Source organism: Pantoea sp. JZ2 (assembly GCF_035191405.1).
In the GTDB taxonomy this organism is placed as follows: Bacteria; Pseudomonadota; Gammaproteobacteria; order Enterobacterales; family Enterobacteriaceae; genus Pantoea; species Pantoea stewartii.
Genome location: NZ_CP045247.1, coordinates 1,830,884 through 2,061,569, shown reverse-complemented (window position 1 = coordinate 2,061,569; position 230,686 = coordinate 1,830,884). Strand labels below are relative to the sequence as shown.

Below are 230,686 nucleotides of genomic sequence, written 5' to 3'. Positions count from 1 at the left end.
TCACGACTAAATCGCCTGCTTTGCAGACGCATTGCTTTAAAGCTAGCCAGTTGAATGCTAAACGCTTTTATACTGTTGACACCCTGAGCCGACCTCGTTACTATTCGCCTCGTTCACACGATTCCTCTGTAGTTCAGTCGGTAGAACGGCGGACTGTTAATCCGTATGTCACTGGTTCGAGTCCAGTCAGAGGAGCCAAAATTAAAAAAGCCTGCTTGCGAGCAGGCTTTTTGCTTTTCAGCCGATCGCCTTTCTCTGTCTTCTTTCCGCGCGTTGCTTTACGGCCCAATTTAGCAATCTGCCATAATAAAATGCTGCGGGTTAATAAAAACACAAAGCCAAAATGAACGCATTCTGGCTTTGTCGCTACCGGTCTTTAACAAGTGACGGACCGCAGCACGCTATTTCGCGCCCTCCGCCAGCTGGCGCAGCATCTCAATATGAACAGGTTTATCATTGAGCGCAGGAATATAGGTAAAGGACGTCCCGCCCGCATGCATAAAGATTTCCCTGTTCTGCTCATCCAGTTCTTCCAGCGTTTCCAGACAGTCTGCCGCAAAGCCCGGGCTGATTACCTGCAGGCTTTTTACGCCTTCCGCAGGCAGATTTTTAATGGTTTCATCGGTATAGGGCGTTAACCAGGGTTCCCTGCCAAAGCGTGACTGGAAGGTCATCACTACTTTTAGCGAAGGCATGTTCAGGGCGTCGGTGAGTAATTTTGTCGTTAACGCACAACGCTCCTGATATTTGTCGCCTTCGTTTGAAAACCTGACCGGTATACCGTGATAGGAGACCAGTAAGGCATCCGGCACGCCATTGGCCTCAAACGATTCAAGCACGGACGTTTTTAACGCATCGATATAAGCAGGATGATCGGCATAGTCGTTGATGAAGTTGATCGCCGGTGTGTAGCGGTTCTTCATCGTCTGCAGGTGACGACTCACGCTGTCGAAAACGGATGACACGGTGGACGAGGAAAACTGCGGATACAAAGGAATAACGATAATTTTATCGACACCTTTCGCCAGCAGCCTGTCGATAGCGCCCCCGATGCTCGGCTCGCCATAACTCATGCCCAGCTCAACAGGCATGCCCGTCAGCGCTTCCAGTGCGCGCGCCTGACGGACGCTGTACACCATCAGCGGTGAACCTTCGTCCATCCAGATAGAGGAGTACAATTTGGCGACGCGTTTGGCGCGTAGCGGGATAATTACGCCATGCAGGATCGGGCACCACAGGATCCGGGGTAAATCGACCACTCTGTAGTCGTGCAAAAATTTCGATAAAAATGTTTTAACCGCAGCAGTCGTGGGTTCTTTTGGTGTTCCAAGGTTAACAATTAAAACACCCTGTTTATTCGTCATTAGCTGGGACCTCTGAAAACCCAAGGAAAAAAGTGCCTGAACACTGTAGCACACTCAGGGACATCATCTCCTCCGTCTGCGCCTTTTGCGTCAGTGACGGCGAAACGAAGGCATGGCGCGGACTTCTGCGACGACGTAGAGTCAGCCTGCCAACGTCTTTGCTGACGTCTTACGCCGCCTTATGAGCCCGGACCATGGATGAAACAGTCGGGCGGGCTTTAACGTCTTTTACGCCGTAAAAAGCGTTATGCCCTGCGAGCCCGCCTTTATTTGCTTTTTGACACGGCTTTGCCTGACGGTCTAAAAACATTTGATCGTATCTTATCATCGCTGCGTCGACGAAAGACCAATAGCTCTGATAAGTCGCGTCCCTTCCGATCGGCTCGTACATTTTCTGTGGTGAATGATAAAAAGTAATCCGTCAATTCCCCATTATTCAGCGGGTTAAAATCACATCTTGTCGATATTTTGATTTATTAAACTGAATATTGAGCATGCTAATATTTAGGGCTCTATCTGTGCTGACTGACGCTGCCCATGACGTGAATATCGCGCGGACCGCCAGGCAGTAACATCGCCATGCTTTAGTCAGAAAAAACCAGACCGCATCACGGTCATCAATCAGACTGAGGCAATCACTTTTGCCGCGAGGCTTTTCGGGACAGGTATCAGGATGCGTACAGGCGTTTCAACAGGCGAAGACTCGCTGCTGCAACACAGGTCATTTGTGGCGTTTTGGCTCGCCCGAACCTGTTCTTCATTTGGTTTTCAGATGTTTTCCGTGGCCGTCAGCTGGCAAATCTATGCAATAACCCACAGCGCGATGGCGTTAGGCATGATTGGCCTGATGCAGTTTCTGCCCTCAGTGCTTCTGGCGTTGCCGGCAGGACATCTGGCCGATCAGTTCGACCGCCGCCGTATCGTGGTTATCGGCCAACTGATTGAGTGGGCCGCGCTGCTCGGTCTGGTGGCGCTGACGCTATTGCACTGGGCAGACAAACTTGAAATCTGGGGGCTGGTCTTTCTGATTTCGCTGGCGAAAGCGCTGGAATGGCCAGCCATTACCTCTATGTTGCCGGCGCTGGTCCCGCCACCGATTCTGGCGCGCGCCATGGCGGCCAGCTCTGTTGGCGGTCAGGCGGCGGTGATTGTCGGGCCAACGCTGGGTGGACTGCTGTATATAGCCGGTCCCGAGGTGGTTTACGGGGTTTCAGCCCTGTTTTATTTATTCTCGCTGATACTGGTGAGTTGCTTACGTTATGAGCGTCCTCCTCAGGAACGTGTGCCGATGACGCTGTCGAACATGTTTATGGGCGTACGCTTTATTCGCGAACGCAAGGATGTTCTGGGCGTGATATCGCTCGACCTGTTCGCCGTCTTACTGGGCGGGGCGACCGCCCTGCTCCCTGTCTTCGCCCAGGATATTCTGCACACCGGGCCATGGGGACTTGGCCTGTTACGCGGTGCGCCGTCAGTGGGTGCCCTGTTGGTCGGCGTCTGGCTCAGCCGCCATAAGCTGGAAAAACATGTTGGCATGATTATGTTTGGTTCCGTGGCCGGTTTTGGCCTGGCGACGCTGCTGTTTGCGCTCTCAACAAAACTGTGGCTTTCTCTGCTGGCGCTGGCCGCGCTGGGTGGTTTCGATATGGTGAGCATGGTGATCCGTGGCGCACTGGTTCAGCTGGATACACCGGATACGATGCGCGGCCGCGTCAATGCGGTTAACGCTATCTTTATCAATACCTCAAATCAATTGGGTGAGTTTGAATCCGGGCTGCTCGCGGCATGGATGGGCGCGGTGCCCGCCGCCGTCATTGGCGGCGTCGGGACACTGGTGGTGGTTGGGCTCTGGATGATGCTCTTTCCGAATCTGCGGAAAAGGCAGAAGCTTGAGAATGAAACGGTGGTGTGAGTGAGGGGGTATTTTAAGTGTACCCAGCCGAACATTTATTTATAATAATGCTCATAGAATTAAGAATTGCCGCATTAGCGGCATTTTTTATAAGTTTTTTTTCCAATTTATATCTAACATCTAATTTTCAGCTCTAGTTTTAATATGACTTAGCTAATTCACCAAAAAAAGAAAATTTATCACAAAATAAATCATAGCAAAGTAGCACGACTTATTAAAATTTCGCCACTATGAACTAGAGTAATATTATTTTTTTCACATAAAAAAGGAAAGCTAAACCCTCATAAAAAACCTTAATTAAAAGGAAAAAGCGAGAAAAAAGAAAAGGCTGATAAAAGCCCTTTCTTGCCATCTAGTCTAAAGTTAGAATATGGCAGGGTATTTTTTTATAAGTCAGTTTATCTTTTATAATATCAATAATAACTTGCCAATCTCCGCCGCCCAGACCTGCACCGATCATTGGCATCTGAACTTCTAATCTATTGCACAATGCATAGTCACTTGCAATTTCCAGACACTCTTCAAGAGCCTCATATGAAATGTATCTTTTAGCGTCTCTTTGGGATTTTTTTATTCCTTCCTGTGCAACCATATTTGCTACAAATACTCTATTAAGAGTATCCACTTCAATAAATTGCACATCGCCCATCTTATACCCAATTCGCGAAGAGGCCAAATATTTTTCTTTTGCCAACGGATATCTTTTAGACAAAGAAAGGACAAAACCTTTCCCCCACTTTCCTAGGTTATTCACAACGTGCAAAATAATAACTGATTCTTTAAATGGTATTGATGCATCTCCACTATGATGATGGATATAGGCTATTTGGTCTTCATTGACGAGTGTTTTTTTCCATTCGGTTTCAAAATTTTCATCTGTAATCTCTTCAGAATCAGATAAATCTAACTCATTTTTTTTGCCATCATAGAGTAAGTAACCAATATCTTCATGCCAGTCAGTGACAGAAGATGAAGAGTAATGATTCCCTTCAAAAACGCTTATCTGTCTGGTTGCCACTTCCCCGATGAATTCAGTATAGACAACACCGGCTCCCCTCAAAAATTCTGAAACCGCACGGTAGTAACTTTTATTACTCACTAGCATGAACTCCCACTACTCACTATTCGGTTCGAGACATCAAGTTCTTTGTCATTCTTGACTAAGAAAGTACCCGGTCTCGGCTCAGTTATATTCAACCCTGTCACATCAATCTCAACATAATGAGTGATACTACCAGACTTTCTTGCATCACCATAAATGTTAGCCGCAAGTTGCCCCAAAGATATTTTACCAGAGTCTTCTAAATCTTTTAATGTACGCCCACCAATCCTATCTGGGTGAACATTAGTAAAATACTGACCATCTCCAAAACGTGCATGAACACCGCCCGTGGAAGGCCTGATAACTCCACTGTTTTTAATACCCTCCATTCCTTTCAAATCGGTGAAATGGAACAAAGTTTTTATTTCCTCCGTCGTAAGCCCGAGTGGATCACTCCATACAAATGGATTTGGAGCATAACGATAGGGAGTAACCCCCCCCGCCAGCCCTATCGGATCCTGACTGATATACGCCGCAATCTCAGGGTCATAATACCGATAGCGGTTATAATGTAACCCCGTCTCGGCATCAAAATACTGCCCCTGAAAACGCAGGGGGTTTTCGATCTGATCAGCAAAGATTTGGCCTTTTTCACCCCAGACACCGGTTTTTTCTGCCCAGACAATCTCACCAGTAACGGATGTCAGTCTGACTGGTGCGCCATTAGGATCGCAGTGATAGTGCCAGCTTTGTTTACTGTCCCCCTGTTGCGTCAGCAACGCCAGCGGTCGAAACGTGCCGGGATAATAGACGTATTCCCGCATCGTGCTGAACAGTGCAGCCTGTGCTTTTTGTCGCTTAAGGCGACTGCCTGTATCAAAGATACTCTGCGCGGCCAGAGGTTCATGTGTGCGGGTGAGCGTTTCGCCCACCAGCGCGTCCTCCTGCCAGTAGAACCAGCGCGTTTCGCTGTCGGTTTGCTTAAACACCCGGCGGCCCAGCCCATCATAGCCATAGCGCACCTGATGGTTCCCTTTACGCACCGCAATCAGTTGTCGATTTTCATCCCAGAGGAAATCTTCTTTTTCATCCTGATCACCCGCGGTCCCCGCGACTCGGCGTCGCTGGCGTAACTCACCGGCACGATCATAAACATAACGAACGCCCTGATGCACGCCCTCCCGGAACCAACCTTCCGCGCGGTCATTAACCTCACGGGTTTGCGTCTGCAAATGGCTACCTGTTGCATCCTGCACAAACTTTCGCAGTGCCCCGTCAGGGGTGATATGTGCCGTCAGCCTGCCCACAGGGTCATAACGATAGCGATCGTTGCCCCACTGGCTGTCGTGACGCGCAGTCATATTTCCGCTTTTGTCATAGACAAAGCCACTGGCAAACAGCGGTAAATCATTTTGTAGTACCTGCTGTGACGTAAGCCGTCCCTGGTGGTCGTAATTCAGGGTGCGCGTCAATGCCTCTGACAACTGTTCATGAATACACCGTCCCGCGGCATCATAATCAAAGGTGATCGGCGAATCAGTGTTGAGTTGCACGGTGCGTAAACGTTGATACGCATCGTACCGATAAACCACCCGATGGCCACTGTCGCTTTCACGCTCGTGCAAACGTCCCTGCTCGTCATAATGGTAGCGAAGTTGAAAGCCGTCCTGATCTTCTGTCAGTAACCGTCCCGCGTCATCGTAGCGCCAGCTGAGTCGCCGCCAGGGATTCTGGCAGAGCACCAGCCTTCCGCAGGGATCATAGTGGAACGTTGCCTGTAAGGTATCACCGCTACGTCGTTCACTCAGGCGCCCGGCTTTATCGTAGCCATAGTGCACCTCACGTCCGAGCGGATCGCAACGTGCGGCCAGGCGGCTGCCTTTGTCCCAACGGTACTGCGTTTTTTGTCCCCAATAATCCTGCTCGGCCGTCACACGTCCAAGCCCATCTCGTTCCATCTGCCAGCGTTGACCAGATTGATTAATCACGGCCAGCAGGCGGTCCTCAGGATCGTATTCATAACCCAGCCGGGCACCATCAGGCGTTTCACAGGCGGTGAGCATGCCTGTGCCGTTATAGTAAAAACGCGTGGTCTGCCCCACTTCATCGGTAAAGGTGACAGGCTCATCTTCACGGTCATACTCAATCCGGACATCGCCACCCGCCGGGTCGACCGTGGCGATGAGGCGATCTTTCGAATCCCAGTAAAAACGGGTCACACCGTTACTGGCATCAGCACGTTCCAGTAAATTCCCACGTACGTTGTGCCTGAAACGCGTCTCTCCCGCGCCTGCCACGCTGACCACCAGCAGGAAACCAAAGCGGTCATAACGATACTCTGTTTGCGGTGCACCCGGCTCATTCGCCTGGGTCAGTTGGCCAAGCCGATCGAACTGATAACGGGCCGTCACACCACCCGGATCGCGACTGGCAATAAGGTTGCCACCGCTGTCATAGTCGGCGTGCCAGACCGCACCTTTCTGATCGGTGATCGCCAGCGGCAGGCCATCCTCATTGTAAACAGCCTGTACCCTGCTGCCGTCGGGTAGATGCTCAGCGAGCATGCGACCCTGCGCGTCATAATCCCACCGATGAATGCTGCCATCCGGTTCAATCACTTCTACCGTTCGACCAAAGTCGTCGTAACGAAATACCGTATTCCCGCCACAAGGATCGATTTCGGCGATCGGCAGACCATTGTCGTCAAACGTAATACGTGAGAGGTGGCCCAGTGAATCCGTTACTTCAACCTCATTGAGCAGCGGTTCGTAAGCGAAGTGGTAGTCCCAGACGCCGCCGTCACCCCAGGCGTGAATGACGCGCCAGTCCTGATTGTACTGGTAATGAAATCCCTGGCCGTTTCGGTCAAAGTGACTGACCAGATAAAACTGTTGATAGTCAAAACGCCGGGGATGCGATAGCGCATCAATTTCGGCGCTAAGTTGACCATTGGCATGATATTCGTAGCGCGTCAGCGGCGTGATATCACCGTCCAGCGCATTGTGCAGGCGTAAGCTACTCAGGCGGCCCTTATCATGAGTGACAAGGACCTCTCGTCCGGTCAACCCGTTAAGGCTGAATTCGCGAAGCCGAATCAGCATCTCGTCCTGCCATTCAAAGGCCCAGCCGTTTCCGTTACGATCGGATAATTGCTGTATCGGTAACCGCCCATCGGCACCGGTGAAATGCCACAGGATCCCCGCTTCCAGCTCAACGCACCAGGTCACCTGGCCCTGGGCGCTGTCTCGCCACAGGCGGCTGCCATCCGGCAACCCCATGACAGCATGTTTACGTCCGTCTTCCTGTGGCAGGGCGGCAAAAAGCGTCATCCCGTCAGGCTGAATAAAGAGCGCAATGCCCTCTTCAGTCAGGATTTCCAGCCGGATATCCGCGGGTGTCAGCCAGCCATAGCCACAAAGTCCTGCCGTTTCAACATCGGCCGACGAATACGTCCGATGCCAGGCCAGCGGCAGCCGGCCCGGCAACAGGAAATCCTGCTGTTCAAGACTGACGCTGCCATCCCGAATATCGACCGGTTCCGCTCGCAGAACCTTACACTTGAGAACCCCTGGCTCCATATTACGAAACAATTTGCGCCTGTAGTCGCCAAAGCGTTTCATGAAATTTTGCCATTTCACCGACTTCCGGAACTTCTTCAGCCCTTTTCCCAGACCGCTCAACCCGGCACGCATCAGCAGCGCCATCAAATTGATTGTTGGTGGCCCGCCTACGATGACATTGTTGGGGATGGCCAGGTTGAACGTCAGCGGTAGCGTCAGGGACAACGGTTTGGGTTTAGTGACGCGCTTGAGGCGAAACGGGGGAATCATACCGACAATATTGCAACTCAGTACCGGCATGCCAATTCGGGAAAACGGTTCACCATCCACCGAAACCGTTTTACTGCCCATAAACAGCTCATCTTCAATCTGTGGGCCGCCGGGCGCACGCAACGGCGGCACCCAAACGCCGCCAACGGGGATATGTATCGACATTCCACCCGTTCCCGCGCTGGCCCGTTTGATGCTGTTAACATGCACCGTAGTGCCAATCAATGGCAGATAGTCAAACACATCAAACACAATACCGATGTGGGGCGTCGGTAAAGGCCAGGGATAGGTGTGAATGTCCAGTCCTAGCTGCGGATCAAAGTGCGCACCGGAATGCATGAATCAGGCCTCAGAAAATGGCACGCAGCAGCGCGCGCAAAAATGTTCTGACTTCCGTCGCCAGACCGCTATCGGACAGGCTTAAGAACAGCAGCGCCAGGACCGTGACGACGACAATAAGGATGATGCGGTTTTTCACAATGTGTTGCTCCCTGCAGGTTGTGTGGCTGAGGGTTCAGTGCTTCCCCACGCAGGCAGGCTTTGCCATTCACCCGGCGGGGTATCAAAAGGATGGGCGATGTCAGGTAAGCCATTCCACTGCGGATGCAGTTTTTCACGGGCCAGGTGGATGACACGGCGAAAACTGTCATCGCCATTGCGGATGAGTGTTTCCCGCTCCTCGCGAATAAGTAAAAAGGTTGCCTCGAGCTGGCGTTGCAGCAGGCTGTCAGTTTGGCGGACCTGCGATGGGGTGGGCACAGGCGGCAGGTTCGCGTCGGCCTGCTGAATAAGCCGCTGTTTATCGGATTGCCAGCGAGATGCATAGGCTTCAAGCGCCTCTGTGCGGCGTTTATCGTGACTGCGCAGGAGATCCTGAAAGACCAGCGGCAGCGTGGTTTCGCCCCGCTCGGCCAGCGGCACATTCTCTGCGGCTCGCACGGCCTTACCATAGGCTTCCATGGCAGCCGGGCGTTGTCCGGCGAGCCATAAACAGAAGCCAGTCATGCGCCAGCCCTCAATCGCAAACACAGGATGGGGGATTACCTCTGCCTCACGCGCGGCCTGCCGGTAGCACTGTGCCGCCCGAACGTACTCTTTACGTGAAAACCAGGCACCGGCTTCGCCAAACGTACTCTGCGTTCGAAGCTGGCCTTTGACAACGGGGTCCGCCACGCTGCTGGACGCGTTTTGCGCCTCACGATAGTGGTCGACGGCCTTATTGTGATCCTGGCCTTTCAGCCAGCCGCCCGCAATAAGGTTATGCAACATCGCCTGTTGATCAGGCCAGCCTCGCCGCTGTGCAATGCCTAACGCCAGACTGCCGCGCGCAGCGACCTGCTGGGCGGTCCCTTTTTCCAGCAAGAGCATCGCATCGGCAAGGTAACGCCGCAGCAATGCCCGATCGGTATCAGGATCGCTTTGCTGCTGGGCGGTTTGATGCATCACCTTCATGCCATCGACCTGATCGACAATCAGTTGGACGCGATCAGGATGCGCGTCATGAAGTGTCTGCCAAAGCGGTTGTTCAAGCGTATCAATCAGCAGTAAACGCGGCGCAGGCGCGGAGGAAGCCAGCCAGCGTTTCAGCCAGCGCATCAACGCACTCTCGTCACTTACGGCAGCGGGTTTAAGCACCAGAACCAGGTAACGTACATCCTCTGCAAAATGATCGGCGAAGTCCTGTAACAGGCCGCAAAGCTGTTCAATGGTGTAGCAGGGCAGCAACACATCGCCATCCCAATGTGCCGCATCGGGCGTGGCGTCATAATGTTCAAGAAAGTCACGCGTCAGTGCATCGCTATAGCCATAACCGGTTTCAAACGCCGTAGACAGACCAAGGAATATATCGGGTACGGAACGCCCCTCCGGATGCTGCTGAAGGGCGATGAACGCATCAAGTAGTGATTCGCCTGCGGCTGGAACGCGCCAGATAAACAGACCCGCGTCGGTCTTTTCCGTGGCGGTTAACCAGCTCAGCTCCAGCTCAGTCATAACACGTTCAGTGGGATTCTTTGCGGTGCTCATTTCTCATCCCTGTCAGGCATTGAGTTCAATCTTTTTGCCATTCACCATGACACCGGCGGCATTAATGGTAATCGTCGATCCGCCCGCCGTAATTTGCACGCTGCCATTGCTGATTAAAATCCCGCTCTCACCGACGTTGATATGAAACGTATCCGTGGCACTGTCGGCCACGCTTCCTTGAGTAAAGCGGGTATCGCCCCCCGTGATACTTAGCGTGCGCCCAGCGCCGATCGTCACATCCTGCTTTTGCGCAATGGTACAGACCTCATTGCTGTTGACACTGACGTGACGATTACCCGTCACGTCGAGTGTCTGATTACCCGTCACCTGCACGGTTCGGTTTTGCTGCACGCTAACCTTTTCATTGCCCTGCACCGTACGGGTCCGATCCTGAATCACCGTTAGCGTTTGATTCCCTTCTACTGTGCCGGTGTTATTGCTTTTCACCGTCGTGGTATGGTTTCCGGTAATGGTTTCATCGCGGTTTTGCTCAACGCTGAGCGTTTCATTACCTTTCACCGTTTCCGTACGATTTTGCTGAACCGTGGTGGTTTCATTGCCGCTGATGGTTTTACTGCGGTCCTGTCCAACCGAGATGGTTTCATTGCCATCCACGGTCCGTGTACGGTTCTGCTTGATATGGCTGGTTTCGTCTTTACCAACGGTTTTGGTGCGATTGCTGCCGACATCATGGGTTTCGTCGTTTTCAACCTCGGTATCCATATTACGTTCAGCATGCAACCAGAGCTGCTCTTCGCCGGGTTTATCTTCAAAACGCAGCGCATTGGCATTGTCAGGCGATCCATCCTTTGAGCGGCTCATGAATCCCATCTGCGTAGCGGCAGCGGGCAAAGCCCAGGGCGGCATGCTGGCCTCGTTATAGACGCGACCGGTGATAATTGGCCGATCAGGGTCGCCATTAATAAAGTCGACCACCACTTCGTCGCCTACGCGTGGAATCTGCACGCCGCCGAAACCTTGTCCCGCCCACGCGCTGGAAACACGCACCCAGCAGGAACTGGTATCGTCACCTTTTGCCAGCCGATCCCAGTGAAACTTAACCTTGACCCGACCATAGCGATCGGTCCAGATACTTTCTCCTTTCGGCCCGACCACCTTCGCCGTTTGCGGGCCGCCCGTGCGCGGCCACGGCGTTTTCTGCTCAGGACGAAACACCACACCCGCTGGTATCACGCTAAACTCCGTACGATGAATCGTCTGGCTGTCCGGGCCACTGGCGTAGCGATTCTCCTCAAACTGGTAGTCAGCAGCAGTCACCAGATATTCACCGACATCGCTGAAAAAGGCCGCATTGGTGAGCTGGAACGTGCTGCCCGGCACAATCCCCATTGCCGTCGCGGTGCCGTGGGTTTGTTGATGCTCTACCTGCCAACGCTCCTGACGGATGCGGGCATAAAATTCGCCATGACCATGTTCCACAAACCGCCCCGGCCAGTCATACACATCAATGGTGCCGGGTGAAGGAGATGTTGGATTTTGTCGTGCCTGGAAGAGCCAGGCGTTAGGTTTGCGAAAATCGTAGTCGTCCAGACTGTATAAACCCGGCGTCACGCTGTCAGTAAGGGCCCACTGGCTTATCCCTTCTTCACTGGTAGAACCGCCTGAAGGCGTTTGATGATAGGGGATCACTTCATAGCCACTAAATGGCGTGTACTGCGCAGTGGCATCCGTGAGCACGATGGTATGCTTACCGGCCTCATGGCGAACGTGCCAGGTAATGCCTTCCAGCTCCATCAGTCGGTTGATGAAATCAAAACTGCTTTCCTGATACTGAACACAGTAATCCCAGCTGCGATAGCTACCCGACAGGTTATTTTCCACGTTAACCTGATACTCACTGAGTAACGTCTGCACGATTTGTGGAACGGTTTGCTCCTGAAAAATGCGCAGATTCCGGTCACGTTTCATCGGCCACAGATCTGGCTCAAGCGTTAACGTGTAAACAGCATAACGCGTGCCTGACATCTCTACCGCGCTCACCGCCACCCGCGTGATCTTGCCATTAAAGTAACGTGGATTTGCCAGACTTTGCGTGGGCACCACTACGGTAGCGGCTTTACCCAGCAACGCGCTGCGTTCGATACGCGCATCGGTCCCTAAAACCTGAAGCGTTAAGATAAACGATTCAGACAGGGCCTCTCGGCCAGATAGCTTCCAGAACAGCAAGCCTTCAACGGGTAACTGAACAGTAATGCGATTGAGCATAAATCGAACCCTGACGTCAGACTGAAGTCACGCGGGACTTCGTGAGTACGTTTGTTTTAAGGTTTAGGATGGATCGGATCGATTGTTTAAGTAAATAAGACAATGGCTAATATGTTACCCGAATGCAAAGAAGTGTGAATAGCTATTACATTCATAATAAAGCCAGGCAATCCGGCAATCCTCGGTGGAAATACCTTGATTGCAGAAGATCGCTCGCCATTATTGGCCAGCTGTCTCGGAATGAAATAATGAAATTACCTTACTGAGTCAGGCACCGTGAACCGGTCTTACTCAGCGGCGGATTTCAGCATTCAGGGTCGGGCGCGCGTCAGTTGGACAATCACAAACATCCCCCCAATGCCCGCTGTGATGATGCCGATGGGCAGCTCCTGCGGGGCCAGCAATGTACGGCTGACAATATCGCCTCCGCAGAGCAAAATGGCGCCCCACAGCGCACAGAGCGGAATCAGGAGCCCGTGTTTCACGCCGGTGATGTGCCGACACAGGTGCGGCACCATCAGTCCCACGAAGCCAATGACACCGGTCAGGGCCACCAGCAACGCGGTTGCCAGCGCACAGCACAAAAACACCTCGATGCGTAACCGGTTGACGTGGATACCAAGCGAGAGTGCGGTTTGCTCGCCCGCCAGCAATCCATCCAACTGCCGCCCGCGCAGCGCCACAAACCCTGTCAGTAGTGCCAGACTTACCAGTGCATAAGGCAGGTTAAGCCAGCTGGCTAATCCCAGCCCGCCCAGTGACCAGAACATCACCGAGCTGGCCGCGCGCTGGTCGCCTGAAAAAATCAAATAGCTGGTCACCGCACCAAACAGAAATGACACGGCCAGCCCGCAGAGAATCAAGTGCTCTGCTGAACGCTGCTTTTTGAAATGAAAAAGCAACATGACGGCGGCGGCCGAAAACAGCCCACCCGCGAACGCGGCAACGGGCAAGGTTAACGCCGACAGCCGATCGCCAAAGCGGGTAATCACCAGTACAGCACCGGCTGAGGCCCCAGAGGACAGACCAAATAAAAACGGATCGGCTAAATCGTTACGGGTGGTGGTTTGCAACAATGCCCCGACGATGGCCAGGCCAGCCCCCGTCATCACGGCCAGCAGCGTGCGCGGTAACCGTAGGTCGATCACGATTCGGGTTACCATTTCAGAGACGGGCGCGTCTGCCATGTCGAGTGCGGACAGCACCTGCGTTAAAGACAATGACACGGTGCCTTCCGCCGTGCTGATCAGCATCAGGATCGCCAGCAGCAGGCAGGACGCACTCATTATTCCTGGATAACGATGCGGCAATCGATTCACGGTGCATCCGGCGAATAGAGCGCATGAGCCAGCTTCTCCACGGCCTGAATATTGGCCGGCCCCGGTGTGAGTTCAGCGTACTGTAACTTCAGGTAGCGATGGTGTTTTACCGCAGGCGTCAGCTTCATAAGCGGATGATTTTCCAGGAAGTGGCGCAGTGCCTCTGCCCCACTGCCGGTCTGATAGTCCAGCAAGATAATAAAATCCGGCTGCGTGGCCGCCACGCTCTCCCAGGAGGTGGTTCCCCAGCTCATCTCCAGCGGTTCCATCGCGTTTTTACCTCCGGCGGCCTCAATGATGGCGGTCGGCATGGCATATTTTCCGCTGGTGAACGGTTTGTCTTCGCCTGAGTCATAAACGAAGACTTTTCGAGGCTGCGTATCAGCCGGACGCTGAGGTAAGGCCTGCAGTTGCTGCTTCCAGTCCGTCACCAGCGCCTCGGCTTGGGCCCGCTTGCCAAAAATTTTGCCCAGTTTAATCTCGTCGTTATAGAGCAGATCCATCGTCGCTTTCTGCTTGTCCTTCTGCGTAAAGATACAGCTTTCACTCAGCACCAGGGTTTTAATGCCGTACTGACGCAGTGAAGCAGGCGTAACGTCACCGCCCACTTTCATCCCGTAATTCCAGCCAGCAAAAAAGAAATCAGGGCTCGCGGCCAGCAACGTTTCCAGTGAGGGATATTTCGGTGCCAGCTCAGGGATGGATCCCATGGCCTGCTTAAAGGCCGGCGTCATCTTGTACCAGCCACTGATGCCGGTGAGACCGACAATACGGTTCTGCAGATGCAGCGCAAAAGCCATTTCTGCCATATTGAGGTCGTTAATCACGGCTCGCGCAGGCGGCGAGGTGAACGTCACGGGCTGGCCGCAACTGTCGACGGTGACAGGAAAATCACTTGCGCTGGCCCACATGGCTGGCGTCACGGCCAGAAACGCGGCAAAACCGATTTTACTCAATGCATCATGCACAGTCGGGCACCTCAAAAATACGTAAGCGCTTACCGCTGGCAGGATGTTTTACGGTAAAGCTGTTTAAGCCGAACACGGGCTGGAGATAGCGCGACGTCAGCGCGTGCGACGGGTGATCACACACAATTTGCTCGCCCTGCGACAGGATAAGCACACGATCGGCAAACGTATCAATCAGGGACAGGTCATGCAGTACCGCTATTGCCGTAATCCCTTTGTTTTTAATGAGTGCCAGTAGCTGCTGGCGGGCCAGCGGATCAAGATGGTTCGTCGGTTCATCCAGTAAGATCAATAACGGCTTTTGCGCCAGCACGCGCGCCAGTGCAGCACGTTGTCGCTCTCCCCCGGACAGCGCAGCCAGCGGGCGTGTTTTTAGTGCTGAAAGACCGGTTTCATCAATGGACTCGTGGACGATCCGTTGATTTACTCCTGCCGGGCAGGCGCCTAGATGCGGAATACGGCCCAACGCAACGTACTCTTCAACCGACAGCCTGAGATCGGGCATATCATTCTGCGCCATCACGGCTATGCAGGTGGCAAGCTGTTGCCGTGAAAACGTTGCCAGACATGCGCCGTTAAGCTGAATCGCCTGTGGCGGTGACGATAACTCACGGCACATTGCCCGCAGTAATGACGTCTTGCCACTGCCGTTTGGCCCGATGATGACCAGCCGCTCTCCCTCTCTGACGCTGAAGTGAATGTGATGCAAGAGCGGTTCGCCGTCCGTTCGGTTCAACTGCGCAATGTTGACCTGCAAAACAGAATCGGATTGAGGTAACGCTCTGGACGACGGCATGTTTTTCACCCTACAAATAGATATGTTATAACATAACAATTGAAGCACAAAAAGACAAGCGGCGGGCACGAATGAAACAGGGTGCCGCGATGTCGGCACCCTGAAGAGAGAAAACGAAAACGGCTTATTTAAAACGGTTGTGAAACAGGCTGGCCGTCATCGCTAGCACGCCAGCACCCAACGAGGTATGTAGCATGAGTGTGTTGAGCATCGTCACCTCCTCTTCGTTTTGGTTGCACTTATCGGTTTTACACCGCCTCAGCCAGCTTTTCCTCACTGGCCTCTTTCTCAATCAGCCGCATTAACAGCGACAATCGACGTTCAGTGCGCTCTGGTGTATCGGGCGGCAGGTTGTAACGCAGGGAGTAAAGTTTGCCTTTTTCGTTGTAGAAATCCACCACCAGCACCGGCATGATACCGCCAGGCACTTTGTTGTAATTCACCGACAACCGGGTGCGGCCTAACTGTAACTTTGCCGCCATTACGGTTTCGCCAACCAGTTTGGGATAAAGAGCACGATCTTCGGGCACGCTGATGACTTTCATTACCGCCTCCTGATTCTCTGGCACCTTGATGACAAAGCGCGGAGAACACCGTCAGCGCCCTCCGCTTTTTCGTTAACCTGCCATTAGGCCTGATGTTCAATGGCTTCCGCCGTACGGTGTTCGATCGGAATGCGACGAGGCTTCTCGCTTTCCGGTATCTCATGGTGCAGGCCGACGCGCAGCAAACCGTCCTGCAGGCGTGCGGTGGTCACTTTCATATGTTCCGGCACGCTGTAGCTCAGACGGAAGTCTGAACGACTGATACCACGGTGCAGCCAACCGCTGTTCTGCCCTTCTTTTTCCGTATCGTTATCGCTGACCTCCTCTTTCTGTCCGGTCACGGTCAGACGACCGCCTGCCACTTCGATTTCGAGCTCGCTTTCTTTCCAGCCCGGCACGCTGACGGTCAGTTCGTAGTGTTCGTTATCAACCTGCTTCAGGTCGTAAGAGGGGGAAACCGACACGGGCGCATCACCGGTCAACTGGCTGAACAGCCTGTCGATACGGTTAAACCGGTCTGAAAAGGCAGAATCTGCGATAGAAGGAAATACGGGAAAATTACGTAATGCCATAGTGATAACCTCCTGAATTAATGGTTCATTCAAAAGCTCATCGGCGTGGGGACCTCCCCCGCTGCTCACAGACATTTATAGGATCATTTAGTGGGATTTCAAGCGAGGAAAATGAAATTTTTTTGGGCGTGAGTGGCTACATGGTTTTGCCTTTTTCGTTGATATTTTCTGAGCGCCGATCTGAAGTGGTGTTTGAACCGGACACATCTATCAATAGCATTACCACAACATGCAACTCAACGGTAATAAACGGCATAATGATGGGCGGTGCAGACAAGGCGGCAGAAGCGATAATACGAATCTTGCGTAATACTGAAGTACCCAGCCAGTAAGACTCTCAGAAATCCGACGCCAGACCGCTTTCCGGAGATTGAACAGGCAACGTAAACACCTGACAGGTAATTCATTAATCCAATGATTTTTAAACCGATATCCTGCGTAAGATATAGCCATTTATTCAGCCAGCGACTTTGAGCATAGCTCAATAGAAAACGGTCAATATAAGCAATGTCCCACAGACGTATGCTAGCCCCGCCACACCGGTTGTTTTGCCTCGGGCAAGCAGGTAACTGGCCGTGAGTACCGCGCCAATAATGACGATTGAGGGAATAAAAAAAATCAACGCATGTACTTGTGGATTGAGCAGAGTAAAGCACGCAGAAATATCAGCAAATTAAATGCAAAGGCGGCTAACCCCAGCTCCAGCACTATTGCAATCGGAAAGGCATTTTGCCAGGGAAGAGACTCAGCAGGCTATTTAAAATAAAGCTCAAGCTCTGTAGTGGAACAGGCAAGTATGGAGTTTTCCTGTAGTGCGATTACCTCATCTATTTCGAAACCATGTTGCAGTAATTCAGTGATATCACGCCCGACAAGCCATGATAAAAATCTCATTAAAATACCGTCAATGATTGAATTGTCAAAAAAAACAACTTTAAAATTAATGATAAAACCCACCATACCGCAAATAGTTATTATATATAGCAGGATAAAAAGATTAGCTAATAGAAAATAACTACAAATGGTATTTATTGAAAACCATAAACAATCCATATAAAGATACTTCACTATCAACATTAAAATTTTAACTTATTCCATTCACAATAATTACTCCATGACTTTGCATCTTCAAAGCCTGAACGATAGTTACAAGTAATCATACCTGTTCTGTTATGTGGGTCATATGCTGCATCAATGTGTCCCCACGCACCATAGACTGGAAGATTACAACCAGATTGCACTTTAAACCACTCTCTTAATTTTCGTGTAACTTTACCCTCTGGTTTATTTTGCTCTCCCATCAATAGATTATCAGGTGCAAAGCACCAACTTACTACTGTGGCATTCTCATCACCATTATGAGATAAAAATACGATCAGGTAAATATCACCTTGCCTATTGTTTTTCGTATTAAAAAAGGCTCGATAATTTACGGTATCATCACCATTTTCAGGCCATCCCTCCCAAAATAAACCACCCATCGCAAACAAATTTTTCTTAGTCGAAGTAGAGGAAATAATCAATCCATTCTCAAAATCCAAACTTCCGTCTTCTTTATTAATTTTCATTTCATATCCCCATACTAAATGGATTTCCAACAGGCTCTAAAACAGCCTTATAATTAGAAAGGAAAAATTGTGTTCCACCACCATTTCCGAATTTTGCTGGATCTTTTAATAATGCCTTGCCAGTTCCAACAATTATTCCGCGTTTTACCATATAAGCCTGTATCTCACCACGATAGCCAAATTTTGGATGTGGTAACACCTGTAAACTTTTCCAAAGTGACTCTCTGCTCCCGCCTGCGGCATCCAGAGTTGTTTTGTCGAAATAAAAGCCAGATTGTCCGGGCACACCACCATAGACAATATCACCTTCCTTCAACATAGTATTTGTCCAAGTATCACGCCCTTAATATACGCCTCTCCCCTGCCACTGTCTTGCAAACGCGCCTTGGTTGTGATCATTATGTTTAGTTGGTTTATTAGGCTTACATGTACGCCTCAATCCCCACGGATCCACCCATCCCAGCGCATTCGGCGCATACTGGTAAAGTATGAATATCCTACTGCCAGCGGCCCTCGTTCAGTTCGGTTACGCGGTTATGCATGACGTGAGAAGTGGCATACCGGTTCTGAATATTATAAGGTAAATGGATAATTACAATTATTTTAGTTTCATGCACTTTTTGAGACTTGCAGGTTTCAGCTATCAATTAGTAACTTTCCGGACGTCAGATTACTTAGGTATTTATGAAGAAGCTGGCTTTTATATTCAACCAACCCGTGTTCGGTAATTTACTGAGCTTTGTACAGGGTTCTGGTTTTAACTATAAAAAATTACTACGGATTTTTTCAGAACTCCATATCGATGTGCATAGCCATGAGAGCCGGAATATTCCAGATCCCATAAATGAGCAACATACTTTTTCAACAACCGGTAATACTCACACGATAAGTTATTAATCTCTTTGTATAGTAGATACTGCCTAAAAAAATTTCAATTATGGATTTCGAACTAGCGATACCTTTTAAAAACACCAGCAGTCAGGTTTATATGAAAGCAAACTCTTGGCTTTCGTTAACTTTAAATAAATTTACTCGTTATTATGACTTTTATTACTCACCAGCATTCCATGTTATGTATATACCATGGTTGAATGACCTTGTCTCATAGGAAACTGAAATATCTCCCCAAGAGAACTCCCACCTTACTACTTCATTTGAAATGAAATCTGGCTCTCTTAATTCTAATGATGAACCAAGCCAATTTGACAAATTTTCTACTGATTCATTTAACATTTTAATATTGGTTCGTTTATCCCAATCACTTAAGGAATCGTAATATTTACTTTTCTTATCTATAAGTTGCACCATAAACGGAAAGTTAAAGCATATCGGCCTTATATGCATTTCAAATTCTTTATTGAAAAAAATTATTGACTCGATTAGATAATGATGAGGAATAGTCTTTTTTATACTCCCTTTACTATTCATGCTTTTATAGAAATTACTTTCACAAAAAGTGTCTTCATCTGTAACGTCCAGACCTAACTCATCTAAAATTATTGTACCTGTAATTAGATCAACTTTTAATTTTTTCATATATCAATAATTTTCCCTGGGATTAATAAATGTCTCATTTCCTCTGGTATGAAGAACTGATGCCCCCCACCATCGCCATACATTTTATTCGCTGCAGCTCTACCGTAAGCAACGTCAATGTCTTCGCTTACATAAAATGCTCTTAATTTCGTACGCACAGGCCAGCGTGGATCCAATTTAACTTGCAATGCTTGATGATAACCTAACGGATCTCCTCTGTACTGATTAACAGTAGGGAACGTCACTACATATGCAGGTTGTTGGTCGCCATTAGGGTAAAGAGCATAGAGAATTGTACCTTTTTTAAGCTTCCTGTTCTTGTAAACGTCAATTCCTGGGTAATCGGGGTTTTTTGGACCTTGCCATTTTGTTGCTTCCTCAGAAGGATTTTTACACTTCATCAACCCCCACGGATCCACCCATCCCAGCGCATTCGGCGCATACTGATAAAGGTTGATCCCCCCCGCCAGCCCTATCGGGTCATGCTGGGTAAACCGGCCGCTGTCCGGGTCATAATAACGGAACAAATTATAGTGAAGCCCCGTTTCCCGGTCCAGGTACTGGCCCTGCATACGCGCAGGTTCTGCTCCACCACCGGAATTCGTTGATTCGATTCGCGCAGCAGTTTGCCCCACGGGCTGTTCACACCTTCCCAGGTCTTCTGGCCTTCAACGTCGGTCAGTAGCTCGGGCGTGCCGTTAGCCGCGCAGTGGAACCAGAATATCTCCGGACTTTCTTCGCCATCAATACGGGCCAGTGGCTCATAGCTCTGGCTGTCGCTGTAAACGTAGCGAAATATCTTCGTGGATTTCCATGCAGCAGACGGCAACCTTGCATATAAATCGTATTATGACAGCATTGTTATACGGCTTACCTGTAACGATTGCTGGCGGGTTTTACTGATACATCTGGGTAATTGTCGGGCCAGTGGCAAGTCACACATCCCTTTTGCTTTATATAAGTACGAAAATTTAAGTTAAAATTGAGTAATATTAAGAGAAGGGGAAATTAAATAGTCAATACTATAAATCATAATATCCACAATTAACTTTAAGAAAAAATTGATAATTTTATCTAAAATTCACACAACTACAGGATAATAAATATTTTAATTCTTTAGGAAAATACCAATCAAATGAGAAATATACCTGGCTGGTTGAATCTCAGAAAAAGTTGAAAAAATCAAAAGATTATGCCTTCCAGAGTCACATTGAGTTTCAAAAAAGCTGATAGATTCATCATTGTAATGATAAAGACCAGAACCCTTAGTCATTTCTTTTACTCCCCTTATTTTTTGGAGTAAAACTGTTTAAACTCTAAATCTTCCGAATTAAAACTTTTCGAACCATATACTGAAAAAACGACTTCTCCAGAACAATACGGGCATATAATGACGTTTTTTTTATGAATAAAATCATTCTCAAAACCATCATGTAACAAAACTTGAGCTTTAATACCATTTTTCATAATTTTTTCCAAAACTCCATTTCTAATCAGATTTTCGACATTATCAGCTGTTTCATATTGTTTATTCATTCCTGCCTTTCCAAACCATGGGATTGCTGGACCGGCGTCAACTTCATAAGATTTCAATACCTCACAGGTAGATAGAGGTTTTTTCAATGTATAATCCGGAAGCGCCCTACCTTCAAAAGAAGCTCCTGCTGGAGAAAGGAACGTACCTGTATCTCTGATAACACCATTTTCAGTCCAACCACCATAACGATCTAATTTAGTTCCTGGCTGAAGGGTCTCTTTCACTGAGATAACAAAACCGCGGTTCGGTGGCCAAGCCCCACGGATCCACCCATCCCAGCGCATTCGGCGCATACTGATAAAGGTTGATCCCCCCCGCCAGCCCTATCGGTTCATGCTGGGTAAACCGGCCACTGTCCGGATCATAATAACGGAACAAATTATAGTGAAGCCCCGTTTCGCGGTCCAGGTTCTGGCCCTGCATACGCGCAGGTTCTGCTCTACCACCGGAATTCGTTGATTCGATTCGCGCAACAATTTTCCCCACGGGCTGTTCACACCTTCCCAGGTCTTCTGGCCTTCAACGTCGGTTAAAAGTTCTGGCGTGCTATCAGTGGCGCAATGGAACAGAATATCTCCGGAATTTTCACTTCATCTATATGTGAGTAATCAAAATTGAGACCGTCCTCTTCCCTCTCTGGATTGGGTGGCTATAATGACTTCATAGGCATCACGTTCACTTTTCTGAGCTTTTAATGCTTCGTAAAATGAAATTTTTGATTCTATCTCATACATAGCAATCGTCCCGTTATCGTACCTAATATAATACTCATCATTTCTTTTTATAATATCTACGCCATATCCTGAGAACATTAATTCATTCATAAAAATCCGTAAATTCATTTAAATCTGGGAAAACAGACAACTTGACTAGTCAGTTAGTGTGTGAAACCAAATGATCTCAACAATTAATTTAAATTATCAAACATTGAAAACGCTTCAGAAGCCTAACCCTATCATTTTTATTTAGTAAGCTTATGTCAGTGTTAATCTTCATGCAAATCGTGAAAATAATAATTGCATCCACATGCAAAATCATTCATTCTTTTAGCTTACGTCAAGGATGATTATCACACTTTCAAAACATGCTTAACTTTGCATATTGCAAAAAATTATGATAATTCATAGCTAATAAATCAATAATTTAAAAATCTCTATAAAATGAGTCACATGTAAAAAAACACCTACCAGCTTTAATTTAATAAAAGAAAATCAATATATTGCTGATTATTGTATATAGAAAAATGGAAATACTTAAAATATAAAAATGAATGTATTGATTGGTAAACCACAAAAACATGCAGAAGAAATTTAATTATTTATAGTAATTCTTTAAGTTATTCCATTTTAAATATTCCCCCCATGACTTTACATCTTCGAAACCTGAAAATTAGTTACAAGTAACCATACCTGTTCTGTCATGTGGATCATATACTGCATCAATGTGTCCCCATGGGCCATAGACGGGAAGCTTACAATCAGATTGCACTTCAAACCACTTTCTTAATTTTCGCGTAACTTAACCTTCTGGTTTATTTTTCTCTACCATCAATAGCTTATCAGGTGCAAAGCACCAACTTACTACTGTGGCATTTACATCACCTTGATGTGACCTGCCCCCAGTATTAGATACAACCTTCAGTTAGTAATGTCGGTGGGTTTTTCTTCATGTTTCCCGTTTCGCCAGCCTGCTGCAAATTCAGATGGCGTCTGATAATTAAGCGATGAATGAGGTCTGGACTCGTTATAGTCCTGCCGCCAGTCATTAATGATTTTCCGGGCATGAAGAACATCGCTGAACCAGTGCTCATTCAGGCATTCATCCCGAAAGCGACCGTTAAAACTCTCAATAAATCCGTTTTGAGTTGGCTTGCCTGGCTGGATTAAACGCAGCTCAACACTATGTTCAAAGGCCCATTGATCCAGCGCGTGGCAGGTAAATTCCGGGCCATGATCGGTTCTTATCGTCGCAGGATATCCACGAAACAGCGCAATGCTGTCCAGAATAAGCACGACCTGAACGCCTGAAATCCCGAAAGCGGCGGTGATCGTCAGACACTCTTTCGTGAAATCATCCACACAGGTCAGGCACTTAATCCGGCGGCCGCTGGCAAGTGCATCCATGACAAAATCCATTGACCATGTCATGTTCGGCGCCTCCGGGCGGAGAAGCGGAAGCCGTTTAGTCGCCAGACCCTTACGTCGGCGCCTGCGTTTTACACACAGACCGTTAAGGTGATAGATGCGGTAAACCCGCTTGTGGTTGATGTGAAGGCCCTCCCGGCGCAATAACTGCCAGATCCGTCGGTAACCAAATCGCCGGCGTTCAAGTGCCAGCTCTGTGATGCGTAGAGACAGGTGCGCGTCAGCAGCCGGACGCTGGGCCGAATAACGGCAGGTTGAAAGTGACAGACCGGCCAGACTGCAGGCACGGCGTTGCGACAGACCCATTGCCTCACACATGACCTCCACGGCTTCCCGCTTCTGGTCTGTCGTCAGTACTTTCGCCCCAGAGCCACCTGAAGTGCCTCCTTATCCAGCATGGCTTCGGCGAGTAGCTTCTTGAAGCGGGCGTTCTCCTCTTCAAGCGACTTGAGCCGCTTCACTTCGGGAACTTCCATGCCGCCGAACTTCTTGCGCCAGGAGTAAAAGGTAGCGTCTGAAATAGCATGTTTACGGCAGAGTTCCCGGGCTGAAACCCCGGCTTCTGCCTCGCGGAGAATACTGATGATCTGTTCGTCGGAAAATCGCTTCTTCATGGGGATGTCCTCATGTGGCTTATGAAGACATTACTAACATCACGGTGTATTAATCAACGGGGAGCAGGTCAGATGAGATAAAAATACGATGAGGTAAATATCACCTTGTCTATTATTTTTATATTAAAAACGGCTCGATAGTTTACGGTATCATCACCATTGTCAGGCCACGCCTCCCAGCGCAGCCCGTCAATAATAAACAACTTCTGCTTAGTTGAAGTTGAGGAGATAACTAATCCATTGTCAAAAATCACACTTCTATTTTCTTCGTTAAGATTAATTTAAACTCTCCATATTGGAAAAATTTATGCCAGTCGAAAAAACCTTACACTAAAAAATTGAAAATTACTTTCGCCGTCGCTAAAGTAATAATTACTTCATCAGCCCATAAGACTTATTTTCTAGCTCAGGATCAAAATATACTCGCACTTATTTCTGAGCTCAGGATTCACTTTTCAACACCTATTCAAATACCATTTATCAACCAATTTAAGCGTATTCGGATTATTGATAACCTTAAGCCAACTACAATTATCACTCATTAAAATTATCGACAATCATTATATTTCAAGGTATATAGACACTGCTTTCTCAGCATCTGACATCTTAAAAATCAAAGGGTTATCATAATCATTATAAATCTCAAGGTAGGCTTTTACTGAATTGTGAATTTCATTATACTTCAAAGTACCATCCTCTATCTTCTGGATTGTTAACTCATATTTCTCAATGATATCACTAAGCTTATTTTTTCCATTTATTAAGGCTTCGTTCTTAATTAATGCCAGTGTATCTTTCAAAATTTTCACTACTTGATTCGTATTCATATAGACGTCCCATGGAGTGCTAATTCTTCTAGTGTTTAAAATCCAATTCTGATCCCAGTCTCGAGGAAGTATTATTTGATCAGCTTTCCCATTAAGTATTGCCCCGGACTTTGTCACTTGAGGTGCAACCTCACCAATCTGTAGTAGCTCATAGCTCTGGCTGTCGCTGTAGACATAAGTCAGCGGAATATCGTCGTGGATTTCCTGCAGCAGACGGTAACCTTCCCACACAAACCGCGTTGTGACAGTATGACCAGACGGCTTAACCTGTAACGATTGTTGGCAGGTTTTACTGATGCGTCGGCCCAGCGGATCGTAACGGAAGCTCACTTTGTTGCGTGGCTTATTGCGATCACGCGGCTCGCTGATGACATCCGTCAGACGATGCTCACCATCGTAACGGTAGCGCCAGCGGGTCTGGCCGTCATCCTTCTCAGTGGTGCGGCCATGGATATCGTACTGCCAGCGAATCCCGTTCAGTTCGGTCACGCGGTTATGCATGACGTGGGAAGCGGCATGGCGATCCAGCGGGTTGCCTGCACCGTCCCTGCACTAGTGCCCTTTACCAAGTTGCGCGACATCTTGGGAAAATAACTGACTAACATTTTAATATTACTGGATATTTCCTACTATCAGCATTCAGAATGATAACTTATTTGTAATTTTAGGTTTTACAGTTTTATCATTCAATTAAAACTTAAAGATTATTATGATTGATGAGCAACCATATTTTTTCTTTACAGAATCCAAAAAATTATTAGCTTCACTCCTATTAGCGTGCAGGCGCAATGCGTTCGAGTTTCCCCGAATCCTGATTGAACAAAAAATGCCAATCATTCCATCCATCCAGCTTCTCACTAAAAACACAGGCTACCAAAACTTCTTTCTCAGGGGTGATTGTTAAATAATAGAAGTCTCCATTAACGGGAGAGAAAAAAGTCGATAAAACCTTTCCGGATCCGTTTATTACAGACAATCTTTTAGGCAATCTTTCCTTTTTATCGAGAACAAATAATAAGTTTCTACTGGAATCAATCAAGGACTGGTCGATGTTTGTAAAAAACATTGAAATAGTCTCTCCATTGTATCTCCACTCGACAGTTGATTCGCCAGCATTAACTTTCAGATTTTCAATTTTCACTACAAAAATCGCTCATCAAAGTTACTTTAATCGCTAAATATCAATAATCCCAACTTTAAGGATTGAATGCAAATTTCGCGTAGCGAGTTTTCCCATAGACTGTTACCCCTTCCATCTTTTCATGGTTCTTTACATTAGTAAAAATTTCTGACGCGCCGTTAGCAGCACAATGGAACCAGAAAAAATGCAAGCTTTTCAGAACAGTTTTACATAGCTCTGGCTTTCGATGTAGACGTAGCGAAATACCTTCGTGGATTTCATGCAGCATTCGGCAGCCTTGCATATAAATCGTATTATGACAGCGTTGTTAGACTGCTTACCTGTAACGATTGCTCGCGGGTTTTACTGATGCATATGGGTAGTTGTCGAGCCAGTGGCAAGTCACACATCCCTTTTTCTTTTTATAAGTACGAAAATTTAAGTTAAAACTGAGCAATATTAAGAGAGGGGGGGGAATTAAATAGTCAATACTATAAAATCATACTATCTACAATGAACTTTAAGGGAAAATTGATAATTTTATTTAAAATCCACACAACTCCAGGATAATAAACAACTTAATTCTTAAGGAATACACCGATCAAATGAGAAATGTACCTGGATGGCTGAACTTCAGAAAAAGCAAAAAAAATCAAAAGCTTATTTTCTCCAGGGTCACTTTGAGTTTCAAAATAGCTGATAGCTTCATCCGATACAGGCTCCACCTTGCTAGCCGACAAACAACTCAAGATGACTTGCAACATCATAAAAAGGGAAAGGCAAGTTTCTCATCATACTCATACTCATACTCATACTCATTAATATCCGCTACCCTGGCAAAAGCCTGAAGAACCAAGATGATGAATATTGATTAGTGGACTACCATTAATACGACACCCCCAATACTCACGAAAATCAATAATCATAAAACAGATGGTTTTATTGAGGCGAAATCCTTTCACAACTCAAAAAAACTAACAAGAAATTCAATAAAACAACCACTTCAATTCCATTCTATATATATACCGCACTCAAAAGTATTGGGGTTTGATTGAACAGCTACATTACCCCACTGGAAGCACCATACATACCCATAGGGAGGATTTTTTATCTCACCATCATAGTTTTCGGGGTATTTATTCCGAGTCCATTCATATAACCTTTTTTCTTCATCCTTCAGCATATTTAAGTCAGCTTTTTTATTCCAATCGTGAAGGCTTTGAAAATAATCGCCACTTTTGCTAATAAGATAAACACTGCTTTTAAAAGAAAAAACTGCAGGTCTGAACTCTATAGTAAATGGTTCACTATGCCAGATAATTTCTTTAGCAAAGAAACAATATTTACCGACGCATGTCAAATCATCAGATGATTGAAAAAAATGAGATTTAATGAAGGAATCGTAAGATTCAAGCTCTATCTCATTTTCATTTATCCGCAAAATTCCAGTATTTACATCTAAAGTCATTTTTTTCATATATCTATTATTTTTCCTGGTTTCAGTTTAACTCTTGCTTCTTCTGGGATATAGAATTGTAGCCCTCCACCTTTGCCGTACCGTGCGTTTGCCTCAGCGCGTCCTGTAGCAACATATATATCCTCTTTAACATAATAGGCTCTTACCTGTGAACGCATAGGGAATGCTGGATTTAACTTGATTTGCAGGGCTTCATGGTAGCCAAGTGGATCACCTTTATATTGCCTTACAGTGGGATGACTTACAGTGTATGCAGGCAATTGGTCTCCATTAGGATGTAGTGCATAGAGTATAGTTCCTTTTTTTATTACTTTATTGGTGTATACATCAATGCCTGGATAATCTCTGTTATGTGGCCCCTGCCACTTAGTCGCTTCTTTAGAAGGATTTCTACACCTACTCAACCCCCACGGATCCACCCATCCCAGCGCATTCGGCGCATAATGATAAAGGTTGATCCCCCCCGCCAGCCCTATCGGGTCATGCTGGGTAAACCGGCCACTGTCCGGATCATAATAACGGAACAAATTATAGTGAAGCCCCGTTTCCCGGTCCAGGTACTGGCCCTGCATACGCAGGTTCTGCTCTACCACCGGAATTCGCTGATTCGATTCGCGCAGCAGTTTGCCCCACGGGCTGTTCACACCTTCCCATGTCTTCTGGCCTTCAACGTCGGTTAAAAGTTCTGGCGTGCCATTCGCGGCGCAGTGGAACCAGAATATCTCCGGACTTTCCACGCCATCAATACGGGCCAGTGGCTCATAGCTCTGGCTGTCGCTGTAGACATAAGTCAGCGGAATATCGTCGTGGATTTCCTGCAGCAGACGGTAACCTTCCCACACAAACCGCGTTGTGACAGCATGACCAGACGGCTTTCCCTGTAACGATTGTTGGCAGGTTTTACTGATGCGTCGGCCCAGCGGATCGTAACGGAAGCTCACTTTGTTGCGTGGCTTATTGCGATCACGCGGCTCGCTGATGACATCCGTCAGACGATGCTCACCATCGTAACGGTAGCGCCAGCGGGTCTGGCCGTCATCCTTCTCAGTGGTGCGGCCATGGATATCGTACTGCCAGCGAATCCCGTTCAGTTCGGTCACGCGATTATGCATGACGTGGGAAGCGGCATGGCGATCCAGCGGGTTGCCTGCACCGTCCCAGCGCCAGTGTTCATTACCAGGCTGCGCGCCTTCCTGGGACAACAAACGACCAGCGTTATCGTAGTGCCATAATGTCTGGCTGAACGGATTATCGTCGCGCTCTTCACGGATCAGGTTGTTGCCGTAATCGAAGTCGCGTCGGCGGGACCAGACGCGCGGTGCAGGTCGCTGGGCTTCCCCCCTGAAAACGTCACGGCGGCGCAGTCTGCCAAGACGATCGTATTCACTGCGCGTGGTCAGACCGCCCTGCGTGCGGCTGAGTTCCCGATGCAATGTGTCACGGGTAAACTCCGTCACCGGCAGGTTGTCGAGTGCGATGCTCAGTAAATGACCGCTACCGTAGTAAAGCTGCTTCAGGTTGCGGCCATCCGGCAGGGTTAGGGCTGTGCAATTACCCAGCGCATCGTACTCCCAGGCCAGTGTGCCCTGCTCCCCCTGTTCACTCACGATGCGGCCCAGCGCATCATAGGTAAACGTAATCTCCTGCTCAGCCTGCTGGCTCCACTCGGTGTCAGACAGTGGCAGATGCTGTGACACTTTACTTAGCTGACCACCACCACGGTAGTGATAGCGCGTCTGACCTTCCGGTGTCGTGCGCGCCAGCAATTGTCCGGCTCGACTCCAGTGATAGCGATGGGTAATCGCCTGAGGATGCCCGGCGGCAAAAGTGCGTGCTAACGTGCGGCCCGCAGCATCATACTCATAACGCGTGGCCACGCCGTCCAGTCCAGTCTGGGCCAGCAGCAGTGAATCTGCGCCCCATTCGAACTGATACTGCTCGCCGTTCTCGTTTTGCAGCGCCGTTAACCGGCTACGGCTGTCCCAGCTGCGTTGAACCGTCTCACCCTGGGCATTGCGGTTCGCGATTAAACGCCCGACGTTGTCATAGCGGAATTCACTGCGTTTGCCATCCGCTGACTCATGGGCCAGCGGCAGGCCGTTGTCACTCCAGCGCAACCGCTCTTCCCAGCCCTCTGCCCGCTCCAGCAAAACAGGACGGCCTGCTGCATCATAGTGATAACGGGTTTCTTCACCATCCGGCGCCGTCACACAACTGAGCCAACCCAGCGGATGATAGCGGTAGCGCGTCGTCAGCCCTGAGCAGTCTGTTTCACGGATGACCTGGCCTGCATCGTTGAACTCCCGACGATAGCTGTTGCCTGCCGCATCGATTTCTTCGATAACCAGCCCAAACTCATCCCGCTTATAAACAGTACTTTGCCCGAGCGCATCGACCACACGCTCAAGGCCATGATGGGGATCGTAATAGTATTTCGTTGTGGAGCCGTCTGCACCTGCAACGACCGTTGGCAGAGAACGGTGGGACAGCCATTGCACTGCCTGCACACCGCCGTCCGCATCTTTCTCTTCAACACGGTTACCAAGATCGTCATAGGTGAAGCTCACCGCATTGCCCAGCGGATCGATGCGGCGCGTCATGAGTTCGTTTTCATTCCACTCATAACGCCACTTCTCGCCCCGTTCATCAATGAAACAGGTGATAAGGCCCGCAGCATTCCAGTGGTGTTCGCGCTGTTGACCGTCATAGGTCGACACCCGCGTAATGCCTGCTTCCAGATCGTAGTGCATATGGCAGCCATCACCGGTATTGGTGCGGTTCTCGACCACACGCCAGTGATCCAGTTTCTGCCAGCGATATTCACTTTCCAGTCCGCCCGGCAGCTGATGCCAGATCATTAACCCATCGTCGTTATAACGGAAACGGCGCGAGGTAATGCCAGCCGCATCGGTGACGCTGGCAAGCTGGCCCTGTTCTGTATAGTCCCAGTGCGCTAGCGGCCAGTGCTGTTCACCATCAAAGTGACTGGCGGAGGTCGGGCGCTGGGGGTGCTGGTTGTCGCCGTAATGCAGTGTGACGTCGATGGCCAACGGTGCATCATGAATACGCACAAGACGCGCCTGCTCATCCCAGCCCATCTCCAGCGCGTTACCGTATTCGTCGCTGAGCGAAGCCAGACGCAGTACCTGAGGATTCGCCGCGGTAGGTTTATAGAGCCGCCAAACCGCACCATCATCATCGGCAATAGCGATATCGCCCATTTCATTACGGCGCACCATCAGTCCTTCACTGATGCTGTAAAGCACCTCTTTATCCCCCGGCACCACAAAGCGCAGCTCGCGCCCGTTGTCATCAAACCAGGTTGCCTGTGCGCCATCCAGCACTAAATAGCTGTCGAACACCGTTGCCCAGCCCAGACCAAATAATCCGCTGCGCTGCGTCAGGCTGTTGTAACTACGTTGGAAACTGAGCGGAAAACGGCCAGGAAGGGAGAAATCACGTTCGGCATCATCATTGAGGACTTTGACGCCAGTCGAGGCATGAACCGGAAACAGCGACGAAAAGGCCGCATTAATCGCCATATCGGCCATCATCCCCCCGGCCGCACCGGCGAGTGCACAGGGCATGTTTTTCAGAATCTGACTAGGTCGACCGCGGATCAGGGACAGGCCGATCATCGCTAAAGCCAGCCCGGGTACTTTACCGCTTTTGATCTCTCTTACCGTCACGGTTTCACCGCCAATGATGACATTGGGTGAAACGTCGTCACTTACCGTGGCTTCACAGGTGGTTTTGTCTTTGGCGCGAACGGCTGGCTGCCCGTTAATAAAAACCTGCTTAGAACCCTGTGCCAGATATTGCGGCGCGCCGTGTTTTTCGCAGACAACTTTGTCCTGCTCCAGCGGAGACGTTCCGGCATCGGCAGACGCAACCGTAGGCTGCCACATCGCACTGCCAAACTGGCTGGCTGCAGCGAGCAACATGCCGCCGTAATCGGCAAAGCTTTTGGGTGACTGCGGTTCCGGCGGTGGAGTTTCTCCGGATACGAGCATGCCCGCCGCACGTGCCGCGAGAAGACCGTTCACCAGAACATTTTCTGATCCGCTGGCAATCACACCAGCGGGCGAAGGAGGGAACAGCATGTTTCCCAGCCCATCGGCTACTTTAGTGATGTCCTCTGAGAGGCCAACGGCATTGGCCAGTACGCCGCCCAGAATACCACTGAGCAGGCAGCTGGAACCAATAGCGGCCACACCGGCCGCGGCCATCCCTGCACCTAACAGGGGCGCGGCGGCGGTTGCCGCCGCGCCCACCGCCGCACCGATCACGGCGTAGGCTGCGCCCTCAGCGACAATACTGGTGATATCAGCAAAAATGCTGGAGTGAATGATCTCATCGCCCACGCGGGCCGCATGGTTATCCATAGCTTATGCTTTCCGTGGATTGTTCAGACTCAGACTGTGTTTAAAACTCTTCCAGCGCTCTCCATCTTCTTCATTGAAAGGACGCATCGCGGAAAGGGTAAAAATCATGAAAATGTTGCTGTCAGGAACCTGAGTAGCCAACTGCCGCTGCCACACAGCTTGTCCATTGCGCTCGAAGGCGGTTTCAACTTCCAGCGCCTGTAGCGCGCTATCAATCCCAGCCATAACCCGTACAAACGCTGTTTGCTGAATAGCGCCCATCTGACTGCGTAATGTATCCCATTGACGCTGGAACTCCGTCTCCGCATCGCTACCTTCAGGAATGACACCACGACTCACAACGAATGCCAGCCCACTGGCCTCATCCCGCAAAATATTCATGGTGGTGTCCTGCCACGCAGCAGGAAACAGCGCAAATGCGCCTTCATTGAACTGATAATTCATAGGGTGTCCGTTTATTGATTGGGTGTGGCTGACGTATTCAGGCTTCGATACGTGCCATCGGCATCATCGGCGTTAGTGAGTATTTGAGTGTTATCACGCGCCACTTTAATGTCGAAAAGACGAGGAGAGATATCCGGATCGCCGCCACAACTGACGTCATGGTTGTCTTCGCGAACCGTAATGATAAAGAAACTTTTATCACTGCTGTCGTCAACATCATACCTGAGACATTGATCGCTGAGTGTTGTCAGGTGATAAGTGTGAATGGCTTCCGTTGCCGCGCTGACAGCCTGGTCTGCGCTGATGTCATGCTGCCTGGCAGTCATAGTGGTATTCAACATGATATGGCTGACCTTTTGCTGGTCAATTTCGAACATCAACTGTTTCTCACCCAGCTTGTAGATAAGCCAGTGTTGATTATCGCTGTCACTTTCTTTGCCTGGGCCATAGGCTTGCCGGACCTGTTCCACGCTATCGCCCACCACAATATTGCGAGCCGTCGGCACGCTGGCAGCGTCCACAAGAATCTCCGCCAGAATGGTATGGCTGGCGTTTCCCACCGACGTTGCGCTGAACAACGCAAAGCCGTCATAGCTGTGTTGGAAATAGTTGTATCGCTGTTCATCGATGACCACTTCTCCGGCCACAACCGAGCTCAAGGCTTTGCCCGCACGGACGAAGCTCTGATTGTTCCATGCGTCACCAGGGGTGAAAGCGTAGTCGTTGAGCAGAACGGAAAAATCACCCTCGTTTAAAGCGGGAGCTATGGTTTCTGCAGTGGATTCAGCCCTGGCAATGCACGATACCAACATAAGGACAGCCATAAACAAAAAGCTGCCGAAAAGACGATTTATGAACATGATGTTTTTATCAGGGTAAAGGCAGAAGAGTATCAAATGAAAGTGGTGTTGGCATCATTTTGCCATCAATATTTTTCAAGTGTTACTACTACAAATTATTCTTTACGCTATGATTTTCGCTTCTCATCTTTAAAGTTCAATTATGCCAGGTATATTAATAAAGACAGACTTCTATATAATGCATCATTGCCATTTCCCCTTCTGAGCAACTAAAACCTTTCCCGCTTTAATCACTTTCAATGTCAATGGGTTAAAGTTGATAAGATATTGAACATCTGCATTTGTAAAAATCATCCCTACGACTTTTCTCTGCTGTTCCGAATTAATGGTTTTCCCTGAAAGGATAATTTGTTTTTCATCATTATTTCTGAAGTCGATGTACTTAACCCTGTCGCAAACACTGAAAAATCCCCCGCAGCGGTTTAACAGAACAACGGTAAAGCCTGGTGTAGAAAACGTCTTCATTTGCGCTTCTGTATAACTGCTATTTACTTTGATCAAAGTATATTTCAGAGGCGCATATACAACGTCTTCCGAAGCGCTTTCATTCAACAACCATGCAACTGTATTACCTTCACGAATCAGATTCGCACTTCCTTTTCCTCTACCTAAACCAGTGTTAAAAAAGACCTTGGCCTGATTACCTTTTGCTGTGCCAGTGATATTTTTATTTCCATCTTCAGGACAATCTATTTTCTTCCCATTTCTTGTAACATAGCAATAAGTTCCAACAACTTGGTTACCATTTTGTTCCAGTTTAAGTGTTAACGTTGAGTACAATGTGCCGTCATTATTTTTCTCCTGTCCGCCCCATTGCCCCGAAAAAAACGCCGTAGCAGGCAGATGACATGAATACAGCGTTAAAAAAAGACAGGCTGGCAAAAATTTCCTTCATGATATCTTACTAACACTAACCCGATAAATAAGGAGTAATTTAATAATTCTCATTATGCAGACTCAGGACTTTACAAATGAAATATTCAATGAAAATAAACGAAGTATATTTATATTACTGCGGCGCAATGCCTTTGTGGGCTTGAGTCAACCTGTCTTTCTCGCTCTATTCTTTAACTTCATTAACGCCTCGACTTAGATACATTAAACTATAGTAGCCTTCTTATTCTGTATAAGCATAACGTCTGTCACCTGGGACAACAAAAACACCTTTAAGAGCGCACGTTTTATTAGGGGAAAGAATAAGACGGCAGTCGCACAACATCATTGGCTTTGAAATCATTATCAGCATGGTTGAAATTATACTTTTCTTTTAGGCTATACTATCGAGGTTTGCACAAAACCAGCAACTGAAAAGACATTAGGAAGTGACAGAAGAATCATAATATTAAAACCATCATAATCTTCTTTATTTCAACGTTCGTTTATCAACGTAACCATTTTTTATGGGTAAGCTTAATTTTAAATATTCAGACCGAATTAGCATTCTGGCACATCTCTTTCAACAATTATTGAATTACCCTTGAAAAATAGCCTACCTCATGTATTTTTCATTACGTCACTGACTAAGCATCATGCATATAAGGGTGATCCAAAGTGCTATACCTGCAGGCAAATTTTGTCCACCCAATATAAAAAGATTCAGTTGATACGCTAATATATATGCTTATCAGTTACTCCACTTACCGTCCTGACTTAAGACAACTTTATTATTAACTATGACAGTTAAGTTATTGATTGGCTTATTGAGAATGTAAGTTGTGTCGTGATTTTTAAATTTATAACTTAAGGCAGGACAAACGTCTTTACTGCACTCACTTCTCACCGCCTTACCCTTTAAGGTCATAACGGCACCATCAGATTTTCTTACACCTGTGTATTCAACATCGTTACAATTGGGGTTAGCAGAAGAACAGAGGAAAGAAATTGTTATTTTGAACTTATCCGTTTCGAAAGTCTCATTATGGTTTTCAGATCCTTCTTTCATTTGAGCATGAGTATTAAATTTCAACTCCTTAAATCTTTTCGCCCATTGCTCTATATCTGGTTGTATACTTTTTTCATTCGACGCATCGCTTACATAACTAATATAATTATCGTCTGGTTGCACCCAAGCGGCATAAACTTTTCCATCTGGTTGAATAACAAACGCCGAAGCCTGCTCAAGGTATAAGTCTTTAGGCCACCCCTCAACAAAAAGTCCGCCATCGCGGGTAAGATGTGGAGCGCCGAAAACATCAAAATTTCCGCTAAAAGTATCATAGTTTGATTTAAGCAAAGATTTCAACTTTGCCACTATATCGTTATTTTCAAAAACCCCTGACACTTTATTAATATCATTATAACTTTTCAAATCAATTGCTGCGCTAGCGATGTTTGCAAAGCATAAAGAAATGAACATTAAAAATGTGAAGCATAAAAATTTAACTTTATATTTCATCTTCATTCACCTGAAAATTTAAGGAACTCTGCGGCTTCTTTAGTGTATCGCTTGGTCAGACCGCCCGAATAATAATCCCACCAGTTATGAGCGACACCATTTTTTACAGTAGTTGTTGAACCATATATCGCTTTGTCATAATTCAAACGTGCACTTAAAAGATCATTCTGGAAATCAGAAGGACTCATCTTTTCAATATAGTTTATACTGTCATTAGTCAGAGTTGAGGATTTCACGATTTTTCCTGTACTCATTGAATTCAGTATTGCCTGAGAACCACCAACACCTCTCATGTGAGCCAAAGACATAACAGCAGCCTGTTTACTGGGATCGGTAAAATTGAGCGCTCCCGCCTTTCTGGCTGACTCGTTCATATATTTTGAGACAATGTTGAACTCTTGTTCACTCCCCTGACCATAAGTCTTTCTCGCTGCCGCGATATCATCATAAGCAGGACCGAAACCTTTTCGGAATCCATACATCTCTGGTATGCCGCCTTGTTCACCTGTAGCGCCTTCTGACTTCATAATTGAACGAACAATCTTGTCATCAAGTTTATTGGACTGTGATGACTGTGCTTTCTGAGCAACGGGCGCTGATTGATTTTTGACCCGTCCGCCCCCTCCAGAGGATTTTTGATGATTACTTTTAGGTGCCGCCGGGGCCGCCTGCCCCTTTTGCTTTGGGGGAAAAAGACTCTCCACAGCCTGAGTAATATTGCCTTTATGGCCCGGCCCAGGAGCCCCCGTGCCTGGCTTCGCACCCGATGTATTTAAATTAAGTTTTCCGCCAGATGTGGTGATGTGACCATCACCGCTCACAAACAGATTAAAACCCTTACCGACAATATTAATATGACCATTAGCATTAAGTTCAATCGCGCTTTCGCCGCATTCAAGGCGTAACCTGGTCCCTGACCCAAGAACGTAGGTTTCAACAACGTTGTCGATTTTTCCTTGTCCGGTTAAACGCTCTTCACCACCTTTAACGCCATGTACGCGGTTGGTTTCAACCCGATAGAGTTCATTTCCGCCTGCATAATGGCTGTGATTATTGGCAACGGAATGGCTGGCATCATTTTTAACATGCGTATCCATATTCTTCTGCGCCTGGATCCACAAATGCTCCTCACCCGCCTTATCCTCAAAGCGCAATGCGTTAGCGGTATCCGCCGTGCCGTCTTTCGATCGGCTCAGAAAACCCATCTGTGTGGCGGCAGCGGGCAGTGCCCACGGCGGCATACTGGCCTCATTGTAAACCCGGCCGATAATCAATGGACGGTCGGGATCGCCGTTGATGAAATCCACCACCACTTCATCGTTGACGCGCGGGATCTGCACCCCGCCAAACCCCTGGCCTGCCCAGGCGCTCGACACGCGCACCCAGCATGAGCTCGTGTCGTCACCCTTCGCCAGACGGTCCCAGTGAAACTTCACCTTCACCCGGCCGTATTTGTCCGTCCAGATGCTCTCACCCTTCGGCCCCACCACCCTGGCCGTCTGCGGGCCGTGCGTCTTCGGCCACGGTGTTTCCGGGCGCGCACGAAAGGTCACCGCGGCAGGCAGCACCGTGAAGTCGATGTTGTGGCGCGTGGCACCCACGTCGCCGCTGGCGTAGCTGTTCTCTTCAAAGTCATAGTACGCCGACGTCACCAGGTATTTGCCGTTGTCGCTGAAGTGCGGCGCGTTCAGCAGCGCAAAAGTGTAGCCCGGCGCGATACCCGTCGCCGTTCCGCTTCCACTCACCTCGTGGTGCTCTGCCTGCCACACCTCCTGGCGGACGCGCGCGTAGTATTCGCCGTGACCGTGCTCGACAAAGTGGCCAGGCCAGTCGTACACGTCCACTGAGCCCGGCGTCGGCGACACCGGATTCTGGCGCGCCTGCAGCATCCACGCGTTTGGCTTGCGGAAGTCGTAGTCGTCGGTGCTGTAGATGCCCGGCGTCACGCTCTCCGCCAGCGCCCACTGGCTCACGCCCTCTTCCGTCACGCTGCCGCCCGACGGCGTCACGTGGTACGCGATTGTCTCGTAGCCCGGGAACGGCTGATGCTGATCCGGCGCGTCGCACAGCACCAGCGTGTGCTTGTCCGCCTCGTGGCGGAAGAAGTAGTAAATGCCCTCCAGCTCCATCAGCCGGCTGATGAAGTCGAAGCTGCTCTCCTGATACTGCACGCAGTATTCCCACACCCGGTAGCTGCCCGCCAGGCGCGTCTCCACGTTTACCGCATACTCCTTCAGCAGCGTCTGCACAATCTGCGGCACCGTCTGGCTCTGGAAGATGCGCAGGTTTCGGTCGCGCTTCATCGGCCACAGGTCCGGCTCCATCGTCAGCGCGTAGACCGCATAGCGCACACCGCCCAGTTCCTCGCTGCGCACTCCTATCCGGGTGATTTTGCCGTTGATATAGCGCGGGTTCAGCGCGCTCATCAAGCCGTCCGTCGGCAGCGTGAAGGTGACCGGTTTACCCAGCAGCGACTGGCGGTCAATGCGCGCGTCCGTGGAAAGCAGCTCCGCTTCCAGCACGAACGATTCAGACAGCGCCTCGCGGCCGCTCAGACGACGGAACAGCAGTCCCTGCGCGGGAAGTTGTACAGTAATACGTGAAAACATAGACATACCTGTTAAATATGAGGATCAAGTAACCAGACGCCTTCCTGATTAATCGTCAACGTCTGTTCGCGTTCGCCGCTTTGACCTGTCACTGAAAACGTGTAATTGCCTGGTGCCAGTTGCAGTGCGGCAAAACCATTGGCTGCCGGTACAACCGCCTGCGGCTGGCCGTTCACCTCAACGCGCTCGCCGGGCTGTAATTTGATATACACCTGCGCGACGGGCGCAGGTGGCGGTGCCACCGGCTCCTGCGCTTTTTCCGGTTGGGCCTGGGCAGTCTGCGTTTGTGCTGGCGCCGTCTGGGTTTGAGCCGATGTAACAGAGGGCTCCGTGGGTGCCTGCGACGCGGAGGAAGCTGCCGGGGCCGTTTCCGTCTGCGCAACGTCAGCCGGTTCAGCGTCCTGTTTGTCGCCGCCCGCCATCAGTAGACCTGCACACACGCCCACCAGCACGCCCGCCGCGACCAGGCCCGGTAACGCAAAGCGGTTACGCATCAGTTTCTTCAGCGGTGTGGCCGGTGCCGCGGCCTCGTCGTTTTCTTCTACCGGCACCAGCATCGTGCCCGGCCCGGTGTTTTTCACTTCCGGCAGCGGTTCGGGCGCTTTTTCTGGCAGCACCAGGGAGGCCGCAAAGGCGTCAATGCTTTGCGGACGATCTTCCGGTTTAAGGGCCAGCGCGCGATCGACTGCTGCCAGCAAGGTCTGGCTGTAGCCGGCCGGCGCACGCTGAACCAGCGGTTGATAATTATCTTCAATACTGCGTACCACGCTCACCGGCGGCGGTGCGCCAGTGATTAGCGTGTGCAGTACGGCACCCAGCGCATAGATATCGGTCCACGCGCCCTGTTCACTTTCATCGTTGTCGCTGTATTGCTCAATCGGCGCATAACCCGGACGCAGCATGGTTTCGCTTTCATCCGAAAGGTTACCGATGGTTTTGCGCGCGGAGCCGAAATCCAGCAACACCGGATCGCCGTTACTCTGAATCTGGATGTTATCCAGCGAGATATCCCGATGCAGATAACCCGCATCATGGATGGTCTTAATCGCACCCAGCAGGGGCGGCAGCAGGCGACGAATCCAGTTCTCATCGATCAGCTGCGGATTGCGCTCACGCAGGGCTGACAGTGTGGTCCCGCTGTAAAACACCGTGCCCATGTAGGCGGTGTCGTTTTGCACCCAAAAGCGCAGTACATGCAGCAAATTAGGATGGTTAAAACGCGCCAGCAGACGGGCTTCCTGAATAAAACTGTTCAGGCCGGCATGGAACGTCTTACTGAACCGTTCACTGCGCAGTACCAGATTCAGATCGTCGCTGCGCACAGCCAGTGAGGACGGCATAAACTCCTTGATGGCGATATCGCGTTCCAGCTGGTGATCCCACGCGCGATAGACGATGCCAAAGCCACCGCCGCCGATGACTTCCTTGATTTCAAACTCATTGAACCGGTAACCAATTGGTAGCGCATTGGGTACAGTCTGGTGATTATCGTGTTCCGACATATTCGAACGCTCTCTGATAACGAACGGCTTTAGACAGCAAACTGGCAAACAAACTCGCCCTGCTCACAGCTGACCTGCACACGACGATAACGTTCGTCACGGGCATGGGCGCTGAGCAGTATCTGGCTCATTTGCGGCAACAGGGTATTGGTCAGGATGGCGTCGACCATGCGACCGCCAGACTCCACTTCCGTACAACGCTGCACGATCTGGCTGACCACCGAATCGTCAATAACGGCCTCAATACCGTGATTCTCTTCCAGCCGACGGACAATGCGTCCCAGCTGAAGTTTAACAATCTCCGCCAGCATCTCATCACTCAGCGGATAATACGGTACCACCAGCAGACGGCCCAACAGCGCAGGCGGGAAAACCTCCAGCAACGGTTTACGTAACGCGGTGCTGAGAGCCTCTGGCTCCGGCATCAGTTCCGGATCGGCGCACAGAGCGCTGATCAGTTCTGTACCGACGTTGGAGGTCAGAATAATGATGGTATTACGGAAATCGATATGACGGCCTTCCCCGTCTTCCATCCAGCCCTTATCAAACACCTGGAAGAACAGCTCGTGCACGTCAGGATGGGCTTTTTCAATCTCATCCAGCAGTACCACGCTGTAAGGGCGACGGCGGACGGCTTCCGTCAGTACGCCCCCTTCCCCGTAACCGACGTAGCCCGGAGGCGCACCTTTCAGGGTTGATACGGTGTGCGCTTCCTGGAACTCGCTCATGTTGATGGTGATTATGTTTTGTTCACCACCGTAAAGCGACTCAGCCAGCGCCAGCGCGGTTTCGGTTTTGCCCACGCCCGACGGGCCGCAGAGCATAAACACACCGACCGGTTTGTTGGGATTATCCAGACGGGCGCGCGAGGTGCGGACGCGTTTGGCAATCAGATCCAGACCGTGGCGCTGACCAATCACGCGCTGGTTCAGCGTATCGGCCAGATTCAGCACAGCGTCGATTTCGTTCTTCACCATGCGGCCCAGTGGGATACCGGTCCAGTCAGATACCACCGCTGCGACCACACTGGCATCCACGGCGGCAAACAGCAGGGGCGCTTCGCCCTGTACCGCCTGCAGCTTCTGCCGGGTGTGATCCAGCGCCTCACGCAGCGAGGCTTCTCCTTCCGTCACGCAGCGGGCACGGAGTGCAATCAACTCTTCGACCAGTTCGCGCTCCTGCTGCCAGCGGGCGTCCAGCGCATCACGCTCGGCCTCCAGTGCGCTGCGCTGCGCGGCAATGGCGGCCTGACGGGTTTCATCGCCCAGCCCGACCTTCGCTTCGCGTTCCGCGATGTCTGCTTCAATGTCCAGCGCCGCCAGGCGGTGCAGACAATCTTCCAGCGCAGGCGGCTGAGCGCCCTGGCTGACGGCCACGCGGGCGCAGGCGGTATCCAGTAACGCCACGGCTTTATCCGGCAACTGACGGGCAGGAATGTAGCGGTGAGACAGCTTTACGGCGGCGCTGACGGCTTCATCCAGGAGCAGTACCTGGTGATGTTTCTCCAGAGCACTGACGGTGCTGCGCAGCATCAGGATCGCTTTCGCTTCATCCGGCTCCTGCACCTGCACGGTCTGGAAACGGCGGGTTAACGCGGGATCTTTCTCAATGTATTTTTTGTATTCGGCCCAGGTGGTTGCGCCAATCGTACGCAGCTGGCCACGGGCCAGGGCGGGTTTTAACAGGTTGGCGGCATCGCCTGTGCCCTGTTGTCCACCCGCGCCTACCAGTGTATGAATTTCATCAATAAACAGCACAATCGGCGTGGGACTGGATTGCACCTCGTTGATCAACGCCTGTAAGCGCGCTTCAAATTCGCCTTTCATGCCCGCACCAGCCTGTAGCATACCGATATCCAGCAGCCACAGCTGTACGTCGCGCAGCGGTGCAGGTACGTCACCGGCCGCGATGCGCAGCGCCAGCCCTTCTACCACCGCCGTTTTTCCCACGCCGGCTTCACCGGTGAGTAACGGGTTGTTCTGGCGGCGGCGCATCAGAATATCCACCATCTGGCGGATCTCTTCATCACGGCCGGCGACCGGATCGATTTTTCCGTCCCGTGCGCGGGCCGTCAGATCCTGTGCATACTGCGCCAGCGTACTGGTGCCCGCTGCCGCTGGCGCGGCGGCCTCACCGGCAGGCGGCACAACGGCCTGCTGAACCTCCTTGCTGTTCGCCAGCAAGGTATCAAACTGCGCCAGTAACGCATCGGCATTGATGCGCGAAAACTGCGGCGAGATGCCTTTCAGCACGCTGGCCAGATTAAAGGTTTTCAACATCCCGATGAGAAGATGCCCGCCGCGAATGCGGTTCGCGCCATATTTCAGCGACGCATAAACCCAGGCGCGTTCAACGGCGCTGTCGATGTGTTCTGCGAGATCGGAGACCGCACTGGCGCCGCGCGGCAGGCGGTCCAGGGCAGCGACGATATCCCGCGTCAGCGCGTTTTCATCCAGTGAAAAGTGCTTAATCACCTGCTGAAGATCGCCATCCTGCTGCTGCATGAGCTGATGCAGCCAGTGCACCAGCTCCACGTAGGGATTGCCACGCAGTTTGCAGAAGGCGGTCGCACTCTCAAGCGAGGTAAATAACAGCGTATCCAGTTTGCCAAATAGTACGGCACGGCTGATTTCTGACATATCGGTTCTCTTTAATGAAAGAAGCGGCTAAATATCGGGGAAAGCGGTTGCGCCGTTACGGCATGGCCTCAACCTCAAAAGCAAAATCTTCACGATCTATGGGCTGCGGTTGCTGTCCAAGCCAACTGGTATAGCCCAGCCGCGCCTCACCGCCCAGGGTTACCCCTTTCACGGCGTTGGCCGCCAGGATCAGGCTGAGATCCCACTGCATCTCAATCCCTAAATAGTGACGTACCCAGTCGCGCACTTCGCACGCGCCCTGAGCATTGGGTAAAAAACGTTCATACTGCTCGGCACTGAGTGGCCCGATGCGCAGGCGGAAGCGATGCTGCACATCACGCACGGCCACGCCAAGGAAAGCGGACTCACCCAGCCGCGGCATGTGGCGTCCTGCTGACAATCGCGCCTGATCGCGGCTGTCCAGCGCTAACCATTGCGGCACGTTCTGCTGCAACATCACCGGCACACCAAAGTAATGACGCAGAATCCGCACCAGGCCTTCGGCATCATGACCGTGACGGCTGAGGTGGCCGGACAGCATCAGGCGCGCATGCAGGCTGAGCGAACTGGCTTGTTGCTGAGCCGGTAAGCCAATGCCTGCCACACAGGCCAGGTAATCCTGAAAGCGTCGGTCATCACGGCGATCCAGCGAGCTGGTGGGCTGAGCATTCGCCCAGGCCCGGTAAAACAGCAAGGTGGCGCGATGGTGGAACAGATCGGCAAAGGCGCTCAGGCTGTGATCCTGGTGGTGATCGATGCGGCCACGAACGTATTCCGTTAAGTGCGTCGGTAACGGGCCGTTAGGGCCGAACAAGCCAAAGCTGTAGATGGACACGTCATAACGGTCGTCCTGCTCGCGCGGTTTAACCTGTGACACGGTGGACGGTGCAAAGGCCAGCGAAGGGGTTTGTCCGATGCGCACGGCTTCAAATTTTGGCAGCGGCGCTTTACCTAAGGCATAACGCTGACCGCTCTGGGCATCCAGCTTACGCAACAGCTGAAACAGGTCATAGCGCCAGGGGGCGGCCATGACCGCCTGCCAGAAGTCATCAGGCAGGCGAACGGCCCGCTGTAAGGGAATGATGTGCGCCGTTTCACTCATAGCAGCGCCTTTTTACCCATGCGCGGTGGCCAGTAGCCCACTTCGCCGCGCTGCTGGCTGCTCAGGGTGAATTCGGTAAAGCTGTTCAGCGCCACGAGGCGAGAGAAGACGCGCTCCAGTACGCTGCCAAACAGCCACGGACTGGCACCTGAAAAAGCCTGTTCATCGACTTCCAGCGCGATGCTCACGCCGCGTGCAAAGACCACCGGGCCCGGTTCCGGTACGCGACGGTGCACGGCTTTCAGGTTGCAGTGCCGTATGCCGTCGATCTGGCGCGTTAGCGGTGTTTCCGCCAGGCTCGCATACAGACTCAACATCTGGCGCAAGGCCGCCGCGCCTTCCCCCTCACTGCTGTCCATCAGGCTGAGATAGTTCATCTGCAGATGACTGATCAACCGCCACGCTGACAGCCCTTCTGCCAGCGCGGGACGTGGCGGCTTGGGCCCTTTGCATAAGGTAAGCTGCCCGACCGGAATTGAATCGGGCATGACAAAGTTGCCCTGTTCCTGCTGTAACAGCATTAACGGCAGATCGCGGCTGGTACACATCACCTCGGCAGACAGGTAGCGGATATCGCTGTTCCACGGCGTGTGGTTTTGATCGACCAACGACAAAAATACTTCAGAGCCGATATAGCCTGTGCGGGTGCCATAGCGCAGCGCATGTTCGGACAGTGTGCGCTGTTCGCGACGCAGCGAGAAATAGGCGCCGTAATCGCCGCCATCGTGGCTGAAGGTGCTCCAGAAGGGACGGAAAATCTGCTCTTCACGCTGCCCTTCCACCGAGGCAAACAGCCGCTTCACCGAATGAATTTCATAGTCCAGTGGGCGGATGTTATCGACCACCAGATGATATTCATGCTGGCTGTCACTGACTTTGAGTCGCTCAGCCGTTTTCGGGAACAGGTTGATCACCGGCGTGCAGTGCAGCGCCAGGTGCGTATTGTCGACCACGCTTTCCAGCGCGGCATCGGCTTTATCCAGCAGGATAACGATGTCAAAAGACTGCGTGTTGTCGCAGCGGCGCAAAAACGGCGCGAGCTGGCGCAGGCTGACAAACTGGAAACGTGCCGGGAAAGCGAAATATTCCTGTAGCAGACGATAGCCATCGAAATTACGCAGGTCATCCGGCAGCAGCGCCTGATCCGGCGAAAAGCCTTCCTGCTCCAGCGCATCGTCTGGCAGCGACTGGCGCTGCGGTTTCGCTTCCACAGACTGCAAAATAATGCCGCTACGATGCTGCATCAGCAGCTCCATCAGCTTGAGCGCCTGAATATCCGGGCCGCTGAGGAAAAACATAATGTCGTCCAGACTGAGCTGGCTCAGCGAGGAAATACCTTCGCAGGTCATACGGATGCGCAGTGCACTGGACGCCCCGGACGATCCGCGTGCCTTCAGTTCTCCCAGCGGAATATCCGCCGGTACGCCCCCCAGGGAGACATCGCTGATGCGCAGCGGCTGCAGCATCACATCATGTGCCGTGCTGTAGCTACAGGTGACACCGGTTTTTTTCAGGTTCTGGCTTTCCATCATCGTGCCGCGCGGCACTAAAAAACCATTGCTGATATCGCCTTTCCGGCTGTCCGGCGTCAGTTGCGCAATGGCCATGGACGGCGTGGGAGACAGATAGCCGGGCGCCACCATTTCCAGCATGCGCTGCGAAAAGCGCGGAAACTCCGCATCCATCTTTAGCTGCACACGGGAGGTCAGGAAAGCAAAACCTTCCATCAGCCGCTCGACATAGGGATCGGCAACGTCAATGCCGCGCATCCCGAGCCGTCCGGCGACTTTCGGATACTGCGCAGCAAATTCCGCGCCCATCTCACGCAGATAGGCCAGTTCACGGTTGTAATAATCGAGCAGCTTGCTGTCCATGATTAACCTGCATCCTGTAGTTCAAAATGGCCGCTCTCTAAATCCACCTGAGTGCGGAACAGAAACTCCAGCGGGTAAGGTACGCACCATAACCGGCCTTTTATCTCGATCGACAAAACGTTGTGCAGGCTGAGGGAGGTCAGATCGCTGACGCAGCGCACCTGCAGGCCCTGCGGTATAATACGCGGTTCGAAATGCAGGATGGCATCGGTCATTTTCCGCTGCATATCCTGCCACTCAATGTCAGAAATATTCTGTCCGGCCAGCGGCGCAACGCCAAAGTTCAGCACAGAGCGCTGTACCTCATTCAACCCGCTAAGATCGTGCTGTGCTTCGTTGTTAATGGTGTTGAACAGCCACTGAAGATCGCGCAGTACATTGCGTCGCAGCGTGCTGTGGGTAATCACCGAACTGTTGCCCGATTCTGTCGCTTTCTCGGGTGCATCATCCGTCAGTCTGTCCAGCAGCGATGACTGAAGCTTATCGCGCGCGGTCAGCGTTTCGCGATTTTTACGCGAACGATAGCCGCCATGCAGCTGTGAATAGCCGTCACCGGATGAATTGTCGTTACGACTCATGAGGTAACTCAGTTTCGTTGAAAATCATCTGTTGCAGCGTCAGTAAGGGAAAGTCTGCCTCGTCACTGAGCCACATTTTTTGTCCGTGCCCAATGAACTGCCCTTCGTCACCGTCCAGTGCCTGCCATTCTGTGATGCTGGCACGCAGGAAGCGTTCGTCCGAGCCTTCCTGAAGAGGATAACGAACCGGGATCTGACAGATTTGCTCACTGCCATCCACCAGTTGCAAACGCGTATGACGCCAGACCAGATCCGTCACGCTTGCTGGTGCCTGGAATTCCATTTCCGCGATCGCCGCAAACGGGATCCAGTAATAGCGACCATTAGCAATCGCTTCACAGATCGGTCCGAAGCGACTGTCGCCGTCCATCAGCCAGGCGAACGGGCTTTCGCCCTCCTGCGCAACGGCACGACCGGCACTCGCTTCTGCGCTGTCCAGCGCCTGAGCACGCAGTGTCGCCCCTGCTACGCTATCCCCGGCGATATCGGCTTTTAACGCGGCCAGCATCAGATTGCACCAGGGCCAGGCACTGCCAGGCAGTTGTGGATCGGCCTCGCCGCGCAGGACAGCCTCACGTAATACTTCGCCCGCAATTGCCTGTTGCAGCAAGGTAACGGTGGGCTGCGCCTGCGGCAGCATCGCCAGCCAGGATTTCAGTTGTGTCTGTGCCCGCTTCCAGTTACCGGCAAGGCACAACAGCTGGACGAAGGCAGCCCGTAAATCGGCATCCGCAGGGTTTGCCTGGATTTGCGCGGTAATGCTGGCCAGGTTTTCTGCCAGAGAGGCGTTAGCCAGACGCTGTTGTAAAGAATCCATTCAAACTCCTTATGCCTTAGTTGATGGTGCGATAGACGGCGGCGGCCGGATCTTTCAGTTCCGGATGGAGTTTTTCCACCAACTGCACTTTGATTGAGGCAGGGCTGCTCAGCCACGGTGACCAGGTTTTCCGCACTTCCTGCAGGCGCGCCCGCAGGGCATTTTCATCTGCGGCTTCGCTGGCAGGCATCGCCACAACGACCTGATTCACCGCCTGCCAGCCGTTGAATTGTGGGCTGAACGGCAGCACCAGCCAGCTGTCTGGCGATTTTTCATCACTCAGCACCATGCGCTCGCTGTTGACCGTGGTAATCGTCAGCTCATCAAGCTGTTGTTTGTCGCTCAGGCCCGCCACCGGGAAACCCTGTAAGAAGCTGACAGAGACGGGTTTGCTCTGGCCCTTGCCCACTTCCGTTAAGGTACTGTGACCGCTTAGCCAGCCATCTTTGCCACAGGTCACGCCCTGCTTAGCGGGCACGAAGACGGCACTTGACTGCGCGGGCTGATGCCACCAGGTCCGGAAATGACAGCCATCCAGCAAACTGAACTGCAGCCATGGCGTGGTATCGGCGGGTGGAGAATTCAGCACGACCGGCGCGGCGGGTTGCGTCTGCGTCACCGCTGCCTGCTGCTGTGCAGTGGCAGCTGAAGCAGGCTGTGAGGTTGCCGGCGGTGTGATAACCACTTTCCACTGCTGCGCTTTTGCCGCACTGCCGTTACCCAGTTGGGCACCTTCGGTATCGGTTAATGTCCAGTGCAGTTGTTGCAGCGGCTTACATTGCGAGCCCATTAATCCGGCGACACGCGGCAGAAAATCATTTAATACTGAAGGATCTTTATCCCCGTGCGTCACAATGCGCAGGTTCACCGTGCTCTTACACCAGCTTGCGAGCTGGTTATCTTTAACATCATCAATCCAGACATCCAGTTTCTGAGTTGGCGACTGCACAATGCGATAGTTCTCAGCAAAGGCATGGGTACTCAACAGCATTGCAGCCAGGCCCACTAATCCATATTTCATGTTGGCGTTCTCAATCTCGAAGAGGGAAAAACTGCGCCGCATCTGACAGCGAGTGCAATAAAGTGGTGTCTTCCGGGGAACCTACCCAGACAGCCATGGCGCTGAAGTTGTCCTGCTGACCACCCTGCGGTTGGCTGTTTTTGATAATTTGTTGCATCAGGGTCAGCCACTCTTCTGGCGTGTTCACCATATGCAACGATTGCTGCATTTGTTCCAGCGTGACGCCATGCCAGAAGCCGTCCGTGCACAGCAGAAAGGCGTCGCCGTCTTCAATAGGCACCACGTCGCTATAGCTGGCATCACGCTGTTCATCGCCCATGCCGAGGGCGAAATAAAGCAGGTTACTGTTGATGCCTTCGGTCTGATGACCGGCATCTTTCATTTGCTGCACCAGGCTGTGATCGGTGGTGACATGATAGAGATAGCCGCGGCGAAACAGATACAGGCGGCTGTCGCCTGCGTGTGCCCAGTAAGCCAGCTCATAGTCTCTGTCGATAAACAAACTCACCAGCGTGGTGCCCATGCGACTGTGCTGACTGTTGGCTTTTTGCTGTTGCCGGATTGCGTCGTTGGCATAATTGACGTAATCGCGGATAGTTTGCGCATCCAGGTGCGCATTGCCATCGAAGGCTTCCATCAGGCTGCTGCGCGCAATTTTCGCTGCCACATCACCGCCAGGAAACCCTGCCACACCATCGCACACCACAAAGCAGGCCGAACGTTCACCGATGCGCTCACCGGTTTGATCCTGATTGGTGGCGCGGTCGCCCTGATTCGACGTGGAAGCAGTAGAGATATTCATGCGTCATCCGTGTGGGTTTGTGAGTCTTTATACTGATTTACTTCCATGTCGTACGCGTGCAAGAAGGCTTCGCCAAACAAGGTATGGAAGTCATCTTCGATTTCACCGGCGGTTTCGCCATAGCGCTGAACAAAATGTTCCCACAGCGCGGCTTTGCGATTACCGAGCAGACCAATGCGTGAGATTGATCCGTTCTGACGCGCCTCTTCTTCCAGCTGATCGGGATTAAACGATTGCAGCATGGAGGCGATAATCGCACGAATACCGGCAATCATACCCAACTGATGGGCCTGCAAATCAATCAGCGCATCGCGTACCGCCTGACGTGGTGGCATAAAGCCTGGCATGCGGCTTCCAAACATCTGCATCAGCACGGTTTTGCCCGAGGGCAACAGTTTAAACGGGTTATTCGCGTCGTCGAGAATCACCGTCATATCCGCCTTCACGCCGCGTTTCAAAATTGAGCGCGACGAGAGCAGCGCAACCGTTCCCTGTGAAAACATGCTCAGCATCTGGCCAAATTGCCGCATCTGCTCACGGTCGAATTGCGGGGTTGGTTGCAGATCCTGCAGACCCATGCCTTCGAGCAGCGCATCCAGCAATTCACCTTTCAACGCATCACCGCTACTGCTGTTTCCTGTCGTCTGCTCTGCCCCACCGTTATTGTTGTGCGAGGCAACCGGATCAATACGCAGTCGTCCTTTTGGCGTCGGCGAAGGTGCACGCTGAACCGCCTGCGGCGTCGGTAACGTAATGCCACCATAATCAATGGGACTCTGCGCCCCTTCAGGCGGCGCAGGCTCCGGCTCGGTTTCGAATACGGGATCGTGAGTGGGCTGCGTTTCAGTGTGATCAAACAGCGGTGAGCTGCTTAACTCGGCCAGCTCAACCGGCGCGCTGTCACGCGGTTCGGGAGCAGGCTCAGGCGTTTGCGGGGCCGGTTTCTGCGGGGCTGGCCGTGCTTCAGGTTGTGTAACCGGCACCTCAGGTTGCGCCAGTGGTACCGCGCCGCTCATCATTAATCCAAGGGGATCGTCATGATGACGTGGGTCGGGCGTATTCTGACTGCCAAACAGATTCAGGGGATCCAGATTGCCCGATGGCGCCTCGACTTTCGGCTGTCCCTGAGCATTTTGCTGGGCTGATAAGGTGCTCGGCGTACGATCATCAAAGATGCTTTCCTGCGCAAAGAGCGCATCGCCTTCATCAAACAGACTGCTGGTTTTAGGCTGTTGCCCGATATCCAGCGGCTTATCGCTGATCAACTGTGCCAGCGGATCTTCCGGATTACGGTTCGCCGCCGTCGAAGTTAACGGATTGGCATCTGGCATATCGGGGGCCGGCGTTTTACGCTTCGACAAATCATCCGAAATGGAAAACTCTTTTGCCAGGCTGTCCCAGATTTCACTCGGAATGGCCGCCGTGCTTGCTGTGGCAGTTACTGGTGCAGCGACCGGTGGCGCATCGTTCATGACCGGCGCTTTAGCTGGTGCAGCCATCACGACAGGCGACGGCTGTGGTTGCTGTTCACCGTTAAGATCGTTAACCAGCAGGCGGTAGTCATCAATACCCAGCACGTCGCCGTCCTGCAATTCCACCTGGCGTCCCCGCTCCAGTGGGATATCGTTTAACAGCACGCGCGTCACGTTACCGCGATTCGTCAGGCGGCATTCACCTTCAGCAGTGATATGCACAATCGCCTGCAGGCGGGAAATCGTGCGATCGTCGTCGGGCAGTACCAGATTGTTATCCACGCCACGACCAATTGTGCCGCCGGGAGGAAGAAAATCAAAACTGGTTTGCGGCGGTTGATGGCCGGGTTTAGCGGTTATTATCGTAAAGCGCATCACGGATTCCTGCGGTTAGCTGTTCGACATCTATATCGCGCGTCTCTCGGGGAGAAAGGCGGGATATAGAGGCTTAGTGGATTGTGCTGCCTGGTCTTCATTGTTTAAATGATAACTCAGTAACGTTCATTTCATCATTAAAACATGTGCAGGCTTCTTGCTCATTATTACTAATGGCAGCCTACAGTCATTTACCCGGGCCTATTTTCTCAATAAAATGGTCTATAACTTTTCCATTTTCAGACCAAGCGATGAAACAAACAGATTACGTCGTATTAACTCAGGCGCTTTCCTGAATAAGCGCTTCAACTTCTTTACTGTCGTTAAGATGGAATGTTTGACTATGGTTAATATCAACATACTTGTTAACCCAAGTTATGAATTTTAATTTTCGGAAGTAGAACGCTATCACCCAGGAATGACCTAAAAGGTGAAAGTGTAAAGCCCGCAAAACGTAAACACCTAAAAACATCATTACCAGTTCGAGATTTATTTTCTCACTTTAATTAATCGATAAACTAGTTGAGTATGTAAACAAAGAAAAACAAAAGAAAACCAAAAACCGCAGTCAGGGCAAATATAGCTTTATAAAAAACAACTAAATCAGCGATCCACGCTGTCATATTTTTTGGTTGCGACTGAATAAAATTATAAGCTTCCTCCCTTACTTCTTCATTTTGTCTGAATTTCATTTTCACACCTTTTTGAAGGCGATATAAATATGAAATCTTTTGATAATTTGCATAAAACCCCAAGTTACTTGAAAATTTAGTAGTAGTATCAAGCTGGAGACCTGTATTATTAAATTCACGAATTATCTTAGCGTATTTTTCACTGTTTTTCTTAAAAATAAAAGAGGCATAAATATGCAAAAAACCAATAAGGAAAAATAAAAAAATAATCGTATACATGGTGATATCATATAATGTCATAAGATCTTATCCATGATAAAGTCCACGGCTTTTCCACCGGCTTCACCAAAACCATATCCACCTGCGGCACCACCAACTATACCACAAGCCAAGGCACCAACTCCGCCAGTTGCCACTCCCAACGCAACGCATGCGCCTGTGGCAAGTGAAGCTGACAACGCCCCACCATAAAAACCAGCCACTGTACTTCCTGCAAACTTCGAATATTCTTTTACAGCAACTTTTGTACACTCATTCTCGCGATCAACTGTGCATCCTTTATAGACATCATTAGTTGTGTTCAATGCACTGAAACCGATAGCAACCCAACCTCCATACTTCATGAATCTTGCGGCCTTAGCTGCTGCATCAACGTAAGTTGAGTATCCTCGAATAGCTCCTACACCTGCCGTTTGCCACTCATGGACTATTGATGAACTTGAAAGATTTAAAGCATGAACTGCAAGGGTGCCTCTGTAAAATTTTTAATACGAGCTAAAACATCCAACCCTGCCTTGCCAAAAAGAGGTGCATACATTTACGATCTATTTTTAAGCATTAATAAGGTCAAATCTTTTAAAAGACATCACTTATCCTATGCTATATTCAGTTGACGACAGCTGAAAATAAAAATGCACCCCAGAGGAATTGATTATTATAATTTAATTAATGATAAGGTATCATCTTTAACTTTTTAATTCTTTGTTCATTGTGCTCATACAGGCAGATATTGATATAAGAAAGACTTGCATCACTACCTTTATCCGCTGCAAAAGAGGCAAGTTCACAATCATTTTCTCTGTACTTTAACCATGCCCGTTGTGCTTCAGTTAACGTGCTTATGTACTTATTAAGCTCCTCATCATTGCCTTTATAAAGCTCCTGAACCCTTGATTTAGCTGCTTTATATTCCTTATTCAACATCACTTCTGTTTCAGATTTATTCTTTTCTGCACAGGAGTAAACTTCTTGATCATTATTTCCTTGTGAGCAATCACTTAAAGCATAAACCGGATTAAGCACTTGCATACCAACTATGAGCAAAGTAGAAAGCAATATCTTTTCCATGTAACCTCTTATCTATCGTCTACTTCTGAGATAACGAGCACGATGACGACCCTTTTCAAACTTTTGGAGATATGCTGAGCTATCAATAAAATCTGTCAATTTATTGATATCATTATGCATAGCCGCCTGCATATTTATCTTCGAATCTGCACCTTGATAAATTAAATCCACAATAATATCTTTGATTGCGGGCTTCAGCTTATCCCAATCCGTTCTTTCATGATGACTGGCAGTTTTAGATAGATAAGAAGATTTACCACGACTTACATAGATTGGGTAAATAATCTCAAAGAGCCTTGCCTGCGACTCACGTGATATGATGCCGCATTCATCCCTGTATTTTTTAACCCAGGCATGTGCCGCACTTCCTTTTTTTGTTGAGCCTAAAGAAAGACGCCTTGCCTGCGCTTGCTCAACCCCCACCATCAAAAGATCAGAATAAATTTAACCTGAACTTCTTCCGCCCATTTCGTAACCATCTTCCGATGGTTACCCCTGAGTTATATCCTGGCCAATGTATATGCCTACTGAAATAAGGACTATGAATGTTGTCATTACCTTCGGCATCAAATGTAATTTGTCCGGCATTAACGGTAAGACGGCCAGAATTAACATTTGGATCATCGACTTTCCCAGGAGGTAAAACTTTACTGGTATTGTTACCTGAGCGAGAGAGTACACTCCATTTTTTCAATGAACATTAACCAAACCATCTGACCGTGACATGAAACGTGCTTGTTTAAAAAGGCATTTATTTATGACTTCGCAAGCTCAATAAGTTCGGCAACACGAGCCTGCATTTTTTTCTTTATACAGGTAGAATTAGCAGAACACGCATTTCTGGCGTCAAGCCAGTGCTTTTGGTTTTGATGGAACTGAGCTAAACGTATCTTGGCATCTAAACCTGTATTTGTAATTTGCTTTAATACAATATTATATGCCTCGGCGACACTCACATCCCAGGAAGACAAATCTGGATCATGGCAAATCGTTTTTTCACTATCATTCGTTGCCCTTTCGCACGCGAACGAAGGTGAAAATCTGGCATTATCTGATAACTTTTTTAGTAATATGTAAGACTGGTTATCCCAGTTCAGTAATACCAAATTAACATCAAGTTTCACAAGCCAGTGTTCAATATGCTCATCTGAAGGACTGATCTTCCCATTCTGACAATGAATACTATAAGGATGTATATTCAGCGTTCCTTTGACCGGCAGAGAATAGCTTTTAGCAGGGTCGTATTGAACCCCTTCTGTCGTACTGCTCATCAAATGATTTAATATTGTCACATTCATAGAATGATAATCTGGGAACTCGCAGCCACTATCTGGCTGTATAGACGTCTTTATTTTATCCGACGTGAATTCAAATATACGTCCTTTTAGATTCGGATCATCAGGAATTAGCGTTATCAGCTTCGCAGAGGCAACATCCTCGTCAACATATACATGTTCAACTTTCCACTTACCATTAAGATTTAAAGAATATTCCTGTTCAGAAAAACACTTTAAGGACATGACCAACGACGCGATAAAAAGTAACACATAACCGGTTCTCTGCATGATGGACACCTGAAAGTGGGATAAAGTAAAAGAAAATATTTCAAAATACAACATTAACTGTAAGGGGTTCTTCTCAACTTATTAATGATTTGTTTGTCCAGACTTGCTTCACAGGTGTTTTGTATGCCATGCTCGCGGCAGAGTTCTTATCCGCCGTCAGTGAGGCGAACGCGCAATCCTTCATGGCGGTATTTAAGCCATGGACGCTGTGATTCAGTAAAAAGCTGCAGAGACTTATCTTAGCTTTTGAAAGGGCTATAATAAAATCATTGATCCTTAATTTTATTGCCTGGCATTCTTTGTTAAATTGCCTCTCGTCTTATTAATGATTCTTTCTGTACAAGCGTATACTTACTGCTCGTTGCTATCGTTGCAGAAATTTTCTATAGCGGAAAATTCATCAATTTCAACTAATAGTACAAAGGAGTTTAATCATACATCTCATATGCAAACCCCTTTAATTAAAATTAACATATAACCTTGGTTGGTTTGCTAAAGAGGTTTAATTAAAATTACTTTTGATAAGCCTTACGCAGTTCAGAGAGATTTTTTATATATGAATTTTGAAACTTTTCAGTAACACTCTTATCGTAATAGATGCTGTTATCACCACTTTTTAATCCCAAAATGTAATAATCATTTGCATAGTGATCAGGGGCTTCAGTGGTATAAATAACCGCAACTTTCGTAGCAGGATCGTCTTTTTTTGAAATAAGGCCAACTGAATCAACTTTATGGCAACCTACTGTTTCCCAATCCCCTTGACCGATTGTTTGGATAAACTGATCAGATTTTTTACTATCCTTTGTCCAGGCAATAAAACATACAGGCTGAACTTCTCTTACCCATCCTTTTCCTTGTACAAGAGTACCTAATACTTTGCCATTTTTGATTAAATCGAAAGTTTGATTTTTATCTAATTCAACTCGCTCAAGACCTTCATGCTGAGCTTCCTGAATAATAGTCTTTTCATAATCATTTGAATGAGGTTTAGAAAGAGTTATGGAAGCATTCGCTATAGGGCTAATAACAAGTAAAGACAATACCAGATTGAAGATTTTCATATTATATAAAATCCTGAATTAATTATGCATGGCTCTGTCATAATTTCTTGATAAATGAACATCATAATTATTCTTTTTATAATCACTACCATTGTTGTATCTGGCAAAACTTGATCAGTTCTTCGTTCGGATTGCATTCAAAAGAGTCGGCGTATGAGAAACATGATTAACAAAAGCGTATACCTGCCCCGGAATAGTATTCATTCCTTTGACAAACTCTTCGATATTTTCGTAACCCGAAGTGACATAATTACTACCCATAATTTGGAATGCTCCCCAGTAAGCTGACTGGAGCGCTGCTGCACGATCAAGTGCTATTGCTTTGTTTAATTAGTCGTATTGCTCACTAAATTTACCATAATGATCGTATGGCTTTCCTGATATTTCAGGATGAGTTGCATCATAATTGTGATTTGTTAATCTACTGAAATAGTGCCTTTCATATAGAATTGTCGGCCGACCTGATGAATCGAATGGACTTTGCTTGGTTTCCGACATCACAACTGCTTTTATTGCTGCTGGTTCGCAATTTAATGCTTTCGCCATACTAACATACATTTCATCAGTAACAGCAGAGGCTGTAGTATCGAGGCTTAATTTTTATATTGCTGACCGGCGTAATATTTCCATGTAACCTACGCATTGTAGGCCCCCGGGGTGAAACAATACCGTCCGGGTTGCGAAGACCCACAATCTTTTCCTGGAATATTTTTATTTTATCAATAGTTTTTGGTCCCAAAAAACCATCAACTTTTAATTCACTACCAGTGAGGTGTAACAGACTTATTGGAATTTAATAATGATTGAACGGTTTTAACATCAAGTGATTTATTAGGTTGTCTTAAACCAACGCCCTGGCTTATCTGTATTGTAGTCACGTCAAATCCCTCTCGACTCAGCTTTAACAGATTAGTGTAAAGGGCGCCTCCTGATGGAGGCGCATCTTATTAAGCTTCTTTATTCTCTTTGATGTTCCAGCCCGCGCTGGTTTCTGCACCTTTACCAGAAGAGCTCTGCTCCAGTGGGATATCGTTTAACAGCACACGCGTCACGTTACCGCGATTCGTCAGGCGGCATTCACCTTCAGCGGTGATAAGCACAATCGCCTGCAGGCGGGAAATCGTGCGATCGTCGTCGGGCAGTACCAGATTGTTATCCACACCACGACCAATTTTGCCGCCGGGAGGAAGAAAATCAAAACTGGTTTGCGGCGGTTGATGGCCGGGTTTAGCGGTTATTATCGTAAAGCGCATCACGGATTCCTGCGGTTAGCTTTTCGACATCTATATCGCGCGTCTCTCGGGGAGAAAGGCGGGATATAAAAATAGATAGAGTTACTAGAGCCTTACAATATAATATGCACCTGGATTACAATAGGTGCATATTAAAAAAATCAATCGTATGGGATCTGTTCCAACTGTTTAGTTCTTGCCTCATCAAGTTCTGCAATACAATTATTCGTAAATACCGTATAAGGATTACTGTTTTTATCGGCAACATGCGCAAATAACTTACACTGCCCATCGCGATATTTTAGCCAGCTTCGCTGTGACTCAAGAAATATATTCAAATATTCTTTTTTGACTTCCGCTTCGTTTTGAAAGACTTTATCGATGCGTTTCTTTGCCGCCGAGTACTCATTATTTAACTTTTGCTCTGCAGTGTTTTTGTTTTTTTCAGCACAAGTAAACACTGCAGGATCACTTGTTTCCTTAGAGCAATCATCCATCGCATAAGCTGAATGACCAAATATAAAAAAAACAAAAGCCAAACTATAAATATATTGCTTGCACATAAAAACTCCCGCCTATTTATGTTTTCTCAGATAATTTGCTCGTTGGCGTCCACCCTCATAACTTTTTACTTGGGCATTATTTTCAATAAAATCTATTAACTTATCGATATCGTTGTACATGCAGGCTTTCATGGTTCTTTCAAAACCCAGCCCTTGATATACAAAGTCTACAGCTATATCTTTTATAGGAGGTTTAAGGTTTTCCCAAGGGGTTCTTTCTGGGAAGCCAGAAGTTTTACTAAGATAAATTGATTGCCCTCTAACCAGATATTTAGGGTATATCATTTCAAATAATTTAGCTTGAGCCTCACGAGTAATAATACCACACTCATTACGGTGTTCTTTTACGAACTTGTCTGACTGTGAAGGTGATAATCGAGCGCCTCTTGCCAGAAGAATAGCTTGTTCCTGCGGAACACCAGCCTGGATCAAGTCTATTTTCACCGTCTCACCAGAACGCCCACCCATATCATAACCACGTCCGATTGTTACGCCAGAAGCCCCTTTAGGCCAATGGATATGTCGACTAAATCCTGGGCTGTTAGGCCAATCATTACCTTCTGCATCAAAAGTTATTTGCCCTGCATTTACAGTTAAGCGACCTGAATTGAGATGGCGATTTTCTTCTGGTGTGGGCTGCGTTCGGTTAGTTTTTTCAGAATTAGATAATTTATTCCAGGTCCGACCATGAACATCAACCAAACCATCTGGCCGTGACATGAAACGTGATTGGTAACTTTTGATAGCTTCGATAGTTTTTGGCCCAATTCTGCCGTCATCACGAAGCTGGGGAAAACCATTATTTTGTAAAAGCCGTTGAACCGTTTTTACATCGCCGTAATTATTACGGCCACCTATACCAACTGACCCTGTAATACTCATTTACTATCTCCACCCAATGAATCTGATCCAGAGAAATCCTTGTAAATTGGCTGGGAGCCTAACGCATAAAAAGAAAAAACCACTTAGCGAGAAACGCCTCCCGATAAGGAGGCGTTTTTTCTTACGCTTCTTTATTCTCTTTGATGTTCCAGCCCGCGCTGGTTTCTGCACCTTTACCACCAGAAGAGCTCTGCTCCCAGTACTGCTGTTTCACTTTCGCAGCCTGGAATGCATAAGTTACGCCCAGGGTGTCATCGTGCTCTGAACCCACGAACTGAACGTTGGTTACCAGCACATCTTCCAGGGTGATTCGGGTGTATTCGATTTGCGTGCCGCCCGCTTTACAAACTGACACTTCAACTTTAGAAACGTGCTTACCGCTGGCACAGTTTTTCAGCAGTGCAGTTACCGCTTTGTCGATTTTGGCATTAATGTGCAGGTCGTTGAAGTTAACTTTACCAGCACCGCCACCGCCGCCCACGCTCATATTACCCGGCTGATTAGCGCCCCAGGAGAAAGAGGTAATATCAATCCAGCCGGTATGGTTAGAATCTTTAGATTCACCCGTAATGCCGTCTACCTTCAAATACATATCAATAGCCATAATATTTACTCTTCGTTATGGAAAAAGTTGTCGCTTTCGAAAAAGCATCTATATGGCAAAGAGAAAAGCATGGGGCTGAATAAAACAGTCCATATTTTACTTTTGCCTCGACTTCGGGAGTGCTACAGGCTTCCCGAAGGGTCCCACTACAATAAACTGCAACAGCAGGAGATTTTTTTGCCGTATCGGTACGTCAAATGAATGCTGACGCACACAAGGCATCCGTCGTAAATACGCTAAATTTAATTATGTCGTTCATTCTGTTGCAGGCTGATGACTTAACCCCTATCCATTCTCACAGCGATAACAGAACAGTTGAGCTAATTATTTATCTGGCCGACATGGAACAGCAAAATATCTGATTAGGTAGCCTGCCATTATACCTTTATAGCCCGGTCGAAACCCGTAGACCTTCTACCGGAGCCAGTATTTTCAGAAAAGGTTTATTTTGCGGGCAACAGAATTTTTGAAGTGAAAAAGGTCATGCTTAATCGTCTGAAAAAGCACGCCACCTGGACGTGCTTTACATTGCAAAAAAATTTAATTCTCGTTCGACTTCAGCGAAGGCAGCTTCGATACCAGACGCAGCGACACTGTTAATCCTTCCAGCTGATAATGCGGGCGCAGGAAGAATTTCGCTGCATAGTAGCCAGGGTTGTCTTCCTGCTCTTCCACATTCACCTCCGCCGCAGCCAGTGGCTTGCGTGATTTGGTTTCCTGTGAAGAGTTAGCCGGGTCACCATCAACATAGTTCATTATCCAGTCATTCAGCCAGCGTTCCATATCGTCACGCTCACGGAATGAACCAATCTTGTCGCGCACAATGCACTTCAGATAGTGAGCGAAACGGCAGCAGGCGAACAGGTACGGCAAACGGGCAGCCAGACGAGCATTCGCGGTAGCGTCCGCATCATGGTATTCCGCCGGTTTTTGCAGCGACTGTGCGCCAATAAACGCGGCGAAGTCAGAGTTTTTACGGTGGACCAGCGGCATAAAGCCATTTTTCGCCAGTTCGGCTTCACGGCGATCGCTGATGGCGATCTCGGTCGGACACTTCATGTCCACGCCACCGTCATCGCTGGGGAACGTATGGCAGGGCAGGTTTTCCACTGCGCCACCTGATTCCACGCCACGGATGGAGGTACACCAGCCGTACTCTTTAAATGAACGATTGATGTTGGCCGCCATCGCATAAGCTGCGTTGGTCCAGCTGTAGTTGCTGTGATCCGAGCCATCGGTCTGCTCTTCAAAATCGAAGCTGTCAACCGGGTTGGTACGAATGCCGTAAGGCAGACGAGACAGGAAGCGCGGCATTACCAGGCCCAGATAACGCGCATCTTCCGATTCGCGCAGGCTGCGCCAGGCGGCATATTCGGTATTCTGGAAGATTTTGGTCAGATCGCGTGGATTCGCCAGCTCCTGCCAGGATTCCATCTGCATAACGCCTGGCGCGGTACCGGTGATAAACGGACAGTGCGCGGCCGCACCGATGCGGGCCATCTCGCCCAGCAGCTCAACGTCCTGCGGGCTGTGGTCGAAGTAGTAATCGCCGACCAGGCAACCGAACGGCTCGCCACCGAACTGGCCGTATTCCTGTTCATAGATTTTCTTAAACAGCGGACTTTGATCCCAGCCCACGCCTTTATAGCGCTTGAGCGTGCGGCCCAGCTCCTGTTTAGAGATGCTCATGAAACGAATCTTCAGCATCTCATCGGTTTCCGTGTTATTCACCAGATAGCTCAGACCGCGCCAGGCGCTTTCCAGCTTCTGAAACTCTTCATGGTGAATAATCTGGTTGACCTGCTGAGACAGCTTTTCATCAATCTCAGCAATCAGTGCCTGAATGGTGCGGTAAGCATCGCTGGAAACGGTCACCGTATTTTCCAGCGCCTGCTGTGCCAGCGTTTTCACCGCGCTTTCTACCGCTTCGCGCGCCTGATCACTCTTTGGACGAAACTCTTTGTTCAGTAAGGCACTAAACTCGTCCTGACTAAAACTGGCATCGCCCTGTGACTGGGGTTGTTGAGAAGTCTGATTCATTATTGCTCCTCCTTCCCTTCTGCGGCATCCGCCTGCTTAGGCACATGCGTCAACGCCTGCAGCAGGGTCGGATCCTGAAGAATTTTGCCGATAAGCTCTTCAGCGCCATTTTTGCCATCCATATAGGTCAGCAGATTTGAAAGCTGAGTACGTGCTTCCAGCAGGCTGTTAAGTGGTTCGACTTTACGGGCAATGGCATCCGGGGAGAAATCGTCCATGCTTTCAAAAGTCAGGTCAATATTCAGTTTGCCGTCGCCGTTCAGCGTATTGTCGACCTGGAATGCAGCGCGTGGCTTCATGGCTTTCATGCGCTCATCGAAGTTATCGATGTCGATTTCCAGGAATTTGCGGTCGTCAACGCTGGCCTGCGGCTCCAGCGGCTTACCGGCTAAATCGGCCAGTACGCCCATGATGAAGGGCAGCTGAATTTTTCGTTCTGCACCATAAACTTCCACGTCATATTCAATCTGAACGCGTGGCGCGCGATTGCGGGCGATAAATTTCTGCCCACTGGACTTCATTGTTGGCATGGTTCTCTCCATAAATAATGCGCGGTTACTGGCTCGCAGGAGGCGCGCAGGTCTCGCTGCGTTAAGACTTCACTGATAGCTTAGTCGCGGCGTCCAAAAATGTTTTCTAACTGATGTACACCATCCGGCGCAAGGTCGCGAATGATGTCCATAAAGTCGAGTTCGATCAGGCGCTGTACACGGTCAATCATCAACGGTGCCGGATGGCTGGGCTCGTGCTGCGTAAAGTACTGTTTCACTTTTTCCAGCATTAACTGCGCTTCAGCACGCGAGTTAAGCTGAGCACTGCGCCAGTCTGTAGCGGCGCGCGACGCGGCCCTGGGCGCGGTTGGGTTTTCAGTTTCCGGTGCAGACTGTACGGCCGCTGCCAGAGACTGTAACGCGCCGATATCGGTGGCCTGGCAACGCTCATTCAGCATGGCGAAGCTGCGCTGAAGCTGACTCATATCCGGTAAGGCCGTTTCATCCAGCTTTTCAGTCACCAGGCTACGAATGCGCTGCAAACGTTCGCCAATGTCCTGAATGGCCGCAACGCCGGGTTGCTCGCCTCGCGCCAGTTCATCATTAAGACGCGGCAGGCCGCCAGGGTAGTCTGGCACTTCCGTTTTACTGCCGTCACATAATGCAGCGGCATCGCGAAGCGTAATCCCGTCGGAAGCATAACGCAGCAACCACGACTGGCGCACCGAGCCCGCCAGGGCTGACTGGTCGCCCAGCACGGCCAGGGCATTGATGCGGTAAAAGGGATCGGGCTGGCCATCTTCTTCCAGACGTGGCCACAAGGTTTCCCAGTATTGCGACATGGCCTGCTCAATCAGTTGCAACCCCTGTGCATAGCCGGGCAACCCTTTAAGACGAGTCCAGGCGTGCGTCAGCGTGAGCATGACGCGTAAGTCTTTACTGCGGCTCATTAAATCCAGTGCCAGCTTTTCGACCTTGTTCCAGTCAGCCGGTTCGGCCGGAATGATGGTATTGCCGAACTGCTGCTCGGCTTTGCCTACGCTGGCCTGTTCCATCGCCTGAAAATCCGCATCGTATTCCAGGTTATCCCCGCAGGGATTATCGTGGCTTACCGGTATCAGCAACGTGTCAATATCAATACTCATCCGTTTCGCCTCAGGATTCAAACATAGGAGGATAAAGTCCATTTCGCCCGGGCTTTGCACCGCCCGCCGGATCGAATAACAGCGAAAATAACTGCGCTGTCAGGTTGCCGCTGTGGACATGGGTATAAAGCGGAAAACCGTCGCTCTGATTGGTCCACCAAAAGCTGCTTTGAAACTGGGGATCAAAACTCTGTGATGGCAAATTCCAGCTCAGGGTGGAGGCATTATTCTCCCCGCTGCCGATCACCGATAAGATATCCGATGAGGCTTCGCCTTCCTGAGGCTGTGGAAGGGGAATACTTAACAACGCCTGATCAAACTGCTCGGGCGTGCCACCCTCCTGAACCGCCCGCAACAAGGTATTGCCCATCTGGTGATACCAGTCACCGGCGCGGGCCAGCAATAACGGGGCCCATTCCGTTGGCGTAAAGTAGCGCAACGCACAGAGCGGATAATGTCGCCCGACGCTGTCGCGGGCGGCGGTCAGGCAGCCCATCTGAATCAGCTGCGTACCTAACATGGGCGGTATGACAAAATTCCATACGGGCGCTTTAAGAAAGGCCCGGGACGCGGAATGCTCGCCTTCCGCACTGGTTTGCCAGTGATGCAATCCTACCTGAAACCAGTTCGACCACTGGCGCTGCAGGGTATCGGGGAAACGTCGTTTTACGAAATCACCCGAACTGGGCAGTTTGCCGTACCAGCCAGGTGCTGCGTATTGAGTCATAGTCAGATCCTGTTTCAGGGACAGCTAAATGCAGGGAGCTGGAAGGGGTTCCTGATGCTGCCCGGCGTAAAGGACAACGTCACATTATGGCCGTCCACATTAAAGCTGGCTTCGCGCGTCAGTCCGCCGACCGAGGTGACCTGTGCGCGGTCAAAGAAGCGATTAAGCGCCCATGGCCCGCTGGTGGTCAGCGTGGAGGTCGTGCCATTCGTCAGGCCCAGTTGCATGCGCACCTGACTGGTTCCCCCCGGACCGGGCCAGCTGACTAACTGCACCGCCTGTGGACCATGACTGTAGCGTAAGATTTGCCCGTCCACGTCCAGCGTCATATTAAGAATGTCGTTGTCCATTTTTACCGTGCGCAACGTCACGCGGAAAGAAGGCGTGGTGGCACCATTGGCAAAAAACGCATCGCGAATCGACTGAGCCTGCTGGAACGGACGCAGCAACGCTTCGCCCCCCGGTAACGTTTTACCATCAATGCCCGGCGTGAAACGCCATGCCGCGCGGGTGGTATCCACTTTACTGGCCAGATTGTCCCGGAAGAAGCTGTCCATCAGTCCGCTGCCTGGCGCAAACATGCGCGCCAGATCGTCAGGCGTGACTTCACTTCGCGCGTTGCGCACTAAAGGATAGCGGCCGGCAATCGCCTGGCGACAGAAACTGCCAACTTCCATGGTAATGCGCTTGCGGACGTTATCCATATCGCGACGCTGTGCATCACTGCTGGCACCGACAGCCATACTGGAGACCATATTTTGCAGCGAGCCAGGCAAACGGCCCGCGCTGGCCTGCAGACGGCTGATCGCATCACTGGACGGCGGTGGCATTCCGCTGTTCGCCGCGTCCTGTACGGCCGTGAGGTAACGATAGAGGTCGTCAATCTGCTTCAGGAAATCATCCACGGCCAGCACTTTGCTGCCCTGCTGCAATGGCTGTGCCAGTTCGATAATCGGTGCGAAATGGGCCGTTACCGCTTGTTCAGGCGTTTGCTGCACCGCACCCTGTTCACCATTCGAGCGCGGCGAGGTAAACAGTGCCTGTAACGTGCGCGTGGCACTGTTATCTGACGCGGCTGCGGCATTTTTCGCGCTCTTGTCGTCAGGTTGTGCCCGCGTCAGCGTGAGCTGTTTACTCAAATTAATAACCAGTTGCCGCAGCGGGGAATGGTTACTGGATAACAGACGTGCGGTATTAATACGCTGCGTTAAATCGGCACTGCTGTTGAGCTGGATATCGCTGAGAAACTGCTCCCACTGGCGAATATAGTCCTGAATATACAGCTGACGCACCGCCATATCGGTTTGTTTGCTGTCTTCATGGGCCGTTTCGCCGCCCAGCACCCAGATATCATCCTTGTAGAGAGCATCCGTAACGGGGGCGATCTCTTTATCAACGTGGTTCCAGTAGCCGTCGGGCGTGAAAAGTCCGGATACGCCTTCATTCACGGATTTACCGCTTTTACGTGAGAACACCAGTTCGCTTTGCGGCCCACCCAGGGCACCCAGGGTCACGGGTGACAATGCACTATCGCGTTCCAGCAGGCGTTTCAGGCGTCCGTAAACGCGCTGTGAAAGCGGCATCTGACTAATCAGCGCCTGCTCGCGCTTTACCAGCGCGTCATCCTTCGCATAGGGCGAGGACTGGATCTGTGTTTCCAGCAACTGCTGCAGGTGCCACGCCAGCTGTTTCACCTCCGCCTGCGTCACATCCTGAGGCAGTTCACGGGAGATATTTAACATCATCCACGCCTGAAGAAACTTACCGTCATAGTGCTTTGGCTGATACAGCATCTGATAAGCCTTCAGGGCTTCATAGCTGTAATCGGCATCGCTGCCGTTGTCATTGCGTAACCAGCGGGTAATATTTTGCGCCACTTGTGGCATCAACAGTTGTTTAAGTGCGCGATCGTATAACGCCTGCGTGGCGTCACTCACTTCCGTACCCCGATACAGTCCCATGCGACGCGTCAGCGGCGGATGCTCCAGGGAAAAAGACGCGCTTTCCGGCAGGTGCAACAGCGTGTTGAGATAAGGGACCAGCGCAAACAGGTTACCGTTCACCTCTTTTTGCAGTTTGTCACCCAGTTGCTCGACCTGCGGCGTTTTGGCCGCCATCTCCTGCAGATAAGTTTTATTTTTGTTATAGCTGATCAGCCACAATGTCCCCGCAATCAGCACCAGGATAAGCAAGGCCAGGTAGCCCGACCAGAGCCCTACGCGATTACGGAGTTCCCACCAGCGATTGCTGCCCGCCAGGCCCGACTCCTGGAAAATGACATTTTCCAGCACCCCTTTCAGGAAAAAACTCTGGCCTTTGTTCTGCGGAATCGGGGCCTCTTTATCCACCTTGTCCCAGCTACCTGACTCGCCCTGCTGCTGGCCCGGCAAGTGCAGGGCACGTGTCAGTTCGCCCATCACACGGTCAAATGGCAGCCCTTCCTGGGTGCCGCTGGCGAAATAGATCCCGCGCGGCGCAAACTGCGTTTCGAAATCAGAACGGGCAAAGAGAATATCCAGCGCTTCAGCCAACTGTGGGCGCAGCGCGGCAAATTCTTGTGGGAACAGATAACTTTCTGCCCGCGCCTGCGCATCACTTTCCGCCAGCAGAACATCCGCCAGCCCGGCATCCAGCCGCTGTTGCAACAGAGTATATTCCTGCTGGAACTGGCTGCTCAGTTCGAAATCCGCTGTCGAGGCTTTCGCCCATGGGAAGGTAAATCCCCAAATCTGTTCGCGCTGTGTTTTATCCAGGCTGGCAAAATAACTGCGGAAACCTTTTAACAGGTCAGCTTTAGTGACCAGCACATAAACCGGAAAGCGAATGCCCAGTTGATCGTGAAGTTCCATCAGGCGCTGACGCAGCGCCATCGCCTGATTACGCATGGCGTCGGGCGACTGCGACAACAGATCAGCCACGCTCAGTGTCACAATGACGCCGTTTACAGGCTGACGGCCACGGTATTTGCGCAGCAGCGCCAGAAAATGGTGCCATTCACTGGCATCACGCTCCTGCTGACTTTCCTGCGTGGTATAGCGTCCTGCGGTATCCAGCAGGACAGCTTCATTTGTAAACCACCAGTCGCAGTTTCGTGTTCCGCCAATACCGCGTAAGGCCGCTTTGCCAAATTTATCGGCCAACGGAAACTGCAAACCGGAATTCACCAGCGCCGTCGTTTTACCCGCGCCAGGCGCACCGATAATCATGTACCACGGCAGTTGGTACAGGTACTGATGGCTGAAGCGCTGCGCCCAGAAAGGGGCGCCTTTACTGCTCTGGCGCTGAAAATGCGCCTTTTTTAGCATTTCTGTCGCTTCAGAGAAGCGGCTGGCAAGCACCTGATCCTCACTGGTCAGGCGTTTGCGCTCTTCCTCAGGTGCGTCCGGTTTGCTGGTCTCCAGACTGGACATCAGTTTGCGGTTCAGCCAGTAGTTATACAGACGTGGAATCGCCTGACTCAGGCCCCAGACCACATACAGCAGCGCAATACTGATCATGCGGTTCTGTTCAGACTCCAGCGGCCGGGAATCCACTATCGAGAACACCGGGCCGATGACCCAAATGATAAATGATAACGCTGTGATACCGACGAAGCCCCACGCCAGGCGACTGGTCAGTATCGAAAACAGGACATTCAGCATGGATTAGTTCCCTCTTGCCAGGCCGTTAAGTTCAGCTTTCGTCGTGTCAGGTGCGACCTGCAGCGTGATTTCAACACGACGGTTGCGGGCGCGGTTCTCTGCACTGTTATTAGGCACCAGCGGGTGCGTTTCGCCCCGCCCTTCCGCTTTGACACGTGACGGATTGGCCAGCTGTTTTTGCAACAGGTTCTGAACGGACTGAGCGCGAGCCAGCGACAGCTCGTAGTTCGACGCAAAACGTGCACTGCGAATCGGCACGTTATCGCTGTATCCCACGACCAGGATTTTCCCGCTGACGTTGTTCATGGCCTCGGCAATGCGCTGAATCACCGCATCATAACGCCCACGAACTTCCGTTGATCCAGAGGCGAATAAGCCGTCTCCTTTCAGCGTCACCACGCTCTGATCGGCCTCGTCACGCACCGCGACCAGGCCTTCATCGATTTCTGGTTTGAGGAAGGACTTCAGGTTCAGTGACGGCGGCGGCGGCGGTGCCGGATTTCGAATCTGCACTTCGGGCAGTGTCGTCTGATAAATTTTGGCCAGCACCGGCGAGGTGTAATCCCCCAGCCGCCAGTTAAGCACAATGTAGAACAGGCAGGCCGCCAGGCCCGCCAGCGCGGCACAGGCCCACAGCGGAATCATCGGTCGCCACAGTTTGCGCAACACCGGTTGATCGGTAGGATGTGGCGAAAGCGCAGCGGCAAAACTTCCCCTGACGCTTCGGATCATCTGCAGCAGGCGCTGTTTAATGGTGTCCAGCTGTGAACGCCCGTTGTCGAGTACGCGGTAGCGCCCTTCGAACCCCAGCACCAGACAGAAATAAATCAGCTCCAGTAACAGAATATGCTGTCGCGGATTTTGTGACAGTTTAGCCAGCAGCTGGAAAAACTTTTCGCCACCCCAGGTTTCGTTGTGAAAAGTTACCAGCAAGCCATTACTGGTCCACACACCGCGGCTGCCCCAGGGCGTCAGCGCAGCGGCTTCGTCCAGCGCCGTACACAGGCAGTAACGTGCGCCAACGATCACTTCGTAGCTCAGACCCGACTGCTGACAGGCCAGCTCGAAACGACGAATCTGTTCGATAAGTTGCTGGCGTAAACGGGCTGGATCGTCATGCGATACCGAGTGACGAATCTGGGGAATGGCGTTGATCAGCGGATTAGCTGCGGCCACCAGCGTGTTCTGATGGCTCAGACTTAACTCCTGCTGAAAAGCATCACTGTTCGGTTTGTTTTGTTCCTGCATCATGCCTGCTCAGTTTGAATTATTCTGACTGACTGCGAATGGCCCAGAACTCCATGTTCAGGCCCGGAAACTCACCGGCAAGGTGCAGCGCGAAGGCACCCGATCGTTCCATCTCCTGCCAAAGCTCGCTGTTTTTATCCAACTCAAAATAGCTGTATCCCGCGTGCCAGGGGATTTGCGGGGGCGCGCCAGGCATGGCTCTCAGAGCCAGCCCCGGAAGCTGCAACTGCACGAGATCGCGAATTTTGGTCACAGGCGCGACCTTCATCTGTGCCGGGAAATGGGTTTTGAGTGCATCGGCGGGAACGCTTGCCTTGACGGCCAGCACAAAGCCAAATTCACGCACCATGCTGTTGTCTGGCACGGTGGCGACGTTCAGGCCGTGTGAACGCTGCGTCAGTGGCAGCTGAATGGCGCTCTCTTCCATGACCTGCGACAGCCCCTGACGCAGCAACAGGGTGAGGCGCGAAAAGCAACCTTGCAGATCATCGTGATCGTAAAGGGGAAGCGCGTCAGGCGTACGGGCCTGCGTCCAGGTTGCCAGTTCCGCGGCCAGTTGTAACCAGTGGCTGTAGAGCGTTTCAGGATGCAGTAACGGCAGGTGCTGCAGATGAGCGTGCAGCCCCAACTGGCGATTAAGGAGCGCCAGCAGCATGAAGTCCACCATATCTGCACTGTTAAAACGCCCGGTACCTGGCGCGCGCTGGCTCAGTTGCTGGCTGCGCTGCTGAATCATACCGTGCAAATCCGTCATCATGCTCTGAAGCGGACGACTGCCTGCAAGCGTTAAGGTAGGAGGGATATAGTCATTGTCTAAACGAATGTGGTTGTCACTGCGTTTTTCAACAATCTGCGCCACGCCCATGGCCGTCCACTCTGCGGTCAGATCCTGCTCCAGCATTAACCGCAGGCGAAGCTTGCCAAACTGGACAGTGGCGGTGCCAACAGCCTGCGCGTTGTCATCTTCGACTTCCGCTTCCCAGGCGAGATAGCGCGCCAGAGAATCTGGCGCATCTTCAAACGTTACCGCTTCGCGGCCATTACGCCGCGCGGGGATGGCCAGCACCACTTTCGCCCGGTCAATATTCGCGGGCACGTCTAATGGGGCTGGACCTTGCTGGGGCTGGCTGAAAGCAAAAAACGTCCCATCCGGCAGACATCCACTGGCGGCATTGAGCGCCAGCTTGCCCTGCCGTAACAGCGCTTCATCAAATTCGAGATCGAAAAATCCCCAAATGTAAGGACGTTGCGACTGGCCCCATTCACGCAGCGAGCTTTGCAGAAAATTTTCTGCCTGCTGGAAATGGTGAGGACGCAAAAACATCCCTTCCGCCCAAACAACCTTTTCGGCTCTGTTCATAATCATCCTTTGAAGACGGTGTTATTGCTTAACGGGACGCATACCGGCATCGTCAACGATAATGTTGGCGTTTAGCTCACCATCATTGCTTTTCCAGAACTGCCAGAATGAACTGCTGTCGCTGTCCGGGAAAGGCAGCGCCAGCCGCCACACTTTGCCATCCAGCTTTTGATATTCCGCCATGATGCCGATAAACCGTGCCTCAGGCAGGCTTTTCGCACTCAGCGTTTTACTGAGCTGACCGGACATCAGGAAAAACTGCTGACTGTTAAGCAGCGTATTGCCTAATGCTGTCGCGGGTTGATTCTGTAATGTGAAGAAATCAGCGGACATAAACTCGGCATCCGACGTCAACAGCATGACGCGCACTTTGAGCGGCGCGCCGGCGTTGATGGGGGGATGCGCCTGAAAATTCAGGTTGTAGCGCGCGATATCGGGCTTACTGCTACTGCATGCGGTCAGCAGAAGTAGCAGGAAGGGCCAGAGCCATTTTTTCAGGCCAGCGCGCAAGTGGGTATGTGCCATATCTGCCCCTCCCTGCCCCTGACTTAGTTAATGATCCAGGTACCGTTATTGCTGTTCTGGCAGGCCTGGCTGTTGCCATCAACAGAGACGCAGGTCTTTTTCTTCGCGGCGGCACGCGCACGACGCTTAGGCTGATCGGCTTTGATGGTTTGGTCGTATAAATCGCTTTTTACCACTGCACGGAAAGGCACATAGCCAATGACTTTGACCGCATTGGTCGGTGCCTGAGGCGCGGCGCCCTTACTGTCGGTGGCTTTCGCGTCAGTTGCGGGTGGTGAAACCGCGTCAGCTTCTTCGCCCAGTGCCAGCCAGTTATTTTCTACCTGACCCACAACGGTATAGGTTTCACCCGTTTTCAGCGTTTCCACGACCTTGCCGCCAAAATCCGGGCGTGTCATCACAGAGGCAGGATACAGGGCACGGTAACTCTCATTGACGGCGGTGAACTGTGCAGGCGCAGCTACGGCATGACGGTGAATCAGGGTAGTGCCATCAACGGTATTGGTGACCATTGTGTCATCTGTCATTTTTGGCGGTGTTTTACAGCCTGCAACAGCAAAAACAAACATCAGGCTTAATGCAATTCGAAAGTTCACCATTTTTTTCATATTTAGTTCCATTAATACCCAAAAAAGTGGCCATTGGCCGGTGGTCAGCGCGTCGTATTGTTGCACAACGTCAGCTGGACGCCAGATGACGCCAAGCCATTGATTAACAATACAAGTTGCCTGAATAGGAGCGTTGATTGAGTGTAAATTTTATACGATGAGCATGAACAGTATAGGCACAGTTCATAAAACCTGATGACCGGAGAAGCGGGTCGGCTGAATTTCACCAAATACATTCAGCAAACTGACCCATTCCTAAAAGCAAACGGTATTAAAGCAGCCAGATTATGTTTTGGTAAGACACGATTTTTGTTAGGTAATCGTTAAACTTAACGGGGCTGGTTAATCGTTATTCGTGTGGGGAGAATGGTAACATCCTGCTTAAATTCCAGTCGATCTCACACAAATAGCAATAAATCAATGGGTTACAAAAAAATATGCAGCACCATAGCTACCGCACGAGCCTGTACATCCTGCTCGCCTGTGTAAAGTTCTTTTCCATTTATTAACATCTTACACAGCTTTACATATTGCCTTGAAAAATTCAATACAGCTCCCAGTTACGTAACTAAGTAATAGTATTTATGTTTTTTACTAACTCAAACAGATGACAATACGGTGAAACCTGCACATTTCGTACGTCTGATACTCATCTATGGTCTCAGCGCCCCCTATCCTTTAGTATAAAAGCTTAAGCCAGATGAATATTTTAAGGTGCCGGATGGCCCTGAAAGCTGAGAAAACCGTCAGCTGAAACGCGATGCGTAAGTTGAAAAGAGGAATTAAGTCAAATTTGGCTGCCTGGTCTTTCTGAAACAAAATCAATAACACATATTAATCAAAGAGTTAAACTAAGCAATGGCGTTAAATTTAAGAGTATTCCTACCCGAAGGCGATACGCGCGGCCCTGGATTCGAACGCATTTCGTCCGCTTTGCGGGAAAAGTGGGCACAGAACCGTCCTGACGAATGACGAAACCTGTGTAGAGGCAGGTAAATGAAAAGCGTGGCAGTATTAAAACAGACTGTGATGATGCGCGGCGCGAAGCTGCCACGCATCATCCCCTCTCACAAACGGGTGGCTGAAGGTATTCAGGTGGATTCTGCCCTGGCGAGCATCTTGCGGTAGTTATTAAGCCATTTCCCGCTTTTCAGCCGCCACCAGAAAAATCCGCCGCGCACCGTCCAGTCAAGGAACATGCCCAGCCAGACACCAATCACGCCCATACCGAGTTCAATGCCCAGCAGATAACCAATAACAACCCTTGCGCACCACATACTGAACATCGATACATACATCGTATAACGGGCATCACGCGCGCCCTTCAGGCCGGCGGGGAGCACCCAGGAAGCGGCCCAAATCGGCATAAACAGGGCATTCAGCCAGATAAGGTGTTTGGTGACGCTAATCACTTCCGGATCGCTGGTGTAGAAGCGTGCCAGCAGGCCCGCCAGCGGTATGGTCAGCGCAGCAACGCCTGTCAGACAGATTGTAGCCAACAGATAGACGTGCTTGATTTGCCGCTCTGCCTGAAAAACCTGGTATTTACCTAAGCGTTTTCCCGTAATAATGGTCGACGCCGATCCCAGCGCATTACCAGGCAGGTTAATCAGTGAGGCGATTGAAAACGCGATAAAATTGCCGGCAATTTCGTTGGTGCCCATGCCCGCCACAAAGACCTGTGTCAGTAACTTCCCGCCGTTAAACAGCACGGATTCAATACTGGCCGGCACACCGATGCTTAAGACTTCAAATAAAATACTGCTGTTCCAGCGCCTGAAATAGCTGGACAGCGAAATTCTCAGTGAGGCGTTGAAGCCAATCATTAACACGTAAATGACCGCTATTGCGCCAATGTAGCGGGTAATTGTCAGCCCTAATCCAGCCCCCACAAAGCCCAGCCCCTTCCATGAAAAACAGCCATAAATCAGCACACTGCTGATAACGATGTTAAGGATATTCATCCCACCGTTAATCAGCATCGGTATTTTCGTGTTCCCTGCCCCACGCAGCGCACCGCTACCAATCAGCGTAATGGCCGCCGCCGGATAACTCCATGCGGAAACCTGCAGATAGCTGAGTGCCAGCGCTTTCACTTTCGGTTCTGCTGCGCCTGCGATGGCGTCAATAATCAGATGCCCCCAGAACTCAATGGCGATAACCAGCACCAGGGCTAATACCGTCATCATTGCCAGCGACTGCCGTGTTGCGGCGCGGGCCCGTTTACCATTGCGTCTGGCCAGGCTAAACGCGACCACTACCGTGGTTCCCAGGTCGATGGCGGCAAAAAAGGAGATGACGACCATGTTGAAGCTGTCTGCCAGCCCGACGCCGGCCATGGCTTCTTTGCCCAGCCAGCTCACCAGGAAGGTACTTAACACGCCCATCAGTAGCACACAGGCATTTTCAAAAAAGATAGGAACTGCAAGAGGCGAAATTTCACGCCAGTACAGCGTGCGGTAAGCGCGACGTTTCGGATACCACGCCGTGCGCTTAATCGCCTGCACCACTGCTACGCCGGGATTTTGCAAAGGAGTACCAAATATGAACATGTCGGGAAAGAACTCTAATGATGGTAGCGTAAAGTGAAATATGCAAAACGTTTTGCATTCCTGTTAAATCATCGTTACACACTTTTCTGCTCTCGCCTTTAGTCGCGCCGAATCGGTGCTGCCATGCTCCGGTCCACCCTCTTGCCTTAGCGAAAGCCATTGCTGCCGTGCACATCCTGATGCTGTCGGGTTAATCCGTTTTTTTACTCAGTGCCGCATGATGCCCACTAGCCTCGCCCATAACAGGCAGCCGCAAAATGCGCGCGATCATAGATTCTTCACCCAATCCGTTGTTAAAACCGCTAAGCTGAGGAGCATTGTGGTAAGAACCTGAAAGGAGAAGTTATGCCAGCCCAACGGAAAAAGCTGACACGCGAACAGGCACTCGATGCGCTTGAGCAACTTTACAATGACGCCGTCGATGCGCTTCGTGCGTCCATCAAGGCCTACACGGAAGAAGGCGTGCTGCCGGCCCCCGCCGCGCGTGAGCAAGGCCTGTTTGTTTATCCTGAATTACGCATTACCTGGCAGGGAGACGGACCGCAACAGAATCGCACGCGTGCATGGGGCCGTTTTACACATACAGGCAGTTACAGTACCACCGTCACCCGCCCCGCTTTACTTCGTCATTACATTTCAGAACAGCTGGCGATGCTGGAAAAAGAGTACGACGTGGACATCGAAGTCGGCCCGTCACAGCAGGAGATTCCCTACCCGTATGTAATAGACGGCTCTGACCTGTCGCTGGACCGGACCATGAGCGCCGGCATAGCCCGTCATTTTCCCACGACTGAACTCTCGCAGATTGGGGATGAAACGGCAGATGGCTTGTTTCATGCTGACGCCACTTTCCCCCTTTCCCACTTTGATGCGCTGCGCACCGACTTTTCGCTGGCACGCCTGCGCCACTATACCGGCACGGCTGTGGAGTATTTTCAGCCGTTCGTGTTGTTTACCAACTACACGCGTTATGTGGATGAATTCGTCCGCTGGGCCATCGAACAGGTACGCGATCCGTCAACCCCGTTTGACAGCCTGGTGTGCGCCGGAGATGTCATCCTGACGTCTGACACGGAAAACAATGACGCGATGCTGTCCGATCTGGCCTGGAAAAAACATCAGATGCCTGCCTGGCATCTGACGTCACCGCATCGTCGCGGCATCACGCTGATCAATATCGGTGTGGGTCCTTCCAATGCCAAAACCATCTGCGATCACCTTGCCGTCATTCGCCCTCATGCCTGGCTGATGATAGGTCACTGCGGCGGCCTGCGCGAAAGTCAGCGTATTGGGGATTACGTGCTGGCCCATGCGTATTTGCGTGACGATCATGTACTGGATAGCGTGCTGCCACCGGATATCCCGATTCCCAGCATCGCCGAAGTTCAGCGCGCCCTCTACGATGCCACCAAATCGGTCAGCGGTATGCCCGGCGAAGAAGTCAAAGAGCGCCTGCGCACCGGTACTGTCGTCACCACCGATGACCGTAACTGGGAGCTGCGTTACTCGGCTTCTGCCCTGCGCTTTAATCTCAGCCGCGCCGTGGCGGTGGATATGGAAAGTGCCACCATTGCCGCCCAGGGTTACCGCTTCCGGGTGCCTTATGGCACGTTACTCTGTGTTTCCGATAAACCGTTACACGGCGAAATTAAGCTGCCCGGTCAGGCGAATCGCTTTTACGACGGCGCCATCTCTGAACACCTGCAAATTGGGATTCAGGCGGTAGAGCTGTTACGGGCTGAGGGTGACAAGTTACATTCGCGTAAACTGCGAACGTTTAACGAACCCCCGTTCCGTTAAAGAGTAAAATCAAAGACGGTATTAAGGGTGAGTCTCTTTCACATTAATGCCGTCATCCCTTCTCCGTTTCTGCTGAATCAGGCTGCGTTCAGTACGGCAGTATTTATAAACCAGGCAAACACAGCCAGAATAGCCGGGACCATAAATGTCCAGATAAGGCGATTATTCAGGCTTTCAAATCGCGCATCCAGCTTATCGAATTGCTCATCCACCTTGTCGAATCGCTGATTCACCTTGTCGAAGCGACGATCCATTCCGTCGAGTCGTTTATCAATGCCATCAAGGCGATAGTCGATTCCGTCTAGCCGCTTATCCACGCCATCGAGCCGACTGTCGAGTCCGTCCAGCCGCTTATCCACGACATCAAGCCGACTGTCGATGCCGTCCAGCCGCTTATCCACGCCATCGAGCCGACTGTCGAGTCCGTCCAGCCGCTTATCCACGCCATCAAGCCGACTGTCGATGCCGTCCAGCCGCTTATCCACACCATCAAGCCGACTGTCGAGTCCGTCCAGCCGCTTATCCACGCCATCAAGCCGACTGTCGAGTCCGTCCAGCCGCTTATCCACGCCATCAAGCCGACAGTCGAGTCCGTCGAACCGCTTGTCCACGCCATCAAGTCGACAGTCGAGTCCGTCGAAACGCTTATCCACGTTATCGAGCCGCATGTCCACACCATCAAACCGACAGTCAAGTCCGTCCAGCCGCTTATCTGTTCCATCAAATCGGCTGTCAGTATCATCAAATTTCGCTATGACAACCGAGAAGCTGGCGTCAATGCTGTTAAACCGGTTAGTAACGTCGACTAATACCTTATTGATTTCAAAAATTTTGCTGTCAATACGATCCTGCCTGTTCTCAATACCGGCAAACTGACTCGCGACGTGTTCTACATTTTCTTCCAGGCCAGTGAATCGCTGAAGCATTTCAACGTGAAACAGCGTTTGCTCTGAGCGCAGTATTTCAAGATCGGTTTTCGTCGCAAATGCCGTCGCGCGCCCACTGAACAGCGCCAGATCAATTTTCATCTGATGGCTGTCTTGCTCCAGTCGCTCAAAGCGCTTTTCAAAATTTTCCATTGTTTTGCCTCCCGTCCCGCAATGACGGTCGATTACGTTTGGCTTTCTGCGATCCCGTTTTATACAAAGGTTGCCCATTATCGGTCCCTGACAGGCGGATTACATGCATCCGTTAACGTTATTCACGACCTGCTTCGACGTTATTGAAGCAAAGTCCCGCACAATAAACATTACCTGATTGAATAAGAACGCAAAATAAAACCAGCGTGCCGCCTTATTCAGTAGGTGTTGTCGAAGAGTAAGAGGTGAAAGGCGTGAAGAAAAGGCAGTTCATATTCATTTTGGAAGAGAATGCACAACGATTGAAAAAAGCTGAATCAGCATGGTGATGCATCGACGCGAAATATAACGCTAAAACCGTTACAGCATATTAACTATGCTGTAACGGTGAAGTTAATTATGCACTCAACCAGCCGAGCTTAATGACAAACAGCAGGGAAAGAATAATCAGCGCCGCATTAATTTCTTTCGTCCGTCCACTCAGCAGTTTCACCACGGTCCAGGTGATAAAGCCGAAAGCGATACCGTTTGCAATGGAATACGTTAATGGCATGGTCAGGGCCGTCACCGTAACAGGAGCCGCAGTAGTAATGTCTTTCCAGTCGATCTCGGCCAGGCCTGAGGTCATCAGCACAGCCACAAAGAGCAGTGCGGGTGCCGTGGCGTAAACCGGCACGCTGGAAGCCAGGGGTGAAAAGAACAGCGCCAGTAAAAACAGCACTGCCACCACCACAGCCGTTAATCCGGTACGGCCACCGGCGCTGACGCCTGCAGCCGATTCGACATAGCTGGTGGTCGTGGACGTTCCCAGCAGAGAACCAAACAGCGCCGCCGCACTGTCCGCCACAAGCGCGCGCCCCATTTTAGGCACGTTGCCCTCTTCGTCAGCCAGTCCGGCACGTTTGGTCACGCCCAGCAGCGTTCCCGTGTTATCAAACACGTCGACAAACAGGAACGCAAAAATCACGCTAATCAGACCCACGTTAAACGCACCCGCGATATCCAGATGCATAAACGTCGGGGCGATGGACGGCGGGGCAGAAAATACGCCGCCAAACGGCGTCAGGCCAATTCCCATGGAGATAAAGGTAATGATCAGAATGCCAATCAAAACCGCGCCCGTCACACGGCGCGCCTCCAGCACGACGATGATGATAAAACCTAACATCGCCATCAGTGGTCCAGGCTTGGTCAAATCACCAATTCCTACCAGCGTGGCCGGATTGTCGACGACGATTCCCGCCCCTTCCAGCGCGATAATCGCCAGGAACAGACCAATACCGGCGGCAATCCCCGCACGCAACGGCAACGGAATGCTTTTGATAATCCATTCGCGAATTTTAAAGATTGATAACGCAAAGAAGATAACCGCAGACAGAAATACCGCGCCCAGCGCAATCTGCCAGGTGTAGCCCATGTGCAGCACAACGGTATACGTGAAGAAGGCATTCAGGCCCATTCCCGGTGCCAGGGCGATAGGATAGTTGGCAATCAGTCCCATCAACACAGAACCAATTGCTGCCGCCAGACAGGTCGCAACGAAGACCGCACCTTTGTCCATGCCGGTCGCCCCTAAAATACTGGGGTTAACGAACAGGATATAAGCCATTGCCAGAAAGGTCGTGATCCCGGCGATGATTTCGGTGCGAACCGTTGTGTTGTGCGCTTTTAATTTAAATAGTTTTTCTAACATCATTATCTCTCGATGATAGAGACGTCACTCAGGTACGTGCTCTCTTGCCAAAGTTATTATCATGCTGTTTGTGGTAATGCCGACGGCTGGCCCGCGCCGTTGCAGGCCTGCTAAAAACCGGGGTTGCTTTCCTTTGTCATGTGAGCAATTGCTAAGGCTTAAGCAATTGCTGTGCCAGTCCGACACGCAATCGATTACCTGAATAAGCGCAAACGAGCCTTAAGAGAATTCTGAACCGAATCAGGGCGCGATTATGGTGCATTGCCCCCTAAATGCGCAAACGTTTTCCTTTCGGTGCCGAAAAGGCGAAAAAAGGGTGCTGACGCACGCTTCAACACTTTGTGAGGCGACGCTGGTCACGTTTCAGCCGCATTAACCTGCAGGCAAAAGGGGAATGTGTAAACTCGAAATTAACTCTTTAGTAACATTGAGGTCACACAATGAAGCCAGCAGTTCTGGTGGTGGATGATGATCCTGCGGTCTGCGATCTGTTGCAGGACGCGCTCAGTGAACATGCTTTACGGGTTTATCGTTGTCATCAGGGTAAAGAGGCGCTGGCGATGGTCAGTGCTCACCCGGACATCGCGCTGGTAATGTTGGATATGATGTTGCCTGATACCAATGGATTGCTGGTGCTCCAGCAGTTGCAGCGTCAACGGCCTGATATCCTCGTAATCATGCTGACCGGCATGGGATCGGAATCGGAGATGGTCGTGGGTCTGGAGATGGGCGCGGACGACTATATTGCTAAACCATTCAATCCCCGCGTGGTCGTGGCCCGCGCACGCGCCGCCCTCAGACGCAGCGGACGTGCCGCAACCAGTGATGACGCGCAGTCAGGCTGGCGCTTCAATGGCTGGGTGCTTGATGAAGCGCGCTGCCAGTTACTCAATCCTCAACGCGAAACGGTTCCCCTGACGCAGGGGGAATATACTTTGTTACGCGCCATGGTACGGCATGCACGTAAGGTCCTGACACGCGATCAGTTATTAGAACTGACCCACAGCGAGACGATGGATGTCTTTGACCGCACGATCGATGTGCTGATCATGCGGTTACGTCGTAAAATTGAAGCCAATCCGCATCAGCCCGGCCTGATCCGCACTATCCGCGGGCTGGGCTATGTTTTTTCTGCCGATGTGGTCAAACCTGAAGGGCTGGGACTTTCCACACAAACCGCCTGAGCCATCCATTCACGCATGTCGCGCAAGGGGCGAATGCCGTCTGTCGCATTGGCGGCACGCAGATTAAAACAGGCGCAGGTATGGGCCAGTTTCAGCGTCGAGACCATATCCTCGCCTTCATGGCTGGCAAACAGCACGCCCGCACAAAACGCATCACCCGCTCCGACGCTGCCCACAATGGCGTCGGGTGCCAGCTGCCAGGCGGGCTGCCAGACACCTTCGCCGTCCGCTTCACGTCCCCATGCGCCCTCGGGCGCATGGATGACAACACGCTGACGCACGCCCTGCTCCGCCAGCCACTGCGCGGCACGGGCAAAAGCGGCGGGCGGCTGAATGCCGCGGCCATCACGTAACAGCACGCCTGACAACGCCTGCGCTTCCAGTTCATTAATCACCAGATAATCCAGCCAGCGTAAGGCGGGCAGCACCTGAGGGCGGTAATCGCCCGCGCGGGAAGCCAGATCCAGGGACGTGAAATAGCCCCGCTGCTGCATGTGTGCCAGCAACCGGGCGCTGCGGGTACCAAATTCACTGTCCACGCCGTCCAGCGTTTCCAGCAGCAGCAAATACCCCAGATGAAAGATGCGCTGTGCGTCATCGACGGCGGCGAAGTGCGGTCTGTCCAGTAAGCTGTTGGCGCCGGGTGAAAAGAAAAAAGTCCGTTGTCCGTCCGGGGTCGTCATCACCTGGGTCATCGCTGTAGGCTTGTCGTCGGTGCGCTGTACTAACCGGTAGTCAATCTGCGCCGCTTTCATCATAGCCAGCAGAAAATCGCCATCGGCGTCATTGCCGAGCAGGCCAATCGCCGCCAGCGGCAGTGTGCACTGCATGCGCGACAGCGTGAGCAGAACATTGAGCGGCGCGCCACCTGCGGCCTTTTCGCTGTGCTGTATTTCGGTCAGCCAGCCCTGTTCCGGCCAGTGGCTGATGCGATGCACATAATCCACCAGCATGACACCTGCGGCCAGAATGCCGCTTCGCGTTGCCATTTACGCCTGGCCTGCGCTGCCGAAAATGTTCATCTGCTGCATAACGGTTTCACAAATCGCCTTTTCCACCGCCATCAGTAACTCTGCGAACTCATCATAACGGGTATTGCGCGAGGCCAGGCTGCGTTCCACCGCGTCAAGGGCCGCCTGAGACATGCCGGTGTAAAAGTTAATTTTGTGAATACCGAGTGAGATTGCCCGACGGAAATCCGCGTCGCTGATGCCCGACCCGCCGTGCAGCACCAGCGGTACACCGGTTTGCTGACGAATCGCCGCCAGCCGGTCAAAATCCAGTTTGGGTTCCCCTTTGTATTTGCCGTGCGCATTACCAATGGCGACCGCCAGCGTATCAATGCCGGTTTCGCGCACAAATTCAGCGGCCAGTCGCGGATCGGTAAATTTCTCGCTGTCCGCTTCCCCAAACAGTGCGCCGCCTTCATCACCCCCGACTGCGCCCAGCTCTGCCTCAACGGAAACGCCGACGGCATGTGCGGCGCGAACCACTTCCCGCGTCTGGCGAATGTTCTCTTCATAGCTCAGGGTCGAACCATCAAACATCACCGAGGTGAACCCGAGACGAATCGACTGCATCACCGCTTCAAAGTGCAAGCCATGATCCAGGTTCAGCACCACCGGAACAGTATGCTTCGCGGCTTCAAAACGGATCGCCTCAGCGATCTGATCGAGCGTGACGTACTTAAAATGCACTTCGGCAATGTTGATAATAAACGGCGAGCGCTGTCGCTCTGCCGCATCAAACAGCGCACGCAGGAAATGGCTGTCCAGGACATTAAACGCGCCCAGCGCATAACCCTGTTGCTGGGCATGCGCCAGCCCCTGTGCCAGAGAAATCAAAGCCATCATTCACTCCTCAAGGTGAGCCAGCGGGAATAGTCGTTACAAAGCAGCCTCTGGGGTTCCTCATCCTCGTCAAGGTCGTTGAAACGCGCCAGCGGCGTCAGGAAGACGTTGTCGTTGTCATCATCGTTGGGCATGGAGACTTCCCCCACCAGCACGTCACCAAAGCCGTTTTCGCCCCAGAAGCTGTGCCAGACGCCCGCGACGAGCGTGACACTTTCACCAGGGGAAAGCCTGATCTGCGAACCCGCCGCATGGGTTTGCCGGATGCCGTCCAGGGAAACCGTCACCGGCGTGGCGGCTTTGTCATGGCCTTCACGGTTATACAGCTCGACAATCAGGTTGCCGCCGCCGCGATTAATAATGTCTTCCATCTTGCGCGGATGGTAATGCATCGGCGTTACCTGCCCTTCACGCACGTGCATCACTTTTTCTGCATAAGGTTTGTGCCAGGGCGTTCCGTGCGGCGAGCCGTTGCGGAGTGTGAATAACGTCAGGCCGGTTTGCAGAAAATCGTCGCCACCAAAACTGGTCAGATCCCAGCCCAGGCGTAAGGCAACGATTTCAGTGATGTCCTCCTGTTGCTGACGCCACTGCCGGAGACCGTAATCGGCCCAGGACGGCAGAGGGACGTCCTGACGGGTGAAAAAGTCTCGCGTATATTGCAAATGTCTGTTCACGTCGGCGCGTTTCATCTTCCGCTCTCCCGTTAAGGCGGCACCCTGCGATGCCGCCTGCTGGTTTATTTCACGGTCCAGCCTTTGTAGCTGCCGACATTATTACGGTCGATCAGCTTCACCGGGATCAGCACGGGTTTATCCGGTGCGGGTTTTCCCTGCAGGATGTCGTAACCGATTTCGACGGCTTTCGCGGCCATCACCTGAGGATCCTGAGCGGGCGTGGCGGCAAAGAGCGAGTTCTTACGTTTCAGCGCTTCTTCGCCGTCCGGTGAACCGTCCACTCCGACAATGAAGAACTCGTTACGCTGTGCCTGTTTCGCCGCTAAATCCGCGCCAATTGCGGTTGGATCGTTAATCGCGAACACGGCATCGATTTTCGGGTTGGCCGACAGCAGGCCGGTCATCACTTCCAGGCCGCCTTCACGGCTGCCTTTGGCGTTCTGATTAGAAGAAAGTAGTTTGATGTCAGGATGGCGTTTCAGCGCCGTCATACAGCCTTCCACGCGGTTTTGCACCGCCGAGACCGGCGGTCCGTTGATAATGACGACGTTGCCTTTGTCTTTCAGACGGTCAGCGATATATTTACAGGCCATTTCACCGGCCTGAGTGTTATCCGAGGTGATCGTCGCGTTGGCACCGTCGGCGGCGACGTCGACAGCCACCACCACAATCCCGGCATCCCGTGCGCGTTTCACTGCGGGCGCGATCCCTTTTGAGTCCGCGGCATTCAGGATAATCATGTCGACTTTAGCGGCGATGAAGTTATCTATCTGCCCTACCTGCTGTCCAAGATCGTAGCCACTCGACACCAGCGTCACCTTGACGTTATCGCCAGCCAGTTGGCGCGCCTTCATCTCTGCGCCCTTGGTGATTTGCACGAAGAACGGGTTAGCCAGATCGCCCACCGTCACGCCAATCGATTTCAGTTCTTTTGCCTGAGCCATACCGGCGCTGAGCAGCGTTGCCGCCAGCAACCCGGTTACAATCGGATTAAAACGCATAGATCTTCTCCTGCTGTTATTTATCGGCCAACTGCTGAATGGCGCGTTGTGTACTCTCTGCATAGGGGACATCAGCCCACATGATGACGCGTGCGATATTTGTCGATCAGAACGGCGATGATGATCACGGCCCCTTTAATCACCAGCTGCCAGAAATAAGAAACGCCCATCAATGTCATGCCGTTGTTCAGCGTGGCAATAATCAGTGCGCCAATCAGCGTGCCGGTAATGGTGCCAATTCCCCCCACAAAACTGGTGCCACCCAGAATGACCGCCGCAATGGCATCCAGCTCGTAACCCATGCCCAGATTGCCGTTGGCGCTGTAGAGACGTGAAGCGCTCATCAGTCCGCCCAGGCCGGACAGTAAGCCGCTCATCCCGTAAACGAACAGCAGTACCAGCCCGACTTTGATCCCGGTCAGACGGGCTGCCTGGATATTGCCGCCTACGGCGTAGATGTGAACGCCCAGCGTGGTGCGGCGCAGGATGAACCAGCAAAGCGCAATCACCGCGAACGCAATAACAATCAGCCACGGTACCGGCCCCAGATAGCCATTGCCTATCCACTCGAAATTGATATCGGCGTTGATGACCGTGGTGCCGTTCGCCAGCAGATAGGCGGCTCCGCGCAGTGCGGTATAGGTGCCCAGCGTCACGATAAACGGCGGAAGCCCGGCCCAGGCCACCAGAATGCCGTTAAACAGACCCATCGCCAGCCCGGCTCCCAGCGCCATCGGAATCGTGAGCGAGGCCAGCATCGGATCCAGCGAAGTGAGCAACGCCACCACCGCCGTCGTGCCCAGCATTGAGCCGACAGATAAATCGATACCGCCGGTAAGAATGACAAACGTCATGCCTGCGGCCAGTACAATGTTGATGGACGCCTGGCGCGTAATATTCAGTAAATTGGCTTCGGTAAAGAAATTGGGTGTGACAACGCCGAAGACCGCCACGATTAAAATCAAAATGGGTAAAATGCCGACGGTCTGCATGATGTCGCCCATCAGGGCTCGTCTGACCGTGGGTGGATGAATCCGTGCCGTTTGTGTCATGGTTTTATCCTCATACTTCAAGCGGTGATGCGCTATACGCACCGGTTGCCAGCGTCATGATGTTTTCCTGACTAATCTCGTTACCTGCCAGTTCCCCTGCGATAGTGCCTTCATGCATCACATAAACCCGGTCACTCATGCCGACCACTTCCGGTAATTCACTGGAGATCATCAGAATGGCCACGCCCTGCCGCGCCATATCCTGCATCATGCGGTAAATCTCGCTTTTGGCCCCGACGTCCACGCCGCGCGTCGGCTCATCCAGGATGAGAATGCGCGGACCAATGGCAATCCAGCGGGAAATCAGCAGCTTCTGTTGGTTGCCACCGGACAGGCCTCCTGCCCGCACCAGCGCGTGGGGAACCCGGATATTGAGCGCGGCAATCGCCTCGCTGGCGATCTTCCTGGCTTGACGGCGGTTCAGCATGCCGTACTGCGCATCCCGTTCCAGCGTGGCCATCACGATGTTTTCCTGTGCAGCCATTTCAAGGAATAATCCCTGCTCTTTGCGGTTCTCGGTCAGAAAGCCAATGCCGTGCGCAATCGCTTCTCTTGGGGAGTGAATCTCTACCTTCTGGCCGTCCACCCAGATTTCACCCTGCTGAAGCCGGTGCACGCCAAAAATCAGCTGGGCCAGTTCGCTGCGTCCCGCACCAACCAGGCCGGCCAGGCCAACAATTTCGCCTGCCCGCACGTTAAGGCTACAGGGCTGTACCTTGCCGCCATCGGACAGGTTGTGCAGAGCCAGACGCACCTCGCCGCGAGGAATGGTGCGGTCTTTATTGAACAGATCGCTGAGTGGGCGTCCCACCATCATGCGCACCAGCTCGCTGGCGTTAAGGTTGTCGCGCGTCAGACTGCCGACGTACTGCCCGTCGCGCAGTACGCTGACGCGATCCGACAGCTCATACACTTCCGCCATGCGATGACTGATGTAGATAATCGCCATTCCCTGGCTGCGCAGCCGTTTGATCAGGGCAAAGAGTTGTTCAGTTTCGCGGCTGGATAAGGCGGCGGTGGGCTCATCCATCACCAGAATACGGCTGTTGCGATGCAGGGCGCGCGCAATCTCCACCTGTTGCTGCTCGGCAATGCTCAGCCTGCTGACTTTGTCCGTTGCGCTGAACTGCGCGCCTAAGTGGTTAATAACCTGCTGCGCTTCACGGGCCATCTGGTGACGCCTGACCATGCCAGCACGGGTGATTTCGCTTCCCAGAAAGATGTTTTCTGCCACGGTGAGATTCGGAGCAAGGTTGATTTCCTGATAGATCAGCGTAATCCCGGCCGCTAATGCCGCTTTCGGTCCTTTAAGCGGATACGGCTCGCCGTTGATCAACACCTCGCCGCTGGTGGCCGTATAGGCCCCTGCCAGAATCTTCATCAGGGTGCTTTTGCCCGCGCCATTCTCCCCCATCAGCGCATGCACCTCGCCAGGATAAACGGTCAGGTCAACGCCTTTCAGTGCGTAGAAGTGGCCAAAACGCCGGGTGATCTGACGCATTTCAAGTATCGGCTTAGCTGTCATCGCCCCGCTCCTGCTGATTATGGATAGCCGCGAGTTAAGCAGGAGAAGATAAATGGATAATGTCAGCGGCCATTCATATTTGTCATATTCCGCTTCGCACTCACTTTTATACTCGCCCTATCGTCGCATGGCCGGAGAGCGTATTGATGCAACGCAGTTTGCCGTGGCAGGTCGGGGCGCGCGGTCGCCTGTTGCTGTCGCATTTATTAGTTGTGTGCGTCACCCTGATGGTGAGCGTGGTGGCCCTTACCAGCTTTCGCCATGCCGGAAGCCTTCAGGAACAGGCTCAGGCCCAGACGCTGGCCGATATGAACGGCAGCCTGGCGCTGGCGCGCAATACCGCGAATGTCGCCATCACCGCCGTGCGGTTATCTCAGGTCGTGGGCGCGCTGGAATATCAGAGCGAATCGCGACGACTGCAGCAGAATCAGCAGGCCCTGCAACATTCACTCGCCCTGCTGGCCAGTACGCCGCTGGCTGCACGCGAGCCTGAACGCGTGGCCCGACTGCGTGCACGCAGTCTGATGCTTGAGCAGTCTGTGAGTCTGTTGCTGCGTAAGGGACATGAACGTCATTTGCAGCGCAATCTTGTGCTCAGCGGGTTATGGCAGTCACAGCTGCTGCTGGAACGCATTAATGACCTGGCACACCGCAACGGAACCGGCGCACCCGATTTCGCGTTGCGCCAGCAGACCGGCAGGCTACTGGATATTGCGATTCGTACGCCCTCCTCGACCGCGGTCATTGATCAGTTGCAGCAGGTGATGACGCAATGGCGCAACGTGGTCGCATCGGGGGCGTTGGGTGACAACGTGCAGCAGTTACTGGAAACCCAACGCAGCCTGATCCCGTTGGCGGCAGCGCTGGAACAGAGCGATCTGTCCATCGCCTATGCCACCTACCGTATCAAGGCGCTCGTAGCCGCGCTGAATGATGACATTACCGCGTACGTTCAGCAGGTAGCCCGGCAAAGTGATCAGCGTAACATTGCCACTCACCGACAACGGGATTCGGTCAGTGGCTTTATCCTGCTTTCTGCCCTGTTGGCACTCGCCATCACCGTCTATACCGGGTACTACATCTACCGCAACCTGGGGTCCAGCCTGACCGCCATTGCCGCCGCAATGACCCGGCTGGCCCAGGGGGAACACAATGTCAGCGTGCCGGGCCTTCAGCGACGAGATGAACTGGGCGAGCTGGCGCGCGCCTTCAATGTGTTTGCCCGTAATACCGCCTCGCTGGCCCATACGTCGCGTCTGCTAAAAGAGAAAAGTACCCAACTTGAATCCACCTTTCTGGCAATGCGTGATGGCTTTGCCCTGTTTGATAACAGCGGCGAATTGGTGGTGTGGAACGATCAGTATCCCCAGCTTCTGGGCATCGCACCGCGGGATTTGCAGCGGGGACTGCACTACCAGCATCTGCTGGCGCAGCTTGATATACACCTGCACGATCTGGCGGAACCACAGGAAGTCAGGCTGGCCGATGGCCGCACCGTAGAACTGCGCTTCAGCCCGGTCCCCCGGCGCGGTAGCGTGAATACGGTGCTGGAGCGCACCTCACGGAAGGTGCTGGAAGAAGCGCTGGTACACAGCCAGAAAATGAAAGCGGTAGGTCAGCTGACCGGCGGCATCGCGCATGATTTCAACAATCTGCTGGCCGTCATTATCGGCAGCCTGGCGTTAACCGAGGGGCAACTGCCGCCCGGCCCTCTTGCGAGCCGGATAGAACGCGCCCGCCAGGCGGCGGATCGGGCAGCTCTGTTGACCCAGCGACTGCTGGCCTTTTCGCGTAAGCAAACCCTGAATCCGCATGCGGTGTCGGTCGTGTCGTTAGTGGAAAACCTGCAGGGGCTGCTGCAACATTCGCTGTTGCCCGGTCAACACCTGATTATTGATGCCCAACGGCCCGGCTGGCCTGCCTGGATTGATGCCAGTCAGTTAGAGAATGCGGTCATGAATCTGGTGGTGAATGCCAGAGATGCGATGGCCGGACAAAGCGGCGAGATCCGTCTGCGTATCTGGAACCAGCGCCGCACTGAGCGCGGTGAAAAGCGAGACCGGGTCACCATTGAGGTCATCGATCACGGTTGCGGCATGTCAGAAGAAGTGCGTGCGCAGGTGTTTGAACCCTTCTTTACCACCAAAACAACCGGTACCGGTAGCGGCCTGGGCCTGTCGATGGTCTACGGTTTTGTTCGTCAGTCGGGCGGACAGGTAGAGCTGGAAACCGCGCCGGGCCAGGGCACCACCGTACGGCTGTTGCTGCCCCGCGCACCCGATGTCCCGGCGGTCCGATCCGTCGCCTCGCACCCGGCGCAGCCGGATGCCGCGCAGGACCGGTTAGTTCTGGTGCTGGATGATGAACCGGCTGTGCGGCAAACCCTGTGTGAACATCTGCACCAACTGGGTTACCTGACGCTGGAGTGTGACACGGGCGAAGCGGCGCTGGCGCTGCTGCACCAGACGCCGGATATCGATTTGCTGATCAGCGATTTGATGCTGCCGGGTGAGATTAACGGTGCGGAGGTGATTCGTCAGGCACAGCAAAAGTGGCCGCAGTTGGCTACATTGCTCATCAGCGGCCAGGATCTGCGTCACCAGCCCGTCACGTTGCCGTTGTGTGAACGACTGGCGAAACCCTGGCAGGCAGCGCAGCTGGTGCAGGCGCTTCAGCGCGCCTGGCAGCGCAGCGCGCGGCTTAATCGTGCCCGCCAGGCTGCCACAACGGCACCGGCTTCCCGATGATATAACGTTTACGCAGGCGGCTGGAGATGGCATCCATCACCATGACCACGACAACCAGGATGATCGTCAGGAACATCACCACATCCCAGTTCCACAGGCGCATGTTCTCCGCGTACACCAGGCCGACACCGCCCGCGCCGACAAAGCCAAGCACCGCCGCTGAGCGGGTATTGGACTCGATCTGATACAGGCTCAGTGCCAGAAACTGTGGGAAGGACTGGGTGAAAATACCAAACCGGTGCTTCTGCAGGCTGTTGGCGCCCAGCGCGCCCAGGCCGCGACTGGGTGAACGCTCAACCGCTTCGTGGCCTTCGGAATAGAGCTTACCTAACAGACCAATGTCCTGCAGGATAATCGCCAGCACCCCGGCCAGCGGCCCCATGCCGACCGCGCGAACAAAAATCAGGCCCCAGATCGCCATATCAATGCCGCGCAGCATATCGAACAGGCGACGCACAACAAACGCAATGGGACGGGCAACCTTGTCATGCATCACATTACGCGCCGCCAGAAACGAGAGCGGCAGCGCCAGCAGCGTGGCGGTCAGCGTGCCGGCAAACACAATCGCCAGCGTAATGCCGACCTGAGAGAAATAGTAGCCAAACGGCCAGTTCACGAAGTCCTGCCAGACAAACATGCGCAGAAAATAGCGGCCCAGTTGCTGGCATCCTGTAAGCAGGCGGTTCCATTCGATGCCAAACACCATAAAGAAAAAGACATAATAGAGCACCAGCGCCAGGGCCAGCATGGCAAGGCGACGCAGATAGCGGTTTTGTGCAGCAAACAGCGCGGGATGCTGCTGTTTCATCGCGCTGATATCGGGCGCAAGCGTAACCATGGTTATTCCTCCACAACGCGACGGCGCAGGCGGCCAGAAACGGTGTCCAGTAGCGAGACCACAATCAAAATCAGCAGCAGCGTCATGCTGACCTGATCAAAGCGATCCAGTTTAATATTGGTCATTAACTCCTGACCAATGCCGCCCGCCCCCACCAGCCCCAGGATGGTCGACGAACGGAAATTAACTTCCAGGCGCATAAAGCTGTATGACAGAAAAACCGGCTTCACCTGCGGCCAGAAGGCATAGCGCATCCGTTGCAGTTTGCTGGCACCGCAGGCCGCCAGCCCGCGCACCGGTTTATCCGAGGCGGACTCAATGGCTTCATAAAACAGTTTGGTCAGGCTGCCAATGGTGTGCAGCGCCAGCGCCAGAAAGCCGGGAATCGCTCCGATGCCAAATGCCATCACAAACATTACCGCCCAGGCCAGTTCCGGCATGGTGCGTAGAAAGGCGACAAAAGCGCGAATCGCCATGCGCAGACTGGCTGGCGTTTGTGTGTTATCGGCCGCAAAGAAGGCCAGCACGCCCGCTATCACCACCGCAATCAGCGTGGAGGCCAGCGCCAGCTGCAATGTTTCCCATATCAACGGCAGCTGGATATTCAGACGATAGCCCCAGTAAGCCAGCGATCCTTCTGTCTTGCCATCCGCAAATAACACCGGCAGATGCAATACGGGCATGATCTCGTGCAGGTAATCAAAAAAGTGCGGTAAGGATTGCCAGATGGTCACGAGATTGAACTCGGCCATATTCGCCGCCGCCAGGTAAAGCCCCACCAGCACCAGTGACCAGACGAGCGAGTCACGCTTCTGTTGGCGGCGGATGCGTTGATAATAGCGTTCGAAGTCGGTCACGGCGGTGTTCTCAGATTGATGTGTGGCAAAGTCAGCAGAGAAAGGGAAATCTGTCTGTGATAACGAGCCGCCCGCACCCCGGCGGGCGGCTCGCTGGCTCAACGCCAACGGCTGTACCGTTAGCCACGTGCGCCTTTCATCAGCTCGCGCTTCATGTCGATGATGTTCTGGAAGTCAGCCACAGAGGTTTTGCCAATGTGCTGCTGGCCGCCTACGGCTTTGGTGAAACAGGCGTGGTCGTCTTTATCCAGTTTTTTGATGGCAGCAATCACTTTCGCTTTGAAATCGGCGGGCAGTTTATTGCTCACGAGAATAGGCCCGTTAGGAATTAACGGTGACTGCCAGATGATGCGGATCTGTTTCATCAGGTCAGGATGATCCATACGGATCAGGCGGCCAAACGCACCGGAGGTGTAGCCCTTATTGTAATCCCCCACCATGGAGGTCCAGGTGACGGCGCCGTCGAACTGATTATTCAGTACGCCCAAGATGTCCTGCTCATGACCACCGGAGAAGGTTACGCTGGAAAAGAAATTGTTGTATTTGTTGTCGATGTTGCCGCCAAACAGCTTTTTAAAGGCCTGATTGGGTACCAGGAAGCCTGACGTGGAATCCGGATCGGCCATCCCAAACGATTTGCCTTTCAGATCTTCCAGCTTTTTGTAAGGACTGTCAGCTTTCACAATCACGACAGAGTGATAACCGCGAGACTGATCTTTGTCATCCACGACAATGCCGACTAAATCGACGGCTTTCGGGTTCTGAATATACACCGAGGCGTAAGACGACGGCGACATGCTCAGCACCAGATCCACTTTGCCACCCAGCAAGCCCTGAATTACGCCGGAATAGTCGGACGAGTTGCGGATTTTGGTATCCACGTGCAGTTCTTTATCAAAGAAGGATTTCACACACTGGTTATCACCAATCTGCTGGGTGGCGTTCTGACCGCCCAAAATGCCCAGATTCAGTTCTTTAGGTGCATCCGCTGCATTAACGCCAAAGGTAAGCAGTGCCGTAGTCAATAACGCGAAAGCTTTGATTTTCATTAGCCTTGTTCTCTTGCTGTGATAGTTAGTGGATCTGGTTGAATTCATCGCCGTACAGCTGATGCAGCAGGCCGTCGGTCAGGTCAGAAGGATGGCCGTCAAAGAGCACCACACCGCGTTGAATCCCGATGACGCGGGTGCAGTAACTTTTCACCAGCTCGATCGAGTGCAGGTTAACCATCACGCTGATGCCCTGTTCACTCACCTGGCGCAGAACGTCCATAATGCGGGTGGTATTTTTGGGATCGAGAGAGGCAACCGGTTCGTCGGCCAGCAGAATTTTGGGGTTTTGCATCAGCGCCCGACAGATCGCCACGCGCTGCATTTGTCCACCTGAAAGGTTTTCGGCACGCTGTAACGCCTGCGGTAGCATGTTCATCCACTCCAGCAGTTGAATCGCGCGGGCGCGGTCGGCGTCAGAGAAGACTTTGAAAAACGATTTCAGCGTCGACGTCTGGCTGAGACGACCCAGCAGCACGTTGGTCAGCACGTCAAGACGCGGCACCAGGCAGAAATCCTGAAAAATCATGCCGCACTGCGCACGCCATTCGCGCATCTGGCGGCTACTGAGGTTGACCACATTGCGATCGGCTTCGCCGTGATGCAGGCTGATGATTGCGCCCTGCGAGGCCGAAATGGTGCCGTTCAGCATATGCAGCAATGTCGATTTGCCTGCGCCAGAGCGACCAATCACCGCCACTAATTCACCCGCATGCAAATCGAAACTGACATTATCGAGGACCTTGTTGCTACCGTAGGCTTTGCTCAATCCCTGAACAGATAACACTTTTTGCCCGCCGGAGTGGGTCAACGACGTGACGTTATCGACCACCGTTTTCAGCAGTGCCTGTGCCATGATGTTCTCCGTTGTTCCAGTTAACGTTCTGTGCACCCGACGCTGAATCCGGGGCTTCATTACCCTGTCTGGCCCGTACCTGTTGGCTCAGTGCCTTTGCTGGCAGCAGGGACAGCAGGCCCTGCTCACGCAGCAGGAACCTGACGAGAGACCGCTATATTAAGAACACCGGGGATGAAAGCTGTATTACGGTTATGTGATTAAACGATGACAGGCAAAACGGCGTCCAGAGACAGCGACAGGCCGTCATGCGCCGCCTGCACCGAGGCCGGTAGCGGATGCTCGGCCAGCCAGTTGTCCATATCGTGACTCAGATGAATCAGCCAGGCCTGGTGGGGTTTCAGTGCCTCGATGATGGTCAGGGCCGCGGTCACATCGTTATGGTTACGCCCGCCCTGACCGGGGGGATCGTTGCAGTCCACCACCAGGTGGTCCAGCGTTTGTCCACGAAGGAAATCCGCGGTATCCGGCGGCAGACCGCAGGTATCACACAGCCAGGCCAGCCGGGCACCGTGCCAGTCAAACAGATAGCCATGCGTAAGCCGTGAATGCTGTAGTGGTAAGGGCGTCACCCGCAGGTCGCCAAATGACTGGGCCACGAAGGGGGTTAACGCGGGCCGGAAATCCAGTAAGCCGGGATGTTTAAACAAGTCGTCACAGCCCTTTTCATCCGGCGGCCCCCAGACGGGAATCGGTTTCCCTTTGCCCCAGCGCAGGGTAAATAAGCCCTGCACATGATCCATGTGATAGTGCGTCAGCAGAATCCGGTTGATATCCTCAGGCTGAAACCGTTCTGCCAGCAAGGGTAAGCCCGCATCCAGTAAAATACGTTCACGTCCGGCTTCGATTAACGCGCTTGTAGGCGCGCGGCGATAACGGGCAGACTGACGGGCGCGCAAACAGGCGCCACAGTCACAACCGAACACGGGAGCCCCGGTTACGCCGCCCGTACCGAGCAGGGTCAGTTTCATGAGGCGCCCTCCAGCAACTGACGTAACTGTTGTACGGTCTCTTCAAGTGCGCCATCGTTATTCAGCCGCAGGCAGCCTTCTGGCTGATGCCGGTCAGCCCGTGCCAGCCGTTGGGCGATCGCCGCTTCGCTCTCACGGCCACGCTGGCGTAACCGTGCGGCCAGTACCGTAGACGACACCTCAAGGCATAGCGGTAACAGTCGCGTGCCGTAACGTGCCCGGACGTGTTCCAGATGCTGGCGCGATCCGTTGACCAGCACGTTTTGCCCGCACGCCAGCCAGTGGTCGATTTCACTGCCCACGCCATAATAAAAACCGTGCGCCTGCCAGCTGACGGCAAATAACCCCAGCGCATCGCGCCGGATAAATTCCGCTTCCGTCAGGGCGATATGGTTTTCGCCCCCTACATCATGGGGGCGCGTAATATAGCGATGAGCAATCAGCAAGCCCTCAGGCGGTGCCTCGCGCAGCCGGTCCAGCAGGCTGTCTTTGCCTGAACCGGACGGGCCGATAAGCCAGATGAGCCGGGCCATTAGTACACCTGCCGACCTTTACACCAGACATGGCGAATATGGGGATGGCCATGTTGAGTATGCGCCAGGACCAGGTCGGCGCGGCAGCCTTCGCTGATCACGCCACGATCTTCCAGCCCCAGCGCACGTGCCGGATTGCACGTCACCAGCGCAATGGCCTGAGGCAAAGAGAGCGTATTGCGCTCATCGGCGGCCAAACGGAACGCCGCATCCAGCAGGCTGGCGGGATAGTAGTCCGACGACAGGATATCCAGCATGCCGTGAGCGGCCAGCTCCCAGGCGGCCACGTTGCCGGAATGCGAACCGCCGCGAACAATGTTGGGCGCGCCCATTAACACCTGCATGTTGCGGTAGCGTGAAGCTTTTGCCGCCTCCAGCGTGGTGGGAAACTCGGCAATCGCACTGCCCACGGCGTGCGACTCTTCGACATGGTCAACAGTCGCATCGTCATGACTGGCGATCGCGATGCCGTGATCGCGGCACAGCGCGGCAATCGCCAGACGATTAGGCTGTGACCAGGCCTCGGCCAGTTCCAGTTGCTCGCGCTCAAACGCATCCATCTGCTCGTCATTCAGCTGGTATTTTCCCTGGTAGTATTCCCGGTACTTTTCCAGCGACGCATACTGACGCTGGCCCGGTGAGTGATCCATCAGCGACACCAGCGACAGCTCAGGTGAGGACAGCAAGGCTTCAAACAGCGGCAGCGTTGTATGATGCGGCAGCTCACAACGCAGATGCAGTAAATGCTCCGCGCGATTAAGCCCCTTTTGGTTGCTGTCACGAATCGCGCCAATCATTTTACTGAGATTTTCCAGTCGGTGGCCGCCATCACGCACATCCCCCACGCCGATAGCATCCAGCACGGTGGTGATGCCGCTGGCCACCATCAGCGCATCGTGGCTGCTCATCGCCGAGTGCGCCGGCCAGTCGACTTTAGGCCGTGGGGTGAAAAATTTGTCCAGGTTATCGGTATGCAACTCCACCAGGCCCGGCAGCAGATATGCGCCTTCGCCATCCAGCGCACTGGCCAGCTGGCTGTTCGTTTCGCTAAAGTTGGTAATACGGTCTTCGCGAAACTCCAGCGAACCGGCAACAACCTCATTTTCCAGCACCAGCTTTACGTTATTAATGATCATGCTTCTGCCCCTGTTTTGAAGGGCTGCATGACGTGCAGGCGATCGGCCACACGTTCCCGCACCGCTTCATCATGAAAGATCCCCACGATTGCCGCGCCGCGTTCACGCGCCTGCTCAATCAGGCCCACGACCGCGGCACTGTTGACACTGTCGAGTGACGCTGTGGGTTCGTCCAGTAGCAACACCGGATAGTCCGCGATAAAGCCACGGGCGATATTGACGCGCTGCTGCTCGCCTCCCGAAAAGGTTGAGGGGGCCAGAGACCAGAGGCGCTGCGGGACGTTAAGTCGCGTCAGCAGCTCTTTCGCGCGGGCTTCACAGAAGCCGCGTTCCACGCCGCGCTCCAGCAACGGCTGCATCACGATCTCCAGCGTCGGCACGCGCGGGATGACGCGCAGAAACTGACTGACCCAGCCGATAGTATCGCGACGAATGGCAATAATCTGACGGGCCGGTGCCTGCGCCATATCCACCCACTCACCCTGATGCTGTACCCAGATGTGGCCGCTGTTGGCCTGATAGTTACCGTACAGGGCACGCAGCAGGGTGGATTTCCCGCTGCCGGAATGCCCGTGCAGTACCACGCATTCGCCCTGACTGACGTCCAGGCAGGCATCCTGTAATACCGGCAGCGCCGCCCCGTTTTGATTGTGCAACACAAAGGTTTTGCACAAATTTTCTACGCGCAGTTGCGTTTTCATAGTCGCCGTCGCCATTAGTTGAGCACCGATGAAACCAGCAGTTGCGTGTAAGGATGATGCGGGTCATCCAGCACGCGGTCAGTTAAGCCACTTTCCACCACCCGGCCCTGCTTCATCACCAGCAGGCGATGCGCCAGCAGGCGCGCCACGCCCAGATCGTGCGTCACAATTACCACCGCCAGATTGAGTTCCCGCACTAGCGTACGCAGTAGATCCAGTAACCGTGCCTGCACCGAGACGTCCAGGCCGCCGGTCGGTTCATCCATAAACACCAGCTTCGGCTGGGTGACCAGATTGCGGGCGATTTGCAGACGCTGCTGCATGCCGCCGGAAAAGGTTGTCGGCAGATCATCGATGCGGTTAGCTGCGATTTCCACCGCCTGCAGCCAGTGGCTGGCTTGCGCGCGGATCTCGCCGTAATGGCGGTGACCGACGGCCATCAGGCGCTCGCCGATATTGCCGCCCGCCGTGACCTGAGGGCGCAAACCTTCCAGCGGGTGCTGGTGGACCACGCCCCACGCCGTGCGCAGTAAGCGGCGACGGTCGCTTTCGCTCATTTGATACAGATCGCGTTGCAGATAATGAATCGCGCCTGCCTGCGGTGCCAGCCGCGCTGACAGGCTACGCAACAGGGTGGTTTTGCCCGATCCGGATTCCCCGACGATACCCAGAACCTCGCCCGGATAGAGATCAAAACTGACGTCTTCAAAGCCTTTTACTGGCGCATACAGATGCGTAAGGTTGTTCACCGCGAGCAGCGGTTGTTCACTGTGCATGGTGTTGTTCCTGCTGCTGGTGGCAAAAATCGGTATCGGAGCACACAAACATGCGCGTGCCCTGGTCGTCCATCACCACCTCATCCAGATAGCTGTGGCGCGAACCACAGAGCGCACAGGGTTCGTCCCACTGCTGCACGGTGAAGGGATGATCGTCGAAATCGAGGCTTTCAACTTTGGTATAGGGCGGCAAGGCATAGATGCGTTTTTCACGACCGGCACCAAACAGCTGGAGCGCGGGCATCATGTGCATCTTGGGGTTATCGAATTTGGGGATCGGCGACGGATCCATCACATAGCGATCGTTGACCTTTACCGGATAGGCATAGGTGGTGGCGATGTGACCAAAACGGGCGATATCTTCGTACAGTTTGACCTGCATAATGCCGTACTCTTCCAGCGCATGCATGGTGCGGGTTTCCGTTTCGCGAGGCTCAATAAAGCGCAGCGGCTCGGGAATCGGCACCTGGAAAATCAGGATCTGATCTTCTTGCAGCGGCGTTTCCGGAATACGGTGGCGCGTCTGGATCAGCGTGGCGTCCACTGTGCGCTCGGTCGTCGCCGCACCGCTGACGCGCTGAAAGAAACGGCGGATCGAGACCGCATTGGTGGTATCGTCCGCGCCCTGGTCGATAACTTTCAGAACGTCTTTGTCGCCAATCACGCTGGCGGTAATTTGAATGCCGCCGGTGCCCCAGCCATAAGGCATCGGCATTTCACGTCCGGCAAACGGCACCTGATAGCCGGGAATCGCCACGGCTTTCAGGATGGCGCGTCGGATCGTACGTTTGGTTTGTTCGTCAAGATAGCCGTTGTTATAGCCGCTGAGTTCAGCCATTTTGCTGCTCCTGATAGTCCTGGCGCAGACGTTTCAGCAGTTCCAGTTCCGCCTGGAAATCGACGTAGTGCGGCAGTTTTAAGTGGGACACAAAACCTGCGGCTTCGACGTTATCCGCATGGGACAGCACAAACTCCTCGTCCTGCGCCGGGCTGGTAATGCGTTCATGGTGTTCACGCGTCTGTAGCGCCCGATCCACCAGCGCCATGGACATGGCTTTACGTTCAGCCCGGCCAAAGACCAGGCCATAACCCCGCGTAAAGTGCGGGGCGCTTTCGCCGTCGTGCGTAAAACCGTTGACCATTTCGCATTCGGTCAGCAGCATTTCCCCGATCTCCAGTTCAAAACCCAGCTCTTCGGGGCAAATGCTGACGCTGACGTATCCGGTACGGATTTCACCGGCAAAGGGGTGCGTGCGGCCATAGCCACGCTGAGTGGAATAGCCCAGCGACAGCAGAAACCCTTCGTCGCCGCGCACCAGTTGCTGAAGACGTGCCGCGCGCGAGGCGGGAAAGCCCATCGGCTCACGGGTGATATCCGTGGGTTCGCTGCCATCGTCGTGTTCTGCCTCCGCGAAGCCTTCCTCGCTCATCATGCTGAACATATGCGGACAGTGTTCCGGTAGCGCCTGCTCACTGCGCGGCGGCGGCGGTGTTTCGCCATTTGCCATCAACGTAAAGTCCAGCAGACGGTGACTGTAATCGTAGGTCGGCCCGAGTACCTGACCGCCGGGTAAATCCTTATACACCGCCGAGATGCGTCGCTCGATTCGCATGCTACCGGTAGCTAACGGCGTGCTTTGCGCCAGCCGCGGCAGGGTTGTGCGATAGGCACGCAGCAGGAAAATGGCCTCCACCAGATCGCCGCTGGCCTGCTTAATCGCCAGCGCCGCCAGCGCGGGATCGTAAATGCCACCTTCCGTCATCACCCGATCTACCGCCAGACCGAGCTGCTGCGCGACCTGGTCGCAGGATAATTCAGGCACCGCGCGATCGCCGCGCCGCACATCCGCCTGCAGGTGATGGGCGTTAGCAATGGCTTTTTCGCCCCCTTTCACGGCTACGTACATGAGCACACCTCAACGTGGGTTGTCCGTGGCACCGCCATCATCGCTTCGCCACAGGTAAAGATGAGATCCACACCCTGAGGAAACGGATGCGGGCGGGCACGCAGGTAGTCGATCACGCTTTCCGGCAGTTGTGGCGCAATGGCGCGTGCTTCGCGCAGCCCCGGCCCTGTCAACCGTAATGCCAGGCCACCGTTCAGCGCAGGCACCTCAATAATCAGCGTGGTGCTTTTCTCAGGTGCCAGGTTATCACCCGCGGAAAAGTCGGCCGGATTAGGCTGAGCGGTCGCGTGACTTAACGCAAATGCCGCATCACTGCTGTCGGTAATCGGTGCGCCGGTATGAAAACGCAGGTTATCGCGTAGCGTCTGATTATCGACCTGTGGGTCCAGCCATAAGGGGCTTTCCTGATCGACCAGGGTCAGCAGCACGGCAGTAGCGGCGGGAGAAAGTGCGCCCCAGCCCTGTTGCAGCGGCAGCGATACCATAACGCCAGGTTCGCTCATGGCTTTCAGAATGCGGCGAAAAGCATGCTGCGCATCCGCAACCGGGTGATGAAAACTTGCCAGTAAAGTCATTCATTTTCTCCGCGTACCAGCGTAAAGAAGTCCACTTTGCTACTGGCGATTTCACGTGCACGCAGCTGACGCTGCTCGTCGCGTAAGGCCGCCAGTGGGGTAATAATCTTTTCCTGTAACAGCTCGGCGGTGCCCGTCTGCTGCAACAGCGCATCCATCAGGGCACAGCGCTCGGCGTGGACTTTATCCCGGCCCAGCAGGTAGCTGTAGCCCAGGGTGCCATCGTTTAGCCGGACGACCGCGCGCGTGACGGTGGCATCGCCCATCACAAAACGTTTGCCCGTCGCGCCCATGCGGGCCTGCAACCGTGTCAGGCCAATTTCAGCCGGTCGGATCAGCGTAAATGCCGGCGTAAGGTTGAGCGGCTGCCAGAGCGCGTCAAGCTCGGCGGCGCTGCTGTGGGCCAACACCGAAAGCCAGTGCTGGCGTGCCGTTTGCTGTTTCATTCGTGCTCCAGAGTGAGTTCAATCATGTCGCCACGCGTCAGGCTGACGGAGTACTCCGCCATCGCACCATCGGTGGTTTTATTCAGGGTGCGCACGCACAACAAGGGGGAATGCAGTGCGATCTCCAGCTGCTTGCACTCTTTGGCCTGAGCCCGACGGGTGCTGATGCGCGTTTGCGTGCGCACCAGCTGCTTGCCGGTGTGCTGCCGCAGGAAGTCATGGAGCGAGCCGCTGGTAAAGCGTTGTAGCTGCGGCCACCAACTGAGGTCGGGCAGGAAGTGATTAATCAGGCACACCGGCAGGCCATTGACCCGGCGCAGCGTGCGCAGATGAATGACGTTGTCGCCTTCGTTCACGCCTAATGCGGCCGCGACGTCTGCACTGGCAGGACGCAATACGGCCAGCAGGCGCTCACTGGTGGGATCGCTGCCCTGTTCCAGTAAGTTCTGGCTGAAGCGGGCCTGCGCATGAAGCGGATAATCATACGGGCGCATTAACACCAAAATGCCGACGCCGTGGCGACGCTGCAGCAACCCTTTATTCACCAGTTCATCAACCGCCCGACGTAAGGTGTGGCGGTTAACGGCATAGTGATCGGCCAGCTGTTGCTCCGAAGGAAGGTAGTCACCACTGCGATAACGCTCCTGAACAGCCTGCTCCAGTTGCGCCGCAACGGCCTGATACACAGTGGTCGGATGTCTGGATAACTCCATCACAAATAAATCCTCACAGCGTAAGGGGGGATTTCGCAGCCGGTGGACTGCGGGATGGCTACAGCGTGACGGGATCAGATGACAGAGAGGTGACGACTTAGTGAAGCGAAGGTGAATTTGTCTGTGAAGCGCAGGACACCGGACAGATCTGAGAGTAAACCGCTCAACGCCATAGGGCATCCATGCCATATGGCGGTCAGGGCTTATCCGGCTGTTTAATCAGGAAAATCGGTTGATAATGACGTCTGTTTCCAGGCTTCTATCTGTGCCAGTCGCGCTTTGAGTTTTTCCTTTACCGCCTCATAACCCCATGCTCCCATCACCACGTGGCGCGGCGGTTCGGGGTGTTCAGCAATGGCGATCATCGCGCTCGCCGCACGAACAGGGTCACCTTTCTGCGTGCCGCTGTACGCCGCCGTCGCCTTCATCCTGGCGGCAGCGGTTTCGGCATAATCCGGTAAGGTGCTCGGGGTCTGATGCAGCGAACGTCCTGCCCAGTCGGTACGAAACGGGCCGGGTTCAATACAGGTCACGTGAATCCCTAACGGACCCACCTCCTGGGCGAGCGAATCAGACCAGCCCTCTACGGCGTGCTTACTGGCAGCATAATAACCTGAGCTGGCAAAGCCGATGAATCCTGCCACGGAGGTGATATTCATAATGTGACCCCGTCGCGCGGTGCGCATAGCCGGCAGTACCGCACGCGTCAGAGCAAACAGACCGAATACGTTGGCATCAAACTGCGCGCGTATGGCCTTGTCTTCACCTTCTTCGACGGAACTTTGGTAACCGTAACCCGCATTATTGACCAGTACGTCAAGGGTGCCGAACGTTTCAAGCGCTTTGTTGACCGCCTTATCAATACTGTGTTGTTGCGTCACATCCAGTTCAACCGCGATCGCGTTCGGATGGCCGTCAACCAGATCGGCGATCGCTGATCGATGGCGTGCAGTTACGACCACCCGGAATCCGCGGGCGATGGTCTGCTGCGCCAGTTCACGGCCAAATCCCGTTGAACATCCAGAAATCAGCCACATCGGTTGTGTGTTTGTTCCCATGATCAGGCTCCTGTTATCGGTTTAGCAAAGGGCTGCCGGACATCCGTATGGCCGGCAGCAAGCAGAGTCTTGCCGCAGGGCGAGTGAAAATTTACCCGCTATTGCTTTTTATGAAAAAGTTGGCTGGCCGTGTCACTGAGAATCTGGACCGCGCCACGATCCCCTTTAACCATGGAGGCCATAAAGGATTTGGCCTGACTGAACGTGATATGTGGCGGCAGAGGCGCGACTTCCGGATCGGTTTTTACCTCCAGCAGTACAGGCCGGTCAGCGCTGAGCGCCCGTTGCCATGCACCTGCGAGCGCATCCGGATTATCCACATAGATCCCTGTCAATCCCAGGGATTCAGCGAACTCAGCATAGTTAACGTTCGGCAGTTGCTGGGTTGCTTCGAAGCGCGGATTACCCTCCATCACGCGCTGTTCCCAGGTCACCTGATTGAGGTCCTGATTATTGAATACACAAACAATCAGGCGCGGATCGGCCCATTGTTGCCAGTATTTCTGGATGGTGATCAGCTCAGCCATATTATTCATCTGCATCGCCCCGTCTCCCACCAGCGCCACAACCGGCTTGTGCGGATGGGCAAATTTGGCCGCAATCGCGTAGGGCACCGCCGCCCCCATACAGGCCAGGCCGCCGGACAGTGAGGCGCGCTGGCCCTGTTTTACACGATAGTCACGCGCAAACCAGTTGGCACAGGAGCCGGAATCGGAGGTCACAATGGCATCGTCCGGCAGTTGCGGCGACATTTCCCATACCACACGCTGCGGATTAACGGGATTGGCAGGAGCATGCGCTCGCGTTTCCATCAGTGTCCACCAGTCTTGTACCTGACGTGCAATATCCTCCTGCCAGCGACGATCGGTTTTGTGCTCCAGCAAAGGTAACAAAGCACGCAACGTTTCTGCGGCATCGCCGTGCAGATTCACTTCACAAGGATAACGCAGGCCCAGCATGGCAGGATCGATATCAATCTGTACTGCGCGTGCCTGACCTTCTTTCGGCAGAAATTCCGTCCAGGGAAAGCCGCTACCGATCATCAGCAGCGTGTCGCAGTGTTGCATCATTTCCCAGGAGGGCCCCGTGCCAAGTAAACCAATAGCGCCGGTTACAAAAGGGGCATCATCCGGCAGCACATCTTTACCTAATAACGCTTTTGCCACGCCCGCGCCCAACAGATTAGCCGCTTTCACCACTTCTGTCGCCGCATCGCGGGCACCAGAACCAATAAGAATGGCGACCTTTTTCCCGCTGTTCAGCACCTCCGCAGCACGTTGCAGATCATGGTCGTAAGGGACAACTTTGGGGCGCTGATAGCCGCTGCCAGAATGGGTAAACCCGTGAAGGTGCGGAGGCGCCTGCCAGGCTTCGTCCTGAATATCTTTCGGGACGATCACCACCGCCACGCCATTCTGTGCAATGGCAATACGAACGCCACGGTCAATCAGATGGCGGACCTGCGCAGGCGCGGAGGCTTCCTGCACAAAATTAGCCACGTCGGAAAAAATCCGGTCAAGGTTCATTTCCTGCTGATAACTGGCACCGCGAGCGGTCGCTTCCGCCTGCCCGGCAATGGCGAGAACCGGTGCGTGATCCATTTTGGCATCGTAGAGCCCGGTCAGAAGATGTGTCGCACCCGGGCCGCCCGTTGACAGACAAACGCCAAGCTCGCCGGTAAATTTGGCATGTCCGGCGGCCATAAAGGCGGCCATTTCTTCGTGACGGACCTGGATAAATTCAATGCCGTCACCCTGTTCGTTGGCACGCTGAATGGCCCCTAAAACACCGTTGATGCCATCGCCCGGATAGCCATAAATGCGCGTAACGCCCCACGCCTTGAGACGCTGGACAAAAAAATCACTGGTTTTGGTACTCATGGTCGCCTTCCCCTCTTAGTCCGTGCAGACTTAAAGGGTAGTCGATCAAAAAAATATCAACGGTCAGTGATGGGTTTCGTGCACAGGCGATGTTGCATTCGTACCTGTCATCGCGAAAAAGCGTTCTTACTGCGCGGGCTACTGGCTTCCGTATTCCATCGCGTTATGTTTGCCGATCAGTGAGCGCAGGGGCACACTGCTTTTCATGACCGGGGATTTGATCACGATGTAGCTGAAGTATTTATCAATGCCGATTTGGGCATCGAGCATCTTCTCAATCACGTCCTGGTAGTGCTCAATACTGCGGGTGATAAAGCGCAGAAGGTAATCGTAACCGCCGGTAATCAGATGGCACTCCATCAGCTCATCGACATCACGCATCGCAGCTTCAAACTTCATAAAGTCTTCGCGGCGGTGTCCGTTAAGCGTGACTTCGGTAAAGACGGTGACGGAGTCGGTAATTTTGGTGAGATTAACGTGCGCTTCATAGCCCGTGATGAATCCCGCCTGTTCCAGGCGCTTGACGCGTTGCAGGCAAGGGCTCGGGGAAAGCCCGACGGCATCGGCGAGATTAACGTTGCTGATACGGCCATCTTTTTGTAGTTGCACCAGAATATTGATATCGATGCGATCGAGTTTCATTAAGCCGTTCATAGCACCCCTCATTGTTTACCGCTGTACTGGACGTTCGTGACTACCCAGAAATACGCTGTGTACTCGCGCAAAGCGCACTTTTGTTACTCCTTAAAATACGCCTTTTAAAATAACAACTGCGCTACTTTTTTGTAACACAAAAAATCCCGGGCTTATCACGCTTTGCAAAAAATGCGCCAGCGTGACACCCGGTTGCGGCCTGGTGGACCGCATCCCGGGTAGCTGCCTTGTCAATGAGGGCCAGTGCTGCTACAAACGACCGGTCGCCCGCGCCAGCGCGATATCGAAAATATGCAGCGCCTCTTCAAGTTGCGAATCGGTGGTCACTAACGGCGCAAGGAAACGAATGGTATTGCGATGTAAGCCACATTTAATCAGCAGCAACCCTTCCTGACAGGCGCAGTCGAGGATCTTTTGCGTCAGTGCACTGTCGGGTTTGTGTGTGTCCACATCCAGAATCTCAACGGCCTGCATAAAACCTACGCCGCGCACATCGCCAATACAGGCATACTTGTCTGCCAGCTGACGCAGACGCTGATTCAGTTGCTCACCTAACTGACAAGAACGCGCCAGCAAATTTTCCTGCTCAAAGATATCCAGTACCGCCAGGGCCGCCGCACAGGCCAGCGCGTTACCGCCATAGGTCCCGCCCAGTCCGCCCGGCGCCGGGCTGTCCATGATCTCGGCTTTACCTACCACGCCCGAAATCGGCAGCCCGCCCGCCAGACTCTTCGCAGTCGTGACCAAATCCGGTTTGATGCCAAGTTGCTGGAAGGCAAACATGGTGCCGGTACGGCCAAAGCCGCTCTGGATTTCATCACAGATCAACACAATGCCGTGCTGGGTGGTAATGCGGCGCAGGGCCTGCATAAACGCAGGACCGGCCGGTAAGAAGCCGCCATCGCCCTGCACCGGTTCAATGATAATGGCGGCCACGCGCTCCGGCAGAATCTGCACCGCAAACAGCTGCTCCAGCGCCTTCAGACAGTCGGCCTCCGTGACACCGTGCAACGGATTCGGGAACGGCAGACGATACACATCACTCGGGAACGGACCGAAATTCTGTTTGTACGGCGCAGACATGCCGGTCAGCGTGACGCCCAGCAAGGTACGACCGTGGAACGCCCCGTCAAAAGCGATAATGCCGGGACGTTGCGTATAAGCTCGCGCAATTTTTACCGCATTCTCGACGGCTTCTGCGCCGCTGGTGAAGAAAACACTTTTATAATGATCTTCACCGCCGACCAGCTTATTCAGGCGCTGTGCTAGTTCGATATAGCCGGGATAGGCCACAACCTGAAAACAGGCATGCGACACCAGGCCGAGCTGACGGGTCACGGCATTAACGACCGCAGGATGGTTATGACCGACGTTCAGTACGCCGATGCCGCCCACGAAATCCAGATAGCGGTTCCCTTCCACATCCCATACTTCGCTGCCTTTCGCGCGTTCGATCACCAGCGGATGTGCGGTAACGATGCCACGCGGCACATGGTGTTCTCGGACATCCAGCAACAGGCTGTTATCCGAATAAGTTTGCTGTTCTGCCAGGACATTCTGCATTTCTCTACCTCATCCACGTCGTGTTCGGTTGGCTTAAGTATCGCAATCTGTTGAGCGATGACGGTGCCGTAATTCCGCCAGTAGCGGCATTAAGTGTTAAAATCCCACAGGTTTCAGCAAGGAAATGTTGCCCCCAGCCCGTGGCAGGCCAGCGTGATAAATGCCCGTATTCCATGCGGTATCAACGCGTCGTTAAAGTCATAGGCCGCATGGTGCAGCGGCTTGCAGGGCGCGGAGCCGATCCATAAATAGGCGCCGGGTTTGGCCTGCAACATAAAAGCAAAATCTTCTGAGGTGAGCGCGGGCTGAGCCGCGAGGCGTGCCTGCATACCTGCGGCCTGCAGGGCGGCAAGTGCCTGAGTCGCTTCCGCATCACTGTTGATCGTGGCCGGGTAATAGCGCAGATAGTTCACCTCAGCCTGTAAGCCGTGCGCGGCCGCGATGTGTTCTGCCATCTGCCGCAGGCGTGATTCGATGATGTCCTGCGCCGCGGGATTAAAGGTGCGCACCGTACCGGTGATGTTGGCTTCCGCAGGGATCATATTGTGGGAGAAACCGCCCTGCATGCGCGTCACGGTCAGCAGAGCCGGTTCGCAGGGATCGAGTGCCCGTGGCACCAGCGTGTTGAGCTGGACCACCAGCTCGCTCAGCGCCAGCAGCGTGTCATGGGTCAGATGAGGCTGGGCAGCATGCCCGCCTGCGCCTTTGACGGTGATATCAAAACGGTCGGCTGCCGCCATAATCGGCCCCGGACGGGTTTGAATCTCCCCAAGCGGCAGCTCGGGCCAGTTATGCAGCGCATACACGGCATCGCAGGGAAAGCGTTCAAACAGGCCATCGTCGATCATAGCCTTCGCGCCCGCCAGCCCCTCTTCTGCCGGTTGAAAGATAAAACACACCGTACCGTCAAACGCAACGTCACGCGCCAGTTTCTCCGCTGCGCCCAGCAACATGGTCGTGTGGCCATCATGACCACAGGCGTGGCTGCGGTTTTGTTGCAGGCTGGTCCAGGCAACCTCGCCTTTATCCTGCATAGGAAGCGCATCCATATCGGCACGCAACCCAATCATGCGCGAATTTGTGCCTTTCTTCAGTATGCCCACGACGCCGGTTTTACCGATGCCACGATGCACTTCAATGCCCAGATCGTGTAAAAAGCGGGCAACAATGTCGCTGGTACGCTGCTCCTGAAATCCCAGCTCCGGGTTACGGTGCAGATCCCGGCGCAACGCCACTAAATGATCCATCTTAATATCCTCGTGAACGATCGATAACGCCGTGCAGCGGCTCACCGCGCTGAAAACGCCGCAGGTTGGCCACCAGTGCGCTCACCGCGCTGTCGTTTTGTGTGCGACTGGCAATATGGGGCGTGAGCCAGATGGCGGGATGGGTCCAGAACGCATGACCGGCAGGGAGCGGTTCCGGCTCCGTTACGTCAATCACAGCGGCCCGTAACTGACCGCTGTCCAGCGCGGTCAGCAAACCCTGTTCGTTAAGCTGCGGTCCGCGTCCGGCCTGCACCAGCGCGGCCCCGGCGGGCAACTGGCTGAACAGTCTGGCATTGAGCAAGCCCTCTGTGCTGGGCGTCAGTGGTAACAGGCACACCAGAATGTCGCTGCGAGCCAGAAACGCGGGCAGCTGCGCGTCACCGTGCCAGCAGGCTGCGCCCGGTATCTGATGGGGCGTCCGGCTCCAGCCGCCGCAGTCAAAGCCTAACGTCTGAAGCTGGGTCAGTGCGGCGCGCCCCAGTTCGCCGAGTCCCATGATCCCTACGCGCCGTTCGCTGGCGGGCACGGCTGAATGCGCCTGCCACTGCTGCGCACGCTGTTGCTGGAAATAGCGCGGCATATCGCGATGCAGTCCCAGCACGGCGAAGGTAATGTATTCCACCATGCCCTGCGTCAGCCCGGGCTCAATCATCCTCACTAACGGCAGGTGCGCAGGAAGCGCGGACAGATCGAACTGTTCCGCCCCGGCACCGACAGAAAACAGAATTTTCAGGTTGGGAAACCGGCGGGTCACATCGTCCGGCGGCACCCACGCGATCACCGCCTCTACCTGCTCCGGCTCACCCGTTTCGGGCCAGAGATGTAAGTGGATATCCGGCGCATGCGCCGCCAGCCAGCGCTGCCAGTAAAGGCCACGCTGGGGCTCCGATTTGTACACGATATGCATCAGGCCATCGCCTGGGTCATTAAGCCAAACGCCTGCATGCCCTGTGGTGCCCACACCTGGCCACGTACCATGGTGACCGGGGCATCCACATTGGCCAGTCCAAGACTTTCAAGCCAGCTGGCCATCGGCAGCGCGGCATCGGTGTCCATGCGCAGATATTCCCCTTTCAGGCCCTGCATTAACGCGGCGGTCAGTGCCTGTGCCACCGGTAAACTGTCCGCGATCACCGGACCAATCACCCAGCCGCGGCCAAAACGGCGCAGGCTGGCAAACCCGCGCGCCTGTTGTGCGTCGTCCTGCAAAATAACGGTCTGGTTATCGTTAATAAGATGCGCAATAAGTTCAGGGCGGTACAGCCCATGCGCCGCCTGGTCCATCTGCACCAGCCTGTCCTGGTCGTCGGCGGTTGCGGCAGACAGAGTTAACCCCGCCGGGATGGGCACGGCCGGCACGCTGCTCAGGGACGGCGTTTGGTACTGGAGGATGTTGCCGCAGGCCACAAAACCCAGTTTCTCGTAAAGGCCCTTGCCCATGTCGGTAGCGTGCAGACGTACGTTATAGCCGGGGACTTTTTCCAGTAGCGCCAGCATCAGCTGCTTGCCCAGTCCCCGGCCCTGATGCTGATTGGCCACAATGACCAGGCCAATGGTGGCGGCCTCGTCACCCCAGCGCCACAGAATCGCGCTGCCGATGACCTCACCCTGCTCTTCAATCACTACGCCTTCGCCAAGCTGGATGCCGATCGCCCAGTCCTCGCGACGGTGCGGCCAGTTAAGTGCCTGGCTCATGGCGTGAACCTGCGGGATATCGTCTGAGGTCATGGTACGAATATGAAATGTCATTTTGCTTTCCTTACATCATGCCAGGTGCATCAAGTGCGCTGCCGTCAGTGAAACGGCTGTAGCGATAAGGTGTCGGATCGACAACCGGCGTGGCGTCAGTTGCCAGCTCGGCGGCAAGGCGGCCCGCACCGGGGCCAATGCCAAAACCGTGGGCGCTGAAGCCCGCCGACAGCACCAGACCGGGCAGTTTTGCCACGGTGGAGATGACCGGAATCGCATCCGGGGTGCTGTCAATCATGCCGCCCCAGGCCTGGGCAACCTTCAGGTTGGCCAGGGCAGGAAACTCCCGGCGCATCGCTGCCAGGCCGTTTTCCACCACCGAGCGATCGGCGGCCGGATCGAGAATACGCATGCGCTCAAACGGCGAAACGCTATCCAGATCCCAGCGGCCCATGGCTTCAGGCCCATGGAAAAACGGTTTAATCCCGAGGTTCAGGGTAAGGTTTTTACGACGACTTTTGAATGTGGGATAAAACTGCTTCAGATAGCGCAGCCCCTGCGCGCCGGGCTCCAGTCTGCCGCGGCCGGAGACGGAAACCGTATAGCTGCCGTCCAGTTGTGGGCGACAGGCGAAACGTTCGGTATAAAACGGCACGGTAATGGCCTGCCGAATGGGCTGGGTGCGAAACGCGGTACCAATCACGTTGCCAAGCGGCAGATCGAGACCGTGACGACGGCAAAACATTGAGGTCCATGCCCCGGCAGCACAGATCACAAGGCTGGTCTTGATCAGGCCGCGTTCCGTAACGACGCCGCTGACACGGCCCGCCGTGATATCCAGCCCGCGCACGGCACACTGCTGAAAAACCTGCGCCCCGTTTTTCTGCGCCCCTATGACAATGCCGGGGGCGGCGAGTCGCGGCTCAGCAGCACCGTCCGTAGGCGCTGATACGCCGCCCAGCCAGTCAGTGGTACTGCCCGGCGTCATCGCTTTAGCCTGCCGGGCATTCAGAATATCGCTGCGCACGCCGTACTGCTTCGCCATCTGCCCCCACTTATCCCAGGCGGCAATATCCGCTTCATTGCGGGTGGCATACACCAGGCCGCTGCGGCGAAACCCCAGCTCTTCCCCGGTTTCCTGACTCAGTTGTTCCCAGCCGCGCAGGGCTTCAATCACCAGTGGCAGTTCACGCTCGTCGCGATTCTGCTGGCGGCACCAGCCCCAGTTGCGGCTGGACTGTTCGGCCCCGACCAGGCCTTTTTCTATCAGCACCACTTTCAGGCCCTGCTTTGCCAGATACCAGGTTGCGGCTGCACCGGCGATACCGGCACCTATCACCACCACATCAGCAGCATCCGGGAAATCCGGGCTGTCCTGTACATATCGAATCGGTGCGGGCATGTCGTCACAACCTCGTCGTGTGTTGGGGCAACATGGCAATGGCGTGCTGCCCTGCCCCGGAATAGGGGGCGCTTGTTTACCGGTTATTCGGCTTTCAGGATCTCTTCGTGCTCGTCGAGCCAGCCCTGACGGAGTTCAGGCACGGCACGTTTCAGGCGTTCAAAATAGAGCTCGCGGGTCGGCTGCTCGTAATTTTCCCGCGCCAGTTGGGTGACGATAGCGCCATTGCGCATGACGACGATCTCATCGCACACCGCTCTGACGGCGTGCATATCGTGGCTGATAAAGATGACAGACAGCCCCAGTTCACGGCGCAGCTCACTAATCAGATCCAGTACCGCCGAGGCCACCACGGTATCGAGCGCCGAGGTTACCTCATCGCACAGAATGACATCCGGCTCTGCCGCCAGCGCGCGCGCCAGGTTCACGCGCTGCTTTTGTCCACCGGACAGCGACCAGGGACGGCGCGAGAGCACGGTACGTGGCAGCCTGACCAAATCCAGCAGTTGATACAGCCGGTTCTGCCGGGCGATGCCGCTCAGCCCATGAAACAGCGTCAGCGGGCGTGACAGAATTTGTTCCACACTGTGTGCAGGATTGAGCGCCGTATCCGCCATCTGGAAAACATACTGAATACGACGCAGTTCGTTATCCGTGCGCTTTTGCATCTGACCGGCCACCATGTGACCGTTAAACAGGATTTGCCCCTGACAGGCCGGGTTCAGGCCGGCGATAGCATGAGCCAGCGTGGTTTTGCCCGAGCCGGACTCACCGATAATGCCGATGGCCTGGCCTTTCCAGAGCGTAAGATTGATGTTTTCCAGAATGCGCACTTTGGGCAAACCATCACTGCCTTTGGGTCCGTAACCCGCAGACAGGTCGCGTACTTCCAGCAGCGGCAGCTCATTCGCCTTTGCCGGGCACCAGTTGCTGGGGCGTTCTTTCTGTTGCGCCGCCGCCATCAGCAGGCGCGTATAGTCCGACTGCGGTGCGCCTATCAGATGGGCCGTGGTGCCGTATTCGGCAATTTTTCCCTGCAGCAAAACCAGAATACGGTCGGCCATTTGTGCAACGACGGCCAGATCGTGGCTGACATAAATCGCCGTCACGCCACGCTGTTTGACCACGCGGCGGAAGGCTTTGAGCACTTCGACCTGCGTGGTGACATCCAGCGCGGTAGTAGGCTCATCAAGAATCACCACCTCCGGATCGCTAATCAGCGCCATGGCCGTCATTAAGCGCTGTAGCTGTCCGCCTGAAACCTGATGCGGAAAGCGATCGCCAATGGTGTCCGGATTCGGCAGCGCCAGCTCCCGAAACAGGCCCAGCGCTTTGGCTTTTGCCGCCTTGCGCGTCATCGTGCCGTGAATCACCACTGGCTCGATCACCTGGTCGATAATTTTCATGCCGGGGTTAAACGAGGCCGCCGCACTTTGCGCAATGTAGGCGACCTTATTTCCGCGGAAAAAGCGAAGTTCGGCAGGCGTCAGTGCCATGACGTTGGTGCCCGCGACGTGGATATTTCCCTCGGCGATCTTACAACCGTGGCGGGCATAGCCCATCAGCGCCATTGCGATGGTGGTTTTCCCCGAGCCGGATTCACCAATCAGCGCCAGGACTTCCCCCTTCTGCACGGTGAAGCGAATATCGGAGACGATATCCAGCTCATCGCCATTGTCGTTGTGCGCCGTTACGCGCAGCTTATCCACCGAAATCACAGGCATCGCCGTATGTGGTGTCACGTTCATGCCCCCTCCTTTGCCAGCGTCAGCGGACGCATGCTTTGCAGACTGTCAATAAACAGGTTTACGGCGATAGTAAGACTGGCAATCGCCAGGGCGGGCATCAACACCGCCGGCGAACCGTCAAACAGCCCCTGAATATTTTCGCGGACTAAGGTGCCCCAGTCGGCATACGGCGGCTGGACGCCCAACCCCAGGAAGCTCAGGCCGCTCAGCAGCAGGACGATGTACACAAAGCGCAGACCAAAATCGGCCAGCACCGGATGAACCATGTTCGGCAGAATATCGTGGATGGCGATGTACCAGCGGCTTTCGCCCCGCAGCCGGGAGGCGCGGACGTAATCCATATTGCGCAAACTACTGGCCAGCGCAAACGCAATGCGGAAGGCGCCCGGCCAGTAGGTGAACACCGCCGTGATCAGCAGCATCGGCAGTGAAGAACCAAATACCGCCACAATCATCAGCGCCAGAATTTTACCCGGCAGCACCAGCATCGCGTCGTTAATGCGACCCAAGAGCTCCTCCAGCCAGCGTCCGGTGACCGCCGCGATTAAGGCCAGCATCGTCCCAATCAGGCTGGCCAGAATGGCCGCGCCGAGTGCCAGGCCCAGCGAGAATTTCGCGCCGTACATAATGCGCGTGAGCATATCCCGCCCCAGATAATCGGTGCCCAACAGGTTTTCGGGGGTGAATCCGCCCATCAGCGGCCCGGAACCAATATCGTCGAGGCTGTGCGGTGCCCACCAGGTGCCAAACAGCGCGATGACCAGCCAGAACAGGGTCACGATCAGGCCCAGGCGACCTGATAACGACAGTGACTGAAAAATGCGCCAGGGAAGCAGAAGTTTCATCAGCTCCTCCATTTCGGGTTAAAGGCGATAGTGACAATATCCGCAGCCAGCAGCAGCAACAGATAACAGCCGGCAAACAGCATGACGCAGAGCTGCACGACGGGCAGATCGCGGTTACTGACCGCATCCACCATCTGGCTGGCCAGACCGGGATAGCTGAAGATGGTTTCAATGATGATGACGCCACCAAACAGATAAGAAAGGCTGAGGGAAATCGCGTTCGCAATCGGGCCAACGGCGTTAGGTAAGGCATGACGCAACACGGCGCGCATCGGGGAAACGCCTTTCAGCAACGCCATTTCCAGATACGGGCTGTCGAGCTGGTTAATGATGGCCGCACGCGTCATGCGCGCCATCTGGGCGACCAGGCCGCAACATAGCGTGATGACCGGCAATGCGTAGGCTTTGATATAGCTGGCGAAATCCATGTTGGGACTGCCCAGTGACATAGCCGAGACCCAGTGCAGCTTCACGGCGAAGATCAGCACCGCTACGGTCGCCACCAGAAATTCCGGTACGGCTACCGTAGCCATAGTGCCAATCACCAGCGCGCGATCCAGCTTCGAGCCGCGGTTCATCGCAGCGGCAATACCGATAATCAGCGCAAGCGGCACGCAGATGGCGGTGGTGGTCGCCGCCAGTTCAAACGTGGCCGGAAGCCGCTGTGCCACCAGCTGTGCCACCGGCAGATGACTGGCAAATGAGGTGCCAAAATTCCCTGTCAGCATGCCGCCGAGCCAGGTGAAATAGCGCACCAGCAGCGGCTGATCTAAGCCCAGTTGCTGACGCAGGGCCGCCACGGTTTCGGGTGTGGCGTTTTGCCCCAGGATCATTTGCGCCGCATCGCCCGGCAGCAGGCTGGTGATAAAGAACACCACCGCTGAGACGATAAGCAAGGTCAGGATGCCGGCGCCAATGCGCCGGGCAATCAGGAACATCATGTATCGGTTCATCGGCGAACTCCTCTTACAGACGCGTGATCAGGCAGACAGCCAGGCAAACTCATGGAAGCGATAGCCCATCAACATGCCTGACGGCCAGGCTTCCAGCCCTTTCAGCTTTTTGCTGTAACCATCCATCGAACTGATAAAGGCAGGAATCAGCGTGCCGCAGTGGTCATAGATCAGGGTTTGCATATCGCCGTACATCTGCTTGCGTTTGGCTTTATCACGTTCGCCACGCGCCGCAATCACCAGCTGATCGAACTGTTCATTTTTCCAGCCGCATTCGTTGTTCGGTGCGCTGGAGAGATAAAACTGTGAGAACAGCATATCCAGTGTTGGCCGCGGGTTGATGGAGCCGTAACCAATGGGATCTTTCATCCAGTGGGTACCCCAGTAGCCTTCATACGGCACACGACGCACGTTGACGTTCAGTCCGACGTTGCGACCTACCTGCTGAATCAGCTGCGCGCCTTCGGTTGCGCCTTCCAGCGGCGGCGTCGTAACAATCTCAATGGTTTGCCCGCTCATGCCGGCTTTGTTGATATAAAACTTCGCTTTTTCCGGATCCAACGGACGGGGTTTGAGATCGGCGTTGTACAGCGGGTGCCACGGCGGCACCGGCGTGTCGTTGCTGACGTCGCCAAAGCCCTGCAACACGGTTTTCACCACGATCTCTCGGGGTTGCAGATATTTCATCGCCAGCACGAAATCCGGATTGCTGCCGGGTTTAATGTCGGTGCGGATAATCAGGTTGGTGTACATGCCGCCCTTGGTTTCAAGCACCGCATGATCCGGTGTACGGCTGATGCGCATACTGTCCGAGGCTTTCAGCCCTGAAGCCACCTGAATATCGCCTGATAACAGAGCATTGACGCGGGCCGCCTGATCGGTCACGCCGAGCAGCTCCACCTGGTCCAGATGCGGCAGCCCCGGTTTAAAATAGTTGGGATTTTTCGTGCCAAGCGTACTGACGCCAGGCGTAAAGCTTTTGCAGACAAACGGCCCTGTGCCGATACCTTTGCTGAAATCTTTGGTGCCGTCCTGCACGATCAGGAAGGGCGACGTTGCGAGCATGTAAGGAACGTCAAAGTTAGGTGCCACCAGAATAAGCTGCACTTCATTGTCGTTGACGGCGTTGATGGTTTTGAACTGCTCAGCCAGCTTGAAAGCGCTGGACGCGACGGCTGGATCTTTATGGCGGCTCAGTGAATAAACCACGTCTTTGGACGTAAACGGCTTACCATCATGGAAGGTCACGCCTTTACGCAGCTTAATGCTCCAGGTGACGCCATCGTCAGAGTCGATGGATTCCGCCAGCGCAGGTTTCACCGTCAGGGTTTTATCCACCTCTGTCAGTCCGCTGTAGAACATAAACTGGCGCGTAAAGTCGGCGCTGTTATTGCCTTTCGCCGGGTCCAGCGTGTCAGTCGCCGACGCATTGGACATGCCCACACGGATTTTGCCGCCCTGAGTCGGTTTCTCCTCTGCCAGCGCCATGCCAGGGAAGCCGATCAGCCCGGTGCTCATCGCGGCCCCGGCTGAAAGCAATTTCATCAGACTGCGGCGGGACAGCGTACCTTCAGTGATCATCCGCGTCAGAGCAGGATTGGTTACGTCAGATTCTTTATTATCGATTTTACTCATCTGTACACCCTCATTACGTTTTCAAGCGAACGGTGAAATTCCCTGCGTTAATCAGACGGCACATGCTGTGTGGCGCGCACCGCGAAGGCGATGATTCGGTCATGATGTTTCGACCCGATAATGCCCCGGCGGCCTGAAAAACAATGTGAAGTTATGAAAGGCGATCCTTTGCTTTGTAGTAGAGCCCGGCGAGAGGCAGGAACCACGGTTTTCCGTGATAACCCGGCAGTGCAGGCCATGTCTCGCGCTGCCAGGGGTTATCGCGGGATTTCTCACTTAACAGATCGGCCATGACCCGGCCCATCCATACCGACATCTGCGTGCCATGCCCGCTGTAACCCAGCGAGTAAAACACACCGTCCTGTTCGCCTGCGTGCGGCAGGCGATCGGCGCTCATATCCACCATGCCGCCCCAGCAGTAGTCGATCTGCGTATGGCGCAGTCTGGGGAACATACTGGTCATGGCGGCGTGCAGGATGTCCCCGCTGCGGGAGTCCGACGTCGGGTTACTGATGGCGAAGCGTGCCCGGCCACCGAACACCAGACGGCTGTCCGCGGTGGTCCGGAAGTAGTTGCCGATGTTCATGGACGTCACATAGTTACGTCTATGCGGCAGCAAGCCGGTAAGCAGCGCCCTATCCAGCGGCTCGGTCACCACGATAAAGCTGCCTACCGGCACAATACGGCGCTGGAACCACGGGAACGGACCGTCACTGGAACAGCCCGTCGCCATCAGCACTTTATCGGCCAGAATGTCACCTTTGCTGGTCACCACCCGATGGCGGTAGCCGTCAAGCCGTTCCAGCTTCGTAACATGATGGTGCGTATAAATTTTTGCCCCACTGCGGGCCGCGACTTCGGCCAGGCCGACGCCAAATTTGCCCATGTGCATCTGGCCGCCGTGATGCTGTAGCAGGCCGCCATGAAAGTCGCCGCCGTCGATCTCCTGCGCAATCTCTGACTGACTGAGCAGTTCCACATCCGGATCCACCGTACGGCGCATCAGTTCCCAGGCCTCACGCAGGCCGGAGAAGTGCGACGCCTTACTGGCCAGTTTGAGCTTGCCGCACAGACGAAAATCACAGTCAATCTGCTCGTCTTTAATCAACTGCCCGACATAGGTCACGGCATCATCGAATGCCTTATAGAACCGACTGGCCTGCTCAAGCCCCTGGCTGGCCACCAGTGAAGCAAAGTTTTGCGCCACGCCGGTGTTGCAGTGACCGCCATTACGGGCGGAGGCCTGACTCATCACCTCCCCGCTGTCCAGTACCACCACATTGATCCCACTGCGCGCCAGCGATAAGGCCGCCGAAACACCGGTAAAGCCCGCCCCGATCACCACCACATCCGCGTGGGCGGGTAACGGACCGCTGGCGGCCGCGCGAAACGCCGGTGCGGTCGCCTGCCAGTACGATTCCAGTTTCATAACGCTGTCCTTACAGACCCACGACGCCGGGCAGGCCGCCAATGTCTTTGATTTCGGTGTATTGGTAATAGGGGTTAGCCGGTTCGTGGCCACGGTTGACCCAGACCTTGTGTTTAATGCCAAGATCGTGCGCCGTCATCAGGTCATAGCGGAAACTGGAGGACACATGCAGAATTTCGTCCGGACGGCAGTCCAGTTTCTCCAGCATGTATTCAAAGCCTTTCATCTGCGGTTTATACGCGCCCGCTTCTTCTGCGGTAATCGTCATGTGGATGGGCGCACCCAGACGAGGAATATGGTGCGGAATCAGATCCTTCATTGAATTGGTCAGCAGCACCAACGGGAAGGCTTCCGCCACTTTAGCTAACCCGGCAGGCACATCCGGATGCGGTCCCCAGGTGGCGCAGTCGGTGTAAATGTAATCGCTGTCTGCCTGCGTCCATGTCACGCCCCACTTTTTACAGGTGCGCTGAATCGCATTGCTGACCACATCGTAATAGGGTTTCCACGCGCCCAGCACTTCGTCCAGGCGATAGCTGGAAAAGTCGGTCACAAAGGCCGCCATGTCTTTCGCGTCGACGCGATCGTGAAAACAGCGTTTTGCCGCACCGGCCATATCAAAAAAGATCAGCGTGCCATAGCAATCAAACGTGATGAATTTGGGTTTAAACAGTGCCATTACATTAACCTCGTTATTGTCTGGTTAGGTGCTTAAAAATCGATAAGGACGCTTTTCTGGCGCTGGCAGGCCTGGAACGCCTGACGACCCAAATCTTTGCCGATGCCGGACCCCATGAACCCTCCGGTAGGAATAATGAAATCGCCGGACCGCCCGTAGCGGTTGACCCATACCGTGCCGGAAGCGATTCCCCGTATCGCACGCATCGCACGTGGCAGGCTCAGCGTGTGCACCCCGGCGCACAGGCCATAGGTCTCATGTGCCGCCAGCGCCAGCCCTTCGTCTTCGCTGTCGAACGTCTGAATTGTCAGCACAGGCCCGAAGATTTCCTGCTGCACTGCCGGATTATCCTGTTTCACCTGCGTCAGCAGCGTAGGTTGCCAGAACCAGCCCTCGTCGGTATCCGCGAAGCGGTCACCGCCCACCAGCACGTCTGCGCCCTGGGCTTTCGCCGCCTCAATCACGGACTGCACTTTGTTGCCCTGACGCGCCTCAATCAGCGGGGCATAGCGGCTGGTCTCCTGCCAGGTCACGCCAGGCCGGACCTCACGACACAGCGCCGCCAGCCGTTCCGTCAGCGCATCGGCAATACCGCGCTGCACAATCAGGCGCGTCCCGGCAACGCAGGCCTGGCCGCCGTTGGCGGTAAAGCCACGCAGAATACGTTGTGCCAGCACCTCAATCTCGCCCGCATCATCAAACACCAGTTGGGGGCTTTTGCCGCCTAACTCCAGCGTGACGGGCTTCATGCCAAACTGGGCCGCATCACTCATAATGCGCGCGCCTGTCACAGTGGAGCCGGTAAAGGAGACTTTGCGCACCAGGGGATGCCTGACCAGGGCGCTGCCGGTCACCGCACCGCTGCCCTGCACAATATTCAGAATGCCCGCCGGTAACCCGGCCTGTACCGCCAGCTCGGCCATACGCACGGTGGACAGCGGCGTCAGCTCTGAGGGTTTTAGCACTACCGCATTGCCTGCGGCCAGCGCAGGTCCGCATTTCCATGAAGCCATGGACAGCGGGAAGTTCCACGGCGTGATCGCCCCGATAACGCCATAGGGCTCCGCAATCAACATGCCCAGGCTACTGTCGCGTGTCGGAAACAGATCGCCGCTGTATTTGTCGGCGCACTCGGCATAGAAGCGAATGGCTTCGGCAGTAAAGGGAATTTCATGTTGCACGACATCGGTAATCGGACGGGTTGAGCCAAGGGCTTCAAGCTGCGCCAGCAGGGGATCCTGTTCGATTAAGTCTGCCCAGCGGCGCAATACCCGACCACGTTCACGCGGTGCACATCCTGACCAGCCGCTGGTTTTCAATGCCTGATGTGCCGTCATGACGGCATGGTCAACATCCTCTGCCTGGGCTTCGCGCAGCGTGGCAAACACCTTGCCATCAGACGGGCGTTTAACGGCAAAAGCGTCGCCCTGTGTCTGTACATGTTTTCCGCCAATATAGTGACCAGGCGGGAGTTGCACGCTTTCCGGGTCGAAACTCAACATGAAAGAATCCTTATTTGTTACACCCATCACATGCTGGATGAATTAATTTCTGGCAATGCTTTTCGGCACGCTTTATTAGGTAATGCAGAAAGTATGCCAGCCGTTAAAAAAATAAAAATGCGTTTAAAACCGCCCAAAAAAATTTTTGTGCCGTATTCGTGAAGGATTTATTGCGGAATTGCCGAAGGGTTAAACAGATGATTTACTTCACAAAAAAGCCGCATTGCTTTGGTGCAATGCGCATGAAACTTGCACTAAAAAGGAGAATACGGATAAAACGTCGATCTGGCGCACAAAAAAAACGCCAGCATAACGTTCATGCTGGCGAGGAATATCAGAAATTAAAAGTTAAATTACAGGCTGCCCATGTGAAATGTTTTTTGCTCCAGATATTCGTCAATGCCATATCGCGACCCTTCGCGACCTATCCCGGATAATTTCACGCCGCCAAACGGCGCGACTTCCAGCGAAATGACGCCGGTATTAAAACCGACCATGCCAAACTCCAGCGCTTCCGCCACGCGCCAGGCTCGACGGATATTTTCAGTAAAGAAGTAAGCGCCGAGGCCAAAGGGTGTGTCATTTGCCATCGCCAGCGCCTGTTCTTCATCATCAAAAATAAACAGCGGAGCCACCGGTCCAAAGGTTTCTTCCTGCGCGATGCGCATCTCACTCGTGACCTGTCCCAGCACGGTGGGCTGCACCCACGTACCGGGGCCGTTGCTGATGCCACCGGTCAACAGCGTTGCGCCTTTTTGCAGTGCATCATCAATGTGCCCGTTGACCTTCTCCACCGCGGAGGTATTGATCAACGGCCCGATAGTGCTGCCAGGGGCAAAACCATCTCCGACCTTCAGGGTCGCCACCGCATCCAGCAGTCGGGCGGTAAAGCGTTCATAGATGTTACGCTGCACCAGAATACGGTTGGCACACACACAGGTTTGTCCCGCATTACGGAATTTGCTGGTCATCACGCCCGCGACGGCAATCTCGATATCCGCGTCGTCAAAGACAATAAGCGGCGCGTTGCCGCCCAGCTCCAGACTCAGGCGTTTAATGCTGTCAGCGCACTGCTTCATCAGCAGTTGGCCCACGCGCGTTGAGCCGGTGAACGAGATTTTACGCACCAGACGGCTTTCGGTCAGCGCGGCGCCGATGTCTGTCGGCATGCCGGTGAGCACCTGTAAAACGCCTGCCGGGAAACCCGCGCGCTCGGCCAGCACGGCCAGTGCCAGTGCAGACAGCGGCGTCAGGTCAGACGGTTTAACGATAATCGGGCAGCCTGCCGCCAGTGCCGGTGCGACCTTGCGGGTAATCATTGCGATGGGGAAATTCCAGGGCGTAATCGCTGCCGCGACGCCAACCGGTTGTTTCAGGACAATAATGCGCCGGTCAGTCGTTGGGGCGGGAATGGTGTCGCCATAAATCCGACGCGCTTCTTCCGCAAACCATTTCACAAAACTGGCACCGTAGAGCACTTCACCGCGCGCCTCCGCCAGCGGCTTGCCCTGTTCTGCCGTCATGATGATGGCCAGATCGTCAGCGTTATCAAGAATAAGCTGATGCCATTTTTCCAGCAGCGCCGCACGGGTGGCATTGGGGGTTGTCGCCCATGCATGGCGGACCGATTCGGCACAGGCAATTGCCGCCTCCGTTTCCTGGCGACCTAACGCCGGTACGCTAGCCAGCGTTTCGCCCGTAGCCGGATCGTTAACGGCGAGCGTTGCGCCCTGATAACCGTGTTGCCATTCACCGGCAAACAGCGCCTGCTGGCGCAGTAGTGTGTGATCTTTCAGTTGTATACGTGACATCGCATCCCCCTTTTTCAGTTCTCTTCACTTTATCGGTTGGGGGAAGCGCAGGATGTTGTTATTGGCAGCCAGAAAACGTTCGCTATGGCGAATGACGGCCGAAAAAAAATTTTATGCCGTCAGGGCGCAACGCGGAGTCAGATTTGAAAGTCGATTACGGGCTCATCATCGCCTGCCGTAGAGAGCGCCTGCGCTTTAATTTCTTCAAGCGACAGATTCGCGTTGCACAGCTCAAGGAACTGCCAGACGTAATTGCGCTGCAGTTGTCCCCGTTTCAGGCCCAGCCAGACGGTGTTGGCGTCGAACAGGTGAGTGGCATCCAGCCGGACCAGCTCTCCTCCCGGCTCCTTTTCACAGGCCTGATCGGCCAGAATACCGACGCCCAGCCCGAGTTTGACATAAGTGCGCACCACATCGGAATCCTGGGCGCTGAGCACGATATCCGGTTTTAAGCCGGCGCGCTGAAACGCGCTGTCCACCCGGGAGCGGCCGGTAATGCCCTGCCGGTAGGTAATTAACGGATGCTGACTGAGGGCATTCAGTGAGACCGGCTGCTGTTGTGCCAGTTCATGATCGCGCGGGACCAGCAGTGCATGATGCCAGCTGAACCAGGGAAACGCGGCCAGGCTGTTATTATTGGCCAGCATTTCACTGGCAATCCCGACATCCACCTCACCGGCCAGTAGCATATTCACAATTTCCTGCGGCGATCCCTGATTAAGTTCAAGCCGGACATTAGGATAAAGCTGGCGAAAGGACTTGATGACCGGCGGCAGGCTGTACCGGGCCTGCGTGTGTGTGGTGGCGATAGAGAGAATGCCGCTGGATTCGTTCGTGAAGACATCGGCCAGGCGACGCACTTTACCGGCTTCATCGAGAATGCGTTCGGCGATGGTAAGCAGCGCCTTGCCCGGCTCCGTCATACCAAGCAGGCGCTTGCCCCGGCGGACAAAAATTTCGACGCCAAGCTCATCCTCCAGATCGCGAATATGACGGCTGACGCCTGATTGCGAGGTAAACAGCGTGCTGGCGACCTCCGTGAGGTTGAACTCCTGCCGCGCGGCTTCGCGAATAATTTTAAGTTGCTGGAAATTCAAAATATTTACCTCTCTTTACGCAATCTGATCATTTGATAATAAAAACGCTTATCGATAACCTGAAATAATAAAAAAGATTTATTTATGCATTTGAAGCATATAGAAGGCGGCAGGACGCACAGAGAGGACAGCCTGGAAGAGGAGAAAAGGCAGCGGCGCGGTTTTACGCGCCCTGCTTGAGAGGGATAAACAGAACGCTGTGTTTAGCTGACCAGCGTGAGTTCGCGTTTTTCAGTCAGTGGCTTGTTGAGCAGCGACAGCAGAATATTTTTAACGGCCTGTGCGGGTGGCGATAACGGCAAGCGGTGTGAAAGATTCAGTGACAGCGGCAGGCTGATGGTCGGGCTGGTGATCCGCGCCATCCAGGCCTGGGTTGAACCAACCAGCGCTCTGGCCGCCGATTCAGGCAACACGGTCACGCCCATCCCGCTGGATATTGCGGCGGTGAGCGTCGAAAGCGATTCGATCTCGCCAATAATGCGCGCGCTCAGGCGGCGCAGTGAGAAAGCCTCATCAACCCGCTGGCGCACGGCGCTGTAATCACGCGGCAGAAACAGGCTCATCTGGGCTACCTCGGCCAGATCGACGTTGGCGCCAGGGCAGGCGGTTGCGCCGACCAGATAGAGATCTTCTTTCAGCAGGGGCACGCTGTTGATGCCCGCCGTGGGGGCGCGGTCATACAGCACCGCCATATCCAGTTGCCCGCTGATGATGTTGTCATTCAACGCACTGCTGCTGTTTTCATGCAGGTAAATCATGATATCCGGGTACTGTTCCCGTACGGTTTGCAGAAGCGGCATAGTTAACGCGGATGCCGCCGTGCCCGGTGCCAGACCGATTGACACCTGCCCCTCCACCACCTGACCGGCATTCATCACCGCAGACTGGGCCAGCTCACACTGCCGCAGAATGACGCGTGCATGGCTGTAAAGCAGTTTACCGGCTTCGGTCGGTGTGACGCCGCGTTTGGTCCGGTTCAGAAGCTGCTGTTCCAGTTCGCCTTCCAGCGTAGCAACCTGCTGGCTCAATGCAGGCTGAGCAATATGCAGCACTTCTGCTGCCTGTGTCAGGCTACCGATATCGACGATTTTCACAAAGTATTTCAGCCGTCTTAAGTTCATCTTGCCTCCGTCGCTACGTCAAGGTGTCTGGCTGGTCGCTACTTACCAGCCTGCATAAGAGGGAATTGCAAGATGCAGACCAGGTTTATTCAGTTTGCAAAATATCTTTGAAAATTTTTCTAACAGTCGGATAAAAAAGCGTTTCCTGTTACCTCTAAAGAGGTAATCCCGGACGACTGCCAGACCTGCTTTTCCCATTCATGTCGCCCTGCACCGCAATAGTGCGCAACATGACAGACCAGCGTGCAGGGATGGTTAACAGGCAATCTTCACCGAGGATGAGGATTGATGAACGGTAAATCCTCCCACCTCTCCGGGGCAGGGTTTATCCGTAAAAGGCGGGAAACGTAACAGGTTTAGCAGACCGCCGGGGCGGCGTTATTGCGGCCCGGCAGACGTGCAAAGACGCGTTATTTAAAAGGAATAACCGAAACGGGACGACGCAAACGCATGTGTGATGTAGCAAGGCGGCGGTGGCGCTTAGTCCCGGGCACAGGGTGAACGATGTGACTGGGATAAGCGCCTGCCGCCAGCGCCGCTACAGCGCCAAGGCGGCAGCGTATTCAGCGTTTGGCACGGTTGCGTCGCATATCGATGGTCACTGCGGCGACGATGATGATGCCTTTGATGATATCCTGGATGTACGCATCTACCCCGACAAACGTAAAGCCGCTTTTAATCAGTCCCAGTATCACCGCGCCTATCAGCGTGCCGGTAATGCGCCCTACGCCGCCCATCAGGCTGCTGCCGCCGATAACCGCCGCGGCAATCGCATCCAGCTCATAGCCCACGCCCATGCTCGACTGGCCGCTACTGACGCGCGCCGCCAGTACCACGCCCGCCAGGCCGGACAACGCGCCTGCGATGGTATAGACAATAATCAGGTATTTATTGACGTTGATACCGGACACTTTGGCCGAGGTCATATTACCGCCGATGGCGTACACGTATTTGCCGTAGCGGGTATGTTTCAGTGCGATGTGGAACACCAGCGCAACCACCAGGAAGATAATGACCGGCATTGCGCCCTGGCCAATCGAGGTGAACCCGTCAGAGAGAAAACTGATAGGGTTACCCTGGGTGTAATACTGTGCCAGTCCACGGGCCGACACCATCATGCCCAGCGTGGCAATAAACGGGGGAATACCGGTACGGGTAATTAATACGCCGTTAATCAGACCGCACAATAACCCTACCCCAATGCCGGCCCCAATCGGCACCACCGCGGGCATGTTCACCAGTGACGGGAACATCGGGGTCAGCGTATCTGAAGTTTGCGCCAGACTGGCGGCTACCACGGCAGTGAGCGCGATAACCGACCCGGAGGACAGATCGATACCGGTGGTAATAATGACCTGGGTCACGCCCACAGCAATGATGCCGATAATGGCAACCTGCAGGACGATAAGAATCAGACGATTGGTGTTCATCAAAAAAGACTGATCGCGCACATACCAGCCAAACATTTCGAAAATCAACGCAATGCCGACCATCACGACAAAAATGCCGGTATCTTTTGGCAGTTTCTGACGTAAATGCGCAAAAAAAGAGGGTTGATGCTGAGGAGCCTGCGTGGCCGTTGCTTTCATATTACTCATCGTGGTTTCGCGCCTCATTCGGATGCTAACGACAAAATAGTTTCCTGATCGGCCTCGTCTTTATCGAGGATGCCGGTAATGCGCCCACCATGCATCACCATGATACGGTCACTCATGCCCAGAATTTCCGGCAGCTCTGACGACACCATAATGATGGCAACTCCACGGTTGGCCAGTTCACTGATCAAACGGTAAATCTCTGCTTTCGCCCCGACGTCAATTCCACGGGTCGGCTCATCAAGAATCAGGATTTTGGGTTGAGCCAGCAGCCAGCGGGCAATCAGGACTTTCTGCTGATTCCCTCCGCTCAGGTTATTGATGATTTGGTCCATGGTGGGGGTTTTGATATTCAGACGGCGGATCTGATCCATGCAGTCCTGAGCCATTTTCACATGACTGACAAAACCGCCTTTACCGCTGTATTCAGGCATGTTGACGATGCTCATGTTCTCTAACACCGACAACACCAAAAACAACCCGGACTTCTTGCGATCTTCTGTCAGAAACGCCATTCCTTTTTCGATGGCGACCGACGGCGAATCAATAGCGACCGGCACACCATCAATCAGGATTTCGCCGCTGTCGAAAGGCACCATGCCAAACAGGCTTTCCATCACTTCACTGCGTCCGGCACCGACCAGACCCGCCACACCGAGAATTTCCCCACGGCGCACGCCAAAGCTGACGTCGGAAAAGCGGTCCTGACAACTCAGATGACGAACGGTGAGCACCTCTTCCCCAATCGCATTATTGAATTTCGGGAACAGCTGCGTCAGCTCACGTCCGACCATTTTGGTAATCAGCGACTGACGCGTGAATGCGCTGGTACTGTCGCTGCCCACCCAGTTGCCATCGCGGAACACGCTGATTTCATCCGTAATGGCGAAGATCTCATCCATTTTGTGACTGATATAAACGATGGCTTTGCCCTGCTCGCGCAGATCACGAATGATGGTAAACAGATGGGCGACCTCGGTTTCAGTCAGGGCGGAGGTGGGCTCGTCCATGATCACGATGTCCGAGTTCCAGGACACCGCTTTGGCGATCTCCACCATCTGCTGTGACGCAATACTGAGTTCGCCCACCAGCCGATCGGCTTTCAGTCTGATGTTCAGGCGGCTTAACAACTGCTGGGTTTCTTCATTCAGTCGGGCGTGATCGACAAAACCAAACTTCACCGGCTCCCGTCCCAGCCAGATATTCTCTGCGACGGTCATATGCGGCACCAGGTTGAGTTCCTGATGAATCATGGAAATACCGGAACGTAACGCATCCATGGTGTCCCTGAACTGCACTGGCTCCCCTTTAATTTTAATGGAGCCCTGATCGGGACGGTACATCCCGATCAGGCATTTCATTAAAGTGGATTTGCCCGCGCCATTTTCACCCATCAACGCATGTACCGTTCCCGGACGCACACGTAACGACACATTATCCAGTGCCTTCACGCCCGGAAATAACTTGCTGATGCCTTCGGCTTCAAGCGCAAACGCGGTCATACATCACCTCCGTTCCACAGGTTCAGGACGTTTATTTTTGGTTCATGCTGGTGTATTTGGTGTAGTTGTCTTTGGTGATCAGCTGGAACGGGATATCGACGATCTTTTGCACTTTCTCACCTTTGACGAGCTTAACCGCCGTTTGAACGGCACCTTCACCCTGTCCTTTTGCGTCCTGGAACACGCTGGCGACCATTTTGCCGTTCTTAATCATCTGCAGCGCATCGGGCGTACCATCGACACCGGCGACCAGAATATGTTTATCGTTTTTACCCAGCGCCTGAATGGCACCGATGGCCATTTCGTCGTTGTTTGACGCGATGGCGTTGATATCGTCTCCGGCGGTCATCCAGTTACTCACGACGTCCACCGCATCGTTACGGCTAAATTTCGCCGTTTGCTTTTGTACCACTTTAATATTCGGGTATTTCGCCACGACCGCTTCCACCCCTTTGGTGCGCTCGCGGGTGGATTCGTTCGCCAAATCACCCAGCAAAATAGCCACGTTACCTTTTCCGTTCATGGCTTTTGCCAGCGCTTCCATCTGCAGACGGCCCGCCAGTTCGGAGTCAGAACCCACAAACGCCATCTTGTCACCCAACTGCGCCTGGGGTTTGCGGTTGACGAACACCAGCGCCACACCCGCCTTAGATGCCTGATCGATAATCGGTTTCACCGCGTCGGTGTCCACCGGGTTAACAATAATGGCGTCGACGCCCTGACCAATAAAGTTTTGTACCTGCTGAAGTTGCTGCGCGACATCGCCTTTGGCATCTTCAATCTGGCCTTTTACGTCATCCTTTTTCATCTCATTTTGTATAGCGTTACGCACAATGGTCAGGAAGTTATCGTCAAACATCGCCATCGAAACCCCCACGGAAATATCTTTCGCCATCGCAGCGGCGGGCAACATGCAGGCTAACAGTGAAGCAACAATCGTTTTTTTGATGTTCATAGGGACCCTTCTTATTTGTTAACTTGCTAGCGACTGACCTGTTGAATGAAAAATATTTTTTACATTCATACCGCCTCGCTGGCGTTTTTAATGGAAAATTTGAGGTAAGACGACTACGTTGACGCTTTTCTGACACCCCCACCACTTTTCTTATCTTCATGATTTCAATAAACATGCGTTGAAGGCGACACGGACACATCTCAGAACATTCCATTTTGTCGCCGCAAACAGTTTATTTATTCCATAAATTACGTTTTTGAAATTTTTATCATAAAAGCACTGAAACAAGTGTTTTGATATCGTCAAATAACAAAAATTTGACATGCGTCTAACATCTACCTGGAAATGGGTTTAAAGTGAGATCCTGTTAGCAGTTTGAAAAGCAAGCGAATGCGTCAGTTCTTCGCCAATGCGCTGCTTTTACACGCACTTGAACGCAAACCGTTAAAGAGTGCTTTGACATCCCGTACTGACGCCGCTACTATTCGCCCCGTTCCAACAATTCCTCTGTAGTTCAGTCGGTAGAACGGCGGACTGTTAATCCGTATGTCACTGGTTCGAGTCCAGTCAGAGGAGCCAGATTGAGAAAAGCCCGCTCAGGGAAACCTGAGCGGGCTTTTTGTTTGGTGCGCTTTTGTGAACGCTTGCAGGACATATGTCCCGTTCGACGGCCCTAACGCGGGAGTGAGGCGTCGATGCAGAGTGAGGACGGCCAGCAAGAAGGAGAATAAGCCCTGTCACCGGCGCTGTATCTGTCTATCCGCTGCGGTGAACGGCGCTTTACCCCTGTTCAGGCTGCGTCACCGTTGCGCACTGCACAGCAAACGTGCTCGCGCTGAGCGTGCGCCAGACGGCGATGCGGATCGTCATTAAAATTCAACGATGATATTGTTCTTTGGAATGCTACAGCACGACAGAATGTAGCCCTCTTCCACATCCTCATCGGTGATGCCGCCGTTGTGGTTCATTTCGACGTCGCCGTCCAGGCATTTCACCTTACAGGTGCCGCAGATGCCCATGCCGCACGCTTTTGGAATATGCAGTCCCAGTTTGGCCGCGGCGGCGTGCACGGTTTCGCCGGGGGCGATTCTGACGCTCTTGTCGCTTTGGGTGAATGCCACGCTAAGCAGTTCTGAACTGCACAGCGCGTCGGCCATTTCAGCGGCCTCTTCGGCCTCCTGTTCGACCTGCTCCTGCACGACCTCTGGTGTAGCACCAAACGACTCTTCGTGATAGCGCGTCATGTCATAACCGACTTCCTGTAACAACGTTTTAATCGCACGCATGTACGGCGTCGGGCCACAGCAGAAAATCTCGCGGTCCTTGAAATCCGCAGCAATCATTTGCAGCATCGCCAAATTGAGGAAACCGCTGAAGCCGGACCAGCACTGGCCCGATTCGTACCGCTCACAGATGATGCTCAGTCTGAAATTGGGGATGCGCGCCGTCATGTTTTCCAGATCGCGTCGGAAAATAATGTCTTCCGGCGTTCGTGCGCTGTGCACAAACACCATGTCCACATCCGCATTGGTATCAAAATACCAGCGCGCCATCGACATCATGGGCGTAATGCCCACGCCGCCAGAGAGGTACAGCACCTTGTTGCTGGGATAGTCGATGCAGTTGAACTGCCCTACCGGACCATGTACTGCCAGATTCATGCCCTCGCGCAGTGTGGCATGTAACCAGTTCGAGACCACGCCGCCCGGCACCTGTTTTACCGAAATGGAGAAGCTGTAAGGCACGGAGGGCGAACTGGAGATGGTATAGGAGCGGAAAACCGTTTCATTCTCGATCAGCAGTTCCAGCGTGACAAACTGCCCCGGTTTGAAAAAGAACATTACCGGCTGCTCTGCCATAAAGCAGAAGGTTTTCACGTCATGGGTTTCCTGTATCACCTTCACGCAGCGCACCGCATGGCGGCCATTGGTCCAGGTTTGTGTTGTGACAGGCTCAAAAGCATTGGTATTCAGTACGGTGATATTTCGGTCTGACATACGTTTCATTCCCATCAGAAGTGGAGAGTTCAATTGCCTGTCTGACTGGCGACATCGCAACAGGCTTTTGAGCCGGTAAGCCTGATTTTCCGTTTAACCCTGTTTCAGCATTTAGTTATTCGCGACACGGAAATGCTTAAAAAAACCGTCCCGCTAAGAAATTTCGCGCGCACGTCTTTAACAGAGGGGATGGATGTCGCTGGCAGAACATTGGCGTGCGCGTAACCCGTGCAGCATGGACGTCACCCTTAGCCGTTACGCGTGTATCAACGTCTGGCCTGACGGAAAATTTGGGTGGTTGGCATCCTGTTACGCCTGGAAAGGCGCAAAACACTCTCCTTAACCGCGCGGGAAGATCACTATGAGCCATAACGATCTGCTGAATATCACCTGTACAAGCCTTGTCGATGCGAACGACCGCATACGCGATTTGCTCGAAAAGCGTCAGCCCAACTACTCGCTGCCGCAGGCGCTTTATAACGACCCGACTCTGTTTCGCATTGATATGGAGGCGATTTTTCAGAAAGAGTGGCTGTTTGCCGGAATGAGCAGTGAAATCCCGAAAAAAGGGGACTACTTCACCCTTGAGGTGGGTCAGAACCCGGTGCTGGTCTTGCGGGACGCGGAAGGTAACATTAACGCCTTTCATAATACCTGCCGTCATCGCGGCTCCCGACTCTGCTCAAAAGAGCGCGGCAAAGTGGCGAATCTGGTGTGTCCCTATCATCAGTGGACCTACGACCTGAAAGGCAATCTGTTATTTGCCGGCTCGGAAATGAATCAGGCATTTGATATGAAGCAGCACGGGCTGAAAAAGGCGCACTGCAAAACCGCCGGCGGCTTTATTTTTGTCTGTCTGGCTGATGCGCCGCCACAGTCTGACTTTGATGCCTTTCTGGCCACCCTGGACGAATACATGGCGCCCTATGACGTGGAAAACACCAAACTGGCGGCAGAATCGCACATGTACGAAAAAGCGAACTGGAAACTGGTGCTGGAGAATAATCGCGAGTGCTATCACTGCGCCGGAAGTCATCCTGAACTGCTGAACAGCCTGCTGGAGTGGGACGATACCAACGATCCGCGCGCGCCGCAGAGCTTCCACGATTACTACAATAAACAGGCCGCACGCTGGGACGAACAGGGAATTCCCCATCGCCACCAGAGCTTTGGCCTGCGTAACCGCATCGTGCGGATGCCGCTGAAAGAGGGCACGAAGGCGATGACCATAGATGGTCGCGAAGGCTGCACCAGACTCATGGGGCGCTTTTTGAGTCACGATCAGGGTTCCATGCGCATCCTGCACCTGCCGAACTCCTGGAACCACATGCAGAGCGATCACTTTATTGTGTTCCGCGTGTTGCCCCTCTCGGCGCAGGAAACGATGGTCACCACCAAATGGTTTGTGCATAAAGACGCGGTGGCGGGTGAAGATTTTGATCCCGAGAAACTGCGTGCCGTCTGGGATGCGACCAATGAGCAGGATCGCGTTCTGGGGGAAGAAAACCAGCGTGGGATTAACTCTGTCGGCTATCAACCGGGCCCTTATTCGGAAACCTATGAGTTCGGCGTGATTAACTTTATCGACTGGTACAGCGAAACCATCCTCAAAAACGTGAAAGGCTGATGATATTCCTGCCTGGCGAGGATCAAGCCAGGCAGGATCAGCGTTGCCCTAGCGAATCACTCCCTCCTCCAGCAGCAGATCAAAGACCGCCTGCGCCATTTCCTCTACCGGTTTATTTTGCAAAACCTTTCCGCCGTCGCTCTGTGATTTGGCGGTTGCCGCTTTAAAGCGGTCAGCAGCCGTTTTGGCTTTGATCTTTTTGAGACGCTTCGGCCGTTTGACCGCCGGGGCAATCTGCCATTCCGCTCTTGCCGCATCCCGCACCTCAATGCCCGGCTGCGCCATAATCGTCGCCCGGCTTGCCGGACCAAAGGCGACCTGACGCGGTGCGCAGGCGGCCATGTCGACGCTGGCGATAAACGGCAGCGCAATGCGTAGCAACCGGCGCTGTCCCCGCGGCAGTGCCTGTAATACTTCGGCATCGGTGCCGTTCAGGCTGACGATTTCCGCCACGCCGACCACCACCGGCATCGCCAGCGCTTCCGCCAGCAGAAAAGGCAGCATACCGGACGACTCACCCCGCTCCGACCGGCCGCCGGTCAGGATCACGTCCGGCTGATCCTGACTAAGGTAATGGCTCAATACCGCCACCGCGTCGCCCTGTTCGTCCATGGCGAGCACGCGCAGCGCCTCCACGCCCATCCCGGCATAGCTGCGCAGCGCCGCATCATGCGGATCGCCCGCATGCAGGACTTCCAGGGTGTCCTGCGCCAGCGTCAGCCCAAGCTCTACCGCGCGGGCGTCCTGTTCTGCCCGACGGGCGCGTCCGGATTCCGGATGCCTGCCCACCGACACCAGCGCGGTGATACGGCAGCCGCTGTGTTGCACATTATGCTGCATGATGTAACTCCTCTTTGCGCCAGTCACGCACCCGCCGTGCCAGCGCTGCCAGAACCTCATCACTGTCGGCAATCACGCTGAGCGAGGCGCGGCTGACCATATCACAGCCGGGGTCGGTATTAATGGCAATCACCCGGTCACACTGCGCAATGCCCTGTAAATGCTGTACCGCGCCGGAGATGCCCACCGCCACATAAACCCGTGCCGTTACCCAGGTGCCGGTGGCCCCTACCTGACGGAAACGCGGCATATGACCGCTGTCCACCACGACACGGCTTGCGCCTTCGGTGGCCCCGAGAAGCGCGGCCGTGGCATGAAACTGTTCCCAGTTGCCGATGCCATTACCTGCCGACAGAATGAATTCCGCTTCGCCCAGCGGCACCGCAGCCGGATCGACCGGTATCAGGCCGCAGTCCTCAATACGTTTTGTCCGGATACTCAATGGCCCGATGCTGACCGGCAAGACCTCATGCCGGGTGTCGTCGATCGGTTCGGCGCACTCCTCCGCCAGCAACATCACGCGCGCAAGCGGTCGGGTAATGTCCGCGCTGCCGCCTGCGGCACGGCTGGTGCAGGTTTCCCCGGTTACGCGCCAGACCTGGGTTGCGGGCCGTTCGCCCGTGCGGGCGGCAAACCGGCAGCCAAGTTCGAAGCCGCCCGCGACGCTGTCCGGGAACAGCCAGAAACGCGGTGCCCACTCTTTTTCAACCGCCATCAGTGCATGAATGCGCTGCTCCGGGCGGTAGCCGGTGTAGTGCTCGCCGCTGAGATGCAGCAGGCGATCCACACCGGCCGTCGCAAAGTCCCCTTCACGATGCTCGCCAAACACCACGGCCATCACCACGCCAGCGCCACCAGCATGCTGGATCAGCTGATGAGCCTGGCCCAGAATATCGCGATCGTGGCGGGTAAGGCGTCCGCCGGACATGTCGAGCACCACGGCCACGCAGTAATCGGGCTGCTCCACACGATACAGCGGCCGTTCGACCGGATGATCAGCCCCGGCCAGACGCCGGCTGGCGAGCTGCACGCAGGCATTACCGTTCTCGCGGTCAATGCGCCTGAGGCCAGTCGGGCCGGTAAAGCCCACGACGTGTGGGTTTTTGCGCAGCAACCCTGACGGGCCGCGGCTCTCCGGCGGCTGACACCGCTCCGCATGGTCGGGATGCAGGCGGTTGCGGCTGATCCACTCAAGGCGCGGATCGCGACGTATGATCGTTTCCATCAGATAACCTCCACAGCAATTTGGCGGTCGCGGATTTTCGCGGGCAGCGGTTTTTTGGGTTCGCTCAGCGCCTCAGCCACCAGTTCGGCGATGTCTTTTACCGCCGGACGTGGCCCGACAACGCCTTCCAGCATCGCGGTACACTGCTGGCAACCGACAGCGATGAGTTCCGCCCCGGTCTCTCTGGCATCCTCCATGCGCATATCGGCGATACGGCGTTCACCAGGAATATCCGTCACCGGCGCACCGCCTCCGCCACCGCAGCAGCGGGAACGAAAGCCGGATCGGGTCATTTCAGACAGCGTGATCCCCAGCTCCGCCAGCACTTCGCGCGGAGCGGCATATTCACCGTTATAGCGGCCGAGATAACAGGGATCGTGCCAGGTCACCTTGCCGCCCTTGTAATCCTTCAGGTCCAGGAGCTGTGCCTTAACCAGTTCGTTGATGAATGTCGTGTGGTGCAGCACCTCGTAGTCGGGCTGCGTGCCAGCCGGATAGTGTTCAGGATATTCATTCTTCAGACAGTGAAAGGCATGCGGATCGGTGGTGACGATGCGGTTAAAACGATACTGTTGCAGCGTCGCAATGTTGCTTTTCGCCAGGTGCTGGAATGTAGCGTCATCGCCCAGCCGCCGCGCCACATCGCCGCTGTCCCGTTCTTCATCGCCCAGCACCGCAAAACGCACATTGGCGGCCTTAAGAATATTGACGAAGGCGCGCAGGATACGCTGACTGCGCATATCAAACGCGCCGTCCGATACCCAGAACAGCACGTCGGTCTGTTTCACGTCGCGCATCAGCGGCAGGTTCTGGTCAGCCGCCCAGTGCGTACGGCTGCGCGGATTAAAGCCGTTCGGGTTGTCAGTGAGACTGAGGTTTTCCAGCACTGCCGCGCCCTTGCCTGGTGTTTGCCCCTTTTCCAGCGTCATAAAACGGCGCATATCGACAATGGCATCAACGTGCTCGATCATCATCGGGCACTCCTCAACGCAGGCGCGGCAGGTCGTGCAGGACCATAACGTCTCTTCTTTAATCAGCCCCCCGACGATCGGTTGATGCGGCTGGCCGCAGGCCTCACCGACGGGTACACCGGGATAAGGGCTGCCCGCAAAACGGGCATCGTTGCCGCCTGCCATGCCGATCACCATGTCCTGAATCAGCTTTTTTGGGTTTAGCGGCTGACCCGCCGCAAATGCCGGGCACATTGCTTCGCACTTACCGCACTGGACGCAGGCGTCAAATCCGAGCAGTTGATTCCATTTAAAATCCGCCGGTTTTTCGACGCCCAGCGTCGGCGCATTGAGATCGACGCTTTTGAGTCCGGTTGAACGTCCGCCGCCAAAGCGTTCCGGCCGGCGATGAAAAGCCAGATGCAGTGCGCCCGCAAAGGCATGTTTCATCGGTCCGCCCCAGGCCATGCCAAACACCATCTCACCCAGTCCCCAGATGATGCCCGCCAGCAGAAGCAGCGCCAGCGCCCAGCGTCCGGCCTCGCCAAACCGATCCGAGATCGGCAATGTGGTGATAAAGAAGGTGAACGCAAACACCAGCAGACTTTTCGGCAGCCGCATCCAGGGGCCACGCGAAAGCCGGGCGGGCGGATTGCGGCGGCGATACCAGACAAACAGCGCGCCTGTAAACATGACAACCAGCGCGGCCGCCAGTACGCCATTGACCAGTACGCTGCTGATGCGAAAGAGGTGAACCGCCAGAATCAGTAACATTGACAGGACAAAGCCACCTGCGGTCGCCACATGGGTGCGCGACATGTATTTATCGCGTGCCACGACATGATGCAGATCGACCAGATAGCGCCGTGGCATGGCCAGCAAACCGCTCAGCAGGGCCACCTTTTCAGGCTGCCCGCGCCGCCAGAGCAGCATGCGCCTGACCATACCGATGAGGGCGAGTATCACTGCGCCAAGCAGTAACCAGGGAAGTAACCGATCGAGTACCATGATGTGCCCTTACCAGACAATTTCTGCGATGTGCAGCGCGCGGGCTGCACGTCAACGACGGCGAATTACAGGTCCTTACACAGACGCAGTGCATCGTAAATCGCGGCGTGGGCATTGCGTTGCGACACGCAGTCGCCCAGGCGCCAGAGGATCATGCCGCTGCCCGGCTGCGACAACACCGGCTGCGGTTTGATGTCAAACAGCGCCTCTACATCAATCTGCCCGTTGTTGCGCGATTCGGCTTTCAGCGCGTAGTACAGCGCCTCATCAGGACGCGTGCCGTTCTCGACCACGATCTGATCGACCACCCGCTCCTCTTTCTGGCCGGTATACTCATTTTCCAGCACCGCCACCAGCTTCTCGCCTTCGCGATACACTTTCTCCAGCGCCAGATCAGCGGTCATCACGACCGCTTTTTCATACAGGCTGCGATAGTAGGTTGGGAACGTCGTGCCGCCGATGCCAATGCCGGGTTTGATGTCGCCAGTGACCAGTTCGACTAACGCGCCGCGTGCCGCCAGGAAGTCGGCGGCGGACATGCCAGAGAATTCACAGATGGCGTCGTACACCAGTACGTTTTTGCCCGGCTCCACCACGCCGTTGAGAATGTCCCAGCTGGAGACCACCCTTCCGTCGGCTGCGCCCCATTCCGGATTTTGTTCAAGGAAAGGTTGTCCACCCGTAGCGAGGATGCAGACATCCGGATTCAGGTCCCGGATCATCGCCGTATCCGCTGTTGTATCAGTCATAACGTTAACTTTAAGGCGCGCCAGCTCCATCGCTAGCCAGCGCGTAATCCCCGCCATCTGGTCGCGCTGCGGCGCTTTGGCGGCAATGGTGATCTGCCCGCCCAGTTCACTGGCGCGCTCGATCAGCGTCACCTTATGACCGCGCTCGGCTGCCACGCGTGCGGCTTCCAGTCCGCCAGGCCCGCCGCCGATGACCACGACGTTGCGCACAGGGCCGTCGGTTTTGGTAATGATATGCGGCAGCCCCATGTACTCGCGCGAGGTGGCCGCGTTCTGAATACACAGCACATCCAGCCCCATATACTGACGGTCGATACAGTAGTTCGCCCCGACGCACTGACGAATCTGGTCTACCTGATTCATTTTGATTTTGGCGATAAGGTGCGGATCGGCGATGTGGGCGCGCGTCATGCCGACAAAGTCCACATAGCCCGCGGCGAGAATGCGCTGTGCCTGATTGGGATCTTTAATATTCTGCGCATGGATCACCGGCACCGAGACCACTTCTTTAATGCCTGCCGCCAGGTGCAGGAACGGCTCGGGCGGATAACTCATGTTGGGGATCACGTTAGCCAGCGTGTTGTGGGTGTCACAGCCGGAACCGACCACACCGAAATAATCGACCAGGCCGATTTTATCGTAGTACGCGGCAATCTGGCGCATGTCCTCATGGCTGAGGCCGTCCGGATGGAACTCATCGCCGGTGATGCGCATGCCCACCACAAAGTCCGGCCCCACCGCGTCACGCACGGCAGTCAGGACTTCAAGGCCAAAACGCATCCGTTTTTCAAAGCTGCCACCCCATTCATCCGTGCGCTTATTGACGCGCGGCGACCAGAACTGGTCGATCATATGCTGATGCACGGCCGATAACTCGACACCATCCAGGCCGCCCGCTTTCGCCCGCACCGCCGCTTTGGCGAAATCGCCAATGACGCGCCAGATCTCCTCTTCCTCGATCGTTTTACAGGTGGCGCGGTGCACCGGTTCACGAATACCGGACGGCGACATCAGATTCGGCCAGTTTTCCCCATCCCAGCGTGAACGGCGACCCATATGGCTAATCTGAATCATGATTTTGCCGCCGTGCTGATGCACGGCATCGGCCAGATTCTGAAAGTGCGGAATGATACGATCAGTGCTCAGGTTGACCGAGCTCCACCAGCTCTGCGGACTGTCGATGGACACGACGCTTGAGCCGCCGCAGATACAGAGGCCACATCCTCCCTTCGCTTTCTCTTCATAGTATTTCACGTAGCGATCGGTGGTCATTCCGCCATCCGTGGCGTACACCTCGGCATGGGCCGTGCTGACAATGCGGTTGCGGATAGTCAGTTTATTTATCTTCAATGGCTCAAACAGCAGATCAAACTGTGACATAGCTTCACCTTCACGTAATTCTGATAGCCCGCCGCCAGCCAGCGGTTCCTTCAGGTCATGCGTCTTACGCAGCAGGCTGCGGCGCGTGCGTGTTTAGCGCGGCGAAACGGTGAAGATACCGTAATCACAGCCCTCTTCCGCCGCACTCTGCGTCTGCACCGCCTGCGTTCTTACGCTGTAGCCCAGGCTTTCGGCGATCTGGTCCATGGCACCGGCAAACCAGCCGGTAAACATGTAGTCCACCTTACGGTTCACTTTGCCGTACTGATACACAAACGCGGAGTGATCGAGCCGGATGCGCGCGGTCCCCTGCTTCAGGTCCAGCGACTCGGTGGTAAAAAAGCCCCAGCCGCGCTGAGAAAGGCGTTTCATGTAGTGTTCAAACACCGCCTCACCCGAAAAACCGTGCAGTTCGGCCTCTTTCTGACACCAGTGCCAGGCGGATTTATAGCCCGCTTTGTAGAGGATCGCGGCATAGCGTTCTGCACCAATTTCCTCTTCGATGCCCATATGGTTATTCACAAAAAAGTGGCGCGGTACGTACAACATCGGTAACGCATCGGTGGTCCAGACGCCGGTTTCATCATCGACGCTGATAGGCATTTCAGGCGCATGTGCCATGGTTTAACCTCACGTGTTCACAGGAATGGGTAACGGATTTACTCGTTCCAGACATTGGCCAGCAGATTGAGCCAGTTTTCGCCCATAAATTTACGCACCTGCTTTTCGGTGAAGCCGTGACGTAACAAGGCGGCGGTTAAATTCGGGAATTCGCCCAAAGTACGAATGCCCTCCGGGTTGATGATCTTGCCGAAGTCCGTTAACTGGCGGGCGTAGCCTTTGTCGTGAGTCAGCCATTCGAAAAATGCCTGGCCATGTCCCTGGGTGAAATCGGTGCCAATGCCGATTTGGTCTTCCCCGACCCGGTTAAAGATGTAGTCGATGGCTTCGACATAATCCTCGATGGTGGAGTGAATACCGTTCTTTAAAAACGGGGTAAACATGGTGACGCCAACAAAGCCGCCGTGATCGGCAATAAACTTCAACTCTTCATCCGATTTATTGCGCGGGTGATCTTTCAGACCTGACGGCAGGCAGTGTGAGTAGCACACCGGTTTTTTCGAGGCGAGGATCACCTCTTTCGAGGTTTGCGCGCCGACGTGCGACAGGTCGCACAGCATGCCGACGCGGTTCATTTCCGCCACGACTTCATGGCCGTAGCCCGAGAGGCCGCCGTCACGCTCATAGCAGCCGGTACCGACCAGGTTCTGCGTGTTATAGGCCATCTGCACCACACCGACACCCAGTTCTTTAAACACCTGGATATAGCCAAGCTGGTCTTCAAACGCATGGGCGTTCTGGAAGCCCAGCAGAATCCCGGTTTTGCCTTCGTCCTTAGCGCGGCGGATATCGCGCGTCGTGGTGACTTTGGTGACCAGATCGGCGTTTTGCGCAATCAGGTGATTCATCTCGACGATGTTATTCACCGTGCTCTGGAAGCCCTCCCACACGGATACCGTGCAGTTGGCCGCGGTGAGTCCGCCGCGGCGCATATCTTCAAACAGCGCTCTGTCCCACTTCGCAATGACCAACCCATCAATGACAATCGCAGAATCATGCAATTCAGTCGCGTTCATATCTTCCTCTCTGGTTTACGTCATAACCGGATGCGGCCTGATGAAAACAGAATAGGGTTTACGCGCGGGCAGAATTGTTCTGAAAACGTCACTTGCCTGACCGCTGGCGCAGTTCAGGGCACAGAAAAACGGCAATATGTTGCGGGACCCGAAGCAAAAAACAGCCCCGAAAGGCTGTTTTTTGCTGACGCAGTGGGGTAAGACAGGCGTCAGAGATTGCCCGGCAGCGTGACGGAGCCAAAGGTGGGTTCAAACCGCGCTTCGTTCAGAATACGCAGGGAGGTGGAGACGGTGCTTTCCTGCTGCCAGTTAGTCAGCCCGGGCAGGTCGGCCATAAAAAACTGCGTCAGCGTTTTGCCGCTTCCCTGGCTGTGAACGCCGCGCCGCTCTTCACGCGGCGGCACGCCAAGGTGTTCGCGATAGCATTTACTGAAGTGCGGCGTGGAAACAAAACCGCAGGCCAGCGCAATTTCAATAATCGACATGGAGGTTTGTTTTAATAACTGACGGGCGCGGAACAGACGCAGCTTTAAGTAGTAACGTGAGGGCGAACAGTGCAGATATTTCTGGAACAGCCGTTCCAGCTGTCGCCGGGACAGGCCCACGTATCCGGCCAGTTCATCCAGATCGATGGCCTCTTCGATATTGGCCTCCATCAGGGAAACGGCTTCGACCAGGCTGGGCTGGGCGGTGCCGAGTACATGGCGCAGGGGAATACGCTGGTAGTCGGACTCGTTGCGGACCCGGTCGCAGATAAACATCTCTGAAATGGCGGCGGTGAGCTGATGGCCAAAATGCCGTTGAATCATCGTCAGCATCATATCCATCGGTACAGTACCGCCACTGCTGGTCATGCGATCCTGCTCAATCACAAACAGCTGATTGGTGCAGATCACGCGGGGATAGGCTTCCTGCATGGAGGCTATGCATTCCCAGTGGGCGCTGCAGTGATAGCCATCCAGCAGCCCCGCTTCCGCCAGCAGGTACGGGCCGGTACAGATGCCACCAATCAGGATCTTACGGCGCGCCAGACTTTGCAGCCAGCCAATCTGTCGACTGGAATAGCTGCGGGTAATGTTGACACCGCCGACCACAATCATGACATCCAGTGCCGGCACGTTCGCCATCGAATGGTCGGGTGTAATGGCAATCCCGTCACTGGCGACAACGGGCGCGCCCTCTTCACTGACGGTATACCAGCTGTACAGCTCCTTGCCGCTCAGCTGGTTCGCCATGCGTAAGGGTTCAACGGCGGTTGCCAGCGCGATCATGGTGAAGTTATTCACCAGCAAAAAGCCTACGCTGCGCGTTTTATTTTCAGTAGAGGAACGTTTATGAATTGCGTCTGTATCGAACATGTGCGCTGACCTCTATTAGGCTTAACAGGAACATCACCCAGGGGTATTTCACCCAACTGCTTTCCAACACCTATAGAGTAAGCAACAGCCATGCCATTCGTCACCAGGTCGCAAGACGCAAAAATGACACATAGTTAACATAAGCGAAACAAATGTTTGTTCAGCTTCACAGATTTGATCATTGCTGCCCTTTCAACGCAGGCAGGCTTCATAACGGTGCACTCGCTGAACCGTTTTAGTCATATGACGGTTTTATTGCACTGTTTTGTGACGTGTTTTTCTGGCTGTTTTTTATTCGAACCCATAAGCACAAGTAACCAAAAACCAACACATCGTTAACATTCAATCGCGTTGACCGCCAGCCCGCCGCGCGAGGTTTCCTTGTATTTATCCTGCATATCCCGTCCGGTGTCGCGCATGGTGCGAATCACTTTATCCAGCGAAATAAAGTGCTGACCGTCGCCGCGCAGCGCCATCTGTGCCGCGTTTATCGCTTTCATTGCCGCAATGGCATTGCGTTCGATGCACGGCACCTGCACCAGCCCGCCAACCGGATCGCAGGTCAGACCGAGATTATGCTCCAGCGCAATCTCGGCGGCGTTTTCGACCTGCTCGGGTGTGCCACCCAGCACCTCGGTCAGGCCGGCTGCTGCCATAGCACAGGCGGACCCCACCTCACCCTGGCAGCCGACTTCGGCCCCCGAAATGGAAGCATTTTTCTTGCACAGTGCGCCGATCGCCGCCGCCGCGAGCAGAAAATCGACCACATCGTCTTCGCGCGCCTGGGGTTCAAACTTCATGTAGTACATCAGTACCGCCGGGATAATACCTGCCGCCCCGTTCGTGGGCGCGGTAACCATACGCCCGCCTGCCGCATTCTCCTCATTGACCGCCAGCGCATAGAGGTTGATCCAGTCCATCGCCGACAGGGTTGAACTGATCACATTTTCCGCTGAGGCGCGGCACAGCGATCGGTAGAGCATGGGCGCTCGTCGGCGCACGTTAAGCCCTCCCGGCAGGATGCCTTCATTTTCCAGACCATTGGCAATGCACTGCTGCATCACCTGCCAGATCTGCGCCAGACCGGTCCGAATCCCGGCCTCCGTGCGCCAGACTTTTTCATTCTCCAGCATCAGTGCACTGATGCGTAACTGCCGGTCCGCACAGTGTGCCAGCAAAGCGGCGCCGCTGTTAAAGTCGTAGGGCAGCGTGCACTGTGGCACCCGATGTGCCGACGCCAGCGCCTCATCCTCATCCAGCACAAATCCGCCCCCAATGGAGTAATACACGGTCGAACGGCTTTGCCCGTTGCGGTAAAACGCGCTCAGACGCATCGCGTTCGGATGGTAAGCGAGCACATCATCGACAAACAGCAGGTCCTCATGGCTGTCGAACGCAATGTTTTCTCCCCAGGGCAGCGTGAGGGAGCCGGTTTCATCAATCGCCTGTATCGTGCTGTTGATCGTAGCGGGATCGACGGTATCGGGTGAGGCGCCCATCAGCCCCATCAGTACCGCTTTATCCGTACTGTGCCCGCGCCCGGTGGCGCTGAGCGAACCAAACAGTTCGACTTTGATGCGGTAAATCATCCCACGATCCTCACGGTGACCGAGCGGTTCGACAAAGCGTTGTGCCGCGCGCATAGGGCCAACGGTATGTGAACTGGAGGGACCAATTCCGACTTTGAACAGATCGAAGACACTGATACTCATGTTGCGCTCCCGGGCTTATGCCTGCCGTTGAGTGAATGACAGCCGCATTATCTGCGCGGATGAAAAACAAGAGATGCCGGATAACGACGTATTTGGCGATGAATTCGCCATGTTTTGCCCTTTCTGCCGTTCCTCACCGTTCAATGTGTCCGCCTTGCGTGGGTATGTCGCAAATTGACATCGCCGGGGCGCTACCAAACATTCCGGCATCGGTGACGCTGGTTATTATCCCTCCCACATTCACTCTACCGCTGCCCTGAACGGTTCAGGCCCAAAGCAGGCGCTGCGTGGTTATCCGGGCAAGGAGAAAAGCATGTTTGCGAAGCGCGACGATATTCAAAGCTTTGACAGTGAACTGTGGCAGGCCATTGAACAGGAAGCGGTGCGTCAGGAAGAGCATATTGAGCTTATCGCCTCCGAGAATTACACCAGCCCGCGCGTGATGCAGGCTCAGGGTACGGTACTGACCAATAAATATGCAGAAGGCTATCCGGGGAAGCGCTACTACGGCGGCTGTGAATATGTCGACGTAGTCGAAAAACTGGCAACAGAACGTGCCTGTGCGCTGTTTGGTGCCGATTACGCTAACGTGCAGCCCCATTCGGGCTCGCAGGCGAATGCGGCGGTCTATATGGCGTTGTGCCAGCCGGGCGACACCATTCTGGGCATGAGCCTGGCGCACGGCGGTCATCTGACGCACGGCGCCCATGTCAGCTTCTCCGGCAAAATTTACCGTGCCGTGCAGTACGGCCTGAATGAAGCCAGCGGCGAAATTGATTATGAACAGGTCGAAGCGCTGGCGCTGGAACATCGGCCGAAAATGATCGTCGCCGGTTTCTCGGCCTACTCACGCGTCGTGGACTGGGCGCGCTTCCGCGCCATTGCCGATAAGGTCGGTGCCTGGCTGTTTGTCGACATGGCGCATGTGGCGGGCCTGGTCGCGGCGGGCCTTTATCCCACTCCACTGCCCTATGCCGATGTGGTCACTACCACCACGCATAAAACCCTGCGCGGTCCGCGCGGCGGCCTGATTCTGGCAAAAACCAACCCCGAGCTGGAGAAAAAGCTCAACGCTGCCGTGTTTCCGGGCGGCCAGGGCGGTCCGTTGATGCATGTGATCGCCGCCAAAGCCGTCGCCTTTAAAGAGGCCATGCAGCCTGACTATACCGACTACCAGCGTCGCGTGGTCAACAATGCCCGCGCGATGGCCGACGTGTTTATGACGCGTGGCTACGATGTGGTCTCAGGCGGCACCGACAACCACCTGTTTTTACTCAGCCTGATTAAACAGGGGCTGACCGGTAAAGCGGCCGATGCGGCGCTGGGACGCGCCAACATTACCGTCAACAAAAATGCCGTTCCCGGCGATCCACAATCCCCGTTTGTGACCTCCGGTCTGCGCATTGGCGCGCCGGTTGTTACCACGCGCGGCTTCAGCGAAGCGCACTGTCGCATGCTGGCCGGCTGGATTGCCGACATCCTGGATGTGATGAACAACGCCGACATGCTGGAGACGAAGATTGCTCAGGTGAAGCAGCAGGTGCTGTCCCTGTGCGCGGACTTCCCGGTTTACCGTTAGGCCAGGCGGCCACCGGCTTCGGTCGGCGGCGCGGTTTTATCGTCTGTCAATTCGCCCACGCGCGAGAGTTACTGGAGTAGAAATGATGCAACGCTATTCAGGATTTGGCCTGCTCAGGCACAGTCTGAGCTATCACGAGAACTGGCAGAAAGTCTGGCGCAACCCCACCCCGCAGAAACGCTACGACGTTATTATCATCGGCGGCGGGGGGCACGGTCTGGCTACCGCCTACTATCTGGCGAAAGAGCACGGCATCACCAACGTGGCGGTGCTGGAAAAAGGCCATCTTGGCGGCGGCAACATCTGCCGTAACACAACGATTGTCCGCTCCAACTACCTGTGGGATGAATCCGCAGCGCTGTATGAGCACGCCATGAAATTATGGGAAGGCCTGTCACAAGAGCTGAACTACAACCAGATGTTCTCTCAGCGTGGGGTTTATCACACCTGCCATACGTTGCAGGACCTGCGCACCAATGAACGACTGGCGAATGCCAATCGCCTGCAGGGCATCGACAACGAGATGGTTTACGGCGACCAGTTACAGAAAGAGATCCCCGCACTGGACTGCAGCAAAGATGCGCGCTATCCGGTACTGGGCGCGTCGGTGCAGCGGCGCGGGGGCAATGCCCGTCACGATGCGGTGGCCTGGGGTTATGCCCGTGCGGCGGACAGCCTGGGCGTCGATCTGATTCAGAACTGCGAGGTCATTGATATGGAAATCAGTGACGGCAAAATCACCGGCGTCAAAACCCGCCACCACGGCGTAATTAAAGCGGATCGTGTGGGGTGCGTCACCGCCGGTAACTCTGGCGTGATGGCCAAAATGGCCGGCTTTGAGTTGCCGGTTGAATCCCATCCGCTTCAGGCGCTGGTCTCCGAGCCGATCAAGCCCTTCCTGGATACCGTCGTCATGTCCAACCATGTGCATGGCTATATGAGTCAGTCAGATAAAGGTGATCTGGTCATCGGCGCAGGTATTGATGGCTGGGTCGGCTATGGTCAGCGCGGCTCCTACAGCGTCATCGAACACACCATTCAGGCGATTGTTGAGCTGTTTCCGTGCACCAGCCGTGTCCGCATGAACCGTCAGTGGGGCGGCATTGTCGACACCTGCCCGGATGCCAGCCCGATTCTCTCGTCCACCCCGGTGCGCAACCTGTTCTTTAACTGCGGCTGGGGCACCGGTGGCTTTAAGGCTACGCCTGGCTCCGGCAACCTTTTTGCCCATCAGTTAGCGCACGGCACGCCGCACCCGATTGCCGAACCCTTCGCCCTGTCCCGGTTTTATACTGGTGCGCTGGTCGATGAACATGGCGCCGCAGGCGTAGCCCACTAAGGAGTGACAACATGCTGCACATTTACTGTCCTCACTGTGGTGAGTATCGCGAAGAAGAAGAGTTTCATCCCCGTGGCCAGGCGCATATCGCGCGGCCTGCTAACCCGGATCAGTGCAGTGATGAAGCGTGGGGAACCTTTCTCTATTTCCGTAAAAACCCGCGCGGATTACATCACGAACTTTGGGTGCACAGCGCGGGATGCCGCAAATTCTTTAATCTGGTACGTGATACCCAGACTTATGAGATCAAACAGGTTTACACACTCAACGAACAGCCTGAATCCCGTGAACACGCGTAAGGAGCGGAGCGCATGAGCCAGAAGAATCGCCTGCCGTCCGGCGGCAGAATTAACCGTTCCAGTACGCTGACTTTTACGTGGAATGGCAAGCCGTATCAGGGCTATGAAGGCGATACCGTCGCCTCCGCCCTGCTCGCCAACGGCATTGATATTGTCGGTCGCAGTTTTAAATACAGCCGTCCACGCGGCATTGTCGCCGCCGGCGCTGAAGAGCCGAACGCAGTGCTACAGCTTGGCGCGACAGAAGCCACGCAGGTGCCAAACGTGCGCGCTACCCAGCAGGCCCTTTATGACGGCCTGGTCTGTTCGGCCACCAACGGCTGGCCGTCTGTCGAATCCGACCTGATGAGTCTGGTAGGCAACCTTGGCGGCAAAGTGATGCCGCCGGGGTTTTACTACAAAACCTTTATGTATCCGCAATCGATGTGGCCGACCTATGAGAAATTCATCCGCAAAGCCGCCGGTCTGGGTCGCGCGCCACGCGAGAAAGATCCCGATATCTATGACGCCATGAACCAGCATTGCGATCTCATGGTTGTGGGCGGCGGGCCTGCGGGCCTGATGGCGGCACTCGCCGCCGGTCGCAGCGGCGCCCGCGTCATCCTGGCGGATGAGCAGGATGAATTCGGTGGCCATCTGCTTGCCAGCCGGGAACAGATTGACGGCAAACCGGCGATGGAATGGGTCAACAAGGTGGTGGCGGAACTGGCGACGATGCCGGAGGTGACGCTGCTGACGCGCGCCACGGTGAATGGCTATCACGACCATAACTTTCTTACCGTTAACGAGAACCGAACCGACTACAAAGGCGATCGCGCTGCGGCGGCACAGGTTCGCCAGCGTATGCACCGCGTCCGGGCACACTGGGTCGTGCTGGCCACCGGTGCCCAGGAGCGACCGCTGGTGTTTAGCCATAACGATGTACCGGGCTGCATGATCCCTTCTGCCATCTCCACCTACATCAACCGCTATGGCGTGGTGCCTGGGCACCAACTGGTGCTGATGACCACCAATGACAGCGCTTACCGAACCGCGCTCGACTGGGCTGATGCGGGACGCGAGGTGGTCGCCGTGGTAGATACCCGAACCGTGACCAAAGGTGAACTGGCCGCCGCTGTTCGTGGCCGCGGTATTCGAATCATCACCGGCAGTGCCGTTATTGAAGTAAAGGGCAAAAAGCGCGTCAGCGGCGTCACGATTGCCGCCCTGGATAAAAAAGGTGAGGCGATCGCCGGCAAGCCCTTTTCCCTCACCTGCGACACCGTAGCCAGCTCTGGGGGCTGGAGCCCGGTCATTCATCTGGCGGGCCATACCGGCAGCCGTCCGGTCTGGAACACGGACGTGACGGGTTTCCTGCCCGGGCCGACACATCAGAAGCAGTTGACGGCAGGCGGCATCAACGGGCGCTATGCGCTTGATAACGTGCTGCAGGAAGGCATCAATGCCGGACAGGACGCTGCGCTGAAGCTGGGCCTGACGCCGGTCGAGGTCGCCCTGCCCGACGTGAAAAAGTGGCTGGAATATCCGCCCGCCGCCCTGTTCCATATTCCGCACATCAAACCGATCAGCCGCGCACCCAAGCAGTTTGTGGATTTGCAGAATGACGTTACGGCCGCCGGTATCGCTCTGGCAACGCGGGAAGGGTTTGAAGCGATTGAGCACATTAAACGCTATACGGCAATGGGGTTTGGTACCGATCAGGGAAAGCTGGGCAATATCAACGGCATGGCGATTGCCGCCAAAGTGATGGGCAAGAGCATCCCCGAGACCGGGACCACGGTATTTCGTCCGAACTATACGCCGATCGCCTTTGGCGCTATCGCGGGGCGTAACTGTGGTGAACTGTTTGAACCCAAACGCTTCACCGCCATGCACCCGTGGCATGTCAGGCAAGGTGCGATGTTCGAGGATGTCGGCCAGTGGAAGCGCCCCTGGTACTACCCGCGTGCCGGCGAAACGATGCAACAGACGCTGGATCGCGAATGTCGTGCGGTGCGCAATGGCGTGGGTATTCTGGATGCGTCCACGCTGGGCAAAATTGATATTCAGGGCAAAGATGCCCGTGAGTTTATCAGCCGTGTTTATACCAACGCCTGGGCCAAACTGGGCGTCGGCAAATGCCGTTACGGTCTGATGTGCGGCGAAAGCGGCATGGTGTTCGACGATGGCGTGACGTCATGCCTGGCGGAAAACCACTTCCTGATGACCACCACCACCGGCGGCGCGGCACACGTCATGGAATGGCTGGAGCTGTACCATCAGACCGAATGGCCGGAGCTGGAAGTGTTCTTTACCAGCGTGACCGATCACTGGGCCACGATGACCGTATCCGGCCCCGACAGCCGCAATTTACTGGCTGAACTGTGCAGCGACGTCTCGCTGGACAAAGAGACCTTTAAGTTTATGGACTGGCAGGAAGGCAAGATAGCGGGCGTACCGGCACGACTCTTCCGTATCTCCTTTACCGGTGAGCTGTCGTTTGAGATCAACGTACAGGCCAATTACGGCCTGTACGTCTGGGAGAAACTCTTTGCGCACGGCGCAAAATACGATCTGACGCCTTACGGCACCGAAACCATGCATATCCTGCGCGCCGAGAAGGGATTCATCATTGCCGGTCAGGACACCGACGGCTCGGTGACGCCGCACGATCTCAATATGAGCTGGTGCGTCGCGGACACAAAACCGTTCAGCTATATCGGCAAACGCGGCATGGCGCGGGCTGACTGCGTACGTGACCAGCGCAAACAGCTGGTCGGGCTGAAAACACGCGATCCTATGATCGTCTTGCCGGAAGGCGCGCAGGCGGTGGCCGATCCTGCTCAGCCTGTCCCGATGGATATCCTGGGCCACATCAGCTCCAGCTACTGGAGCGCTAACCTGAATCGCAGCATCGCCATGGGCTTTATCAAAGGCGGGCTGTCTCGCATGGGCGAAACCGTATTCTACCCGCTGGCCGATGGCCGGGTGGTCGAAGCGGAAATCTGCAGCACGATCTTTATCGATCCGAAAGGAGAACGTCAACATGTCTGAAACCCTCTTACCTGAAACCAAACCGGCAAAGACTGTCAGACAGGTGGCGGTCATGGATCAGTGTGCGCCTGCGCAGGTACGCGCCGAATCCCCTTTGCATCACGTCGGGCTGGACAAGCTGGCGGCCAGCCATGCGCAGCCCGGTGGCGTTCAGCTGCGCGAACAGGCGCTGCTGGGCCATCTGGTGCTGCGCGGTTCACAGCAGAACCGGAGTTTTATGCGGGGTTGCCTGACGGTGCTGGGTGTAGCGCTGCCCACCGTCCCCCTTACCTCCTGTGAAGAGGGCGACATTTCTGTGCGCTGGCTGAGTCCCGACGAATGGCTGGTGGTTCTGCCAATGGATCAGCTGTTTCCGGTGGAAAAAGCGTTGCGCGCAGAGATTGACGGTCACTACTCCGTGGTCAACGTCAGCGGCGGACAGACGATACTGACGCTCTCCGGCAAACATGCCATTGATGTGCTGAAGAAAAGCACGGTGTTGGATCTTCATCCCCGTGCGTTCCCGGTGGGCAAAGTCGCAGGTTCGGTATTTGCTAAAAGCAGCGCACTGATCCGCCGGACCGGCGAAGACCGCTGGGAACTGGTCGTCCGTCGTAGCTTCGCCGACTACATCTGGCTGTGGTTACAGGATGCCAGTCGTGAATATGGCCTGACCATTACGAAGTAATGCCCTGTTGTGCCGGCCGGACGCGTTTCCGACGGCACGCGTTTCTCTTCTTCACAGGAGCTGCCCATGAGCGCGCTGCCCGATTCATGGATTTTTACCGCCAGTTGCCCGAGTAAACTGGGTACCGTGGATGTTGTGACCCGATTCATGGCAGAGTCCGGTCACTACATCAATGAAATACACTCTTTTGATGACAGGGTCAGTCACCGTTTTTTTATTCGCGTTGCCTTTTCACCCGCCTCCCCCTTCAGTACCGACCTTTTTCGGGATAATTTCACGCCGCGCGTGATGCCCTTTGAAATGCACTGGCAACTCACGCCGCCGCAGCATCGCGAACGCGTCGCTATTCTGGTGTCTAAATTCGATCACTGTCTTAACGATCTGTTATTTCGTCACCGCACCGGCCAGCTCAATATTGATGTCCCGCTGATCATTTCTAACCATCCCGATCTCTGTTCCCTGGCCGAATGGCACGGTATTCCTTATTACCATCTGCCGGTAAATAACGCGAACCGCGCCGAACAGGAAGCCCGCATTATGGCGCTGCTGGCGCAGCATCATATCGACCTGGTAGTGCTGGCCCGTTATATGCAGGTCCTGTCACCTGCCATGTGCGAAAAACTCGACGGAAAAGCCATCAATATTCATCACTCCCTGCTGCCGGGCTTTAAAGGCGCGCGCCCTTACCATCAGGCCTGGGAAAAAGGGGTAAAAATGGTCGGCGCCACTGCCCACTATGTGAATAACGATCTGGATGAAGGGCCGATTATTACCCAGGGCATTCAGAGCGTCGATCACGCCCTTTATCCGGATGACCTGATTAGTCGTGGACAGGATATTGAGCGGGTAACGTTATTTAATGCCGTGCGTTATCACGTCGAAAAACGGGTGTTTTTAAGCGGAAAACGTACGGTGGTGTTCAGCTGAATGAAAGGAAAGGCGACTGATAGCCGCACTCTTGCACCACAGGAAAACAGGGATTGTCAGGGATGAGCGAAACGATGTCCGTTAACTAAAACAGAGCCAGCCCGGCGTGCTGAGGATGGCATTAACAACAACGAACAAATCGCGAGGAAATGATTATGGCAGACGCCAGAGATCCCATGCTGCCTGACGGGGACGTCGCACCTTATGATACTGATTATCAGGTGGGGCAGGACAATATCGTGGTAAATGTTGGCTCCTTCGGTCTGGATATTCACAACCGGGTATTTGTTCTCTCCGGGATGATCATTATTGCCTTTATCGTTTTAACGCTCGTCTTTCAAAGTGATGTGGCACCGCTGTTTAAAGGAATGCTGAACTGGCTGACCACCCGACTCGACTGGTTCTTTATCAGTGCCGGAAATATTTTTGTTCTTCTCTGTCTCGGCCTGATTATTTCCCCCCTCGGTAAAGTGCGCCTCGGCGGCACGCTGGCCCGCCCTGACTACAATTACGTGACCTGGTTCTCCATGCTGTTTGCCGCCGGAATGGGCATTGGCCTGATGTTTTATGGCGTTTCCGAGCCTTTGTCGCACTTCTCCAGCTCAATGGGTGGCACCGTCGTGGAAAACGGTGTACGTACCGACTGGGCTCCCCTGAATGGTGCAGTTGGCGCGGCCGACAATGCGCAGCAGCTGGCGATGGCCGCCACGATTTTTCACTGGGCGCTGCATCCCTGGGCCATTTACGCCTTTCTGGCATTAGGTCTGGCGCTGTTCTCTTTCAATAAAGGTTTACCGCTGACGATCCGCTCGCTGTTTTATCCGCTGCTGGGCGACGCGGTGTGGGGCTGGCCGGGACACATCATTGATATCCTGGCTGTACTGGCGACGCTGTTTGGTCTGGCAACCTCGCTGGGGCTGGGCGCTTCCCAGGCGGCGTCCGGCCTGAATTTTCTGTTTGATGTGCCATTAGGACAAACTACGCAGATTGTCCTGGTGATCGTCATCACCGCGATTGCCACCTTTTCGGTGGTGGCCGGGCTGGATGTCGGCGTACGGCGGTTATCTGAAGCCAACATGATTCTGGCTGGGTTACTGCTGCTGTTTATCATTGTGGTCGGCCCTACCCTGATTTTGTTTAGCGGTTTTTTCTCAAACCTGGCTTCCTATCTTGCGTTTTTGCCCGCCCTGTCGAATCCGGTTGCCCGCCCTGACAGCAATTTTGCCGCAGGCTGGACCTCGTTTTACTGGGCATGGTGGATCTCATGGTCACCCTTTGTCGGGATGTTCATTGCACGCATCTCGCGTGGTCGCACGGTGCGTGAATTCATGATCTCGGTACTGCTGGTGCCGTCACTGGCCTGCGTGCTGTGGATGACGGTGCTGGGCGGCACCACCATTCATCAGTATTTCACCGAAGGCTATCAGAGCATTGCCGATGCTGTTCTGCCGCTGCAGTTATTCACCATGCTGGATACGTTGCCGCTGGCAAAAATCACCTGCGTGGTGGCGATTATTCTGGTGGTGGTGTTTTTTGTGACGTCGGCGGATTCGGGCACGCTGGTCATCGATATTATTGCTTCCGGTGGCAAGATCGACTCTCCCACTTCACAACGCGTGTTCTGGTGCGTGTTTGAAGGGCTGGTTGCGATAACGTTGATCCTCGGCGGTGGGCTGGATGCACTACAGGCGATGGTGGTCTCGACCGGGCTGCCGTTCGCACTGGTCTTGCTGATCGCCTCAGTCGCGGTGGTGAAAGGACTGATGTCAGAACCGCGGCTGGCACGTTCTGCCCCTGCGGTGCGTAATCAGTAAGTCAGCGTTGAGCGGACCGCGCAGGTCAGGCTGTCCGCTGTGGCAGAAAAGGAGGTCACCGTGCAGTCAGCCCATCAGGAAATTATCGACTTCATTCAGCGCTATCCGCCGTTTGACACCTTACCGCTCACGGCGCTGGCGCGCATCGCCGCGCACATTGAGGTCAGCTATTTCAAAGCCGGAACGCCTGTTCTCACCTTTGGCCAGCCTGTCGATGCCTGGTATGTGATTCGCAGCGGCGCGGTGGAAATCTACCGACGCAATGGCGATCTGTATAACCGACTGACGGCCGGGGGCTATTTTGGCGAATTTGGTTTGTTGCGCGAAAACAGCGTACGCTTTCCGGTGACCGCGCTGGAAGATACGCTGACTTACCTGATCCCGGCCCCGATTTTTAATGCGCTGTTTCGCAAATACGAGGAATTTGCCGATTTAGTGGAAGTGGAGGACCGCACCCGTCTCCGGCAAACCGTGGCGCGCACAGAAGAGGCTAACGGCCTGATGGCCTCCCGCATTGAGGCGCTGATTAGCCGACCGCCCGTTACCCTCGACAGCCGGGCCACGGTGCGCGACGCCGCGGTGAAAATGAGTAAAGAGGATGTCTCCTCGCTGTTGATCGTGACGCCGATGGCAGAAGTTAACCCCGCCGTCAGGCCGGCGCTGACCGGCATCGTGACGGATAAAGACCTGCGTGAGCGGGTCATCGCGGGTGGACTCGGGTTTGAGACACCGGTGAAGGCGATCATGACCGCACCGCTGAACCATGTGGAACATTATCAGCTGGTGTCTGAAGCGATGCTGACCATGATGCAGCACAATATTCATCATCTGCCGGTGATGAAAAACGGCTGTCCTGTCGGCGTGATTTCACAATCGGACATTATCCGCTACGAATCGCAAAACAGCCTGTTTATCGTCAGCCGTATTTTTCACTGCCAGCGCCCGGACGAACTGAGCGCCCTGAAAAACGAGGTGCGTGCCTGTTTCAGCCGCATCGTACGTGAAGATGCCAACTCGCAGATGACTGGCCGCGCCATGGCGGTCATTGGTCGCAGTTTCACGCAGCGCCTGCTGGCGCTGGCCGAGGCGGAACTGGGGCCGCCGCCGGTCCCCTACTGCTTTATTACCCTGGGTTCGATGGCCCGCCAGGAGCAACTGCTCGTCACCGATCAGGATAATGCCCTGATCCTGGATAACCGTTATGACCCACTGCGCCATGCGCCCTATTTTATGGCGCTGACCCGGCGCGTGAGTGACGGGCTGGACGCCTGCGGCTATCGCTACTGCAAGGGAAATATCATGGCGACAAACAGCCGCTGGTGTCAGCCGCTCTCCGTCTGGGAACGCTATTTTGATGAGTGGATCGATTCGCCCTCACCGCAATCGCTGCTGGACAGCGCGATTTTCTTCGACCTGGACGCCGTCTGGGGCCTGGTGGAATGGGGAGAACAGCTTAACCAGCGTATCAGACACAAAGCGCGGCACAACGCCCGTTTTCTCGCCTGTCTGGCGCGCAATGCCTTGCTGCGAAAGCCGCCGCTGGGGTTCTTTAAAAACTTTGTGATGGAGCCCTCCGGCCAGCATACGCAATCCATTGATATGAAACGGCGCGGAACGGCCCCGCTGGCCGATCTGATTCGTGTGCATGCGCTGGCGGCGGGCGCAACGGCGCATAACTCCTTTGATCGGCTGCAGACGATTATGCAGGCCGACATTTTGCCCCACGGACGCGGTCAGGATCTGCGGGATGCGCTGGAGTTTATTTCGATGGTGCGCATCCGCCACCAGGCGCAGGATGTGGAGAACGGCCAGGAACCGGACAACCGGATTGAACCGCTTAATCTGTCTGACTTTGAGCGCAAGAATCTGAAGGATGCCTTTCAGATCCTCAGCAATGCGCAAAAATTTTTAAAATATCGCTATCAGCCAGGGCGGAGCGTTTAATGCTGCATATCAATAAAGCATTGCTGTCGCCCTGTGTTCGCGCCCGCCAGGACAGCGTGCTGCCGCAGGACTGGCCCGCCGTCCTCGCCAGACGGGCCAGGGAAACGCGCCATGCCGCGCTGAAAAACTACTACTTGTCTGGCATGCCGTCACCCGATACACCGTTGTCCGACGTTCCCTTACTGGCGATGGATTTTGAAACCACCGGCCTGAATCCTCAGCATGATGATATTGTCAGTATCGGTTTACTGCCGATGAGCCTGTCGCGCATCCGTATCCAGGGCAGCCAGCACTGGATACTGAATCCGCGTGCCGACCTGCGAACAGAGTCGGTGGTTATTCACGGCATCACACATTCCGCAATTGCCCGCGCCCCGGACCTGAATGTTGTGCTGCTCAGGCTGCTGGCAATGATGGCGGGAAACGTGATGGTGGTCCATCACAAAGGGATCGAACAGCCTTTTCTGGATGCAGCATTTAAAAAGCGCATTGGCGAAGGCATTGTGTTCCCCTGTATCGATACGCTGGCGCTGGAGGCGCGCGTTATTGCGGCACAGCGGCAAAACGGCTGGCGACAGAAATGGTGGCGACCGCGCCCCCGACTGTCGTTGCGCCTGTCTGACTGTCGGGCCCGTTATCATCTGCCGCACTATCCGGCCCACAACGCGCTGACCGATGCGCTGGGCTGCGCCGAACTGTTACAGGCGCAGATTGCGCATCATTTCTCAGCCAGCACGTTGCTTGGCGATCTTGGGTGACCCGTCGGGTCACGCTTTCTCTGACGTGTTGACACCGCAATGGGTGATAAGCACTTCCCCTGCGATGCTGCACAGTCCGTGGCCTACTTCGCGCCGATGCCGGCCCTCGTTATGCGGAGGAATGCTTATGTCGCAGTTTTATGCGCCGCCAGCGAGGCCATCAGAAGTTAACCCGGGCGGGTGCCCGGTTGGTGTTATGCCTCACACCGGCTCCTTGCGGGCGACCGTCCCCACGTGCTTTACCGCACCCTGTTGCCGCGAATGCGGATGTGCGGCGTCATCCTGCAAAGAAATACGTGAGGTTTCGGGCAAGCTCAGTCCGCCCGCCAGCGCCAGCACCGCGACCGCAACAAGATAAAAGGCCGGTGACAGCGTATTGCCTGTGTAGTCAATGAGCCAGGTTGCCACCAGCGGTGCGGTGCCGCCGAAAAGCGTATAGGCCAGATTGTAGGTAATGGCAGAGGCGGTATACCGTGCCCGCGTGGGGAAGACTTCGGAGAGTAACGCGGCCGTCACGACGCCCGAAAACACCGCCCCCGTCGCTAACAGCATATCCCCGAGGATGGCGGCCCAGAGCGGGCCCGAACTGGCCAGCCACCAGGCCGGTAAGACACTTACGATCACCCATCCGCCCGTGACAGCCACTGTCTTTCTTCTGCCTATCCCGTCACAAAGCGCTCCCGCTACCGGACAGAGCCCCGCCGCAAACAGCAGCGCGAGGAAGGAGACCAGCAAGGCCGAGGCCCGACTGAAGTGGCCCTGCAACTGGAGAAAGGTCGAGAAGTAGGTGGTAAACATATAAAACGTCAGCGCGGTTAAGGCGATAAAGGCCCCCAGCCGCAGGATGTTTCCTGTCTGCTGGCGTAACGTGTCAGCAAGTGCCGCATGTGTTCCCGCCTCTTCGCGACGTGCAGCCCGGAAAGCAGGCGTCTCTTCCATACGAATGCGCAGATAAATCCCCACCAGCCCCAGCGGGGCCGCAATCAGAAAAGGAATACGCCAGCCCCACGCGCGCATCTGATCCTGGCCCAGCGCGGCGTCTGACAGAAAAGTGATAACTGCCGCAGCCGCGAAAGCAGAAAACGTCGAGACCGTGATAAAGCTTCCGTACCAGGCGCGTTTACGTGGCGGTGAATGCTCCATCACATAGGCGCAGGCTCCGGCATATTCCCCTCCTGCCGAAAATCCCTGAATACAGCGGGCCAGCGTCAGCAGAATCGGGGCCATGATCCCCAGATGCCTGTCGGTCGGAAGCAGGCCAATCAGCGTGGTCGCGCCCGCCATCATGAGTACCGTCAACGATAAGATACGTTTACGCCCATATTTATCCCCCAGCATACCGAATATCACCCCACCTAATGGCCGCAAGGCAAACGCCACGGCAAACACCAGGAACGTCTGTAATAAGGCGGTCTGCGGAAGTGCCTGTGAAAAAAAGTTTTGGGCAATAATCGTGGCCAGGAAACCATAAACGGCAAAATCAAACCACTCGACAAAATTACCTATAGCGGCAGCGGCGGTTACCTTTCTGAGCGTAGCGGGCGACGCGGGCGTAACAATATTCATTGTCCTGTTCCTTCTACGTAATGATTAACACTCAGCGACCATTGCGGTTGATGATATATTGCGGTCGATATGCCAGAAATAACCGTCAGCGATACGGTAATCCTCTGGCGATAACGATCGCAGGGTATTCAGGCACGATATTCTGACGCGTTATTTCGTAAATGCCGGGTTATTGCAACCCTTAATTAAAACCTGACCGCCTGAAAAAAAATGAAGTCAAAACGCGTGAGCTAATTCATTTTTATCATAGCATTGTCTGACGTGAAATAACGGCATAGGAAAAGCCTATATAATAAGCGACGTTTTCGCCGACAGATAATTACAGGTCGTTTTTAATAAAATCATTTTATTTATTTTCGACAGGATGTCCGGACAGGCTTTATTGCACAATGGCGATCTGTTTTTATTATTTCTGTTGATGTCGCCATTCTGCGTTTTTTCCCGTCCCGATGTCGTTGTCAGATCATTTAACCATCACTGACTTGCTTACACTGCCTTTGCAGACCGGTAAGTACCTCACCCTACATGCATGATACCGCGCTGCCAGACAGACCTCTTAATCAGCCAGACAGGACATTACTATGGGAAACGCTTCCAATAAAGGTGTGGTATATCAGGGGCCCGGTAAGGTTGAAGTGATGGATATTGCCGATCCGAAATTCGTCAGCCCCGCGGGTAAAAAAATCGATCACGCGGTCATCATCAAAGTGCTGTCAACCAATATCTGTGGCTCCGATCAGCACATGGTACGTGGACGCACCACCGCACCGGCGGGCATGGTGCTGGGGCATGAAATTACCGGCGAAATCATTGAAAAAGGCACCGACGTTGAAATGCTTAACGTGGGAGATATTGTCTCTGTCCCCTTCAACGTGGCCTGCGGACGTTGTCGCTGCTGCCGGGAACTGGATACCGGCGTGTGCCTGACGGTTAATCCGGCACGCGCTGGCGGCGCATTCGGCTATGTCGATATGGGCGGCTGGGTTGGCGGACAGGCAAAATATGTCATGGTGCCGTATGCCGATTTTAACCTGTTGAAGTTTCCTGACCGGGATCAGGCGCTGGCAAAAATTCTGGATCTGACCATGCTGTCAGACATTCTGCCGACTGGCTTTCATGGTGCGGTCACGGCGGGCGTGGGCGTCGGTTCGATGACCTATGTCGCGGGCGCGGGCCCGGTTGGCCTGGCCGCGGCAGCCTCAGCGGAAATTCTGGGTTCAGCGGTCGTGATGGTGGGTGACTTCAATCAGGATCGCCTGGCGCATGCAGAAAAAATGGGCTTTGTGCCCGTCGACCTGAGCAAACACGATCGCCTGGGTGAAATGATCGCGGATATCATAGGTGTGCCGGAAGTCGACTCGGCGATTGATGCGGTCGGCTTTGAAGCGCGGGGCCATTCGGGTAAAGAGCAGCCGGCTATTGTCCTGAACAGCATGATGGCTGTCACCCGGGTGGCCGGTAAGATTGGTATTCCGGGACTGTATGTAACAGACGATCCGGGCGCTCAGGAGCAGGCAGCCCGTGAAGGATCCCTGAGCCTGAAGTTTGGCCTGGGCTGGTCAAAGGCGCAAACCCTGCACACCGGACAAACGCCAGTGCTGCGATATAACCGCCAGCTCATGAATGCAATTTTGCATGACCGGTTACCCATCGCGAAAATTGTGAACGCCAAAGTGCTGCCCCTTGAACAGGCGGCCGAGGGTTATGCCAGCTTTGATGCCGGCGTGGCCGCCAAATATGTCCTGGATCCACACGGTTTGCTGGCGTAGGCCTTGTCTGCCCCGATGCCGGGACAGGTCGCGGCATCGGCTTACTGTCTTCTTTCCGCCAGTGGCGCGGTTAACCCGTCGGGTTAATGTCATGGTTTAGACAGGGCGAACCGCGAACACATGCAGCGATCGTCCGGCTGAATCTCAGGCTGGCATACTGCTCAGGGCGTTGCTGGCGGGCAAGCCTGCCAACCCGGTGCCGGCCGATACGTCAGTGCCGACAATATGCGAATCCTGCCCGTTCGGAACACCAGAACGGGCAGTGTGATGTCCCTTACATTCAGCCGATTGCCGCCGTCCCTTTATAACACCTCAGACCAGCTCATAATCAGCTTTGCCTGCACAGGATCGGCCAGCAGGCTGGGATCGGGTTGCCAGCTGTCCCAGTCGCGGAACGCGCTGAAATCAAGCCCGGTGAGTGTTTCCAGTGAACGAATCGAAACGCGGTATTCGTCCACCTGCGGGACCGCTTCCGGCTGCTGAAGCGGCAGTACGCGGCGCGGCTCGTCCAGCAACTTATCCTGACTGACCAGCAGTGCGGTGGCCTGCGGCGTGCCCTGCGGCCCGATGCGCAGTACCACTTTCCAGAACATCAGCGGCACCTGTAAGTTCCCGTATTGCCGGTGCTGATCGTTAAGTACCGGTCCGGTCAGCACGCTAATCTGCTGTTTGGTTTTTAACACACCATATTCCAGGATGTAGCGCTCAACACCTTGCCAGTACTGCACACTCTGGTTAAAGCGAAAATGCTGCGGTGAACAGTTGGTAAAATGAAACGTGTCTTTATTGGCGCGCACTGCTTCGGCCGCAGTGCCCCAGGTAGGATCGCTACGGCGGGTGAGATGGCCCCGATCAAACCAGCGGCTGAATTCACTATAGAACGCCTGGCCGGTGATATAGCGACTGTCGATACGGCTGTCTTCATACCAGCGGTCGCCTTCAGGGAGCAGCGAAGGTTGTCCACTGCCGCGGTCAATATTGATGTAGCGCGCACCATCAATATTGGTGGCTGTGAAAAAGGCCAGCTTCCGCCCTGCGCTCATGATCAGCGAGAAGTGCTCATAATCCAGCGTGGCTTCTGCACCGCTGCGCCCATTACGCAGCGGTGCGACTTCACTGGCGCGTGGCGCGATAATGCCGGCGACATCAACATGCGTGCCCGACAGAAAGCCCGCCTGATAACCGTCGCGATTAGCGTAATTTTCATCGGGTGCAGCGGCACTGGGCAACACCTGTTCCGCTGCAGGCTCAGCCTTGAGCGCCTGCATCAGCGACGATTGCCAGGCTTCAGGTAACGTCGGCAGCGCGCCTTTAAGCCAGTCGGTAAGCGCGCTGATGCGGATGCCTTCATTGACCCATTTTCCGTTCTCTTCCACGCCGCCGTGATGAAGCGCCACCAGCTGCCAGCTGTCATTGAAAACGGGTGCGCCCGACGAGCCACCTTCGCTGTCGGCTTCGTAGTGCAAAAACTCTTCATGACGGGCTAACAGTGCATTATTGCGCAGCGAGACCTGCTGCGGCGCACCGCCGGGATGGTGGATAAGATTAAGGTGGATGCCCAACGCATGTTTATCGTTGCGGTCATTGAGCGCCAGCGGCAGCGGTTGCTCGCCACTGTCGTCAAGCGCGTCGCCTAACGCGATCAGCGTGCAGTCCAATGCTTCGGTCGGGCTGGTGAGCCAGAAGCGTTCCGCATCCACACTGAAAAGACGTCCCTGAATCATCTCACCCGCTTCCCCCTGGCGGTAGCCAAACTGAAGCGTAATACGGCCTTTTTCAGGCGGTTCAGGTAACAAATGGTGATTCGTGACAAACAGGTTGCCCCAGGTTAAAAACCCACTGCCTTTGGGTACGCCATCTTCCCTGACCAGTGCCACCGCCCTGGCGGCGCTCAGCCCCTGCTGCAAAAAAGAGACGGGCAGCAAATCATTCGTGCCGATGATGACCTGTTGTCTGGCGCGTTGCTGAAAGGCATAACGCTGTGCGCGTCGTGAATCAGGTTCCGCTGGCAGACCCTGACTCAGCGCCGTGCGCGTCTGTTGCCGCTGTCCGGCTGTCAACGCCAGCCTTGCGGCAATCTGTGCTTGCAGTTGCTCGTTCATTCACTTCTCCATGGTCGACGGTGCCCCTTTAACCATAGCTGTTTAAAACGGAGTACGCGGCAGGTGAGCATACCAACGGGCATACTGCACTTTTGCACTGAGAGGCGAACGACATCACCAGGCTGTTGATTCAGCCTCGTGCGGAAGGGCTTTGCCCCTGGGGGATAAGCGGCGAACAGTCAGAGAGGGAGTGGATAGCAGGCGCATAAAAACGGATGCGCGTCTGGCCGCTGTCAGGCGCGAACGCAAAGGTCACGTCCGGGCCTTCAGTCTTACTTTTTCTTATCCAGCATTGCCTTTAAATCCGCAAAGGGATTATAGGTGGCTTCGCCCACGTCTTTTTGCGCGTCCTCACCCGCCACAACCCGGGTGCCATACTGGTCAGCTTCCGTATACTTCGAGTGTTCGTGATCGTGGCAGTACAGGCACAGCAATTCCCAGTTACTGCCATCTTCCGGGTTATTGGTGTGGTCGTGATCAATATGATGAACCGTTAATTCACGCAGGTTGGAATAGACAAACTCGCGCGAACAGCGCCCACAAACCCATGGATAGATTTTCAGGGCTTTCTCACGGTAGCCACTTTCAAGCCGTGAGTAGTTTTTTGGAATCAACGCCATGACGATATTACCTGTGATAAAGAGTGTTTGAGACAAGCTACAGGGACGAATGCTGCATACTACGTCCGTGGATGGCGCAACGCCAGCCTTCTGCGGTGCGTTTGTGGCTGTGGTAAGGAAGACGTAGCACGCTATCGCTTACCGATATGCTGTGGAAACCTGTGGCGCGAATGCACTCGAAGTGTATGAACAAAAGCAGGCTATGCACGTTTATCAAAAGCTGGGCTTTGCCATCCTGGGCCGCCTGGAACAGGATGGTCAGGCTAATCCGTTTACTTTGTTGCATAGGCATCAATGATGCGGGTCGCACTCACCTGTCCGGCATGGGTGCTGTGATAAAACCATTTTATGGATGAAGAAGAGCAGGAATGCGCAAAGTTGCGCTTGAAACAACCAGAATGCTGAATCCTTCAGCAAACAGACTGTCCGGCGCGAAAACCGCTTTGACTCAGTAAGATCAGTCCATTACTATGCGCCCTGTAGCACGATTCCTCTGTAGTTCAGTCGGTAGAACGGCGGACTGTTAATCCGTATGTCACTGGTTCGAGTCCAGTCAGAGGAGCCAGATTAGAAAAACCCGCTCAGGGAAACAGGAGCGGGTTTTTGTTAGTCTCTTAAACTCTCTCTGCGCCCGAACAGTCGTTTCAGTCAACACCGGGTTGTCAAGATAAACCGCTTCGCTCTCCAGTATTAAACCATTCACTCGCTGTTCGCTAATATAAAACACTCGTTTATCAACGGTTTATAGACCGAAATATACGCCGGGTGCTAGTGTTTCGCCTTATAACAAAAATATTAACCCTTGAGGCGATTAATGAGAAAGCGTGTGCTGTATTTTGCTTTAACGATGATATTGACAGGATGTGTAGCCCGTTCTCATGAACCCGATCCACTACAAGTGCAGCTTGCCAGTTACGGTACGCTGCCAGACACTTATAAAACGGATGTCAAAAATACGTTTTATTATCATCTGAAAGATCCTTACAGCGCGCATTATCGTTTTTTTAAACCTTTTAAAGGATATACCTGGGTAATGAATGTGCCCGAAGATAAAGAAGAATTGATGTTTGGCTGGGTCATCCCCGGCGTGATTAATGCAAAAAACAGTTTTGGCGCTTATGTCGGCGCGCGCAGATTCGTGGTGATTTATTCAAATGGTCAATACCACAATCTTTACTACACGAAAGGCACGAAAAAAATCGGGCGGGCACCTTAAAACAGCATTCAGTTTTCTGAACCATTAACACGCCATGGTCAATGGCGTGTTTTTCAAATCACAGCGATAAAGGCGCAGAGTTTCGCGGAATGAATGCCCATTGTGTTGCCTGATATTAGCTCTGCCCACGCCAGAAACTTCAAAAAGCCTTTTATGGCATCCCGGCTTTTCCGTCATTTCCTGTTCTTTATAACTGTCGCGTCAACGCTACGTTCAACGCGGCTGAGTCCGGCTGCATCACAGATGCTGCATAAGATTCAGCCAGTCATATCAGCGTGTATTTTTAACCGGATAAGCGGTCAGCGGTTTGATCTCTTTAAGCACAAACATACTTTGCATCTCTTTAATGCGCGGCAATCTGCGTACTACAGACATGGCGAACTCCGCATAAGTTTCCAGATCGCTCGCCACAACCTGTAGCAGGAAATCGGCATCACCACCGATACTGTAGCAGGCCACCACATCATCCAGCGCCGTGACCTGTTGCTCGAATTTTTTTGCCTCATCCTCGCTGTGGCAATCAATAACCACACGAATAAACACCATGACCCCGGCGCCGATTTTTTTGCGGTCCAGTACAGCCCGGTACCCCTGAATGACGCCCTGCTCTTCCAGCCTGCGCACTTTACGCCAGCACGGTGAGGCAGACATACCAATCTTGTCAGCCAGTTCCTGATTAGTAATACGGGCATCGTCCTGTAAAACACGCAGGATTTTCATTTCTGTCTTATCAAGCAGCATACCGGTCAATTCCTTTCGCTACATTTCGTTTATGAGGTTAATTCTTGCAAAGAATACGATAAATGAATGTGATTGAGACAGCCTATTTCTGTCTCGCCAGGACATACTGTTTTCAGGTGCTGTACAAGGTGCAGATCAAAAGAAATGGCCGGACAGGGCAGATTAAGGCGGCAGACGAGTCCGGGTTGTCTTCGTCGTGCCGCTTTTCATGGCCAGCCTGTCTGGATTTTATCCCGACATAACATTTATGAAGGAAAGACGATGCCTGCGATAACAGAATTACTGCCTTATATACTGGCGCTGGGTCTGGCCGCGGCCATTCCCGGCCCGGGCATGACAGCGATCGTGGCCCGTACCCTTAACGGGGGCTCTCTGGCGGGTTTTGCTGCGCTTGCAGGCGTGATAATGGGCGATTTATTTTATTTGACGCTCGCCGTATTTGGCCTGGCCGTTGTCGCTCATACCTATACCGGACTGTTTACACTGATTAACTGGGCTGCGGCGCTCTATTTAGCTTTTCTGGCCTGGCAGTTCTGGTCTTATCAGCCGCATTCCATCACGCTGGACCAAAAGGTGACGCACAAGCAACTGACTTCTGCCTGGCTGTCAGGCCTGACCATCACACTGGGCAACCCGAAAACAATCGCGTTTTATCTGGTCATATTACCGCTTGTGATATCGCTGGAGAGCATATCCTTAACATTCTGGGCAGCCAGACTGGTGCCCGTTACCGCAGCGGTACTGCTGATGGTCGGGGCCATGTTTATTCTGGCGGCAGTAAGCGTTCGCGCATTACTGACCAGCCAACGTGCACAGCGCATCATGTTTAAATCGGTCGGCGTTATCATGCTGCTGGCCGCCATCGGTATGATACTGAAAACGCTTTAATGCCGTGACCGAGGTGACACGGCCTCCCGTGCGACGTCAGAACAGACTGATTAATCTTCATTTGCTCTCGGTATAAGTAACAGCCCTGATCCGCTGTGGTAACATCTTGCCCTTACCTTCTCGTTACCAGGCGCCCTGTTGAGCACTATGTCAGACACTACGAAACGCAAAAATGATCCTGAAGGACTTAAAAAGCGCATTCTTGCGAGCGCACTGACGACCTTTGCTGAGTTTGGTATGCAAGGCGCCCGTCTTGAGCAAATTGCTGAAAATGCCCAGACGACTAAACGAATGGTGGTTTACCATTTTGGCAATAAGGAACAGCTCTATATCGATGCGCTGGAACAGGTTTACCAGCAGATCAGGGAGCATGAAACTGGCCTGAATCTGGTCTCGCTCGCCCCTGAGCAGGCCATCATAAAACTGGTTGAAGCCAGCTTCGATTACCATGTTTCCCACCCGGATTTTGTGCGTCTGATCTGTATGGAGAACCTGTCTCGCGGCCGCTACATCTCGCAGTCTGCCCGTCTGAGCCAGCTGAACCGCAGTGCGCTGGACTTACTGGACGATATTCTGAGCCGGGGACAGCAGCAGGGACTGTTCATCAAAGAGATCGAGACACTGGACGTCCATCGCCTGATCAGCAGTATTTGTGTGCATCAGGTCTCCAACCGCTTCACCTTCAATACGCTGTTTAGTCGGGACAAAAATGAAGACGAGATCATCCGTCGTAATCGCCAGCTCGCCGTCACGGCAACGCTGCGCTACATCGGTTGCTCACGCCACGCGTCCTGAGCGCTGAAAAGGATAGTCTATGCTTAAGTGGTAATAACAATATCACTTAAGTAAGGAAAGCAGCTTGAGCAGAGACGCCAGCCTTTATCCGCTTCGCCAGACGCAGCGTGAACCTCATGACAATACACTCTGGAACTGGGCGCAAAACGCGCCGATTGGTACACAACAGCAGGTAAAACGCCCTGCCAATGAGGCGGCTTTGCAGCAGTTACTGCGCGACACTCACAACACAGTGCGCGTTATTGGCAAAACCTACTCACCCGGCAGAATGCTGGCTGTGCATCCCGACGATCTGCTGCTGGATCTGAGCGCCTTTACCGGCCTGCTCCGCAGCGATGCTCACAGCGTTACGTTTGCAGGCGCCACACCGCTCGAACAGATCTACAGCACCCTGACAGACATGGACCGCATGCTGGCCTCTTCGCCGGGCGTGATCTCCGTGCAGACGCTGGCCGGTGCGATGGCAACCGGTACTCACGGCCAGGGTCTGCAGCAAAGCTCCATTGCGGATGAAGCCGAGCAGATCCGTCTGGTGCTGAGTGACGGATCCATACGGGAGCTGTCGCGCGGTGACGACGATTTTGCGGCGGCGCTGGTGTCGCTCGGCACCCTGGGCATCGTGACCGAAGTGACGTTGCGCACCCAACCGTTCCGCATCTTCACCTGCCACAAGAATGCGGTTTCGGCGGACAACCTGGAAAGCGATCTGCTGCGCTGGAATGAGGATTATGCACTCAGTAAGGCCTGGTGGTTTGTTGACGATAACATCATGCACGTCTGGAATGCACATCAGGCCAGCTACGATGAGATCCAGCGTTACGAGCAGTCAGGACGCGAAGTAGTAGAACATGCCGATGAAGGTGATGACAGCCTGAACGATACTATCGAACAGACGCTGGAGCACATGCATCGCGATACGCAGATTCACGGTAAAGGCGGCAAACAGTTCCGCACTGTGACTCGCTTTCGCGACTTTACCGATGTCACAGGCGACATCTACCAACTGTTCTGTCGCGGTATCGCCGTGCCGCAGATCAACGTTGAAATTGGCGTTCCGCTGGCGCGCACGCCGGCGATCATCAGCAAGATCAAACGCTGGTATGCCGAAAATCGTCCGCACATGCACTATCCGATTATCCTGCGCTGCACCGGTGCCTCATCCGCCTGGCTGAGCCCCGCCTTCGACCAGCCCACCTGCTTCTTTGGCTTTGTCGTTTATTACGCGGATGATGGATCGCTTTCTGAGGCCGGCCTGCACTTTTTAAGCGAGGTGGAGAAACTGCTGGCCGAAGAAGGTGGGCGTCCGCACTGGGGTAAATATTACGATGCCTCGCTCTACCACTGGCGGGATCTCTATCCACACTGGGACCGCTTTCGTGCCCTGCGTGAACAACTTGATCCGCACCACCGCTTCAGCAACGTCTATACCGCTGCACTGTTTGAATAATTTAAAAAAGGGATGTTATGTTTGCCTGGGTAACGTTACTGACACAACCGGATTATCTGGTGGGCGTGAAAGCGCTGCACCGATCACTGCAACAGACGAAAACACGCTGGCCACTGCTTGTGATGGCCACCAATGCTATCAGTGACAGCGAGTGTGAAGCCCTCAGGGATGAGGGCTGTATTATCCGCCGGGTTGATCCGCTTTATCCGGACAATGATTTGAATCAGCATTATGCCTCTGAACGCTTTGGCGAGGTCTGGACTAAGCTGCGCGCCTGGCAGTTGACCGAGTATCGGCGCGTGGTCTTCCTGGATGCTGACATGCTCATCTTAAAGAATATGGATGAACTGTTTACACTGGACCTGGGTGACTTCGTGCTGGCCGCCTGCCACGCCTGCCGCTGTAATCCCAATCAGATTGAGTCCTATCCTGACAGTTGGGAGCCCGAGTTCTGCCACTATACCTGGCAGGAGCGCGAGCAGACGCCGCCGGCTCATGTGGATTATTACCTGAACGGTGGATTCCTGGTGCTGGAACCGGATGAGGCTGTCTTTAACGATCTTGAAGCGCGTATTGCTGCCATTGATGACCTGCGCGCCTATGCCTTCTCAGAACAGGACTTGCTCAACGAAGCTTTTAAAGATAAATGGCTGCCCCTTTCCTATATTTATAACGCGCTAAAAACGCTTCGTTTTCAGCACGATACGTTGTGGGAATGTAAAGAGGTGAAGAACCTGCACTACATTCTGGCGAAGCCCTGGGAGCGGGATTTGTCACAGCCGGTGAGCCAGCGTGACCGCTATTACGCGATGGACAAGCTGTGGTGGGACAAAGCATCTGACTGCTGATAACAACGTGCGCCTGCCTGTCCGCAGGCGCACAGGTTCCCGTCTGTGCATTAAAGTATGCTGTAACTACTATCAGACTTCCTGCCAGCACCGCTCTGTGGCGGACCGCGCAATCGCCTCCAGCACCTTTTGTACCTGCAAACCTTCGGCAAAATCCGGCCACATACGATCGCCTGCGGCGACGCCATTAATCAGATCGCGTATTTCCACGGTCTTTTGATCGTTGAAGCCGATACCGTGGCCTGCTGACACACAGAAACTGGCGTAATCCGGATGAGCAGGCCCGGTCAGAATCCTTTTGAAGCCCTGACGCCCTGCGGGTTCATCATGCAGATAGAGTTCAAGCTCTGCCATCCGTTCCTGTGTATAGCGCAGCGTGCCTTTAGTGCCCGTCACCACATAGGTCAGGCCCATCTTGGCTCCGCAGGCAATGCGCGAGGTTTCAATCACGCCGTGCGCCCCGTTCTGGAAACGCAGCAATGCGCTGGCCTGATCTTCGTTTTCAACCGGTAACTGACGACTGAGATCTTTCGGGTCAGGACGCGACCTGATGACCGTCATCATATCGCCGCTGACTTCCACAATATTGCCGACCAGATAATGCGCCATATTAACGATATGCGCAGCCAGATCGCCCAGGGCGCCCAGTCCGGCCAGCGCTTTTTGGCAGTGCCAGTCGAGCGGAGTGTCAGGTTTTGCCAGATAGTCCTCATTGTGCGTGCCATAAAAGTGCACCACTTCGCCGATTTCGCCTCGGGCAATAATCTCTTTCGCCAGCTGACTGGTGGGGTTTTTCATGTAATTGAAGCCCACCAGCGTTTTCACGCCAGCCTTTGCCGCGGCTTCCACCATTTCCCGGGCATCCGCCACGGTCAGGGAAAGTGGCTTTTCGGAATAGACATGTTTACCGTTAGCAATCGCAGCCAGCGCCATCTCTTTGTGCAGAAAATTGGGCGCACAGATATCCACCACATCAATATTGGGATCGCACACCAGCTCACGCCAGTCACCGGTTGAGCGGGCAAACCCAAAGGTGGCGGCCTGCTTTGCCGCCAGTTCCGGATTCACCTCTGCCAGCATCTCACGGACAATCTGCCCTTTTAACGCAAACACCGCAGGGGCCTGGGCATAAGCAATCGCATGACAGCGGCCAATGTAGCCACTGCCGATCATGCCGATTCTGACTTTGTTCATTTGGACTCCGGGCGGACAGCGAAAGTTGAAATGAAATTTAAATTCCATTTATGAGCATTTCAAACTAAAAATGAAATAAATGTGACGAACATAAAGAACAATCGTTACTGTCCAGTCCAATGCGATGTTTTACGCGGTTTGGGTTTCTGTTTACGCAATAAGAAACCCTGTGAAGCCGCTTGTTAGCGTTAGCGATACGGCACAACGCACAGAGTTGGCGAGTATTTCAGCAATCAGACACTTTTATGAAAAAGAGCTTTGACAAGCCTGCACGACGTCGATAATATGCGCCCCGTTCAAACGATTCCTCTGTAGTTCAGTCGGTAGAACGGCGGACTGTTAATCCGTATGTCACTGGTTCGAGTCCAGTCAGAGGAGCCAGATTTAGAGAAGCCCGCTCAGGGAAACCTGAGCGGGCTTTTTGTTTTGGGAATGGCCTGAAATACGCAACAATCCAGGTCGCGTTATAGCGCAGGGAACTTAACGCAGGCGCTGCTCCGGCTGCGCTACTTCTTACCTACGATAAAACCCGCTACCGCGCGTAAGCCATCGATGATCGGCATCGTTGCCGCCCCCGCCAGGAAGTCCTCGTAATCCGCCTGGTTACGTCGGCGAATATCCGCAAAGCGAGCGAGTGCCTTTTTCTCACTGGACGCACTCACCTCCTCAAATTGCTTTTCATAGCCCTGCGCAATGAGCTGGGTAGCGTTGTCTGTAGACGATTTTTCCAGCACGACAATCTGCTTACCCTTTTGGAAAAAACAGTAATGTGGCATGTCAGGCTCCTTAAACGGGGCGGTTGATTCTGTAACTATAAACGGTGGTGAGAGCAACACAACCCTTAACGCGCTCGGGAAAGGTTCTCTTCTGACTCCGGTGTCTCGACCTGCAACACGATACAGCCTTTGCTGATCTCTGCCCTTACCTTCGTCCCCGTCTCGAATCCCAATTCACGTAACCATTTGCCACTAATGTTCAGTGCAGGTGTGCTGGTGTCCCCGAATTTAGGTACATAACCAACTGTATAATGTCGCTGGGTTTTAAATGAGGCCGCCGTAAGTGCAGCGTCAGAAGATCGGGCATTCATCGTCATTTGCAAACTCCTGGTCAATAAGGTGAGTCCATCATTCGCGAGGCCATTTGACGCGATACAGGCCGGATGAGGCTGTATCTGCTTCTGGTGCACCAGCACCGGGTTTGCGCCTTCAGACAGCCCGCTTACTGTTTATGTCTGCAAGACATCAATGAGTTACAAGAGTGCCGACGCGCTGATATCGGGAGGTTTTCTTACTGGGCTGGTCCCGCTATCGGGTCTGACAAACGCTTGTAAACCATAACGATTTTAGCGGATGACAACAAGTCAGGACCTGGAAGCTAACTCGCATAACGTTGACAATATTCTGCTGTCTGTCCCGTCCGGCCCTGCGGCCGACTGTTAATGCGCCTCCAACGCATACGGCGCGCCAACTGACACGCCGTATGCGCGAATGGTTGATGTGAATGGTGGGACCTGAAGCCTGACTTTTGGCAGGCGCAAAGCAATACCGTTTACCCGGGCGGAAAAGCGCGGGATAACCTTTATCCGCGCAGGGTAACTTATCTGAGAAGTGAGTCGGTAAACGCAAAATCCACGGCGTATGCTTTAACCGGTAAGGTGGTCAGTCTGCTTACCTTTATCAAGACGTGAATTCACCGTCCGGTACGCTAAGCGGGCTTGCCGTCTGAATAGCGTTGCCTTCAGACAGCTTTTCGCCATTCCTTACGGGAATTTTAAGTTAATCAGATTACTGTACTGCGTGCGTGAAAGAGAAAGGGGTGCCTGGTTTTTAAAAAAAACCTTCACAAACTCGGCACTTGTGCCATACAGCTCCACACGCTGATATTCATGGCGGATAAATTGCTGAAGGATGGGCGTCATGTCCCGCGCATGATCCTGGGGCCAGGCGTTATGGGATGCCACGGTTTGCTCAAAGGTGAGGGGCGTACGCATTTGATCGTCGGGTTTAAAATTAGCGCGTTTACGCTCCGCTTCTGTTTTGAAGTCTTCAAAGGCTTCATGTGCAGTATTAAAGAGATCCGCGAGTGCTTTGATATGGGCAGCCATCTGATTAACGGCAACGGTTTTTTTGTTGACGAAGTAGGCGCCTGCCGCAGAAAAGAGTGCCGCCAGTACAGGAAGAGAGCCCCGTCCAATAATACTTCCAAGACCCTGGTAAGCGGACCATAAAACCACACCTGTAGCGCCAGTAGAGCTTGATATCGCACCTGTCGCAATCGAACTTGCCTGCTGAACTCTGACGCCGCCAATACGATTGTCAAGGTGCCGAATTTCTCCGCCAGGCCTCCTGGCTGAAGCCGACTCTTCGTTCCAGGTTTTATAACGACGGTTATTATCTTCTTTATAATTCGACATCGCATAAGCAATCTGGCTGGTATCGGTTTTACTCAGCCGGGCGATTTCCGCTGGTTCAAACGATCTGACTAAAATCAGCGCTTCATCAAGCACCTCTTTGGACAGAAAGTTAGCGGAACCCGCAGGATTAAAACGAGGGTCCGTAGTCAGGCCCTCAATAAGACTCACTTTTGGAAATGCCATAACGCCCTCACTTTTTGATGCCGCGCGACGAAGTCATTAGTTTTCTTTATTTTGTTTAATATCCCAGCCCATCTGTACAGAAGCGGCTTTCGTTCCCTGAGAAGCCTGTTCCCAGTATTCCAGTGCCACTTTGCTGCCCTGAAAGGAATATTGCATACCCAGTGTTGACGCGTGCCCGACGCCGGTGAAGTCAGTCTGTGTCACCAGGACATCCTCAAGTGTGATGCGGGTATACTCCACTTCCTGTCCACCCGCCTTGCAAACGGACAGCTGAACTTTCGGCAGATGTTTACCACTGGCGCAATATTTCACTAATGCAGGCGTGGCCTTATCAATTAAGGCCTCAACGGTTAAATCGCGGTAATTTACTTTACCTGCTCCCCCACCGCCGCCAACGGTCATATTCCCTGGCTGCTGCGCGCCCCAGTCAAATGAAAGTACATCAATCCATTTTTTATGATTCGCATTTTGCGACTCACCTTCAATCCCGTCTATCTTCAAAAATATATCAATAGCCATTTTTCACCTTTATATTTACGGGCAGATTAACTCAGCTCTCTTTATTTTGTTTAATATCCCAACCGGCTTTGCTTTCCGCACCTTTAGTCCCGCTGGCGCTTTGCTCCCAATAGCTGGTAGAAACTTTAGATGCCTGAAAGGCATAGTCCACAACAATAGTGTCACTTTGCCCGATACCGTTGAAATTCGTTGCGGTGACCAGAACATCTTCCAGCACAATTTTCGTGTACTCAATCTGACTACCGCCAGCTTTGCAAACCGACAGTTCAACTTTTGAAACATGCTTTCCGCTGGAACAGTATTTAAGAATGGCTGGCGTGGATTTATCGATTAAGGCTTTGATCCGCAGATCGTTAAAACTCACTTTCCCCGCGCCACCACCGCCGCCAACAGCCATATTGCCGGGTTGTGAAGCCCCCCACTCAAATGAGAGTACGTCGGTCCATCCTTTATGTTTACTGTCCTGTGATTCACCTGTGGTGCCTTCAACTTTCAAATAAATATCGATCGCCATTCTTTTTTCCGGTTAGTTTGGGGTGGGACAAAAAGCACGATGCACATCGCCAGGCTGAGACATTTCGTCAGCATCAGTGCCATCTTAAATTCAGGATAAGCACCGGCCTGTCATTTCTGTTCGCTATAAAGTGGAAATAAAAAGATGACTGCGTTATTCACGCAGCAATTAGGGATAGTTAATCAGGCAACGATTCTTTCTACGCCCTTTACTCATTAATAAAATTAACATGAGTTCATGTCAATTAATTTACAACGCGCATGATTTTATTGAGATAAATCCGAAAGAATTATTCTTAATAAGAAATTGTGTCGCGACGAAATAGTTTTTTAAAATAAAAAAACGGTATTCACTGCTACGTAACCGGGAGAGAAGACAGGACATCAGGATGGAAAAGAATGAAAAACCCCGCGCAATCCGGACTGCGCGGGGGCCTTATTCTCACAGAATCAGTTAGCGTTTAACGCCAGCCTAATTCAGGAGCGACATACTTCAGAATCGCTTCAATCACATGGGCATTATATTCCACGCCCAACTGATTCGGCACGGTGAGCAGCAAGGTGTCCGCTTCGGCAATCGCCTGATCCTCTGCCAGCAGTTTGATCAGCTTTTCGGGTTCAGCCGCGTAACTGCGACCGAAAATGGCGCGGGTTTTCTCATCCAGAAAACCGACGGAATCCTGATCCTGACCACTGCGACCAAAGTAAGCGCGGTCCATATCATTCACCAGCGCGAAGATACTGCGGCTGACGGAAACCCGCGGTTCACGTTGATGCCCTGCCGCTTTCCAGGCGTCACGGTAGGCGCGAATCTGTTTGGCCTGCTGGATGTGGAACGGCTCGCCGGTTTCATCATCTTTCAGCGTCGAGCTTTGCAGATTCATGCCCATTTTCGCTGCCCATACTGCGGTGGCGTTGGAACCCGAGCCCCACCAGATACGCTCACGTAAGCCTTCCGACAGCGGTTCAAGACGCAGCAAGCCCGGTGGATTGGGGAACATTGGCTGGGGATTCGGTTTAGCAAAGCCTTCGCCACGCAGCGCATCCAGGAACACTTCCGTATGGCGACGGCCCATGTCCGCATCCGTCTCGCCTTCCTGCGGCACGTAGCCGAAGTAACGCCAGCCATCAATCACCTGCTCGGGTGAACCACGGCTCAGTCCCAACTGTAAGCGACCGTTGGAAATCAGATCCGCAGCGCTGGCATCCTCCACCATATAAAGCGGATTTTCATAGCGCATGTCGATCACGCCAGTCCCTATTTCAATTTTTTTGGTGCGTGCACCGACCGCAGCCAGCAGCGGGAACGGCGAGCTGAGCTGACGGGCGAAGTGGTGCACACGAAAATAGGCCCCATCCGCGCCCAGTTCTTCCGCTGCGACGGCCAGGTCGATAGATTGCAGCAACACATCCTGGGCAGAACGCGTGGCGGACTGCGGCGAGGGCGTCCAGTGGCCAAATGAGAGAAAACCAATCTTTTTCATCTGTAACATCTCCTGGCGAAAGACGGGTGCTTTCGCATGATAAACATCGATGAAATAAGGTTACGCCAGCCATGTAATGAGGGATAGTGAATATACTTAAGCACTATATTCAAGATTTTTGACATAGGTCGCGCTCAATGGAACACGATCAATGCGCGATTCTGTGCCCATGCGGAATGTAATAATGCTTGCGGGCAGAATGAGTTTTAACGCATAACTAAACTTTCTGTCCTGCATCTGGACAGGCGCGTTTAACAGAGGGAAAAGGGATGCGTATTTTACTGGTAGGTGCGGGTGCAACCGGCGGTTATTTTGGTGCGCGGCTGATGCAGGCCGGACAGGATGTGACCTTTCTGGTCCGTGAAGGCCGTTTCCGTCAGTTACAACAAACGGGCCTGGTGCTGCAGACCCCATCAGGGCAGGAAACGCTGCATCCGACGTTGATCACTGCCGACAGCCTGGACACGCATTACGACTTAATCATCATCACGGTCAAAAGCACCGGTCTGGATCAGGCCATCCAGGACATTGCGCGGGCTGTCGGTCCGCACACGCTGATCATGCCGATCCTGAATGGCATGCGGCATATTGATACGCTGGTCACCCACTTTGGTGCCGACAGGGTGCTCGGTGGGCTGTGCAAAATTAACGCCACGCTGAACGACCAGGGCCATGTGGTGCAGTTAACGCCTCTGCACCAGATCTGTTACGGCGCGCTGGATGGTAATAATGATGCCCGGCTTCAGCAGGTTGATGTTGCCCTTCGCAGCAGTGTGGTCGACACAGTTTTTACCGACAACATTATCGGTGAATTATGGGAAAAATGGCTGCTGCTGAGCACGCTCGGTGCCGTGTGCTGCCTGGCGCGGGGGAATACGCAACAGGTGCTGAACCAGCCAGGCGGCGAGTTGTTGCTTCAGGGCATTTATAGCGAAGTGCTGCAGATTATCTGTGCTGAGGGCTACCAACCGCGCCCGGCCGTGACCGCCAAAATCTACGCGCTGCTGAACGACCCGTCGACGCCGATGACCTCCTCAATGTATCGTGATTTGACCCAGGGCTTTGCGATTGAAGCCGACCCGATCATTGGCGACCTGCTGTTACGTGCCAGCCGTCATGGCATCACTGCACCGCTGTTGAACGCGGTCAATGTCAACCTGCAGATCTATCAACAGAACCGTTAAACACGGATGTGATGAGCACGCAGCCACGCCGTTGCACGACGCGTGGGTAACGGAAATTTGTTACACTCGCTGCCTCATCTTTTGGAGGAAGAATGACGTCCCGCTCTGTGACCCTTGATGATGTTGCCCAACTGGCGGGCGTTTCCTATCAAACCGTTTCTCGTGTGCTTAATCGCTCTGAGCAGGTTTCTCCCCGTACCCGCGAAAAAGTGGAAGCGGCGATGCAACAGCTCAACTACGTTCCCAATCGGGTTGCGCAGCAGTTAGCGGGTAAAGCCACGCGGACCCTTGGCCTGGCCACCAGCAATCTGGCGTTAATGGCCCCAGCGCAGATTGCCTCGGCAATACAGCAGCGCGCCGCCAGAGCCGGCTACCATTTAGTCATTGCCATGGACAGCGCGGACGATGCCGAAGCCACGGTGAATGAACTGATGGCGCAGCGCGTTGATGCCGTGCTGATTAATATGCCGCTTGAGGCCGCCGACGCGGAAAAAATCCGTCATCTGTGTGGCAAAAAACCGGTACTGTTTCTGGATGCTGAACCGCACGCCGTTGTGTCTCATTGCCAGTACTCCAATGAAAAAGGGGCGCGGGCCGCAGTTGAGCATCTCGTCGCGCTCGGACATACGCACATCGGCCTGCTGAATGGTCCGGTTCGCTCGGTATCGGCCCGTCAGCGTGAAGCGGTCTGGCGCCAGGCGCTGGCCGGTCACGGTCTGTCTCCCTGTTGTGTGCTGCGCGGCGACTGGAGTGCCCAGTCGGGCTACCAGGCTATGCTGTCTCAGTTACCGGACGCGCTGCCCCAGGCGCTGCTGGTAGCGAATGATGAAATGGCGCTGGGTGCCATGCGGGCATTGCATCAGCATGGCGTGGCGATTCCGGCTGAAATCTCCATTGTCGGCTACGATGACACGGCAGAAAGCGCCTGGTACCAGCCGCCGCTGACCACGATTCGTCAGGATCTCCAGCAACTGGGTGCCACGAGCGTGGAGCAGGCGCTGGCCGCGCTGCAGGGAGAAGCGGTCGCGTCACGGACGCTGGAGCCGGTACTGGTCGTACGGGAAACCACCGCCGCGCCGGCCAGCAAAGACGCAGACTTATCCGCGCTGGCCCGTCAGTTACAGCAGATTGCCCGCAAGCTGTCCCGCTGATCGCGGACGCAAAAAAACCCGCCCAACCGGATGGCTGGAGCGGGCTGGTTATCCGCGATAATACGCGTTGCCTTATGGCGTTTTCGTCTCGCCCACGCCCATGGTCTTGAGCTTTTTAGACAGCTCGCGGCGCTCTTTAGACAGGTCAGCGTTTTTGATGATGTACTCATCCACGCGATCTTCATAGTCAGCACGCATGCTGGCGATGATTTCCTGAATCGCCTCAACGCTCATGCCGGGTTTGATGTATTCGCTCAGGTTATCCAGCAGCAGCACACGCTTTTGGTTGTCACGAATTTTCTTCTCATTATCGACGATTTCACGCTGCAGTTTGTTCTTGCGGCGGAACGTACGGACAAACTCAAGTACGTCCTGAAATGATTGCTTGGCATTTTCCATGATGGCACCTTTCTTTAAGCCTGCTAAAGCAGGGAGAGAGTCAAAACGATCAGCTTAGCGGCCAGCCAGCCTTGTGGGCAATTCTCACAGCTAAATTCGGACTGGCTCTTATCTTAGCGCAAAAAAACCGGGTTTCGCATTAAGTCATTGTCTGAGGTGATTATTTACGCAGCGCCAGGCGCATCAAATCCGTCATGCGTTCCAGTTGCTTCGCCAGCTCCAGACTCAGCCAGACATAGCCATAAATCGGCGCTTCTTCCAGACGGTCACTCCCGTCAGCGATCAACTGCTTAAGCTCTTTGACGATTTCCGTTAACTCATGATTGGCCGCGATGATGTCGTAGGTTTCCCCCTTCACAGCCATGACCGATAAGGTTCGCAGCGCGTTTTCGGTCATCTCCTGCGTGCGGCGTAACGTCGGAGCATTCAGCATGATCAGATGACTTTCGCGTGATGCCCACCAGGCATTAATTTGCATCTCAATGGTGTACACCATATTACGGTTCAACGTCTGTATCGCTTCAAACACCGATTTTGGGATGCGGGTTTCTTTACTGGACGGCTCCAGCAGGGCACGCATTTTCACCACGCTGGTGAGCAGTTTGCCCAGCGGTTTGTTCAGCCGGGGCTTTTCCACGAGGTTGGCGGAAAACCCCGCATGGTAGATTTTGGCCATTTCTGCCAGCGTATCTGACAGCTGAATACGCCAGTGAATATACGCACGCTGCGCCCAGATGGCCGTAAATAACAGCGCCAGTAACGATCCTAAAATGACATCGCCACCGCGCCACATCGCCACGGTGAAATCCCCCATTGGCGCGCCTACAACCACGCACAGCGTGATGCCAATCAGCAATGCCATGTAAGGGTGTTTCCCCAGCGTCAGATAGCCGCTGATAAACATGATCACTGCGCACCATGCCAGCATGCCGGGCAGCGAAATCATCTCCAGCCTGAGGGCGATAAGACCAGAGATTGACCCGGCAATCGTTCCGCCAATGCGTTGAATGGCGCGCGGGAAGACGTTTCCCCAGGTTGAGATCGGCCCCATCACCACAACCAGGGTAATCAAAGGCCAGGTGCCTTCGGGAATGCCCGTGACGCGGACAAGCAGAAACGCACACAGAAACGCCACTGCGATGCGTAACCCGTGCACGCTGCGGTAATGACGATATAACCAGAATTCCAGATTTGAGATGGGTTTATCAGAGCGCAAAGTCGCTTGTCCGCTGGTAAAAAAATGATTCTACGCGTCGCGCCCTGCCGATCCTGGCGCGCCGTCAATGTTTTCGCTTGTACAGCGTTGAGCGGACCATTATCAACAACCCTGCCCCGGAAATCAGCAAAATTCACCACGACGACAACACATGACGCACGATAGCAGGTTCATCCCTGCCCCGCGAAGGCGAAGCAGGGACGTAACGATTAGAACTTGCGTTTCAGGTAGTCCGTGATGCGGCTCACTACGCCCGCCTCGTTAACGGCGGTGAGTGCCACCAGCGGATAGCTGGCGATCTGCTTGTCCTTGTCCATCACCTGGATTTCACCAATATTCTCATTGGCTTTAAGTGGCGCTTCCAGATCGGTACGGTTGATCACGTATTTGGCTTTGACGTTCGGGATTTCGCTGCGCGGCAGTGACAGATAAACATCGTTTGCCGTGCCCACGTCAACCTGGTGCGGATTACCGTACCAGACATGTTCACTGCCAATTTTCTTACCGGCATGGAACAGTTGTACGGTATCAAACGTATTCTGGCCCCAGACCAGCAGCTTGCGCGCCTGCTCTTCACGCCCTTTCGCACTTTTCCCGCCCATGATGACGGCAATCAGGCGGTGCTGCCCCACAATGTTGGAGGCAATAATATTGAAGCCCGCCGTTTCAGTATGGCCCGTTTTCAGGCCATCGACGTGCAGGTTGTTGTCCCACAGCAGGCCGTTACGGTTGTTCTGGGTAATGCCGTTCCAGGTGAGGGTTTTTTCACGGTACATGGCATAGAAATCGGGCTCGCCATCAATAATGGCGCGCGACAGTTTTGCCATATCCAGTGCGCTGGAATATTGCCCCGGCGCATCCAGACCGTGTACGGTTTCGAAATGGGTATTCGTCAGCCCCAGTTTCTCCACGTAGTGGTTCATTAACTTAACAAAGTTGTCCTGGCTACCGGCCACGTAATCCGCCAGCGCAACGCAGGCGTCATTGCCTGAATCAATGATCACGCCGCGGCTGAGATCACGCACGCTTAACTTATCACCGGGCTTAAGAAACATCAGTGAGGAGCCTTTAAAGACCGGATTGCCTGCTGCCCAGGCATCTTTTCCCACCGTCACCATGTCATCGCGGGTAATTTTCTTTTGGTCGATCGCGCGGTCGACCACATAGCCGGTCATCAGCTTGGTCAGACTGGCGGGATTCCGGCGCTCGTCGGGATTGCCCGCGGTCAGCACCTGCCCCGTGGTGGCGTCCATCAGCACCCAGGAGGCTGCATCAATCGCCGGTGGCGTCACAGGAAATGGCATATCGTCGGCCTGTGCCAGCGAAGCCCAAAAAACAGTTACGGTAATTAACAGACGCCTTTTCAACACTTCATCCTTAGTTGAGCAAGTAAAACGGACATGAACAGCGGGACGTTTTACGGCAAAACCCTTAATAAGGTTTAAATAAATTGAAAAAAAGTATGAACTGCTGCGCACCATTCAACAGCCTGCGCCCTGGCAGTTGTACTCAGGCACGCAGACGACTATCCTGAACGTTGATTTTTTGCAGACAGGACAGCGACGTGCCCGCCTCTGAATTCACTTTTTTGTTTCACGATTACGAAACCTTCGGCACCAGCCCGCAACGGGATCGTCCGGCACAGTTTGCCGGTTTGCGCACCGACAGCGAGTTCAATCCGATTGGCGAGCCAGAGGTATTCTACTGCAGCCCACCGGATGATTACCTGCCCCAGCCTGAAGCGGTCATGATCACCGGTATTACGCCGCAATTAGCCGCCTCCCGGGGCGTGAACGAGGCCGAGTTTGCTGCCCGTATTCATGCGCTGTTTACCACCGAACAAACCTGCGTCGTGGGTTATAACAACGTGCGCTTTGACGATGAAGTGACGCGCAATATCTTTTACCGCAACTTCTACGATCCGTATGGCTGGAGCTGGCAAAACGGTAATTCCCGCTGGGATTTGCTGGACGTGATGCGCGCCTGTTATGCGCTGCGCCCGGAAGGTATCAACTGGCCAGAGAATGATGACGGCTTTCCCAGCTTCCGGCTGGAGCATCTGACCAAAGCCAACGGCGTGGCGCACGAAAACGCCCATGATGCGATGTCGGATGTCTATGCCACGCTGGCAATGGCGAGACTGGTGAAAGAAAAACAGCCAAAACTGTTTGAGTTTTTGTTTACGCATCGCAACAAAAACAAACTGATGACCCTGATCGACATCCCGCAGATGAAGCCGCTGGTCCATGTTTCTGGCATGTTTGGCGCGGCGCGCGGCAATACCAGCTGGGTGGTGCCGCTTGCCTGGCATCCGGACAACCGCAATGCGTTGATCGTGGTGGATTTGGCCGGGGATATTGCGCCCCTGCTGACGCTGGATGCGGACAGTTTGCGCGAGCGCCTGTACACACCTAAAAGCGAGCTGGGCGATCAGCCTGCCGTGCCGGTGAAACTGGTGCACATCAATAAGTGTCCGGTGCTGGCACCCGCTAATACCTTGCGTCCGGAAGATGCCGGGCGGCTGGGTATTGATCGTCAGTTCTGCCTGGATAATCTGGCCACGCTGCGTCAGCATCCTGACGTACGTGAAAAACTGGTGGCTATTTTTGCTGAGGCGGAACCTTTTGCGCCGTCAGAGGATGTCGACACGCAGCTCTATGACGGTTTCTTTAGCGATGCCGACCGCGCCGGAATGAACATCATCCGCCAGACCGCGCCTGCCAATCTGCCTGCGCTCAATCTGACATTTGACAGCCCGCGGGTGGAAAAACTGCTGTTTCGTTATCGCGCCCGTAATTTCCCCGGTACGCTGGATGATGCCGAACAGCAGCGCTGGCTTCAGCATCGCCGTGAGGTTCTGAATCCAGAAAAAGTGCAGGCTTTTCTGATGGAGCTGGAATCGCTGGCCAGCCTGCACGAAGGGGACGCGGAAAAACTGTCTCTGCTTAAAGCGTTGTACCGGTACGCGCAGGAACTAGTGTCCTGACGTCCCGGCAGACCGGGAAGGCCTGTCGCCCTCCCGGTTTGTATATCAGATTACCCACCACAGCGCCCAGGTCAGGGCAAAGCCGCTCAGCCCCATCAGGGTCGTCAGTACCGTCCAGGTTTTTAAACCGTCCGCCACCGACAGGCCCAGATAGCGCGTTACCACCCAGAAACCTGCATCATTCACGTGCGACAGGCCCAGACCGCCGAAGCACGCCGCCAGTGTGACCAGTACACGGTGCATATCATCTATGCCAGTCACGGCCTGGGTCAGTAATCCGCTGGTCGTGAGGATCGCCACGGTTGCCGAGCCCTGCGAAGCGCGTAGCGCCAGCGACAGAATAAACGCGGCAGGAATCAGGGGCAAATGCAGCGTTTCCAGCGCCCGCGCCAGCGCGTTGCCGACACCGGACTCCACCAGTACCTTACCAAACGCCCCGCCCGCGCCCGCCACCAGAATCACGCTGGCCGATCCCGGAATGGCGCGACCGGTCAGGTCCTCCAGCTTGTCCTTGCTCCAGCCACGACGCAGGCCCAGTAGCCAGGCGGCCAGTCCCAGGGCGATCAGCAGCGCAATCGGCGGGGTGCCAATAACCGTCATCACCTTGCGCAGCAGGCTGTCTTCCGTCAGCAGCGAGTGCGACAGCGTGCCTGCCACGATCAGCACAATCGGGACGACGATCAAACCGCTGATGGTCAGCGCGCCCGGCGGTGCGGGTTCATTTTTCTTCTGTACCCCTTCCGGCTTCGCCATCTGCAACTGTTCCAGTACCTCAACCGACAGGTGGTACTGCCGACGGTTCATTGCCTTTGCCACGTAATAGCCGAGGATACCGACCGGCACCGAGACCAGAATTCCCAGCATCATCAGCCAGCCCATATCAGTATGCAAAATGGCCGCGGCGGCGGCGGCGCCAGGGTGCGTCGGCAGCGCCACATGCACAGTCAGCATGACGCCCGCCATCGGTAAGCCAAACTTCAGCGGGGACACCCGCGCCACTTTGGTAAAGCCGTAGATCAGCGGAATGACAATGATAAAGCCCACTTCAAAAAATACCGGGATGCCTAAAATAAAGGCAGCCATCGTCAGGGCGGCAACGGTACGTTTCAAACCCAGCGTTTTGCTGAAACGCTGGGCCAGCGACTCTGCGCCACCAGAGGCTTCGATAATGGCCCCCAGCATCGCCCCCAGCACGATAATGATAGTGATATGCCCCAGCAGTCCGCCCATCCCGCTGATAATGGTTTCCATGATTTTTTCAGCCGGAATACCGGTCGCGATGGCCACCAGCAGACTGACAATTAACAGGGCAACAAAGGGATGGACTTTGGCTTTAATGACCAGCAACAGCAATATCACAATGCTGGCGGTCGCAATGGCTAACAGCAACGCAGTCGTCATAGTAAACCTCTGGAATAGTTATCTTTTTTCGCGTTTTTTCGTTAAAGCTCAACCTGGTGCCGCTCCGTTTCAGAGACGAGCAGAATGGCACCGGTACCGCAGCACCGGTGTGATTTTTTCACGTTAACTCAGCGGTTTTTCATCCAGGGCGCCAGCCAGCTCAGCCCCTCTACGGTGTCGCCGCGCGGGAAATATTCGCAGCCGACCCAACCGTCGTAGCCCACCTCATCTAACAGGCTGAACAGCCAGGGGTAGTTGATCTCGCCCTCGTCAGGTTCATGTCGACTGGGCGCGGCGGCGATTTGCACATGGCGATAACGTCCGGCGTAATGGCGAATCAGATGGCTGAGATTGCCGTCCACGATCTGGGCATGAAACAGATCCAGTTGGGTGAATACGTTGGGCCGGTCGATAAGGTCGACCATCTCCAGCGTCTGATACTGGCTGGCATAGAGATAGTGCGGTTTGGTCGTGGGATTAAGGGCTTCGATCAACAAGCGGATGTTATACGGGGCAAATCGTTCTGCCGCGTAGCGCATGTTGCGGATGAATGTCTCGACATAGCGCTGGCGATCGGCACCCGGCGGCACCGTTGCGGCCATGATATGCACCTGTGGGCAATCCAGCGCCCGTGCATATGCCAGCGCCCGGTCGATATCTGCGCGCGCGTCGGCTTCCCGTCCGGGAATAGCCGAAACGCCCCATTCCCCCGCGTCAACGTTGCCCGGTGCGGTGTTAAACAGCACCAGTTTAAGCCCGTTATCCGCCAGCAGCGCTTTCAGTTGCTCAGCCGGATATTCGTAGGGAAACAGAAACTCGACCGCGCTGAAGCCCGCCTGTGCCGCCGCGGCAAAGCGTTGCAGAAAAGGCATTTCATTGAACTGGGTAGATAAGTTAGCTGCAAACTTTGGCATTACCGGCTCCTGAGTTCAGCGACGTCGTCGGCGGTTAAATAACGAATGGCGCGATCGCCCAGGGTAAACATCAGACGCGCCGTTTCTTCCAGCTCCTCGGTATTATCCGCCGCTTCGCGCAAGGTTTTGCCGACCACCACCGGACCATGGTTTGCCAGCAGGAAGGCGCGGTAACGCGGGGCAAGCAGCGCCAGATCCTCCGCCAGCCGCGCATCACCCGGTTTATAATAAGGCACCACCGGTACATCGCCTACCCGCATCACCACATAGGGCGTGAACGGGCGGATGCAGTTCTGGCTGTCCAGATGTTGCAGGCAGGAAAGCGCGGTCAGGTAGTGACTGTGCAGGTGAACCACCGCCCGACAGTCCGGATTATTCAGGTATAGCGCCCGGTGAAAGGCGATCTCTTTCGACGGTTTATCCCCGGCTATCCACTCCCCCTGTAACGTCACGTTAGACAGACGCTCCGCATCCAGTTCGCCCAGGCAGGAACCCGTGGGCGTTGCCAGTAAGGTGCCGTCGTCCAGCAGCAGCGACAGATTACCGGCCGAGCCGGTGGCGTAACCACGCTGGAAGAACGAGGCACCCAGTCTGACCATCTCTTCGCGGGCCTGTTGTTCAGTCATGTGAAAACTCCGTTTGTGCGCGGCGGAAGAACTGCTCATCGCCAAAATTGCCAGACTTCAGCGCCAGTGACAGCGGCTGCTGGATATCTCTGACCCAGGGCACACCGGGCGAAATCACCGGACCAATATGGAAGGCGGTCACGCCCAGGCTTTGGGCGACCACGCCCGAAGTTTCGCCGCCCGCCACGATAAAGCGCTGCCAGCCGCGGGATTGCAGATCTCTCGCCACCTGAGCAAACAGTTGCTCTACCGCCTCACTGCTGCGCTGTGCACCGAAATGCTGCTGAATCGACTGCAGCTGTTGCGCATCCGCAGTGGCAAAGAGCATCGGGGCCAGCGGCCCGTCGGCATGCTCAACGACCCAGTCGCACAGCGCCCCGGCGTACTGTTCATCGTTGAGGCAGCGCTCAACGTGAATTTCCCGGGCGGGTGCCTGCTGGCGATACGCGTTGACCTGGCGGTTGGTCATTGGTGAACAGGAACCCGAAAGCACCACGGCCCGCTGCCCCTGCGGATAGCCCGCGCGCTGCGCCTGACCATCGTCGCAGCCAGATGTTGACCACTGGCGCGCCAGGCCGATTGCCAGCCCGGAGCCGCCCGTGACCAGCCGCATCGACGTCAGCGCTTCGCCCTGATTCAGCAGATGCTGCTCAGTAAGCGTGTCGATTACGGCATAATTCACGCCCTGAGCACGCAGGTGTTCAAGTTGCTCTGTTATCGCGCCTGCGCCCTGCTCGACCGTGGCTAACGGAATAAGCCCGGCTTTTCCCGTGCTCTGACACGCCATCAGCCTTAGCAGGTTACTGTCGGTCATCGGCGTGACAGGATGATGGCGCATGCCGGACTCCGACAGCAGGTGTCCCCCCACAAACAGGTAGCCCTGATAAACGGTACGTCCGTTGACCGGCAATGCCGGGCAGATCACCGTCAGCGTCTCATTCAGCGCGGCCATGAGCGCATCCGTCACCGGACCGATGTTACCCGCAGCGGTGCTGTCGAACGTGGAACAGTACTTGAAATAAAAGCGCTCACAGCCTTGCGCCTGCAGCCAGCGCAGCGCCGCAAGCGACTGACTGACGGCCAGCGCAGGCGCACAGGATCGCGATTTCAGGCTGACCACAATGGCCTGGGCATCCGGGACCGTTGTCTGTTCTGGGATGCCGTTAAACTGAATGGTAGAAAGCCCGTTCTGCACCAGAAAGCTGGCAATGTCGGTTGCGCCGGTAAAATCGTCGGCAATCACCCCTAAGCGCATCACATCGCCTCCTCGCGCTGGGGCAGCGTAATGCCGCTGAAGATTTTAATCACCGCACTGTCATCCTCGCGGCCAAAACCGGCATTGCTGGCCTCAGTGAACATATTCAGCGCGGTAGAGGCCAGCGGTAGCGGGAAATGCAGGGCTTTCGCCGTATCGGCGACCAGATTCAGGTCTTTGACAAAGATGTCCACTGCGGATTTCGGTCGATAGTCGCCGTCGACGACATGGCGCATACGGTTTTCAAACATCCATGAGTTGCCCGCTGCGTTAGTGACCACCTCATACATCGTATCGAGCGGAATCCCGGCGCGGGCGGCCAGCGCCATGGCTTCGGCCCCGGCGGCAATGTGCACGCCCGCCAGCAGCTGATGAATGATTTTGACTGTCGATCCCTGACCGATTTCCGTGCCGACGCGGTAAACCTTTGCGGCGACCGCATCCAGTACCGGTTGCAAAGCCGCAAAGGCCGCATCGCTCCCGGATGCCATCACGGTCATCTCGCCACTGGCGGCTTTGGCGGCCCCGCCGGACACTGGCGCATCCAGCATCAGCAACTGACAGTCCGCCAGTCTGGCGGCGATCTGCTGCGCATCCTGCGCGGACAAGGTGGAGGATACCATCACCGCCGTGCCCGGCTTCAGCCTGGCCGCCAGCCCCTGCTCGCCAAACAGAATCGCATTAACCTGCCGGGCATTCACGACCAGCAACAGGACAGCATCCAGGTGTTCGGCAAAGGCATGAGCCGACGACTGCGCGTCACGCGCGCCTGCCTGGCGCAGCGTTTCGCAGGCCTGCGGATTCAGATCAACGCCCCATGTCGCCAGCCCAGCCCGGATGCAGGACTGCGCCGCGCCCATTCCCATTGAGCCTAAACCTATGACACAGATCTTTGAAGCGGGCATCGGTGGCCTCCCTTGTTAAATTAAGTGAATTTTTGGTCTCTGCTGGTAATAGTGGCAGGAAAGTGCAGGTAAAAACGTGCCGTATTTCACATAAATTAACTTCATAAGGCCGCAGTTGAACATTTATTCACATCAGCCACGTAACTGTTATTACCAGGTATCGCGGTCAAATCGCCACCAGCAAAGGGGATCTGGTGCAAATTTTCCGTGCGTCTTTGTGAAGGCATCCCCTACAATGTGAAAAAATGATAAACCGAGGTGTATATGATCCCCGTTGAGCGTCATCAACAGATTCTGGCACTGGTGGCCGAGCGCGGCGTAATGAGCATCGCCGAACTGACCGAGCGTTTTGGCGTGTCACACATGACGATTCGTCGGGACTTGCAGAAGCTGGAGGAACAGGGCGCGGTGCTGTCGGTTTCCGGTGGCGTGCGCTCCGCTAACCGCCTGGCGAGCGAACCCTCGCACCTGACCAAGACCGCGCTGTGTAATGAAGAAAAAAACGCTATCGGCAAATTGGCCGCTCAGCTGATTCCGCCTGACAGCTGTATTTATCTGGATGCCGGTACGACCACACTGGCGCTGGCGCGGGAAATTGCCGACAGGGAGGACCTGTTAGTGGTCACCAATGATTTTATGGTGACCAATTTGCTGATGGAGGCGAGCCGCTGCCGGGTGATTCATACCGGTGGCACCGTCTGTCGGGATAACCGTTCCTGCATTGGCGATGCAGCCGCACGCCACCTGCGGCAACTGGCAATTGACATTGCCTTTGTCTCCACTTCCAGTTGGGGATTGCGCGGTTTGTTTACGCCGGATGAAGACAAGGTAGCGGTTAAACAGGCCGTGTGTGACGTCAGCAGCAAACGCGTGCTGCTCAGCGACAGCTCGAAATACGATAAAATCGCGACGTGGCTGGCCTTACCGCTGGAAAAGTTTGATGTGATTGTGACAGATGATCAGTTAAATGCCGCAGGACGGAATGCGTTACAGGCAGGAAGCTGGGAACTGCTGCTGGCAAGTAAAAGCTGACAGAAAACGGCCCTGCTCTGTGAATGAGCAGGGCCGGGGGATTACACTTCTTCGCTAAACTGTGGAACGGGATTGCGGAAGCTGCGCGTCACAAAGGCCAGGTAAACAATACCAATCGCGGCCCAGATCAGTCCCAGCACCATAGAACTTTGCTCCAGGTTAACCCACAGTGCACCCACGGTCAGGGCACCCATCATCGGCAGAACCAGATACTGGACGTGATCTTTCAGGGTCTTATTCCGTTTTTCACGTACCCAGTACTGCGCAATCACTGACAGGTTAACGAAGGTAAACGCAACCAGCGCACCAAAGTTAATCAGCGCAGTCGCGGTGACCAGATCGAAGTTGATCGCCATCAACGCTACGGCACCCACCAGAATCACGTTCAGGGACGGCGTGCGCCATTTTGGATGGATATAGCCGAAGAAACGCTCCGGGAACACACCATCACGGCCCATCACGTACATCAGACGTGAAACGCCTGCGTGCGCTGCCATACCGGACGCCAGTACCGTGACCACAGAGAAGATCAGGATACCGATCTGCAACGCTTTACCGGCCACATACAGCATGATTTCAGGCTGCGACGAATCCGGCTCTTTAAAGCGCGAGATGTCCGGGAAATACAGTTGCAGGAAGTACGACGCGACAATAAACATCAGGCCACCAATCAGCGCCGTCAGGAAAATCGCACGCGGAATGGTACGTTCTGCATCTTTCGTTTCTTCTGACAGCGAACTGATGCCGTCAAAACCGAGGAATGAGAAACACAGAATCGTCGCACCGGTGATCATCGGCACCACATGGGCGTTTTCAGACCAGAACGGTTTACTGCTTACCACTGTTCCCGCACCTTCGCCGTGCGCCACGCCGTAAATCACCATCGCGGTGATACCGACCATGACCACCACCTGAAGGATGACAATCACGCTGTTGAAGTTAGCGACCGTTTTGATGCCCTTAAGGTTGGAGAGCGTCATAAAGCCCACCAGCAGCACCACGAAAATCCACGACGGGATCCCTGGCACCAGGGTTTCAAAATAGTTTTTAGCCAACAGAATGTTGATCATCGGCATGAACAGATAGTCCAGCAGCGATGACCAGCCCACCATAAAGCCGACGTGCGGACTGATGGCCTTCTGAGCATAGGTATAAGCGGAGCCCGCAGATGGGAAGCGGCGTACCAGCTTACCGTAACTCACGGCGGTAAACAGAATCGCAATCAGGGCGAAAGCATAAGCGGTGGCAACGTGACCGTCCGTCAGGCCCGATACGATACCAAAGGTATCAAACAGGGTCATCGGCTGCATGTAGGCCAAGCCCATCATGACAACAGGAAGTAACGTCAGCGTTTTTTTCAGTTGGGCACGTTGTGGTGCGGCAGAGGTATTAAGCGACATGCTTCAGTCCTCCTTGCGCAGCAACCTGGCTGGGTTGATTCACAAGGAAACTGCGCATTAAGCGACAGGGAGTAAGGCTGGCGGCCAGCGCGGCGCCGTAGTCATCACGGAAACGTGTACCAGCCTGGGCTGGCAGAGTGTTAAACATCCCCATCTTTACATCCTCAATCTCACGCGGCTGCGTGTTTTCAGTGTTTATCTATCCGGGTGCGTGCCCGGCCTCGTTGGTGTCAGCTAAATGCTACGCGTTAAAAACAATATGCAAAAAAATAACCGGCGCGGTGAGCGTCGGTTATGTTCTGAATTTGCAGGGGGCGTATTTTGCCCTAACCCAACGCATTATTTCAAGACGTTGTCGCATAGAATGCAAAATTTTAATCAGGCGTTTTTCAGCATCCAGTCGATTTCGGTGGCAGTGATTAATCTTTCGAACTGCATAAGCTCATAATTTTTGCAGCTAAACCACACTTTGGCAAATTTCTCACCCAGTAATTTTTGTAAAGGATAGCTGCTTTCGAAGGCATAGAGTGCATCGCTCTGCCGAATCGGCAGCGCCAGCCCTTCCGCTTCATGGCCGTTTCCTTTAACCGGCTGTGGCAGCGGCAGCTGCGTATCGAGGCCGTGCAACATGCCGGCCAGAATGGTAGCCATGACGAGATAAGGATTCGCATCCGCCCCGGCTACCCGGTACTCGATACGGCGACTTTCCAGATCGCCACAGGGAATACGCAACGCTACCGTACGGTTATTGTGGCCCCACGACGCCTGCAAAGGAACGTAGGCATCGGGCACAAAACGACGGAAGGCATTGACGTTGGGGGCCAGCAGCGCCATGGAGGCAGGCATAAGGTCAATCATGCCCGCCAGCGTGCGTTTCAGCAGCGGGGAATCGCTTCCGTCATCACAGGCAAAGGCATTATGGTCAGCGGCATCAAGCATGCTGATATGGACGTGCATCCCGCTTCCGGCATAGTCCTCATAGGGTTTTGCCATAAACGTTGCCGTCATGCCGTGGTTCTCTGCCACCTGGCGGATAAGGCGCTTGAGTTGGATAGCATGGTCGCAGGCGCTCAGCACATCACGGGTATGATGGAGATTGATTTCGAATTGCCCCGGCGAGGCTTCCGCCAGCGCGCCATCCGCAGGAATGCCCTGCAGACGGGCCAGCGCATCGATATCACGCAGGACATCGGCGAAGTGATCGAGATTATCCAGCGAGTAAACCTGGCTTTGTCTGTTGCGATCGTCACTGCCTGGCGCACAGGGCGGTTGAATATAGCCTTCTGCATCGCGCTTTTTATCGACCAGATAGAACTCCAGCTCTACCGCTACCACCGGAAACAGTCCACGATTACGCAGCTGTTGCCACAGCCGGTTCAGAACATTTCGGGGTTCAACGTCAAAGGGAGTGCCATCTTGGTTGCACATGGTTAACAGCAGTTGTGCAATGTGTTGCGGATCGGCGGCGGAAGGGACGAGTGTGCCATGGACGGGAAGGCAGAGGTTATCGGGTTCACCAAGCGACTGGCCCAGACCGGCCTCTTCGACGGTATTGCCGAGAATATCCATGGCAAAAACCGAGGCGGGAAAGTAGCAGCCTTTTTCCAGCCTGGCTAAGGCCGAAACCGGGATGCGCTTACCGCGAAAAACACCATTTAAATCGTTGAGCAAGATATCGACATACTGCGTTTCAGGGTGGCGCTCCAGCCAGTTTTTCACTTCTTGCTGGAACGCGCTGGTTCGTCTCTCTTCACTGTGAAGCGTGAAGTCTTCTACTTCTACCAGGTTAGTCATGATTTCATCCGCCTTTGACCACAAAAATGGGAGTGCGTAATGCTCAAAAAAACCGCCACTCATCTAACATAGCTCTAACGTAAAAAGTGTGCAAATGTAACAAATATGTTTGAATATCGACCAATGGATTGCTAGATTGACAAAATATTGCACACTTAACCATCAGACATGCCCTTTTCGTCAAATATTTCGAACAGCAGTTAAGGGGGAAAGATGGGCATTATTTTTGACAAGCCTTTGATTGGCGTAGTGATGTGCCAGACGCACAATCAGGGCCACCCGGTTCAGTCTGTCCACAACAAATATCTTGATGCCATCGTCCTGGCGGGCGGCGTGCCGCTTGCCCTGCCCCATCACCTTATGGCTGCCCCGCATCTATCAGAAAACGCTATGGCTGTGCTGGACGGCATTCTGCTGACCGGGAGCCCCAGCCACCTGGAGCCCTGGCTGTATGGCGAAGAAGGCGAAGAGCCGGAGGCAGATGCCGGCCGCGATCGCCTGGCGTTTAACCTTATTACGCATGCTGTCGGCAAACAGGTGCCGCTGCTGGGCATATGTCGGGGCATGCAGGAGCTGGTCGTGGCCAACGGCGGTGCCCTGTATCGCCACCTTGACCACCATCCGCAGTTTCAGCGCCACCATGCAGACGAGGATGCCTCACCTGAACAAACTTACGCACCCGCTCATGCCATCCAGATTGCACCGGGAGGATTGCTGGACAGGCTGCAGGGGCGTGCGTCGATCACCGTCAACTCCGTTCATCACCAGGGCATTCGTGAAGCGGGACCGCAGGTGCACGTTGAGGCCCGTGCGCCCGATGGTCTGATTGAGGCGGTCAGCCTGCCAGCGCATCCTTTCGCCCTTGCCGTACAGTGGCATCCTGAATGGCAGCTGAAACCCGCCACGCCGTCCTTTGCGCTGTTTGACGGCTTTATTCAGGCCGCCCTGCACTATCACCAGAGGAAAAAGGTATGAATGATGCGGCTCAGGCTCCGGGACGCCGCCTGGCGCAGATCCGTCAGGCCATGGGACTGTCACAACGGCGCGTCGCGGAACTGGCCGGACTGACCCACAGCGCCATCAGTACTATCGAACAGGACAAGGTCAGCCCGGCGGTCAGCACGCTGCAAAAGTTACTGAAGGTTTATGGCCTGTCTTTGTCTGCGTTTTTTTCGGAGCCGCATGCTGAGGACGCGCCCAAAGTGGTGGTCCGGCCTGAAGATCTGCTGGAAATCGGCAGTCAGGGCGTTTCGCTTAAACTGGTTGATAACGGCACGAAAACCCGGGCGTTAGGCATGTTACTGGAAACTTACCAGCCAGGGGCCAGCACCGGCGAAAAATTACGCCATGCGGGCGAAGAGACCGGTACCCTGCTGGAAGGGCGCATCGTACTGGAAGTTAACGGACAGCAATTTCATCTGACGGCCGGCGAAAGTTACGTGATCGATACGGGTTTGCCGCACAGTTTTACCAACCAGGCCGATGTGCCCTGTCGCATCGTCAGCGCCCATACGCCCGCCAATTTTTAATCGGGGACGTTCGCCAAGGAGCTTGATATGAATTACGTAGAAAACTACTACACCTCCACACGGAACCCCCATGCGCCCTGGCCGGTGCTGCAGGAAAGCATCCAGTGTGACGTTTGCATTATTGGTGCCGGTTTTACGGGTTTATCGGCCGGCCTGTTTTTAACCGAAGCGGGTTACGATGTGGTGCTGCTTGAAGCGGCTCGCGTTGGTTATGGTGCCAGCGGCCGCAATGGCGGCCAGGCCGTGAACTCCTACAGCCGCGACGTGGATGTGATTGAACAACGCTACGGCAAAGACAGCGCAAAAATGCTGGGCAGTATGATGTTTGAAGGCGGTGATATTATTCGCGATCGTATCGACCGTTACGCGATCGCCTGCGATTACCGCCCGGGCGGTATCTTCGCCGCGTTTAACCGCCGTCAGATGGCGCACCTGGCCAGTCAAAAAGCCGCCTGGCAGCGTTACGGTAACGACCAGCTTGAACTATTAGATGAGCGCGGCATTCGTCGCGAGATCGGCTCAGAGCGCTATGTAGGTGGGCTGCTCGACAAACGCGGCGCACATCTGCATCCGCTGAATCTGGCGCTGGGAGAAGCCGAAGCCATTCGTCGCCACGGCGGTCGTATCTATGAACAGTCCGCCGCGTTAAGCGTCAGCTACGGTTCACCTAATCGGGTAAAAACGGCACAGGGAGAAGTCAGCGCCACGTTTCTGATTTTTGCCGGCAATGCTTATCTGCCTTCCGAACTCGAACCGCGCCTGAGTCGCAAAAGCATGCCGTGCGGCTCGCAAATCATTGCCACCGAACCGCTGTCCCGTGACCGGGCATTAGCGCTGTTACCCAACAACTATTCGGTAGAAGATTCCAATTATCTGCTGGACTATTTCCGCCTGACCGCCGACAACCGGCTGCTCTATGGTGGCGGTGTGGTTTATGGGGCGCGCGAGCCTGGCGATGTGATCACGATGATCCGGCCTAAAATGCTACGCACCTTTCCGCAGTTGCAGGACGTGAAGATTGATTTCGCCTGGAGCGGAAATTTTCTGCTGACGCTGTCGCGCATGCCACAGTTTGGTCGGCTGGAAAACAACGTCTACTTTATGCAGGGCGACAGCGGCCACGGCGTGACCTGCACGCACCTTTCCGGCAAGCTGATAAGCGAAGTGTTACGTGGGGATGCTGAGCGCTTTGATGCCTTCGCGAAGCTTCCGCATCTGCCCTTCCCTGGCGGACGGCGATTTAAAGTGCCGCTGACGGCCATGGGTGCCGCCTGGTATGCCTTACGCGACCGACTCGGCGTGTGATCAGGAACAGAATACGACGCTTTCCCCGCTAAGGGGAAAGCCACACTCATTCCAGCGGCATTTTCTGCGGATCGTCATAGCGGTATTCAAAGCCTAGCTCGTGACAGATACGTGCGCCGTCAATCAACTTACCGCTGTCGTCGTGCGTCTGCGGTTCAAAGGTGGGCGGCGTCATGCCCAGCTGGCGCGACACACAGGGATAGAAATGGGCGCGGGACGGATGTTTCAACGCACACAGGTTAAACGTCCTGCCGCCTTTTGGCGTTTGCAGCAGCAGCATAATCGCCTCCACCACATCATCCAGATGCACCAGATTCACCCCGTGCGATCCATTGGGTAAATCCTGTTTGCCGGCCAGGAAGCGACCGGGATGCCGTTTCGGGCCCACCAGCCCGGCCAGACGCAATACATCGACGCTGGTGCCGGGTAAGTCGTGCAGCCAGTTTTCCAGGTCCACCAGCGTTTTGCCTGCCGTGGTTTCTGGTTGAAGCGGGCTTTTCTCCGTTTTGATACCGGCGCTGCCGCCATAGACGGAGGTGGAACTGGTAAAGATGATCCGTGGGACATTGCGCGCCAGCGCGGTATCCACCACGTTTTGTACTGCCTGCACATAGGCGTCGCCGCCCTCTGCCGTGCGGCTGGCGGGCAGGGTGACAACCAGCGCATTCACGTCAAACAGCGCCTCCAGGTCCTCGGCCTCACAGACCAGTTCGGGCGTCAGTTCAAGTTGAAACGCATCGATGCCACAGCGACGGGCCGCCTCTACGCCATCCGGCGTGGTTTTACTGCCGGTCACCTGCCAGCCTCGCGCGGTCAGCGCCATCGCAAGCGGCATGCCCAGCCAGCCGAGTCCTACAATTGCGACCTTTTTCATATTGTCTCCTGCTGCGAACGTCAAGATTCAGCCATCTTAAGCTGCCCCTGAGTTGCAAACCAGTGCAAAGTGTTTCTGTGCTTTGCGAAGAACAACATTAAAAAAGTGTTGCCAATTTCAACTATCTTCGTTAGGTTAATTCCACACAAATGAATAACTTTTCATTATCGAGAATTTTATGACACGCGTTCAGTTCAACCATCATCACCACCATCACCCTGACTAGTCTTTCAGGCGATGTGTGCTGGAAGACGTCTAGGATCTTCCAGTGGTGCGAACGCAAGAGAACCCCCGGAAGATCGTCTTCCGGGGGTTTTTTTATGGGCTGACGCAAAATACGCATTCAGGACAGGTTAATTAAGGGGACAGGAACAATGTTAGACAATAGCCGTTTACGCATAGCTATGCAGAAATCAGGTCGGTTGAGCGATGATTCACGCGAGCTGCTGGCGCGCTGCGGGATCAAAATCAATCTTCAGCAACAGCGTCTGATCGCCTTCGCTGAAAATATGCCTATCGATATTCTGCGCGTGCGCGATGACGATATTCCGGGCCTGGTGATGGACGGCGTGGTCGATCTGGGCATTATCGGCGAAAACGTGCTGGAAGAAGAGTTACTGACGCGCCGCGCACAGGGGGAAGATCCTCGCTACTTCACGCTGCGTCGCCTCGACTTTGGCGGCTGTCGTCTGTCACTGGCCATGCCGGTCGATGACGCTTACACCGGCCCGCAGTGCCTGAACAATGCCCGCATCGCCACCTCCTATCCTCACCTGTTAAAACAGTATCTCGACAAGCAAGGTATCGCCTTTAAATCCTGTCTGCTGAACGGCTCGGTCGAAGTGGCGCCGCGTGCCGGCCTGGCTGATGCGATCTGCGATCTGGTCTCCACCGGTGCCACGCTGGAAGCGAACGGTCTGCGTGAAGTGGAAGTCATCTATCGTTCTAAAGCCGTGCTGATTCAGCGCGACGGCGACATGCCCGCGGCCAAGCAGGAGCTGATCGATAAAATGATGACCCGTATTCAGGGCGTGATTAAAGCACGTGAATCCAAATACATCATGTTGCATGCACCGAGCGAGCGTCTGGAAGAAGTCATTAGCCTGCTGCCGGGCGCCGAGCGTCCAACCGTGTTACCGCTGGCGGGCGATGTGAGCCGTGTGGCAATGCACATGGTGAGCAGCGAAACGCTGTTCTGGGAAACCATGGAAAAACTCAAAGCGCTGGGTGCCAGTTCGATTCTGGTGCTGCCAATCGAAAAAATGCTGGAGTAAACGATGAGCAAAATCATGACACCCGTGAACTGGCAGGCGTGCAGCGCGGAGGCGCAACAGGCGCTGCTGGCACGCCCGGCGCTGTCTGCCTCTGACAGCATCAGTCAGATTGTGCGTGACGTTCTGGCGCGCGTGAAAAGCGAAGGCGACGCAGCTCTGCGCGATTTTAGCGCGCGCTTTGACAAGGTTGAGCTGACGGATTTTCGCGTGACCGCTGAGCAGATGCAGGCTGCCAGCGATCGTCTCAGTGATGAACTCAAACAGGCAATGGCGGTGGCGGTCGCCAATATCGAGACTTTCCACCGTGCGCAGATTCTGCCAGCTGTGGATATCGAAACCCAGCCGGGCGTGCGTTGCCAGCAGGTGACGCGCCCGATGCAATCGGTCGGCCTCTATATTCCCGGGGGGTCCGCCCCGCTGTTTTCCACCGTATTGATGCTGGCGACACCGGCACGTATTGCCGGATGCGGCCGCGTGGTGCTGTGCTCACCGCCGCCAATTGCCGACGAGATTCTCTATGCGGCCCAGCTGTGTGGCGTAGAAGAAGTATTTCAGGTGGGCGGTGCGCAGGCCATTGCCGCCCTGGCCTTCGGCACCGAGACCGTGCCGAAAGTGGCTAAAATTTTCGGACCGGGCAACGCCTGGGTCACCGAAGCCAAACGTCAGGTCAGCCAGAGCCTCGATGGCGCGGCGATCGATATGCCCGCGGGCCCGTCAGAAGTGCTGGTGATCGCCGACGACGGTGCCACGCCCGCGTTCGTGGCGTCCGACCTGTTGTCTCAGGCGGAACACGGGCCGGATTCGCAGGTGATTCTGCTGACGCCTTCACAGGGACTGGCTGAGCGCGTGGCTGACGCTGTCGAACAACAGCTGGCGCAGCTGCCGCGTGCCGCCACGGCCCGTAAGGCGCTGGAAAGCAGCCGCCTGATCGTGGCCCGCGATTTGCAACAGTGTGTGGCGATTTCCAACCGCTATGGTCCGGAGCACCTGATTCTGCAAACCCGCACGCCGCGCGACCTGGTTGAGCAAATCACCAGCGCAGGCTCCGTGTTCCTGGGCGACTGGTCGCCCGAGTCCGCAGGCGATTATGCCTCCGGCACGAACCATGTGCTGCCGACCTATGGTTATACCGCGACCTGCTCCAGCCTGGGGCTGGCCGACTTCCAGAAACGTATGACGGTACAGGAACTGACGCCGCAGGGCTTTATGGATCTCGCCGCCACCATTGAAACCCTGGCTGCCGCGGAGCAGCTGGATGCCCACAAAAATGCCGTCACGTTGCGCGTCACCGCGCTCAAGGAGCAAGCATGAGTCAGGATATTGAACAACTGGCCCGCGCCAATGTGCGTGCGCTGACGCCTTATCAGTCGGCGCGCCGTCTGGGCGGCAACGGTGATGTCTGGCTGAATGCTAACGAGTTTCCGCTGCCGGTGCCCTTTGAGCTGTCGCAGCAAACCCTGAACCGCTACCCGGAGTGCCAGCCGAAGCAGGTAATCACCCGCTATGCGGCTTACGCGGGCCTGTCTCCTGAGCAGGTGCTGGTCAGCCGCGGCGCAGATGAAGGCATTGAGCTGTTGATGCGGGCGTTCTGTGAGCCCGGCAAAGACGCGATTCTGTTCTGCCCACCGACGTACGGTATGTACAGCGTCAGCGCGGAAACTATCGGCATTGAGTACCGCACCGTGCCGGCACGTGAAGACTGGCAGTTGAACCTGCCCGCGATTGCCGAACAGCTCGACGGTGTGAAAGTCGTTTATATGTGCAGCCCGAACAACCCCACGGGCAACCTGATTGATCAGGACGCTATCCGTCAGCTACTGGCGATGACCGCCGGCAAAGCGCTGGTCGTCGCGGATGAAGCCTATATTGAATTTTGTCCACAGGCGACGCTGGCGGGCTGGTTGCGCGAATATCCGCACCTGGTCATTCTGCGCACCCTGTCGAAAGCCTTCGCGCTGGCCGGTCTGCGCTGCGGATTTACGCTGGCGAATAAGCCGGTTATCGATCTGCTGATGAAGGTGATTGCACCCTATCCGCTGGCGACACCGGTGGCCGACGTGGCGGGCCAGGCACTGAGCGACGAAGGGATTGCCTTAATGCGCCAGCACGTCGATGAGCTGAATGCCAACCGTAGCTGGTTGTTTGAACAGTTGCCGCAAATTCGCGTTGTGGAGCAGGTCTTCCCCAGCGAAACCAACTATATTTTGGTGCGCTTTACCGATTCACCAAAGGTGTTTAAAACCTTGTGGGATCAGGGCATTATTTTGCGTGACCAAAACAAGAACCCCGGCCTCGCAGGTTGTCTGCGCATCTCGGTGGGAACCCGCACCGAGTGCGAACGCCTGATCGCCGCGCTGCAAGCCTTATCTCTGGAGTAAGCATGAGTCAGAAGACCCTTTTTATTGACCGCGATGGCACGATTATCTCGGAACCGCCGCAGGACTTTCAGGTGGATCGGATGGATAAGCTGGCGTTTGAGCCGGACGTCGTGCCTGCACTGCTGGCGCTGCAGGACGCAGGCTATCAGCTGGTGATGATTACCAATCAGGACGGTCTGGGCACGGACAGTTTTCCACAGGCGGACTTCGATGGCCCACACACGCTGATGATGCAGATTTTATCATCGCAGGGCATTCGTTTTAGCGATGTGCTGATTTGTCCCCATAAGCCTGAAGACCACTGCGCGTGCCGCAAGCCGAAAACCCAGATGGTTGAGGCCTGGCTGGCTGAAGGCGCCCTTGATACGGCCAACAGCTATGTGATTGGCGATCGCCAGACCGATATTCAGCTGGCGGAAAATATGGGGATTCAGGGCATTCGCTATGGCGCAGAAGGTCAGGACTGGAAAGCGATTCAGCAGCAGCTGACGCAGCGCGACCGCTACGCGCTGGTCCAACGCAACACCAAAGAAACCCAGGTCCGCGTGGAACTGTGGCTGGACCGCGAAGGCGGCAGTAAGATCAACACTGGCGTCGGCTTCTTTGATCATATGCTGGACCAGATTGCCGTGCACGGCGGCTTCCGCATGAACATCGACGTCAACGGTGACCTGTATATTGACGATCACCACACGGTAGAAGATACCGGTCTGGCATTAGGCGAAGCGCTGCTGAAAGCGTTGGGCGATAAGCGCGGCATTGGCCGTTTTGGCTTTGTGCTGCCGATGGATGAGTGCCTGGCGCGCTGTGCGCTTGATATCTCTGGTCGTCCACATATCGAATTTAAAGCGGAATTCAGCTATCAGCGCGTTGGCGATCTGAGCACCGAGATGGTCGAGCACTTCTTCCGTTCCCTGTCCTACGCCATGATGAGCACCCTGCACCTGAAAACCAAAGGGAAAAACGATCATCACCGTGTGGAAAGTTTATTCAAAGCCTTTGGCCGGACCTTACGTCAGGCGATTCGCGTTGAGGGAGATACCCTGCCGAGCTCTAAAGGAGTGCTGTAATGAACGTGGTGATCCTGGATACAGGCTGTGCCAACCTGTCGTCGGTAAAGTGGGCCGTTGAACGTCTGGGCTATACGCCAGAGGTCAGTCGCCATCCGGATGTCGTCCTGCGCGCCGATAAGCTGTTTCTGCCCGGCGTTGGCACCGCGCAGGCGGCCATGAACCAACTGCAGGAGCGTGAGCTGATTGAGCTGGTCAAGGCCTGTACGCAGCCGGTGCTGGGTATTTGCCTGGGCATGCAGCTGCTGGGCAGCCACAGCGAAGAGAATGGCGGTGTGCCCACGCTGGGCATTATCGACCAGCCCGTGTCACTGATGGACACGCAGGGGTTACCGTTACCGCACATGGGCTGGAACCAGATCACCGCTCAGGCCGGTAATCATCTGTTCCGCGGCATTGATGAAGGCAGCTACTTCTACTTCGTACACAGCTTTGCGATGCCCGTAAATGCCAGCACCATTGCGCAGTGTCACTATGGTCAGGCGTTCACGGCCGCGGTACAGAAAGATAACTTCTTTGGCGTGCAGTTCCACCCGGAACGCTCTGGCAAAGTCGGCGCGCAGTTGCTGAAAAACTTCCTGGAGATGTAATGATTATCCCCGCATTAGATTTAATTGATGGCAAGGTTGTGCGCCTGCATCAGGGTGATTATGCCCGTCAGCGCGATTACGGCAGCGATCCGTTACCCCGCTTACAGGATTACGCACGCCAGGGCGCAACGGTACTGCACCTCGTGGATTTAACCGGTGCTAAAGATCCGGCGAAACGCCAGTTTACCTTACTGAAAAGCCTGCTTAACGGCGTGGATGCGGTGGTCCAGATTGGCGGCGGCATTCGCAGTCGGGAAGACGTTAAAGCGTTACTGGACGCGGGTGCCAGCCGTGTGGTGGTAGGGTCGACCGCCGTCAAACAGCCCGAGGAAGTGAAAGCCTGGTTTACCGAGTTTGGCCCGGACGCGATTGTGCTGGCGCTGGACGTCCGTATTGATGCGACCAACCGCAAAGAGGTGGCGATTAGCGGCTGGCAGGAAGCTGCGGGCGTTACGCTCGAAGAGGTCATTGAACAGTTTCAGCCGGTCGGGCTGAAGCATGTTCTGTGCACCGACATTTCCCGTGATGGTACGCTCAGCGGGTCGAACGTGGATCTGTATAAAGAAGTGACCGCACGCTTTCCGCAGATTGCGTTTCAGTCCTCAGGCGGTATTGGTGAACTCAGTGACGTTGCCGCCCTTCGCGGCAGCGGTGTTCAGGGCGTGATCGTCGGACGTGCGCTACTGGAAGGCAAATTTACAGTTTCGGAGGCCATAGCATGCTGGCAAAACGGATAATTCCTTGTCTCGATGTGCGTTACGGTCAGGTGGTAAAAGGCGTTCAGTTTCGTAACCACGAAATTATTGGCGACATCGTGCCGCTGGCGCAGCGCTATGCGCAAGAAGGTGCGGACGAGCTGGTGTTTTACGATATCACCGCTTCATCGGACGACCGCGTAGTGGATAAAAGCTGGGTTGCGCGCGTTGCCGAAGTCATCGACATTCCGTTCTGCGTGGCAGGCGGCATCAAAACCCCGGAAGATGCCGCGCGGATTCTGGAGTTTGGTGCGGACAAAATTTCCATTAACTCCCCTGCGCTGGCCGATCCTTCATTGATCACCCGCCTGGCCGACCGCTTTGGCGTCCAGTGCATCGTGGTCGGTATTGATACCTGGTTTGATGACGCCAGCGGGAAGTACCATGTTAATCAGTATACCGGCGACGAATCCCGCACCCGCGTGACCCAGTGGGAAACACTGGACTGGGTGCAGGAAGTGCAGAAACGGGGCGCAGGCGAGATTGTCCTCAACATGATGAACCAGGACGGCGTGCGCAACGGTTATGACCTGGTGCAGTTGAAGAAGGTACGTGATGTCTGCAAGGTACCGCTGATCGCCTCTGGCGGTGCGGGTACCATGACTCACTTCCTTGAAGCCTTTGAGCAGGCCAATGTCGATGGCGCGCTGGCGGCGTCGGTTTTTCACAAACAAATTATTAATATCGGCGAGCTGAAACGCTTTCTGATCGACAACGGTGTGGAGATTCGTGCGTGTTAACTGAACAACAACTGGCCCGGTTAGACTGGGAAAAAACCCAAGGCATGATGCCGGTCATCGTCCAGCATTCTGTTTCTGGTGAAGTTCTGATGCACGGTTATATGAATCAGGCGGCGCTGGAAAAAACGCTGCAGGACGGCAACGTGACGTTCTTTTCACGCACCAAAAGCCGTCTGTGGACCAAAGGCGAGACCTCAGGACACTTTCTACAGGTCGTGAGCATCACACCTGACTGCGACAACGACACGTTGCTGGTGCTGGCCAATCCGATTGGCCCCACCTGCCATCTGGGCACCTCCAGCTGCTTCACCCCTGCTGCGCCTGACTGGACGTTCCTCTATCAGTTGGAACAACTGCTGGCGTCCCGTAAGCAGGCCGACCCGGAAAGCTCTTACACCGCCAGACTCTATGCCAGCGGCACCAAACGGATTGCGCAGAAGGTCGGTGAAGAAGGCGTGGAAACCGCGCTGGCTGCCACGGTGAACGATCGTGAGGAACTGACGAACGAAGCCTCCGATCTGATCTATCACCTGCTGGTACTGCTGCAGGATCAGGATCTGGATCTCAGCACCATCATCAATAACCTGCGCGCCCGTCATAAGTGACAGACTGCGTTACGGCTGCTCGACGGTTTGCTGAGCAGCCTTTCCCGTCCATTTGACCTGTAAGGATTTTACCGTGACTACGCATGAAAAACTCATTGCTCTGCTCGACCAGCATCGTGCGCGTTACCGCCTGATGCAGCATGAGGCAACCGGCAAATGTGAAGCCGTTGCCAAAATTCGCGGCACGGAAGTCGGACAGGGCGCAAAGGCGCTGGTGTGTCATGTGAAAGGCAATGGCGTCAAACAACATGTCCTGGCGGTACTGCCTGCGGATCAGCAGGCCGATCTCAGTAAAGTCGCCTCAGCCGTAGGCGGACGCCGGGCATCCCTTGCCTCGCCCGCAGAGGTCGATGTACTAACCGGCTGCGTATTTGGTGCGATTCCCCCGTTCAGCTTTCATCCTGATTTAACTGTGGTGGTCGACCCGCTGCTGTTTGAGCGCTATGACGAGATTGCCTTTAACGCCGGCGTACTCGACCAGTCTGTCGTACTGAATACCCAGGATTACCGTGGCCTTTGCCAGGCTAACATCGTGAAAATCATCCTCTAATTGCCATCATCCCGGGTGAAAGGTACTCTGCGTAATACACTATTACGACAACAGAAGACCGAAAACGATGGCAATTACTTCTCTGAAAATCCGTTTACACAAAGCGTTAGCGCTGGCCCTCCTGGCTGGCTGCGCGTTTGGCGCCCAGGCGAAAATTGAGCAGGTTCGCTTCGCTGTTGATCCCACCTATCCCCCTTTTGAATCCAAAACGCCGCAGGGGAAGCTGGTCGGCTTTGATATCGATTTAGGTAACGCGCTGTGCGCGCAGATGCAGGCCAAATGTGTCTGGGTGGAAAGCCAGTTCGACGGGATGATCCCGGCGCTTAAAGCGCGTAAATTCGACGCCATTCTGTCTGATATGGGCATCACCGAAGAGCGACTGAAGCAAATCGACTTTACCGTGCCGCTGTACGATACGCACACCCAGCTTATCGCGCGTAAGGGGTCTGGCCTGTTGCCCACCCCGGAATCGCTGAAAGGCAAAACCGTAGGCGTAGAACAAGGCACCGTGCAGGAGCGTTATGCCCGGGCAAAATGGCAACCTTTTGGCGTGACGGTCGTGCCCTATGGCGATCAGGCGCAGGTTGAAAATGATCTGGTGGCCGGGCGCCTTGATGCGGTCTTTACCGATGCGGCTCAGGCGGCAAACGGTTTTCTCAAACAACCTCAGGGCAGCGCGTTTGAACTGGCCGGGCCGATTGTGAAAGACCCGATCATCGGGCCGGGCACGGCGATTGGCCTGCGTAAAGGCGATACCGAACTGAAAACTGCGCTGGATGATGCCTTCGCTGCCATTAAGAAAAATGGCACCTTTGACAAACTGCAAAAGAAATATTTTGCCACGGATATTTCCATTCAACCGTAACGTCAGTGCAGGCTTTTTCCCCCTCCTCCGCCTGCATGACTATACTCAATGACTTTATGGGCGGCATTTGTCCGCCCCTGAACCGACAAAAGGACATTAACACGGTATGTACCAACAACATCACCCTTTGTTAAGCGCCTCTCTCGGCACCCAGCGTGAAATTATCAGTTTTCATTTTGGCGATGATCACAGTCGCCAGGTCTATATTCAGGCTTCCTTACATGGCGACGAGATCCCAGGGATGGCGGTGGCCTGGTATCTTAAGCAGCGTTTACAGGCGCTGGAATCTGCCGGACGACTCAAAGCTTTTTTCTCCCTGATACCGGTATCCAATCCGCTGGCCCTGAGCCAACACTGGCACGGTACACATCTGGGACGCTTCCACGCACAGTCCGGCCAGGATTTTAACCGCAAATTCCCGTCTCTGGGTGCACTTCTGGCGGGGGAACTGGCCGAGACGCTGACCCAGAATGAGAGTCAGAACCGGCAGCTGATTCGTGATGCGATTGACCGTTACTACCGTGACACAATCGCCAAAACTGAACTGGAAGCCCAGCGTTATACGCTGATGCGCATGGCCAGTCAGGCCGATCTGATGATTGATTTGCATTGTGACTGGGAGGCGGTTCCACACCTATACACCACGCCACATGCATGGCCGGATATCGAACCCTTAGCACGCTGGCTGGGCAGTGAAGTGCAGCTACTGGCACAGATCTCGGGGGGTGAGCCCTTTGACGAAGCCTGCTGTGAACCCTGGCTAACGCTGGCTGAAAAATTTGGTGAAACATTCCCGATGCCGCGCGGCCTGTTACCGGTGACGCTGGAGCTACGTGGCGTACGTGATGTCTCGCCTGAACAGGCTGAGCAGGACGCAGATGCGATCATTAACGCGTTGCAGGAATCCGGCTATATCTCTGCGGCCGATACGTCCGTGTCCGTTGAAGTCGCTGCGCCGGTGATTGGCGGTGATGAGCTGGTGTCGGTGGTGAGCGGCGGTGAGGATGTGGTCGGTGTGGATGAGAGCGGCACCGGACTGGGTGCGCCTGGTGTGGCGCAGGCCGCAGAAGAAGGCAATATTATCAAGCAGCGTCACACCGAAGGCACGTCGGCTTTAATGCCGCCGCTTAAAAATCCCCCGACGCCGCTGGCGGGTTGTGAATATGTTCACTCACCGGTATCGGGCCTGATCTTGTATCGCAAACCGCTGGGCGCGCGAATCCGTCCAGGGGAAGTGGTTGCGGAGATTGTTGATCCTGTCACCGACCACATCACGCCGTTGGTCGCAGAATTTGGAGGCGTGCTATACGCGCGGCACTGGGCCAGATTTGCGACGGCAGGCATGCTGGTGTTAAGGCTGGCGGGCGATAAGGCGGTGAGGAGTGGGGAGTTGTTGGTATGATAAATTCAGCGCTACAGGCTGTGACCTCATTGGAGGCCGTGATGATTCTGCAATCATAGGATCAATAAAATAATCACTTCCTTTCCTTGCATGAGAATGAAAAAAGCTCATTATTAAATGAGCTTTTTGATGAATACAATATATGGATTAGCGTGCTTAAAACCAGTGGTCTTCCTACGTTAATTATTCTTATAACTGATTAAAGCATTACGTGTAAGAACGAATAAACCGCCTAAAATTGCGCCACCAATAAGAGAAAGAAATAATATCAGTGCTTTTTTAGGGCTATCACGTCTGAAAGGTAAGTCAGCTTCAGAAATATATCTGTAGGACTGAAGGTTCTCGACCTCAATCTTAAGGTGCGTGACAGCCAATAAAGCGCGCTGTGCCTCATAATACTCCTTGCCATAATTAAGAGGTTTAGAGTTTTCATTTGCTACCATAGCATTAAGCGCATCAGTACCCAGTAAATACAAAGTATCGTCAGAAAGAAAATCAGCTTGTTTGACTTGCAATTTATCGACATTAGATGCCTGAGCGACTTTAAGAGCCTGTTTAATGACATCCAGTCGGTGCTCTTTTTGATTGATTGCAACCTGAGTGTAGGTGTCAAGTGTATTTGTCAATTCTCTTGTTTTAACGCTCAAGTTACGTTTAATATCATCGCCGTAATCTTTTACAACATCGGCATTTATTTTATCAATATACTTTGAAAGTTGCGACTGCGCTTCTTTAGCTGTATGACCGACAAAAGAGACATTAAGCGCATCATCCCGACCTTTTATAGAATCAATCCGCAGCGTCAGTGGCTCTTCCAGATTAGCCAATGCACCTGATAATGCACTTAACGATGCGCTAAAACGGCCAAATAATTGATTTTGTAATCCACTTAACGAAGGTTTATCCTGAGGAGTATCAGCGTATACAATGGCAAGAGCTGCATTATAATTAGCAACTTGACCTGCGGCAGGTAAGGTTACCGTAGCCTGGGATGTCCATTTTTCTTTAACTACGCTAACGTAAATTGCCGCTATGATAAGTGCAATTACCATCCCCAAAATAATAAATTTTTTACCTTGCCATAATTGAAAAAAAACATCCATTAAGTCAAGTTCATCTTTCGAACTAACACTATTTTTAGGGACGTTTGGCTGCTCCCCTCTTGTAGAAAACTTTTCATTCATAAACAGTCAACTCAGGAAAAATTATTTCTAATTGCCTTGTTAAAAAGGCACGAAACCAAAAATAAACCTCCCAGTTGGGAGGTTTTATTAACAATTAATCCAGCCATTCCGTATGGAACACGCCTTCTTTATCGATACGCTTATAAGTATGAGCGCCAAAGTAGTCGCGTTGTGCCTGAATTAAATTAGCTGGCAATACTTCTGAGCGATAGCTGTCATAGTAGGCAATCGCCGCTGAGAAGGTTGGCGTTGGGATGCCATTCTGAACAGCATAGGCTACAACATCACGTAGCGCCTGCTGATATTGATCAGCAATATCTTTAAAGTATGGTGCCAGAAGGAGATTGGCAATACCTGCGTCTTCAGCATACGCATCAGTAATTTTCTGAAGAAACTGGGCACGAATGATACAACCCGCACGGAAAATCTTAGCGATCTCACCGTAGTGCAGATCCCAGTTATTCTCATCTGATGCGGCACGCAACTGAGAGAAGCCCTGAGCATAAGATACTATTTTGCCAAGATAGAGCGCACGGCGTACTTTTTCCACAAACTCTGCTTGATCGCCAGCGAAGGCCTTAGCCTGTGGTCCACTTAATACTTTAGAGGCAGCAACGCGTTGCGATTTAAGCGATGACAGGTAGCGAGCAAAAACAGATTCGGTGATCAGTGACAGAGGCTCACCCAAATCCAGTGAACTCTGGCTGGTCCATTTACCAGTGCCTTTATTTGCTGCTTCATCAAGAATAACATCGATGAGATAATGACCGTTTTCATCTTTTTTAGTGAAAATATCTTTAGTGATATCAATCAAGTAGCTGCTCAGTTCGCCGTTATTCCACTCGGTAAACGTCTTCGCCAGCTCTTCATTATTCAGACCCAGAGCACCTTTCAGCAGCGCGTAAGCTTCTGCGATGAGCTGCATATCGCCATATTCAATACCGTTATGGACCATTTTAACATAGTGGCCCGCACCGTCTGGGCCAATATATGAGACGCAAGCCTCACCATCTTCTGCTCGAGCAGCAATTTTATCAAGAATAGGCGCAACCAGCTCATACGCTTCTTTCTGACCACCAGGCATAATTGATGGACCTTTTAAGGCCCCTTCTTCGCCACCCGAAACACCGGTGCCGATAAAGTTAAAGCCCTGATCAGATAGCTCTTTATTACGACGTATAGTGTCTTTATAGAAAGTGTTACCACCGTCAATGAGGATATCGCCTTTATCAAGATGAGGTGTTAAAGAGGCAATAGTCTTATCAGTTGCTTCACCCGCCTGCACCATTAAGAGGATACGACGTGGTTTTTCAAGTGAATCGACAAATTCTTTAACAGTGTAGAACGGGGCCAGCTTCTTCCCGGGGTTCTCAGCAATCACTTCATCTGTCTTTTCACGTGACCGGTTGAAGACAGAAACAGTGTAACCGCGGCTCTCAATATTAAGTGCCAAATTTCGGCCCATCACTGCCATACCTACAACACCGATTTGTTGCTTAGACATATCTACTCCTGTCTTAAAGTGAAATCAGCAGTACACGACTGCAATTAATGTCCTGACATGTTATCTCATGATAATGAGATGAGGGAAGAAATTGATGGTTTCAGCATATATCGCTAAATCATGGGCTTGGATGACTGTCGATAAAAACCGCATTGAGGCAACATCACTTGTAGCTTCAAGATTAACTGGCTCAGGCTAACAGGCTTAGTACTTCTGAGGTTTTGGCTTGCATCAGCTGTATGTCACCTCGCGATTCGACGTTCAAACGAACTACAGGTTCGGTGTTCGATCTTCTTAAATTAAAGCGCCAGGAGCCAAAATCAAGACTGATGCCGTCAGTAAAGTCTTTAGTCTCTGCGAGATCCTCATAGTGCTCAAGCACCCTTTTAATTGATGCATCTGGATCAGTTAACTTGCTGTTAATTTCCCCAGAAGAAGGATAAGCGGCAATTCTTTCTGAAACCAAATCGCCTAAAGACATGCCTTTTAGACTAACCAGCTCAGCAATAAGTAACCATGGGATCATTCCACTATCACAATAAGCAAAATCGCGGAAATAATGATGCGCACTCATTTCACCGCCATATACTGCATCTTCTTTACGCATGCGTTCTTTAATAAAGGCATGTCCTGTTTTAGACATGATTGCTTCTCCTCCATTAGAAGTCACTATGTCAATAGTGTTCCATGTGAGTCGAGGATCGTAGATGACTTTTTCACCAGGATGTTTCTTTAAGAAAGCCTCAGCAAGAAGCCCAACGATGTAATAACCTTCAATAAACTGTCCTTTTTCATCAAAGAAAAAGCAACGGTCAAAATCGCCATCAAAAGCTATTCCAAAGTCGGCACCATGCTGTAATACCGCTTTTTGTGTATCTTCACGACATTCTGGCAAAAGCGGATTAGGGATTCCATTAGGAAAAGTGCCGTCAGCAACATGGTGAATTTTGATAATTTCAATGGGCACATTATTCTTTTTAAATTGACACTCTATAGCATCAATTACATGACCCGCTACACCATTACCACTGTTAATAACAAGCTTAAGAGGTTTTAAATACTCTAAATTAATACTACTCAGGATATTTGAAACGTATTCATTTAAAGTGGTAACTTTCGAATATGTCCCTTTTACGTTATCCTCAACAGCGCTAAAATGACCTGATTCAGCCAGGTACTGAATGTCTCTTAAACCACTGTCCCCGCTAATAGGTTTAGCACCATGGCGAACTAATTTCATTCCATTATAATTAATAGGATTATGACTGGCAGTCACTTCAATTCCACCGTCACAACCTAAATGAAAGGTGGCAAAATAAATTTCCTCTGTTCCGACCATACCTAAATCCAGTACGTCAACACCTGAATCCTGAAGGCCATTGGCAAGAGAGAGCTTAAGCTCTTCGCTTGTAAGCCTGGCATCACCACCTACAACGACAGTTTTAGGTTTTAAGAACTGACCGAATGCACGGCCAATTTTATAGGCAATCTCATTATTAAGCTCATCTCCAAGTTTACCGCGAATATCATATTCTTTGAAACAGGTTAAATTTTTCATATTTTTATTTTATAAATTGAGGAAGTTTAGAGATATTTTTACACAGCAGAACAGTTGGCCAAAACAAACCATTTTTCTTTATAACATCAATATCTTCACGGGATTTTTTTAAGATGTTTTTGATTGAACGATTGCTTTCGCCGCCGACCCGCATCGAAATGGTAACTTTAGGAAGATATGATACATTAGCTTTATGAACATACAAATAACGTAACAGCGAATCATAATCCGCAGAAATCCGATACGTTAAATCAAAAACGCCCCATTCATCATACCTTTTCTTTTTCATATAAAAGGTTGGATGAGGTGGCATCCAGCCAAGCTTAATTTTTTTCACATCATAGAAGCCGCTCAACCATTTACGAACGACTTTATCCGTATTTTTCTGAGAAACATAATTAAGGTCTGAGTAAACAGCATCTATGTCATCATCTGTAAAACCACTTACAATTTCAGAAATGGCTGATGGATAAGAAAAAATATCATCTGAATGTAAAAAACCAATAATATCGCCTGTAGCATTAAGAATACCTTTATTTAAAGCGTCATAAATGCCTCTATCAGGCTCACTGATAATTTTGGTAATACGTGTACAGTTTTCTTGCGCCACGGCTAATGTATTATCTTTTGAAGCACCATCGATAATAATAAATTCAATGTTAGGATAATCTTGTGATTGCAATGATAAAACAGTGTCTTTAATTGTTTTTTCACTATTATAGGTTGCTGTTATAATAGAAACTTTCATTCTTAATATCCTGTCCCGTCATCACCAATACGGATGACATCATCTTCAGACAAGTACGTTCCGGTACGTACTTCAATAATTTCAAGCGGAAGAATGCCAGGATTTTCAATAGCGTGGGCTTCCCCAATCGGAATATAAATAGATTCATTTTCCGTAATGAGATAGCTTTGGTCACCTTTATGAACTTTAGCGGTTCCTGAAACAACAATCCAGTGTTCAGCACGGTGATGGTGTATTTGCGTTGCTGTACGCTGCCCCTGCTTAATCGTCAATTTTTTTACGTGAAAACGAGCACCTTCACTTATTGTATCGTGTGATCCCCAAGGTCTGAATATTTCACGATGTTGCAAATGTTCGCAACGCGAATCAATTTTTAGCTGATGTACAATATCTTTAACACCCTGTACTTTATCCTTATGTGCAATCAATACAGCATCTTTTGTCTCTACGACAACTAAATTGTTAATGCCTACAGTAGCAACTAATTTGTTTTGAGAATATATATAACTATTGTAAGTATCGGAAGTAACGACATCACCTCTGATAGCGTTTTCATTACCGTCTTTAGCATTTATCTCCCATAAAGCAGACCATGAGCCAACATCACTCCAGGCAGCATTCATTGGAACCAAAGCTGCATCCTGTGTTTTTTCCATTACAGCATAATCAACGGATTCATCAGGACAACTTTTAAATGCATTATCATCTAAACGTATAAAATCAAGATCGTTGTGTTGTCCTAATAGAGCTTGCTCACACCGCTCCAGAATATCTATATGAAACTTGCGAATTTCATTAAGAAACACAGACGCACGGAATAAAAACATCCCACTATTCCAGTAGTACTCACCCGATGACAAATATTCTTGTGCAGTTTCTAAATTGGGCTTTTCAACAAATGAATCCACTTTATAAGAGTGGTCATTGAGTTTTGAGCCTTGTTTGATATAACCGTACCCAGTTTCAGGATGGGTCGGGACGATACCGAAAGTAACAAGTTTACCTGCTTCAGCCAAAGGAATAGCATTTTCAACTGATGCTAAAAACGCTTTATCATCCTTGATAACGTGATCGGCAGCGAGCACTAACAAAACGGGATCGCCAAAATCTTTTACAGCCTGTAGCGCAGCCAGAGTTATTGCTGGCGCCGTATTACGGCCTACAGGTTCCAGGAAAATCCCTCCGTGTTTTACATTCTGCTGGCGTAACTGTTCAGCAACAATAAATCTGTGTGATTCATTACATATTATATAAGGCGGAAGATGAGGCAATGGCTCAACACGCTTAATCGTTTCCTGTAGCATTGTTGAATCAGAAGTAAGTGCAAGAAATTGCTTAGGATATAACGTTCTTGACAATGGCCATAAGCGACTACCTGAACCTCCAGCCATAATAACAGGTAATAAATTAACTGACATAATTTCAATGCCTTTATTGAAAATAATTCTTGGTATAAAAATGAACAGAGTCAGAAGCTAAAATTTCTTCTTTACTGAACCACTTGAATTTTGAATGCTGGTTTACGGGAAAACTTTCCAAATCAGATCTGTAGGAAATATTATAAGCAAGGACAATGTAATGCGTTGAGACACTATCACTTACATATGAATCGTTGTAGAAATGCTCATACACACTTTTAAAACTTGCGCATTCAATTTCTAAATGAAGATTTAATTCATCGCTGACGATCCGCTTGAACGCGTCAGCAATTGACTCAGATTTAAAAATTCTCCCGCCAGGTACAAACCAATGATGCTGCGCAGGTTTATTATTCCTGTATCCTAATAAAAACTTCCCATCTGAGTTTTCGAGAATCAGGTCTATTGATATCAATGGAGTATTGGCCAGAATATTTTCGAATAAATTCCTACTTAATCGCTTTACCATTTTACTTCCTAAAAGAATGCTGGTTCATTAAAAACCACTTATAAGTTTCTTTGAGGCCAGTATGAAGGTCAGTTGAAAATGACCATCCCATATCTTTCAAGCGTTGTACATCGAGTAATTTTCTCGGTGTTCCGTCAGGCTTTGAACTATCAAAAATTATTTTGCCTTTATAACTAACTACTTCGGCGAGCGTATTTGCCAGTTCTCTTATAGTACAGTCCACACCTGTACCAACATTTATATGCGATAACATAGGCATAGTATTAGCAGCATAACTGGCGTAATCCAACTCCATAACGTAGACAGATGCTTCCGCCATGTCATCAACATATAAAAATTCACGCATGGGGTTACCGCTTCCCCATACTGTCACTGTAGGCTCATTATTTAGCATCGCCTCATGGAAGCGACGCATCAGAGCAGGTACAACATGTGAGTTTTCTGAATGAAAATTATCGTTTATACCATACAAATTTGTTGGCATTACACTGCGGTAATCTCGAGAAAATTGTCTGTTGTACGATTCACATAATTTGATGCCCGCTATCTTAGCAATCGCATAGGGCTCATTGGTGGATTCAAGTACTCCAGTAAGAAGAGCAGATTCTTTAATAGGCTGCTCTGCAAACTTAGGATATATGCAACTCGAACCTAAAAAAAGCAGTTTTGGGACATTTGCCAGATGCGCTGCATGAATGACATTACATTCAATTAGCATATTTTCATAAATGAAGTTCGCGGGGAACTGATTATTAGCCTGAATCCCCCCTACCTTTGCAGCAGCAAGATAAACCTCATCAATCTTAGTTTTACAAAAGAAATTTTCGACATCATCTTTTGAAAGTAGATTCAACTCTTCTTTACTTTTAGTAATGATTTCAATATCTTTGCGCTTTGAAAGTTGGCGAACAATTGCAGAGCCCACCATGCCTCGGTGTCCCGCTACAAAAACTTTTTTAGTCATAATTAGCTTTCCACAGAGATTGAAACATTGAAGCCATGACTTTTCAATAATGCGAACTGTTTGGCGTTACCTAAATCATGTTCCACCATTTCTGCACACATTTCTTCTACGGTAATTAGAGGTTCCCACCCAAGTAACTCTTTTGCTTTAGATGGATCACCGAGGAGTGTTTCAACTTCCGCAGGTCGAAAATAACGAGGATTAACTCTTACAATGACATCACCAACTTTCACTTGCGGAGCATTGTCACCTGAAACCGAAGTTACCGTAGCGATTTCATCCACGCCTGTGCCAGTAAACGTTAATTCAATGCCAAGTTCACGAGCCGACATTCTGACAAATTCACGAACTGAAATTTGTTTACCCGTGGCAATAACGAAATCATCTGCTTGGTTTTGCTGCAACATCATCCATTGCATACGTACATAATCTTTGGCATGACCCCAGTCACGTAACGAGTCCATGTTGCCTAGTTCTAACTGTTTTTCAAGACCCTGTGCAATATTAGCAAGCGTTCGCGTAATTTTACGCGTAACAAAGGTCTCACCACGGCGCGGGGATTCATGATTAAACAAGATACCATTGCAAGCATACATGCCATAAGACTCACGATAGTTAACAGTGATCCAATAGGCGTACATTTTTGCTACTGCGTAAGGTGATCTCGGATGAAAAGGCGTAGTTTCTTTCTGAGGAATTTCTCTTACCTGACCATATAATTCGGAAGTTGAAGCCTGATAAAATCTGGTTTTTTTCTCAAGACCACAAATACGAATGGCTTCAAGCAAACGAAGAGTACCAATTGCATCTACGTCAGCAGTATACTCAGGTGATTCAAATGATACCGCAACGTGAGACATTGCACCAAGATTATAAACTTCATCCGGACTGATATCTTTCATTAGTCTTATTAAATTAGATGAATCAGTCAAATCACCATAATGAAGATACATATTGCGATTTTTACTTAAAGCATTATCGATCCGTTCAGTATTGAACGATGATGTGCGCCGAATAATTCCATGGACTTCATATCCCTTTTCCAAAAGAAAATCTGCAAGATAAGAACCGTCCTGACCCGTTACGCCTGTAATTAATGCTTTTTTCATTTTAAATCTCTTATTTCATCATAAAAATTTAATGTTTCCTGTGCCATTTTTGTCCAGGAATATTTTTCAGAGTTTGTAAGTCCGTTAGTGACCAACTTTTCTCGTATTCTTTTATCATCGAGCTGATATAACGCCTGACTTATATCAACTTCAGTAATATTGTCCAGTAAAATCGCTGCACCTGTAGCTATTTCTTTTACTGAGGAAGAATTTGAAGCAATAACAGGACAGCCTGAACGCATCGCTTCTATAACTGGGATTCCAAATCCTTCATATAAAGACGGGTAAATTAAGCAATGGGCATTTGAGTAAAGTGCATTAAGTTCCTGTTCATTTACAAACCCTGCATGACTGTAACGCCCAGGTATGGTATTGCGCAATAAAATAAGTTCTTCAGGATTAAAACTGCCGCCACCTACGACGATTAATTTTATGTCTTTATGATCTTTAAGCGCTTTTACACAAGAAACGAAGTTTTTGTATCCTTCTCTTGCGCCAACAAAAAGAACATATTTACCTTTATCGCTTTTAGTGTTTAATGGTACAAAATCGCTTACACCATTATATATAACTTTAGTTGGTATATTTTTAGCCTCGGGAATATATTTCAACATATCCTTTCGGGTGGATTCAGAAATACAAATAATCCCATCACTGTTAAGTATCGCTCGTTTTTTTTGCCAATGATGAATTTTAGTTTTGACCCCCCTGGGGAATACTTCATAGGTAAAATCATGAACCGTGGTAATTATTTTTACATTATCTTTATTAACGGGAAGCCGGTAATAACTTGAGTGAAAAATGTCGCTTTTACTTTCTGGCGATATACTAACATCAATATAACGCTCGATATTAATATTTAGTCGTGGCTTACGATTTACCTGCAATTTTTTTGCATAAGGATTGCTGTTTGGATAAATGATAAGTTTATTTTTAACATTACTTTTATCCAAAAATTTCAAATACTCATCAAAATATACAGATATTCCACCTGAGTTTTGTAATGAGTATATAATTCCATCAATATAAATCATCAATACGCCTTAGTATAATATTTTATCTGTTATCATACATTATATAGAACATAAAAACTCCAAACCCATAGTGTGCAGAACTGCACATTTTTGCTTCGCTCTGATATAAAGCCCATCATCGTTTAGGTAATTAGCGGCCTGAAATATTGTTTCCTGATTAATTATTCCATAACGCGAATGATCATAAAGCATGGGACGTGCTGCTTGCGCTATGAGAAATAAGTAAATCATCAATTTAGTAACGGGAAAAGATGCAGTGCTTTTTATTTTCTCAAAATAAACAGAGTCGGAAATTTTCGCATTGAGTAAGATAATGATAAAGGGTAATCCGTACCAACCTATTCTTGTCATCACCGGCATCATTTTCCCAATTATTATTGAAAAACTAATATAGAGAATTACGCCTGGTAAGACTAAATTCAAATGATGTAAAACATTTTCATCTTTCTTACGCTTCAGCCCCTTATAGCAAATATAGACAAGAACGATAAGTATTAAGTCGAAGAGAGTACCTACGCCAGCTGAAAGCTGTGGCCGATAAGCTTCAGAAGTCAGATAGAAATTCAATTTTTCGTACGCAAGCGATCCTGGTTGTAAAAGCGAGAAGGCTATATTTAAAATAATGAACGGTACAAACAAGAATGCGAGAGAAAGTATTAATGTCGACATTGAACTTAAGTGTGATATTCTCGGGGATATCACTGGTAAGATAAAGAGTATACATATTATGGCCGTTGTATGCACTGTACTTGCCAACAAAACCAGAAGTATATAATTTATTATTTTTCTTTTAAAAAGGAATGGTATAGCCAACAATAATAAAGAGATTGCTATGGATTGCCTTACGGCCTCTACATATAACATCCAATACATGAAAGACAGCATTGAAAAATATATAAAAGCTTTATTCTCAAACTGTTTAGAAAATTTATCGAGGCAATAAATATTAAATATAACTATTATTATATTATAACCCAGAAAACCTAAATTGCCAAAAATGTAAACTATTAAATTAAAGCCAGGCTCAAAGCTAGGTGTATTTTCGTCACACTGACCATTTTGAATGCAATCATAATTCAAAAAATATCCTATCCAATCACCCCCGGATGGATAAGAGAAACAAAACACAAAAAGAGTAATAATTAGACAAGTTATTCTTTCACTTTTTTGGTGTCTAAATAAGGAGATAAAAAGGGTTATAAAGAAATAGGTAAAATAAATCATCTGGTTACCACAAAAGCAATGAGCATAAAAAAAGCATACCCTCTTCTGCTACCGAATAAAATTTCAGGTGTAATATTTCTTAACGCAAAAAAAACATCTGATAGCCAAGAGTTTCCGACCGAAGCAAGAGACTCGTTACCTCTGATTTTCTTGGTTTCTGCGATGAGCTTTGTGATCTTTTTCCTGTATTTTATTATTTTATCGATTGTGTTAGGTAGACTTTTTATCTTGGTTGTTAATGTTTTTCCTGAACCCCCTACAACATTATTGCTATGCTGACGATAAAAAATAGTCTGGTGATCATAGAAAAACAATCCCTTTTCAGTTGCTGCGTTTAAAGCTAACCAGTTATCATGCATCGTAATTCCTTCTGGCAATGGCAAGCATTTATCGAGCAGTTTTCTGTTCATGATTACTGAACAACCGTATACACTACATTGCCAAATTAAAGTTTTATAATCGCTATTTTTTAATGGGTCAATTGAGCGTGATTTATAAAAACTCTCAGAAATAACTTTCAGATTTTCGTCGACAAGTGTAAGGTCACTAAAAACCATTGCAACCTTATCTTGAGGTTTCTGCATAATAAAATCTAATAAATCTTTGATACGATGCTCGGGCCAATAATCATCCTGATCTGAAAGTAAAACAAATTCTGCATTTGTACATAGTAAAGCTTTATTGAAATTGTTAACTACGCCACCTTGCCTTTCAATATTAATTAATTTTATTCTGGTATCCTGACTTGCAAACTCTTCAATGATCTTTTTCGTATTGTCAGTTGACGCATCATCACTGATATATAAGGTCCAGTAAGGGTAAGTTTGATTTTGAATAGAGCGTAATTGTTCTGCTATATACTTTTCACCATTATAGGTTGCCATTGCAATATCAACGTTCTGCATCCAATTTCCTTGAAAGATAGAATAAAGCAAAAAAATCCACCATCACTCTTATACTCCATGCTACCGCTGCCCCTGTTAAAGCATAGTTTACAGTAAGAAAATAAAGCATAAGTAGATAAGGTATTAACTCGGCCATATGAAGGCTTGCTGTAATATGTGCTTTACCTATAGCCTGTATTTTAGAAAAGGGGATTTGAGCCATTGCATTAAATACAAATCCTATTAATAGAATCTGTAATATTTTTGCTGGCTCTCCCGCATACGCAGATCCCATCCATGTAACAAGGATTTTTTCTGCAAAAAAAATACCAATAAAGACTATGGGTAAACAACACCCAGCCATTAGCAAATAACTAAGCTTCTCAAGTTTTTTTCCGTCAGCGTTTCCAGCGCTTAACTTTGGGAAAAGCGCTCTCGATAACGCTGTAGGAATGTTCAACAGTCTGGAGACAGCTTCTGAAGGCGCAGTATAATAAGCTATTTTGTTAGCACCTAAAAGATGAGAAATTACGAAGCGGTCAAAATATACCATGACTGGTGAGATGATGTTACTTATGGTTATCCAACCACCAAATTTCAAAAGTCGAAAATAAGTTTCTTTACTTAACTGAAACCTTCTAAGGATAATTTCGCGACTAAAATAAAAGCTCATTATAAGTGAAATTACTCGCCCAATTAGCAGTCCAACAATGGCATAATATAAAGTATGCTGTATTAACATCAACATTGCAGGTATCGCTGCGATAGAAGAACTACTGAGCGCACGTTGCATATTAATGATGGCAAATCTTTCATGTCCTTCCAGATACGCTAGCCATATTTGATTTAATAAAAATACAGGTATTGTAATTGCAAGGACTTTAAATGAAGATTTGACATCATCAATATGAAATATTGAAACTTGTAAAAAACCGGGTATAAAAGGAATTAGAATATAGAGTATACTGCCTGCTAAACAACCCAATAAAAATACTGAAACTGAGGCTGTAGATATTATTTTAATTTGCTCTTCATGGTCATTTCTGAATAAAGAAATTTCTCTTATAACGGCACGCGTTAATCCTGCATCAAAGATGCTTGCATATCCTACAATCGCAAATGCCAACGTAAAAATGCCAAAAAGTTCTGTTCCGAGTTCGCGTGCCAGGATTCCCAAACTTGGTATGGCCACAATTGTAGGTATCATGAACCCAGAAAGATTGAGTATGCTATTTTTGATTAAACTCATTTAATTACACAGTAATGAAATTATGTAGATTAGATGAGAAAGGTGTACCTTTTTCATCCTTAGCAGAAAGTTCTGGCAACAATTTATCAGGGATGGGCCAGGAAATATTTAAATCTACGTCATTCCATTTAATGCATCTTTCGCACTCTGGTGAGTAGTAATCGGTAGTCTTATAAACAAACTCAACATCATCTGTAAGAGTGTAAAACCCATGTGCGAAGCCTTCCGGAATCCATAATTGTTTTTTGTTTTCCGCAGATAATCGTATACCAAACCACTTGCCAAAAGAAGCAGAGTCTGGCCTTATATCGACAGCAACATCATAAACTTCACCTCTAACACACCTTACGAGCTTACCTTGAGCCTTGGGTGATTTTTGAAAGTGAAGTCCGCGTAAAACATTTTTCTTTGATTTAGAATGATTATCCTGTACGAAGTTAACTTCATAGCCAACAGCTTCATCAAAAATTTTTTTATTAAAGCTTTCGAAAAAAAAACCGCGATCATCGCCAAATACTTTTGGTTCAATTACTAATACATCTTTAATATCTGTATCTATAATATTCATTTTTTCTTTCTGAATTGAATTTTAGTAAAGAATGATTTTTCTTATAAAGTCAGCGATTATTAACCGTAAGTTATGAGCTGATCATTCTCATCAGGTATTTACCGTATTGATTTTTTTCGAGTGGTTTAGCTAGCTTAGCAACCTGTTCACGATCAATAAAACCTTTTCGGTATGCGATTTCCTCAGGACAAGATACTTTTAATCCCTGTCGTTCTTCAATGGTCTGAATAAAATTACTCGCTTCAATTAAACTTTGATGCGTTCCAGTATCTAACCACGCGAAACCTCTTCCCATCATCGCTACAGAGAGATCCCCCCGCTCAAGGTAAAGCCTGTTAATATCTGTGATTTCAAGCTCACCACGAGGTGACGGTTTTAGATTTTTCGCCATTTCGACGACACTGTTATCGTAAAAATAAAGTCCGGTGACAGCATAATTGCTTTTCGGTTTAGCTGGTTTTTCTTCAAGGCTGATTGCTTTGCCATCTTTATTAAATTCAGCAACACCGTATCGCTCGGGATCATTGACATGATAAGCAAAAATGGTAGCGCCCTCATCTTTCTCGATGGCTGTTTCCATGAGTTTTGGCAAATCATGCCCGTAGAATATATTATCGCCTAAAATTAATGCACAGTTATCATTGCCAATAAACGCCTCACCAAGAATGAAAGCCTGGGCAAGACCATCTGGGCTTGGCTGCACTTTATATTGCAAGTTCACTCCCCATTGACTACCATCGCCTAAAAGTTGCTCAAAACGAGGTGTGTCCTGTGATGTGCTGATAATCAAAATATCATTTATACCTGCTAACATAAGTGTTGAAAGCGGGTAATAGATCATAGGTTTGTCGTAAATAGGCAGAAGCTGTTTACTAACAGCCATTGTGACTGGATAGAGGCGTGTTCCTGAACCGCCCGCCAGAATAATTCCTTTCCGCTTTGCCATTCTTTTATCTCTTTAAGCATAAAATGCCTGATATCAGGCATTAAATTAATTATTTATCTTTTTGCTGCATTAAAACTTCGTTTAACATACGCTCAACACCTGAATACCATTCAGGTAAATTTAATCCAAATATATGTTGGAAATGGGAGTTATTGAGTCGAGAATTATAGGGCCGACGAGCCGGTGTAGGATAGGCGCTGCTTGGGATGGCATTTAACTTTTCGAGAGAAAGCATGATACCTTTGTTTCGGGCTTCATTAAAAACAAATGAAGCGTACTCATACCAGGTTGTTGTACCACTTGCAGCCAAATGATAAATGCCTGCGACTTCAGGTTTACGTAATGCCGTCTGAAGGGCATGGGCAGTGCAGTCCGCCAGCAGTTCTGAGCCTGTGGGGGCGCCAAACTGATCGTTTATAACAGAAAGCTCTTTTCTCTCACTGGCTAACTTCAGCATCGTTTTAGCAAAATTGTTACCATTTGCCGCATAGACCCAACTTGTACGTAAGATCAAAAACTTCTGGCAATATGCAGCTAGTGCATGTTCACCAGCAAGCTTACTGGCACCATAGGTGTTTACTGGACTGGTCAAATCAGTCTCGGTCCAGGCACAATCACCTTCACCTGAGAATACATAGTCAGTTGAATAATGAACAACCCAGGCATTTATTTTTTTCGCTTCTTTAGCAATTGTCTCAACGCAATGAGCATTGATTAGATATGCCAGACTGGATTCAGACTCTGCTTTGTCAACAGCAGTATATGCAGCTGCATTCACAATAATCTCGGGCTGGATTTGCTGAATTGTCTTTGCTATTTCATCTGGCTGACTTAAATCACCACAATAATTTTTGCTGTGTCTGTCCAATGCTATTACATTGCCTAAAGGTGCCAGAGCGCGCTGAAGTTCCCAGCCAACCTGCCCCGATTTCCCAAACAACAGGATATTCATTACTGGCGGTCTCCATAATTCTCTAAAATCCAAGTTTTGTAGGCACCGCTTTTGATATTATCAACCCATTGCGTATTTGCCAGATACCAGTTCACCGTTTTACGTATACCGCTTTCAAAGGTTTCTAATGGCTTCCAACCTAATTCACGGGCTATTTTCCCTGAATCGATTGCGTAGCGGCGATCGTGACCAGGTCGATCTTTGACATAAATTATTTGTTCACGATATGATGTTTTTTTAGGTACGATTTCGTCCAATAAATCACATATAGTATGCACAACATCTATATTTTTCTTCTCATTGTGCCCGCCGATATTATAAGTTTCGCCAATTTTTCCCGTCTTAACGACGGTTAAAAGTGCTCGTGCATGATCCTCCACATATAACCAGTCACGAATCTGATCGCCTTTCCCATAAACGGGCAAAGGTTTGCCCTCAAGTGCATTTAAAATCACCAGAGGAATAAGTTTCTCTGGAAAATGGTACGGGCCATAGTTATTTGAGCAGTTTGTCACAATCACAGGTAAACCATATGTCCGTGACCAGGCTCTGACTAAATGATCGCTGGATGCTTTTGAAGCAGAATAAGGACTGCTCGGTGCATATGCAGAATGTTCGGTAAAAAGGGGCAAAGTTGAAATATCTTGCACCTCATCTGGATGTGGTAGGTCTCCGTAGACTTCATCCGTAGAGATATGGTGGAAGCGGAAATTAGCCTTACGGGATTCATCCAGTTGCATCCAGTATTTTCTGGCAGCATCAAGAATTGTATAAGTCCCCACAATATTCGTTTCTATAAAGGCTGCGGGGCCGGTAATTGAACGATCAACATGACTTTCTGCTGCTAAGTGCATAATTGCATCTGGTTGGTAACGTTTAAGGATAGTATCCATTTGATCGGCATTGCATATATCAGCATGTTCAAAATTATAGCGTTGATGCTTGCCAACATCTTTAAGAGACTCAAGATTACCTGCATAGGTTAGTTTATCAACATTAACTACGCTGTCTTGCGTATGTTCAATAATGTGTCGAACTACCGCAGATCCAATAAAACCGGCACCACCAGTAACTAGAATATTCACAATCGCTATCCAGAATTTATTCTTTTAAACATTCAGAAAAGATAATGACTATCCATTTCTAAATTTCATGAAAGTTATGTTAGGAGAAAATTACATCTAATAAAGTTTTCCGAACTATATAAATTTCACATCATTAGATTTTAAAATTTATCAGCCAATGCATTCGTATCATTTTGTTTAGCTAAACTAATTTGATTAACTCTATGAAATCGCGCTGAACGGTATATTATTCCATTAAATGAAAGGAATGCAGCAATAAAAAGCAGCAATTGCCAGCTGTCGCTTACGCCCAAAGAATCAAATGCAACGCCTGCTGCTGCCAGTATAGCTGCGAATATGACCATAACGACAAGTGTCCCGCGTCCAGTCAATCCTGCCCTCATGAGCAGATGATGCAAATGTTCCCGATCGGGTTTGAAAGGGCTATAGCCTCGACGGAGACGAGCAGCCATAACACGTGCCATATCCATGAGCGGAACGGCGATTAGCCATAACGCAGTCACTGGACGAATCACGGCTTCTGTGCCTTGTGTCGCCAACATTAATAGCCAAATTACTGTAAAACCTATTAAGGTACTTCCTGCATCACCCATAAAGACCTTAAATTTATTGCCCCAGGGAATGCCCAGATTGAGTAATATGTATGGTAAACATGCCGCCATCAAGCATGTACACCATAGGGCAAGAGGCGTGTTTCCGCCGATTTCAAACACGATTCCTAAGGCACCAAATGTGACGCACGACAAAGCTCCTAATAGTCCATCTATACCATCTACCATATTGAATGCGTTTACCGCGCCGATGACAGCAAAAAGCGTCACCGCATAACCAAAAATACCCAATACTAACTGAAAGCCGAAAAGCACATTTCCTAATGAATACAAGTAATAACCATTCCACATCATGATACAAGCCATCAATGCCTGAATCATGATGCGTGGCATTACCGGAAGATCAAAGCGGTCATCAAGGACGCCGACGACCAGCAGTACCGTGGCACAGAACATGTAGATGGTGAAATCAGGCAGCCAACCTGGCTGCATGATGTATAAAATCCATAGTGATAAGTAGACCGAAACGCCGCCAACTAAGGGAATGTGTCCTTTATGCTGCTTTCTGTCGTTAGGCTTATCGACCAGTCCGACTTTGCGAGCGACCTTGCGCGCAATGAATAGCAACGCGAATGCACTTAGAAAAACACAAACGATCTCTTGCATGTATGCACCACTGCTGAGTTGTCATATTTTAACCACGCTACCGCCCCTGGCTATCGCTACCACTTGCGTGAACATAGTTTTAGCCATCGTTAAGCATAGACTGCATTACAAAATGGCGTTGTCTTGCCCGGTTATTATTTTCGAGAACCTGGCTGAATCGATAAAAAACCTTACGATTCTCGTACTATCCTGGCTTTGAGACAAGGTTTAAAGCGCCACTTTTTGACAATTTTCTGATCACACAAGATTTGGCATCTGAAATCTGACCATTTAATCAACAGATTTTGTTTTCTGTGGCAAGCGGGATGGGTTGAAAGCGCCCTAGATTTTTGATTTATGGACAAAAAATAACTAAGTCCATTTTTTAACAGGTGAGTGCTTACAATGATGTGAACGGTTTAAAGACAATACAGGAACATCCCATACGTGCGGCTGCTTGTTAGCATCGAACGATATGGGATTTTACAAATGCTAATGAGTAATATTAACGAAACCCTTCCGGATTTTTCGACTGCCAGTTCCACGTATCGCGCATCATCGCGTCAATCCCCCGTGTCACACGCCAGTCCAGTTCACGGTTCGCCAGCGACGCATCCGCCCAGAACGCCGGCAGATCGCCATCGCGACGTGGTTTGATTTCATACGGAATCGGTTTGCCCGAGGCTTTTTCAAAGGCTTTGATCATCTCCAGTACGGAGAAGCCTTTGCCACCACCCAGGTTGTAGGCTTTATAACCTTCAATTTTGTCCAGATGATCCAGCGCTTTAAGGTGGCCTTCCGCCAGGTCAACGACATGAATGTAGTCACGCAGGCAGGTGCCGTCTGGCGTATCATAGTCACCGCCAAACACACCGAGTTTATCCAGACGACCGATAGCGACCTGGGCAATGTAGGGCAGCAGGTTGTTTGGAATGCCTGACGGATCTTCACCGATCTCACCCGATTCATGCGCGCCAACCGGATTGAAGTAGCGAAGCGCAATGGTTTTGAACTTCGGCTCAGCTTTGGCAAAATCACGGATAATGAATTCGACCATCAGCTTGGAGGTGCCGTACGGGCTGGTCGTCCCCCCAATCGGGGTAGTTTCAACGTAAGGTACCGGCGCGTTAGCGCCGTAAACGGTGGCAGAGGAACTGAAAATGAAGTTCCAGACGCCGGCGTTACGCATTTCTTCCAGCAGAACAACGGTACCGGCAACGTTATTTTCGTAATATTCCAGCGGCATACGCGTGGATTCACCCACCGCTTTAAGTGCGGCGAAGTGAATCACGGCAGAAATACGGTGAGAGGCAAACAGATCGCGCAGGCAGGCGCGGTCAAGGACATCACCTTCAATAAAGGTGGCTTTCTTGCCGGCGAGTTTCTCAACACGGTTAATCGCCTCACGCGAGGCATTGCACAGATTATCCAGGACGACGACGTCGTCACCGCGCTCCAGCAGCGCCAGTACGGTATGAGAGCCGATGTAACCCGCGCCGCCTGTAACCAAAATTGCCATCTCAACTTCTCCCTTTCTGCCGCGTTAACCGCGGCGAATTATACAGTGATTACTTCGCCAGAATATGCTTGATCGCTTCGCGGAAATCACGGCCCTGCGCATTGTTTCGTAAACCGTACGAGACAAATGCCTGCATGTAACCCAACTTGCGTCCACAGTCAAAGCTGTGCCCGGTCATCAGGGACACATCGACCGTTTTTTTCTTGCTCAGGCTGGCAATCGCATCCGTTAACTGAATACGTCCCCATGCGCCCGGTTCGGTGCGTTCCAGTTCTGGCCAGATATCGGCAGAGAGGACGTAGCGCCCTACCGCCGCCAGGTCTGAGTTTAACTCAGCCGGATGCTCTGGTTTCTCAACGAAGTTACTGATGGTGCTGACGTCGCCCGGGTTTTCCAGCGGTTGTTCCGTCGTGATCACCGAGTATTCTGACAGGTCATAATCGGTCAGATGCTTCGCCAGAACCTGGCTATGACCGGTCTCTTCAAAACGCGCCACCATGGCCGCCAGATTATAACGTAAATGGTCAGCGGTAGAATCGTCCAGCAGGACATCAGGCAGAACGACAACGAACGGGTTATCGCCGATCATCGGACGGGCACAGAGGATGGAGTGTCCCAGACCCAGTGGCTGCGCCTGACGTACGTTCATGATGGTCACGCCTGGCGGACAAATTGACTGTACTTCACTCAACAGTTGGCGCTTCACGCGCGCTTCAAGCAACGCTTCAAGTTCGTACGTTGTATCGAAGTGGTTTTCCACCGCATTTTTGGACGCATGGGTGACCAGCACAATCTCTTTAATACCTGCAGCTACGCACTCGTCAACGATGTATTGAATCATTGGCTTGTCCACAACAGGCAGCATCTCTTTCGGAATGGCTTTGGTCGCCGGAAGCATATGCATGCCGAGACCCGCAACCGGGATTACTGCTTTAAGCTTGGTCATATTTATTCCATCTAATGAAGTGAAGACATGCGTCAATTATGCCGGATGGACCGGAAAAGGAAGTATAATCTTTATCTGAAAAGCCCACACTAACTCGCTGTGAAATCTTACAAATTCGGGATTTTCCCTGGGTTTTCGCCGTTTGGAAATAAAGCGCAATCCCGCAGACAAGCGAGTCTCTGGCGGTCCGAATGCAACGCCCTTTGCCCTTTTTAAGGCCAGCCATAAAACGACACGGGCGACCCGAAGCCGCCCGTGATAATGACACTTACAGCCACTGTTCAAACCATTCCGGCATCACGAAAAGGTTGAAGTGATTGACCAGCAGCATCAGTCCCGCAAACAGCACGGAGACCGACACCCACTGTCGGGCATAGGGTATAAAACGAATGCCAATGACCGGTTTAATAAAGAACGGATGCGCCAGGGCGGAAATTAACACCTGCGAAATCGACAGCGTCAGCGCGACATAGAGGACGTTCGGCCAGATAAAGGTCGTGGCCAGCACCGCCACCACCACCAGACTCGCGACGATGTTCCAGTAGAACTCCACGTTGGTGCGACCGTTAGCCTGGGAAATAGCACCAGTCAGACCGCCCATCGGCCGCAGCATGCCAAACAGCAGCATCAACGGAATGAGATGGTAAACCTGCTCATGTGAGGCACCATACAGCACGCGAACAATGACGGGTGACAAAATACCAATAGCCAGATACATCGCGCTGCTGAACAACATAATCACCAGCGTGCCCTTGAGGAACAGTTTCTTCAACTGCTCTGGATCGTGCTGCTTCTCGGCAAAGCGCGGCAGCGCCAGGCGGTTAATCACGGGCGACACCAGCTTGAGCGGTTGTAGCACCAGCTCTTTCGCCAGTGAGTAAACACCGAGCATGTCAGCGCCCATCACTTTCCCCACCACCAGCGCATCGGCCTGGGTGCGTAACTGGTTAATCGTCTGCGAACCGAGCTGGTAAATTCCGTAGCGTACCGCGTTAAAAAAGGTCTGTTTGTCGAACTCCAGCGTAGGCCGCCAGGACTTCTCTCCAAGCGCAATCATGCACAAAATACGAGTGAACGCATTGATAAACAGGCCCAGAATCGCTGCTGCGACGGTGAGCGACGTAAACTCCAGCATGGCGACAACACACAGAAAGGCGAACAGCTTCGTGCCCATCTCAATTTTCGCCAGCGAAACCATGCGTTTGGTTTTGATATAGTGCGCCTGATACTGAGACAGATGACCGAGCACCAGGAAGTTGAGACTGGTCAGCATAATCAGTCCGGTTAACGCCGGAAGGTGATAGAACCAGGCAACCGGGAAAGCAATGCCCAGCATAACCAGGCCGGTACAGAAACTAATGCCGACGTTAACCCAATAGATCGTGCTCTGCTCACGGCGCGTGATGTCCTGGCGGTGAACCAGATAGCTGCTCATTCCCATGTCCTGCAGGACGCCCGCCACCGCCAGAATGGCGTTGATAATGGCCAGCAGCCCCAGTTCATGGGTTTCGAGTTTACGGGCGAGAAAACTCAGTTGCGCGACCTGCAGTACGGCTGAAAAACAGGTGCTGCCAAACAACCAAATCGCCTGTGACTTTATTCCACTCAAACCATTCGCTCCAGAATCTGTGCCAGCTCGCGGTAGGCGATATGCTGATTAAACTCGGTTTCCACTTTCTGTCTGGCGGCCGCAACAACGGGGGCAACGTCTACCTCGCCCTGGGACAGTTTCAGTAAGGTGTCGGCCAGCGCGTCAGCGTCATCTTCTTTGACCAGCCAGCCGGAAACGTTGTTTTCGATAAGTTCAGGAATACCGCTGTGGAAGGTGGAGACCACCGGCAGCCCGACCGCCATCGCCTCCATCAGCGCGACAGGAATACCTTCCATGTCGCCATCGGCGGCGGTTTTCGACGGCAGCAGGAAGATATCGGCATCGCTCAGCGCCTTACGAATCTCCTCCTGCGGTTTAAAACCTGGCATGGTGACGCAATCCTGCATCGCTTCGTTCGCAATGAAGTCACGCATCATCTTGTCCTGATCGCCGTTACCAATAATCGTGTACTGGAACTGACCGCCGCGCTGCTTAAGCATGGCGCTGGCTTTGACCGCGACATCCAGGCCTTTCTTCTCTGTCAGGCGGGCGACGGACACGATACGCAGCGGCGTGTGAAAACCGTCGCGCGGCTGGAAGTTGAATTTCTCTGGCTCGATGCCCATACGGGTCACGTGAATCTTTTCGGGCGGGCAGCCCATTTCGATCAACTTGTTTTGCCACAGATGGCTGATCGGTAGCATCAGCTCGCTCTGCTGAAACAGGTTGCGGTAATCCTGCTTGTGCTCGTCAAGAATGTGACGACGCGAAATATCCGCGCCGTGGAAAACGGTGGCCTGTTTGCCCTTCAGAATACCCAGTTCGCGGAGTTTATTTGCCAGCGCACCGGCATAGCCGAAGTGCACCAGGAACACATCCGCTTCATAGGTCTGACGCGCATTGGCGACAATGGCGGGAAGCAGCAGTTTGCTTGACTGTGCGCCATAGCGGCGCACGTTAAGCGAACGTAATAAGGATGCCCGGGTGATTTTAGGCAAAACCAGTTTCAGGCGTTGTCCCAGCTTGTCCGTCAGCGACACTTTTTCTTCTGGCAGCAGGTAGTGCGTTTTTGCTGCCAGGCCGTACTCATCAAACGCGCCATGCCGGTTGACCAGATCACCTGGAAATACCGAGATAATCTCAACGTCATAGCCCGCATCAATAAAATGAGTGACCTGGTTCAGAACAAATGTTTCAGAGGCAACCGGGAAACGCATCGTGAAAAAAGTCAGTTTCATCACATCATCCTATTACGTTTAGAATCTCTTCAGTGATTCGGTTACCCACTTCCCTTTCGTGCGCCACGGCAGCAGCAACGTTTTGCTTGATCGCGTCGTAGTCGGCCAGGACGCTCTGCACCTTATCGATCAGGGAACCGTCCATCAGGCTCTGCACATCGGTCGCCATCTGCGGCAGGCCTAACTGATTCATGACGCCCATGGATTTGTGCTCATAGTTAATCGCTACGGCAGGCGTGCCGAAGTTCATCGAGATAATGGCAGAGTGCAGACGGGTACCAATGGTGAGATGACACTCGCTGAGCAGCACACCCAGTTCCAGGTCATTAAACTCGTCCATCACGACGTGATAATGCTCAGACTGTTGCACGTGGTCACGCAGGGTCAGCGCGACCATGCGGTCATCTTTGGCGTAGCTGTCGATACCGGTGCAGGTAGACAGGGCGACGACCTGATAACCGCTCGCGATCATCGCGTTAATCACCCGGCCAAATGCGGCTTCATAGTCTTGCTGCGTGACGCCCAAACGCTTATCAAAGGGGGCCAGTTCGCGTACCGTGATGGCAATGGTTTTACGCGCGCGGATCACGCTCTGCCAGTGTTGCAGGCTATGGCTGGGGTTTTCCACTTCACGGGCACGAACCAGAAACGCGGTATCCACACCGGCCACCACTTTCGAGCTGGTAACGCCATCCCGCTTCATCAGATCCAGACTGACCGATTCACGCAGAATAAGCTTGTCCACCCGATCAAACACAAAATTTGCCAGTTGGTTGGTGCGCGCATTCTGGAACGGACCGACCGAGTGACCAATCAGGTAAATAGGTTTTTTAGCTAACAGAGCACAAAGCGCATGGTCAAACTGCGTTACGCCATAGAGGTCGACAAAGAATGAGCCACCTACCTGAATGATGGCATCATAATCCTTCAGGCTTTCCGTAAAGGCTTTAAGGTGCGGCGGCACGGAAAATGACTTGTAAGGACCGCCCTTACCCAGGTGTGCCATCATGATGTTGGGCATCAGGCGGTTCGCTACCTTACGTTTGACCGAGCCAATCAGGCCCTTCCCCGAGGAGTTGTTATGCAGGAACAGCTTGTCCTGCTGAATATGTTGCTGAAGCAGATAACCGGAGCTGGTTGGATAACGGCTAATCACATCAATATCGACATCGTTGCGCGCGGCCTGAATTGAATCAATCAGTCCACGCAGAATCGCGCCATCCCCACGATTCCCACAGGTATGGTTACCCACCAATAAAATTTTCATAAAAACTCCGAATTAAATTTTTTCTAATTCTGACAACCGCCCAGTTCCGAAACGGGCAAAATGAACACTGATAAAAAACAGCAATAACGTGCACGCCAACAGCCCAGATCCTGTTGGCCCTGGCTGCCGCTAAGGGCAGCCCTCTCTCAATTACGCTTTAATGGCAAAATAGGGCAAGGCAACGGTTTTACCGTTAATGACCACCGACACGAAACCTTCTGGTTTACGGGTATCCACGTTGTCAGCCGACAGCGCGCGGGAAGCCAGCAGGAGATCGCCTTGCTCATTTGCGCCGACGCCCGCTTTGCCGTTGTGCAGACTAAAGCGCTGCGGTGCAGCATGGCTGCCACTGTCGGGCGTGGCTTTAGCCATTTTGGCATCGACCCGCGCGCAGCGGCCGGTCACAAAACGGTCCTTCGCGGTGCTTTTAATCATGATGGCAGCAGAAGGCGTCCAGCCTGCCAGCCTGATAAAGACCTGTGTATCGGTGTCGGTTTTCGCCACGTAACGCACGTCCAGCACCGGGCTGCTGCCTTCCGCTGACCAGCTGGCTTCAGCATGATCTTTCTTACGCTGTACATGAATCACCGCGCGACCACCGGTGTTTCTGCCGTCGATCAGATTCATCAGCGGTTCGCTGTCCGTGCCGTTGTTAAACTGCGACTGGCCGAAGACCTCGATTTCCCACGAGTCACCGACAGTAGGAGAATAAAGGTTAGCCAGTTCGTACCACACGGGCTGACTGGTGTTGTTTTCCAGCAACCAGCGCGAAGTGAGATAGTTGTATTTCAGGCTGCCATCAATCGCGACGCCGTAGGATTCAACGCGGGTCGATCCCATCTCCCAGGCGCTTAACCAGCGATCGCCCTGCTCTGAGTTATCAATCCAGCTCCCCGACTGCAGGTTGGTCTGGCGCGTATTCAGGCGCGAGTGCCAGGCGATAAGCGGGTTTTTGCAATCTTCCAGACTGAGCGCATCAATAATCCACTGACCATTGGAGATATCGCCGGGATTGTCGCAGTGTTCAATCCAGCCGTTATGAATCAGCGACTGACTGCAGCGCGGCAGATTCAGGACCTTGCCACCTTTACAGTGCTGCGCATTGAAGTTGGAAAGCTCAATCGCCGTGCTGTGATCCCAGTTGCCCTTCTTCTGTCCTGACCAGCCGGCCTGAATGACATCACCAGTACAGGCCGAGGCGTACCACTGGTCAATTTTACAGTCCAGCGTATCCAGCAGGCTCAGCGCGGTGCCACCAACGTTGTTGAAACGCAGACAGGCCCCCCGGAAGAATTGCCCTCCCGGACAGGTATTGCGGAACAGGCCCTGCCTGTTCGGCTTCGTATCGGTATTGCCATTGAAAATCAGGTTGGAGATTTCCACCCAGCGGGCGCTGACCTCAAACACAAACGGGGATTGACCATCAGAAACGATGGTGGTCGCCGGGAAGTAGCCGAAGTTAACCATGGCCCCGGAGATACGGAAAAAGCGACGCTGTTCTTCGCCAAAGTCACAGCCTGTCACGAAGAAGGTGCCTGCCGGGAACTGGACACAGATAGGCTGATCGCTCTGTTGCGACCACTGATACATGGCTTTAATGGCGGGCGCGCTGTCGGTTTTGCCGTCGGCGATCGCGCCGAAGTCAAACAGCGACAGCCGGTTATAGTCATCCACCACGCGGCGCCAGTGAAAGCCGTCGCCGCTGAAAATCACGCCCTGATCGTCCTGAGCGGGTTGAAAACTGCCAACAAACTCGCCCCCGCCTACTTCCAGGCCGGGATGCCAGCTCTTCAGCTTAATCTTTGCCCCTTCAAACAGCGGCCGCGTTTTACGCAGATCATCGACAGAAGGAATTTCCCCGATGAGCTGATAACCGGCAGGCTGCGCCAGACGCTGACTAAAAGCGGCCTGACCCGGCTGACTGACATCCGGAATGTTGAATACGGTCTGTCCGTTGCTGTCCTCCAGCGCCATGGCGTGCGACGGATTAGCGATAAGCGCCGCATTGTCTTTGACGAACTGATCAAAATTGCCTTTGTTCAGCGTAATCGGCTGGGTGATTTGCGCCAGATTGCCGTTGGCATCGCGCAAAAAGACCGGAATCTGGTTACCGGGCTGGCGGGCATCGCTGCCTGCTTTGCCAATCCACAGCTTCCCCTGAAAATTTTGCCAAAACTGCGGTGGCATGGCGTACACATTTTCAGGGGTAAGAATGGGAACATCCCCTTTCGGGATCGCCGTTGCATCAACCGATTTCAGCGCCAGACCCGTATTTTTGGCGGCGTAGCTGGAAAACGTGCTCACGGAAAGCGCACCGACAAGGGCGGAGGCTGCGGTTTGCAAGACTTCTCTTCTTTTCATGCAGTAAATCCCGTCGTCATGAAGGCTGTAAACTCAGCCATAAAAGGTGTCCCATGAGGCACAGCAAAAATGAGCATCTCCAGCCCGTTTACACCAGCGCCAGCCAGCTTTGTTTAATCTGTTTGCCGTCAAATTTCAGCGCAGTGTGTTGGGTTTTTTCGCTCATGGCGTAGAACAAAGCATCATCGCTCGCCAGTTGCTCCATCCGCGCCAGAAATTCGCTTTTCTTGTTCATTGGCACCAGGAAGCCGTCTTCACCGTGATTGATGATCTCCTGAGGACCCGTCGGGCAGTCATACGCCACCACCGGCAACGACCACGATTTGGCTTCCAGCAAAACCAGCGGTAAACCTTCATAACGCGAGGTCATCAGCGCCATATCGCTGTCGCGATAGTAGTCGTTGATGTTGCTGACTTTGCCGACGAACTTCACGCTGGAGGTGATGCCCAGCACGGCAGCCTGATCGTGCAGTTGCTGGCGCAGCTCGCCGTCACCGGCAATGACCAGGGTCCAGTCTGGATGGGCTTTGGCAAAGTCGCGCCAGATATCCAGTAGCAGGTCAAAACCCTTTTGATTGTCCAGACGGCCGACTGCCAGCGCCTGGCGATGACGCAAGGTGCGTTGCCAGGCTTTGTATACGACCGGGTTGGGGATGGTCTGGCTGGGAATGTGCCAGCGCTGAAAGACCTGATGATCTTTATCCGTCAACACAATCACGCGGTCGTAGTAGCGCAGAAGCAGGAATTTGAGGAATTTAATGGGCTTGCTAAAGGAGTTGATGGCCACGTGCTCACAGGCATAGGCTTTGAAACGTTTCTTTTTAAACGTCATCAGATTCCAGAACGCAAACATCACGCTCAGGCGGCCCATGCTGATCAAAAACACGGTATCAAAGCCTTCCTGCTGGATACGTGCCACCGCACTTTTAATCGGGTTACTTTCCCCTTCAAAGCTGACGATGCGCTTAACCTTTTCAAACGGGTAAAACGGCTGACCGTGCCCTTCCAGCGAGTAAATGGTGACGTCGTGCTCATCACCGAGGCATTCCGACATAAAGTTACAGATATTCTCGGTGCCGGCATACGAGTAAGCGTCTTTGATCACCAGGACGATTTTTTTCATGAAACGTTATCCACCTCAAAGTTTACAGACAATCCTGCCGATCGGCTTAACGGTGTTTCAGGCTAAAAAGCACACCGTTCACCATATACCAGGCGTAATAGTAATAGATTTTTAACGGATTGTTTTTATAGATAATTCTTAATAGTTCGAGGTGCCATTTCGCGGCTTTATTTTTATTACGCGACAGAGAATCGCCTAGCTCATAATAATTCACCAGAATTGTCTGAATTATCCTGGCCTGTTTATAACGGCTAAACAGTTCGTAGAGGAAAAGGAAGTCTTCATGACCTTTGCGCTGGAAAAAAATACCGCCTGGTGGACGGCGAAAGCACACGGAAGAGAAGCAGACACGGTACTGTTTTTTTACGAAGTTGTCCTGCTGTAAATACGGCTTCGAGTAGCGGATATCGTGGTCAGCTTTGCGGGTTTTATAATGATATTCGGTAATAACCAGATTATCCCCATCGGCTATCGCCTGCATCTGCTGACGCAGTTTATCACTGTGCCATTCATCATCGCTGTCCAGAAAAGCAATGATCTCTTCTTTGGCCGCGCGCAAGCCGACATTGCGGGTTTCGGCTGCGCCCATGTTCACGGCATTGTCCAGAATCGTAATACGCGGATCCTGGCACTGTTCTGTTACCCAGGCGAGGGAGTCATCGGTGGATTTATCGTTGATCAGATAGAGGTGCCAGTCCTGATAGGTTTGATTTAACACGGACTGCACGGCGCGTAATACCGTCTGGCGGGCATTATACATAGGCATCACGATGCCAACGGTACCAGAGTGATTAGTCATTTTCATACCTGAATAAATAAAAAGACGGAGCGACCGGGAGAGGCTTCCGGCAGCACAGAAACGTCACAACATTTAAGAGAATCAGGAAAGTGCCTTTTCACCGCCAAAACGCGCTTTCAGCTTGTCTTTCAGGCGGTTGAGGAAGTAGGTGCGATTGTCTTTATTAGTGAGCAAGAAATAGCGGGCAAAACTCACGCTCGCCATCAGGGCGTTGCCGTCCATTTTGTAGCGCAGCGGCAGCTTAAAGGCTTTATAGGTGTGAATATCACGCGCGGTAAGGTGCGGCTTCATGGTATCCAGCCAGAACAGGGAGTATTTGACCGATTCCCCTTTGTGCTTTGAACCGAACGAGGTCACCAGATGATAATTAGCCAGCGGCGCGTCAATCATCTCGAACCGGTAACCCATCCGATCGGCACGGATACAGAAGTCATAATCCTGATGGCGAATAAAGCGCGCATCGAACTGAATTTTGGCGGCATCTTCACGCTTCAGCACAATCGTGCTGGTTTGAATGAAGCCATAACAACCGAACAGATATTCCGCCACCGTTTCATTTTCAGCAGGCGGCTGCATTGGCATGACTTTCAGGAACGCGCCGTCCTGATAGATATTCACCTGACTGAAGATAATGGTCTTGTCTTTGCCCTGCGCCTCAAGTTCGGCAATTTTTTTTGTGACCTGCAGCAGCTTATCGGCGTGCCATTCATCGTCGGCATCCAGGAAGCTGACATAGTCGCCCGTGGCCAGTTCAATGCCTTTGTTACGCGCACCTGCGCCATTCAGCTTGACCTCTGACAACACCAGGTTGATGTCCAGGTCCTGGTAACGCTCGCTGCGAACCACCTCGGCGAGCGCGGCGGCATCCGCCGATTTGTCATCAACGATGATGACCTCGAAATGACGATACGTCTGTGCTTTAACGCAATCCAGCGTCGTGACAATCGATTCTGACGCGTTATAAGCCGGAATTACGATGGAGAAACGAATGTCCTTCATTGCCAGCACCTCATTAAAATAGTTCAAAAATAAACAATTCAATCGACAAAGGTCGAAGAAAAACCTGTGTTCTGACTGGCAACCGCCCCTGCGTGACGCCTTTCACGGGAGGACGATCGCCGGGTTGATTAGCGAGTCAACCAAAACTCCTGCGCCACTTCGTAGCCGACAACCGCCTGTTTGGTGGAAATGGTGTTGTAGTAGAGGTAATAGAGCAGGAAGAAAACCAGCATGCCAAACAGTGCGGGCTTCCAGACGCGCCTGGCCTGAAAGATGAGCGAGGTCAGGATAATCGGCTCGACCTGTTGCAAATAGTTGGACAGACGTGAACCCGACGGGAAGTTGTACAGGAAGATCCTGATCGCCCCGCCGATAGCAAAACTTAAAATCAGCAGATAGTTAAGACGGTACTGGGCGTAATTTTCGCGCTTCAGCTCTTCCGTCAGCATGAAATAGAAGAAGATAAACACCAGCATGATGTTTTTCAGGTTCGAGACTGACAGGATACTGCCATCCATTGCGTAGGACGGGTCAT

195 protein-coding genes, 4 tRNA genes, 6 pseudogenes and 1 other annotated feature (2 of these 206 cut by a window edge) are annotated in these 230,686 nt (G+C 52.9%); of the genes and pseudogenes, 44 read left to right on the top strand and 161 right to left on the bottom strand.

Translation table 11 applies throughout. From position 1 onward, the window contains the following. Both mtfA and GC087_RS09940 read left to right on the top strand, forming a co-directional pair. Nucleotides 1-10: the end of a DgsA anti-repressor MtfA gene (mtfA, locus tag GC087_RS09945; RefSeq protein WP_200885608.1), read on the top strand. 758 nt of this gene lie to the left of the window's left edge; 10 of the gene's 768 nt are visible here — the last part of the coding sequence; the start codon falls outside the window, past its left edge; it ends in the stop codon at nucleotides 8-10. A 112-nt stretch (nucleotides 11-122) separates the two neighbouring features. Next, nucleotides 123-198, top strand: a tRNA-Asn gene (locus GC087_RS09940). Between the two features lie 203 nt (nucleotides 199-401). Here the strand turns inward: GC087_RS09940 and hemH are convergent. Further along, complete coding sequence (gene hemH, locus GC087_RS09935; protein WP_006119604.1) at nucleotides 402-1,364, bottom strand: ferrochelatase; 963 nt, start codon at nucleotides 1,362-1,364, stop codon at nucleotides 402-404. Nucleotides 1,365-2,037: 673 nt separating this feature from the next. Between hemH and GC087_RS09930 the strand changes: the two genes are divergently transcribed. Next, entirely contained in the window at nucleotides 2,038-3,276 is a 1,239-nt protein-coding gene (locus tag GC087_RS09930) for an MFS transporter (protein ID WP_054633591.1), read from the top strand. A gap of 352 nt (nucleotides 3,277-3,628) precedes the next feature. Here GC087_RS09930 and GC087_RS09925 read toward each other — a convergent pair whose 3' ends face one another. The 57 genes and pseudogenes from GC087_RS09925 to GC087_RS09645 form a co-directional block, all read right to left on the bottom strand. Beyond that, entirely contained in the window at nucleotides 3,629-4,381 is a 753-nt protein-coding gene (locus tag GC087_RS09925) for a macro domain-containing protein (RefSeq protein ID WP_054687633.1), read from the bottom strand. Continuing rightward, a complete protein-coding gene (locus GC087_RS09920) occupies nucleotides 4,375-8,487 on the bottom strand; it encodes an RHS repeat-associated core domain-containing protein (RefSeq protein WP_324030471.1) in 4,113 nt (1,370 codons plus the stop codon). Before GC087_RS09920 ends, GC087_RS09925 begins: the two co-directional genes overlap by 7 nt. Nucleotides 8,488-8,497: 10 nt before the next feature. Next, nucleotides 8,498-8,626: a hypothetical protein gene (locus GC087_RS09915; RefSeq protein WP_096010432.1), complete on the bottom strand. Its 129-nt coding sequence runs from the start codon at nucleotides 8,624-8,626 to the stop codon at nucleotides 8,498-8,500. After that, complete coding sequence (locus GC087_RS09910; RefSeq protein ID WP_324030469.1) at nucleotides 8,623-10,173, bottom strand: tetratricopeptide repeat protein; 1,551 nt, start codon at nucleotides 10,171-10,173, stop codon at nucleotides 8,623-8,625. The genes GC087_RS09915 and GC087_RS09910 overlap by 4 nt, the downstream gene beginning before the upstream one ends. Nucleotides 10,174-10,185: 12 nt before the next feature. Then, the gene (locus GC087_RS09905) at nucleotides 10,186-12,399 is read right to left on the bottom strand and encodes a type VI secretion system Vgr family protein (RefSeq protein WP_324030467.1); all 2,214 of its coding nucleotides are present in this window, start codon (nucleotides 12,397-12,399) and stop codon (nucleotides 10,186-10,188) included. Nucleotides 12,400-12,710: 311 nt separating this feature from the next. Then, complete coding sequence (locus tag GC087_RS09900) at nucleotides 12,711-13,685, bottom strand: FecCD family ABC transporter permease (protein WP_324030465.1); 975 nt, start codon at nucleotides 13,683-13,685, stop codon at nucleotides 12,711-12,713. Nucleotides 13,686-13,714: 29 nt separating this feature from the next. Further along, entirely contained in the window at nucleotides 13,715-14,629 is a 915-nt protein-coding gene (locus tag GC087_RS09895; protein ID WP_324030613.1) for an ABC transporter substrate-binding protein, read from the bottom strand. A 49-nt stretch (nucleotides 14,630-14,678) separates the two neighbouring features. Next, complete coding sequence (locus tag GC087_RS09890; protein WP_205958568.1) at nucleotides 14,679-15,482, bottom strand: ABC transporter ATP-binding protein; 804 nt, start codon at nucleotides 15,480-15,482, stop codon at nucleotides 14,679-14,681. 248 nt (nucleotides 15,483-15,730) lie between these two features. Next, nucleotides 15,731-16,027: a hypothetical protein gene (locus GC087_RS09885; protein ID WP_033742120.1), complete on the bottom strand. Its 297-nt coding sequence runs from the start codon at nucleotides 16,025-16,027 to the stop codon at nucleotides 15,731-15,733. An 83-nt stretch (nucleotides 16,028-16,110) separates the two neighbouring features. Beyond that, nucleotides 16,111-16,599 carry an Hsp20 family protein gene (locus tag GC087_RS09880; RefSeq protein ID WP_033742122.1) on the bottom strand — a complete coding sequence of 163 codons (489 nt, stop codon included), beginning with the start codon at nucleotides 16,597-16,599 and terminating at the stop codon, nucleotides 16,111-16,113. Nucleotides 16,600-17,675: 1,076 nt separating this feature from the next. After that, nucleotides 17,676-18,167, bottom strand: a complete 492-nt coding sequence (locus GC087_RS09875) for a hypothetical protein (RefSeq protein ID WP_324030463.1) — start codon at nucleotides 18,165-18,167, stop codon at nucleotides 17,676-17,678. Nucleotide 18,168: 1 nt separating this feature from the next. Next, on the bottom strand, nucleotides 18,169-18,486 hold the full coding sequence (locus GC087_RS09870) for a hypothetical protein (RefSeq protein WP_324030461.1): 318 nt from the start codon (nucleotides 18,484-18,486) through the stop codon (nucleotides 18,169-18,171). Nucleotides 18,487-19,217: 731 nt separating this feature from the next. Then, nucleotides 19,218-19,703 carry a hypothetical protein gene (locus tag GC087_RS09865; protein WP_324030459.1) on the bottom strand — a complete coding sequence of 162 codons (486 nt, stop codon included), beginning with the start codon at nucleotides 19,701-19,703 and terminating at the stop codon, nucleotides 19,218-19,220. Further along, nucleotides 19,700-20,619: pseudogene (locus GC087_RS09860) on the bottom strand (RHS repeat domain-containing protein); the annotation flags it as partial. The gene GC087_RS09865 and the pseudogene GC087_RS09860, both read right to left, overlap by 4 nt. A gap of 371 nt (nucleotides 20,620-20,990) precedes the next feature. Next, nucleotides 20,991-21,464: a TNT domain-containing protein gene (locus GC087_RS09855; protein ID WP_324030457.1), complete on the bottom strand. Its 474-nt coding sequence runs from the start codon at nucleotides 21,462-21,464 to the stop codon at nucleotides 20,991-20,993. A gap of 25 nt (nucleotides 21,465-21,489) precedes the next feature. Then, nucleotides 21,490-21,844, bottom strand: a pseudogene (locus GC087_RS25825) (RHS repeat-associated core domain-containing protein); the annotation flags it as partial. 4 nt (nucleotides 21,845-21,848) lie between these two features. Further along, complete coding sequence (locus GC087_RS09845) at nucleotides 21,849-22,064, bottom strand: hypothetical protein (RefSeq protein ID WP_110269044.1); 216 nt, start codon at nucleotides 22,062-22,064, stop codon at nucleotides 21,849-21,851. Nucleotides 22,065-22,877: 813 nt separating this feature from the next. Continuing rightward, nucleotides 22,878-23,998 (bottom strand): IS3 family transposase gene (locus GC087_RS09840; RefSeq protein ID WP_324030453.1). Its coding sequence is split into 2 segments (ribosomal slippage): nucleotides 22,878-23,740 and nucleotides 23,740-23,998, totalling 1,122 coding nucleotides; the frame shifts between segments, so codons are not numbered across the junction. A gap of 970 nt (nucleotides 23,999-24,968) precedes the next feature. Next, nucleotides 24,969-25,371: pseudogene (locus tag GC087_RS09835) on the bottom strand (hypothetical protein); the annotation flags it as partial. Nucleotides 25,372-25,597: 226 nt separating this feature from the next. Further along, nucleotides 25,598-25,966 (bottom strand): hypothetical protein, encoded by a 369-nt coding sequence (locus GC087_RS09830; protein ID WP_243835886.1) that lies wholly within the window; start codon nucleotides 25,964-25,966, stop codon nucleotides 25,598-25,600. A gap of 982 nt (nucleotides 25,967-26,948) precedes the next feature. Next, nucleotides 26,949-27,422 (bottom strand): hypothetical protein, encoded by a 474-nt coding sequence (locus GC087_RS09825; RefSeq protein ID WP_033739283.1) that lies wholly within the window; start codon nucleotides 27,420-27,422, stop codon nucleotides 26,949-26,951. Then, on the bottom strand, nucleotides 27,419-31,807 hold the full coding sequence (locus GC087_RS09820; RefSeq protein WP_324030451.1) for an RHS repeat-associated core domain-containing protein: 4,389 nt from the start codon (nucleotides 31,805-31,807) through the stop codon (nucleotides 27,419-27,421). Before GC087_RS09820 ends, GC087_RS09825 begins: the two co-directional genes overlap by 4 nt. Nucleotides 31,808-31,810: 3 nt before the next feature. Beyond that, on the bottom strand, nucleotides 31,811-32,251 hold the full coding sequence (locus GC087_RS09815; RefSeq protein WP_033742127.1) for a DcrB-related protein: 441 nt from the start codon (nucleotides 32,249-32,251) through the stop codon (nucleotides 31,811-31,813). An 11-nt stretch (nucleotides 32,252-32,262) separates the two neighbouring features. Beyond that, entirely contained in the window at nucleotides 32,263-33,063 is an 801-nt protein-coding gene (locus GC087_RS09810; RefSeq protein ID WP_282497980.1) for a hypothetical protein, read from the bottom strand. Nucleotides 33,064-33,294: 231 nt separating this feature from the next. Then, complete coding sequence (locus GC087_RS09805) at nucleotides 33,295-33,993, bottom strand: hypothetical protein (protein WP_282497981.1); 699 nt, start codon at nucleotides 33,991-33,993, stop codon at nucleotides 33,295-33,297. A 742-nt stretch (nucleotides 33,994-34,735) separates the two neighbouring features. After that, nucleotides 34,736-35,506: a hypothetical protein gene (locus tag GC087_RS09800; protein ID WP_282497982.1), complete on the bottom strand. Its 771-nt coding sequence runs from the start codon at nucleotides 35,504-35,506 to the stop codon at nucleotides 34,736-34,738. 2 nt (nucleotides 35,507-35,508) lie between these two features. Continuing rightward, the gene (locus GC087_RS09795) at nucleotides 35,509-38,115 is read right to left on the bottom strand and encodes a type VI secretion system Vgr family protein (RefSeq protein ID WP_324030449.1); all 2,607 of its coding nucleotides are present in this window, start codon (nucleotides 38,113-38,115) and stop codon (nucleotides 35,509-35,511) included. An 11-nt stretch (nucleotides 38,116-38,126) separates the two neighbouring features. Beyond that, the gene (locus GC087_RS09790) at nucleotides 38,127-39,617 is read right to left on the bottom strand and encodes a serine/threonine protein kinase (RefSeq protein ID WP_324030447.1); all 1,491 of its coding nucleotides are present in this window, start codon (nucleotides 39,615-39,617) and stop codon (nucleotides 38,127-38,129) included. Nucleotides 39,618-39,646: 29 nt separating this feature from the next. After that, nucleotides 39,647-42,256, bottom strand: coding sequence for a type VI secretion system ATPase TssH (gene tssH / locus GC087_RS09785; RefSeq protein WP_039338230.1), 2,610 nt, complete (start codon nucleotides 42,254-42,256; stop codon nucleotides 39,647-39,649). A 55-nt stretch (nucleotides 42,257-42,311) separates the two neighbouring features. Continuing rightward, nucleotides 42,312-43,358 carry a type VI secretion system baseplate subunit TssG gene (tssG, locus tag GC087_RS09780; RefSeq protein ID WP_324030445.1) on the bottom strand — a complete coding sequence of 349 codons (1,047 nt, stop codon included), beginning with the start codon at nucleotides 43,356-43,358 and terminating at the stop codon, nucleotides 42,312-42,314. Beyond that, complete coding sequence (gene tssF, locus GC087_RS09775; RefSeq protein WP_324030443.1) at nucleotides 43,355-45,232, bottom strand: type VI secretion system baseplate subunit TssF; 1,878 nt, start codon at nucleotides 45,230-45,232, stop codon at nucleotides 43,355-43,357. The genes tssG and tssF overlap by 4 nt, the downstream gene beginning before the upstream one ends. Before the next feature lie 2 nt (nucleotides 45,233-45,234). After that, a complete protein-coding gene (gene tssE, locus GC087_RS09770; protein WP_039338225.1) occupies nucleotides 45,235-45,810 on the bottom strand; it encodes a type VI secretion system baseplate subunit TssE in 576 nt (191 codons plus the stop codon). After that, nucleotides 45,800-46,627 carry a type VI secretion system accessory protein TagJ gene (locus GC087_RS09765; protein ID WP_324030441.1) on the bottom strand — a complete coding sequence of 276 codons (828 nt, stop codon included), beginning with the start codon at nucleotides 46,625-46,627 and terminating at the stop codon, nucleotides 45,800-45,802. The genes tssE and GC087_RS09765 overlap by 11 nt, the downstream gene beginning before the upstream one ends. A 16-nt stretch (nucleotides 46,628-46,643) precedes the next feature. Then, complete coding sequence (locus GC087_RS09760; protein ID WP_324030439.1) at nucleotides 46,644-47,648, bottom strand: hypothetical protein; 1,005 nt, start codon at nucleotides 47,646-47,648, stop codon at nucleotides 46,644-46,646. Between the two features lie 10 nt (nucleotides 47,649-47,658). Beyond that, nucleotides 47,659-48,450, bottom strand: a complete 792-nt coding sequence (locus GC087_RS09755) for a PP2C family protein-serine/threonine phosphatase (RefSeq protein ID WP_039338221.1) — start codon at nucleotides 48,448-48,450, stop codon at nucleotides 47,659-47,661. Next, the gene (tagH, locus tag GC087_RS09750) at nucleotides 48,447-50,297 is read right to left on the bottom strand and encodes a type VI secretion system-associated FHA domain protein TagH (RefSeq protein WP_324030437.1); all 1,851 of its coding nucleotides are present in this window, start codon (nucleotides 50,295-50,297) and stop codon (nucleotides 48,447-48,449) included. Before tagH ends, GC087_RS09755 begins: the two co-directional genes overlap by 4 nt. A 518-nt stretch (nucleotides 50,298-50,815) precedes the next feature. Further along, nucleotides 50,816-51,229 carry a hypothetical protein gene (locus GC087_RS09745; RefSeq protein ID WP_324030435.1) on the bottom strand — a complete coding sequence of 138 codons (414 nt, stop codon included), beginning with the start codon at nucleotides 51,227-51,229 and terminating at the stop codon, nucleotides 50,816-50,818. Further along, nucleotides 51,226-51,666, bottom strand: a pseudogene (locus tag GC087_RS09740) (hypothetical protein); the annotation flags it as partial. The pseudogene GC087_RS09740 and the gene GC087_RS09745, both read right to left, overlap by 4 nt. Before the next feature lie 208 nt (nucleotides 51,667-51,874). Then, nucleotides 51,875-52,276, bottom strand: coding sequence for a lysozyme inhibitor LprI family protein (locus GC087_RS09735; RefSeq protein ID WP_110268306.1), 402 nt, complete (start codon nucleotides 52,274-52,276; stop codon nucleotides 51,875-51,877). Between the two features lie 12 nt (nucleotides 52,277-52,288). Beyond that, entirely contained in the window at nucleotides 52,289-52,702 is a 414-nt protein-coding gene (locus GC087_RS09730; protein ID WP_324030433.1) for a DUF8812 domain-containing protein, read from the bottom strand. Nucleotides 52,703-53,031: 329 nt separating this feature from the next. Beyond that, entirely contained in the window at nucleotides 53,032-53,841 is an 810-nt protein-coding gene (locus tag GC087_RS09725) for a lysozyme inhibitor LprI family protein (RefSeq protein ID WP_110268303.1), read from the bottom strand. 512 nt (nucleotides 53,842-54,353) lie between these two features. Then, complete coding sequence (locus tag GC087_RS09720; protein ID WP_324030431.1) at nucleotides 54,354-54,905, bottom strand: hypothetical protein; 552 nt, start codon at nucleotides 54,903-54,905, stop codon at nucleotides 54,354-54,356. An 18-nt stretch (nucleotides 54,906-54,923) separates the two neighbouring features. After that, nucleotides 54,924-55,403: pseudogene (locus tag GC087_RS09715) on the bottom strand (N-acetylmuramidase family protein). A 515-nt stretch (nucleotides 55,404-55,918) separates the two neighbouring features. Further along, nucleotides 55,919-56,158, bottom strand: a pseudogene (locus GC087_RS09710) (FHA domain-containing protein); the annotation flags it as partial. A gap of 140 nt (nucleotides 56,159-56,298) precedes the next feature. Then, the gene (locus GC087_RS09705) at nucleotides 56,299-56,700 is read right to left on the bottom strand and encodes a lysozyme inhibitor LprI family protein (RefSeq protein ID WP_052133231.1); all 402 of its coding nucleotides are present in this window, start codon (nucleotides 56,698-56,700) and stop codon (nucleotides 56,299-56,301) included. A gap of 12 nt (nucleotides 56,701-56,712) precedes the next feature. Then, nucleotides 56,713-57,582, bottom strand: a complete 870-nt coding sequence (locus GC087_RS09700) for a DUF8812 domain-containing protein (protein ID WP_110268301.1) — start codon at nucleotides 57,580-57,582, stop codon at nucleotides 56,713-56,715. 121 nt (nucleotides 57,583-57,703) lie between these two features. Next, nucleotides 57,704-58,186 (bottom strand): Hcp family type VI secretion system effector, encoded by a 483-nt coding sequence (locus GC087_RS09695; protein ID WP_033742159.1) that lies wholly within the window; start codon nucleotides 58,184-58,186, stop codon nucleotides 57,704-57,706. Between the two features lie 540 nt (nucleotides 58,187-58,726). Further along, nucleotides 58,727-60,226, bottom strand: coding sequence for a type VI secretion system contractile sheath large subunit (tssC, locus tag GC087_RS09690; protein WP_033742163.1), 1,500 nt, complete (start codon nucleotides 60,224-60,226; stop codon nucleotides 58,727-58,729). Next, nucleotides 60,226-60,756 (bottom strand): type VI secretion system contractile sheath small subunit, encoded by a 531-nt coding sequence (gene tssB / locus GC087_RS09685; RefSeq protein WP_033742165.1) that lies wholly within the window; start codon nucleotides 60,754-60,756, stop codon nucleotides 60,226-60,228. Before tssB ends, tssC begins: the two co-directional genes overlap by 1 nt. Nucleotides 60,757-60,836: 80 nt before the next feature. Next, on the bottom strand, nucleotides 60,837-61,862 hold the full coding sequence (tssA, locus tag GC087_RS09680; RefSeq protein ID WP_324030429.1) for a type VI secretion system protein TssA: 1,026 nt from the start codon (nucleotides 61,860-61,862) through the stop codon (nucleotides 60,837-60,839). 10 nt (nucleotides 61,863-61,872) lie between these two features. Continuing rightward, nucleotides 61,873-62,589, bottom strand: coding sequence for a type VI secretion system-associated protein TagF (tagF, locus tag GC087_RS09675; protein WP_033742168.1), 717 nt, complete (start codon nucleotides 62,587-62,589; stop codon nucleotides 61,873-61,875). A gap of 14 nt (nucleotides 62,590-62,603) precedes the next feature. Further along, nucleotides 62,604-66,230, bottom strand: coding sequence for a type VI secretion system membrane subunit TssM (gene tssM / locus GC087_RS09670; RefSeq protein WP_324030427.1), 3,627 nt, complete (start codon nucleotides 66,228-66,230; stop codon nucleotides 62,604-62,606). A 3-nt stretch (nucleotides 66,231-66,233) separates the two neighbouring features. Then, nucleotides 66,234-67,481 (bottom strand): DotU family type VI secretion system protein, encoded by a 1,248-nt coding sequence (locus GC087_RS09665; protein WP_080752842.1) that lies wholly within the window; start codon nucleotides 67,479-67,481, stop codon nucleotides 66,234-66,236. 16 nt (nucleotides 67,482-67,497) lie between these two features. Beyond that, entirely contained in the window at nucleotides 67,498-68,838 is a 1,341-nt protein-coding gene (gene tssK / locus GC087_RS09660; RefSeq protein WP_033742173.1) for a type VI secretion system baseplate subunit TssK, read from the bottom strand. 21 nt (nucleotides 68,839-68,859) lie between these two features. Beyond that, nucleotides 68,860-69,363: a type VI secretion system lipoprotein TssJ gene (gene tssJ, locus GC087_RS09655; protein ID WP_050504999.1), complete on the bottom strand. Its 504-nt coding sequence runs from the start codon at nucleotides 69,361-69,363 to the stop codon at nucleotides 68,860-68,862. A 23-nt stretch (nucleotides 69,364-69,386) separates the two neighbouring features. Further along, on the bottom strand, nucleotides 69,387-69,983 hold the full coding sequence (locus GC087_RS09650; RefSeq protein WP_033742175.1) for a hypothetical protein: 597 nt from the start codon (nucleotides 69,981-69,983) through the stop codon (nucleotides 69,387-69,389). A 1,079-nt stretch (nucleotides 69,984-71,062) separates the two neighbouring features. After that, nucleotides 71,063-72,523 (bottom strand): EmmdR/YeeO family multidrug/toxin efflux MATE transporter, encoded by a 1,461-nt coding sequence (locus tag GC087_RS09645; RefSeq protein WP_172677641.1) that lies wholly within the window; start codon nucleotides 72,521-72,523, stop codon nucleotides 71,063-71,065. A 345-nt stretch (nucleotides 72,524-72,868) separates the two neighbouring features. Between GC087_RS09645 and GC087_RS09640 the strand changes: the two genes are divergently transcribed. Beyond that, the gene (locus GC087_RS09640; protein WP_324030425.1) at nucleotides 72,869-74,323 is read left to right on the top strand and encodes an AMP nucleosidase; all 1,455 of its coding nucleotides are present in this window, start codon (nucleotides 72,869-72,871) and stop codon (nucleotides 74,321-74,323) included. Nucleotides 74,324-74,400: 77 nt separating this feature from the next. Here GC087_RS09640 and GC087_RS09635 read toward each other — a convergent pair whose 3' ends face one another. Together GC087_RS09635 and GC087_RS09630 are read right to left on the bottom strand one after the other, a co-directional pair. Next, entirely contained in the window at nucleotides 74,401-75,402 is a 1,002-nt protein-coding gene (locus tag GC087_RS09635) for a hypothetical protein (RefSeq protein ID WP_324030423.1), read from the bottom strand. 397 nt (nucleotides 75,403-75,799) lie between these two features. After that, on the bottom strand, nucleotides 75,800-77,098 hold the full coding sequence (locus GC087_RS09630) for an NCS2 family permease (protein WP_205955453.1): 1,299 nt from the start codon (nucleotides 77,096-77,098) through the stop codon (nucleotides 75,800-75,802). Between the two features lie 437 nt (nucleotides 77,099-77,535). Here GC087_RS09630 and GC087_RS09625 point away from each other — a divergent pair, with 437 nt between their 5' ends. After that, complete coding sequence (locus tag GC087_RS09625; protein WP_033739476.1) at nucleotides 77,536-78,279, top strand: response regulator; 744 nt, start codon at nucleotides 77,536-77,538, stop codon at nucleotides 78,277-78,279. On the opposite strand, the gene GC087_RS09620 is transcribed toward GC087_RS09625, so the two are convergent. The 6 genes from GC087_RS09620 to GC087_RS09595 all read right to left on the bottom strand — a co-directional run bounded on the left by GC087_RS09620 (nucleotide 78,216) and on the right by GC087_RS09595 (nucleotide 84,384). Next, nucleotides 78,216-79,268: a carbohydrate kinase family protein gene (locus GC087_RS09620; RefSeq protein ID WP_324030422.1), complete on the bottom strand. Its 1,053-nt coding sequence runs from the start codon at nucleotides 79,266-79,268 to the stop codon at nucleotides 78,216-78,218. The two genes, GC087_RS09625 and GC087_RS09620, sit on opposite strands and share 64 nt — an antisense overlap. Beyond that, on the bottom strand, nucleotides 79,269-80,129 hold the full coding sequence (locus tag GC087_RS09615; RefSeq protein WP_324030611.1) for a ketose 1,6-bisphosphate aldolase: 861 nt from the start codon (nucleotides 80,127-80,129) through the stop codon (nucleotides 79,269-79,271). Continuing rightward, entirely contained in the window at nucleotides 80,129-80,821 is a 693-nt protein-coding gene (locus GC087_RS09610; RefSeq protein ID WP_054633547.1) for a D-lyxose/D-mannose isomerase, read from the bottom strand. Before GC087_RS09610 ends, GC087_RS09615 begins: the two co-directional genes overlap by 1 nt. Before the next feature lie 47 nt (nucleotides 80,822-80,868). After that, a complete protein-coding gene (locus GC087_RS09605) occupies nucleotides 80,869-81,807 on the bottom strand; it encodes an ABC transporter substrate-binding protein (protein ID WP_054633546.1) in 939 nt (312 codons plus the stop codon). 71 nt (nucleotides 81,808-81,878) lie between these two features. Then, complete coding sequence (locus GC087_RS09600; RefSeq protein WP_033739482.1) at nucleotides 81,879-82,859, bottom strand: ABC transporter permease subunit; 981 nt, start codon at nucleotides 82,857-82,859, stop codon at nucleotides 81,879-81,881. Between the two features lie 10 nt (nucleotides 82,860-82,869). Then, nucleotides 82,870-84,384 carry a sugar ABC transporter ATP-binding protein gene (locus GC087_RS09595; RefSeq protein ID WP_054633544.1) on the bottom strand — a complete coding sequence of 505 codons (1,515 nt, stop codon included), beginning with the start codon at nucleotides 84,382-84,384 and terminating at the stop codon, nucleotides 82,870-82,872. Nucleotides 84,385-84,530: 146 nt separating this feature from the next. Between GC087_RS09595 and GC087_RS09590 the strand changes: the two genes are divergently transcribed. After that, on the top strand, nucleotides 84,531-87,131 hold the full coding sequence (locus GC087_RS09590; protein ID WP_324030610.1) for an ATP-binding protein: 2,601 nt from the start codon (nucleotides 84,531-84,533) through the stop codon (nucleotides 87,129-87,131). Here GC087_RS09590 and phnE (GC087_RS09585) read toward each other — a convergent pair. From phnE (GC087_RS09585) to GC087_RS09415, 35 genes are all read right to left on the bottom strand, one after another. Next, nucleotides 87,085-87,969 (bottom strand): phosphonate ABC transporter, permease protein PhnE, encoded by an 885-nt coding sequence (gene phnE / locus GC087_RS09585; protein WP_033739486.1) that lies wholly within the window; start codon nucleotides 87,967-87,969, stop codon nucleotides 87,085-87,087. The genes GC087_RS09590 and phnE (GC087_RS09585) overlap by 47 nt on opposite strands. Before the next feature lie 2 nt (nucleotides 87,970-87,971). Then, nucleotides 87,972-88,826 carry a phosphonate ABC transporter, permease protein PhnE gene (gene phnE / locus GC087_RS09580; protein WP_033739498.1) on the bottom strand — a complete coding sequence of 285 codons (855 nt, stop codon included), beginning with the start codon at nucleotides 88,824-88,826 and terminating at the stop codon, nucleotides 87,972-87,974. A gap of 119 nt (nucleotides 88,827-88,945) precedes the next feature. Continuing rightward, the gene (gene phnD, locus GC087_RS09575) at nucleotides 88,946-89,875 is read right to left on the bottom strand and encodes a phosphonate ABC transporter substrate-binding protein (RefSeq protein WP_324030419.1); all 930 of its coding nucleotides are present in this window, start codon (nucleotides 89,873-89,875) and stop codon (nucleotides 88,946-88,948) included. Between the two features lie 25 nt (nucleotides 89,876-89,900). Beyond that, the gene (gene phnC, locus GC087_RS09570; protein WP_006119631.1) at nucleotides 89,901-90,731 is read right to left on the bottom strand and encodes a phosphonate ABC transporter ATP-binding protein; all 831 of its coding nucleotides are present in this window, start codon (nucleotides 90,729-90,731) and stop codon (nucleotides 89,901-89,903) included. Between the two features lie 200 nt (nucleotides 90,732-90,931). Then, nucleotides 90,932-91,702, bottom strand: coding sequence for a phosphonate metabolism protein PhnP (gene phnP / locus GC087_RS09565; protein WP_039338203.1), 771 nt, complete (start codon nucleotides 91,700-91,702; stop codon nucleotides 90,932-90,934). Further along, entirely contained in the window at nucleotides 91,699-92,235 is a 537-nt protein-coding gene (gene phnN / locus GC087_RS09560) for a ribose 1,5-bisphosphokinase (protein WP_324030417.1), read from the bottom strand. The genes phnP and phnN overlap by 4 nt, the downstream gene beginning before the upstream one ends. Beyond that, on the bottom strand, nucleotides 92,235-93,371 hold the full coding sequence (phnM, locus tag GC087_RS09555; protein ID WP_039338201.1) for an alpha-D-ribose 1-methylphosphonate 5-triphosphate diphosphatase: 1,137 nt from the start codon (nucleotides 93,369-93,371) through the stop codon (nucleotides 92,235-92,237). The genes phnN and phnM overlap by 1 nt, the downstream gene beginning before the upstream one ends. Continuing rightward, nucleotides 93,368-94,087: a phosphonate C-P lyase system protein PhnL gene (phnL, locus tag GC087_RS09550; RefSeq protein ID WP_033739491.1), complete on the bottom strand. Its 720-nt coding sequence runs from the start codon at nucleotides 94,085-94,087 to the stop codon at nucleotides 93,368-93,370. Before phnL ends, phnM begins: the two co-directional genes overlap by 4 nt. Then, on the bottom strand, nucleotides 94,087-94,848 hold the full coding sequence (phnK, locus tag GC087_RS09545; RefSeq protein WP_324030415.1) for a phosphonate C-P lyase system protein PhnK: 762 nt from the start codon (nucleotides 94,846-94,848) through the stop codon (nucleotides 94,087-94,089). The genes phnL and phnK overlap by 1 nt, the downstream gene beginning before the upstream one ends. Further along, nucleotides 94,838-95,686: an alpha-D-ribose 1-methylphosphonate 5-phosphate C-P-lyase PhnJ gene (locus GC087_RS09540; RefSeq protein ID WP_006119637.1), complete on the bottom strand. Its 849-nt coding sequence runs from the start codon at nucleotides 95,684-95,686 to the stop codon at nucleotides 94,838-94,840. The genes phnK and GC087_RS09540 overlap by 11 nt, the downstream gene beginning before the upstream one ends. After that, a complete protein-coding gene (locus GC087_RS09535) occupies nucleotides 95,679-96,755 on the bottom strand; it encodes a carbon-phosphorus lyase complex subunit (protein ID WP_033739493.1) in 1,077 nt (358 codons plus the stop codon). The genes GC087_RS09540 and GC087_RS09535 overlap by 8 nt, the downstream gene beginning before the upstream one ends. Then, nucleotides 96,746-97,330: a phosphonate C-P lyase system protein PhnH gene (phnH, locus tag GC087_RS09530; protein WP_033739495.1), complete on the bottom strand. Its 585-nt coding sequence runs from the start codon at nucleotides 97,328-97,330 to the stop codon at nucleotides 96,746-96,748. The genes GC087_RS09535 and phnH overlap by 10 nt, the downstream gene beginning before the upstream one ends. Next, nucleotides 97,327-97,776 (bottom strand): phosphonate C-P lyase system protein PhnG, encoded by a 450-nt coding sequence (phnG, locus tag GC087_RS09525; RefSeq protein ID WP_058701629.1) that lies wholly within the window; start codon nucleotides 97,774-97,776, stop codon nucleotides 97,327-97,329. The genes phnH and phnG overlap by 4 nt, the downstream gene beginning before the upstream one ends. Then, the gene (gene phnF / locus GC087_RS09520) at nucleotides 97,773-98,489 is read right to left on the bottom strand and encodes a phosphonate metabolism transcriptional regulator PhnF (RefSeq protein ID WP_058701628.1); all 717 of its coding nucleotides are present in this window, start codon (nucleotides 98,487-98,489) and stop codon (nucleotides 97,773-97,775) included. The genes phnG and phnF overlap by 4 nt, the downstream gene beginning before the upstream one ends. Before the next feature lie 215 nt (nucleotides 98,490-98,704). Then, the gene (locus GC087_RS09515; protein ID WP_324030413.1) at nucleotides 98,705-99,547 is read right to left on the bottom strand and encodes an oxidoreductase; all 843 of its coding nucleotides are present in this window, start codon (nucleotides 99,545-99,547) and stop codon (nucleotides 98,705-98,707) included. A gap of 98 nt (nucleotides 99,548-99,645) precedes the next feature. After that, nucleotides 99,646-101,427 (bottom strand): thiamine pyrophosphate-requiring protein, encoded by a 1,782-nt coding sequence (locus GC087_RS09510; protein ID WP_058701626.1) that lies wholly within the window; start codon nucleotides 101,425-101,427, stop codon nucleotides 99,646-99,648. A gap of 138 nt (nucleotides 101,428-101,565) precedes the next feature. Then, a complete protein-coding gene (locus GC087_RS09505) occupies nucleotides 101,566-102,081 on the bottom strand; it encodes an Lrp/AsnC family transcriptional regulator (protein WP_033740352.1) in 516 nt (171 codons plus the stop codon). Nucleotides 102,082-102,330: 249 nt separating this feature from the next. Beyond that, a complete protein-coding gene (gene gabT, locus GC087_RS09500) occupies nucleotides 102,331-103,644 on the bottom strand; it encodes a 4-aminobutyrate--2-oxoglutarate transaminase (protein WP_033740353.1) in 1,314 nt (437 codons plus the stop codon). A gap of 113 nt (nucleotides 103,645-103,757) precedes the next feature. Beyond that, nucleotides 103,758-104,891, bottom strand: coding sequence for a M20 aminoacylase family protein (locus GC087_RS09495; RefSeq protein WP_033740354.1), 1,134 nt, complete (start codon nucleotides 104,889-104,891; stop codon nucleotides 103,758-103,760). A gap of 1 nt (nucleotide 104,892) precedes the next feature. Next, nucleotides 104,893-105,819, bottom strand: a complete 927-nt coding sequence (locus GC087_RS09490; protein ID WP_324030411.1) for a 2-hydroxyacid dehydrogenase — start codon at nucleotides 105,817-105,819, stop codon at nucleotides 104,893-104,895. Continuing rightward, entirely contained in the window at nucleotides 105,819-106,661 is an 843-nt protein-coding gene (locus GC087_RS09485; protein ID WP_039338046.1) for a GNAT family N-acetyltransferase, read from the bottom strand. Before GC087_RS09485 ends, GC087_RS09490 begins: the two co-directional genes overlap by 1 nt. 10 nt (nucleotides 106,662-106,671) lie before the next feature. Next, a complete protein-coding gene (locus GC087_RS09480) occupies nucleotides 106,672-108,003 on the bottom strand; it encodes an NAD(P)/FAD-dependent oxidoreductase (RefSeq protein WP_324030409.1) in 1,332 nt (443 codons plus the stop codon). Between the two features lie 83 nt (nucleotides 108,004-108,086). Next, complete coding sequence (locus GC087_RS09475) at nucleotides 108,087-109,751, bottom strand: ABC transporter ATP-binding protein (protein WP_110268287.1); 1,665 nt, start codon at nucleotides 109,749-109,751, stop codon at nucleotides 108,087-108,089. After that, nucleotides 109,748-110,596 carry an ABC transporter permease gene (locus GC087_RS09470; protein WP_006119653.1) on the bottom strand — a complete coding sequence of 283 codons (849 nt, stop codon included), beginning with the start codon at nucleotides 110,594-110,596 and terminating at the stop codon, nucleotides 109,748-109,750. Before GC087_RS09470 ends, GC087_RS09475 begins: the two co-directional genes overlap by 4 nt. After that, complete coding sequence (locus GC087_RS09465; protein ID WP_039338049.1) at nucleotides 110,596-111,549, bottom strand: ABC transporter permease; 954 nt, start codon at nucleotides 111,547-111,549, stop codon at nucleotides 110,596-110,598. The genes GC087_RS09470 and GC087_RS09465 overlap by 1 nt, the downstream gene beginning before the upstream one ends. A 27-nt stretch (nucleotides 111,550-111,576) precedes the next feature. Then, the gene (locus tag GC087_RS09460) at nucleotides 111,577-113,184 is read right to left on the bottom strand and encodes an ABC transporter substrate-binding protein (RefSeq protein WP_039338050.1); all 1,608 of its coding nucleotides are present in this window, start codon (nucleotides 113,182-113,184) and stop codon (nucleotides 111,577-111,579) included. Between the two features lie 151 nt (nucleotides 113,185-113,335). Next, nucleotides 113,336-114,613, bottom strand: coding sequence for an NAD(P)/FAD-dependent oxidoreductase (locus tag GC087_RS09455; protein ID WP_324030407.1), 1,278 nt, complete (start codon nucleotides 114,611-114,613; stop codon nucleotides 113,336-113,338). 10 nt (nucleotides 114,614-114,623) lie between these two features. After that, entirely contained in the window at nucleotides 114,624-115,292 is a 669-nt protein-coding gene (locus GC087_RS09450) for a haloacid dehalogenase type II (protein ID WP_039338052.1), read from the bottom strand. Nucleotides 115,293-115,324: 32 nt separating this feature from the next. Continuing rightward, nucleotides 115,325-116,794, bottom strand: a complete 1,470-nt coding sequence (locus GC087_RS09445; RefSeq protein ID WP_324030405.1) for an aldehyde dehydrogenase family protein — start codon at nucleotides 116,792-116,794, stop codon at nucleotides 115,325-115,327. 353 nt (nucleotides 116,795-117,147) lie between these two features. Next, nucleotides 117,148-118,605, bottom strand: a complete 1,458-nt coding sequence (locus GC087_RS09440; protein WP_324030403.1) for an NAD-dependent succinate-semialdehyde dehydrogenase — start codon at nucleotides 118,603-118,605, stop codon at nucleotides 117,148-117,150. A gap of 137 nt (nucleotides 118,606-118,742) precedes the next feature. After that, on the bottom strand, nucleotides 118,743-119,702 hold the full coding sequence (gene cbl / locus GC087_RS09435; RefSeq protein WP_033740363.1) for an HTH-type transcriptional regulator Cbl: 960 nt from the start codon (nucleotides 119,700-119,702) through the stop codon (nucleotides 118,743-118,745). Between the two features lie 203 nt (nucleotides 119,703-119,905). Then, a complete protein-coding gene (gene nac, locus GC087_RS09430) occupies nucleotides 119,906-120,823 on the bottom strand; it encodes a nitrogen assimilation transcriptional regulator NAC (RefSeq protein WP_006119661.1) in 918 nt (305 codons plus the stop codon). 563 nt (nucleotides 120,824-121,386) lie between these two features. Next, nucleotides 121,387-122,412 (bottom strand): ABC transporter permease, encoded by a 1,026-nt coding sequence (locus GC087_RS09425; RefSeq protein WP_369974382.1) that lies wholly within the window; start codon nucleotides 122,410-122,412, stop codon nucleotides 121,387-121,389. Between the two features lie 23 nt (nucleotides 122,413-122,435). After that, nucleotides 122,436-123,920: a sugar ABC transporter ATP-binding protein gene (locus tag GC087_RS09420; RefSeq protein WP_324030402.1), complete on the bottom strand. Its 1,485-nt coding sequence runs from the start codon at nucleotides 123,918-123,920 to the stop codon at nucleotides 122,436-122,438. Nucleotides 123,921-123,951: 31 nt separating this feature from the next. Beyond that, nucleotides 123,952-124,875 carry a sugar ABC transporter substrate-binding protein gene (locus tag GC087_RS09415; RefSeq protein ID WP_033740368.1) on the bottom strand — a complete coding sequence of 308 codons (924 nt, stop codon included), beginning with the start codon at nucleotides 124,873-124,875 and terminating at the stop codon, nucleotides 123,952-123,954. A gap of 503 nt (nucleotides 124,876-125,378) precedes the next feature. On the opposite strand from GC087_RS09415, the gene GC087_RS09410 reads away from it, so the two are divergent. Then, nucleotides 125,379-125,454 (top strand) — tRNA-Asn (locus GC087_RS09410). 290 nt (nucleotides 125,455-125,744) lie between these two features. Here the strand turns inward: GC087_RS09410 and GC087_RS09405 are convergent. Then, nucleotides 125,745-126,872, bottom strand: a complete 1,128-nt coding sequence (locus tag GC087_RS09405) for a glycine betaine monooxygenase reductase subunit (protein WP_110268332.1) — start codon at nucleotides 126,870-126,872, stop codon at nucleotides 125,745-125,747. Between the two features lie 361 nt (nucleotides 126,873-127,233). On the opposite strand from GC087_RS09405, the gene GC087_RS09400 reads away from it, so the two are divergent. Further along, nucleotides 127,234-128,499, top strand: a complete 1,266-nt coding sequence (locus tag GC087_RS09400; RefSeq protein WP_054633523.1) for a glycine betaine monooxygenase oxygenase subunit — start codon at nucleotides 127,234-127,236, stop codon at nucleotides 128,497-128,499. 48 nt (nucleotides 128,500-128,547) lie between these two features. On the opposite strand, the gene GC087_RS09395 is transcribed toward GC087_RS09400, so the two are convergent. From GC087_RS09395 to GC087_RS09360, 8 genes are all read right to left on the bottom strand, one after another. Further along, the gene (locus GC087_RS09395; protein ID WP_033740372.1) at nucleotides 128,548-129,339 is read right to left on the bottom strand and encodes an electron transfer flavoprotein subunit beta; all 792 of its coding nucleotides are present in this window, start codon (nucleotides 129,337-129,339) and stop codon (nucleotides 128,548-128,550) included. Then, a complete protein-coding gene (locus tag GC087_RS09390) occupies nucleotides 129,329-130,564 on the bottom strand; it encodes an electron transfer flavoprotein subunit alpha (protein ID WP_324030400.1) in 1,236 nt (411 codons plus the stop codon). Before GC087_RS09390 ends, GC087_RS09395 begins: the two co-directional genes overlap by 11 nt. Then, entirely contained in the window at nucleotides 130,564-132,522 is a 1,959-nt protein-coding gene (locus GC087_RS09385; RefSeq protein ID WP_324030399.1) for a (Fe-S)-binding protein, read from the bottom strand. The genes GC087_RS09390 and GC087_RS09385 overlap by 1 nt, the downstream gene beginning before the upstream one ends. Before the next feature lie 65 nt (nucleotides 132,523-132,587). Next, the gene (gene dgcA, locus GC087_RS09380; protein WP_324030397.1) at nucleotides 132,588-134,651 is read right to left on the bottom strand and encodes a dimethylglycine demethylation protein DgcA; all 2,064 of its coding nucleotides are present in this window, start codon (nucleotides 134,649-134,651) and stop codon (nucleotides 132,588-132,590) included. 93 nt (nucleotides 134,652-134,744) lie between these two features. Further along, a complete protein-coding gene (locus tag GC087_RS09375) occupies nucleotides 134,745-135,272 on the bottom strand; it encodes a DUF5943 domain-containing protein (RefSeq protein ID WP_033740376.1) in 528 nt (175 codons plus the stop codon). Between the two features lie 38 nt (nucleotides 135,273-135,310). After that, complete coding sequence (locus GC087_RS09370) at nucleotides 135,311-136,288, bottom strand: dipeptidase (RefSeq protein WP_033740378.1); 978 nt, start codon at nucleotides 136,286-136,288, stop codon at nucleotides 135,311-135,313. A 209-nt stretch (nucleotides 136,289-136,497) separates the two neighbouring features. Beyond that, nucleotides 136,498-137,646 (bottom strand): choline metabolism transcriptional regulator GbdR, encoded by a 1,149-nt coding sequence (locus GC087_RS09365; RefSeq protein WP_324030395.1) that lies wholly within the window; start codon nucleotides 137,644-137,646, stop codon nucleotides 136,498-136,500. A gap of 335 nt (nucleotides 137,647-137,981) precedes the next feature. Beyond that, entirely contained in the window at nucleotides 137,982-139,358 is a 1,377-nt protein-coding gene (locus tag GC087_RS09360; protein ID WP_054633517.1) for an L-serine ammonia-lyase, read from the bottom strand. A 313-nt stretch (nucleotides 139,359-139,671) separates the two neighbouring features. On the opposite strand from GC087_RS09360, the gene glyA reads away from it, so the two are divergent. The 9 genes from glyA to GC087_RS09315 all read left to right on the top strand — a co-directional run bounded on the left by glyA (nucleotide 139,672) and on the right by GC087_RS09315 (nucleotide 151,718). Continuing rightward, nucleotides 139,672-140,937 (top strand): serine hydroxymethyltransferase, encoded by a 1,266-nt coding sequence (glyA, locus tag GC087_RS09355; protein WP_324030393.1) that lies wholly within the window; start codon nucleotides 139,672-139,674, stop codon nucleotides 140,935-140,937. 85 nt (nucleotides 140,938-141,022) lie between these two features. Continuing rightward, a complete protein-coding gene (locus GC087_RS09350) occupies nucleotides 141,023-142,276 on the top strand; it encodes a sarcosine oxidase subunit beta family protein (protein ID WP_033740946.1) in 1,254 nt (417 codons plus the stop codon). Between the two features lie 11 nt (nucleotides 142,277-142,287). Continuing rightward, nucleotides 142,288-142,575 (top strand): sarcosine oxidase subunit delta, encoded by a 288-nt coding sequence (locus GC087_RS09345; RefSeq protein WP_033740381.1) that lies wholly within the window; start codon nucleotides 142,288-142,290, stop codon nucleotides 142,573-142,575. Between the two features lie 12 nt (nucleotides 142,576-142,587). After that, nucleotides 142,588-145,608 carry a sarcosine oxidase subunit alpha family protein gene (locus GC087_RS09340; RefSeq protein WP_324030391.1) on the top strand — a complete coding sequence of 1,007 codons (3,021 nt, stop codon included), beginning with the start codon at nucleotides 142,588-142,590 and terminating at the stop codon, nucleotides 145,606-145,608. Then, nucleotides 145,601-146,275, top strand: a complete 675-nt coding sequence (locus GC087_RS09335) for a sarcosine oxidase subunit gamma (protein WP_033740383.1) — start codon at nucleotides 145,601-145,603, stop codon at nucleotides 146,273-146,275. Before GC087_RS09340 ends, GC087_RS09335 begins: the two co-directional genes overlap by 8 nt. Before the next feature lie 66 nt (nucleotides 146,276-146,341). Then, entirely contained in the window at nucleotides 146,342-147,202 is an 861-nt protein-coding gene (purU, locus tag GC087_RS09330; protein ID WP_033740385.1) for a formyltetrahydrofolate deformylase, read from the top strand. Nucleotides 147,203-147,357: 155 nt separating this feature from the next. Beyond that, the gene (locus GC087_RS09325; RefSeq protein ID WP_324030389.1) at nucleotides 147,358-149,016 is read left to right on the top strand and encodes a BCCT family transporter; all 1,659 of its coding nucleotides are present in this window, start codon (nucleotides 147,358-147,360) and stop codon (nucleotides 149,014-149,016) included. A gap of 60 nt (nucleotides 149,017-149,076) precedes the next feature. Further along, nucleotides 149,077-150,960, top strand: coding sequence for a DUF294 nucleotidyltransferase-like domain-containing protein (locus tag GC087_RS09320; RefSeq protein WP_324030387.1), 1,884 nt, complete (start codon nucleotides 149,077-149,079; stop codon nucleotides 150,958-150,960). Continuing rightward, nucleotides 150,960-151,718 carry a 3'-5' exonuclease gene (locus GC087_RS09315; protein ID WP_324030386.1) on the top strand — a complete coding sequence of 253 codons (759 nt, stop codon included), beginning with the start codon at nucleotides 150,960-150,962 and terminating at the stop codon, nucleotides 151,716-151,718. The genes GC087_RS09320 and GC087_RS09315 overlap by 1 nt, the downstream gene beginning before the upstream one ends. A gap of 201 nt (nucleotides 151,719-151,919) precedes the next feature. Here the strand turns inward: GC087_RS09315 and GC087_RS09310 are convergent, their stop codons facing one another. After that, entirely contained in the window at nucleotides 151,920-153,284 is a 1,365-nt protein-coding gene (locus GC087_RS09310) for an MFS transporter (protein ID WP_033740394.1), read from the bottom strand. Between the two features lie 581 nt (nucleotides 153,285-153,865). Between GC087_RS09310 and fdhA the strand changes: the two genes are divergently transcribed. After that, a complete protein-coding gene (gene fdhA, locus GC087_RS09305; protein ID WP_324030384.1) occupies nucleotides 153,866-155,053 on the top strand; it encodes a formaldehyde dehydrogenase, glutathione-independent in 1,188 nt (395 codons plus the stop codon). 302 nt (nucleotides 155,054-155,355) lie between these two features. Here the strand turns inward: fdhA and GC087_RS09300 are convergent, their stop codons facing one another. The 3 genes from GC087_RS09300 to GC087_RS09290 form a co-directional block, all read right to left on the bottom strand. After that, complete coding sequence (locus tag GC087_RS09300; RefSeq protein WP_133745348.1) at nucleotides 155,356-157,155, bottom strand: DNA/RNA non-specific endonuclease; 1,800 nt, start codon at nucleotides 157,153-157,155, stop codon at nucleotides 155,356-155,358. 272 nt (nucleotides 157,156-157,427) lie between these two features. Continuing rightward, nucleotides 157,428-157,775: an HNH nuclease YajD gene (gene yajD / locus GC087_RS09295; RefSeq protein WP_033740398.1), complete on the bottom strand. Its 348-nt coding sequence runs from the start codon at nucleotides 157,773-157,775 to the stop codon at nucleotides 157,428-157,430. Nucleotides 157,776-157,812: 37 nt separating this feature from the next. Next, nucleotides 157,813-158,061: a hypothetical protein gene (locus GC087_RS09290; protein ID WP_324030382.1), complete on the bottom strand. Its 249-nt coding sequence runs from the start codon at nucleotides 158,059-158,061 to the stop codon at nucleotides 157,813-157,815. 203 nt (nucleotides 158,062-158,264) lie between these two features. On the opposite strand from GC087_RS09290, the gene GC087_RS09285 reads away from it, so the two are divergent. Next, a tRNA-Asn gene (locus GC087_RS09285) sits at nucleotides 158,265-158,340 on the top strand. A 249-nt stretch (nucleotides 158,341-158,589) separates the two neighbouring features. Next, nucleotides 158,590-158,991, top strand: a complete 402-nt coding sequence (locus GC087_RS09280; protein WP_324030381.1) for a hypothetical protein — start codon at nucleotides 158,590-158,592, stop codon at nucleotides 158,989-158,991. Nucleotides 158,992-159,261: 270 nt separating this feature from the next. Here the strand turns inward: GC087_RS09280 and GC087_RS09275 are convergent, their stop codons facing one another. Next, nucleotides 159,262-159,732, bottom strand: coding sequence for an Lrp/AsnC family transcriptional regulator (locus GC087_RS09275; protein ID WP_324030379.1), 471 nt, complete (start codon nucleotides 159,730-159,732; stop codon nucleotides 159,262-159,264). Nucleotides 159,733-159,993: 261 nt separating this feature from the next. On the opposite strand from GC087_RS09275, the gene GC087_RS09270 reads away from it, so the two are divergent. From GC087_RS09270 to GC087_RS09255, 4 genes are all read left to right on the top strand, one after another. Beyond that, the gene (locus GC087_RS09270) at nucleotides 159,994-160,620 is read left to right on the top strand and encodes a LysE family translocator (protein WP_324030377.1); all 627 of its coding nucleotides are present in this window, start codon (nucleotides 159,994-159,996) and stop codon (nucleotides 160,618-160,620) included. 147 nt (nucleotides 160,621-160,767) lie between these two features. After that, nucleotides 160,768-161,415, top strand: a complete 648-nt coding sequence (locus GC087_RS09265; protein ID WP_324030375.1) for a TetR/AcrR family transcriptional regulator — start codon at nucleotides 160,768-160,770, stop codon at nucleotides 161,413-161,415. A 64-nt stretch (nucleotides 161,416-161,479) separates the two neighbouring features. Continuing rightward, a complete protein-coding gene (locus GC087_RS09260; RefSeq protein WP_324030374.1) occupies nucleotides 161,480-162,862 on the top strand; it encodes a D-arabinono-1,4-lactone oxidase in 1,383 nt (460 codons plus the stop codon). Nucleotides 162,863-162,879: 17 nt separating this feature from the next. After that, nucleotides 162,880-163,710: a glycosyltransferase family 8 protein gene (locus GC087_RS09255; protein ID WP_039338083.1), complete on the top strand. Its 831-nt coding sequence runs from the start codon at nucleotides 162,880-162,882 to the stop codon at nucleotides 163,708-163,710. 72 nt (nucleotides 163,711-163,782) lie between these two features. Here the strand turns inward: GC087_RS09255 and GC087_RS09250 are convergent, their stop codons facing one another. After that, on the bottom strand, nucleotides 163,783-164,904 hold the full coding sequence (locus GC087_RS09250; RefSeq protein ID WP_324030373.1) for a Gfo/Idh/MocA family protein: 1,122 nt from the start codon (nucleotides 164,902-164,904) through the stop codon (nucleotides 163,783-163,785). A gap of 305 nt (nucleotides 164,905-165,209) precedes the next feature. Here GC087_RS09250 and GC087_RS09245 point away from each other — a divergent pair. After that, nucleotides 165,210-165,285: transfer RNA gene (locus tag GC087_RS09245), tRNA-Asn, on the top strand. Between the two features lie 125 nt (nucleotides 165,286-165,410). Here GC087_RS09245 and GC087_RS09240 read toward each other — a convergent pair. From GC087_RS09240 to GC087_RS09215, 6 genes are all read right to left on the bottom strand, one after another. After that, a complete protein-coding gene (locus GC087_RS09240) occupies nucleotides 165,411-165,680 on the bottom strand; it encodes a hypothetical protein (RefSeq protein WP_033740406.1) in 270 nt (89 codons plus the stop codon). A gap of 65 nt (nucleotides 165,681-165,745) precedes the next feature. Next, nucleotides 165,746-165,997 carry a SymE family type I addiction module toxin gene (locus GC087_RS09235; protein ID WP_033740409.1) on the bottom strand — a complete coding sequence of 84 codons (252 nt, stop codon included), beginning with the start codon at nucleotides 165,995-165,997 and terminating at the stop codon, nucleotides 165,746-165,748. A 666-nt stretch (nucleotides 165,998-166,663) separates the two neighbouring features. Next, a complete protein-coding gene (locus tag GC087_RS09230; RefSeq protein ID WP_324030372.1) occupies nucleotides 166,664-167,500 on the bottom strand; it encodes a hypothetical protein in 837 nt (278 codons plus the stop codon). Nucleotides 167,501-167,536: 36 nt separating this feature from the next. Continuing rightward, complete coding sequence (locus GC087_RS09225) at nucleotides 167,537-168,019, bottom strand: Hcp family type VI secretion system effector (protein ID WP_324030370.1); 483 nt, start codon at nucleotides 168,017-168,019, stop codon at nucleotides 167,537-167,539. A gap of 31 nt (nucleotides 168,020-168,050) precedes the next feature. Continuing rightward, nucleotides 168,051-168,533: an Hcp family type VI secretion system effector gene (locus GC087_RS09220; RefSeq protein WP_039338087.1), complete on the bottom strand. Its 483-nt coding sequence runs from the start codon at nucleotides 168,531-168,533 to the stop codon at nucleotides 168,051-168,053. 460 nt (nucleotides 168,534-168,993) lie between these two features. Beyond that, a complete protein-coding gene (locus tag GC087_RS09215) occupies nucleotides 168,994-170,016 on the bottom strand; it encodes an LLM class flavin-dependent oxidoreductase (protein ID WP_054633503.1) in 1,023 nt (340 codons plus the stop codon). A 269-nt stretch (nucleotides 170,017-170,285) separates the two neighbouring features. On the opposite strand from GC087_RS09215, the gene GC087_RS09210 reads away from it, so the two are divergent. Beyond that, nucleotides 170,286-171,200 carry a ketopantoate reductase family protein gene (locus GC087_RS09210; RefSeq protein ID WP_324030368.1) on the top strand — a complete coding sequence of 305 codons (915 nt, stop codon included), beginning with the start codon at nucleotides 170,286-170,288 and terminating at the stop codon, nucleotides 171,198-171,200. Nucleotides 171,201-171,292: 92 nt separating this feature from the next. After that, the gene (locus GC087_RS09205) at nucleotides 171,293-172,351 is read left to right on the top strand and encodes a LacI family DNA-binding transcriptional regulator (protein WP_324030366.1); all 1,059 of its coding nucleotides are present in this window, start codon (nucleotides 171,293-171,295) and stop codon (nucleotides 172,349-172,351) included. A gap of 72 nt (nucleotides 172,352-172,423) precedes the next feature. Here GC087_RS09205 and tmaR read toward each other — a convergent pair whose 3' ends face one another. The 3 genes from tmaR to dacD form a co-directional block, all read right to left on the bottom strand. Beyond that, nucleotides 172,424-172,750: a PTS system regulator TmaR gene (gene tmaR / locus GC087_RS09200; protein ID WP_033740422.1), complete on the bottom strand. Its 327-nt coding sequence runs from the start codon at nucleotides 172,748-172,750 to the stop codon at nucleotides 172,424-172,426. A gap of 160 nt (nucleotides 172,751-172,910) precedes the next feature. Continuing rightward, nucleotides 172,911-173,966 carry an FUSC family protein gene (locus tag GC087_RS09195; RefSeq protein WP_033740425.1) on the bottom strand — a complete coding sequence of 352 codons (1,056 nt, stop codon included), beginning with the start codon at nucleotides 173,964-173,966 and terminating at the stop codon, nucleotides 172,911-172,913. A gap of 209 nt (nucleotides 173,967-174,175) precedes the next feature. After that, nucleotides 174,176-175,333 (bottom strand): serine-type D-Ala-D-Ala carboxypeptidase DacD, encoded by a 1,158-nt coding sequence (gene dacD, locus GC087_RS09190; protein ID WP_172913000.1) that lies wholly within the window; start codon nucleotides 175,331-175,333, stop codon nucleotides 174,176-174,178. A gap of 197 nt (nucleotides 175,334-175,530) precedes the next feature. On the opposite strand from dacD, the gene sbcB reads away from it, so the two are divergent. Beyond that, nucleotides 175,531-176,952 carry an exodeoxyribonuclease I gene (gene sbcB / locus GC087_RS09185; protein WP_324030365.1) on the top strand — a complete coding sequence of 474 codons (1,422 nt, stop codon included), beginning with the start codon at nucleotides 175,531-175,533 and terminating at the stop codon, nucleotides 176,950-176,952. Between the two features lie 45 nt (nucleotides 176,953-176,997). Here sbcB and GC087_RS09180 read toward each other — a convergent pair whose 3' ends face one another. The 5 genes from GC087_RS09180 to ltnD form a co-directional block, all read right to left on the bottom strand. Further along, nucleotides 176,998-178,353 (bottom strand): GntP family transporter, encoded by a 1,356-nt coding sequence (locus tag GC087_RS09180; protein ID WP_054633499.1) that lies wholly within the window; start codon nucleotides 178,351-178,353, stop codon nucleotides 176,998-177,000. Between the two features lie 128 nt (nucleotides 178,354-178,481). Continuing rightward, a complete protein-coding gene (locus GC087_RS09175) occupies nucleotides 178,482-179,267 on the bottom strand; it encodes an HPr family phosphocarrier protein (RefSeq protein ID WP_039338095.1) in 786 nt (261 codons plus the stop codon). Continuing rightward, nucleotides 179,267-179,893, bottom strand: a complete 627-nt coding sequence (locus tag GC087_RS09170) for a 3-oxo-tetronate 4-phosphate decarboxylase (RefSeq protein WP_006119816.1) — start codon at nucleotides 179,891-179,893, stop codon at nucleotides 179,267-179,269. The genes GC087_RS09175 and GC087_RS09170 overlap by 1 nt, the downstream gene beginning before the upstream one ends. Then, complete coding sequence (gene otnK / locus GC087_RS09165) at nucleotides 179,886-181,148, bottom strand: 3-oxo-tetronate kinase (RefSeq protein ID WP_324030608.1); 1,263 nt, start codon at nucleotides 181,146-181,148, stop codon at nucleotides 179,886-179,888. The genes GC087_RS09170 and otnK overlap by 8 nt, the downstream gene beginning before the upstream one ends. Continuing rightward, nucleotides 181,148-182,053, bottom strand: a complete 906-nt coding sequence (gene ltnD / locus GC087_RS09160) for an L-threonate dehydrogenase (protein WP_033740433.1) — start codon at nucleotides 182,051-182,053, stop codon at nucleotides 181,148-181,150. Before ltnD ends, otnK begins: the two co-directional genes overlap by 1 nt. Nucleotides 182,054-182,317: 264 nt before the next feature. Here ltnD and ygbI point away from each other — a divergent pair, with 264 nt between their 5' ends. Further along, nucleotides 182,318-183,085 (top strand): DNA-binding transcriptional repressor YgbI, encoded by a 768-nt coding sequence (ygbI, locus tag GC087_RS09155; RefSeq protein ID WP_324030361.1) that lies wholly within the window; start codon nucleotides 182,318-182,320, stop codon nucleotides 183,083-183,085. Nucleotides 183,086-183,126: 41 nt separating this feature from the next. Here the strand turns inward: ygbI and GC087_RS09150 are convergent, their stop codons facing one another. From GC087_RS09150 to GC087_RS09140, 3 genes are all read right to left on the bottom strand, one after another. Further along, entirely contained in the window at nucleotides 183,127-184,485 is a 1,359-nt protein-coding gene (locus GC087_RS09150) for an APC family permease (RefSeq protein ID WP_039338101.1), read from the bottom strand. Further along, the gene (locus tag GC087_RS09145; RefSeq protein WP_006119821.1) at nucleotides 184,475-184,639 is read right to left on the bottom strand and encodes a hypothetical protein; all 165 of its coding nucleotides are present in this window, start codon (nucleotides 184,637-184,639) and stop codon (nucleotides 184,475-184,477) included. The genes GC087_RS09150 and GC087_RS09145 overlap by 11 nt, the downstream gene beginning before the upstream one ends. Before the next feature lie 224 nt (nucleotides 184,640-184,863). Further along, a complete protein-coding gene (locus GC087_RS09140) occupies nucleotides 184,864-186,279 on the bottom strand; it encodes a glutamine synthetase family protein (protein WP_033740953.1) in 1,416 nt (471 codons plus the stop codon). A gap of 213 nt (nucleotides 186,280-186,492) precedes the next feature. On the opposite strand from GC087_RS09140, the gene puuD reads away from it, so the two are divergent. Genes puuD through GC087_RS09125 form a run of 3 tightly spaced genes read left to right on the top strand, consistent with a single transcriptional unit; the run spans nucleotide 186,493 to nucleotide 189,113 of the window. Beyond that, nucleotides 186,493-187,254, top strand: a complete 762-nt coding sequence (puuD, locus tag GC087_RS09135; RefSeq protein ID WP_324030360.1) for a gamma-glutamyl-gamma-aminobutyrate hydrolase — start codon at nucleotides 186,493-186,495, stop codon at nucleotides 187,252-187,254. Then, entirely contained in the window at nucleotides 187,251-187,808 is a 558-nt protein-coding gene (gene puuR, locus GC087_RS09130; RefSeq protein WP_054633493.1) for an HTH-type transcriptional regulator PuuR, read from the top strand. The genes puuD and puuR overlap by 4 nt, the downstream gene beginning before the upstream one ends. Before the next feature lie 27 nt (nucleotides 187,809-187,835). Next, nucleotides 187,836-189,113, top strand: a complete 1,278-nt coding sequence (locus GC087_RS09125; RefSeq protein ID WP_039338107.1) for an NAD(P)/FAD-dependent oxidoreductase — start codon at nucleotides 187,836-187,838, stop codon at nucleotides 189,111-189,113. A gap of 46 nt (nucleotides 189,114-189,159) precedes the next feature. On the opposite strand, the gene GC087_RS09120 is transcribed toward GC087_RS09125, so the two are convergent. Continuing rightward, nucleotides 189,160-189,987, bottom strand: a complete 828-nt coding sequence (locus GC087_RS09120) for an SDR family oxidoreductase (protein ID WP_006119826.1) — start codon at nucleotides 189,985-189,987, stop codon at nucleotides 189,160-189,162. A 178-nt stretch (nucleotides 189,988-190,165) separates the two neighbouring features. Between GC087_RS09120 and hisL the strand changes: the two genes are divergently transcribed. From hisL to GC087_RS09060, 12 genes are all read left to right on the top strand, one after another. Then, nucleotides 190,166-190,213 carry a his operon leader peptide gene (gene hisL, locus GC087_RS09115; RefSeq protein ID WP_100396937.1) on the top strand — a complete coding sequence of 16 codons (48 nt, stop codon included), beginning with the start codon at nucleotides 190,166-190,168 and terminating at the stop codon, nucleotides 190,211-190,213. Then, nucleotides 190,189-190,309, top strand: a sequence feature (His leader region). Its footprint overlaps the gene before it by 25 nt. Nucleotides 190,310-190,361: 52 nt before the next feature. Beyond that, the gene (gene hisG / locus GC087_RS09110) at nucleotides 190,362-191,261 is read left to right on the top strand and encodes an ATP phosphoribosyltransferase (protein ID WP_006119827.1); all 900 of its coding nucleotides are present in this window, start codon (nucleotides 190,362-190,364) and stop codon (nucleotides 191,259-191,261) included. Between the two features lie 3 nt (nucleotides 191,262-191,264). Continuing rightward, nucleotides 191,265-192,572, top strand: coding sequence for a histidinol dehydrogenase (gene hisD, locus GC087_RS09105; RefSeq protein ID WP_006119828.1), 1,308 nt, complete (start codon nucleotides 191,265-191,267; stop codon nucleotides 192,570-192,572). Then, a complete protein-coding gene (gene hisC / locus GC087_RS09100) occupies nucleotides 192,569-193,639 on the top strand; it encodes a histidinol-phosphate transaminase (protein WP_033740442.1) in 1,071 nt (356 codons plus the stop codon). Before hisD ends, hisC begins: the two co-directional genes overlap by 4 nt. Nucleotides 193,640-193,641: 2 nt before the next feature. Beyond that, nucleotides 193,642-194,709, top strand: a complete 1,068-nt coding sequence (hisB, locus tag GC087_RS09095) for a bifunctional histidinol-phosphatase/imidazoleglycerol-phosphate dehydratase HisB (RefSeq protein ID WP_324030357.1) — start codon at nucleotides 193,642-193,644, stop codon at nucleotides 194,707-194,709. Continuing rightward, entirely contained in the window at nucleotides 194,709-195,299 is a 591-nt protein-coding gene (hisH, locus tag GC087_RS09090) for an imidazole glycerol phosphate synthase subunit HisH (RefSeq protein WP_006119831.1), read from the top strand. Before hisB ends, hisH begins: the two co-directional genes overlap by 1 nt. Further along, nucleotides 195,299-196,036 carry a 1-(5-phosphoribosyl)-5-[(5-phosphoribosylamino)methylideneamino]imidazole-4-carboxamide isomerase gene (gene hisA / locus GC087_RS09085; RefSeq protein WP_324030356.1) on the top strand — a complete coding sequence of 246 codons (738 nt, stop codon included), beginning with the start codon at nucleotides 195,299-195,301 and terminating at the stop codon, nucleotides 196,034-196,036. The genes hisH and hisA overlap by 1 nt, the downstream gene beginning before the upstream one ends. Beyond that, nucleotides 196,018-196,794: an imidazole glycerol phosphate synthase subunit HisF gene (hisF, locus tag GC087_RS09080; protein WP_324030354.1), complete on the top strand. Its 777-nt coding sequence runs from the start codon at nucleotides 196,018-196,020 to the stop codon at nucleotides 196,792-196,794. The genes hisA and hisF overlap by 19 nt, the downstream gene beginning before the upstream one ends. After that, nucleotides 196,788-197,399 carry a bifunctional phosphoribosyl-AMP cyclohydrolase/phosphoribosyl-ATP diphosphatase HisIE gene (gene hisIE / locus GC087_RS09075; protein WP_054633490.1) on the top strand — a complete coding sequence of 204 codons (612 nt, stop codon included), beginning with the start codon at nucleotides 196,788-196,790 and terminating at the stop codon, nucleotides 197,397-197,399. The genes hisF and hisIE overlap by 7 nt, the downstream gene beginning before the upstream one ends. Before the next feature lie 73 nt (nucleotides 197,400-197,472). Next, the gene (locus tag GC087_RS09070; protein WP_205952045.1) at nucleotides 197,473-197,949 is read left to right on the top strand and encodes a YbaK/prolyl-tRNA synthetase associated domain-containing protein; all 477 of its coding nucleotides are present in this window, start codon (nucleotides 197,473-197,475) and stop codon (nucleotides 197,947-197,949) included. 67 nt (nucleotides 197,950-198,016) lie between these two features. After that, entirely contained in the window at nucleotides 198,017-198,814 is a 798-nt protein-coding gene (locus GC087_RS09065; RefSeq protein ID WP_324030352.1) for an ABC transporter substrate-binding protein, read from the top strand. Nucleotides 198,815-198,920: 106 nt separating this feature from the next. After that, nucleotides 198,921-200,216, top strand: a complete 1,296-nt coding sequence (locus tag GC087_RS09060; RefSeq protein ID WP_033740451.1) for a succinylglutamate desuccinylase/aspartoacylase family protein — start codon at nucleotides 198,921-198,923, stop codon at nucleotides 200,214-200,216. A gap of 179 nt (nucleotides 200,217-200,395) precedes the next feature. Here the strand turns inward: GC087_RS09060 and wzzB are convergent, their stop codons facing one another. The 27 genes from wzzB to GC087_RS08925 all read right to left on the bottom strand — a co-directional run. Continuing rightward, nucleotides 200,396-201,400: an LPS O-antigen chain length determinant protein WzzB gene (gene wzzB / locus GC087_RS09055; protein WP_324030349.1), complete on the bottom strand. Its 1,005-nt coding sequence runs from the start codon at nucleotides 201,398-201,400 to the stop codon at nucleotides 200,396-200,398. Nucleotides 201,401-201,494: 94 nt separating this feature from the next. Further along, nucleotides 201,495-202,904 carry an NADP-dependent phosphogluconate dehydrogenase gene (gndA, locus tag GC087_RS09050; RefSeq protein WP_205956575.1) on the bottom strand — a complete coding sequence of 470 codons (1,410 nt, stop codon included), beginning with the start codon at nucleotides 202,902-202,904 and terminating at the stop codon, nucleotides 201,495-201,497. Nucleotides 202,905-203,094: 190 nt separating this feature from the next. Continuing rightward, on the bottom strand, nucleotides 203,095-204,462 hold the full coding sequence (cpsG, locus tag GC087_RS09045) for a phosphomannomutase CpsG (RefSeq protein ID WP_324030347.1): 1,368 nt from the start codon (nucleotides 204,460-204,462) through the stop codon (nucleotides 203,095-203,097). Nucleotides 204,463-204,466: 4 nt separating this feature from the next. Next, on the bottom strand, nucleotides 204,467-205,210 hold the full coding sequence (locus GC087_RS09040) for a glycosyltransferase family 2 protein (protein ID WP_324030345.1): 744 nt from the start codon (nucleotides 205,208-205,210) through the stop codon (nucleotides 204,467-204,469). Nucleotides 205,211-205,212: 2 nt separating this feature from the next. Continuing rightward, nucleotides 205,213-206,628, bottom strand: a complete 1,416-nt coding sequence (locus GC087_RS09035) for a mannose-1-phosphate guanylyltransferase/mannose-6-phosphate isomerase (protein WP_324030343.1) — start codon at nucleotides 206,626-206,628, stop codon at nucleotides 205,213-205,215. Nucleotides 206,629-206,641: 13 nt separating this feature from the next. Further along, entirely contained in the window at nucleotides 206,642-207,097 is a 456-nt protein-coding gene (locus GC087_RS09030; protein ID WP_324030341.1) for a GDP-mannose mannosyl hydrolase, read from the bottom strand. A 1-nt stretch (nucleotide 207,098) separates the two neighbouring features. Beyond that, entirely contained in the window at nucleotides 207,099-208,061 is a 963-nt protein-coding gene (gene fcl / locus GC087_RS09025; protein ID WP_226376249.1) for a GDP-L-fucose synthase, read from the bottom strand. Between the two features lie 2 nt (nucleotides 208,062-208,063). Further along, nucleotides 208,064-209,170, bottom strand: coding sequence for a GDP-mannose 4,6-dehydratase (gene gmd / locus GC087_RS09020; protein WP_110268243.1), 1,107 nt, complete (start codon nucleotides 209,168-209,170; stop codon nucleotides 208,064-208,066). Continuing rightward, nucleotides 209,167-210,204: a glycosyltransferase family 4 protein gene (locus tag GC087_RS09015; protein WP_324030339.1), complete on the bottom strand. Its 1,038-nt coding sequence runs from the start codon at nucleotides 210,202-210,204 to the stop codon at nucleotides 209,167-209,169. The genes gmd and GC087_RS09015 overlap by 4 nt, the downstream gene beginning before the upstream one ends. A 39-nt stretch (nucleotides 210,205-210,243) precedes the next feature. Beyond that, the gene (locus GC087_RS09010; RefSeq protein WP_324030337.1) at nucleotides 210,244-211,428 is read right to left on the bottom strand and encodes an EpsG family protein; all 1,185 of its coding nucleotides are present in this window, start codon (nucleotides 211,426-211,428) and stop codon (nucleotides 210,244-210,246) included. Next, complete coding sequence (locus GC087_RS09005; protein ID WP_324030335.1) at nucleotides 211,425-212,333, bottom strand: glycosyltransferase family 2 protein; 909 nt, start codon at nucleotides 212,331-212,333, stop codon at nucleotides 211,425-211,427. The genes GC087_RS09010 and GC087_RS09005 overlap by 4 nt, the downstream gene beginning before the upstream one ends. Further along, the gene (locus GC087_RS09000; protein WP_110268239.1) at nucleotides 212,320-213,561 is read right to left on the bottom strand and encodes a flippase; all 1,242 of its coding nucleotides are present in this window, start codon (nucleotides 213,559-213,561) and stop codon (nucleotides 212,320-212,322) included. Before GC087_RS09000 ends, GC087_RS09005 begins: the two co-directional genes overlap by 14 nt. Nucleotides 213,562-213,565: 4 nt before the next feature. Further along, complete coding sequence (gene rfbC, locus GC087_RS08995) at nucleotides 213,566-214,129, bottom strand: dTDP-4-dehydrorhamnose 3,5-epimerase (protein ID WP_324030333.1); 564 nt, start codon at nucleotides 214,127-214,129, stop codon at nucleotides 213,566-213,568. Between the two features lie 70 nt (nucleotides 214,130-214,199). Then, entirely contained in the window at nucleotides 214,200-215,075 is an 876-nt protein-coding gene (gene rfbA / locus GC087_RS08990) for a glucose-1-phosphate thymidylyltransferase RfbA (RefSeq protein WP_172912937.1), read from the bottom strand. A gap of 49 nt (nucleotides 215,076-215,124) precedes the next feature. Further along, entirely contained in the window at nucleotides 215,125-216,027 is a 903-nt protein-coding gene (gene rfbD, locus GC087_RS08985; protein WP_110268236.1) for a dTDP-4-dehydrorhamnose reductase, read from the bottom strand. Further along, complete coding sequence (gene rfbB, locus GC087_RS08980; protein WP_110268235.1) at nucleotides 216,027-217,112, bottom strand: dTDP-glucose 4,6-dehydratase; 1,086 nt, start codon at nucleotides 217,110-217,112, stop codon at nucleotides 216,027-216,029. Before rfbB ends, rfbD begins: the two co-directional genes overlap by 1 nt. 140 nt (nucleotides 217,113-217,252) lie before the next feature. Then, a complete protein-coding gene (gene wecA / locus GC087_RS08975) occupies nucleotides 217,253-218,329 on the bottom strand; it encodes a UDP-N-acetylglucosamine--undecaprenyl-phosphate N-acetylglucosaminephosphotransferase (protein WP_110268234.1) in 1,077 nt (358 codons plus the stop codon). A gap of 484 nt (nucleotides 218,330-218,813) precedes the next feature. Then, nucleotides 218,814-219,827, bottom strand: coding sequence for a UDP-glucose 4-epimerase GalE (gene galE, locus GC087_RS08970; protein WP_033740479.1), 1,014 nt, complete (start codon nucleotides 219,825-219,827; stop codon nucleotides 218,814-218,816). Nucleotides 219,828-219,876: 49 nt separating this feature from the next. Further along, the gene (gene galF, locus GC087_RS08965; protein WP_006119858.1) at nucleotides 219,877-220,773 is read right to left on the bottom strand and encodes a UTP--glucose-1-phosphate uridylyltransferase GalF; all 897 of its coding nucleotides are present in this window, start codon (nucleotides 220,771-220,773) and stop codon (nucleotides 219,877-219,879) included. 268 nt (nucleotides 220,774-221,041) lie between these two features. Continuing rightward, nucleotides 221,042-222,382, bottom strand: coding sequence for a lipopolysaccharide biosynthesis protein (locus GC087_RS08960; protein ID WP_033740483.1), 1,341 nt, complete (start codon nucleotides 222,380-222,382; stop codon nucleotides 221,042-221,044). Further along, nucleotides 222,379-223,602: a glycosyltransferase gene (locus GC087_RS08955; protein ID WP_006119862.1), complete on the bottom strand. Its 1,224-nt coding sequence runs from the start codon at nucleotides 223,600-223,602 to the stop codon at nucleotides 222,379-222,381. The genes GC087_RS08960 and GC087_RS08955 overlap by 4 nt, the downstream gene beginning before the upstream one ends. Before the next feature lie 4 nt (nucleotides 223,603-223,606). Beyond that, nucleotides 223,607-224,869, bottom strand: coding sequence for a colanic acid biosynthesis pyruvyl transferase WcaK (wcaK, locus tag GC087_RS08950; RefSeq protein WP_039338130.1), 1,263 nt, complete (start codon nucleotides 224,867-224,869; stop codon nucleotides 223,607-223,609). Between the two features lie 150 nt (nucleotides 224,870-225,019). Next, nucleotides 225,020-227,230, bottom strand: a complete 2,211-nt coding sequence (locus GC087_RS08945; protein WP_033740488.1) for a phage tailspike protein — start codon at nucleotides 227,228-227,230, stop codon at nucleotides 225,020-225,022. A gap of 88 nt (nucleotides 227,231-227,318) precedes the next feature. Continuing rightward, entirely contained in the window at nucleotides 227,319-228,353 is a 1,035-nt protein-coding gene (locus GC087_RS08940) for a glycosyltransferase (protein WP_324030330.1), read from the bottom strand. Between the two features lie 46 nt (nucleotides 228,354-228,399). Next, on the bottom strand, nucleotides 228,400-229,152 hold the full coding sequence (locus tag GC087_RS08935) for a glycosyltransferase family 2 protein (protein WP_006119867.1): 753 nt from the start codon (nucleotides 229,150-229,152) through the stop codon (nucleotides 228,400-228,402). An 81-nt stretch (nucleotides 229,153-229,233) separates the two neighbouring features. Next, nucleotides 229,234-230,151: a glycosyltransferase family 2 protein gene (locus GC087_RS08930; protein ID WP_205952057.1), complete on the bottom strand. Its 918-nt coding sequence runs from the start codon at nucleotides 230,149-230,151 to the stop codon at nucleotides 229,234-229,236. A gap of 128 nt (nucleotides 230,152-230,279) precedes the next feature. After that, nucleotides 230,280-230,686, bottom strand: partial view of an EpsG family protein gene (locus tag GC087_RS08925; RefSeq protein ID WP_324030328.1) — the final stretch only. 730 nt of this gene lie beyond the right edge of the window; only the last 407 of its 1,137 coding nucleotides appear in the window; the start codon falls outside the window, past its right edge — the gene reads right to left on this strand; the stop codon is at nucleotides 230,280-230,282.

Coding starts and splice junctions, on each gene's coding strand:
- GC087_RS09640 (WP_324030425.1), top strand. CDS start 72,869: ATGCCAGCCCAACGGAAAAAGCTGACACGCGAACAGGCACTCGATGCG.
- glyA (WP_324030393.1), top strand. CDS start 139,672: ATGTTTGCGAAGCGCGACGATATTCAAAGCTTTGACAGTGAACTGTGG.
- GC087_RS09885 (WP_033742120.1), bottom strand. CDS start 16,027: ATGAAAGTCATCAGCGTGCCCGAAGATCGTGCTCTTTATCCCAAACTG.
- GC087_RS09535 (WP_033739493.1), bottom strand. CDS start 96,755: ATGTACGTAGCCGTGAAAGGGGGCGAAAAAGCCATTGCTAACGCCCAT.
- tssE (WP_039338225.1), bottom strand. CDS start 45,810: ATGAGTCGTAACGACAATTCATCCGGTGACGGCTATTCACAGCTGCAT.
- GC087_RS09810 (WP_282497980.1), bottom strand. CDS start 33,063: ATGTTGGTATCGTGCATTGCCAGGGCTGAATCCACTGCAGAAACCATA.
- GC087_RS09035 (WP_324030343.1), bottom strand. CDS start 206,628: ATGTCAGTTAATTTATTACCTGTTATTATGGCTGGAGGTTCAGGTAGT.
- GC087_RS09445 (WP_324030405.1), bottom strand. CDS start 116,794: ATGTTGAGTTTCGACCCGGAAAGCGTGCAACTCCCGCCTGGTCACTAT.
- tssM (WP_324030427.1), bottom strand. CDS start 66,230: ATGCTGAATGTCCTGTTTTCGATACTGACCAGTCGCCTGGCGTGGGGC.
- GC087_RS09065 (WP_324030352.1), top strand. CDS start 198,017: ATGGCAATTACTTCTCTGAAAATCCGTTTACACAAAGCGTTAGCGCTG.
- GC087_RS09920 (WP_324030471.1), bottom strand. CDS start 8,487: ATGCATTCCGGTGCGCACTTTGATCCGCAGCTAGGACTGGACATTCAC.
- GC087_RS09820 (WP_324030451.1), bottom strand. CDS start 31,807: ATGGATAACCATGCGGCCCGCGTGGGCGATGAGATCATTCACTCCAGC.
- hisC (WP_033740442.1), top strand. CDS start 192,569: ATGAGTCAGGATATTGAACAACTGGCCCGCGCCAATGTGCGTGCGCTG.
- GC087_RS09480 (WP_324030409.1), bottom strand. CDS start 108,003: ATGCCCGCACCGATTCGATATGTACAGGACAGCCCGGATTTCCCGGAT.
- GC087_RS09470 (WP_006119653.1), bottom strand. CDS start 110,596: ATGAAACTTCTGCTTCCCTGGCGCATTTTTCAGTCACTGTCGTTATCA.
- GC087_RS09605 (WP_054633546.1), bottom strand. CDS start 81,807: ATGCGTTTTAATCCGATTGTAACCGGGTTGCTGGCGGCAACGCTGCTC.
- fdhA (WP_324030384.1), top strand. CDS start 153,866: ATGGGAAACGCTTCCAATAAAGGTGTGGTATATCAGGGGCCCGGTAAG.
- GC087_RS09745 (WP_324030435.1), bottom strand. CDS start 51,229: ATGACATTATATGATATCACCATGTATACGATTATTTTTTTATTTTTC.
- wcaK (WP_039338130.1), bottom strand. CDS start 224,869: ATGAAAATTTTATTGGTGGGTAACCATACCTGTGGGAATCGTGGGGAT.
- GC087_RS09395 (WP_033740372.1), bottom strand. CDS start 129,339: ATGCAGCATAATGTGCAACACAGCGGCTGCCGTATCACCGCGCTGGTG.
- tssJ (WP_050504999.1), bottom strand. CDS start 69,363: ATGGCACATACCCACTTGCGCGCTGGCCTGAAAAAATGGCTCTGGCCC.
- GC087_RS09625 (WP_033739476.1), top strand. CDS start 77,536: ATGAAGCCAGCAGTTCTGGTGGTGGATGATGATCCTGCGGTCTGCGAT.
- dgcA (WP_324030397.1), bottom strand. CDS start 134,651: ATGTCACAGTTTGATCTGCTGTTTGAGCCATTGAAGATAAATAAACTG.
- phnK (WP_324030415.1), bottom strand. CDS start 94,848: ATGCACAGTGAACAACCGCTGCTCGCGGTGAACAACCTTACGCATCTG.
- GC087_RS09630 (WP_205955453.1), bottom strand. CDS start 77,098: ATGATGTTAGAAAAACTATTTAAATTAAAAGCGCACAACACAACGGTT.
- GC087_RS09250 (WP_324030373.1), bottom strand. CDS start 164,904: ATGAACAAAGTCAGAATCGGCATGATCGGCAGTGGCTACATTGGCCGC.
- tmaR (WP_033740422.1), bottom strand. CDS start 172,750: ATGGAAAATGCCAAGCAATCATTTCAGGACGTACTTGAGTTTGTCCGT.
- tssF (WP_324030443.1), bottom strand. CDS start 45,232: ATGGACAGCAAGCTGCTCGATTATTACAACCGTGAACTGGCCTATCTG.
- GC087_RS09220 (WP_039338087.1), bottom strand. CDS start 168,533: ATGGCGATCGATATTTATTTGAAAGTTGAAGGCACCACAGGTGAATCA.
- purU (WP_033740385.1), top strand. CDS start 146,342: ATGAGCGCGCTGCCCGATTCATGGATTTTTACCGCCAGTTGCCCGAGT.
- GC087_RS09000 (WP_110268239.1), bottom strand. CDS start 213,561: ATGAGTTTAATCAAAAATAGCATACTCAATCTTTCTGGGTTCATGATA.
- phnD (WP_324030419.1), bottom strand. CDS start 89,875: ATGAAAATCAAAGCTTTCGCGTTATTGACTACGGCACTGCTTACCTTT.
- GC087_RS09760 (WP_324030439.1), bottom strand. CDS start 47,648: ATGAAATATGGATTAGTGGGCCTGGCTGCAATGCTGTTGAGTACCCAT.
- ltnD (WP_033740433.1), bottom strand. CDS start 182,053: ATGCCCGCTTCAAAGATCTGTGTCATAGGTTTAGGCTCAATGGGAATG.
- phnF (WP_058701628.1), bottom strand. CDS start 98,489: ATGGAGTTATCCAGACATCCGACCACTGTGTATCAGGCCGTTGCGGCG.
- GC087_RS09350 (WP_033740946.1), top strand. CDS start 141,023: ATGCAACGCTATTCAGGATTTGGCCTGCTCAGGCACAGTCTGAGCTAT.
- GC087_RS09895 (WP_324030613.1), bottom strand. CDS start 14,629: ATGTGGGCCAGCGCAAGTGATTTTCCTGTCACCGTCGACAGTTGCGGC.
- GC087_RS09460 (WP_039338050.1), bottom strand. CDS start 113,184: ATGAGTAAAATCGATAATAAAGAATCTGACGTAACCAATCCTGCTCTG.
- hisG (WP_006119827.1), top strand. CDS start 190,362: ATGTTAGACAATAGCCGTTTACGCATAGCTATGCAGAAATCAGGTCGG.
- GC087_RS09910 (WP_324030469.1), bottom strand. CDS start 10,173: ATGAGCACCGCAAAGAATCCCACTGAACGTGTTATGACTGAGCTGGAG.
- hisH (WP_006119831.1), top strand. CDS start 194,709: ATGAACGTGGTGATCCTGGATACAGGCTGTGCCAACCTGTCGTCGGTA.
- GC087_RS09290 (WP_324030382.1), bottom strand. CDS start 158,061: ATGCAACAAAGTAAACGGATTAGCCTGACCATCCTGTTCCAGGCGGCC.
- GC087_RS09280 (WP_324030381.1), top strand. CDS start 158,590: ATGAGAAAGCGTGTGCTGTATTTTGCTTTAACGATGATATTGACAGGA.
- GC087_RS09610 (WP_054633547.1), bottom strand. CDS start 80,821: ATGAAACGCGCCGACGTGAACAGACATTTGCAATATACGCGAGACTTT.
- GC087_RS09310 (WP_033740394.1), bottom strand. CDS start 153,284: ATGAATATTGTTACGCCCGCGTCGCCCGCTACGCTCAGAAAGGTAACC.
- GC087_RS08935 (WP_006119867.1), bottom strand. CDS start 229,152: ATGACTAATCACTCTGGTACCGTTGGCATCGTGATGCCTATGTATAAT.
- hisB (WP_324030357.1), top strand. CDS start 193,642: ATGAGTCAGAAGACCCTTTTTATTGACCGCGATGGCACGATTATCTCG.
- GC087_RS09365 (WP_324030395.1), bottom strand. CDS start 137,646: ATGTTCGATACAGACGCAATTCATAAACGTTCCTCTACTGAAAATAAA.
- wecA (WP_110268234.1), bottom strand. CDS start 218,329: ATGCAAGAGATCGTTTGTGTTTTTCTAAGTGCATTCGCGTTGCTATTC.
- yajD (WP_033740398.1), bottom strand. CDS start 157,775: ATGGCGTTGATTCCAAAAAACTACTCACGGCTTGAAAGTGGCTACCGT.
- GC087_RS09890 (WP_205958568.1), bottom strand. CDS start 15,482: ATGCCGTCGTCCAGAGCGTTACCTCAATCCGATTCTGTTTTGCAGGTC.
- GC087_RS09415 (WP_033740368.1), bottom strand. CDS start 124,875: ATGAACATCAAAAAAACGATTGTTGCTTCACTGTTAGCCTGCATGTTG.
- hisF (WP_324030354.1), top strand. CDS start 196,018: ATGCTGGCAAAACGGATAATTCCTTGTCTCGATGTGCGTTACGGTCAG.
- GC087_RS09765 (WP_324030441.1), bottom strand. CDS start 46,627: ATGGATTCTTTACAACAGCGTCTGGCTAACGCCTCTCTGGCAGAAAAC.
- hisA (WP_324030356.1), top strand. CDS start 195,299: ATGATTATCCCCGCATTAGATTTAATTGATGGCAAGGTTGTGCGCCTG.
- GC087_RS09515 (WP_324030413.1), bottom strand. CDS start 99,547: ATGGGAACAAACACACAACCGATGTGGCTGATTTCTGGATGTTCAACG.
- GC087_RS09865 (WP_324030459.1), bottom strand. CDS start 19,703: ATGAAAAAATTAAAAGTTGATCTAATTACAGGTACAATAATTTTAGAT.
- GC087_RS09240 (WP_033740406.1), bottom strand. CDS start 165,680: ATGCCACATTACTGTTTTTTCCAAAAGGGTAAGCAGATTGTCGTGCTG.
- GC087_RS09495 (WP_033740354.1), bottom strand. CDS start 104,891: ATGGATCATTTAGTGGCGTTGCGCCGGGATCTGCACCGTAACCCGGAG.
- GC087_RS09880 (WP_033742122.1), bottom strand. CDS start 16,599: ATGGCATTACGTAATTTTCCCGTATTTCCTTCTATCGCAGATTCTGCC.
- GC087_RS09345 (WP_033740381.1), top strand. CDS start 142,288: ATGCTGCACATTTACTGTCCTCACTGTGGTGAGTATCGCGAAGAAGAA.
- fcl (WP_226376249.1), bottom strand. CDS start 208,061: ATGACTAAAAAAGTTTTTGTAGCGGGACACCGAGGCATGGTGGGCTCT.
- GC087_RS09795 (WP_324030449.1), bottom strand. CDS start 38,115: ATGTTTTCACGTATTACTGTACAACTTCCCGCGCAGGGACTGCTGTTC.
- GC087_RS09620 (WP_324030422.1), bottom strand. CDS start 79,268: ATGGCAACGCGAAGCGGCATTCTGGCCGCAGGTGTCATGCTGGTGGAT.
- GC087_RS09120 (WP_006119826.1), bottom strand. CDS start 189,987: ATGAAAAAGGTCGCAATTGTAGGACTCGGCTGGCTGGGCATGCCGCTT.
- phnN (WP_324030417.1), bottom strand. CDS start 92,235: ATGGCCCGGCTCATCTGGCTTATCGGCCCGTCCGGTTCAGGCAAAGAC.
- GC087_RS09040 (WP_324030345.1), bottom strand. CDS start 205,210: ATGAAAGTTTCTATTATAACAGCAACCTATAATAGTGAAAAAACAATT.
- GC087_RS09360 (WP_054633517.1), bottom strand. CDS start 139,358: ATGAGTATCAGTGTCTTCGATCTGTTCAAAGTCGGAATTGGTCCCTCC.
- GC087_RS09875 (WP_324030463.1), bottom strand. CDS start 18,167: ATGAAAATTAATAAAGAAGACGGAAGTTTGGATTTTGAGAATGGATTG.
- GC087_RS09215 (WP_054633503.1), bottom strand. CDS start 170,016: ATGAAAAAGATTGGTTTTCTCTCATTTGGCCACTGGACGCCCTCGCCG.
- puuD (WP_324030360.1), top strand. CDS start 186,493: ATGGGCATTATTTTTGACAAGCCTTTGATTGGCGTAGTGATGTGCCAG.
- GC087_RS09700 (WP_110268301.1), bottom strand. CDS start 57,582: ATGAGTATTACAGGGTCAGTTGGTATAGGTGGCCGTAATAATTACGGC.
- GC087_RS09370 (WP_033740378.1), bottom strand. CDS start 136,288: ATGAACGCGACTGAATTGCATGATTCTGCGATTGTCATTGATGGGTTG.
- tssC (WP_033742163.1), bottom strand. CDS start 60,226: ATGAATCAGACTTCTCAACAACCCCAGTCACAGGGCGATGCCAGTTTT.
- GC087_RS09735 (WP_110268306.1), bottom strand. CDS start 52,276: ATGGAAAAGATATTGCTTTCTACTTTGCTCATAGTTGGTATGCAAGTG.
- hemH (WP_006119604.1), bottom strand. CDS start 1,364: ATGACGAATAAACAGGGTGTTTTAATTGTTAACCTTGGAACACCAAAA.
- GC087_RS09140 (WP_033740953.1), bottom strand. CDS start 186,279: ATGACTAACCTGGTAGAAGTAGAAGACTTCACGCTTCACAGTGAAGAG.
- tssB (WP_033742165.1), bottom strand. CDS start 60,756: ATGCCAACAATGAAGTCCAGTGGGCAGAAATTTATCGCCCGCAATCGC.
- GC087_RS09490 (WP_324030411.1), bottom strand. CDS start 105,819: ATGCATATCGTGTACAAATCGGAGCCCCAGCGTGGCCTTTACTGGCAG.
- GC087_RS09420 (WP_324030402.1), bottom strand. CDS start 123,920: ATGACCGCGTTTGCGCTTGAAGCCGAAGGCATCAGCAAGTTATTTCCG.
- tagH (WP_324030437.1), bottom strand. CDS start 50,297: ATGCGCTTTACGATAATAACCGCTAAACCCGGCCATCAACCGCCGCAA.
- phnP (WP_039338203.1), bottom strand. CDS start 91,702: ATGAAACTGACCCTGCTCGGTACGGGCGGCGTAACCGGGGCTCCCGTG.
- tssH (WP_039338230.1), bottom strand. CDS start 42,256: ATGTCAGAAATCAGCCGTGCCGTACTATTTGGCAAACTGGATACGCTG.
- GC087_RS09930 (WP_054633591.1), top strand. CDS start 2,038: ATGCGTACAGGCGTTTCAACAGGCGAAGACTCGCTGCTGCAACACAGG.
- GC087_RS09210 (WP_324030368.1), top strand. CDS start 170,286: ATGCGTATTTTACTGGTAGGTGCGGGTGCAACCGGCGGTTATTTTGGT.
- tssG (WP_324030445.1), bottom strand. CDS start 43,358: ATGAGTGAAACGGCGCACATCATTCCCTTACAGCGGGCCGTTCGCCTG.
- GC087_RS09005 (WP_324030335.1), bottom strand. CDS start 212,333: ATGCAGAACGTTGATATTGCAATGGCAACCTATAATGGTGAAAAGTAT.
- GC087_RS09030 (WP_324030341.1), bottom strand. CDS start 207,097: ATGGTAAAGCGATTAAGTAGGAATTTATTCGAAAATATTCTGGCCAAT.
- GC087_RS09900 (WP_324030465.1), bottom strand. CDS start 13,685: ATGAGTGCGTCCTGCCTGCTGCTGGCGATCCTGATGCTGATCAGCACG.
- GC087_RS09635 (WP_324030423.1), bottom strand. CDS start 75,402: ATGGAAAATTTTGAAAAGCGCTTTGAGCGACTGGAGCAAGACAGCCAT.
- tssA (WP_324030429.1), bottom strand. CDS start 61,862: ATGAGTATTGATATTGACACGTTGCTGATACCGGTAAGCCACGATAAT.
- GC087_RS08945 (WP_033740488.1), bottom strand. CDS start 227,230: ATGAAAAGAAGAGAAGTCTTGCAAACCGCAGCCTCCGCCCTTGTCGGT.
- GC087_RS09925 (WP_054687633.1), bottom strand. CDS start 4,381: ATGCTAGTGAGTAATAAAAGTTACTACCGTGCGGTTTCAGAATTTTTG.
- GC087_RS09270 (WP_324030377.1), top strand. CDS start 159,994: ATGCCTGCGATAACAGAATTACTGCCTTATATACTGGCGCTGGGTCTG.
- GC087_RS09255 (WP_039338083.1), top strand. CDS start 162,880: ATGTTTGCCTGGGTAACGTTACTGACACAACCGGATTATCTGGTGGGC.
- GC087_RS09590 (WP_324030610.1), top strand. CDS start 84,531: ATGCAACGCAGTTTGCCGTGGCAGGTCGGGGCGCGCGGTCGCCTGTTG.
- galF (WP_006119858.1), bottom strand. CDS start 220,773: ATGACCAAGCTTAAAGCAGTAATCCCGGTTGCGGGTCTCGGCATGCAT.
- rfbD (WP_110268236.1), bottom strand. CDS start 216,027: ATGAATATCCTGTTGTTTGGGAAATCGGGGCAGGTTGGCTGGGAACTT.
- GC087_RS09265 (WP_324030375.1), top strand. CDS start 160,768: ATGTCAGACACTACGAAACGCAAAAATGATCCTGAAGGACTTAAAAAG.
- GC087_RS09315 (WP_324030386.1), top strand. CDS start 150,960: ATGCTGCATATCAATAAAGCATTGCTGTCGCCCTGTGTTCGCGCCCGC.
- GC087_RS09825 (WP_033739283.1), bottom strand. CDS start 27,422: ATGAAAAAAATGACTTTAGATGTAAATACTGGAATTTTGCGGATAAAT.
- GC087_RS09175 (WP_039338095.1), bottom strand. CDS start 179,267: ATGCCAAAGTTTGCAGCTAACTTATCTACCCAGTTCAATGAAATGCCT.
- GC087_RS09790 (WP_324030447.1), bottom strand. CDS start 39,617: ATGTCGGAACACGATAATCACCAGACTGTACCCAATGCGCTACCAATT.
- gndA (WP_205956575.1), bottom strand. CDS start 202,904: ATGTCTAAGCAACAAATCGGTGTTGTAGGTATGGCAGTGATGGGCCGA.
- GC087_RS09385 (WP_324030399.1), bottom strand. CDS start 132,522: ATGGTACTCGATCGGTTACTTCCCTGGTTACTGCTTGGCGCAGTGATA.
- GC087_RS09390 (WP_324030400.1), bottom strand. CDS start 130,564: ATGGAAACGATCATACGTCGCGATCCGCGCCTTGAGTGGATCAGCCGC.
- GC087_RS09650 (WP_033742175.1), bottom strand. CDS start 69,983: ATGGAACTAAATATGAAAAAAATGGTGAACTTTCGAATTGCATTAAGC.
- phnC (WP_006119631.1), bottom strand. CDS start 90,731: ATGGCACAGGCACTGCTGAAAACGGTGGTCGATAACGTCACGTCGTTG.
- GC087_RS09150 (WP_039338101.1), bottom strand. CDS start 184,485: ATGTCGCTTAATACCTCTGCCGCACCACAACGTGCCCAACTGAAAAAA.
- cpsG (WP_324030347.1), bottom strand. CDS start 204,462: ATGAAAAATTTAACCTGTTTCAAAGAATATGATATTCGCGGTAAACTT.
- gmd (WP_110268243.1), bottom strand. CDS start 209,170: ATGAAAAAAGCATTAATTACAGGCGTAACGGGTCAGGACGGTTCTTAT.
- GC087_RS08930 (WP_205952057.1), bottom strand. CDS start 230,151: ATGAAGGACATTCGTTTCTCCATCGTAATTCCGGCTTATAACGCGTCA.
- puuR (WP_054633493.1), top strand. CDS start 187,251: ATGAATGATGCGGCTCAGGCTCCGGGACGCCGCCTGGCGCAGATCCGT.
- GC087_RS09755 (WP_039338221.1), bottom strand. CDS start 48,450: ATGAATATCTCTACTGCTTCCACGTCGAATCAGGGCGACCGCGCCACC.
- gabT (WP_033740353.1), bottom strand. CDS start 103,644: ATGCAGAATGTCCTGGCAGAACAGCAAACTTATTCGGATAACAGCCTG.
- GC087_RS09405 (WP_110268332.1), bottom strand. CDS start 126,872: ATGTCAGACCGAAATATCACCGTACTGAATACCAATGCTTTTGAGCCT.
- rfbC (WP_324030333.1), bottom strand. CDS start 214,129: ATGAATATTATAGATACAGATATTAAAGATGTATTAGTAATTGAACCA.
- GC087_RS09145 (WP_006119821.1), bottom strand. CDS start 184,639: ATGGGGATGTTTAACACTCTGCCAGCCCAGGCTGGTACACGTTTCCGT.
- GC087_RS09225 (WP_324030370.1), bottom strand. CDS start 168,019: ATGGCTATTGATATATTTTTGAAGATAGACGGGATTGAAGGTGAGTCG.
- GC087_RS09170 (WP_006119816.1), bottom strand. CDS start 179,893: ATGACTGAACAACAGGCCCGCGAAGAGATGGTCAGACTGGGTGCCTCG.
- GC087_RS09485 (WP_039338046.1), bottom strand. CDS start 106,661: ATGACATTTCATATTCGTACCATGACCTCAGACGATATCCCGCAGGTT.
- GC087_RS09205 (WP_324030366.1), top strand. CDS start 171,293: ATGACGTCCCGCTCTGTGACCCTTGATGATGTTGCCCAACTGGCGGGC.
- GC087_RS09325 (WP_324030389.1), top strand. CDS start 147,358: ATGGCAGACGCCAGAGATCCCATGCTGCCTGACGGGGACGTCGCACCT.
- GC087_RS09695 (WP_033742159.1), bottom strand. CDS start 58,186: ATGGCTATTGATATGTATTTGAAGGTAGACGGCATTACGGGTGAATCT.
- GC087_RS09870 (WP_324030461.1), bottom strand. CDS start 18,486: ATGTTGAAGGAAGGTGATATTGTCTATGGTGGTGTGCCCGGACAATCT.
- GC087_RS09730 (WP_324030433.1), bottom strand. CDS start 52,702: ATGGTGGGGGTTGAGCAAGCGCAGGCAAGGCGTCTTTCTTTAGGCTCA.
- GC087_RS09400 (WP_054633523.1), top strand. CDS start 127,234: ATGAGCCATAACGATCTGCTGAATATCACCTGTACAAGCCTTGTCGAT.
- GC087_RS09600 (WP_033739482.1), bottom strand. CDS start 82,859: ATGACACAAACGGCACGGATTCATCCACCCACGGTCAGACGAGCCCTG.
- phnL (WP_033739491.1), bottom strand. CDS start 94,087: ATGGCGACGGCGACTATGAAAACGCAACTGCGCGTAGAAAATTTGTGC.
- GC087_RS09300 (WP_133745348.1), bottom strand. CDS start 157,155: ATGAACGAGCAACTGCAAGCACAGATTGCCGCAAGGCTGGCGTTGACA.
- GC087_RS09335 (WP_033740383.1), top strand. CDS start 145,601: ATGTCTGAAACCCTCTTACCTGAAACCAAACCGGCAAAGACTGTCAGA.
- GC087_RS09800 (WP_282497982.1), bottom strand. CDS start 35,506: ATGAAATATAAAGTTAAATTTTTATGCTTCACATTTTTAATGTTCATT.
- GC087_RS09475 (WP_110268287.1), bottom strand. CDS start 109,751: ATGAACGTGACACCACATACGGCGATGCCTGTGATTTCGGTGGATAAG.
- GC087_RS09505 (WP_033740352.1), bottom strand. CDS start 102,081: ATGAACGGCTTAATGAAACTCGATCGCATCGATATCAATATTCTGGTG.
- tssK (WP_033742173.1), bottom strand. CDS start 68,838: ATGAACAGAGCCGAAAAGGTTGTTTGGGCGGAAGGGATGTTTTTGCGT.
- otnK (WP_324030608.1), bottom strand. CDS start 181,148: ATGCGCTTAGGGGTGATTGCCGACGATTTTACCGGCGCAACCGACATT.
- ygbI (WP_324030361.1), top strand. CDS start 182,318: ATGATCCCCGTTGAGCGTCATCAACAGATTCTGGCACTGGTGGCCGAG.
- GC087_RS09725 (WP_110268303.1), bottom strand. CDS start 53,841: ATGCAGAGAACCGGTTATGTGTTACTTTTTATCGCGTCGTTGGTCATG.
- GC087_RS09665 (WP_080752842.1), bottom strand. CDS start 67,481: ATGATGCAGGAACAAAACAAACCGAACAGTGATGCTTTTCAGCAGGAG.
- phnE (WP_033739486.1), bottom strand. CDS start 87,969: ATGGTTACGCTTGCGCCCGATATCAGCGCGATGAAACAGCAGCATCCC.
- wzzB (WP_324030349.1), bottom strand. CDS start 201,400: ATGAATGAAAAGTTTTCTACAAGAGGGGAGCAGCCAAACGTCCCTAAA.
- phnG (WP_058701629.1), bottom strand. CDS start 97,776: ATGAAACAGCAAACGGCACGCCAGCACTGGCTTTCGGTGTTGGCCCAC.
- tagF (WP_033742168.1), bottom strand. CDS start 62,589: ATGACTCAATACGCAGCACCTGGCTGGTACGGCAAACTGCCCAGTTCG.
- GC087_RS09340 (WP_324030391.1), top strand. CDS start 142,588: ATGAGCCAGAAGAATCGCCTGCCGTCCGGCGGCAGAATTAACCGTTCC.
- rfbA (WP_172912937.1), bottom strand. CDS start 215,075: ATGGCAAAGCGGAAAGGAATTATTCTGGCGGGCGGTTCAGGAACACGC.
- GC087_RS09510 (WP_058701626.1), bottom strand. CDS start 101,427: ATGAGTACCAAAACCAGTGATTTTTTTGTCCAGCGTCTCAAGGCGTGG.
- GC087_RS09815 (WP_033742127.1), bottom strand. CDS start 32,251: ATGAATTATCAGTTCAATGAAGGCGCATTTGCGCTGTTTCCTGCTGCG.
- GC087_RS09540 (WP_006119637.1), bottom strand. CDS start 95,686: ATGGCTGAACTCAGCGGCTATAACAACGGCTATCTTGACGAACAAACC.
- GC087_RS09645 (WP_172677641.1), bottom strand. CDS start 72,523: ATGTTCATATTTGGTACTCCTTTGCAAAATCCCGGCGTAGCAGTGGTG.
- GC087_RS08940 (WP_324030330.1), bottom strand. CDS start 228,353: ATGAAAAAAATCGTCCTGGTGATCAAAGACGCTTACTCGTATGCCGGC.
- GC087_RS09615 (WP_324030611.1), bottom strand. CDS start 80,129: ATGGCTTTGATTTCTCTGGCACAGGGGCTGGCGCATGCCCAGCAACAG.
- hisD (WP_006119828.1), top strand. CDS start 191,265: ATGAGCAAAATCATGACACCCGTGAACTGGCAGGCGTGCAGCGCGGAG.
- GC087_RS09450 (WP_039338052.1), bottom strand. CDS start 115,292: ATGGCACTGTTTAAACCCAAATTCATCACGTTTGATTGCTATGGCACG.
- GC087_RS09060 (WP_033740451.1), top strand. CDS start 198,921: ATGTACCAACAACATCACCCTTTGTTAAGCGCCTCTCTCGGCACCCAG.
- GC087_RS09705 (WP_052133231.1), bottom strand. CDS start 56,700: ATGTGCAAGCAATATATTTATAGTTTGGCTTTTGTTTTTTTTATATTT.
- galE (WP_033740479.1), bottom strand. CDS start 219,827: ATGGCAATTTTGGTTACAGGCGGCGCGGGTTACATCGGCTCTCATACC.
- GC087_RS09720 (WP_324030431.1), bottom strand. CDS start 54,905: ATGAAAATCTTCAATCTGGTATTGTCTTTACTTGTTATTAGCCCTATA.
- GC087_RS08955 (WP_006119862.1), bottom strand. CDS start 223,602: ATGAAACTGACTTTTTTCACGATGCGTTTCCCGGTTGCCTCTGAAACA.
- GC087_RS09595 (WP_054633544.1), bottom strand. CDS start 84,384: ATGACAGCTAAGCCGATACTTGAAATGCGTCAGATCACCCGGCGTTTT.
- GC087_RS09275 (WP_324030379.1), bottom strand. CDS start 159,732: ATGCTGCTTGATAAGACAGAAATGAAAATCCTGCGTGTTTTACAGGAC.
- GC087_RS09905 (WP_324030467.1), bottom strand. CDS start 12,399: ATGCTCAATCGCATTACTGTTCAGTTACCCGTTGAAGGCTTGCTGTTC.
- GC087_RS09425 (WP_369974382.1), bottom strand. CDS start 122,412: ATGAAAGCAACGGCCACGCAGGCTCCTCAGCATCAACCCTCTTTTTTT.
- GC087_RS09375 (WP_033740376.1), bottom strand. CDS start 135,272: ATGGCACATGCGCCTGAAATGCCTATCAGCGTCGATGATGAAACCGGC.
- GC087_RS09440 (WP_324030403.1), bottom strand. CDS start 118,605: ATGTCACGTATACAACTGAAAGATCACACACTACTGCGCCAGCAGGCG.
- GC087_RS09230 (WP_324030372.1), bottom strand. CDS start 167,500: ATGGCATTTCCAAAAGTGAGTCTTATTGAGGGCCTGACTACGGACCCT.
- GC087_RS09845 (WP_110269044.1), bottom strand. CDS start 22,064: ATGAATGAATTAATGTTCTCAGGATATGGCGTAGATATTATAAAAAGA.
- GC087_RS09465 (WP_039338049.1), bottom strand. CDS start 111,549: ATGAACCGATACATGATGTTCCTGATTGCCCGGCGCATTGGCGCCGGC.
- phnM (WP_039338201.1), bottom strand. CDS start 93,371: ATGATCATTAATAACGTAAAGCTGGTGCTGGAAAATGAGGTTGTTGCC.
- GC087_RS09180 (WP_054633499.1), bottom strand. CDS start 178,353: ATGACGACTGCGTTGCTGTTAGCCATTGCGACCGCCAGCATTGTGATA.
- GC087_RS09010 (WP_324030337.1), bottom strand. CDS start 211,428: ATGATTTATTTTACCTATTTCTTTATAACCCTTTTTATCTCCTTATTT.
- phnH (WP_033739495.1), bottom strand. CDS start 97,330: ATGACTTTACTGGCAAGTTTTCATCACCCGGTTGCGGATGCGCAGCAT.
- GC087_RS09125 (WP_039338107.1), top strand. CDS start 187,836: ATGAATTACGTAGAAAACTACTACACCTCCACACGGAACCCCCATGCG.
- GC087_RS09235 (WP_033740409.1), bottom strand. CDS start 165,997: ATGACGATGAATGCCCGATCTTCTGACGCTGCACTTACGGCGGCCTCA.
- GC087_RS09455 (WP_324030407.1), bottom strand. CDS start 114,613: ATGAAACTGGAATCGTACTGGCAGGCGACCGCACCGGCGTTTCGCGCG.
- GC087_RS09015 (WP_324030339.1), bottom strand. CDS start 210,204: ATGATTTATATTGATGGAATTATATACTCATTACAAAACTCAGGTGGA.
- nac (WP_006119661.1), bottom strand. CDS start 120,823: ATGAACTTAAGACGGCTGAAATACTTTGTGAAAATCGTCGATATCGGT.